Source organism: Bacteroides reticulotermitis JCM 10512 (assembly GCF_000517545.1).
Classification (GTDB): domain Bacteria; phylum Bacteroidota; class Bacteroidia; order Bacteroidales; family Bacteroidaceae; genus Bacteroides; species Bacteroides reticulotermitis.
Map to the genome: position 1 here is coordinate 1 of NZ_BAIV01000003.1, position 230,686 is coordinate 230,686.

135 protein-coding genes, 2 tRNA genes and 38 pseudogenes (1 of these 175 cut by a window edge) are annotated in these 230,686 nt (G+C 42.7%); 74 read left to right on the forward strand and 101 right to left on the reverse strand.

What is annotated here, in order from left to right; translation table 11 throughout:
• The coding region (locus tag JCM10512_RS01975) for a SusC/RagA family TonB-linked outer membrane protein (RefSeq protein ID WP_044160259.1) at positions 1 to 1,467 on the reverse strand (1,467 nt) is incomplete at its 3' end.
• A 924-nt stretch (positions 1,468 to 2,391) separates the two neighbouring features.
• Here JCM10512_RS01975 and JCM10512_RS01980 point away from each other — a divergent pair.
• The 14 genes and pseudogenes from JCM10512_RS01980 to JCM10512_RS02035 all read left to right on the forward strand — a co-directional run bounded on the left by JCM10512_RS01980 (position 2,392) and on the right by JCM10512_RS02035 (position 27,452).
• Positions 2,392 to 5,648, forward strand: a pseudogene (locus JCM10512_RS01980) (SusC/RagA family TonB-linked outer membrane protein).
• A gap of 22 nt (positions 5,649 to 5,670) precedes the next feature.
• Positions 5,671 to 7,577 (forward strand): annotated as a pseudogene (locus JCM10512_RS01985) (RagB/SusD family nutrient uptake outer membrane protein).
• 18 nt (positions 7,578 to 7,595) lie between these two features.
• On the forward strand, positions 7,596 to 9,467 hold the full coding sequence (locus JCM10512_RS01990; protein WP_044159925.1) for a DUF5123 domain-containing protein: 1,872 nt from the start codon (positions 7,596 to 7,598) through the stop codon (positions 9,465 to 9,467).
• Between the two features lie 71 nt (positions 9,468 to 9,538).
• Entirely contained in the window at positions 9,539 to 10,267 is a 729-nt protein-coding gene (locus JCM10512_RS24530) for a pectinesterase family protein (RefSeq protein ID WP_262482583.1), read from the forward strand.
• Positions 10,192 to 11,163, forward strand: coding sequence for a pectinesterase family protein (locus JCM10512_RS01995; protein WP_262482584.1), 972 nt, complete (start codon positions 10,192 to 10,194; stop codon positions 11,161 to 11,163). Before JCM10512_RS24530 ends, JCM10512_RS01995 begins: the two co-directional genes overlap by 76 nt.
• 95 nt (positions 11,164 to 11,258) lie before the next feature.
• A pseudogene (locus JCM10512_RS02000) lies at positions 11,259 to 12,808 on the forward strand (pectate lyase).
• A gap of 20 nt (positions 12,809 to 12,828) precedes the next feature.
• Positions 12,829 to 14,489 (forward strand): annotated as a pseudogene (locus JCM10512_RS02005) (pectate lyase).
• Between the two features lie 29 nt (positions 14,490 to 14,518).
• The gene (locus JCM10512_RS02010; protein ID WP_044159927.1) at positions 14,519 to 15,994 is read left to right on the forward strand and encodes a pectate lyase; all 1,476 of its coding nucleotides are present in this window, start codon (positions 14,519 to 14,521) and stop codon (positions 15,992 to 15,994) included.
• Positions 15,995 to 16,341: 347 nt separating this feature from the next.
• Positions 16,342 to 16,500, forward strand: a complete 159-nt coding sequence (locus JCM10512_RS22685; protein ID WP_158332172.1) for a hypothetical protein — start codon at positions 16,342 to 16,344, stop codon at positions 16,498 to 16,500.
• A gap of 104 nt (positions 16,501 to 16,604) precedes the next feature.
• Positions 16,605 to 19,916: a SusC/RagA family TonB-linked outer membrane protein gene (locus JCM10512_RS02015; RefSeq protein ID WP_244436838.1), complete on the forward strand. Its 3,312-nt coding sequence runs from the start codon at positions 16,605 to 16,607 to the stop codon at positions 19,914 to 19,916.
• Positions 19,917 to 19,931: 15 nt separating this feature from the next.
• A pseudogene (locus JCM10512_RS02020) lies at positions 19,932 to 21,967 on the forward strand (RagB/SusD family nutrient uptake outer membrane protein).
• Between the two features lie 22 nt (positions 21,968 to 21,989).
• Positions 21,990 to 24,290 (forward strand): hypothetical protein, encoded by a 2,301-nt coding sequence (locus JCM10512_RS02025; RefSeq protein WP_044159929.1) that lies wholly within the window; start codon positions 21,990 to 21,992, stop codon positions 24,288 to 24,290.
• Positions 24,291 to 24,585: 295 nt separating this feature from the next.
• Entirely contained in the window at positions 24,586 to 26,133 is a 1,548-nt protein-coding gene (locus tag JCM10512_RS02030) for a pectate lyase family protein (protein ID WP_244436840.1), read from the forward strand.
• A gap of 11 nt (positions 26,134 to 26,144) precedes the next feature.
• Entirely contained in the window at positions 26,145 to 27,452 is a 1,308-nt protein-coding gene (locus JCM10512_RS02035) for a pectinesterase family protein (RefSeq protein ID WP_044159931.1), read from the forward strand.
• A 938-nt stretch (positions 27,453 to 28,390) separates the two neighbouring features.
• Here the strand turns inward: JCM10512_RS02035 and JCM10512_RS02040 are convergent.
• Positions 28,391 to 30,868 (reverse strand): glycoside hydrolase family 95 protein, encoded by a 2,478-nt coding sequence (locus tag JCM10512_RS02040; protein ID WP_044159934.1) that lies wholly within the window; start codon positions 30,866 to 30,868, stop codon positions 28,391 to 28,393.
• A 58-nt stretch (positions 30,869 to 30,926) separates the two neighbouring features.
• A complete protein-coding gene (locus tag JCM10512_RS02045) occupies positions 30,927 to 35,309 on the reverse strand; it encodes a hybrid sensor histidine kinase/response regulator transcription factor (protein ID WP_044159936.1) in 4,383 nt (1,460 codons plus the stop codon).
• Positions 35,310 to 35,523: 214 nt separating this feature from the next.
• Here JCM10512_RS02045 and JCM10512_RS02050 point away from each other — a divergent pair, with 214 nt between their 5' ends.
• From JCM10512_RS02050 to JCM10512_RS02085, 10 genes are all read left to right on the forward strand, one after another.
• Positions 35,524 to 37,065: a glycoside hydrolase family 28 protein gene (locus JCM10512_RS02050; protein ID WP_044159938.1), complete on the forward strand. Its 1,542-nt coding sequence runs from the start codon at positions 35,524 to 35,526 to the stop codon at positions 37,063 to 37,065.
• A gap of 474 nt (positions 37,066 to 37,539) precedes the next feature.
• A complete protein-coding gene (locus JCM10512_RS02055; RefSeq protein ID WP_044159940.1) occupies positions 37,540 to 38,418 on the forward strand; it encodes a hypothetical protein in 879 nt (292 codons plus the stop codon).
• Positions 38,419 to 38,430: 12 nt separating this feature from the next.
• A complete protein-coding gene (locus tag JCM10512_RS02060) occupies positions 38,431 to 40,236 on the forward strand; it encodes a DUF5123 domain-containing protein (protein WP_044159942.1) in 1,806 nt (601 codons plus the stop codon).
• Between the two features lie 2 nt (positions 40,237 to 40,238).
• Positions 40,239 to 42,653: a BACON domain-containing protein gene (locus tag JCM10512_RS21845; protein WP_244436842.1), complete on the forward strand. Its 2,415-nt coding sequence runs from the start codon at positions 40,239 to 40,241 to the stop codon at positions 42,651 to 42,653.
• Positions 42,654 to 42,699: 46 nt separating this feature from the next.
• Entirely contained in the window at positions 42,700 to 45,903 is a 3,204-nt protein-coding gene (locus JCM10512_RS02070; RefSeq protein ID WP_044159944.1) for a SusC/RagA family TonB-linked outer membrane protein, read from the forward strand.
• A gap of 24 nt (positions 45,904 to 45,927) precedes the next feature.
• A complete protein-coding gene (locus tag JCM10512_RS23310) occupies positions 45,928 to 46,605 on the forward strand; it encodes a RagB/SusD family nutrient uptake outer membrane protein (RefSeq protein ID WP_244436844.1) in 678 nt (225 codons plus the stop codon).
• A gap of 14 nt (positions 46,606 to 46,619) precedes the next feature.
• Positions 46,620 to 47,816, forward strand: a complete 1,197-nt coding sequence (locus JCM10512_RS23315) for a RagB/SusD family nutrient uptake outer membrane protein (RefSeq protein ID WP_244436845.1) — start codon at positions 46,620 to 46,622, stop codon at positions 47,814 to 47,816.
• 34 nt (positions 47,817 to 47,850) lie between these two features.
• Positions 47,851 to 48,471: a hypothetical protein gene (locus JCM10512_RS23320; protein WP_244436847.1), complete on the forward strand. Its 621-nt coding sequence runs from the start codon at positions 47,851 to 47,853 to the stop codon at positions 48,469 to 48,471.
• Positions 48,404 to 49,474 (forward strand): DUF5123 domain-containing protein, encoded by a 1,071-nt coding sequence (locus tag JCM10512_RS02080; protein ID WP_244436849.1) that lies wholly within the window; start codon positions 48,404 to 48,406, stop codon positions 49,472 to 49,474. The genes JCM10512_RS23320 and JCM10512_RS02080 overlap by 68 nt, the downstream gene beginning before the upstream one ends.
• A 225-nt stretch (positions 49,475 to 49,699) precedes the next feature.
• Complete coding sequence (locus tag JCM10512_RS02085; RefSeq protein WP_044159946.1) at positions 49,700 to 51,220, forward strand: glycoside hydrolase family 28 protein; 1,521 nt, start codon at positions 49,700 to 49,702, stop codon at positions 51,218 to 51,220.
• 849 nt (positions 51,221 to 52,069) lie between these two features.
• Here JCM10512_RS02085 and xyl3A read toward each other — a convergent pair.
• Positions 52,070 to 54,667, reverse strand: coding sequence for a xylan 1,4-beta-xylosidase (xyl3A, locus tag JCM10512_RS02090; RefSeq protein WP_044159948.1), 2,598 nt, complete (start codon positions 54,665 to 54,667; stop codon positions 52,070 to 52,072).
• Between the two features lie 87 nt (positions 54,668 to 54,754).
• On the reverse strand, positions 54,755 to 59,092 hold the full coding sequence (locus JCM10512_RS02095; RefSeq protein ID WP_044160269.1) for a hybrid sensor histidine kinase/response regulator transcription factor: 4,338 nt from the start codon (positions 59,090 to 59,092) through the stop codon (positions 54,755 to 54,757).
• A gap of 433 nt (positions 59,093 to 59,525) precedes the next feature.
• Here JCM10512_RS02095 and mnmL point away from each other — a divergent pair.
• From mnmL to nagB, 3 genes and pseudogenes are all read left to right on the forward strand, one after another.
• Positions 59,526 to 60,484: pseudogene (mnmL, locus tag JCM10512_RS02100) on the forward strand (tRNA modification radical SAM protein MnmL/YtqA).
• A 77-nt stretch (positions 60,485 to 60,561) separates the two neighbouring features.
• Positions 60,562 to 61,757: pseudogene (locus JCM10512_RS02105) on the forward strand (FprA family A-type flavoprotein).
• A 55-nt stretch (positions 61,758 to 61,812) separates the two neighbouring features.
• Entirely contained in the window at positions 61,813 to 62,625 is an 813-nt protein-coding gene (gene nagB / locus JCM10512_RS02110; RefSeq protein WP_044159949.1) for a glucosamine-6-phosphate deaminase, read from the forward strand.
• A 96-nt stretch (positions 62,626 to 62,721) separates the two neighbouring features.
• Here the strand turns inward: nagB and JCM10512_RS02115 are convergent, their stop codons facing one another.
• The 4 genes and pseudogenes from JCM10512_RS02115 to JCM10512_RS02130 all read right to left on the reverse strand — a co-directional run bounded on the left by JCM10512_RS02115 (position 62,722) and on the right by JCM10512_RS02130 (position 68,894).
• Positions 62,722 to 63,336, reverse strand: coding sequence for an L-threonylcarbamoyladenylate synthase (locus JCM10512_RS02115; RefSeq protein ID WP_044160271.1), 615 nt, complete (start codon positions 63,334 to 63,336; stop codon positions 62,722 to 62,724).
• A gap of 123 nt (positions 63,337 to 63,459) precedes the next feature.
• Positions 63,460 to 65,978 (reverse strand): annotated as a pseudogene (locus JCM10512_RS02120) (AsmA family protein).
• 116 nt (positions 65,979 to 66,094) lie between these two features.
• Complete coding sequence (locus tag JCM10512_RS02125; protein WP_044159951.1) at positions 66,095 to 68,098, reverse strand: AAA family ATPase; 2,004 nt, start codon at positions 68,096 to 68,098, stop codon at positions 66,095 to 66,097.
• A gap of 8 nt (positions 68,099 to 68,106) precedes the next feature.
• Positions 68,107 to 68,894: pseudogene (locus JCM10512_RS02130) on the reverse strand (Cof-type HAD-IIB family hydrolase).
• A gap of 68 nt (positions 68,895 to 68,962) precedes the next feature.
• Between JCM10512_RS02130 and JCM10512_RS02135 the strand changes: the two are divergent.
• The 6 genes from JCM10512_RS02135 to JCM10512_RS02165 all read left to right on the forward strand — a co-directional run bounded on the left by JCM10512_RS02135 (position 68,963) and on the right by JCM10512_RS02165 (position 74,809).
• The gene (locus JCM10512_RS02135; RefSeq protein ID WP_044159954.1) at positions 68,963 to 70,135 is read left to right on the forward strand and encodes a MalY/PatB family protein; all 1,173 of its coding nucleotides are present in this window, start codon (positions 68,963 to 68,965) and stop codon (positions 70,133 to 70,135) included.
• Positions 70,136 to 71,103: 968 nt separating this feature from the next.
• Complete coding sequence (locus JCM10512_RS02145) at positions 71,104 to 71,799, forward strand: porin family protein (protein WP_081741198.1); 696 nt, start codon at positions 71,104 to 71,106, stop codon at positions 71,797 to 71,799.
• 412 nt (positions 71,800 to 72,211) lie between these two features.
• Positions 72,212 to 72,640 carry a Gfo/Idh/MocA family oxidoreductase gene (locus JCM10512_RS02150; protein WP_158332173.1) on the forward strand — a complete coding sequence of 143 codons (429 nt, stop codon included), beginning with the start codon at positions 72,212 to 72,214 and terminating at the stop codon, positions 72,638 to 72,640.
• A 69-nt stretch (positions 72,641 to 72,709) separates the two neighbouring features.
• Positions 72,710 to 73,378 carry a hypothetical protein gene (locus JCM10512_RS02155; protein ID WP_044159963.1) on the forward strand — a complete coding sequence of 223 codons (669 nt, stop codon included), beginning with the start codon at positions 72,710 to 72,712 and terminating at the stop codon, positions 73,376 to 73,378.
• Positions 73,379 to 73,553: 175 nt separating this feature from the next.
• Positions 73,554 to 74,129, forward strand: coding sequence for a DUF5043 domain-containing protein (locus tag JCM10512_RS02160; protein WP_044159965.1), 576 nt, complete (start codon positions 73,554 to 73,556; stop codon positions 74,127 to 74,129).
• A gap of 107 nt (positions 74,130 to 74,236) precedes the next feature.
• A complete protein-coding gene (locus JCM10512_RS02165) occupies positions 74,237 to 74,809 on the forward strand; it encodes a DUF5043 domain-containing protein (RefSeq protein WP_206777879.1) in 573 nt (190 codons plus the stop codon).
• Between the two features lie 105 nt (positions 74,810 to 74,914).
• Here the strand turns inward: JCM10512_RS02165 and JCM10512_RS02170 are convergent, their stop codons facing one another.
• The 4 genes and pseudogenes from JCM10512_RS02170 to JCM10512_RS02185 all read right to left on the reverse strand — a co-directional run bounded on the left by JCM10512_RS02170 (position 74,915) and on the right by JCM10512_RS02185 (position 80,510).
• On the reverse strand, positions 74,915 to 75,565 hold the full coding sequence (locus JCM10512_RS02170; protein ID WP_044159969.1) for an HAD family hydrolase: 651 nt from the start codon (positions 75,563 to 75,565) through the stop codon (positions 74,915 to 74,917).
• Between the two features lie 140 nt (positions 75,566 to 75,705).
• On the reverse strand, positions 75,706 to 77,382 hold the full coding sequence (locus JCM10512_RS02175; protein ID WP_044159971.1) for a glycoside hydrolase family 43 protein: 1,677 nt from the start codon (positions 77,380 to 77,382) through the stop codon (positions 75,706 to 75,708).
• Positions 77,383 to 77,531: 149 nt separating this feature from the next.
• A pseudogene (locus JCM10512_RS02180) lies at positions 77,532 to 78,753 on the reverse strand (DUF4861 domain-containing protein).
• A 156-nt stretch (positions 78,754 to 78,909) separates the two neighbouring features.
• Positions 78,910 to 80,510: pseudogene (locus JCM10512_RS02185) on the reverse strand (glycoside hydrolase family 28 protein).
• A gap of 348 nt (positions 80,511 to 80,858) precedes the next feature.
• Between JCM10512_RS02185 and JCM10512_RS02190 the strand changes: the two are divergent.
• The 3 genes from JCM10512_RS02190 to JCM10512_RS02200 are packed head-to-tail and all read left to right on the forward strand — an operon-like array spanning position 80,859 to position 83,466.
• Positions 80,859 to 81,716, forward strand: a complete 858-nt coding sequence (locus JCM10512_RS02190; RefSeq protein ID WP_044159974.1) for an enoyl-ACP reductase FabI — start codon at positions 80,859 to 80,861, stop codon at positions 81,714 to 81,716.
• A 6-nt stretch (positions 81,717 to 81,722) separates the two neighbouring features.
• Positions 81,723 to 82,736 carry a gliding motility protein GldB-related protein gene (locus JCM10512_RS02195; protein ID WP_044159976.1) on the forward strand — a complete coding sequence of 338 codons (1,014 nt, stop codon included), beginning with the start codon at positions 81,723 to 81,725 and terminating at the stop codon, positions 82,734 to 82,736.
• Between the two features lie 25 nt (positions 82,737 to 82,761).
• Entirely contained in the window at positions 82,762 to 83,466 is a 705-nt protein-coding gene (locus JCM10512_RS02200; protein WP_044160274.1) for an SAM-dependent methyltransferase, read from the forward strand.
• On the opposite strand, the gene JCM10512_RS02205 is transcribed toward JCM10512_RS02200, so the two are convergent.
• The 3 genes and pseudogenes from JCM10512_RS02205 to JCM10512_RS02215 all read right to left on the reverse strand — a co-directional run bounded on the left by JCM10512_RS02205 (position 83,432) and on the right by JCM10512_RS02215 (position 87,669).
• A complete protein-coding gene (locus JCM10512_RS02205) occupies positions 83,432 to 84,550 on the reverse strand; it encodes a hypothetical protein (protein ID WP_044159977.1) in 1,119 nt (372 codons plus the stop codon). The two genes, JCM10512_RS02200 and JCM10512_RS02205, sit on opposite strands and share 35 nt — an antisense overlap.
• A gap of 64 nt (positions 84,551 to 84,614) precedes the next feature.
• Entirely contained in the window at positions 84,615 to 85,460 is an 846-nt protein-coding gene (lipA, locus tag JCM10512_RS02210) for a lipoyl synthase (protein WP_044159979.1), read from the reverse strand.
• Positions 85,460 to 87,669, reverse strand: a pseudogene (locus JCM10512_RS02215) (S9 family peptidase). Before JCM10512_RS02215 ends, lipA begins: the two are co-directional and overlap by 1 nt.
• A gap of 212 nt (positions 87,670 to 87,881) precedes the next feature.
• On the opposite strand from JCM10512_RS02215, the gene JCM10512_RS02220 reads away from it, so the two are divergent.
• The gene (locus JCM10512_RS02220; protein ID WP_044159982.1) at positions 87,882 to 88,184 is read left to right on the forward strand and encodes a hypothetical protein; all 303 of its coding nucleotides are present in this window, start codon (positions 87,882 to 87,884) and stop codon (positions 88,182 to 88,184) included.
• A 65-nt stretch (positions 88,185 to 88,249) separates the two neighbouring features.
• On the opposite strand, the gene miaA (JCM10512_RS02225) is transcribed toward JCM10512_RS02220, so the two are convergent.
• The 19 genes and pseudogenes from miaA (JCM10512_RS02225) to JCM10512_RS02315 all read right to left on the reverse strand — a co-directional run bounded on the left by miaA (JCM10512_RS02225) (position 88,250) and on the right by JCM10512_RS02315 (position 106,743).
• A complete protein-coding gene (gene miaA, locus JCM10512_RS02225; RefSeq protein ID WP_044159984.1) occupies positions 88,250 to 89,146 on the reverse strand; it encodes a tRNA (adenosine(37)-N6)-dimethylallyltransferase MiaA in 897 nt (298 codons plus the stop codon).
• A 92-nt stretch (positions 89,147 to 89,238) separates the two neighbouring features.
• Entirely contained in the window at positions 89,239 to 89,793 is a 555-nt protein-coding gene (locus JCM10512_RS02230) for an IS1096 element passenger TnpR family protein (protein WP_044159986.1), read from the reverse strand.
• 14 nt (positions 89,794 to 89,807) lie between these two features.
• Positions 89,808 to 90,575 carry an acyl-ACP--UDP-N-acetylglucosamine O-acyltransferase gene (lpxA, locus tag JCM10512_RS02235; RefSeq protein ID WP_044159988.1) on the reverse strand — a complete coding sequence of 256 codons (768 nt, stop codon included), beginning with the start codon at positions 90,573 to 90,575 and terminating at the stop codon, positions 89,808 to 89,810.
• 3 nt (positions 90,576 to 90,578) lie between these two features.
• Positions 90,579 to 91,963, reverse strand: a pseudogene (locus JCM10512_RS02240) (bifunctional UDP-3-O-[3-hydroxymyristoyl] N-acetylglucosamine deacetylase/3-hydroxyacyl-ACP dehydratase).
• Positions 91,964 to 91,966: 3 nt separating this feature from the next.
• Positions 91,967 to 93,005, reverse strand: a pseudogene (gene lpxD / locus JCM10512_RS02245) (UDP-3-O-(3-hydroxymyristoyl)glucosamine N-acyltransferase).
• An 81-nt stretch (positions 93,006 to 93,086) separates the two neighbouring features.
• A complete protein-coding gene (locus JCM10512_RS02250; protein WP_044159990.1) occupies positions 93,087 to 94,316 on the reverse strand; it encodes an HD domain-containing protein in 1,230 nt (409 codons plus the stop codon).
• Positions 94,317 to 94,324: 8 nt separating this feature from the next.
• Entirely contained in the window at positions 94,325 to 95,149 is an 825-nt protein-coding gene (pyrF, locus tag JCM10512_RS02255; RefSeq protein WP_044159992.1) for an orotidine-5'-phosphate decarboxylase, read from the reverse strand.
• Positions 95,150 to 95,178: 29 nt separating this feature from the next.
• Complete coding sequence (prfA, locus tag JCM10512_RS02260; RefSeq protein WP_044159994.1) at positions 95,179 to 96,291, reverse strand: peptide chain release factor 1; 1,113 nt, start codon at positions 96,289 to 96,291, stop codon at positions 95,179 to 95,181.
• Positions 96,292 to 96,391: 100 nt separating this feature from the next.
• A complete protein-coding gene (locus tag JCM10512_RS02265) occupies positions 96,392 to 97,558 on the reverse strand; it encodes an AIR synthase-related protein (RefSeq protein WP_044159997.1) in 1,167 nt (388 codons plus the stop codon).
• Between the two features lie 151 nt (positions 97,559 to 97,709).
• A pseudogene (locus tag JCM10512_RS02270) lies at positions 97,710 to 98,298 on the reverse strand (LemA family protein).
• 38 nt (positions 98,299 to 98,336) lie between these two features.
• On the reverse strand, positions 98,337 to 99,254 hold the full coding sequence (locus tag JCM10512_RS02275) for a TPM domain-containing protein (RefSeq protein WP_044159999.1): 918 nt from the start codon (positions 99,252 to 99,254) through the stop codon (positions 98,337 to 98,339).
• A gap of 3 nt (positions 99,255 to 99,257) precedes the next feature.
• Entirely contained in the window at positions 99,258 to 100,208 is a 951-nt protein-coding gene (locus tag JCM10512_RS02280; protein WP_044160276.1) for an alpha/beta hydrolase, read from the reverse strand.
• Positions 100,209 to 100,259: 51 nt separating this feature from the next.
• Positions 100,260 to 101,003, reverse strand: coding sequence for a shikimate dehydrogenase family protein (locus JCM10512_RS02285; RefSeq protein ID WP_044160001.1), 744 nt, complete (start codon positions 101,001 to 101,003; stop codon positions 100,260 to 100,262).
• Positions 101,004 to 101,028: 25 nt separating this feature from the next.
• Positions 101,029 to 101,764, reverse strand: a pseudogene (gene ubiE, locus JCM10512_RS02290) (bifunctional demethylmenaquinone methyltransferase/2-methoxy-6-polyprenyl-1,4-benzoquinol methylase UbiE).
• 22 nt (positions 101,765 to 101,786) lie between these two features.
• Positions 101,787 to 102,728 carry a phosphoribosylaminoimidazolesuccinocarboxamide synthase gene (locus JCM10512_RS02295; RefSeq protein ID WP_044160088.1) on the reverse strand — a complete coding sequence of 314 codons (942 nt, stop codon included), beginning with the start codon at positions 102,726 to 102,728 and terminating at the stop codon, positions 101,787 to 101,789.
• Positions 102,729 to 102,750: 22 nt separating this feature from the next.
• Positions 102,751 to 103,755, reverse strand: coding sequence for a PhoH family protein (locus JCM10512_RS02300; protein WP_044160090.1), 1,005 nt, complete (start codon positions 103,753 to 103,755; stop codon positions 102,751 to 102,753).
• A 90-nt stretch (positions 103,756 to 103,845) separates the two neighbouring features.
• Positions 103,846 to 104,520, reverse strand: coding sequence for a DUF5715 family protein (locus tag JCM10512_RS02305; protein WP_044160277.1), 675 nt, complete (start codon positions 104,518 to 104,520; stop codon positions 103,846 to 103,848).
• A gap of 45 nt (positions 104,521 to 104,565) precedes the next feature.
• Positions 104,566 to 106,224 (reverse strand): flotillin family protein, encoded by a 1,659-nt coding sequence (locus JCM10512_RS02310; RefSeq protein ID WP_044160092.1) that lies wholly within the window; start codon positions 106,222 to 106,224, stop codon positions 104,566 to 104,568.
• Between the two features lie 21 nt (positions 106,225 to 106,245).
• The gene (locus tag JCM10512_RS02315; RefSeq protein ID WP_044160094.1) at positions 106,246 to 106,743 is read right to left on the reverse strand and encodes a hypothetical protein; all 498 of its coding nucleotides are present in this window, start codon (positions 106,741 to 106,743) and stop codon (positions 106,246 to 106,248) included.
• 180 nt (positions 106,744 to 106,923) lie between these two features.
• Between JCM10512_RS02315 and truA the strand changes: the two are divergent.
• The 3 genes and pseudogenes from truA (at position 106,924) to JCM10512_RS02330 (ending at position 109,298) form a co-directional block, all read left to right on the forward strand.
• A pseudogene (gene truA / locus JCM10512_RS02320) lies at positions 106,924 to 107,711 on the forward strand (tRNA pseudouridine(38-40) synthase TruA).
• A 27-nt stretch (positions 107,712 to 107,738) separates the two neighbouring features.
• Positions 107,739 to 108,641: a DMT family transporter gene (locus JCM10512_RS02325; RefSeq protein WP_044160096.1), complete on the forward strand. Its 903-nt coding sequence runs from the start codon at positions 107,739 to 107,741 to the stop codon at positions 108,639 to 108,641.
• Between the two features lie 28 nt (positions 108,642 to 108,669).
• Positions 108,670 to 109,298: pseudogene (locus JCM10512_RS02330) on the forward strand (DUF3256 family protein).
• Between the two features lie 661 nt (positions 109,299 to 109,959).
• Here JCM10512_RS02330 and JCM10512_RS02335 read toward each other — a convergent pair.
• The 7 genes from JCM10512_RS02335 to JCM10512_RS02365 form a co-directional block, all read right to left on the reverse strand.
• Entirely contained in the window at positions 109,960 to 111,054 is a 1,095-nt protein-coding gene (locus tag JCM10512_RS02335) for a phosphotransferase enzyme family protein (protein WP_044160099.1), read from the reverse strand.
• Positions 111,055 to 111,106: 52 nt separating this feature from the next.
• A complete protein-coding gene (locus JCM10512_RS02340; protein ID WP_044160100.1) occupies positions 111,107 to 111,997 on the reverse strand; it encodes a YitT family protein in 891 nt (296 codons plus the stop codon).
• A gap of 40 nt (positions 111,998 to 112,037) precedes the next feature.
• The gene (locus JCM10512_RS02345) at positions 112,038 to 113,447 is read right to left on the reverse strand and encodes a Gfo/Idh/MocA family protein (protein ID WP_044160101.1); all 1,410 of its coding nucleotides are present in this window, start codon (positions 113,445 to 113,447) and stop codon (positions 112,038 to 112,040) included.
• A gap of 171 nt (positions 113,448 to 113,618) precedes the next feature.
• Positions 113,619 to 113,691, reverse strand: a tRNA-Gly gene (locus tag JCM10512_RS02350).
• Between the two features lie 8 nt (positions 113,692 to 113,699).
• Positions 113,700 to 113,782: transfer RNA gene (locus tag JCM10512_RS02355), tRNA-Tyr, on the reverse strand.
• Positions 113,783 to 113,832: 50 nt separating this feature from the next.
• Positions 113,833 to 114,327: a 6,7-dimethyl-8-ribityllumazine synthase gene (gene ribH, locus JCM10512_RS02360; protein WP_044160103.1), complete on the reverse strand. Its 495-nt coding sequence runs from the start codon at positions 114,325 to 114,327 to the stop codon at positions 113,833 to 113,835.
• A 125-nt stretch (positions 114,328 to 114,452) separates the two neighbouring features.
• Positions 114,453 to 115,136 (reverse strand): tetratricopeptide repeat protein, encoded by a 684-nt coding sequence (locus JCM10512_RS02365; protein ID WP_044160105.1) that lies wholly within the window; start codon positions 115,134 to 115,136, stop codon positions 114,453 to 114,455.
• 161 nt (positions 115,137 to 115,297) lie between these two features.
• Here JCM10512_RS02365 and recF point away from each other — a divergent pair, with 161 nt between their 5' ends.
• Together recF and JCM10512_RS02375 are read left to right on the forward strand one after the other, a co-directional pair.
• Complete coding sequence (recF, locus tag JCM10512_RS02370; RefSeq protein ID WP_044160279.1) at positions 115,298 to 116,410, forward strand: DNA replication/repair protein RecF; 1,113 nt, start codon at positions 115,298 to 115,300, stop codon at positions 116,408 to 116,410.
• A pseudogene (locus JCM10512_RS02375) lies at positions 116,407 to 116,693 on the forward strand (DciA family protein). The gene recF and the pseudogene JCM10512_RS02375 overlap by 4 nt, the downstream one beginning before the upstream one ends.
• Here JCM10512_RS02375 and JCM10512_RS02380 read toward each other — a convergent pair.
• The 7 genes from JCM10512_RS02380 to gap all read right to left on the reverse strand — a co-directional run bounded on the left by JCM10512_RS02380 (position 116,680) and on the right by gap (position 123,917).
• Entirely contained in the window at positions 116,680 to 117,471 is a 792-nt protein-coding gene (locus JCM10512_RS02380) for a histidinol-phosphatase (protein WP_044160108.1), read from the reverse strand. The pseudogene JCM10512_RS02375 and the gene JCM10512_RS02380 overlap by 14 nt on opposite strands.
• Positions 117,416 to 118,000, reverse strand: coding sequence for a 5-formyltetrahydrofolate cyclo-ligase (locus tag JCM10512_RS02385; RefSeq protein ID WP_044160110.1), 585 nt, complete (start codon positions 117,998 to 118,000; stop codon positions 117,416 to 117,418). The genes JCM10512_RS02380 and JCM10512_RS02385 overlap by 56 nt, the downstream gene beginning before the upstream one ends.
• Positions 117,915 to 119,660, reverse strand: coding sequence for a S41 family peptidase (locus tag JCM10512_RS02390; protein ID WP_044160112.1), 1,746 nt, complete (start codon positions 119,658 to 119,660; stop codon positions 117,915 to 117,917). Before JCM10512_RS02390 ends, JCM10512_RS02385 begins: the two co-directional genes overlap by 86 nt.
• A gap of 33 nt (positions 119,661 to 119,693) precedes the next feature.
• Entirely contained in the window at positions 119,694 to 120,143 is a 450-nt protein-coding gene (locus tag JCM10512_RS02395; protein ID WP_044160114.1) for a dCMP deaminase family protein, read from the reverse strand.
• A gap of 19 nt (positions 120,144 to 120,162) precedes the next feature.
• Positions 120,163 to 120,666, reverse strand: coding sequence for a DUF4847 family protein (locus JCM10512_RS02400; protein ID WP_044160116.1), 504 nt, complete (start codon positions 120,664 to 120,666; stop codon positions 120,163 to 120,165).
• 12 nt (positions 120,667 to 120,678) lie between these two features.
• Positions 120,679 to 122,736 carry a M3 family metallopeptidase gene (locus tag JCM10512_RS02405; protein ID WP_044160118.1) on the reverse strand — a complete coding sequence of 686 codons (2,058 nt, stop codon included), beginning with the start codon at positions 122,734 to 122,736 and terminating at the stop codon, positions 120,679 to 120,681.
• 170 nt (positions 122,737 to 122,906) lie between these two features.
• Positions 122,907 to 123,917, reverse strand: a complete 1,011-nt coding sequence (gene gap, locus JCM10512_RS02410) for a type I glyceraldehyde-3-phosphate dehydrogenase (RefSeq protein WP_044160281.1) — start codon at positions 123,915 to 123,917, stop codon at positions 122,907 to 122,909.
• Positions 123,918 to 124,054: 137 nt separating this feature from the next.
• Between gap and mscL the strand changes: the two genes are divergently transcribed.
• Positions 124,055 to 124,495, forward strand: a complete 441-nt coding sequence (gene mscL, locus JCM10512_RS02415) for a large-conductance mechanosensitive channel protein MscL (RefSeq protein ID WP_044160120.1) — start codon at positions 124,055 to 124,057, stop codon at positions 124,493 to 124,495.
• Between the two features lie 77 nt (positions 124,496 to 124,572).
• Here the strand turns inward: mscL and JCM10512_RS02420 are convergent, their stop codons facing one another.
• Positions 124,573 to 125,187 carry a DUF5039 family protein gene (locus JCM10512_RS02420; RefSeq protein WP_158332174.1) on the reverse strand — a complete coding sequence of 205 codons (615 nt, stop codon included), beginning with the start codon at positions 125,185 to 125,187 and terminating at the stop codon, positions 124,573 to 124,575.
• A 206-nt stretch (positions 125,188 to 125,393) separates the two neighbouring features.
• Between JCM10512_RS02420 and guaA the strand changes: the two are divergent.
• Positions 125,394 to 126,916, forward strand: a pseudogene (gene guaA / locus JCM10512_RS02425) (glutamine-hydrolyzing GMP synthase).
• Between the two features lie 192 nt (positions 126,917 to 127,108).
• On the opposite strand, the gene JCM10512_RS02430 reads toward guaA, so the two are convergent.
• Positions 127,109 to 127,783, reverse strand: a complete 675-nt coding sequence (locus JCM10512_RS02430; RefSeq protein WP_081741204.1) for a Crp/Fnr family transcriptional regulator — start codon at positions 127,781 to 127,783, stop codon at positions 127,109 to 127,111.
• A gap of 483 nt (positions 127,784 to 128,266) precedes the next feature.
• Between JCM10512_RS02430 and JCM10512_RS02435 the strand changes: the two genes are divergently transcribed.
• The 3 genes from JCM10512_RS02435 (at position 128,267) to JCM10512_RS02445 (ending at position 130,783) form a co-directional block, all read left to right on the forward strand.
• On the forward strand, positions 128,267 to 128,866 hold the full coding sequence (locus JCM10512_RS02435; RefSeq protein ID WP_044160123.1) for a MarC family protein: 600 nt from the start codon (positions 128,267 to 128,269) through the stop codon (positions 128,864 to 128,866).
• 269 nt (positions 128,867 to 129,135) lie between these two features.
• Complete coding sequence (locus tag JCM10512_RS02440; RefSeq protein ID WP_044160125.1) at positions 129,136 to 129,657, forward strand: RNA polymerase sigma-70 factor; 522 nt, start codon at positions 129,136 to 129,138, stop codon at positions 129,655 to 129,657.
• 55 nt (positions 129,658 to 129,712) lie between these two features.
• Positions 129,713 to 130,783 carry a FecR family protein gene (locus JCM10512_RS02445; protein ID WP_052517078.1) on the forward strand — a complete coding sequence of 357 codons (1,071 nt, stop codon included), beginning with the start codon at positions 129,713 to 129,715 and terminating at the stop codon, positions 130,781 to 130,783.
• A gap of 300 nt (positions 130,784 to 131,083) precedes the next feature.
• On the opposite strand, the gene JCM10512_RS02450 is transcribed toward JCM10512_RS02445, so the two are convergent.
• From JCM10512_RS02450 to JCM10512_RS02480, 7 genes are all read right to left on the reverse strand, one after another.
• Complete coding sequence (locus JCM10512_RS02450) at positions 131,084 to 131,473, reverse strand: TlpA family protein disulfide reductase (RefSeq protein ID WP_044160127.1); 390 nt, start codon at positions 131,471 to 131,473, stop codon at positions 131,084 to 131,086.
• Positions 131,470 to 132,285: a hypothetical protein gene (locus tag JCM10512_RS02455; RefSeq protein WP_044160129.1), complete on the reverse strand. Its 816-nt coding sequence runs from the start codon at positions 132,283 to 132,285 to the stop codon at positions 131,470 to 131,472. The genes JCM10512_RS02450 and JCM10512_RS02455 overlap by 4 nt, the downstream gene beginning before the upstream one ends.
• A 15-nt stretch (positions 132,286 to 132,300) precedes the next feature.
• Positions 132,301 to 133,824, reverse strand: coding sequence for a PKD-like family lipoprotein (locus JCM10512_RS02460; protein ID WP_081741200.1), 1,524 nt, complete (start codon positions 133,822 to 133,824; stop codon positions 132,301 to 132,303).
• A 32-nt stretch (positions 133,825 to 133,856) separates the two neighbouring features.
• Complete coding sequence (locus JCM10512_RS02465; RefSeq protein ID WP_148298234.1) at positions 133,857 to 134,729, reverse strand: DUF4843 domain-containing protein; 873 nt, start codon at positions 134,727 to 134,729, stop codon at positions 133,857 to 133,859.
• 59 nt (positions 134,730 to 134,788) lie between these two features.
• Complete coding sequence (locus tag JCM10512_RS02470) at positions 134,789 to 136,249, reverse strand: RagB/SusD family nutrient uptake outer membrane protein (protein ID WP_052517079.1); 1,461 nt, start codon at positions 136,247 to 136,249, stop codon at positions 134,789 to 134,791.
• Between the two features lie 84 nt (positions 136,250 to 136,333).
• Positions 136,334 to 139,654, reverse strand: a complete 3,321-nt coding sequence (locus JCM10512_RS02475) for a SusC/RagA family TonB-linked outer membrane protein (RefSeq protein ID WP_044160289.1) — start codon at positions 139,652 to 139,654, stop codon at positions 136,334 to 136,336.
• Positions 139,655 to 140,123: 469 nt separating this feature from the next.
• The gene (locus JCM10512_RS02480) at positions 140,124 to 140,819 is read right to left on the reverse strand and encodes a rhomboid family intramembrane serine protease (RefSeq protein ID WP_044160290.1); all 696 of its coding nucleotides are present in this window, start codon (positions 140,817 to 140,819) and stop codon (positions 140,124 to 140,126) included.
• Positions 140,820 to 140,981: 162 nt separating this feature from the next.
• Between JCM10512_RS02480 and JCM10512_RS02485 the strand changes: the two genes are divergently transcribed.
• Genes JCM10512_RS02485 through JCM10512_RS02495 form a run of 3 tightly spaced genes read left to right on the forward strand, consistent with a single transcriptional unit; the run spans position 140,982 to position 145,647 of the window.
• The gene (locus JCM10512_RS02485) at positions 140,982 to 142,919 is read left to right on the forward strand and encodes a glycogen debranching enzyme N-terminal domain-containing protein (RefSeq protein WP_044160135.1); all 1,938 of its coding nucleotides are present in this window, start codon (positions 140,982 to 140,984) and stop codon (positions 142,917 to 142,919) included.
• Between the two features lie 18 nt (positions 142,920 to 142,937).
• Entirely contained in the window at positions 142,938 to 144,212 is a 1,275-nt protein-coding gene (locus tag JCM10512_RS02490; RefSeq protein WP_044160137.1) for a glycosyltransferase family 4 protein, read from the forward strand.
• 13 nt (positions 144,213 to 144,225) lie between these two features.
• A complete protein-coding gene (locus JCM10512_RS02495) occupies positions 144,226 to 145,647 on the forward strand; it encodes a glycoside hydrolase family 57 protein (protein ID WP_044160139.1) in 1,422 nt (473 codons plus the stop codon).
• Between the two features lie 190 nt (positions 145,648 to 145,837).
• Here JCM10512_RS02495 and bamH read toward each other — a convergent pair whose 3' ends face one another.
• Entirely contained in the window at positions 145,838 to 147,472 is a 1,635-nt protein-coding gene (gene bamH, locus JCM10512_RS02500; protein WP_044160141.1) for a BamH family beta-barrel-assembly machinery protein, read from the reverse strand.
• 25 nt (positions 147,473 to 147,497) lie between these two features.
• On the reverse strand, positions 147,498 to 148,331 hold the full coding sequence (locus JCM10512_RS02505) for a glycogen/starch synthase (RefSeq protein WP_044160143.1): 834 nt from the start codon (positions 148,329 to 148,331) through the stop codon (positions 147,498 to 147,500).
• A 143-nt stretch (positions 148,332 to 148,474) separates the two neighbouring features.
• On the opposite strand from JCM10512_RS02505, the gene panC reads away from it, so the two are divergent.
• Positions 148,475 to 149,320 (forward strand): pantoate--beta-alanine ligase, encoded by an 846-nt coding sequence (panC, locus tag JCM10512_RS02510; protein WP_044160145.1) that lies wholly within the window; start codon positions 148,475 to 148,477, stop codon positions 149,318 to 149,320.
• A gap of 25 nt (positions 149,321 to 149,345) precedes the next feature.
• Entirely contained in the window at positions 149,346 to 149,699 is a 354-nt protein-coding gene (gene panD, locus JCM10512_RS02515) for an aspartate 1-decarboxylase (RefSeq protein ID WP_044160147.1), read from the forward strand.
• 226 nt (positions 149,700 to 149,925) lie between these two features.
• Here panD and JCM10512_RS02520 read toward each other — a convergent pair.
• From JCM10512_RS02520 to JCM10512_RS02620, 21 genes and pseudogenes are all read right to left on the reverse strand, one after another.
• Positions 149,926 to 152,215 (reverse strand): annotated as a pseudogene (locus JCM10512_RS02520) (bifunctional dihydroorotate dehydrogenase B NAD binding subunit/NADPH-dependent glutamate synthase).
• A gap of 135 nt (positions 152,216 to 152,350) precedes the next feature.
• Positions 152,351 to 153,625 (reverse strand): serine--tRNA ligase, encoded by a 1,275-nt coding sequence (serS, locus tag JCM10512_RS02525; protein WP_044160151.1) that lies wholly within the window; start codon positions 153,623 to 153,625, stop codon positions 152,351 to 152,353.
• 1,512 nt (positions 153,626 to 155,137) lie between these two features.
• On the reverse strand, positions 155,138 to 155,404 hold the full coding sequence (gene rpmA / locus JCM10512_RS02530; protein WP_044160153.1) for a 50S ribosomal protein L27: 267 nt from the start codon (positions 155,402 to 155,404) through the stop codon (positions 155,138 to 155,140).
• Positions 155,405 to 155,427: 23 nt separating this feature from the next.
• Entirely contained in the window at positions 155,428 to 155,745 is a 318-nt protein-coding gene (gene rplU / locus JCM10512_RS02535; RefSeq protein WP_044160155.1) for a 50S ribosomal protein L21, read from the reverse strand.
• Positions 155,746 to 156,010: 265 nt separating this feature from the next.
• The gene (locus JCM10512_RS02540; protein ID WP_044160158.1) at positions 156,011 to 156,895 is read right to left on the reverse strand and encodes a TraB/GumN family protein; all 885 of its coding nucleotides are present in this window, start codon (positions 156,893 to 156,895) and stop codon (positions 156,011 to 156,013) included.
• Positions 156,896 to 156,921: 26 nt separating this feature from the next.
• Positions 156,922 to 157,437: a C40 family peptidase gene (locus JCM10512_RS02545; RefSeq protein WP_148298235.1), complete on the reverse strand. Its 516-nt coding sequence runs from the start codon at positions 157,435 to 157,437 to the stop codon at positions 156,922 to 156,924.
• Positions 157,438 to 157,441: 4 nt separating this feature from the next.
• On the reverse strand, positions 157,442 to 158,146 hold the full coding sequence (locus JCM10512_RS02550; protein ID WP_044160160.1) for an ABC transporter ATP-binding protein: 705 nt from the start codon (positions 158,144 to 158,146) through the stop codon (positions 157,442 to 157,444).
• Between the two features lie 28 nt (positions 158,147 to 158,174).
• Positions 158,175 to 159,673 (reverse strand): annotated as a pseudogene (locus tag JCM10512_RS02555) (DUF5687 family protein).
• 27 nt (positions 159,674 to 159,700) lie between these two features.
• Complete coding sequence (locus tag JCM10512_RS02560) at positions 159,701 to 162,541, reverse strand: M16 family metallopeptidase (RefSeq protein WP_044160295.1); 2,841 nt, start codon at positions 162,539 to 162,541, stop codon at positions 159,701 to 159,703.
• A gap of 124 nt (positions 162,542 to 162,665) precedes the next feature.
• A complete protein-coding gene (gene kdsA, locus JCM10512_RS02565; RefSeq protein ID WP_044160163.1) occupies positions 162,666 to 163,469 on the reverse strand; it encodes a 3-deoxy-8-phosphooctulonate synthase in 804 nt (267 codons plus the stop codon).
• A gap of 57 nt (positions 163,470 to 163,526) precedes the next feature.
• Entirely contained in the window at positions 163,527 to 164,453 is a 927-nt protein-coding gene (locus tag JCM10512_RS02570; protein ID WP_044160164.1) for a diacylglycerol/lipid kinase family protein, read from the reverse strand.
• A 181-nt stretch (positions 164,454 to 164,634) separates the two neighbouring features.
• Positions 164,635 to 165,555 (reverse strand): tRNA (adenosine(37)-N6)-dimethylallyltransferase MiaA, encoded by a 921-nt coding sequence (gene miaA, locus JCM10512_RS02575; RefSeq protein WP_044160166.1) that lies wholly within the window; start codon positions 165,553 to 165,555, stop codon positions 164,635 to 164,637.
• A gap of 89 nt (positions 165,556 to 165,644) precedes the next feature.
• Positions 165,645 to 166,850 (reverse strand): transporter, encoded by a 1,206-nt coding sequence (locus JCM10512_RS02580; RefSeq protein WP_044160168.1) that lies wholly within the window; start codon positions 166,848 to 166,850, stop codon positions 165,645 to 165,647.
• 87 nt (positions 166,851 to 166,937) lie between these two features.
• Positions 166,938 to 167,581: pseudogene (locus tag JCM10512_RS02585) on the reverse strand (ATP-binding cassette domain-containing protein).
• A gap of 18 nt (positions 167,582 to 167,599) precedes the next feature.
• Positions 167,600 to 169,146 (reverse strand): annotated as a pseudogene (locus JCM10512_RS02590) (DUF4836 family protein).
• A 21-nt stretch (positions 169,147 to 169,167) separates the two neighbouring features.
• Positions 169,168 to 169,866: a 16S rRNA (uracil(1498)-N(3))-methyltransferase gene (locus tag JCM10512_RS02595; RefSeq protein ID WP_044160170.1), complete on the reverse strand. Its 699-nt coding sequence runs from the start codon at positions 169,864 to 169,866 to the stop codon at positions 169,168 to 169,170.
• A gap of 1 nt (position 169,867) precedes the next feature.
• Positions 169,868 to 170,449 (reverse strand): bifunctional nuclease family protein, encoded by a 582-nt coding sequence (locus JCM10512_RS02600; protein ID WP_044160171.1) that lies wholly within the window; start codon positions 170,447 to 170,449, stop codon positions 169,868 to 169,870.
• Between the two features lie 3 nt (positions 170,450 to 170,452).
• Positions 170,453 to 171,701, reverse strand: a pseudogene (locus JCM10512_RS02605) (nucleoside permease).
• Positions 171,702 to 171,993: 292 nt separating this feature from the next.
• On the reverse strand, positions 171,994 to 173,172 hold the full coding sequence (locus JCM10512_RS02610) for a class I SAM-dependent rRNA methyltransferase (RefSeq protein WP_044160173.1): 1,179 nt from the start codon (positions 173,170 to 173,172) through the stop codon (positions 171,994 to 171,996).
• A gap of 6 nt (positions 173,173 to 173,178) precedes the next feature.
• Entirely contained in the window at positions 173,179 to 173,826 is a 648-nt protein-coding gene (locus JCM10512_RS02615; protein WP_044160297.1) for a 3'-5' exonuclease, read from the reverse strand.
• A gap of 5 nt (positions 173,827 to 173,831) precedes the next feature.
• Entirely contained in the window at positions 173,832 to 174,476 is a 645-nt protein-coding gene (locus JCM10512_RS02620; protein WP_044160175.1) for a DUF5063 domain-containing protein, read from the reverse strand.
• A gap of 107 nt (positions 174,477 to 174,583) precedes the next feature.
• Between JCM10512_RS02620 and JCM10512_RS25015 the strand changes: the two are divergent.
• From JCM10512_RS25015 to JCM10512_RS24535, 5 genes and pseudogenes are all read left to right on the forward strand, one after another.
• Positions 174,584 to 175,346: pseudogene (locus JCM10512_RS25015) on the forward strand (DNA translocase FtsK 4TM domain-containing protein); the annotation flags it as partial.
• Between the two features lie 152 nt (positions 175,347 to 175,498).
• A pseudogene (locus JCM10512_RS25020) lies at positions 175,499 to 177,070 on the forward strand (DNA translocase FtsK); the annotation flags it as partial.
• A gap of 19 nt (positions 177,071 to 177,089) precedes the next feature.
• Positions 177,090 to 177,733: pseudogene (gene lolA1, locus JCM10512_RS02630) on the forward strand (outer membrane lipoprotein periplasmic chaperone LolA1).
• A 50-nt stretch (positions 177,734 to 177,783) separates the two neighbouring features.
• Positions 177,784 to 178,734: a thioredoxin-disulfide reductase gene (gene trxB, locus JCM10512_RS02635; RefSeq protein ID WP_044160180.1), complete on the forward strand. Its 951-nt coding sequence runs from the start codon at positions 177,784 to 177,786 to the stop codon at positions 178,732 to 178,734.
• A 558-nt stretch (positions 178,735 to 179,292) separates the two neighbouring features.
• Positions 179,293 to 179,424: a hypothetical protein gene (locus tag JCM10512_RS24535; protein ID WP_262482585.1), complete on the forward strand. Its 132-nt coding sequence runs from the start codon at positions 179,293 to 179,295 to the stop codon at positions 179,422 to 179,424.
• A 34-nt stretch (positions 179,425 to 179,458) separates the two neighbouring features.
• Here JCM10512_RS24535 and JCM10512_RS02640 read toward each other — a convergent pair whose 3' ends face one another.
• The 13 genes and pseudogenes from JCM10512_RS02640 to JCM10512_RS02690 all read right to left on the reverse strand — a co-directional run bounded on the left by JCM10512_RS02640 (position 179,459) and on the right by JCM10512_RS02690 (position 195,707).
• Positions 179,459 to 180,763 (reverse strand): thioredoxin domain-containing protein, encoded by a 1,305-nt coding sequence (locus JCM10512_RS02640; protein ID WP_044160183.1) that lies wholly within the window; start codon positions 180,761 to 180,763, stop codon positions 179,459 to 179,461.
• 1 nt (position 180,764) lies between these two features.
• Positions 180,765 to 181,139 (reverse strand): hypothetical protein, encoded by a 375-nt coding sequence (locus JCM10512_RS23325; protein WP_244436851.1) that lies wholly within the window; start codon positions 181,137 to 181,139, stop codon positions 180,765 to 180,767.
• A gap of 86 nt (positions 181,140 to 181,225) precedes the next feature.
• Complete coding sequence (locus tag JCM10512_RS23330) at positions 181,226 to 181,930, reverse strand: pepsin/retropepsin-like aspartic protease family protein (protein WP_244436852.1); 705 nt, start codon at positions 181,928 to 181,930, stop codon at positions 181,226 to 181,228.
• Positions 181,931 to 181,936: 6 nt separating this feature from the next.
• Entirely contained in the window at positions 181,937 to 183,643 is a 1,707-nt protein-coding gene (locus JCM10512_RS02650; protein ID WP_044160185.1) for a S8 family serine peptidase, read from the reverse strand.
• A 31-nt stretch (positions 183,644 to 183,674) separates the two neighbouring features.
• Positions 183,675 to 184,673, reverse strand: a complete 999-nt coding sequence (locus JCM10512_RS02655) for a peroxiredoxin family protein (RefSeq protein WP_044160186.1) — start codon at positions 184,671 to 184,673, stop codon at positions 183,675 to 183,677.
• Between the two features lie 34 nt (positions 184,674 to 184,707).
• Entirely contained in the window at positions 184,708 to 185,712 is a 1,005-nt protein-coding gene (locus JCM10512_RS02660; RefSeq protein ID WP_044160187.1) for a hypothetical protein, read from the reverse strand.
• 35 nt (positions 185,713 to 185,747) lie between these two features.
• Positions 185,748 to 187,280: a RagB/SusD family nutrient uptake outer membrane protein gene (locus JCM10512_RS02665; protein WP_044160190.1), complete on the reverse strand. Its 1,533-nt coding sequence runs from the start codon at positions 187,278 to 187,280 to the stop codon at positions 185,748 to 185,750.
• Positions 187,281 to 187,292: 12 nt separating this feature from the next.
• The gene (locus tag JCM10512_RS02670; RefSeq protein WP_044160192.1) at positions 187,293 to 190,856 is read right to left on the reverse strand and encodes a SusC/RagA family TonB-linked outer membrane protein; all 3,564 of its coding nucleotides are present in this window, start codon (positions 190,854 to 190,856) and stop codon (positions 187,293 to 187,295) included.
• Between the two features lie 25 nt (positions 190,857 to 190,881).
• The gene (locus JCM10512_RS23335) at positions 190,882 to 191,502 is read right to left on the reverse strand and encodes a FecR family protein (protein ID WP_244436853.1); all 621 of its coding nucleotides are present in this window, start codon (positions 191,500 to 191,502) and stop codon (positions 190,882 to 190,884) included.
• An 83-nt stretch (positions 191,503 to 191,585) separates the two neighbouring features.
• Positions 191,586 to 192,050, reverse strand: coding sequence for a hypothetical protein (locus JCM10512_RS23340; protein ID WP_244436854.1), 465 nt, complete (start codon positions 192,048 to 192,050; stop codon positions 191,586 to 191,588).
• A gap of 67 nt (positions 192,051 to 192,117) precedes the next feature.
• Complete coding sequence (locus JCM10512_RS02680) at positions 192,118 to 192,672, reverse strand: RNA polymerase sigma factor (protein ID WP_044160194.1); 555 nt, start codon at positions 192,670 to 192,672, stop codon at positions 192,118 to 192,120.
• A gap of 27 nt (positions 192,673 to 192,699) precedes the next feature.
• Positions 192,700 to 193,400, reverse strand: a pseudogene (locus JCM10512_RS02685) (Crp/Fnr family transcriptional regulator).
• Between the two features lie 117 nt (positions 193,401 to 193,517).
• Positions 193,518 to 195,707 carry a glutamine synthetase III family protein gene (locus JCM10512_RS02690; RefSeq protein ID WP_044160195.1) on the reverse strand — a complete coding sequence of 730 codons (2,190 nt, stop codon included), beginning with the start codon at positions 195,705 to 195,707 and terminating at the stop codon, positions 193,518 to 193,520.
• A 349-nt stretch (positions 195,708 to 196,056) separates the two neighbouring features.
• Between JCM10512_RS02690 and JCM10512_RS02695 the strand changes: the two are divergent.
• The 9 genes and pseudogenes from JCM10512_RS02695 (at position 196,057) to JCM10512_RS02735 (ending at position 207,697) form a co-directional block, all read left to right on the forward strand.
• Positions 196,057 to 198,458 (forward strand): annotated as a pseudogene (locus JCM10512_RS02695) (DUF2339 domain-containing protein).
• A gap of 98 nt (positions 198,459 to 198,556) precedes the next feature.
• Positions 198,557 to 200,745 (forward strand): annotated as a pseudogene (locus JCM10512_RS02700) (DUF5686 family protein).
• Positions 200,746 to 201,124: 379 nt separating this feature from the next.
• On the forward strand, positions 201,125 to 202,912 hold the full coding sequence (gene rpsA / locus JCM10512_RS02705; RefSeq protein WP_044160197.1) for a 30S ribosomal protein S1: 1,788 nt from the start codon (positions 201,125 to 201,127) through the stop codon (positions 202,910 to 202,912).
• Between the two features lie 218 nt (positions 202,913 to 203,130).
• Positions 203,131 to 203,634, forward strand: coding sequence for a hypothetical protein (locus JCM10512_RS02710; protein WP_044160199.1), 504 nt, complete (start codon positions 203,131 to 203,133; stop codon positions 203,632 to 203,634).
• A gap of 112 nt (positions 203,635 to 203,746) precedes the next feature.
• A pseudogene (locus tag JCM10512_RS02715) lies at positions 203,747 to 204,672 on the forward strand (ribonuclease Z).
• Positions 204,669 to 206,196, forward strand: a pseudogene (locus JCM10512_RS02720) (L,D-transpeptidase family protein). The pseudogenes JCM10512_RS02715 and JCM10512_RS02720 overlap by 4 nt, the downstream one beginning before the upstream one ends.
• 23 nt (positions 206,197 to 206,219) lie before the next feature.
• Positions 206,220 to 206,771: an RNA polymerase sigma factor gene (locus JCM10512_RS02725; RefSeq protein WP_044160201.1), complete on the forward strand. Its 552-nt coding sequence runs from the start codon at positions 206,220 to 206,222 to the stop codon at positions 206,769 to 206,771.
• A 48-nt stretch (positions 206,772 to 206,819) separates the two neighbouring features.
• On the forward strand, positions 206,820 to 207,200 hold the full coding sequence (locus JCM10512_RS02730) for a hypothetical protein (protein ID WP_044160299.1): 381 nt from the start codon (positions 206,820 to 206,822) through the stop codon (positions 207,198 to 207,200).
• Between the two features lie 26 nt (positions 207,201 to 207,226).
• Positions 207,227 to 207,697 (forward strand): hypothetical protein, encoded by a 471-nt coding sequence (locus JCM10512_RS02735; protein WP_044160204.1) that lies wholly within the window; start codon positions 207,227 to 207,229, stop codon positions 207,695 to 207,697.
• A gap of 1,154 nt (positions 207,698 to 208,851) precedes the next feature.
• On the opposite strand, the pseudogene mazG reads toward JCM10512_RS02735, so the two are convergent.
• Together mazG and JCM10512_RS02750 are read right to left on the reverse strand one after the other, a co-directional pair.
• A pseudogene (gene mazG, locus JCM10512_RS02745) lies at positions 208,852 to 209,639 on the reverse strand (nucleoside triphosphate pyrophosphohydrolase).
• A 55-nt stretch (positions 209,640 to 209,694) separates the two neighbouring features.
• The gene (locus JCM10512_RS02750; protein ID WP_044160208.1) at positions 209,695 to 210,768 is read right to left on the reverse strand and encodes a DUF3810 domain-containing protein; all 1,074 of its coding nucleotides are present in this window, start codon (positions 210,766 to 210,768) and stop codon (positions 209,695 to 209,697) included.
• Positions 210,769 to 210,893: 125 nt separating this feature from the next.
• Between JCM10512_RS02750 and JCM10512_RS02755 the strand changes: the two are divergent.
• Positions 210,894 to 213,532, forward strand: a pseudogene (locus JCM10512_RS02755) (valine--tRNA ligase).
• Positions 213,533 to 213,614: 82 nt separating this feature from the next.
• Here JCM10512_RS02755 and JCM10512_RS02760 read toward each other — a convergent pair.
• From JCM10512_RS02760 to lnb, 5 genes and pseudogenes are all read right to left on the reverse strand, one after another.
• Entirely contained in the window at positions 213,615 to 214,064 is a 450-nt protein-coding gene (locus tag JCM10512_RS02760) for a hypothetical protein (protein WP_044160209.1), read from the reverse strand.
• Positions 214,065 to 214,125: 61 nt separating this feature from the next.
• A pseudogene (locus JCM10512_RS02765) lies at positions 214,126 to 215,231 on the reverse strand (DUF6340 family protein).
• 172 nt (positions 215,232 to 215,403) lie between these two features.
• Positions 215,404 to 218,726: pseudogene (gene secA / locus JCM10512_RS02770) on the reverse strand (preprotein translocase subunit SecA).
• Positions 218,727 to 218,831: 105 nt separating this feature from the next.
• Positions 218,832 to 220,406: an alkaline phosphatase family protein gene (locus JCM10512_RS02775; RefSeq protein ID WP_044160211.1), complete on the reverse strand. Its 1,575-nt coding sequence runs from the start codon at positions 220,404 to 220,406 to the stop codon at positions 218,832 to 218,834.
• Entirely contained in the window at positions 220,406 to 221,560 is a 1,155-nt protein-coding gene (gene lnb / locus JCM10512_RS02780) for a lipoprotein N-acyltransferase Lnb (protein WP_044160213.1), read from the reverse strand. The genes JCM10512_RS02775 and lnb overlap by 1 nt, the downstream gene beginning before the upstream one ends.
• A 594-nt stretch (positions 221,561 to 222,154) precedes the next feature.
• Here lnb and JCM10512_RS02785 point away from each other — a divergent pair.
• The 7 genes and pseudogenes from JCM10512_RS02785 to pdxA all read left to right on the forward strand — a co-directional run.
• Complete coding sequence (locus JCM10512_RS02785) at positions 222,155 to 222,886, forward strand: type III pantothenate kinase (RefSeq protein WP_044160302.1); 732 nt, start codon at positions 222,155 to 222,157, stop codon at positions 222,884 to 222,886.
• Positions 222,873 to 224,141, forward strand: a complete 1,269-nt coding sequence (gene bamG, locus JCM10512_RS02790) for a BamG family beta-barrel-assembly machinery protein (protein WP_044160215.1) — start codon at positions 222,873 to 222,875, stop codon at positions 224,139 to 224,141. Before JCM10512_RS02785 ends, bamG begins: the two co-directional genes overlap by 14 nt.
• A 143-nt stretch (positions 224,142 to 224,284) precedes the next feature.
• The gene (gene lptC / locus JCM10512_RS02795) at positions 224,285 to 224,887 is read left to right on the forward strand and encodes an LPS export ABC transporter periplasmic protein LptC (RefSeq protein WP_044160305.1); all 603 of its coding nucleotides are present in this window, start codon (positions 224,285 to 224,287) and stop codon (positions 224,885 to 224,887) included.
• Between the two features lie 2 nt (positions 224,888 to 224,889).
• A complete protein-coding gene (locus JCM10512_RS02800) occupies positions 224,890 to 226,146 on the forward strand; it encodes a hemolysin family protein (RefSeq protein ID WP_044160217.1) in 1,257 nt (418 codons plus the stop codon).
• A gap of 119 nt (positions 226,147 to 226,265) precedes the next feature.
• Positions 226,266 to 228,404 (forward strand): peptidylprolyl isomerase, encoded by a 2,139-nt coding sequence (locus JCM10512_RS02805; RefSeq protein ID WP_044160219.1) that lies wholly within the window; start codon positions 226,266 to 226,268, stop codon positions 228,402 to 228,404.
• A gap of 137 nt (positions 228,405 to 228,541) precedes the next feature.
• A pseudogene (gene rlmN, locus JCM10512_RS02810) lies at positions 228,542 to 229,605 on the forward strand (dual-specificity RNA methyltransferase RlmN).
• A gap of 15 nt (positions 229,606 to 229,620) precedes the next feature.
• Positions 229,621 to 230,686, forward strand: the 5' portion of a protein-coding gene (gene pdxA, locus JCM10512_RS02815; RefSeq protein WP_044160229.1) for a 4-hydroxythreonine-4-phosphate dehydrogenase PdxA. Its footprint extends 32 nt past the window's final position; 1,066 of the gene's 1,098 nt are visible here — the first part of the coding sequence; the start codon lies at positions 229,621 to 229,623; the stop codon falls past the right edge of the window.

Genomic DNA, 230,686 nt, shown 5'->3' on the forward strand with positions numbered 1-230,686 from the left:
CCAACTGTATTCACGAGATTTATAAGTAGTTGGTCCATAGAAACGGTTGTCTTTACCGTAATAGTAGTCCAGTCCGAATTCCGTCTTTAGTTTTAAATTGTCAATAACCTCCCAAGTAAAGCTACCATTATAGTTAAATGTTTGGCGATCTTGTATGCGGTCGTTATCAGTAACAGAAACTACCGGATTGGTTAGCTGCAATTCAGGGTCATAACCATCACTCAAATCCGTAAAATTGAATGGAGTGTAAATCATAACGTTTTTCATGCGAGAGTCTGCACTAGATACTTCTTTTTTAGACTCATTTGCACCTGCACCACTAATCTTTGTATTTGAGAAACGGGCAGAGAAATCTAAAGATACTCGTTTGTTAGGTTTGTGGTTTAACTTTAAGCTTAAGTTATCACGCTTGAAATCGGAGCCTAGCATAATTGCTTTATCATCCATATGGGCGTAATTAAAAGAAAACTTAGTTTTATCGCTACCACCGCTGATGCTTATGTTATGATTAAAGGTGTGTCCGGTACGTCCAAATACTTGATCTTGCCAATTATTGGCTTCTACATTGTCGTAAAGATCAATATCTTGGTAGTTTCCTAGTACTTTTGTATAGTCATCCGGATTAATTTCATCATATTTTCCGCTGTTTAGCATAGCTAATTCATACTGCCATCTGGCATAGTCCCCAGAAGAAAGTGTATTCAACTGTTTAGTCATCTTCTTCCACGAATAATAGGCATTGTAATTCACGGAGATTTTTCCTTCTTTTCCACCTTTAGTAGTTACAATAATTACACCGTTTGCACCACGAGAACCGTAGATAGCGGTAGAAGAAGCATCTTTTAAGACTGTCATGTCTTCAATATCTGATGCGGGAATGTCTGTAATGGATTCGACAGGGAAACCATCTACAATAAATAAAGGTGTATTATCGCCCGTAATGGATCCTCCACCACGTACGCGAATCTTCATTTCTGCATCCGGAGAACCTTCGGTGGTTGTGATTTGTACTCCAGCCATCTTACCTGTTATAGCTTCCACTACTGAGGCTACCGGAACGGCTGCTATTGCATCAGCATTAACCGAAGCAACTGAACCTGTAAGGTCTTTCCGTTTAGCGGTACCATAACCGATAACTACTACTTCTTCCAATGCTTTGGCATCGTCAGACAGTGTGACTTCAATCTTACTTTTACCTTTGATTGCAATCTCTTGTGTTTTCATACCTATATAAGATATGAGTACACTTGCGTTGGAAGGAACCTTTAGAGAGAAATTACCATCCAGGTCTGTTATTGTCCCGTTGGTTGTATTTCCTTTTTCTACGATGGAGGCACCAATAATAGGTTCTCCGCTTGTGTCTTTCACATTACCATTTAAGGTAATTGTTTGCGCCGATACGCTTAGCGTTAATGCTGCAAAAATCATTAGCAACAGGGCGCGCATGTTTCTCATCTTTTTAGACATCTTTACAATTATATATTAGATTATTAAATTTTATGAGTTTTTCACTCCTACAAAAATAGATCATTGGGTATAATGGGATGTGTAATATTTGTTTTTACGATGGTATTTTTTGTTTTTCTAGCCTAAAACGAGGCTTTAGGGTTATTGTATTGGCTAAATGTGCCTTATTTTTATATTTAACAACAAGTTTTCTCTTTGGAGCCTCCTTTTGGAGGTCGATGTTATATACTTAATTAATAGATTTTCTTTGCATTGATTGCACGTAAATAGAAGTTTTTTGGGGATTGTTGAGCCTTGGTTATAAGCTAAAACTAGGAATATTGTTAGCCGCTCATTTTTAATTAATTGATTTTATTGTGTTATGGTTGATACCATAAAGTTACGATATGAACCTCTGTTGCGACTCTGTAGAAAGATGCTTATTCTATATATTCCTTATGATTTTATATGGGTCTATTAAATTTACTGCCTAACATGATTGGCTTATTTTTAAGATATATATCGAACCCTTTTATCTTTCATTACAATGTGATGTGATGTATTTAAGGCTTCTGGGTTGATTTTAGTTATGAAGTATGTTCCGAATCAGTCTGCTCTTGGCTTTTTGAAATTGAGAACTGTCTGTTTCTGAAGTTGTTTTTTTGATTTTTAATGAAGATCAGATGTTTTCTGATTCTGTTGTTTTGTTAGAGTTGGTTTGCTGTTAATGGGTTGTTATATAGTTGTTTGTATCTTTGTGTTTGGTTGAAAAATGATTATACTTTGCTGCCAAAAATGTGAACTTCGGCTAAAAAACAAAAAGTATGAGGTGAAAAACAAATATTGCACATGCCCGCTTGCCTATTAATCTACTTTTGTAGCGATGAAAAATGCCTTATGGAAATTTACGGAATTAATCAAACAAAAAACCATTAATTAATAAACATGCAAAGAATGTCTAACAAGGTGAAAAACATGCGCGCCTTGCTGATGTTGCTATTTACAGCGATATCACTAAACATGGCAGCGCAAACAATTACTGTAAAAGGTAATGTGAAAGACACCAGTGGAGAACCTGTTATTGGAGCCTCCATTGTAGAAAAAGGAAATACAACCAACGGTGCAATAACTGATTTGGATGGAAACTTTTCTATTAAAGCTGACGGTAAGAAAACACTGGTGATTTCATACATCGGTATGAAAACTCAAGAGATTGCCATCCAAGGTCGAAAAACAATTAGTGTACAGATGTCCGATGATTCTAAAGCATTGGACGAAGTGGTAGTAATTGGCTATGGTACTGTTAATAAAAGGGACTTAACGGGTTCCGTAGCTTCGGTTAATGCTAAAGATTTGGCATCTGTCCCCGTAGCTAGTGCTACTGAGGCTCTTACCGGAAAACTTGCCGGTGTAAGTGTAACTACAACCGAAGGTGCCCCCGATGCGGACGTGAAAATTCGCGTGCGCGGTGGTGGATCTCTATCTCAGGATAACTCTCCTTTATATATAGTGGATGGTTTTCCTGTTTCAAGTATTAGCGATATTACTCCTTCTGAAATTCAGTCTATTGATGTGCTGAAAGATGCGTCTTCTACTGCTATTTATGGAGCTCGTGGTGCTAATGGTGTAATTATTGTGACTACTAAGAGCGGTAAAGAAGGTAAAACGCAAGTCGATTTTGGAGCTTCTTTTGGTATTAAAAAAGTATCTAGGTTGACAAAGGTCTTGAGTCCTTACGATTTCGTAGCTTATCAACGTGAAATCGGCTCTTTAGATTATGGTAACTATGATGATATGGATATCTGGCGTTCAGTTGAAGGAGTCGATTATCAAGATGAGATGTTTGGGCGTACCGGAAATCAGCAACAGTATAATGTGAATGTAAGCGGTGGTTCGAAGCAGTTCACATACAATGTTAGTTATGCTCATAATGAAGAAAAAAGCATTATGCTTAATTCCGGATTTAAGAAAGACAACATCAATGCTAAGATTAAAGCCGAATTGAGCAATTGGATGACTTTAGATTTTAATGCTCGCTTAAGCTATTCTACCGTTGACGGTTTGAGTGGTGGTGCTGATACGAACGAATCGAATGCTGCTAACTCAACTGTAGCCAATGCGGTCGTATTCCGTCCGGTCACTTCTTTAAAATATGGGGATGATGACGAAGAAAACAATGCGGCACTGCAAAAGACCCCCTTGGAACGTTTGCTTGCTACTGACAAATTGCGTAGTACTTTCAATCAGAACTATAATGTAGGTTTAAACTGGAAGCCGTTTAAGAACTGGACTTTCCGTTCGGAGTTTGGATATGGATGGAAGTATGACGATTCAGAACAATATTGGGGAACTGATGCTGTGGGTAATTCCAAATATGGATACAACGGCCAGCCGCAAGCGTACTTGGGAAGAGAAACAACTAAGAACTGGCGTAATGCGAACACGTTGACATACGATAACAAAAAGTTATTCAACGGTCGTGATAAACTGAACGTATTACTGGGGCATGAGGTTAGTAGTAGCCAAAAGAAGTCGATAGAGAATGTTTCTGTTGCTTTCCCGGTTACCATGAATTTCGACGATATGAAAGCTAACATGGGTTCGGGTAAGGCTCTAGCTAATCAATCAAATATTGCGGCAAAGGAAAACATGTTATCCTTCTTTGGACGCGTGAACTATACCATGATGGATCGATATTTGCTTACTGCTACTGTACGTACAGACGGATCAAGCAAGTTTGGCTCCGGCAATCGTTGGGGAGTTTTTCCTTCATTAGCATTGGCATGGCGCGTTTCCGATGAAGCTTTTATGAGCAATACACATGATTGGTTGTCTGCTCTGAAACTACGTTTAAGCTTTGGTACTGCCGGTAACAACCGCATTAGTTCAGGCTTACTTGCTACTACTTATTCTTTGGGAGGTAATGACGCTCGTAATCCGTTCTTTGATGGCGAGAGTACTACCATGTTGGAACATGGAACCAATCTCTACAATCCTGATTTGAAATGGGAAACAACAGTTACTCGTAACCTCGGTATTGATTACGGATTTTGGAATAATCGCATCTCGGGTGCTATTGATCTGTACTGGAATACGACCAGAGATTTACTTATGCGTACGGAAATCCCTTCTCTTTCGGGATATAACTATCAGTATAAGAACTTTGGACAGACCTCGAATAAGGGTGTAGAGATGACTGTGAGTACTGTCTTGGCTGATCGGAAAAACTTCGGTTTAAATTTCAATCTTAATATAGCATACAATCGTAACCGTATTGATAAGCTGAATACGGACTCTCCTTGGCAAAGTAGCAATTGGTCTGGAAGTACCATTGCTAAATATGAAGACTTCCGGGTTGAAAAAGGTGGACGCTTAGGTGAAGTATGGGGCTATAAAACGAATGGATATTATACAGTCTATGATCCGGTAAGCAATCCCACAGGTGAATTGGTTTGGAGAGGTAGTGAATGGGGCGTGAAAGATGGCATGCTTGATAACAGTTCCACAATTACGGGCGGTAAATACTACCCGGGTGGTTTAAAGTTGCAGTGTGATGAAAACGGCGATCCGATTAAACAACGTCTGGGTAATACAATGGCTCCGGTAACGGGTGGTTTTGGAATAGATGGTCGTTGGGGGAATTTTGATTTTAATGTTTTCTTCAATTATTCGGTTGGTAACGTAATTATCAATGGAACGAAGCTTGCTTCTTCATTCCGTTCGGGATCGAAAAACGGTTATAACCTGAATAATGATTTCAGACTATCTAATCGTTATACTTGGATCGATCCGGAAACTGGTCTAAATCTATCTTCCAGTTCTACCGATGTTTTAAATACTTATGGTGATATGACAACAGCCGGCTTGCGCCTTAATGAACTTAATGCCCATGCTAATATGTACAATCCGGCTAGTGCTACCACGATGCAGCTGACAGATTATGCCGTAGAGAAGGCTTCTTTCTTACGTTTGAATAATGTTACTATCGGATATTCTTTGCCGAAATCGATTGTGAGAAAAGCTTTCATACAGAATGTGAGAGTGTACCTGACAGGATATAATATTTTCTGTTGGACTAACTATAGCGGTGCGGATCCCGAAGTGATACTAGTAGCAAAAAAAATGCGATGACTCCGGGAGTAGACTATGCTGCGTATCCTAAGAGCCGTACATATGTTGGCGGTATTAATATTACATTCTAATTAAACTTAAAAGATTGATCGTATGAAAATATATAAACTGTTATTTCTAGGATTAGGTTTGACAACGATGTCTTCCTGTTCCGATTTCTTAGATCAGACTTCGCCGTCTGAACTGGATAATGGGGCAACTTTTGATAATACTTACTACACTGAACTGGCATTAAATAAGGTCTATGGTAGTTTAACGCAAGATCAGACCTACTCTAACTTCATGCCTATTATTGCCGGAACAAATACCGATTGCGAGTTAATTGACGGATTAGGTGCTGACGCAAGCAATACGTCAAGCGAACGCGGTAACATGAATTATAACATGAATCCGGGATGGGCACAGATCGCTAAGGTCTGGGATGCTATGTATGGAGTTATTGAAAATGCGAATCTGGTTGTTGATGGCGTAAACAAGAGTCAGCTGCTACAACAAGGAGGCAGCACTCGCAATACGATGTTGCGTTTCCAGGCTGAAGCTAAAACATTACGTGCAATGGTCTATTTCGACTTAGTACGTTTATTTGGTGATATTCCTTTTAAAACAGAATCATCGAATAGTAATTTGTCTAATGTGTATATTGGAAAGACTGATCGTGACGCAATCATGGATTCATTGATCGTCGATCTTAAGGAAGCTATTGCGTACTTGCCTTGGGCTGGTGTTGATGGGTATACGACAGAACATGTAACCAAAGGATACGCTCACGGTTTATTGGCTAACATCGCTATGACACGTGCCGGTTATGTAATTCGTGAACAAGCAAAAGAAGGTTATGTTAATGGACAAAATAGTGATCCTAATTATCCGACTCAGCGCTGTAGTGATGAAAAGCGTAAAGAACTCTATCAGTTGGCAGAAAAGCATTTAGTGGCAGTTATAAGTTCCGGTAAACATCAGTTGAACTCTTCGGTAGAAGAATACTGGCGCTTGATGAATATCAGCAACTGGATCAAACTTATCAGGAAAACTTATTTGAAATTCCGATGGGTTTGAATAAGAGTGGAGAGTTAGGATATACGATTGGGTATCGCGTGAATGGTGTCAGTGCACTGTTTGGTCCCAAAGGAAATTCATCCGGTAAGCTTAAACTGACTGCTCCTTATTATATGTCGTTTGTTGATGGAGATATTCGTCGGGATATGACATGCGCTATTTCACAGCTTGGTACCGATAAGAATACAAATGAATTTAAGGAATCGATGTTGGGTAATACTCCATTTGCCTTGTATTGCAGCAAGTGGGATTATCGGAAAATGATGGAGAATAAGACTTGGTATGCTGCTGTGTTGGCAAGTGATCAGAAAGTTAGTTCAGGTATTAATGTCGTAAAAATGCGTTATCCGCAGATTCTGTTAATGTATGCTGAAGTTGTGAACGAATTGCACGGAAAAGATGCAGCGGCAGCTGGTTGTTCATTGACAGCGACCGGAGCTTTAAAAGAGATACATGATCGGGCCTTTGCTGCTTCCGACAAACGTGAAACTGCTTGGAACGAGTTGATGCAAAAAGAATTCTTCGATGCAATTGTTATGGAGAATGCTTGGGAATTGGCGGGCGAGGGAGTACGTAAGTACGATCTAATCCGTTGGAACTTATTGAGTGAAAAGATCGACGAGTTTAAGACTACGTATACAAATGCGGTATACAATGCTACTTATCCTAAATATGTGAACTTTAAGTATCGCACTGATAACCCGATGTATATTGATATGACTTCTCTTGTTTTTGGAAATAAAGTGGGAGGTGAATATCAAAATAAAGCCTTCTTTGGTGCTGAAACAGATGATAGCAGTCAGAAGAACCTGAAGGTTAATTTACCAAGTATCTCTTCCGGACTGAACAATGCTGTGAAGAACCGTTATCTGTTGCCGATAGCTTCGACAACGATTTCAACATCAAACGGTAAGTTGCATAACTCTTACGGTTATTCAGATTAATCTTAAAATAGCAGAATAATGAAAAATATAAAGAATATATTAAGATCAGGAGTTTGTATGCTCCTTGCTTCTCTAGCTGTATCCTCTTGTACAGATAAAAGTGATTGGGATGTCGATTCTTCTCATAGCCGTCCTTTTGGAACTGATGAAAATGGAATCAGTCTGGAGTCGGATGCCGCAGTAGCTAGAGCTATTGTAACATGGAGCGCTACTTCGAGTGTAGATTATTATGTTATCGAAGTTAGCCCAAATCAATTCACCAATGAAACACCTATGGGAGAAGAAGGAAATGGTAGCTTGGTATTTGGTACGGATCCTGCCAATCGCATCAAACAATCTCCCTATACGATGGATAATCTGAATGTAAATACGACATACTATTTGCGTATTAAATCGGTTTCCGGTGATAAAGAATCTCGTTGGGTTATTTATAAAAAGACATTTAAAACTGTTGATAAAGAATCCATTTTAAATGTTCCGTCTGCTGAAGACTTGCCCGAAGGAGAAGGAAAGGTACATATGTCTTGGGAAGCAGGATTGGCAGTTACTCATTTTGAAATATTGGAGACTGGTGCCTCAGAAGCTACAACACGGAGTATTTCTCAGGCTGAAGTCGCTCTTGGACAGGCATGGGTTGAGAATTTGAAGTCATTTAGTGAGTATACCATAACGATCTATAACGGTACAAATCCACGCGGTTCGCAAGTCGTTACAATCCCAGGCTTAGAAATTGCATCTGAAATAACCAATATAACAGCTAACTCTGCGATCTTCTCTTGGGAAACGAGGGTTAATGTTGATGAGTATGCTTGTGTCCTTTCAACTGAAGGAGTACCTGCGTCCGGAACAAAATTATCTCCATCCGAAATAGCTGCACATAAAGTTGCTATTACAGGCTTGGCATCCAGCACAGAGTATACAGCTTATGCTTTTGCAAATGGTTCTATCTGTTCACGTCTCACCTTTACAACTAAGAAAGGCAAACCGGCTGGATATACTGAAATGTCTTGGGAAGATGCTATGGCGAATTGGGATAATCTTGCAGGTAATGTGTTGATTAACCTATCCGGAGCTGGTCTTAAATTGGAGAAGGAAAGTGTTTCGGCTGGTGTTAAGAATCTAATTTTATGGGGAGATAATCAGGAAGAACAAGTTGATTTGGAAGTAGCAAAAGGATTGGGAGCAACGGGTATCTGTGAAAAGATCGAGTTCCATAACCTAAATCTTATAGACGCGGGCAATACGACTTTAATTTATCAGAACAATGCACAAGGTTGTGTTAAACTGTTTGAAGTATCATCTTCTACAATAACTAATATTCGCGGTATTGTCCGTATGAATGCTAGTACATCAGATGCAATGACTGTGAAAATAGATGATTGTATTATAAACGGATTGGGAAGTCAAGCGACATCCAATCATTACGGTTTACTACTTTCTGACAAGGTGACTTTAAATGCTGTTAACTTAGTGGTAACCAACACTTCGTTGATTGCGGCCAAAGGTACCACTGCTTCTCAGTTTATAAGAACTAAATCAGGTCAGACTGGTACCGTAACAATCAAAGATTGCACGTTCTATAATATGTCTTCAAATGATGCCTTGTTTAGAGATACAAAAACCTTAGATGTAACGGTTACCACTACCCTGTTTGCTCAGGGAGGAGTAAGACCATTCTATAATACAGCTTCTGTTTCTGCTAATCTGAATGTGACAGGTTTGTATAAATCTTCTGATTTTGCATTCTCTGCAACTGATTGGGGGAAAACATATATCGATATTCCTCTGACTTCAGATCAGCTATTTCCTCGTGGGGCAAACGGTGATTTGACGTTCGGCACGGATGTTCCTGCGGAATATAGAGTTGGTGACCAACGTTGGAATAAATAAGGATTAAAAGACTTGAGATTCTCCGTAAAGTACGTGAATCCTTACGGAGAATCTTTCTTAAAAAAAGAACAATGATGAATACAAAAATAATTAATATAGCAAACAAATACTTGCTTCTATGCTTGTTGGTGTTTACGGGCTTTGCTTGTGACGATAAAGATGATAAAGAAGACACAAGCATTCCTGTGCTAATTTCCCAGAACATAGAAGAAGGAGCCGTAGTAGGGCCGAATGGATACGTGGAACAGGTTTTTAGCAAAGCAATGCGTCAGGCACCGGATACGGAAATCTATTTCAATGGAGGGGTAGTACGTGTAACGATCAATTACGAGAAAGTACGCTATACCTTTTCTAACATGGAAAATAAGGCATGTACTTTTGAAATTCCTGCCGGTGCTTTGACCGATATGCAAGGAAGAGCATACGATGAAGATTTCTCCGTAAACTTTACGGCTAAATCAGAAGTTGCAGGAACCGGTAAAGTTTTTGATGCGATAGTCGATTCCAAAGGAAACGGTGATTTCACTTCTATTCAGGCTGCCATTGATGCAGCTCCTTTCGAATTAACTGCTCCTTACAAGATCTTCATTGCTAATGGTACGTATACCGAATGTATTCGGGTACTTAAAAATAAATCGTATATCCACTTGATAGGTGAAAGCCGTGACGGAGTAAAGATTCAGTTTGCTCTGAACCGGGTAAGTGAATCGACTAATATGGTCACTTGGCATATTCTATTTTCAATGAAGATTCTTCTCATCGCAAAGCTGGTTATACTGAAGAACAGAATGCGGTTGTAATAGTAGAAGGAGCAGACTTTTATGCAGAAAACGTTTCTATCATTAACCTTTATGGCGCATTACCTAGTCGGTATACAGGAGGTTTAGGAAAAGACGGACAAGCTGAGGCTTTGATAACGCGGAATAACCGTTTCGCTTTGTACAATTGCGTTCTTGTCTCTTTCCAAGATACTTGGTGGTGTCGTCATAGCAGTGGTTCGGAGAATCTGGCTTATATATTCGATTCTCAGATCGAAGGTCGTACCGATTATATCTGGGGTAGTGGTAATATCTTTGTTGAAAACAGTAAGTTTCTTAATACGGGTGATGGAGCCTATATCACCGCCTCCGGTGAAACGGGTACTTGGGGATATGTCATGAAGAACTGTACGGTAGATGGTGTAAGTGGTATTACTCCCTTCTCATTTGGGCGTCCGTACAAACAGGGAACAAAAACTGTTTGGATTGATACTCAACTGAAAATGGATATTATACCTGCGCATTGGTCATCCTGGTCAAGTCTTCCTGCTCTTTATGGTGAATATAATACTATAGACAAGAATGGCCAAGTGATCTCTACCGAAGGGAAGGTTGTTGGTAGTGGAAACTCTGCCTTTACCAGTTCCGTACTTACTTCCGAAGAGGCTGCGAAATACACCTATGATAAAATCGTGAAAGCTAGCGGATGGAACCCTCAAGAGTATATAGAAACACCTCTTGCTACTCCAACTAATGTGAAACTAACAGATTATGTTTTGACGTGGGATGCGGTACCTAATGCTGCCGGCTATCTGATTTTTATGAATGGTAATTATGCCGGGCAAACAACGGATACTACCGTGACATTAAATAACGTTGGTTCAGATAACGTTTATACTGTGAGAACAGTAAGTCAGAATGGTACAGTAAGCGAATAAGTAAATATGATAAAATAAAGAGTTCTTTGTCACATGATCTGCTGGTTTAGCATATGAGACAAAGAACTCTGTCTTTATAATTAAGGATAAGATATATGCTTAAATTAATAAAAGTAACGTGGCTATGCTTCTGTCTGATTACTCTATCGGTAGCTTGTAGTAGTGAAGATCCGAAGACTCCTGACGAAACACCGGGGCAAAGTACAGATAATGGCGATACAGACAATGAACCGGATGGACCTCGTGACGCTTTTCCGGGTGCTTACGGTGCCGGGCGTTATACAACCGGTGGTGCGGGAGGTACTGTTTATACAGTCACTTCGTTGGAAGACAATACGACCAAAGGAACTTTGCGTTATGCTTTAACTCGTTCGGGAAAACGCACGATCGTGTTTGCGGTTAGTGGTTTGATACAGCTGAAAAGCGAGTTGAAAATAACTATTGGAGATGTTACAGTTGCCGGTCAGACTGCACCAGGAGATGGCATCTGTTTAAAGGGATATCCGGTTTCTGTACAGGCCGACAATGTAATCATCCGTTTTCTACGTTTCCGTATGGGAGCAGAAAGTCTTACTGCCGAAGAGGCTGCCGGAGCTGATGCCTTTGGGGGAGGAATCGCAAGGATATCATGATCGATCATTGTTCGATTAGTTGGAGTACGGACGAATGTGCTTCTTTCTATGATAACACAAATTTCACGATGCAATGGTGTATACTTAGTGAAAGTCTGGCCAATTCTATCCATGGAAAAGGATCACATGGTTACGGAGGTATCTGGGGAGGCTCTCCGGCAACATTCCATCACAACCTAATTGCTCATCATAGCAGTCGCACACCCCGTTTATGCGGTAGCCGTTATACCGGAAAACCGGAGAATGAAAAAGTAGACTTGCGCAATAACGTCTTTTATAATTGGGGACCAACCAATGGTGGATATGCCGGAGAGGGAGGAAGCTATAATTTTGTGAATAACTATTATAAGCCCGGGCCTTCCACCAGTACGAAGAAGAGTATTGTTAATCGTATCTTTCAGCCTAACAGCGATGACGGAACGCAAGCAAACGTCAAAGGTACATGGGGGATTTACCATGTAAGTGGAAATTATTTCGATGATACATGTCCTCAAATAGAATCGACATATAAAACCCTTTTGGCTGCCGTTAATTCAGATAACTGGGTAGGATTACAACCAAAGGATTCCGAAAATCTACCGTCAGGAGGAAAGACAGCCATTCAATCGGATAAAGAATTCGCAATTAGTACTGACGCTTCCGAATATACACAGTCTGCTAAAGACGCTTATGAGTCTGTCTTGAGTTACGTAGGTGCTTCATTGAACCGGGATGCTGTAGATAACCGAATTATAAACAATGTTATCAATGGTGATTATACCGCTCAAGGAAGTAATGGAGGCACGAATGGGATTATTGATAGTGCCGAAGATGTAGGAGGTTGGCCTGATTATAAAGAAGAGACCGGACTCAAAGATACGGATGGCGACGGTATTCCAGATGCGTGGGAAACTGCGAACGGACTAAATCCGAATAGTGCGGCTGATGGTTCGAAATATACATTGAGCAAAACGTATACGAATTTGGAGGTTTATCTCAATAGTTTGGTACAGGCATTATATCCAAAAAAATAAATACTTTGAAGAAAGAGAATATGAAAAGAAAGAAATCCTTGTTTTATCTGGCTATGCTATTTGGTGTAGCCGGTATGTGTATGTCGTGTTCTTCGGATAGTCCTACAGATGATAACGGAGGAGGGGATAATACGGGAGGTAATAATTCCACCGGTATTAAACAGCTGGATTATGGAGAACTCCTCGCTTTTCCTTATGCCGAAGGCCACGGACGTAATACAACCGGAGGCCGTGGAGGAAAAGTTTACCGTGTAACAACGCTTGATGACGATACAAATGGAAATACAAGTGGAAGCTTCCGATGGGCATTGAAGCAGGATGGTCCTAAAACCATCGTTTTTGATGTGTCGGGAACTATCTACCTTAAAGCAGAATTGAGAACTCAGAAAGATAATCTGACGATAGCCGGCCAAACATCACCGGGAGGAATTTGCATAGCCGATTATCCGTTTACCATTAACTCGAATAATGTCATTATCCGCTTTATGCGTTTTCGTCCCGGAAATAAAGATGTGGACTGTGATGCACTGGAGGAAGTGATAAACAAAATATTATAATCGACCATTGTTCTGCCAGTTGGGGGACGGATGAATGTATATCTGTTTATGGTATGCAGAATTCTACGGTACAGTGGTGTTTAGCTGCGCAAGCTCTGCGGGTAAGTGATGTAAAGCTTGCAGCAGCTGGTGGAAAATTCGCATCTCATGGATATGGTGGTAACTGGGGAGGTAATAACGCTTCTTATCATCATAACCTGATAGCTCATTGTGAAAGCCGTGTTCCTCGTCTCGGCCCTCGCTATACGACATTGGCATTAAATAACAATAACGGTGAACGTGTCGATATTCGTAATAATGTTTTCTATAATTGGGGAGGTGAAGGTTGTTATGGAGGTGAAGCTCAACACGTCAATATTGTAGGTAACTATTATAAACCGGGACCTGGTACCGATCAAGCTAAGAGTGGCCGTTCCTATCGCATTGCGAAACCGGATGTATATCCCATTGATTATTCTGGGAAAGATAAATATGGTCTATGGCTTCAAACTTGGGGTAAGTTTTATATCAATGAGAATAAAACTGAAGGAAATACAGCAGTAACACAAGATAATTGGACGAATGGCGTGTTTGCTCAAATGGATAAAAATAATTGTGCAACTGATGCGCTCTGGAATCAGCATCAACAGATTCGCGCCAATGCGTTGGTAGTAGAAGCCGGACGAGTAACAACTCACACAGCGGATGACGCCTATGCGCGAGTCTTGGAAAGCGTTGGAGCATCTAATTATCGGGATAAAGTAGATGCCCTAATCGTAAACGATGTTGCGAACCGAAAGGCTAGCTGTACCGGAGATGCAAGTCGATGGAGTGGTTTATCCGGATATTCGCAAAATAAATCAGGATATATCAATGCTCCTACAGATATTATCACTACTTTAGGAATATCCAATCCGTATGATGTATTAACAACTGTGGCTAGTCCGAACTTGAAAGATACCGATGGAGATGGAATTCCCGATTCTTGGGAAGAAGAGTATGGTTTGAATCCTAAGAAATCAGCCGATGGGAAAGAGACCACTGTTGATAAGAATGGGAAATATACCAATCTGGAAATGTATCTCAATAGCTTGGTACAGGATATCATGGTGAAAGGAGCTTCCGGAGGGAAGGTTATTGAATAACTGTTTGTTTTATACAAAAACCGAATAACATGAAAAAGATTGCATTAGTTCTTTATTGTTCAGTGATTGCTTTGTCTTCAGCTGTTGCGGGTGAAGCAAATTTAAAAGAGCATCCTGTACCCGATCGATCGAAGGTCGCCGCATTTCCGGGTGCTGACGGTGCTGGGAAATATACGCTTGGCGGTGCCGGTGGTGAAGTCTATACAGTAACTTCATTAGCTGATGACGGATCAGAGGGAACACTTCGATGGGCAATAAGTAAGAAAGGTCCTCGTACGATTGTTTTCGCTGTCAGTGGAATCATTGAGTTGCAAAAACCTCTGAAACTGAATAACGGCGATGTTACAATTGCCGGACAAACGGCTCCGGGCGATGGCATTTGTCTGAAAAACTATACTTTCTCTATTCAGGCAGACAATGTTATTGTTCGTTTTATCCGCTCACGTATGGGAGTAGATATTAAGCAGAAAGGTGATGACGCAATGAACGGAACCAAGCCTCAGCGAAATGTGATTATCGACCATTGTTCCATGAGTTGGAGTACAGACGAATGCGCGACTTTTTATGATCTCCACAATTTTACGCTTCAGTGGTGTATAATAAGTGAGAGTCTGGCCAATTCCATTCATGAAAAAGGAGCACATGGCTATGGAGGCATTTGGGGTGGACAACCAGCCACCTTCCATCATAACCTGCTTGCACATCATACAAATCGTACTCCTCGTCTTTGCGGAAGCCGTTATACGGGAAAGCCGGAAGACGAGAAAGTTGAATTGTTCAATAACGTAATTTATAACTATGGTAGCGACGGAGCTTATGCCGGTGAGGGAGGTTCCTATAACTTTATCAATAATTATTATAAGCCCGGACCTTTTACTGCGACAAAGGGATCGTTTAAACGTCTATTCACAGCTTATGCAGATGACGGTAAAAACCAGAACGAAGCTGGTGTTCATGGAATCTTTTATTTCAATGGTAACTATATAGACCCGACTTGTTCTAAGTTGACGGATAAACAAAAGGAAGCGCTTTATAAAGTCAATATGGATAATTCTTTTGGCTTGGTTATAAAAAACGATTTCACGACAGAAAAGGAGATCTTAACTAAGAAGGCCTTTGATATAGCCGAACATTCTTCGCTGCAATCGGCCAAGAAAGCTTATAAAGACGTGCTTCAATTCGCAGGTGCTTCTCATCGTCGAGATGTAATTGATCAGCGAATTGTGGAAGAGACTCGTAAAGGGACTTATACCTACGAAGGATCTCACGGAAGTACGAATGGGATGATTGACCAACCGTCGGATGTTGGCGGATGGCCTGAATATAAGTCTTCAGCTGCTCTTATTGATAGTGACGGTGATGGTATACCTGATGAATGGGAGAAGAAACATAATCTTGATCCGAACAATGCCGGGGATGGAGCAAAGTATACCTTGAGTGCAGAATATACCAATCTGGAAGTGTATATGAATAGTTTAGTTGATTTTGTATTTCCGAATAAGTAAGTAACTCAAAATCATGGAAAGGGGAGAACTGGTAAAAAGCAGTTCTTCCCTTTTTCATTGAAAGTTATTCGCTTGGCTATGTGAAGTCCGGGTTGGCATTTAGCTATTTTTCTCTTTTCTTCCGATTCGGCTTTATTGGAAGCGTGTCGATTTGTTGGGAGATTCTAGTGTCCTTTATTCATGCGATAGTGTGGAAAATGGGTTTCCTGCCTCTATTTTCCCCCTTTTCTATCAGTTTTTCCCCTTTCATTTACTTTCTTTTGAGGATTTTTGCATCAAATTCAGAGTGCGACCATTCTGTATTATATCTTAAGAAACCTTTGCAGTGTTAATTTTAAACTAATAGTATGAAACTAAAATCAAAGAAACTGGAAAACAGTTGGACTTTGTGGCTACTGGCGTTTTTGCTTATTCCGCTAGGGGTGTCTGCACAAAGTATTATCAGAAAGAGAAAAACGATAGATTCGATAGGAGACCTGCGTGTTGGGGCTCTCAATGTGTTGTGATAATATTTAGCATAAGCAGTCTTTACCTAATGCTTATGTAGATGATCTTTTGTTAAACTAAATGTTTTATTATGAATTTACGTATGGAAAAAAATGTTAGAAGTATGAAAAGTAAACTTCTCTTTTTGCTGACACTATTCTTGATGGTGTCTGCAGGAGCGTTTGCCCAGGGCATTGCTGTGAAAGGTACTGTACTGGATTCGGCGGGTGAAGTCGTCATAGGCGCTTCCGTTATAGAGAAAGGTAATACGAGAAATGGAGCTATCACCGATTTGGATGGTCACTTTAGACTGACTGTTCCCAAAGGGAAAAAATTAGTAGTAACTTTTGTCGGCATGGAGTCACAAGAAGTGGATGCCGTTGCCGGAAAAGAGTTGGTAATTACATTGAAAGATGACTCGAAAGCACTCGATGAGGTAGTCGTTATTGGTTATGGAAGTAAGGCACGTAAGGACTTGACGGGTTCCGTCGGTTCTATTTCGGGTGTTAAGCTCGCTGCCGTACCCGTAAATTCAGCGGCTGTTGCTTTGCAAGGAAAGATTGCCGGTGTGCAGGTAACTACGGTCGATGGTGCGCCGGGTGCGGATATCAACATTCGTGTTCGTGGGGGTACATCGGTAACACAGAGTAACGATCCACTTTATATTGTCGATGGTTTTCAAGTAGACAATATCAATGACATTCCTCCCACGGATATTGCTTCGATTGATGTATTGAAAGATGCCTCTATCACAGCTATTTATGGTGCAAAGGGAGGTAATGGTGTAGTTGTCGTAACGACTAAATCTGCTAAAGCAGGAAAGATTCAGGTAAGTTTTAATGCACAACTTTCTACTAGCCACTTGTCTAAGAAGTTGGAACTGATGGATGCTTTTGATTTTGCGCGTTATCAGTACGAGTGGCATGCATCAAATGGTGCCCGCTCTTCTAACGCTAAATTCTTCCGTTCAAACTTTGGTAACCCAAACGATCTCGACATGTACAAGAGCTTGCATACTTACGATTGGCAAGACGAAGTCATGGGTGAGAATCCTTTGAACTACTCTACCAATGTAACTGTTGGCGGAGGTAACGACAGAATGCGTTTTAATTTGTCTCTTACTCAAAGTGAGGATAAAGGTATTATTATGGGTTCGGGCGTACGTCGTACAAACTTGAATATCAAGACAGCCATTGACATATCTAAAAATCTGACTTTACAGATTAATCCTAAGTTCTCATTCCGTCGTGATGAAGGTGCAGGTGGGGATAATATCGGTACCGGTGGTATCATCGATGTGCTTCGCTATCGTCCGACTAACGGTTTGCGTGAATTTGGATATATCGACCCTTCGTATGCCGATCCGGATGAAGAAGAACTATTCACATATACCAATCCGAAGAGTGATATTAGCATCAATCAACAAAAAAAGTATTCGTATGATTATACGAATGCGATATCTTTAGACTATAGGCCCATCAAAGGACTTGTACTTCGTTCCGAAGCGACTATTGGTTTGATGTGGAAAGACCAAAATCGTTTTTGGGGTGCACTGACAAGCGAAGGCCAGAACAATAACTCTCTGCCTCTAGCAAAGATTGAAAAGAATCAGGTTTTTAGATATATGTGGACCAATACGGCTTCTTATGCTTTAACATTAAATGAGAAGCATGATTTGTCATTTCTTTTAGGACAGGAAGTTTCTCACAGCCAAAATAAGCAGAATATCCAGGAAAATCGTTACTTCCCTCGTGCGTTCGAGGCTGAACAGGCGTGGAATAATATGGGATTCGGTACTCCGAAATCATCCACTACTTCAACTTCTACACCTGATCGTTCTGCTTCTTTCTTTGGGCAGGCCAGTTATAACTATGATCATAAGTATTTGCTCTCTTTAACAATGCGTGCCGACGGTTCGACTAAGTTCGCTCCGGGCAATCAATGGGGGTATTTCCCATCTGTAGGTGGTGCATGGGTCATTTCGGAAGAGGACTTTATGAGTGACATTACCTGGCTGGAACAATTGAAACTTCGTGCTGCCATAGGTTTGGTAGGTAATAATCGCATTAACAATGACATGTGGCGTTATTTGTATTCTATTAATTCAAGTGGTGGGCCGGGTTTTGGTGAAAATACGCAATTCGGAGAACAGTGGTATGGTAATCAGGGCGGTAGCAAATTTGCCAATAAAGATATTAAATGGGAAACTACATTAACCCGTAACATTGCAGCTGACCTAACTCTTTTCGGTGGTCGCTTGACCATTACTCCTGAATTCTATTGGAATACCACCAAAGATTTGCTTTATAGTTCAGACATATCATCGTCTATCGGTTATGTAAGCCAAATGCAAAACATTGGCCAGGTAACTAATAAAGGTATCGAGTTGAGTATATCCGGTGATATTCTTAGAGGTAGAGATTATGTGCTTTCGGGAAACTTCTCTTTGGGAAAGAACAAGAAGAGAGTTGATAAACTGAATGGTACAGATAATGTCATCTGGGAACAAAACGACCGTTGGAAGTCGTCATACAACGACTATTGCTTAAAAGTCGGTGATGAGGTCGGTTTGATTTATGGCTTTGTGTACGATGGTATTTATTCGATGGATGAATTCTATTTTAGTCCGACAAACAACTACCAAGCTCTTCCTTGGGGTTCTACTGCTGCTCAAAATGGAACATCACAAGACCAGCCACTAGTTGACGCAAACGGTGTGACACATAATAAAACGGTTATCAACACCATTTCCGGTGACTCAAATTCGGGTATTGCTACACTACCCGGTAAGGTTAAGTTTAAAGATTTGGACGGTGACGGATTAATTACAGAAGCGGATCGTACTGTTATTGGTAACACGAATCCTAGGGTTCAAGGAGGTTTCGGTTTAAGTGGACAGTGGAAGAACTTGGATTTTACAATGAACTTCAATTATATGCTCGATTTTGATGTGAACAATGCAACAGCATATCAGCTCTCTTCTTCTGAAGGTAATAAGAATAAATTTTATAATTCTCTTTCTAAGTTTGCTGATGCAGGATGGCGCTACACCCGCGACTCTGATGGTGAAACAATGTATAAGTGTTACTTTATTGATAACTCGGTATCTATGTATGGTGCGCTGAATGAGGGACGTACGCTTTGGAATCCATCAGACGTGACCAAGAAGATTACTCACTCTTACTTTATTGAAGACGGTTCGTTCTTGCGTTGTCAAGACCTGACAATCGGTTATACGTTGCCGGCACAACTGACTTCTAAATGGGGTATCTCGAAAGCTCGCTTCTATGTGTCTACATCGAACCTGTTTATAATTACAGGGTACTCCGGTTACGATCCTGAGGTCGATGTGCAGACAGGCTTGACTCCCGGTATGGACTATAATCGTTACCCGCGTAGTCGTAGCTTCGTGATTGGAACCAATATTACATTCTAAAAAACTGAAGGAAAAATGAAACTAAGAAATATCATATTAATAGGTTTGACCGGTATGACTTTGGCTCATGCAACGACTTTCTTGATGTGGATTCTCCGTCAAGCTATAGCGAGGAATTCGTGTTTACGCAAAAGTCAGAGATGAATCGTGTTCTTAATGGGGTTTACGCTTCCATCTTGGTAAATGACCTTTATGGCAATGCTTACCAGAGAACGTTTGTTCTGAATAGTGACGTAGATATGCAAATCTTCACCGGTAGCTCAGATTCTCCAAGCGATTATGCCTGTTTTAACTGTAACGATCAGGGTAGTGAAATCGATAAGTTCTGGAAAGCTGGTTATAAGGCAATTGAAGATGCTAATCGTTTTATTTACGGTATGGAAAATAGCAAACTTTACAACGAAAAAGATGCAGAGTTGATGCAAATGATAGGCGAAGCGAAATGCCTTCGTGCTATGGTTTACCACGACTTGACAGTAATGTTTGGTGATGTTCCTTTCACTTTTACGGCTGCTGCTCAGTTGGGGAATGACTATGTAGTGCCTGTTACCAAACGGGAAGATATCCAAAATAACCTGATTAAAGATTTGGAAAGTATTGCTCCGAAAATGAACTCTTCGAGTAATGTAACAGTTGAGCGCGCATCCAAAGAATTTGCTTGGGCACTGATAGCTCGTATCGCCTTGAGTGCAGGCGGTTATTCGCTTCACCCGGTAGCAGACAATGCTAGCAGCTATGGAGTAATGAGTCGTCCGCAAGACTATCAGGCGTACTATCGCATTACGAAAAACTATACAGATTCGATAATCAAACACAGTAAACACTCCTTAGGGGACTCTTATAGCGATGTGTTTGTAAAAGAGAGTAATTTTAATTTGATTACTAACGGTGATCCTATTTTTGAAATACCTTTCGCAAAGGAGTCTACGGGTAACACAGGCTACATCCAAGGTCCTACATCAACAGCTAACGCAGGGTACACCTTGGGTAAGAATGTTTGGGGAGCTTCAAGTGGTAATGGTCGTTTAAGTGCTTTTTATCGCTACTCATTTAAGGAGAACGATAAACGTCGAGACTATTTAAATGGCCTTTGGTACTACGGTAACGCCGACAAGAGCCTAACGCAAGATTCCTGTTTGATTCGTGCCGATTATACAGTGCACAACAATAAATGGTCAAAGCTGTGGGCTAATTCGGGACAATTCGTCAATTCGAGTGCAGGTAGCACAGGTATTAATTACCCATATATGCGTTTTGCAGATGTATTGTTGATGCATGCGGAGGCGGTCAATGAGTTGGACGGACCTACAGCTGAAGCGCAAGAGTCGCTACGCAGAGTTCGTGAACGTGCATTTGACGATAAAGGGCTTGTTGCTGCTTACGTTTCTGAAGCAGCTTCTTCTAAAGAAGATTTCTTGAATGCTGTTCTCGATGAGCGTAAGTGGGAGTTTGCGGGTGAGAATATGCGTTGGCGCGACCTTGTTCGCAACAACCTTTACGCACGTGAAGTAGTTTACAGCTTCCTACGCTATTTGTCAGTTGCACTCGGAAATGCAGGTGCTTATACCGGCTTCGAAGATGAAATAGCTGAGCATGATGGTAGCTATTACTTAGATAACTTACCTGAAGAGATGTATTACCATGTTTTGCCGCAGAATGCAGCGTGGAAAGTGGATCCAAGTGCAGTGTATGGTTATCCCTATCCTAATAAAACGCTTGATATACTTTACATTTACAATCCATACAAAAGTGCGAGCAGACCTGCCACATCCCTTGTAGGTTTCGAGGGTAAAACATGGTTAACGGCTTCTTTCTATCAATGGCAAAGTGATTCTGAACCGACTAACCAATGTAAGTATTCGTTCTATGGTTATATTCGTCGTAATACAACCGGTGTAATTGAATTGGTAAAGGATGCCACTACAGTACCACTTGGAGATAAAATTCCGGAAATCAGTGAATTGCCTGTTGTGCGCTACATATTACCTTATCCTAATGCGGCTATTCAACGCTCTGCCGGTGCATACAAGAACTATTATGGTTACAAATAATTATAAAGAAAGAAATCGATTTATGAAAAAATATTTGTTATATACTCTAGCGATACTGTCAGCCTTCTCATTTAGCTCATGTAGCGATGATGATGGATCATCATCGACGACAAACCGAGAGTGGATGACTATGTTTATCTGTGATAATAATCGTGGTAAAGGAGATGATTATCCTTACAATAGTGGCATAGAGGGAGTCAATGGAAATGACATTCATCTCTATTGGTACGGTGTGAATGACTGTGCCGGTTTTCAAATTCGTCAAGCACTCCAACCCAATGTATCAGGAGGAGCGGACGCTTGGGGTTCATCGGCCGATAACGGACTGTTGTTGTTGGATACTATCGTTGGTCCGGATGTACTCGACTTGGTCATTAAAAACCAGCAGTACTCTACCGATTTCCGTTTTGCTATCCGCGTGCTTTCTAAAAAGGATGATAACAAAACTGATTTTTCGCATGCCTCTAAATGGTATGGGCACGGAGACGGTAGACAATGGGCGGAGTATCTCGGCATTACGACTTCCGACCGTTACGCTACTCCATTCTGTGTATATGTAGATGCTTCTAAGACTACAGAAACTACTATGCGTGTAATGTTGAATCGTAAGTTTAGTACTGTTAGCGAAGGTGTCTCTGCTGACGACCAACTTGTATATCGTGAAAGATTTGAGATGGATGGTGAGAACTTCGTTTATCAATGGTTGGAAGTTGAAGCTTCTCCTAGCAATCCTAGCTCTACTGTAGGCGAGAAATGGAAAAAATACAAATTGTCCGAAGAAGACTTTGAAAGAGGGTATGTTGAGATTGACGGTCTTCAAAAGAACTCGGTTTACGTAATTAACGTGCGTAACGAGAATGTGAAGGTTAAATGGGATGCCTATTATAATACTTACTCTTCCCGTTCGGATGGTGAGCCGGGTGCACCGATTGAGGTAACTCATAAGGTTACTGCTCCGGAGCGCGATTACTTTGATACACAAGAAGCTTATGATGCTGCAATGGTGGAATACGAAGTTGCTTTGAAATACGATGCAATGCGTATTGATTTCATGTTGACTGACTTTATTTCTGATGTAGACCTTGCTGAAGGACAGGAATACTTGTTGGAGGGTGGAAAAACCTACTGCATCTTTAATAACCTGACTACTTGTAAGGGCTTTGTTCTTCGCACAAAACCCGAAGATGTGGCTGCCGGCAAGCGTGCTAAAGTATTGCTTGGTGGTATGTATACAAAAGGTACCGATGTCGTTTCCGCGAATCTTGTATTCGGTCGTCAGCCGCAAGCCGGTGAAGGCGGTGAAGTCTACATGAAGATGCTTGAATTCCATGATATAGACTTCGACTGTCCGTTGGCTCGTAATTATGGTGACGTAGAAGCAGGTCTAGGTGGGGCCACAGGTAATTACTTCATCAATATGTACTCGAATGGCATGGCGGTGCATTTGGAAGATTTGGTAATCAAAAATTGTACTTTCAAACGCATGGTTCGTGGTTTCATTCGTGAACAAGGTGTGAATTACAAAATTTGGGATAACGTATTGATTGAAGATAATCAATTCTTTGACTGTGGTTACCATACCAATGGTGCCGGAGGCTATAACTGGGTAGCCGGTTCGGGTAATAATGCAAACTCTAATCTTTACAAGAACTTTGTAGTTCGCAATAATACGTTCTTCGACTGTCCGTTTCCATCGTTCTTTAACGAAACCCAAACTAAGTTCGAATGGAAAGCTGGCGCGTGGAATATTACATTCGAAAATAATACGCTGGTTAACTGGAATACACGTGCTGCCGGAAATGTCTTCAACATGCGCAGGCTTCCTGATGGTAGTGTGTTTAATGTGAAGAACAACTTGATTATATTAACAAAAAAAGATGGTGATCCTCGTGATATGGTAATGGGTGGAGCTGATATACGTAACACAGCGACCATGGACGATGGTATAGCAGGGCATGTGACTTTGAATTTTGGAAACAACTATTCAACTAACACATTCTTGACCAATGGACAAATATTCAGCACAAATGCTTGGAACTCTACTAAGAACAACTTTGGCACTTTGGTGAGCAATCAATCTGCAACACTGAATGGATCTTTAGATGTGCTTGCAGATGATATCTCACCAACCGAATTGATGGTGAGTCCTAATCCTCCGCATGTAGCAAGTGGCAAGGCAGCTGGACAGTTTATGCATCGTGCAGACGCGTTAGATGGTACAGGTGGATCAGATGGAGCTAACCTTTACTACAACAAAACAGACAAGGTGTTTAATTCAGCGATTTACAAAAATAATGTTGGTGATCCGCGCTGGAGAAAATGATGTAGCGGTAAGTACGCAATAACATTTAAACACAATTAGTGTTTCTCGACTTATTGTTCTGATTGTTAGGGTATAAGCTCAAAGGACTTGCATTCATCATGTGAGCCGGGCTTATACCCTAATTGAAAGAAGGAAGTTTGTTCTTGAAAATTCTCACAGAACTTACTGACTATTGAATAAAATCCCGTAGTTTTATCAAAGCAAACGACAAGGAGATAATGAGTTGGGTTATTGATGCTGTAAAACCCTATCGTTTTTGGTTTATATAAAAACAATCATATGGAAATATTATCTTATGTATAGAATAAATGTACTGTTTAGTATCCTCTTTTTGTTTCAGTTGACAGGAGGATTGAAGGTGAATGCTGCGTCAACTGTGGAATCTTCGGTAGAGACACGAACTATCGCTTTTCCCGGGGCCGAGGGCTTTGGTCGTTATGCGACCGGTGGACGTGGGGGAAAAGTGTACCATGTTACGACGCTTCAAGACGGTAACCACGAAGGTACATTCCGTTATGCAGTTGAGCAAGTGGGACCTCGTACCATCGTTTTTGATGTTGCGGGTACAATTTTTCTGGACAGCAAGTTGCAGATCGCCAATGGAGACCTGACAATTGCCGGTCAGACAGCCCCCGGACAGGGTATTTGTATAGCCCGTTATCCGGTAACTGTGCGTGGTGAGAATATCATCATTCGTTACTTGCGTTTCCGGGTTGGAAACGAATCGGGCGGTGAACCCGATGGACTGGGTGGCTCGGATAGCAAAAATCTGATGATCGACCATTGTACAATTAGTTGGTCGGTAGATGAATGTTGTTCGATCTATGGTAACGAGAACACCACTGTGCAGTGGTGTTTGGTGTCTGAAAGCCTTCGTACGGCCGGTCATGGAAAAGGTACGCACGGCTATGGTGCTATTTGGGGAGGAGTCAAAGCCTCTTTCCATCATAATCTGTTGGCGCATCATGACAGTCGCGCTCCCCGTTTGGGGCCTCACGCTACTACGCAGGATCGTGAGTATATGGATATGCGTAATAATGTGATCTACAACTGGGCGGGCAACGGTTGTTACGGTGCTGAGGCTATGAAAGTGAATATCGTTAATAACTATTACAAACCCGGGCCAGCCACTCCGAAAGGGCGACCAATTAGTTACCGCATTGCTTCGATTGGCATACGTACCACCAAGTATTGCAATCGTCCAGACGGCACTGTCAACCGTTGGAAACCGATGGAGCACGTTTGGGGAAGATTCTATGTGGATGGAAATGTGATAGTCGGTCATCCCGAGGTGACCAAGGACAATTGGACGAAAGGGATCTACGAACAGATAAACAATGAGAGTTGCGACAATCTATTTACCGATCAGGTGAAGAAAGAGATTCGGCTGACCTCTCCTTTGGAAACAGATGTGGTTACAACGCATACAGCCGAACAGGCGTATGAGCAAGTGTTAGCGTATGCCGGTTGCAGCAAACAGCGTGATATCATCGACGAACGCATTGTCAAAGAAACCCGAAACGGAACAGCCACTTATATAGGTAGTGTGACGCCCAACGCGAAGAATGCGCCCGGGCTGATCGATTCGCCGAACGATGTTAAGCCTGCCGGAGCATCCAGCGCATGGCCAGAGCTAAGCGATGGAGGAGTGAAAGCCGCTGATTTGTTAGACTCGGATGGCGATGGTATACCGGATGTTTGGGAGATAGCTCACAAACTCAATCCAAAGGATGCAGCGGATGGTAACGCGTTTAGCCTGAGCAAAGACGGATTTACCAACCTCGAAGTCTATTTGAATAGCCTGGTTGAAGAGATAACGAAGAAGCAGAATCGACCGGCATAAATATCAATCGAATGAAGCGTTTATTCTTACTTACATTTTATCTGAGCATCTTCTCTTGGGGATATGCTCAGAATAATTCCTCACCGTTTCACTGTATTGTGGCTGCGGATGGTAGCGGGAACTACTCAACTGTGCAAGAGGCAATCAACGCAGCCCCGGAGAGGCGTAAAGAACCTTGGCTTATCTTTGTGAAAAACGGTTCGTATCGGGAACAAGTGATTATCCCTCAAACAAAACCGTATATCCATCTGATTGGACAGGACAAAGAGAAGACCCTTATTCACCATCGGTTGAATGTAGGCGGAAAGCCGAATGAGAAAACTCCTTCGGATAAATTGGGTTATTGGGATTGGTCTGTTCACAACCCACAATCCGAAGTATCCGGATTCGATGGGACAGTCGTTAAAGTAAACGGTGCTCATTTTTATACGGAGAACATCTCTTATGTGAACGATTGGGGCGTAGAGAGCCAGGCCGGTCCACAGGCATTGGCGATGAGTAGTCAGGCTGATTGTGCAGCGTTCAGTAATTGTATCTTTCGCTCTTTCCAAGACACATGGCGGACTCCGGGACAAGATACATATCGGCATTATGTGAAGGACTGTTGGATTGAAGGAGCTGTCGATTACTTTTATGGTGGTGGTACTGTATTAGTCGAAGAGAGTACATTCTATAATGTACGTAGCGGATCGGTTATTGTCGCCCCTAATCATAAAGCGGCAAAGTATGGCTATGTCTTTCGCAATTGTGTGGTCGATGGTAATCAGGCGGCAGCCGATGGTAAGCAGAAATTGGGACGACCTTGGCATAACTCTCCGCGAACGGTCTATATCCATACTACCATGCGCATACCCATTGCAGCCGAAGGATGGACAAACATGGGTGCAATTCCTGCCTTGTTCGCAGAATACGACAGTCGAGATGCCAACGGAAAGGCATTAGACTTGAGTCAGCGGAAAACATACTATGAAGGACGTGGAGAAAATCCGCCTACGGGTTCTTGTCGCGCCACGATCTCCAAAGAAGAAGCTGATACGTATGTATACGAACAGATGATTCCCGGAGAAGATGGATGGAACCCTCGCGAGATGATGAAGAAGCTTGCCGCTCCTCTGCAACTCAAGATTATAGGTGACACGCTTCGTTGGCAATCGGTTCCTTCCGCTATTGGCTATATCGTATCTGTCAACGACACTGTGTTCGCAATAACCAACCAAATAGAAATTCAATTATCCAACCGATTGAAAGATGAAGTAACTGTATGCGCTGTCAACCGATATGGCTCTTTAGGTCATACCACAAGCTTGTCGCATAATTAGGAGGCTGTTGTAACTCCAATGTCGTATTCTTTTTTTCTTAAAAGTTTTTTTCAAAAATCCTCTGTCACCGGTCAGCCATAGTCAACTTATCTTGGCGGTAAGCAAGAACTGAGACAAGTAAAGAAACTCTTCTTGAAAAGCAGTTTTGGATAATACCTTCTTAGGTTTTGCATGGCTTTTTTTCCTAAAAACAAGTAGTATATTAGGCTGTGCCATGCTGGTGTCACAACTGTGCCATGCCGGTGTCACAACTGTGCCAAGGCGGTGGCACAGTCGTGCCAACTATAAAGAACAGTTGTGGCACTGGAGAAAACTGTCGTGCCAACCGCTAAGAACAGTTGTGACACTAAGGTACATTCGGGGGGCAATGGGTTGTTATGCCTTCAAGCTATTGGCACCTTTTCAATTTGCCTTGCATCTAAATTAAAGAAGAACCTTGTTTTTACTAATTTACTTTCACTTGTCCCGTAGGTCGCCTCATAGATTGTATACTAGCAAGTCAAATGCTGAAATGAAGCCCGATCTAATGTGAAATACAGCTAAACAGAATGAGAGATCCCTCAAAAATGATGAGAGATACGCAAAAAGGGGTGAAAATGCGGGAAAATGATGAGAGATACCACTCTTAGAAAGTATCTCTCATTCTGTAATATATTGAATAATCAACAGTTCTGTGAAAATGATGAGAGCATGAGAGATGAAATATTTTTTCTTGTATGTAGGGGGAAGGCTGATTTCAAATGCATGATCGAATCATCCGAATACCCTAGGGAGTTATCTCTTTGAGCAAACAGGCTTGCACCTAAATGGATGAGACACCCGAAGAACCCTTAGAGAAACAGTGCGTTTTGTAATAAGCGAGGCTCTGTGCCATGAGCACAGAGCCTCTTCTTTCCCTTGTTGGCGATAGTATAACTATCAGATTCTTATCTAGTGTGTTATAAGCCGTTCAGCGAGTAGCTTTCTCCTGCTTTAGTTTCGATGTCGTAAACATAAGAAGCCGGTTGTACGGTTGAGTTCATCGGGGCTTCGGGTGCAATAAGCGGTTTACGTATCTCCTGCATCTTTAATAAAGGATTGGAGCAAGGAGTATTTGCCTGAATCGGTGACAGTTTCTGACCGTTAAGCGACAATGGTACAGCAGAGCGAACACGCATTACGCCTCCAAGAGATGAACTGATGCGTATATGCTTGATTTTATTGCTATCCCATTTCATCTCTTCGATGGAGAATCCACCCCGGCAACGAATACCTTTCAGAGTTCCTTCTTTCCATACATCCGGTAGAGCGGGCAATAGATGAATCTCACCTGCATGACTTTGCACAAACATTTCGGCAATACCGGCTGTGCAGCCAAAGTTCCCGTCTATCTGGAAAGGAGGGTGCGCATCGAACAGGTTCGGATACGTACCACCGTTCTGACCTTTCTCCTCAATAACCGGATTCAGCTGATCGGTAATCAATTTATAGGCATGGTTACCGTCTAACAGGCGCGCCCACAAACAAACTTTCCATCCCATTGACCAACCGGTTGACGGATCACCTCTTCCAATCAGAGATGTTTTAGCTGCCTCATGCAGTATAGGTGAAGAATAGAGGTTAATTTGACGACCGGGATAAAGTCCCCAAAGATGAGAAACGTGGCGGTGGTGATCTTTCGGGTTGTCCCAGTCCTCCATCCACTCTTGCAGTTGTCCCCAACGCCCTACCTGCATAGGAGCCAGATGCTCGGCTACAACTTGTAGGCTATCAGTGAATGCTTTCGACTCGTTCATGACTGCGGCAGCTTCCAACGTATTGCGGAACAGGTCGGACACCATTTGATTATCCATCGTAGTTCCCGCTACAATAACAAATGAGCGTGTGCCGTTTACATTCGGACTATTCTCCGGCGAATAAGATGGAGCAACCACCAACCAATTGTTCTTAGGTTCCCGTACTAGGAAATCCAGATAAAACTCACAGGCACTTCGCATGAGCGGATAAACCTCTGCCAGATACTTTTGGTCGCCCGAAAATAGATAGCGATCCCAAAGGTGTTGGCAGAACCACGCGTTGCAGGTTGGCCATACGCCATATTTCGGCCCGTCAACGGCTCCGGTACTTCTCCAAATATCTGTGTTATGGTGCAACGTCCAACCCCGGCAACCGTACATCGCCGCACTTTGACGTCCCTGTTCGGCAACTTCTTTGACGAGTTGCAGGAAAGGTTCGTGCATCTCTGCCAGATTGGTTGTTTCGGCGGGCCAATAGTTCATTTCGACATTGATGTCCGTGGTATATTTGCCGTCCCAAGGAGCACGTAGCTGATAATTCCAGATACCTTGCAGGTTGGCTGCCTGTCCACCGGGTTGCGAGCTGCAGATCAGCAAGTAACGACCGAACTGAAAATACAAGGCCGCAAGCTGCGGGTCGAATGCCGTTTTAAACTCTTTGATCCGGACATCCGTAGGTTTCTGAATCTGTTCGTTGCTTCCTAAGTCCAGAGATACCCGGTTAAACCATTGTTTATAGCTTGCAGTATGCAGAGCTTTGGCTTTCTCGTAGTTCTTCCCGGCATTTTTCAGGTACGTTTGTGCAGCCTTTTGCGAGTTGCCGGAGATATCTTTGTAATTGACGAAGTTTGTGCCGATGGAAACATACAGCGTAACGCTATTGGCTTTCGATACGCGGAGGATTGAATCGGATACCGCTTCCATTTTGCCACCATTGAGTTCTACACGAGTCAGTGCTGTAAACCGAACCTTTCCTTCAATACCTTCGTGGTCGTTCGCTTTTCCGTCTAATTGCAGTTCTTTCCGGGGAGAGATGCTGTACGTAATATGCTCTTTATAAGGAGTCGAGTACTTGGTAGTGAAAGATAGGCTTCCTTTCTTAGACGCAGTCAATCGGATGACGAGCAGCTGATCGGGGAATGAAGTGAACGACTCGCGGGTGTAATTAACCCCGCCACTGCTAAAGCGTGTTGTAGAGGTAGCATGTTCGATGTCCAGTTCCCGGTAATAGTCAGTAACCTCTCCGATGTTTTCAAAATCCAGATGCAACGAACCCACCGTTTGGTAGGGCATACCGTTGGCTCTGGGTGAACAGATTGCTGGTCCGCAAAGCTCTTGTGCTTCGCTGTTTTTCCCTTCAAAAATTAATTGGCGGATTTGCGATAAAGCTTCTTTCGCTTTGGGATTGGTGTTGTTGTACGGCGATCCGCCCCATACCGTTTCTTCGTTCAATTGGAATTCCTCGTGTTGAGGATCTCCGAATACCATTGCTCCCAGACGTCCGTTGCCCAACGGCAAGGCTTCTACCCATCTGGATGCCGGCTTGTCATACCATAGTTTCCATGTAGTTTTCTCTTGTGCAAATAAGCTTCCTGCCATCAGTAGAGCCAAAAAGCAAAATTTAATTCTTTGTCTTATCATTTTTCAAAATTTTAGATTCCGCTGCAATGATACGCTATTTTCTTTGCTTCCATGTGGATTATCCGGTGGAATGAGTGGAAAGCTGTGCTTGGTCTTTATATTCCGACGGAGTCAATCCGGTTTGTTTCTTAAAACATTTGCTGAAATACTTCGGATCGCTAAAACCAATCATATACGCCACCTGCGAGAAGTTGTACTCACCGCTTTCAATGAGTTGAATGGATCGTTTGATGCGAATATCCCGAATGAAGTCTACCGGCGTCAGGCCGACGATCGATTTTAATTTCCGATAGAATACTGTCCGGCTCAGCATGAGTTTGTCGGCGAAGTCATCTACGGTGAGATCGGTATTATCCATTTGTTCTTCCATAAACTCCATGACCTGTTGCATGAACAGTTCATCGTATGGCGTAATTTGTGGACGTGCCGGTTCAGCCTCGTAATTATCACTCTCTTCTACCTTCTTACCGGCCAATTGAGCCAGATACATTTCCTGCAACTGCTTACGTTGTTTCAATAAGGACGTGATACGGGTTCTCAGGTAAGTCGAACTAAATGGTTTCGTTATGTAATCGTCAATACCTTGTTCCAAGCCGGCTATCCGGTCATCCAACGACGATTTGGCTGATAACAAGATGATCGGAATGTGACAGGTATCGTTGTTCTCTTTAATTGCTTTCACCATATCCAGTCCATTCATAACGGGCATCATGATGTCGCTGACAATCAGGTCGGGAATCTGTTCCTGTGCAATTTCCGCTCCTTCCTCTCCGTTGGTGGCTTCGAGCACGATATAGTTTTCCGATAGAATGTTTTTGAGAAAAGTGCGTAGCTCTTGATTATCTTCCACAATCAGAATCGAGAAGGCTTCCTCGTCATTCAGCGCGGCTTCTTGTTCCATACCGTCCTCATCTTCGTAAAGATTTTGAGGTGCGGCAGTTTGTTCGGCCAGGGTATTGGTGATGCTATCGGTTAGAATAAACTCAACTTGCTTGTCTTCTTCAAGTACTTTCTTATCCAACGGAAGGTTGACGATAAACTCACTTCCCACACCGGGTTCGCTGTTTATTTCAATACTTCCGTGATGCAACTCGATCAGTTCGCGAACCAGCGACAGCCCAATTCCGGACGACGGTTGCAAAATGTTATATCTGCCTAGAGTTTCAAAGCGTTGGAACAGCGATTTCTGTTTGTCACGGTCGATACCGATGCCTTCGTCGGAAACCACAATCTGCAATTTATCTTCGATCGTTTTGACGTGCACAGTGACCGATTTTCCCGCAGGCGTGTATTTAAACGCGTTGGAAAGCAGATTGAATAATATCTTTTCAAACTTATCTTTGTCCGCCCATACATAGAGCGAGTCTTGCGCTGCTTGCAACTCGAAACTTATATCCTTCTCTTCCGCTATCATACGGAAGTTCTCCATGATCTTATCAACCAGCGAAACAATTTCTATTTGCTCAGCCAAAACCTTCATCTTCTTGTTTTGGATTTTGCGGAAATCCAAGATCTGATTGACCAGCCGAAGCATTCGTTCCGTGTTTTTATGAACCAGCAATAGATGCCCTTTGGCCGTTGGCGAAAGAGGTTCCCGGTCCAGTACCTCGGCGAGCGGGCTGGAGATTAAAGTCAGCGGTGTACGCAGTTCGTGCGATATGTCGGTGAAGAAGCGGAGCTTGATATTCGAGAGCTGCTGCTCTACGTCGACTTGGTGTCTCAATCGGTAGATATAGAAAAGTATATATACGATGGCCGACGTGAACAGGGCGAATAGCAACACATAGAATATCCATGCCCAATAGGTTTCCCAGAATGTTGGCAAAACCTTGATGTCGAGTGTGCGTAGATTGTCGGTCCATGCTCCATCGCTATTAGTCGAGCAAATTTGCAGTTGGTATTCGCCGGGAGGTAGATTGATGTAAGTCGCCGAGCGGTTCTTATCTGCATCATTCCACTCTTTTTCCAGTCCTTTCAACCGGTAAGAGTAACGTATATCTTCGGGATTGGCGTAATCGATTGCGGCAAACTGAAAAGTAACATTCCGTTCGGAAGGTTCGAGAGTTAACTCCTTCACGTCGTCAATAGCGACTCGACGTTGGCTTCCCTGTATCTTTAAATCCGTAAATACAATCGGAGTAACGTACGAACTCTTTTTCATTTGCGAGGGGTTTATTTTCAGAACACCGTGGTCTGTCCCGAATAAGAGTCGTTGCTTATTATCTAAAGAAGGAATGGCTTCGGAGAAATTCAATTCATTCGCGATGTGTTTACTAATGAAATTATCAAAGCTGCCTTTGACCGGATCAAAAATAGATAACGCATTCTCGGATACAACCCATAACTTCTTCTGCCCATCTTCTATCATCGAGAGTACGAGGTCGGATGCTAAACCGTCTCTGATGGTATAAGATTTAAAGACAATATTATCCGAAAGCAAGTTGGACGAAACAACCTGATTGATTCCTCCTGTAAATGTGGTTACATAGATTCGTTGGCTGCTATCTGTATAGATATAGGTTACGTCATTGCTACCCAGGCTTGTCGCCGCTTCCGGATCACGGACGTTGTGATAGAACTTTATTTCTTCCGGTTGGTCGAATTTAGCGGAAAAAGTAAGTAAGCCATGAGTTGTGCCCACCATGAGTATCCCATTGCGTACCTCTGTTATATACCTTATCTTTAAAGAACTGTTGACCGGATAGTTCTTCAGTTGATTGCCACAATGTATAAACTGTATTTTATTATCTTCATTCCGGGAGATCAAGTTGATTCCTTTGCCGTAACTACCCAGCCAGATGCGTCCATGACTATCTTGGAATATACTGTATATACTATTATCACTTAGGCTGTATGCGTCGTCCGGATCGTGGAGATACTGTTGTACACTGTAAGATTGATCGTTCTTCTTCTTGAGTAGCAACAGGCCGTCTTTTTTGGTACCCAGCCAGATATTTCCTTCTTTATCTTCCAGAAAGCAATATACGCTCCTCGAGAATTTGGTCTCCTGAGGAGTTATTGTTCCTTGGGGGGTAAGATAACCCTTTAACGTTCCATCTGCATGATATATACGCACGATTCCTCTTTTAGAACCGACCCATAATTGGCGTTGCTTGTCGAGTAAGAAAGCTCGTATCTCCAATCCGTTATCTATATTGTTCAGTTCATAAACGTGTGGGGAGAACGACATTTTCTCTACCCCTCGGGTGGTAATGAGCCATACGTTTCCTTGCCGATCGGGAAAAAAGAAACGGATGTAGGGCGCAAAGAGCGAAGTCGGATTATGAGGATCGGTGAAATAGAGTTTGAGTTGTTGGCTCTTCCGGTCATAATAGCATAAATGCCCCTCTTGCGGTACAACCCACAAAGTCCCCTCTTTATCTTCGAAAATTAAGATCCGGCTTTTCACCTCATAGTGTACGATATCTTGCGGAGGAGATAATAGCACTTGCTTTTCTCCTGTCTGAAGGTTAAGCCTGATTACACCCGGGTCTTCCGAAAAGAGCCATACATCACCTGTCCGGTCTCGGTAGAATGAAACAACGTTGTTGGATAACTTGGGCGATGTGCGGATATCAAACAGTTGGAACTGATTCTTTTGAGGGAGATAAAGCAGCAGGCCGTTGTCGGTAGCCATACAGATCGAATCGTTCTTGGCGGATATGGAAGCGATGGAGTTTATCTCATTGATTGGATGAGGTATCTGTATAAACTTAATGTCTTTGGTTGCAGGTTTGTAAGAAGCTATCTTGCCGGATGTGGTGACGAGGTATATTTTTCCATCATACTCCTGCATCAGTTTGAAAGGGAAATCGCTGTTGATCTGCTTTTTGCCCACAATGTTGATTCCTTTATCAGTCAAGATCCATTCATCGCCATCAGCGTCTTGGTATATATTGAGAATCTTTTCTCCTTTCAGGCTCTTGTTGAACGTGCTGTATAGTGTAATACCTTCCCCTTGTTTACATGCTTTTTCGTCAACTCTGAATGTGTATCCTTGTTCGCAGACAATCCAGGCTATTCCTTTTTTGAGTGTATATATCTTAGTGACAGGAGGGGTTTGTTGCAACGAACCCTCAATCGGATGAAGAATATCGATGAATTCTTTCGATTGATTATCGAATAGATACGCTCTTCCGTCATAGGTTAAACACCAGATGTCGCCGTATTTACTTTCCGCAATATAAGAAAACCGGTTGGTGGTCAGGGTGGATTTATCTCCGGGGAATGCTTTGTAGTTTTTAAAAGTATAACCGTCGAATTTGTTTAGTCCATTCCATGTGCTAAACCACATGAAACCTTTTTGATCCTGTATGATATTGGCAACCACTCCCTGCGATAATCCGTTGTTAACGGAGAAGTGATCTACTTTGCAATAAGGTTGTGCAAAGGAAGATAATGTTGTGGATAAAACAAAGAGTAGACAAAGGAGCGGTTTCATAGCATTCGACTTTAAATGTAGGACAAAAATAGGGAAAACAATACGAAATGAAAAGGATTGAGGGGGTGTTTGAATAGAAATTACGAACTTTTGCTCGCTTTTTCCCCCTATGCTCCTGATTACGCTCAAATAGTCTCCCGCCTATTTGATTCCAAATGTCTATATTTGTCGCTATCTTATACTATTACTATAAATATAAAAAAACTAATATTTTATGAAACGTCTTTTAGTTTGTATGACCGGACTACTTTTAGGGATTGGGGTAGGGGCCCGCACATTTGATATGAAACAGTTGGGTGCCGATGATAAAGGGACAAAACCCTGTACCGCCTTAATCAATCAGACCATCGAACAAGCCTCATCCGAAGGAGGTGGAACCATTTACTTTTCGGCCGGAACTTACTTAACCGCATCAATCCGGATGCAAAGCAACATCACCTTGCATTTGGAGTCCGGGGCCGTTTTACGCTTTTCCGATCGTTTTGAAGATTATTTACCATTTGTTACCATGCGTTGGGAAGGTACCGTAATGAAATCATTATCTCCGTTGATCTATGCAAACGGGGCTGACAACATAACAATTACCGGACGCGGGACATTGGACGGAAATGGTTTCAAATGGTGGGAATGGGAGTATGCGACTCGTGAACTTATTAAGAACAATGGAGGGAAACTACCTTCGTTAAATAAACTCCAGCAGATGTGGGTGGATGCGAATAAGGATTTGCGCATATCCGAGTATTATAAACCGTCTTTAGAACGCCGGATGTTTCGGCCACCTTTTATTCAGTTCTTCGAATGCAGTAACATTCTGATCGAGAACGTTAAGATTATCAATTCACCTTATTGGACTATCAATCCGGAGTTTTGTGACAACGTGGTTGTACATGGAGTAACAATCAATAATCCATCCGAGAATCCGAAAGGTCCCAATACGGACGGGATTAACCCGTCTTCGTGCCGTAATGTGCGTATATCCGATTGCTTTATCAGCGTGGGCGACGATTGCATTACCATAAAATCCGGTCGTGACGAGGATGGACGTAGACATGGAAGGGCTTGTGAGAATATAACCATAACGAATTGCGTTATGCTTTCCGGGCATGGGGGAGTCGTGATTGGTAGTGAAATGTCCGGTGGGGTGAAACGTGTTGTTATCTCCAATTGTGTGTTTGATGGTACAGATGCCGGCATTCGCTTAAAGTCTTCACGAGGACGCGGGGGTGTGGTTGAAGACATCCGGGTTGACAACATTGTGATGAAGAATATCCGTCAGAATGCGTTTATATTCGATCTGTTCTATGACAAACTTTCCAAACCGGAACCTGTAACCGAGCAAACACCGATTTTTAGGAATATACACCTAAGCAATATTACTGGAACGGATATTAAGCAAATCGGATATATTAAAGGTATTGAAGAGATGCCGGTACAGGATTTGTCCTTCTCCAATATGAATATGAAGGCTGAAATAGGTTTTATTATCGATACGGCACAGGATATTCGTTTCCATAATGTTGATTTTACATCGACGAAAGGGTCTCCTTGGGAGTTTAGCAAATGCAGTCAGTTGATCTTAAATAATGTATCTTCGAAAGGAGCTTTGTTCGAGCAACCCGTTATTACGTTTGAAGAAGTTGATGAGGCTTTTCTTGGTAACTGCTATCAGTTTGCCCCTGTCAAAGCATTCTTCACGGCCAAAGATAGTCAGGTAGTGGAAGGTACAAACTTCTGGAATAAGGCTTTAAAAAAATAATATAACAGCTAACTTAATTTACAGAAATTGTCTGTTTTCCCATACTATCCTGTTTGGAATATAGAGTAGAAAACAAGGAGCTAATCACAAGGATTATCCGGATTTCTGCTCTATATTTCTTTTCACTTTACCTTTTCTTCATAAACTTCGGATTACTTTCTTTCTACAAAAGGTAGGCAGCTATTTATGATTTGTCTCCTACGAAATGCGCTACAGGGTGTTGCAGAGGCTTCAGTCGGTATCGTCCCCCTTTTATGCCAAATGTTACTCTTACTATCGATGAGGTTTGCTCATTTTTGCATTGATGAAAATCAAGCGTTTGCCTGCGATTTAATATTTTAATGTAAAAACGAGTATGAAAAACATGAATCAATCCTTTATTGTCCAAAGTCTGCCCGCGGCAGATTTACTTCCAAACATCTATGGTAACCCTACCATCGAAATGATATCAATAAATTATATAAACTAATATTTATGAAACATCCAGTAAATCTATTTTTTGCTTTGTTTCTGCTTCTATGCTCGTGCTCTCAGCACATGGATGATGAGTGGAAACCGGATAAACTATCCAATGGGCCCGAAACACAATCAGTTGGCTTCGCACTGAGTCGGGCAAGTCTTGAAACCTTTGCCGAGCACGGAATAACCGAAATCGGTATTTATGTATATCTGAAAGACTCCCTGGTCTTTGGGAAGAATCTGCCGTTAAACAATGGCAACTTAAAGGTTGATGTCCCACTTGGTGAGAAACTTCAAACTTTCGCTGTAGCCAATGCCGGTCACCTCGAAGATACGGATAGCCTTTCAAAAGTGGTGGTATACCAAGACGAACAGGCACAAAAAGAGGTCTTTATCTCTCCGGTCGCCGAGTTTATGTCCGACCGGACGGTCAGCCAAGTGAACCTAGAGTTAAAAAGAGCGGTGGGACAGGCTACATTTCAACCCTTGGAAACCGGGGCAGAAATTGCTGCTATTACTCAGTTCGATGCTATGAATCTGGTCTTTAGTAATGTAGGGATTGGTTATAAAGTGAATAGCGGAGCATGTATTCAAGGGAATGTAACTGTCAGTGCAGGATTGGGCGCAGGCTTTCAAGCTTCTGTTTACTCCTTCTCAACAGAAGGCAAGGACTTGACAGGCGTTGATGTCATTTATAAGAAAGCAGGCGTTGAGGTAAACCGTACCAAGCGTGCATTGGATACGAACATAACGTTTCAGGTTTCCAAGCGTACGATTGTCAAGATGCCTATTCTGGACGAAAGTTATTTGAAATATCCTTTTGACCAAGTTCGCTCTATGAAAATGAGAACCGATATCAGTCGGAAGCTAGTTATTGAAGAATGTGATTTTTAATTATAGAACCTTATGAAAAGAAATATATTATACTTTTTAGCGGGATTCTCCGTTCTGTTCAGTGTGCTTGCATGCTCTGAGGATAATAAATATGAGACTTCCGTCGTTCGGAATATTGAGATATTCCTGAATGATGAAGCGTGGTCTTTGAATGTGGGAATCAGTACGAAACCTCTTTTTATTTATAAAGAGAACGGGGAGTATTTCGCTAATTATACGTCTCACTATCGTTTTCAGTTACCTAATGGGAAATATAAAATCCTATCGACTCTGCAACCGGACTCGATACCTTGTCCGAAGAACTTGAGTGATGTGATTATCTGGCAAGACCCGGCAGCGAAGATGAAATACGAAATCTCTGCTCCGGTTGAATACAATTCGCCGTTCGACAGTCCACTGAGTATTCGTATGTATAACCGTACCGGTACACTGCGTCTGAAAGCAACGGATAAGAAAGCTGATAAAAGTTATGCAACCGTACGTGCTATTGTAACTACTCCCATCTCCGGCTATCGTCTGGCGGATGCTACTTATGTTAAATCTCCGCTTGAACTTACTCGTAGTAAAGATACGAATTCCGGTGGCGTGAACTATACCGACGACTTTGTGATTTTTGAAACAGAGTCATTGGGTGAGTCTGTAAGCATACAGATTGATTATCTGGATAAAGACGGGAATGTGGTGCAATCCAAACCGATGGAAGGCACATTTACTATTGTACCGAATGCTATTACCCAGATTGATTTTCAGTTGAATGATACCGAACATCCTATTATTCAGGATTACACGGTTACGATTCTACCTGAGGGATGGAGCGAAGAAGTGGTTACTCCTGAAGCACCGATCGAAGTTCCCGAAGGATATACCTATGTAGCTCCGTCTGATAATCTGGAAACTGTGTGCAATACGCTGTTTGATGATCCGCAGGTGAGCGAACTCAAGCTTTTCTTGAAAGCAGGAACTGTGTATAATCTGGGACGCTTAACGATACGCAAGGACTTATCGATTCTCGGTCAGGAACCGGGTAAGAAACAGGAACGTGCCAGTTTGAATATGGGCAATGCCGATATTACCGGTGATATAAGCACCATCCGTTTCGAGGGAATAGACATTCAGCCTACCGATGATTACTTATTCCGTTTCTCTGTCACTTCATTGTTTAATGTCGATAATTTGACATTCAGTAAATGTTCCATCAACGGTTTGAATCGTTCCTTCTTGCAAGATGACGCGAAAAACGCATTAGGTGCACACGCTGTCGATCGGTTGGTTATTGATAATTGCCGGATTATGAACTTTCAAAACAATGACCGGAACTATCCTTTCATCACGATGACCGATGGTAATCCGATCCGGAATATCGAGATGAAACATTCTACGCTTCATTCACCGGGTACCAAATATGTGAAAACACTGATTGAAGGTACCAGAGGGCAAACAGACAATATTACTGTGAACTTGGAGAACTGTACGTTTGTACGTTCGGGGAATACCTCTATCACTTTCTTCGATTTACGAGCGGATAAAATGGAGAATATAACTCTTGTGCTGAAGAATAACTTATTCTCAGGCATTTCCGAAGCCGGAAAGGGCAGATGGATGTATCTGGATAAGAAGGCTGTGAAAGACTTCTCCGACAATTATCGGACGAGTGATTACGTCTTATCAAACTGGGGAGTCGATGGTGGAGAAGAACCTATCGCTTCCGTTACGAAAGAAGAACTCTTTGTTGATTTCGTTTCAGGCGATCTGACAATCAAAGATAAAACTTCGGAAGTGTATACAAAGAGAATAGGTGACCCTCACTGGATTAAATAATCATGAAAATGAAGAATCAGCATATGAAAAAACAGCTCATCATATTACTATCGTGTTGTGTATTTTGGGCATGTAGCTCGTCAGATGACACCGATGAGGCACTGGTTGCGAATACCTTGGAACTGTCTAAAGAGACGGTGAAGCTCTCGAATGTAGAAGGTACATTCACCGTTTCGGTAACAGCTACCGGTGAGTGGAACGCATCTGTAACAGATGGCAATGACTGGTTGAGCATTTCCCGCTCAACCGGTAACGGCAGCGGTGACCTCCGTCTTATCTTTACCGACAATACACAAGGAGAGAAGCGAGACGGTAAAATTAAAGTAGCGCAATCGTCCGCAACTGGCACCATCGAAAAAGAGATTTCGGTGGAACAACTGGGAGGAGATCCGGATATCTTGCTCGATTACTCTACCGAGAAGATTGGTTACGCAGGAGGGGAACTTTTGGTAACAGTCGTTTCGAATGTAAACTGGGAAGTCGTGATTGATGAGGCTGATAGTTGGGTGGAACGGATTGACCCTTTGTCGAGGGCATTTGTGAGCACAGCATGTCAGTTTAAGATAGCTCCGAACAATGATGTGGAAAGAACGGCTGTTCTTACATTCAAAGCGGTTGGAGATTATTCCTTGAGTAAAACAATCGAAGTGACTCAAGAGAAATCAGAAGCCTCTCTGACCTTGAAGCATACAGAATACGCACTTCCTTATCGGTACAATACATTAGCCATTCCCGTTGATTTGGGTGGTATAGCAGGTAGTCAGTATAGCATTGAAACAGATGCTACCTGGATTGTTTGGGATCAGGAAGCATCCACTACTTCGCAAATAGTTTTGACTGTTGCCGATAATACACAAGACTTGCCGAGAGCGGCTAAAATCAAAGTACGGAATGTGACTTTGGTAGAAACCGTAGACGTTTTTCAATATGGTAAACCGAACATGAGCATAGGAGACGACGCAAATACTTTGCTGGCTTTCCCCGGTGCCGAAGGATTCGGACGGATTACTACCGGTGGTCGAGGTGGGAAAGTGTATCACGTCACTACGCTCGAAGATGGCGATCAGGCGGGAACTTTACGCTATGCCGTCAATCAGCGTGACGCACGTACTATTGTATTTGATGTAGCAGGCACAATCTTCCTGAACAGTGATTTGAAGATTAGCCGTGGCAACCTGACCATTGCCGGACAAACAGCACCGGGACAGGGAATCTGTATCGCTCGCTATCCGGTAATCCTTGCTTCCGACAACATTATACTCCGTTATTTGCGCTTCCGTGTGGGTAACGAAGGAGGTGGTGAACCCGACGGATTGGGCGGTATGGAGAATACGAATGTCATTGTAGACCATTGCTCCATCAGTTGGAGTATAGACGAATGCCTGTCGGTATATGGCGGAGAGAACTTGACCATCCAGTGGTGTATTGCGTCCGAAAGCTTGCGTACGGCAGGACATGGTAAAGGAAAGCACGGTTACGGTGGAAACTGGGGAGGCACGAATGTCTCTTACCATCACAACTTATTGGCTCATCATGAGAGCCGCGTTCCTCGGCTGGGTCCTCGTCCTAAGACTCAAGAGAATGAATATATGGATATGCGAAATAATGTGTTCTATAATTGGGCTGGAAACGGTTGCTATGGGGGTGAAGGTATGAATGTGAATATTGTGAACAACTATTATAAACCCGGGCCTGCCACTCCTCAGAATAAATCGGTTCGCTATCGCATCGCTGGTATCGGCGTACGAACGTATGCCTATTGTCACAACGAGGATGGAACGCCTAATGTATGGTATCCGATGATGCACAAATGGGGAACTTTCTTTGTGGAAGGCAATGTGCTCGATGGCAATGCGGAAGCTACGGCTGATAACTGGACTAAGGGGATGTATGAGCAAATAGACAATTCGAAATGCGATGATACTTTTACCGAAGAGGTGAAAGCATCCATGCACTTGTCTGCTCCTTTGGCAACCGGGCAGATTACCACGCACTCCGCGCAGCAGGCTTTTGACTTGGTGGTGGATTATGCAGGTTGTTCCAAACAGCGTGACATCATTGATACACGTATCGCTTTGGAAACGAAGACCGGAACGGCTACGTATATCGGCAGTGTGACGGCGGATGCACAAAACGCTCCCGGACTGATCGACCTTCCTACGGATGTGAAGCCGGCAGGAGCCGCAAGTGCATGGCCGGAGTTGGCTGTTGAAGGTACGGCGATCGACGGGTGGAAAGATTCGGATGGAGACGGTATTCCCGATATCTGGGAAGAGGCGTACGGATTGGATAAAGAGAATCCGAATGATGCGGCTACGTATAGCCTGAGCACTCGTTATTCCAATTTGGAGGTATATCTCCACAACCTGGTTCAACACATCGTTCACGCCCAGAACAAGGGTGGAGTTATTAAATAGAGACAAGTTAGCTGTTTAAAAAGAAGTAACTTAAAGAATAATTAGAATGAATAAATTTATCATAAGTGTTTTTGCCCTGTTGCTGGTTGCGATTAGTGGTTTTGCACAAAACGTAACCGGAACCGTGACCGATAACTATGGCCCGGTAATCGGGGCTACAGTGATGGTACAAGGAACGAAGATTGGTACCGCTACTGATTTAGACGGAAAGTTCACCGTGAAAGTTCCGGATGTGAACAAGGACGTGCTGATTGTCAGCTATGTCGGAATGAATGAAATGAAAGAAGCGTTGAAAGGGCGCACAACGGTACATATTAAGCTGACCGAAGCCGTCGGTCAGTTGGACGACGTGGTCGTGATTGGTTATGGTACGCAGAAAAGAGGTAACCTGACAGGTGCCGTGGCCAGTGTATCCGGAAAGGTTTTGGAGAAAGTACCGACCGCTTCTGTTGCCGAAGCGATGGTTGGTAAGCTTCCGGGCGTACAGATTACTTCCGTCGATGGTTCGCCGGATGCGGAAATCAAGATTCTGGTTCGTGGTGGAGGATCTATCACACAAGACAATGCTCCGCTTATTCTGGTAGATGGTTTCGAAGTGAATAGCTTGAACGATATTCCTCCTACCGATGTCGAGTCGATTGAAGTATTGAAAGATGCTGCTTCTACCGCTATTTATGGTGCACGTGGTGCGAATGGTGTTATTATCGTTACGACCAAAAGACCTACCGAAGGACGCGTTAGTGTCAATGTGAATGCTTATTTGCAAACCAAAACCCTTTCGAATCGATTGGATGTGATGTATCCCTACGAGTATGTATTGATGCAGTATGAAAATGCCCGGCAGAAGAGTTCCAACCCTACGGGATTCTATGATAAGTATGGACAAGCGAATGAACTTTATATTTATCAGGGAGATGAAGGAACCGATTGGCAAGATGAGATTTTTGGGACGAATCCCGTAGCTAAATACGTTGATGTAAGTGTGAACGGAGGTACCGAGAAAACCAAATACAAGTTCTCTTTCATTCATCAGAACCAGCCGAGTGTGATGATAAACAACGGGTTGAAACAGAATAACCTCAATGTGACGCTGGATACGAAACTATTCAACTTCCTTACTCTTGAATATCGTACCCGTGTGGTACATAAGGTCGTTGATGGCGCAGGTACGAGCGGTGTTAGTTTGTTGTCGGCACTTCGCGAAGCCCCGACATTGGGATTGGACGAATACATGACTTTGCCGACGGATAACTCTTACTTCGATCCGGATGAGTACGACGAAGTAATACGCTTCAATCCAAAACAAGAATCCGAGAAGAACTATAAAAAGCGTATTGCAAAGACCTTCAACACAACGGGGGCGCTTACGTGGAACATTCTGAAAGGACTAACTTTCCGCACAGAGTTTGGCTATGAGTATAGTACGACTGAGAACCAACGTTTCTGGGGAACCGATACCAAAACGGCCAAAGAGAAGAATAACCAGCCGGTTGCCGAATGGGGAATGAGCCAAACATCCAAATGGCAATTGAGTAATGTGGTGAACTATAATTTCATCCTAGATGAGGTACATGACTTCCGTTTGATGGCGGGACAGGAAATGAAAAGCAATACTACCAAAGGAAAGACATACAAAACGATGGGATTTCCGCAAAGCACTACCGCCGAGAAAGCATTCGACAATTTGTCGTTAGGTACTCCTTATGAGAACTCTTCCGCTGCCGGATCACCTTCGCGCATCGCTTCGTTCTTTGGACGTGTTAACTACGGATATAACGATAAATACCTGGCTACATTAACGCTTCGTGCCGATGGTTCCACCAAGTTCGCTTCCGGCAACCGTTGGGGACTTTTCCCGGCAGCGGCTGTAGCATGGCGTATGTCTAATGAAGATTTCCTGAAAGACAGCCCGGTTGTTTCGAACTTAAAACTCAGGTTGAGCTATGGTACTTCAGGAAACGACCGTATTCCATCCGATCTTTATGCCAAGTATTACGGGGTAAGCAGTAGTCGTCCGGCAGGTTGGGATGAAGTGAGCCGTTACTATTATAAGTTCTTTAATACCGATTATTTGTACAACCCCGATGTAAAGTGGGAGACTACGATTACTCGTAACCTGGGAGTAGACTTTGGCTTTTTCAGAGAAAGGCTGAGCGGATCATTAGATGTTTACTGGAATACCGTAAAAGATTTATTGGTTCCTTCTGATATTCCCGGATATACAGGCTATACAAAGATTCTGAAGAATGTGGGTCAGACCTCTAATCGCGGGATTGAATTGGCTTTGACGGGTTACATTATCGAGAACAAAGACTTCACGCTGAATGCTACATTCAATATCGGACATAATAAGAATAAGATTGATAAACTATCCAGTGGAGAATCTGAGTGGATCTTGTCTTCCGGTTGGGCGGGTAGCCAACTGCTCAATACCGATGATTATCGGGCACGTGTAGGCGGTACAAGCGGACTTATTTACGGATTTGTGAATGATGGTTTCTATACAATGAACGATTTTGAGTCTTTCGACGCTACGGCAAGAACCTGGAAGCTGAAGAATGGAGTTGTTGATTCCAGTCCGTTGTCGGGTACACCCCGTCCGGGTAACGCGAAGTTTAAAAAGCTGACTTCTGTAAACGAAAACAGTGCCAATCCTTATCAGATAACCGATGAAGACCGTCAGGTGATCGGAAATACGACTCCGAAGTTTTCGGGAGGGTTTGGCGTGAACGCTACTTACAAAGGATTCGACCTGAGTTTGTTCTTTAATTATATGTACGATTTTGACGTGTTCAATGCCAACAAAGTTATGATGACTACGTGGGCAAGCAATAACTACAATAACTTCAGTATGGATATTGCTTCGAACAAACGCTGGCGTAACTTCGACGATATGGGTAACGAAATCCGTTATAATCCCGAAGCGTTGGCTAAGTTTAATGAGAACGCTACGATGTGGAACCCTACTTCCATCGGCCGTCCCATTGCGATGTCGTATGCCGTTGAAGACGGATCGTTCTTGCGTTTGAATACAGCTACACTCGGATATACACTTCCGTTGGAATGGACTCGCAAGGCGGGATTGAACAAGGTACGTTTTTATATGTCGGGCTACAATCTCTTTACCATTACCGGGTACTCCGGGTATGATCCGGAGGTGAATATAGCTACCGGACTGACGCCTAACATCGACAACGATGCTTATCCGAGAAGCCGTACCTATACATTCGGTGTGCAATTGACATTCTAACTCAATGATTAAAGTAAAAGAACTATGAATAAAAAAATAATATATTCAGCTATTCTCTGTCTGGGACTGTCAACCACGTCCTGCAATGACTTTCTGAATGTAGAACCTCCCGCAGGTTTTACCCCCGACTATGTGCTCTCTTCGGAAAGTGAGATTAAATCTCTGCTTACAGGAGTCTATTCGGCTATGACGCAAGATAATATGTATGGAAGTGTTTTTGCTTCCGGTTTGAACCTGAATACCGACGTTGAGATGTCCGCATTCAGTAATAATACCGTTAACTCTGCCGGTTCGGACATTGCCTGTTACGATGTGAAACCTTACTGGACGATACTCAACGATACTTGGAATGCGATGTACAAAACCATTAATATAACTAATGACATCATTGAAGGTATTGAAGTTTCCCCTTTGTTTTCAAAGACAACGGGTGAAGGTAATGCGGAAGTGAAACAAATGTATGGCGAGGCGAAGACGCTTCGGGCTATGCTTTATCTCGATTTAGTCCGTGTATGGGGCGATGTCGTGTTTCATACCAAAGCCTCAGAATCGGATGATAAGTTTTTGGTAGGCGTAACCGACCGGAATCAGATTCTGGACTTCCTGATTGAAGACCTGATTGCTGTAGAACCAATGATGAAATATGCGGCCGATTTGGATTACGGAGTAGAAAGAGCTTCCCGCGAATACTGTCAGGCTTAATCGGCCTGTTGGCTATGAATCGTGGTGGGTGGACCTTACGCCCGGATAAAGAGAATCCGGCCAGCATCGGCTACATGGAACGTGGAGATAACTTTGAACACTATTATGATGTGGCCATCAACTACCTGGGTAAGGTAATCAGTGAAGGAAAGCATGATTTGAAACTCAGTTATGAGGGGTTATGGGAGAACGAATGCAACTGGAACACAGCCAAAGACGATGATATTCTATTTGCTATTCCCATGCTGAAAGGTACTACAAGCCGGTATGGCTATAACATCGGGGTGACTATTGCCGAGGGTAAGCATGAATACGGAAGTGCCCGGAATTATCTGACGTTCAACGGTACGTATATCTTCTCTTTCGATAAGGATGACTTACGACGTGATGTTACTTGTGCTCCTTATAAATATACAAAAGACCTGGAACAGGAACTCGATATGGGAATTGGTGCTATGGGAGCCGGTAAATGGTCGAAACTCAAGATGAAATCTCCGTTGGGATCTTCCAGTGGTAGCGGAACGGGTATTAACAGCGTACGAATGCGCTTTGCCGATGTGCTGTTGCTGTATGCTGAGGCTGTGAACGAACGCTTCGGCCCACGTGACGATGCCAAAGAAGCTTTAAAGCGAGTACGTCGCCGCGCTTTCAATTCGTCTGTGTGGACAACTAAAGTAGAGTCGTATGTAGGTGGCCTGAACAGTGAAGAAGAGTTCTTCAAAGCAATCATGAACGAACGTAAATGGGAGTTTGGTGGTGAAGGACTTCGTCGATATGACCTGGCGCGTTGGAATCAGTTCGGTAAGGTGATATATGACCTTTACAACGAGATGGTGAACTGGGGACTGGTGGCTTACGGTACTCACGTGGAAGGTATTGACGATGTGCCGACCAGCATCTATTATAAATCCGTTGCCGATCCGATAAATGCCGGCAGAAAGATTCTGGATATTGTGGGCATTGATGAATATGTTCACGCAAAACCGCAGGGTTATGACGAAAAGGAATATGCGCTTACCTGGCGAGTGTTGAACAAAGAAACCCAGGAGTACGAAACAGCTAAAGAAATATCTTGGAGCTTCCGGGGTTTTATCAATGTAACAAACGATAAGATTGTTAAACCGACCGATCCGTTGAGATATGTATGTCCGTATCCCACGAAAGTGATAACCGATCATCGCGGTTTGATTCAGAATTATTATGGATTTTAGTTTAAAACCAGTAGAAAAGTAAATTAGAAAAGCTATGATAAAAAGTAAAATATTAGCTCTCTCTGTCCTGATTTTGAGTCTACTTTTTGCGGCTTGTCAGGATGATAAGTACACCAAGATCGACGATCTTTTCCAACCTCGTGTGTTAGACGAGCCGGAAGTTAAGAGTAATTCCATTGCCATGGTTTGGTATGAGGTGAACGACGCTGTATCGTATACGGTGGAACTTCATCTGGACAATTATTATAAAAGTTTATTCGCCACCATTGAAACAACTGATCCCTATGTCTTTGTAGATGACATTCCTTATGGAACCACATTTTATATTCGCGTACGGTCGAATGCCGTTCAATCCATTCACAATTCGCAATGGACTTATAAGAATGCAACGACCGAACCTCGACCTACGTATGCTAAGATTGTAGAAGATGTATCGAAAGCGGACATAACAGAGAATTCGGCAACCATTCGTTGGGAGGTCGATCCGGGAAATCCGGCTGACAGTATCAGTGTTATGACCTCTGCCGGTGGAGTCTTGGAAGGAGTAGCTCGTTATCTTACGCAAGAAGAAAGAACAGTGGCTATGCGTGATAGACGGGTTAACGAAAAATACATTGTATGCAGCCAATGTGTACGATACGAACAAACCTCGTAAATATGACAAACCATATAACCAGGTTTCTTTCCGTACAGCGGGACCGTCATTGGAAACGATTATTGTAGGTTGGGACGACGATTTGTCGGTTATGCTGACTGAAAACAATGAGAATCCCGATATACCGGAAGGTACGGAGTATTTCTTGCCGGCGGGTTCCTTGTATACGATTACGCCGTTTGAAATAAAGAAAGGGTTCAAACTGGTGGGAAGTACCGAAGGCGAGATGGCAGAGATCATCTTATCCAGTTCCTGGAGAATCGCATCCGGATCTTATATCGCTAGTTTGGAATTTGAGAACCTCAAATTTAAGCAAGAGGTGCTCGATAACTATTTCTTTAACTGTGGTAATTCGTACACACTCGAAAGCGTTAGCTTCTTCAATTGTTCGTTTACCAAGTTCAACCGCGGATTCTGGCGTCATCAGGGAACTAATAAAAAGTATATCGTAGACTTCCATATGGAAAACTGTACATTGGACTTATGCGGTGCTCGTGCAGGAGGAACATACGGAACGTTCTATCTGGGTTCCGGTGATGGCAACGACACGATGGACCGGGCGGTCTTCAAGAACTGTACATTTAGTAGAGACCATCAGGGACTCGAACCCGGTAAGGGAAGTTTCGCCAACCTGTTCTGGGCGGAGAAGATGACTTCTCCGATCCATCTGGAGTATAAGAACGTGACTGTTTACGATTTTTGTATCAACAGTCGTATGATTAGCATGCCTGCTGCTGTGGGATCGGAATTGGTGATCGAGAAGTTCCTTTTGGCATCCCCTTGTGGCGATCTTTATTCGATTGGCGCCAATACGACGACCACATTCTCCGACAACTACATCACAACGGATTATAAGTTAGGTGGAACTAAAATCAACGCGACTGACTTAGGCCTAGGCGCAGAAGAACTGTTCACGAATCCGGTCAATGGTGATTTGACTATCAAAGACCCTGCGTCTGTCATCGTACAGAAGAAGGTGGGAGACACTCGTTGGATTCCTTAACGTAGAAAGACAAGTGAATAACAGGATAACAAAACATCTGTTTATTTGAATGGTAGCCAGCAAGGTCCGGATGGATAGTCCGGACCTTGCATCATTCTAGTTGTAACCGTGAATTTGTAGATATGATATTTAAAAAATAAGAGTAAGAAGTACTAACTAAAGAATCGTGAACATGTTTTTCAATAAGAAATTGATTTTATTAGGTATGGTTGTGCTGCTGGCCTCATCGGGCAGGGATGTACGCAGCCGCGGCAAGAATCCAATCTGCCGGAAGATGTCTATAAGAATCTTCCTTTCGATATGCCCAGAGTTGAACAACCTTCATTTCCTGACTATCAGGTTAACATTACCGAATTCGGTGCGCAAAGCGGTGGAAAGGTCGTCAATACAAAGGCTATTAATGATGCCATCCAAGCGGTAAGTGCGAAGGGTGGCGGACGAGTGATTATCCCGGAAGGCTTGTGGTTGACAGGGCCTATTGTGCTGTTGAGCAACGTAAACCTGCATACGGAGAAGAATGCGCTCGTTCTCTTTAGCGGTGACTCGGCTCTGTATCCGGTTGTAGATACAGTCTTTGAAGGAGTGAGCGCCAAACGTTGCCAGTCGCCCATCTCCGCGGTGAATGCTGACAACATTGCCATAACCGGTTTCGGTGTATTTGATGGGGCAGGAGACAGTTGGCGTCCCGTTAAGAAGGATAAAATGACGGAACGGCAGTGGAAAAACCTGTTAAACTCCGGTGGAAGTGTTGACGAGGCTGCTCGGATATGGTATCCCAACGCCGGTGCTCTGCAAGCATCGGTACTCATGAACGGCAAAAGTCATTCGGATACAGGGGTTACCGACGAAGAATGGGGAAAGATGAAGACTTGGTTGCGTCCGGTGATGGTTAGTATTGTAAAGAGTAAGAAGGTACTGCTGGATGGAATCACTTTCAAAAATTCGCCTAACTGGTGTATTCATCCGTTATCCTGTGAGTTTCTGACCTTGAACAATGTGAAAGTCTTCAATCCCTGGTACTCACAGAACGGAGATGCGCTCGATGTGGAGTCGTGCCGGAACGTACTTATCACAAACTGTCTCTTTGATGCCGGTGATGACGCGATTTGTTTGAAGTCGGGCAAGGATGCGGACGGACGTCGCCGGGGAGAACCTTGTGAGAATGTGATTGTGAAGAATAACACGGTGCTTCATGGCCACGGTGGTTTTGTTGTAGGCAGCGAAATGTCCGGTGGAGTCCGGAACGTATATGTGGCCGATTGTTCTTTTATTGGGACGGATGTCGGCTTGCGCTTTAAAAGTACCCGGGGACGTGGCGGTGTTGTTGAAAACATCTATATTGATCGTATAAACATGATCGACATTCCGAACGATGCGCTGATTGCCGACTTGTACTACGCTGTGAAAGGGGGAGAGGATGCACCTGTTCCGAGTGTTAGTGAAGAAACTCCTATTTTCAAGGACATCCATATATCAAATGTATACTGCAACGGTGCAGGAAGGGCGGTCTTTTTCAACGGACTTCCCGAAATGCCTATACAGAATATTTCGATCCGGAACATGGTTGTAACCAATGCCAGAGAAGGTATCGTCATCAATCAGGTTGCTCAGGTGAATATGGAGAACATCGATATTGAGACCTCGGATGATTCGGTGATTCAACTGGAGAATACCACCGGCATAACCATTAACGGTGAGAAGTACGATTCGATTTCAGAGAAGCGGCTACTTACCCTGAATAAGTGATATTTCGATGCGCAAAGGTGAATACGAGTGATTTATCCTTGCGCATCACTCTGAAAAGCTTTCTATTGTCGGGCAAAGTCATACTACTTGTGATGTAGACTAGTAATAGATAAGTTCCGTTATACCGGTAATTAAGTTTGTTTTCTGTAACCGTAAACTTGCTTTTGTCTGAAAGAGATCTTTAACTGAAAGCTTTAATTATAAGAATGCAAGCTTTGTTTTTATAAATGCAATTTGCAATTATAAAAACAGAGTTTGCATTTATAGTTTGTATCAGATTAAATGAGACTTTTCTATTAGAGAAGAAGCGGTTTACTACTAATCAACCGGAACTTATCTAGTAATACACTGCATGATAAGCTATATAGATGGGGCGTTGTCAAAGTGCGATGCTTGGGAAATGAAAGACAACGCTATTTACTATGTATCTGTTAGTCGTATATAACTTAGGAGTGTTGCAAATCAACTAGTTGTATAGGGTATGATGAAAAAGATAATCAGACTAAATATTTAAACAGAAACTGAAATACACCTAAAAGGAATGAGAGATCCCTCAAAAATGATGAGAGATACGTCCAAAAAGGGGCAAAAATACGGGAAAATGATGAGAGATACCTCTTTTAGAAAACATCTCTCATTCTGTAATGTGCTGATTATTTGCATTTTAATTTAAAATGATGAGACCATGAGAGATGATTTTTTTTCTTAGTAGAGGGGGGAGGAGTTTGAGCCAAAACGGAGTCGTTAGATAGTGAACTAATCGTGTTCTTTGATGGTTCCGACAGACTTTGAAGGTGCATGAATAGAAAAAAAGCAGCGCTTCATAGATGTCTACGAAGCGCTGTTCCTTTATTGTATAGAGATATTTAGAGATTGTAAGTCTTTGTCCTTCGAACTACTGCCATAGAGTATTTCATAGTTCCCTTTCAGCGTACGCATGGTGTTGGTTGCCGTATCGAACCATTCAAAATTCTCGTAGGGAAGCTCGATCACAACTGTCTGCGTAGTTCCTTTAGCTATATTCACTCTTTGGAATGCGCGGAGAGCTTTGCTTGGTCCTTCCTTATCTGCCGGACGACGGAGATAAACTTGCACAACTTCCTCTCCATCACGCGGGCCGATGTTCTTCACCGGAATGTGGAGCGTGAGTTTCTGGTTAGCTGCTAAGGTAGACCTGTCTGCTTTAGCTTTGCCATAAGTGAACTTCGTATAACTCAAACCGTATCCAAACGGGAAGAGTGGTTCCTCTTTCATAAAACGGTAGGTGCGGTTTTTCATTGAGTAATCTTCATAGTCGGGCAATTGTTTCGTGTGTTTGTAGAAGGTTACGGGCAGACGTCCGGCAGGATTGTAATCACCGTACAATACATCGGCAACAGCAGTTCCTCCCGCTTGCCCCGGATACCAGGCTTGTACAATTGCATCGCAGCTATTTGTTTCGGGAACCATCGCCATCGCCGAACCGGAGTAATTAACGAAAACGACTTTCTTTCCGGCTTTCTTCAATGCATTAAGAACTTTGCGTTGTACATCGGGCAATTCAATATTTAAACGGTCGCCACCTTTGAAACCGGGAGCTGAGACACTCATCGATTCTCCTTCGAGCAAAGCGGAAATACCGCCGGCAAAGAGAACAACATCCGCTTCTTTAATTTGGCTAAGAAGCACGGGAATATCAACCGGTCTCTCTTCGGCCAGATCGAAGTTGAGGAACGGGCCGTCTTTTACCTGAATGAACGTAAGCTCTATCTCGTATATCTGGCCGGACTTATAATCAAACTTATAGAGATCTTCCGGATTCTTAACGTTGGTCTTCTCGGCAACCGTTTCACCATTGATACGAAGCGTTACTCCTCCGTTAGTCATGAATCGGAATGCAGCCGATCCCGATTCTTGTGGACGGAACGTACTGCGGTAGATTGCCGTAAAGTCTTTCAGGTTAACTCCCGGCGCAAAGGCCGTATTGCCCTGTCCGCTGAAATGAAAGGGAGTAGTCAGTTGATCGGTGGCTGCTATTTCACCTGTGTAATCTCGGTTGTTCCAGTACACGGCAGAGAACCCGTCTTTACCATCTATGCGGCATTGATTGAACAGACTATGCAGAGTCATGTCTTCGGTCAGTCCACAAGCCGGAACGTAGATAATCTGTGAGGCAGGAATCCGTTGTTGGATAGCTTTCAATAAAGTACTCGTCTGCGACGGGAATCCGTTGTAATTTCCCCATTGCATAACCGAGTCGTTGGCATTCGGGCCGATAACGGCAATCTTTTGTTTCTTATTCAATGGCAGAACCTGGTTCTTATTCTGCAAAAGTACCAGCGTTTCATGTGCCATTTTCAAAGCTAATTCCTGATGTTTCGGACAATCTACGATTGAATAAGGAATCTGACTCCACGGATGTTTCTCATTCATCTCACCTAACTGAAAACGAGCGGTCAGCAACCGGCGGACAGATACATTGATCTGCTCTTCGGTGATAAGTCCTTTCTCGACCGCTTCTGTCAGACTGCTGTAACTACCTCCACATTCAACATCCGTTCCGCTCCACACGGCTGCGGCCGAAGCGCTTGCCGCATCGGGATGCGTGAAATGTTTCTTCGGAGAATAGAAGTCGGAAATTGCTCCGCAGTCGGATACCACGAGTCCTTTGAAGCCCCAATCCTTGCGGAGTATCTGCATTAGCAGTTGTTTGCTTCCGCAACAGGGATCGCCTTCAAAGCGATTGTAGGCACACATTACTTCTTTTACATCCGCTTTCTGAACGAGGTCTTTAAAAGCCGGGAGATAAGTTTCCCACAAATCTCTTGGGGCTATGTTTTCCGCATTGAAACTGTGACGGTTCCATTCCGGCCCGGAGTGAACGGCAAAGTGTTTGGCGCAAGCGTGTAGCTTATCGTATTCGGCATCTGCGGGTCCTTGCAGTCCTTTGACTACTGCCATGCCCATGCGACTTGCCAAATAAGGATCTTCTCCGTAAGTTTCCTGTCCTCGTCCCCAACGTGGATCGCGGAAGATGTTGACATTGGGCGTCCACATGGTCAATCCTTGATAACGTTTATAAGTTCCGCCCTCATTGAAACGACGGTTTTTGGCGCGTGCCTCATCGGATACAGCGTCAAAAACACGATAAAGCAACTCGTCGTTGAAAGAGGCTGCCATACCGATGGCTTGTGGAAATACGGTTGCCAGTCCGGCACGTGCTACACCGTGAAGTGCTTCGTTCCACCATTCATACGGCTTGATGCCCAAACGTGGGATGGCCGGAGAGTTGTTTTGCATTAAGGCGACTTTCTCTTCCAGCGTAAGTCGTGGGAGTAAGTCGTCGGCGCGTTGTTCGGCTGTCAGTTTTGTGTTTTGGTAAGGGTGCGGTGTTGATAGATTGCTCTGCGCTTGCATTGTACATGCAAAGATTGCGATACCGCAGACTGTCATCCATTGTCTCTTCATTACTATATGGTTTTAGATTTTCTGCAATGATACGGGCTTTGTCAGGATAATGAGAGGAATATTCGGTAGAAAAGGGGGATAGATTTACTAGCCCTCCTTTTCACTGCTTTTCTTCTCTTTATATTCGGACGGCGTGATTCTGGTTACCTTCTTAAAACATTTGCCGAAATACTTCGGATCGTTGAATCCCGTCATATAGGCTATCTGCGAGAAGTTAAATTCACCGCTGTCGATGAGCTGCATAGCGCGCTTAATACGTATCTCGCGTACAAAGTCTATCGGCGTTAAACCGATCAGTGATTTTAACTTGCGGTAGAATAAGGTGCGACTGAGTAAAAGCTTCTCGGCAAAATCGTCAATCGTCAGTTCGCTATTGTCCATCTGTTCCTCCATAAATTGCATGACATGCTGCATGAACTGCTCGTCGTAGGAAGTTATTTGCGGCTGAGAAGGAGTGAGCAGATCGGTTTCGGATATCTTTCGCCCTTCGGACAACTTGGCTCTATACATCTCCTGCAAGTCTTTACGTTGTTGCAGCAAAGAAGCGATGCGGGTTTTCAGGTAGGTGGCACTGAACGGCTTGGTTATGTAGTCGTCAATTCCTTGTTCCAACCCGGCTATGCGGTCGTCGAGCGATGATTTGGCCGACAACAGAATGATAGGGATGTGGCAAATGTCGCGATTCTCCTTGATTTGTTTAACCATTTCCAAACCATCCATCACAGGCATCATCACATCACTGATAATCAAGTCCGGTAGATCTTCGCAAGCATGTTGCAGACCTTCTTCACCATGGCCCGATTCGATGACCTGATAGTTCTCGGACAGTATGTTTTTCAGGAACCCTCTCAACTCTTTGTTATCTTCTACAATCAGTATGGAGAAAGAATCTTCCTTCTTTGCCGTTTCGTCCTCCTCCCATGCTTGTTCCGCATCCTGTATCGTCGTCGAATCACTGTCGTCCAGAATAAACTCGGCTTGGTTGTCTTGCTCGAAGATATCCTTTTTCAGCGGAAGAGTGATTGTAAATGTACTGCCTTGCCCCAACTGGCTATATACTTCAATCCCTCCATGAAGCATGTCCACCATCTCTTTCACCAAAGATAGCCCGATGCCCGAGGATGGTTGTAGAATGTTGTGTTTGACCAGCGTCTCGAAGCGTTGGAATAGCGAGCGTTGTTTTTCGGTCGCAATGCCGATTCCTTCATCAGCGACCTCTATTTTTATATGATCTTCCTGAACCGCGATGCGGATGCTAATTGACTTGCCGGCCGGCGTATATTTGAAAGCATTGGATATCAGGTTAAAGAATATCTTTTCAAATTTATCTCGATCCACCCACCCGTATGCCGAAGGAACGGAAGTCTCAAACTGATAATTCATTCTTTTCTCTTCGGCTATTGAGCGGAAACTATCGGCCACTTTCTGTAGCAGCGGGATCAAATCGGTTTCTTCTATCAACAGCTTCATTTTGTGATTCTGTATTTTTCGGAAGTCCAGAATCTGATTCATCAATCGGAGCATGCGCTCAGTGTTTTGGCGTACCAAAGTCAGGTGCTTGCGTGAAGTGGGAGAGAGTTGCTCGTTCTCCAGCACCTCGATGACCGGGCTACTGATTAAGGTAAGCGGCGTACGCAATTCGTGTGATATGTCGGTAAAAAAGCGCAATTTGATATTGGCCAGTTGCTGTTCCATATCGACCCGGTGGCGCAAACGGTAAATATAAAATAGAACGTAAACTACCGTACAGGTGAATAGAATGAACATCAGGGAGTACAGCAACCACGCCCAATACGTTTCCCAAAATGTGGGAAGTACTTGAACGGATAAAGTACGCACATTGTCTGTCCACACCCCGTCACTGTTCGTCGACTTAATTTGCAGTTCGTACTTCCCGGCCGGTAAATTGATATAACTGGCCGAACGGTTGTTGTCGGCTTCATTCCAGTTTTCTTCAAGTCCTTGCAGCCGGTATGCGTATAAAATTCCATTCGGGTTGACATAGTCGAGCGCGGCAAACTGAAAGGTTACATTTCGTTCAGATGGCTTTAGCTTTATCGCTTGCTGATCGTCGATGGAGATTGGTAACACATGCCCTTGTACTTTCAAACCGGTGAATACGATGGGAGGTATATACTGACTCTTTTGCATCTTTTCCGGAAATATCTCCAGAAAGCCTTTGTCTGTACCCAGTAAAATCTGATTCTGATTATTTATAATTGGAATTGCTTCCGAGAAATTGAACTCCTGATAAACCGAGCTTAGTTCATAATTCTCAAAACTTTCTTTCTGTGGATTGAACTTTGACAGCGAATTTTCCGAAACAACCCATAGTTGATTCTGAGAGTCTTCGATAATAGATAACGCGAGATCGGAAGAAGAACCGTCGCTCTTATCGTAGTTTTTAAATTCAATATGATTGCTGAGCAGTTCTTTAGATAATATCTTGCTTAATCCACCGGTAAAGCTGGCTATATAAGTTGTTTGTTGCTTGTCGGTGTATATGTGCATAATATTATTCGCGCTGAGGCTGGTATTGACTCCTGCCTCGCGACTATTGCGGTAAAACTTAATTTCCTCCGGACGCTCAAATGTGTTTGGGAAGGTTAGAAGTCCGTCAGTTGTTCCTGCTAGAATCACTCCACCGGCTGCTTCGGCTATATTGCGCACTTTCATGGCATAGTCGGTCGGGAAATTCTTGAGTTGGTTATTGCAATTGATAAACAACAGTTTACCGTCTTCCGAGTGGGTTACTAAATTCAGTCCCCCGCCGTAACATCCTACCCAGATGTTTCTTCGGCTATCTTGGAAAATACTATAAACACTGTTGTTGCTTATGCTGTATGGATCTGTCGGATGATGCTTGAAGTGGCGTATGGAATATTGATTGGCTTTGGTCTTCTGCAATAAGAAAATGCCGTTGTCCTTACTACCCAGCCATATCTGCCCTTCTTTATCTTCCATGATGGTATATATCGCATTGAAGAAAGCCTGCTTTTCTTTCACAATATGCCCGCTGGGTGATAAGAATCCTTCCAGAGAACCATCCGCATTGTATATCTGAACAAAGTTAGCTTTAGATGTAATCCATATCCGGTTATTGCTATCCCGCAGAAAAGCTCTCGTTTCTGCTTCGTAGTCGGTTTGATTGAACTGATAACTCTGCGGAAAGAAGCAGAGCTTTTCTACCCCGCGTGCCGTAGCAAACCAACAACTACCTTGGTTGTCGAGCATATAGTACCGGATTAGCGGGCTAAAAACGGATGCCGGATTATTTATATCAGTCAGGAGTGGCTTTAATTCTTTCTTTTTTCGGTCGAAATAACAAAAGTTTCCCTCGGTTGGGACTACCCATAAGTTACCTATCTTATCTTCAAATACGATTTTCCGGCTCTTTCGTCCGTGTTTGATAACCTCATGTTTGGGTGTGAATAAATGCTGTTTCTCATTGGTCGGAAGGTGAAGGCGTGTGATTCCCGGTGTTGGTGAGAAAATCCAAAGATTGTTGTACTTATCTCGATAGACCGATTCCACATAGTTGGACGGCTGAGTGGCGGAACGAATATCTAGGTGCTGGAAGCTCTTGTTGGGGATAGAATATAAGATTAATCCATTATCGGTACCCAGAGCCAGGTTGTTTTTGTCGATAAGGGTTACATTACCTATCTTGCCTTGCATATGAGGAATATCGATAAACTTTAGCTTTTGAGTACGGAAATCATACTTGCCTAGTTTACCTTGTTCTGAAACCAAGTAGATAACTTTATCCAGTTGAGTTATAAAATGAAAGGGGTAGTCGGTGTCTAATGTTTTACTGCCAATAATTGAAATTCCTTTATTCGTGAGTATCCATTCATCTTCTTCCGAATCCTGAAAAATATTGAAGATTTCTTCTCCTTTAAGATTTCGCTCAAATGGACTATACAAGGTAATTCCTTCTCCCTTTTTGCAGAGTTGTTCATCTACTCTGTATGCGTAACCACCTTCACAAAGTATCCAGGCAATGCCTTTCTGCAAAGAGTAAATGCGTGTTACTAAATTAGCCTGTCGGGTGGCAAGCTTAATCGGATGCAGCACATCGATGAACTTTTCGGTTTGCACGTCGAACAAGCACGCTTGTCCGTCATAGGTAGGGCACCAGATATCGCCATACTGGCTTTCTAGAATTGTTCCCATTCGGTTAGTGCCCATGCCATATTTATCTTCTTGGGATGTCTTATAAGTCTTGAATGTATATCCATCGAATTTGTTTAGCCCATTCCAGGTGCTAAACCAAATGAATCCTTTTTGATCTTGCAGGATATTCATAACGACTCCTTGGGCAAGCCCATCGCTTACGGAAAAGTGCTTAACCTGGCAAATAGGCTGTGCGGTAGCGGATGCTATTGCTATAAGCAAATAGAAAAGAGGGTAGAGGCGTTTCATAGTAATCGATTCTTTGTTATGTGTTAGCAAAAATAGAAAAAACAATGTGGAATGAAAAGCATTGGAACTGCTTTGAACGAAAAACACTGCCTTTTGCCTATATATTACTCTTGCTCCAATCAAAAACCCCTTCATATCCAGTTAATAGGATATAAAGGGGGAATTGTTCTTGATAAAAGTTGCATGGGGTATGGTGAAATGAAATCATAATTGGGGAATTATTCGCACAAGACTTTCACAAGTTTCCTTTTATCAATGATTTTAAAACATGACAAAAATAATCAAAATATTTCTGTATTTATAGTGAAAATTAATTATTCTTATAAGGTTTATGGATTTTTAATATATGAAATCTCTTTTTGCTTCTTTTTTTTATAATCCATTGTTTTTTCTTATGTTTGCTGTCTTTATGGTAGACGAACATCGCTAAATAATGAATATACAGGTACAGTATAATGATTTTCCAACTTTCTTGCGAAAGTATTTTTCTTACAAAGTGCAGAAGATTTCACTGAATGCAGGTTTTACTTGTCCGAACCGGGATGGGGCTAAAGGGTGGGGTGGATGTACCTATTGCAATAACCAGACTTTTAATCCGGACTATTGTCATATTGAGAAATCAATTACTACGCAACTGGATGAAGGAAAACGCTTTTTTGCGTATAAATACCCCGAGATGAAGTATCTGGCTTATTTTCAGGCATACACCAATACGTATGACGAGTTGGAAGGCTTGAAGCGGAAATACGAAGAAGCTTGGCAGTTGATGGAGTTGTTGGCTTGGTTATTGGGACGCGTCCCGATTGTATGCCCGATGAACTGCTATCGTATTTGGATGACTTGAATAAACGAACTTTCCTAATGGTGGAATATGGCATTGAGAGTACCTGTGACGCAACTTTGAAGCGTATTAATCGCGGGCATACTTATGCGGACACTGTTGAGGCAATCAAGCGAACTGCTGCTTGCGGTATTTTGACCGGAGGGCACGTAATACTCGGACTTCCCGGTGAAACGCATGATTCCATCATATCGCAAGCCTCCGTTTTATCTGAGTTACCCTTGACTACACTGAAAATACATCAGTTACAGTTAATTCGTGGCACTCGTATGGCTCGTGAATATTCAGAGAATCCCGATAGTTTCCATCTTTATACCGATGTAGATGAATACATTGATCTGGTCATAGACTATGTCGAACATTTGCGGCCGGATATAGTTGTGGAACGCTTTGTTTCCCAGTCTCCTAAGGAGCTGTTGATAGCTCCCGATTGGGGCTTGAAAAATTATGAATTCACCGCTCGTGTGCAAAAAAGAATGAAAGAAAGGGGAGCTTATCAAGGTAAGAAGTACCATGATTCGGAAAAAAGAGTTATTTTTGCCAAAGATTAGTTTGTCGCATCCAATATGTATGAGGATTTATCTCCTGTTCGCATGTTGGACGAAGCCCTAATAAATAAAGTTTAAGAATGGAACAAAAAACGAGAATTAAAGGAAATGTCCACTATGTAGGAGTGAATGACCGTGCAAAACACCGCTTTGAAGCTATGTGGCCATTGCCTAATGGAGTTTCGTATAACTCTTACCTGATAGATGACGAAATGGTTACATTGGTCGATACGGTCGATATTTGCTATTTTGAAGTATACTTGCGGAAAATAAAGAAAATTATCGGAGACCGACCGATTAACTATTTAATTATAAATCACATGGAGCCGGATCATTCTGGCTCTATCCGGTTGATAAAGCAGCATTATCCGAATATTATTATCGTAGGGAATAAGCAAACCTTTGGTATGGTAGAAGGTTTTTATGGAGTGACTGGCGAGCAGTATTTAGTGAAAGACGGTGATTTCCTAGCTGTGGGACGTCATAAGCTTCGCTTCTTTATGACTCCAATGGTGCATTGGCCGGAAACAATGATGACTTTTGATGAAACGGACGGACTTCTTTTCTCTGGAGATGGTTTCGGATGCTTTGGTACGTTGGATGGAGGGTTTATGGACTCTCGCATGAATGTGGATAAGTATTGGAATGAGATGGTTCGCTATTACTCGAATATTGTCGGCAAGTACGGTGGCCCGGTTCAGAAGGCGTTGCAGAAACTCGGTGGACTATCTATATCAGCCATCTGTTCGACTCACGGTCCTGTATGGACGGAGAACATAAGCAGAGTAATGGGCTTTATGATCGCTTGAGTCGCTATGATGCCGATGAAGGAGTTGTAATTGCCTACGGCAGTATGTATGGAAATACCGAGCAAATGGCCGAAGCGATTGCTGCTGAACTTTCTGCTCAAGGCATTAAGAATATTGTAATGCATAATGTATCTAAGAGCCATCCTTCGTATATAATAGCCGATATTTTCCGATATAAGGGATTGATTATCGGTAGCCCTACGTATAGCAATCAGATATATCCGGAGATCGAATCGTTGTTATCAAAGATTTTGGTACGCGAGCTCAAAGGACGCTATCTGGGATATTTCGGTTCTTTTACATGGGCCGGCGCTGCGGTAAAACGTTTAGCGGAATTTGCTGAGAAAAGTAAGTTTGAGTTAGTGGGCGATCCGGTGGAAATGAAACAAGCTATGACTGAACTGAATTATGTTCAGAGCGAAAATCTGGCGCGTGCGATGTCCGACCGATTGAAAAAAGACCGCTAATCACGAGAAAACTATATAAATCAATTTATTAACTAACCAATAAAACAACCGACTTATGAGGCTTATTATTCAGCCGGACTATCAGTCCGTATCTCTGTGGGCGGCGCATTATGTAGCTGCTAAAATCAAGTCTGTCAACCCAACCCCCGAAAGACCGTTTGTACTTGGATGTCCTACCGGCTCTTCTCCTCTGGGTATGTATAAGGCTTTAATCGACCTGAACAAGAAAGGAATTATTTCTTTCCAGAACGTGGTTACGTTCAATATGGATGAATATGTGGGCTTACCCCAGGATCATTCGGAAAGCTACTACTCTTTTATGTGGAAAAACTTCTTCGGCCATATCGATATTAAACCGGAGAATACTAATTTGCTCAATGGTAATGCCGCTGATCTGGATGCAGAATGTGCACGCTATGAGGAAAAGATCAAATCTTGTGGAGGTATTGACCTCTTCATGGGAGGCATTGGACCGGATGGACATATTGCGTTCAACGAACCGGGTTCATCACTGACCTCACGTACTCGTCAGAAAACACTGACGGCTGATACGATTATTGCCAATTCGCGTTTCTTTGATAATGATATCAATAAAGTTCCGAAAACAGCATTGACTGTAGGTGTAGGAACGGTATTGTCTGCTAAAGAAGTGTTGATCATTGTTAATGGGCATGGTAAGGCACGTGCGTTGCATCAGGCAGTAGAAGGCCCTATCACTCAGATGTGGACGATCAGTGCTTTGCAAATGCATGAAAAAGGTATAATTGTTTGTGATGATGCAGCGACTGATGAATTGAAAGTCGGAACTTATCGTTACTTCAAAGATATTGAAGCGGGACACTTAGATCCAAAATCATTGCTGGCATAAGTAAACGAATTGTATGCTTGGCCGATAAATAGTTAAAGCGGGCTGCTCTTTGTAAAGGGCAGCCCGCTTTTTAATATAGTATAAATGTGTTGTCTATTAACTTTCTTCCAACCATCCTTTTCCCTGGCGGACAATTTCGATCTCCTGATTGGTGCAGTTGACAATTGTAGAAGCTTCGATGCCTCCAATGCCTCCATCAATAATCAGGTCGACTATATCTCCGAACTTTTCCTCAATAAGCTCCGGATCAGTCATGTATTCAATGTCTTCATGCTTTTCCAAAGGTAGGGTAGTAGTCATAATCGGTGCATCCAGTACCCGGGCTATCTCACGGATAATATTATTGTCGGGCATACGGATACCGACTTCTTTTCGGTTACGGAATATCTTCGGTAATCGGTTTGTACCGTTTAGAATGAATGTGAACGGTCCCGGCAGATTACGTTTCATAAGCTTGAATACATTATTATCTACCTTGGCATATTCGCTGACACTACTCAAATCGTAACAAATGATGGATAAGTTGTTTTTTCGCGGATCAATTTCTTTGATGCGGCAGATGCGTTCGATGGCACGCTCCTTGAGACCGTGGCATCCGATGGCGTACATCGTATCGGTTGGATAGATGATCAAGCCTCCATCGTTCAGAATATCCACAACCTGTTGAAGGTCTTGTGGATTGTTGTTTTTATCATACAGTTTTAGAAGCATAATTGTAAACTCACCCCATCTCGCTATTGACAAGCGAGGCAGAGGTGAGTGTTTTTAATGGTTATTGATCCGTTTCTTAGCCTTTACTCTTTGCAGGCACTTCCTTATCGGGAAAACGAATTCTTATTTTAATTTCTTTTTCAGGAAGTCCAGCGCTTTCTCCGCTGCTTTTTCCGTCACTTTTTGTTTGATTGAATCTTTGTTGGCAGTAGCCGCTGAATCCAATCCTAGTTTCTTACCCAGTTCGCCAATCGCTTTGTTTGCCACAGACTCTACAGCTTGGTTAGCCATGCTCTTGGTATCAATGCTTACTTTAGGCGAATTGAATGTGCCGCCAATCTTCAAATCTAAAGTTGATAGTTTGGCTATATCACCTGCTGAGGCGGGGAGTTTCACTTTACCGGAATAGTCGATTGTTTGGTCGAGACCTGTGCTACCGGATAGGTTCATGTTATAATCGCCCAGTTTGATATCAAAAGGTTTGGTCGATACCCGTCCGTCTTTGATAGTGAAGTCAAGCGACATATCCTTTACCTTCATATTTTTCAGGTTAGGTTGTTTAGTCGCGTCGGCTATCTCATCGATAACTTTAACACCGCTCAAGCTAAGGTCGCGGGTAGAAAGATTACCGTTTCCTTGAAGCGTATTCAATACCGGGCTCATTTCAGAATCCAGATCTGTATGTATGTTAATGTTTCCGGAGTAGTTACCTTTCAGGTTTTCGAAGATAGGCGCCATCTTTTGTACCATATCCAGTTCTTTGTACGTTTGGGCAAAGCTGAGTCCTGTCAGTTTGAATCCGGCATTCATTTCCGGTTTCTTGATATTTGCCGAAGAGTAGTAGCCGTTCATCACGACGTTTCCGCCCATGGTGTTCATCGACAGGTTCTTCATATCTACTTTACCGTCTTTGACAACCAATTTACCATTCATATTGTTGAACGCCATCTTATCAAATAGAACTTGTTTCAGGTTAGCGTCCATTTGGAAATCGATATTTTTGGGAACTTCAAATGCACCTCCCGCACTTGATGGAGTAGCGACTGAGTCAGTGGCTGCTGTTGTCGAACCGGCGGTGGACGTAGTCATGAAGTCGTTCAAATTGAAGTGGTTAGAATGAACGGTAAGCGTACCTTTTAGCGTCGTACCTTTCATGGCATAGCAATATAGTTCTCGAAACGGCTGTTGGCAGTCAGGTCATTCTTGCCTATATTGACTGTCGTTTCGCTGAGTTGCAGATACTTCGGTGTGAAAGTCAAAAGCGATTTTTTGATTTCAACATCCGGCATATCTTTCATTTTCAGTTTCATATTGGTCAGTCCGATTGTTCCGGCAGCTTGTACGCGGTCGTACTGTTCTTTTTCGATGTATGACATGAGCGTGGCCAATTGCATATCCGCATTGATAACGCCATTCAACTCCATATCTCCCAACGGATATACTTGTTTGATCATTCCCAGATTCAGAACCCCTTTAGCTTCTGCTTTAATATCCGGGTCGCTGACAGGTGTTTTGATGTCGGCAGTTACGCTGAACGGATTGCCTGCCAAACGGAAACTAAATGGTTTGATATGTACGGTAGTCAAGTCAATGTCTCCACCCGGATTTTTGACATTGGCGTCGATGTTGATTTGATCGACTCCGGCGGGTAGAGCCGGATAACGGAACATAGCATTCTTCACCTTCATATCTACATTGAACTCAGGCAATGTGTCGCCTTGCAGCGTTCCTTTAGCATAAGCTGCCAATGTAGCCGTACCATCCGTTTTCAGGCTGGAGAATTCCGTTGCATAGATAGCCGGGATCAGTGAAAGGATTTCTTTGAATCCGACTTCGTTGGTATTCAGCTTCAGATCCATATCAATAGCGGGATCTTTCAGGGCTACCCATCCGTCTATGCTGGTTTTGATTGCGTTAAGACGCAGCTCGTTGTCTTTCAGTGTAAACTTGTTGTTGGCCAGATCAGCGTCTACATCCATTTTGGCGGAGATGTTGGCGTTGGACAAAAACGGTATGTTGTTCATCTTATAAGTTAAAGCTTCTGTCTCGGCTTCCAATTGTAGTGTGGTATGATCGCTACCCAAATCGCCTGAACACAATGCGTTCAAGTTACGGACATCGGCATACATTTTTCCTTGGCGGTCATCGTAGACCAAGTTCATGTTCTTGATGACAAACTGTTGCAACTTCACACGGAACGGAGAAGCTTCTTCGGTCTCTGCTTCTGCCTCGGTTGCGGTGCTGTCCGGTTTCATTATGTCCCAGTTGACTTTGCCGTCCGGCAGAACAATTGCATGGAGCCGTGTGTCTGCGATCGAGATTTTGGAAATATCGTATCCGCTATCGCCAAAGAGCGAGAACAGATTGATAGCGGCAGTTACTTCTCCGGCTTGTACCAAGGTGTCATTGGCAAACTCTCCGGTTCCTTTCAGCCAAAAGTTTTCCAGTGTAACGGATGCTTTAGGGAAATTGCGAAAAAGACTAATGTTGAGGTTTTGGAAATCAAATTGTGCATTCAACATTTTGTTTCCTTCTGTTTTTACAATGCCGGCAATCTTCCCTTGAAAAGCAAAGGGAAGGAGAAACATGAGTACCAGGATCACTGCGACGGTGATGCCTGTAATTTTCAACCCTTTTTTCATAATTGTTGTTTTTTGAGTTAGGTATATTATGAGACAAAACTAATAAAAAAATATGTTATCTCCTTATTTTAAGGAGTTTATTTGAATAGACAATGTTTGACAGTCGCGCAGAAAGGCTATGTCGGTTTTTTCTTTTTTCGAAGTTCTTCCGCTATTCGCCATTGTATGGCTGCCTCCGTTTCTTTACCGGTTTTCATCAGTACATCTCCGAATAGCTCGTGTGCTCCGGCATGTTCCGGTTTTAAACTAGTCGCTTTATCGAGGTCAGCCAATGCTCCTTCGTTATTTTCTGTTTGAAATCGTAGCTTACCGCGGTTATAAACAGCTTTAAACTCAGTAGGGCGAAGGTGGACAGCTGTGTTGAAACAGTTCTCGGCTTCAAAGAGTTGCTTGTCGTTAAAGAGTGTGATTCCTTTCCGTATCCAGGCGTCTACGTATTCCGGGTATAACTCGAGCGCTTTATCGTAATTGGCTAAAGCGGCACGAGCGTCATGAGCTTGTGTGATGCATTCGTTTCCCATCAACAGATATTCGCGTGCATAGGTTTTCAGTCGCTCCTGTTGTTCATTCATGCGTTCTTTCAGCTTCCGGTTCTCTTCGTTAAGCGTATTGACTACACCTAGTTTGCGACGGATAAAGCGACGGATGTTCGGCTTTTCAATATCATAACGGGAATGGATGGCAAGGAAGAACTGCTCGAGACATTCTTCCATAGCTCCTTTGTCGAAGGCATGAACGGCTGCTACATATTGCACATCGGCTTGTGCTTGTTTCAACGCTTTATCGATAGCCAACCGATCGTTGAAGCGGGCGGCGAAGTTGACAATTTCCTGGCGGACGAATACATCTGCCCGATTGATTGGTTTCTTCAACTGAATACCATCCAATGAAGTGCAACGACTTAAAGCTACATAAGCTTGTCCGCCGGCAAAGACGCCGCCTGTAAAGTCAATTACTACGCGGGAGAATGTCAATCCTTGGCTTTTATGTATGGTAATAGCCCACGCTAGGCGAATGGGATATTGAGTAAATGTGCCGAGTACTTCTTCTTCTACTTCTTTGGTCTTCTCATTGTAGCGATAGCGAATGTTGCGCCATGAATCTCGCTTGATGTCGCATTCCTTGCCATCATCGGTGATGACATAGATAGTCTCTTCTTTCTCATCAATACCGGCTATCGTACCGATGGTACCGTTTACCCAGCGGCGTTCGAAGTCATTCTTAATAAAGATGATCTGCGCGCCCGGTTTTAGCACTAATTCTTGTGAGGTAGGCAAGCTACTTTCCGGAAAATCACCATCGATTACGCCTTCAAAAGTAATCGGATCTCCGGGTAGTTCGGCCAGTTTCTTATCGTTAATGGAATCGACTGTATCTCTGCGTGTAGCCAATGTGATATACATATCGGCTTCGGTCTCTTCAATGCGAGTACCGTAGCGGGTATTTAAGAGTTGCAGGTCGGCGGCTCCGGCGGTATTAGTTCGGATATGATCAAGTACACTGACAAATACCGGATCGGTTTGGCGATATACTTTCTGTAATTCGATCGATACCAGATCTATTTGGTTGAATACGCGGGCAGAGAAAAAGTATGGAGTAGGATAGAAGCGATTTAGGATTTCGCGGTCATCATTCTTAACGACCGGTTCTAATTGAAACACGTCTCCTACGAGCAACAGTTGCTTTCCTCCGAATGGATCGCGCAGATTGTGTGAATATACACGCAGCACACGGTCGATAGCGTCGATAATATCTGCCCGTACCATCGATATCTCGTCGATGATGACGAGTTCGATTTGTTCGAGTAACTTCCGATGCGGTTTGGTATATTTAAAGAACTCGTGAATACGTCCCCGTTGCAGGCTTAAGTTCGGATCATCGGGAAGCAGCGGATAGAATGGGAGCTTGAAGAAACTGTGCATGGTACTGCCTCCGGCATTGATTGCCGCGATACCTGTCGGTGCAAGTACCACATGTTTCTTCTTGGTATGCTCGCATATATAACGCAAAAACGTAGATTTACCCGTACCCGCCTTGCCGGTCAGAAAGACCGATTGGCGTGTATATTGAATCAGATTGAGTGCATCCTGAAAGGCTGCGTTGTCGGCATCTACGTTCATATGCTATTTTAGTCGATAAGTCCGAAGTGTTTCATCGCATTCCGGATTCCGTCTTCATCTACCGGCGTGGTTACGTAGTCGGCGGCTTGCTTAACCTCATCTTCGGCTTGCCCCATTGCGACACTGATAGCTGCATGGCGAAGCATACTGATGTCATTTCCTCCGTCACCAAAGGATATGGTATCTTCCAAGCGAATGCCGAAGTGGCGAATGATTTCATCGATTCCTTTTTGTTTGGTATTCCCTTTGGCTGTTACATCGGCAAATGCCGGATACCAGCGTCCGATTTCACAAGTCGGAATATGGGGAAGTACTTCTTGTTCTTCCTCTTCGGTAATGAAAGGAGTCATTTGGAAAATGCTACCTTGCGTAGCTTCTTCGAAAGAAACTTCCGGTAATTTGTTAACATGTAGGAACTCATAAAATATCTTTCTCACCATCTCATCCGGTTGGCATACTAACATGCGGTTTTCTTCCACAAAGATGCAGGGTACATTCTTGTTTTTGCAGAATGTTGCCATCGCCTGCACTTCTTCTTGTGGAATAGCACTTTTGTAAATTACGTCTTCTCCGACGAAACAGTAGGCACCATTCATCGTTATGTAGCCGTCAATCAGGTTTCGGTTTTGCAGCTCGGCCAGATTATTGATAATAGCTTTAGGACGTCCGGTAGCGATAAATATTTTGTGTCCTTTAGCGTGGGCTTCTTCGATTGCTTGATCGTGGACGACGGGATACGGTGTGTCTCAAAACTAACCAACGTACCATCGATGTCAAAAAACAGAGCTTTCGTCATAAAATTCTTTTTGATTTTGCATGCAAATGTACTACTTTTGTTGCACATAATATAATAAAGAATCTCGTATGAAATATAATTTTGATGAAATCATCGACCGTACAGGTACGGATTGTGTGAAATGGGATGCCGTACAGCAACGCTGGGGACGCAATGACTTATTACCGATGTGGGTAGCCGATATGGATTTCCGGACTCCACCTTTTGTGATTGAAGCCATTAGAAAACGGTTGGATCATGAAGTGTTGGGTTATACATTTGCTTGCAAGGAGTGGTCGGAGTCTATCATTAATTGGTTGCAAGAGCGATACGGGTGGACAATCAGCCGCGAAATGCTTGCTTTTGCTCCCGGAATTGTTCGCGGAATCGCGTTCGCCATCCATTGCTTTACGGAAAAAGGGGATAAAGTTATGGTAACCCCTCCCGTCTATCATCCTTTCTTTCTGGTTACGGAGAAGAATGAACGGGAAGTTGTTTATAGCCCTTTGGTGTTACGCGATGGCCAATATCATATCGATTTCGATCGTTTTGAGGCAGATGTGCAAGGGTGCAAACTCTTAATCTTGAGCAATCCGCACAATCCCGGCGGTCGTGTGTGGACAAACGAAGAACTTGCCCGAATAGCTGATATCTGTGACGAAAGCGGAACATTGGTTATCTCCGATGAGATTCATGCCGATCTAACTTTGCCTCCGTACAAACATCCTACTTATGCGTTAGCTTCTGAGAAGGCCCGGATGAATTCGCTTGTTTTCATGTCGCCAAGTAAAGCATTTAATATGCCCGGACTGGCGAGTTCATACGTGATTGTAGAGAATGAAGAGCTTCGTCACCGCTTCTTTAAATATATGGAAGCGAGTGAACTTAGTGAGGGACACTTATTTGCTTATCTCAGTGTAGCCGCCGCCTATAGCAACGGAACCGAATGGCTTGATCAAGCTGTAGCTTATATACAGGAGAATATCGACTTTACAGAAGATTACTTGAAGGAACAGATACCCGCCATTCAGATGATTCGTCCGCAAGCCTCTTACCTGATTTATTTGGATTGCCGGGAATTGGGACTTAGCCAGAGCGAATTGAAGCGTCTCTTTGTCGAGGAAGCGCATTTGGCTTTGAACGACGGGACAACTTTTGGCAAAGAAGGCGAAGGCTTTATGCGTCTGAACGTTGCTTGTCCGCGTAGTTTGCTTCATAAAGGTTTGGAGCAACTGAAACAGGCAGTGGCTTCTGCCAAATAGTTTATACGAATTTTGTGAAATACGTCTGAAGCCGGAAATTATATCGGTTTTTGACTTTCAACCCACGTTCATCCGAATGGAGAGAAATCGCCATTCGGATGAATTCGTTTCACCCGTTATTTAATTTATTTGTATTTTATCGGCTCTTCTTTTTGTTATGCTGCTCCAACACCTACATTGTTTGATCTTTGTTTACTCTTTCATCATACTCGACTGGCCGGTCATTATGTGCCCGTAGCTTGTTCGCTAAACATATAGCGGCATAAGAAATAGATTAATCATAGCTTTTCTTGCAATATTCTAGTTGATATTCCTTCGCTGTAAGAAGATTAACAGCTTTTTAATACCTCGATTCCTTTAGCCACCCGGGTGCTTCAATCGTCGCACATTGGTGAGTAGATCAAAGCACTAGGATGAATCGATCGAAGCACTCGGGTGAGCAGGCAAAAATGAATATAGAGAAATAGAAGATTTCAGACCGATTCCCTATCTAAAATAGGATGAGAGATAAACAAAATAGGATGAGAGATAGCTCTTTTTATGCCTGTTTTGAGCAAAAAATGATGAGAGATAACCATTTTGAAAAGTATCTCTCATTCGGCATATCTCAGATTATTAGAAAGTTAGCTAAAAATGATGAGACCATGAGACCAAAAAAAATATTTCTTATAGGAGGGAGTGAGGAGATTGGGACTGAAATTGGCGGATTGTTAGTAAATTATGATGTATTGAATGAGTTCCCAACTGGAATACTCTTTGTCAGTAAACAAGCTCAAGTCTGTTGTGATTTAGTCTTCAAGCCATATCGGTTACATTTCATATTGCTGCTCGGTCTATTCTATTGCATCTGGTGCAATTATTCGGGTAAAATATTCATTAATAAATATTTTTGCCTAAATTTGTAATTGATCGAATAATATCCAAGGCTGGGAAAACTGTATGAGATTAAAACTACTAATTCAATAAATATGAGAAAGACTACACTTATCTGCCTATTGTCCATTCTGACAATAAATAGCTTCGCGCAAGAAAAGGCTTTTCAATTTGGAATAAGAGGTGGAATGAATTGTTCTAGCGCATGGGTAAACGATGTCTCTGGCAGTAAGTTTAAACTCGGTTATCATATTGGGGCGACGGTCGATTATCAGCTTTCGAAGAAATTCTTACTTCAATCCGGTTTGTTCTTCACAGCGAAGGGTTCGAAGCAGGAAGACTTGGATGCCAGCTCATACGTTGGGGGACGACCTGATTGGACGCATACATTTAATCAGTTGTATCTGGAAATTCCCATTTATGCTGCTTGGCGGATGGAGGTTTCTAAGAGTCTGGATTTGATTTTAGGAGCCGGTCCTTATTTCGCTTATGGAATCGGGGGAGAAAGTAAGCAAAAATTAAACTCTGGTGTTTGGGCAAATGGAGAAACTCAGCATACGTGGAAAACCTTTGGAGATGGTGTTTTTGACAAGAACCTTGATTGGCTTCATAATGAGGCGTTAGACAGATTCGATTTCGGATTAGGCCTGAAAGCTGATTTAGCATATAAACGGTATGTGTTGGGATTAGGGGCTTCGATGAGTTTGATTGACGTGATGAACAACCGGACTTTTCCTGAATTGCATTATCGGAATATTAATTTAAGTCTCTCTTTGGGATATAAGTTTTAGTGAGAGCCTGACGGAATCGATTCTTTCGCATTCAGGTGTATCTCAGGCCGGTTGTTGATTCTAGCCCTCTAAAATTTATTTATATTCAAATAGTTCTGATATAGACTTTCTTTCAATTCAGTATCCTGTACTCTTTTCTTGTTTACATGGTATTGTCAATTTCATCTGTTACTATTTTCTGATAGAATCTTCTATCTGGGTACTTTACTGTTTTGTTCTGAGACGTTTCTTCGAAGAGAAGTACGCGATTATGCATGCGCTGGAATATATTATATTAATCCCTATAATTATAATCGGGCAGGGGTTATGTTTCTCACTTACTAACCATGTTTCATTTGTAGAAGGTGTCAGTTTGATTCTTAATCCAACTTATTCAACACCTAACTATATTTGTATACTCAATATCTTGTATATGGCCGTTGTTGTTGGAGTCGTGATAAATGCGCTACCATCCGAAAGGATAAAAGAAAAAGGGAAGAATAAATATGATCTATCCATCATTGGAGCCGGCGATGTTGTAGTTAACAGGTTAATACCCGCCTTAGAACGAATGCAGCGGAGACTGAATGTTATTATTTACGACATCGACGATTCTCGTATTGAGAAGAATAGGCGAGACTGCATAAATGGGAATACTTTTACCTATAAAATAAAGGATGAAAACTTCAAGAAGAACGCGCTTAATTCGAGTATTGTTTGGATTGCGACCCCTTCTTCAACCCATCTTACTTACCTGGAAGAATTTGTAAATAAGAATGTGTTTGTTGCGATTGAAAAGCCATTAACTTCTTTGAAATCAGAATATAATGCATTGAGAAAAATGTTACGCAGTGATGGCTGAAAGAAAGTCTTTTGTTTAAGTTATTATTATCCGGAAAAAGCTCTTCCCCTTGTATTCCTTTTTAATCCGATGGCGTTTTATGAAAAGTATCTGATCTTTTCAGGAGAGAAAACACGACATGAAGTTCTTGCGGCTTTTTCTTTGCTGGGAAATTTGAAAAAGGTACGGTTGCACTTACTAGAGCAAAACGATGAAAGAGGCTGGCTGAAGAGCAATCTTTATGGCGGTCAGTATATGGAGACTTTTATTCATTTGGCACTACTAAGCCGAATGATTTTAGGGGAAAAGTATTTCGAAAGCAACCCTTCTTGGGTTTTGGGCGATTATCAAAAAGATTATAAGTCAACTTATATCGCATGCACCGGCAAGGTAGAAGATGTAGACTATCATTTGTATATGGGTAAGTTCATGCCTGTTAAAAAACGTACCGGCAAAATCTCCTACGATAATGGAGAGATTCTGATTGATTTTGAAGATTCATCATGTCAATGTCGGTTTTACCAAGATAATTCATTGAACTTTTCAATATCACTAGATAGCTTTTATCCTAAATATGGCGTGTTATTTGATATGGTAGAAAGATGTTATGAGGAAAGTCTTATCCCTTCTGCTGTAGATGGTTCGGAACTTCAATTAGATACATTGGAATGGTTGTTTGCTAATAACCTCTCCACTGTTAAGCGTTTCGGTTACGATGAAAAGACAAAAAAGACTTTTTTCGAAGCGTATAAAGAATAGATCGAAATCGACTAAGACGAATAATGCATACTATCTTATTAGCCCGCTGAGCGTGGACAAAAGGCTCGTCAGCTATTCATCGGTTATGAAATCTGATAAAGATTTGTTATATTGCGTAACGTCTATTGGCGTTACGTTTTTGTTTGTGTTGTTTCATGCCAAATGAATGAATTATATGAGGATGAAAATATTATTTTCCGTTGTGATTGGGTTGTTGATTGGTGTGCATTCAGCAACAGCTCAGACGAATTATTATAGTACTCCGAAAACATTTAATGAAAACGGATATAGTTATGAATGTACAATAGGTGCAGGACGTATAATAACTCTTGCTAACAAAGATAATAAATATACAAATAAAATGCCAGCATACGTGACTGGGAAAGAACGTGGCAAAGAGTATGTTTGTAAAGGGATGTCGAATGTTCCAATCAGTAGCGAAGATATCTATTCAAGAAGAGCTTGTTATATGACGCTAAAACCACTCTTTACACAGGAAGAACGAAAACGCCTTCGGGATGAAACACTAGATATAAATATGATTATAAACCCTCAAACCGGGCGAGTTATGGAAGTGTACTTTGAATTTTATATTCTTAGTTTATATAACACAGTCCCTTTGTCTACTTATCGAAAAATAGAACTTGAATTGATGAATAAAGTCTGCTTTATTCCATCAGAAACCGGCCGCATGCTCGACTTTATACTCTTTAGTTGGAGCTACCACCTTGCATCTATAATCGATGATTAAGTACTCGTTGGCTATTCATTAGTTATGAAATCTGATAAATAGTTATTATATTGTGTAGGGTCTATTGACATAACGTTATTTCATGCTAAACGAATTTAATTATGAGGATGAAAACATTATTTTCCGTTGTGATCGGCTTATTGATCTGTGCACATTCAGTAATAGCTCAGACGAAACTTTATAGTACTCCGCAAACATTTAATGAAAACGGATACAGTTATCAATGTACAATAGGTGCGGGAGGAGGGATAATTACTCTTGGCAACAAGGATAATAAATACACCAGTAAGTCACCAACATACGTAGCTGGGAAAGAACGTGGGGCAAAGTATGTTTGCAAAGGGATGTCGAATGTTCCAATCAGTAGCGAAGATATCTATTCAAGAAGGGCGTGCTTTATGACGCTAAAACCTATCTTCACAGAGGAGGAAAGAGAGCGTCTTCGAGATGAGAATTTATATATAAATATGATTATAAGTCCTCAAACCGGTCGGGTTATGGAAGTGTACTTTCAATTTGATATTCTTAGCTTATATAACACAGTCCCTTTGTCGACTTATCGGGAAATTGAAGTAGAGTTGATGGATAAAGTCTGCTTTATTCCATCAGAAACAGGTCGCATGCTCGATTTTATTCTATTTCATTGGACTTACCACCTTGCGGATATAATAGATGACTAGGCTTATTCTCAGAGAGATTGAATAAATAGAAAGGCAACTAATTCAAAAGCGAATTAGTTGCCTTTCTATTTATAAGTGGAAAATATTGAGTAAAGTTTCCGTCTTTTATAAAACGAGCTTTTTAATCTCTTCCGCAGTATGTACAATGTGTGCAGGGCGAAATGCTTCGAGTTCAGTTTGAGGACGGAATCCCCAAGTTACTCCGCAAGCTGTAACCTCTGCATTGGCGGCCGTTTGCATATCTACTCCGGAGTCGCCAACGTAGAGCACATGCTCTTTTTCTACTTTCGCCAAATTGAGAATATCAAATACGATTGTCGGGTCCGGCTTGGCATTGATACCTTCTCGTTGGCCAAATACAGCGGTGAAGTGGATGTTGGGAAAATAATGAGCAACCAACTTCTGAGTAGCAGTCTGGTATTTGTTGGAAGCGATAGCTATTTGAATCTTCTCTTTCTGCAAGTACTCCAGTAATTCCGTAACACCCGGATAAGGACAGCTGTCATCCGCATTGTGAGCATCGTAATGAGGCACAAACTCTTTGCGAACACGGCGTACGTTCTCTTCCGTCTTTTCCCCTTCGGGCAGGGCACGTTCGAAAAGCTTATTGATTCCGTTTCCTACCATAAAATTGTATGCTTCCATTTCATGCGTGGGAAATCCTACTTTGCTTAATGCGTAGTTTGTACTATGAGCCAGATCGGCTATTGTATTTAATAATGTACCGTCTAAATCAAAAATAACAAGTTGCTTCATGCTAATCCTCTGTTTTTATTGTTAATCCTGTATCTCTTTATATAGGACAAAGGTAAAAAAGAAAAGATGCCTCTGCAATTTTTTAATTGTGCAGAGGCATCTTTTTAGTATTTGGTCACTCTTTTTTGCTTTACATCAAGTTATTTCTTGGTAATGCGGAACCAATCGACATCTGTCCAACCACCATCGTTTATAACAATACCCGGACGTGTACAGAATGTACCTACTTTAGCTCCGATCCATTTGCCCTCTTTAGCCTGGAACGCTTTGCCTAGTGGCGTAAACTTCTTGCCATCGAGACTGTAAGAGAAGTTACACATAACAACCAGATCGCTTGCCCCTTCGCTTTTCTTTATTTTGCTACCATTAGCTGTGAAGTTAACTTTCAGATAAACAGTTTTATCTTTCAAATCGACAGAAGCATTAGCTTGCTCCGGTTGACCTTTATCGGCTTTCTTGCATTCAATCTGCGATAAGATCACACCCTTATCTGTGTTCTCCAAAATCAGTCCGGCATAATCCATACCCATAACTACCAAGCCTGTACGCTCTCCCATATATTTCTGAGTTGGTGAGAAGGTAAGTTTCATCGTAGCTGTGAAGTTATCCGAAGGCGTTTTTTGCAACAACAGGTTTGATACCTCCCATAAGTTCTTATAGCCTTCGTTTACCGGATAAGAATACAATCTCATATAGCCTTTGTCTCCGGCATAATACGCCCATTTCTCATTGATGTTAGCATGCCATTGCCATTGTGGAGAAAGTGTGTAACCATCAAATTCGTCACTTTCCTGCGGTGTGCAGATAGGATATGTTTTGCCTACGTTCGGCTTTTTGTAAGTCAATACAGGTTCTCCGCAGCCATCTCCGTCTTTGTCGACACCAATTACCGGCCAATCGTTCACCCATTTCATCGGTTGCAAGTGTACAATACGGCCATAAGCACCTACATCTTGAAAATGCAGAAACCAATCTTCACCCGTAGGAGTATCTAACCAAGCTCCCTGATGAGGACCGTTAACCGGCGAACTACCCTGTGCCAGAACTGTTTTCCACTCGTAAGGACCGTAAACGTTTTTAGAACGAAGAACTACCTGCCATCCGGTTGCTACACCGCCTGCGGGGAGGAAAATATAATAATAATCATTCTTCTTGTAGAACTTCGGACCTTCGCACGTTTCGTGCTCCTCATGTCCGTCGAAGATGATTCTCGACTGAGTAATGGCTTTCGTGGCATCCGCGTTCAATTCACAGATAGCAATAACACTTTTCAGCCCCGCACGGCTTCCTGCGTATGCATGTACCAAGTAAACTTTGCCATCGGCATCCCATAACGGGCAAGTGTCGATAAGACCTTTGCCGGCTTTCACCAAAACCGGTTCAGTCCACGGACCTTTCGGATCTTTGGCTTTCACCATAAATACTCCTTGGTCGGGATCTCCCCAGAAAATGTAGAACTCGCCGTTGTGGTGGCGAATACTCGGAGCCCATACACGATTACCGTGTTCCGGACGTTCCGGAGTTTCGATTGGAGTCAGTGCGTACGGTACGGCAGCACCGATGATAGTCCAGTTGACCAAATCCTTGGAATGTAGGATTTGCAGTCCCGGCAAGCAGTTGAAGTTGGATGAAGTCATGTAGAAATCATCGCCTACACGGCAAGCGTCGGGATCAGAGTAGTCGGCATAAAGTACCGGATTTTTGTATTTGCCATTTCCCAAGTCGGATACCCATACTTCGGATACATAGTTCTTCTGTGCCATGGCAGATGATACGGTTAGTAAACTCAAAAGGAGAAATTGTGTCAGTCGTTTCATGATATCGAAAATAAATGTTTGATATGAATGATTCTGTTTTATTTAACAAAGGACAAAGTTAAAAAAAAGACTCTGTTCAAAGGGGGATTATTTGAGCAGAGTCGGTATAAAATCTGGTAAATACCTTGTATTTTTTGTTTGTAGAATCTTTAGTTCTTCACTTTGACAGTAACCGGATGCGATAGTTCTTCCTTCCATTGACGCAGATAAGCGAACCAAGCTTCAGGCGTTTTGTATCCGAATGTCTCCTTCATGGAAGTGAATGTCGTATAATAATTGAAGTAGTTTGCTCCCGGTGCGCTGATTGTATACAGGAAGCTAGCTTTATCTTTCTCTTCCGATTTCACATACCGTTGCGGGATGCAGGTTCCCAATCCCACTGTCTCCTTGGCATATTTGACTGTGTCGTTCACCGGCCAATCTGTTCCCCAGCTACCTACCAGACCTTTATGATCGGAGGTCGATACCGAGCCAACCAGATCCTGAACCCCCGAACAGAATACTTCGGTTGTCAGAGGTTCATCAAATAGGGCTTCAATATATAAGTCACGATGTCCGGCATAGAGCGTGTAGCGCGTCAGCATATTCAACTCTTTTCCTTGATAATCCCAATCAGTAACCCCAACTTCAGCGATCACGCGTATCGGGCCATACGAAAGGATTCGTTCGGTGCGGGTGGATACGGGTGTAATATGTGTGGCTGCTTTGCCATTCCAACCTTTCAGAGCACCCGGTCCGCAACTGTCGAATACCCGAAGCACGTCGTCTCCGAATCCACGAGCCAGTTGCTCATCGGTAGGGTAGAAGTGAGATTCTTTGAGTTCCAACCCTTTATTGAACTTGCCGTAAATATCCGGCGTTTGTTTCTCGTTGAAGTAAAGACGATAAGCTACCAACTCCGATTCCAGTGCCGGTCCGTGTGGACGTACCATACTGTAGACATTGCTCGTGCCGGGTACGGTAAGTGATTGTACAGGCTGATGGTTTCCTTTGCGTTGGTCGACTAACATCATCTCGGCATATACGTTCGGGATATGTTTTATTGCTTTTTTCAGAAGAAAGGGTGATCTTGAAGGTCTTCTTTTCGCGTGCTTTGAAATCGGCTACAAAAGCCAACTCATCCATCCGTCGGTCACGGTTCATATCATCTAACTGCGAGGGAACTTCTTTGCTACCTTCCATAACGACAGCCGACTTGATCTTAAAACCGGTGTTTAGACTTTGCACGTCGATTACAACCGGCTCATCGATCTTCTCCCGATTCCAGTTGTTGTTGACTTCTACAACGATGGTTTTCTCTTGTTTCTGAGCCCAAACAGAGAACGAAAGGGGCCCCAATAGACTGAAAATGATAAAAATATACTTTTTCATGATTCTAAGGTTGATTGCGTTGAATAATCTATTCGACAAAAGTAGTTGAAAAAATAGCAGACTCCTTATCTTTTGCGGATAAAGTAGTCTGCTATTTGAGTTTTTTACTCCATATAATGATTTTGTGGTCTTCTTTCCGGAGCTACTCTTTGGATGTTATTTGAATTTAATTGTTTGTCTTTTTGCGTCGATCGCTTTATACGTTTTGCCATCTACAGTCAGATTCTTAGAACTTTTCACATTCAAGAGATTCTTTCCTTTTGTTGACTCTACATAAATGTTTTCCAGCGTAACACCATCAACCTGACTAACCACACTCCGTCAGTAGCATCGGTCATAACTACATTTTTCACAGTTACATTGCGAATCGGCATCTCCGGTAGTCCGTTGAAGAACATGGCACGTCCCGAGCCTTTGCAAGTAATGTTAGAGATGTGAATGTCACGGAAAGCGGGAGTTTCTTCGGTTACGGCAGGAATGGCTACCTTCATACGGCTAACCAAATCGGCTTCGGATTCTTCTCCGGCACCTTTACCACCATAAAACAGGTCGAACAACAGAGGTTCGTTGGGTATATTGATCATATTGATGTTATCGATGTAGATGTTTTCAACAACACCGCCGCGGCCACGTGTACTCTTGAAACGCAGACCTACGTCAGTTCCCATGAATGTACAGTTCTCTACAAATACGTTTTTAACTCCACCTGACATTTCACTTCCTACCACGAAACCACCGTGTCCATGAAGTACCGTGTTGTTCTTCACAATTACATTCTGGCAAGGTTCGCCTCGGCGGCGTCCGTCTTCATCTTTACCCGATTTGATACAGATAGCATCGTCGCCGGCATCAAAGATACAATCCAAAATCAATGCGTTTTTACACGATTCCAAGTCCAACGCGTCGCCGTTCTGCGAATACCAGGGATTGAATACTTTTACTTTGTGCAGGGTAATGTCTTCACAAGAAAGCGGATGCAAGCACCAGCTGGGCGAGTTTTTGAATGTAACGCCTTCCAACAAAACCTTCTTGCTTTTTACAATATTGAGCAATACCGGACGTAACCACGGACGGATTTCATTCCATTCTTCGTCTGTATTGATTCCTTCAGGTACGTTAAAGTCTTTGCAAGCCATTGCTCCTTTCAAAGAACCGGCTGTCGGATACCATATCCGTTTGGCGGCATCCAATACACCACCCGATTTAATCAGTTTGCTCCATTGAGCTGCCGTAAGTTTTTCTTTTTTGACCGGACGCCAGCTATCACCGTTACCGTCAAATGTGCCGTAACCGGTAATTGCGATATTCTCCGCTCCGCGTGCGGAAATGGGAGATTGACAACGACGAGTCTCCAACCCTTCAAAGGATGTATCAATAATGGGATACGCTTCAAAGTCGCTGGTAAAGTACACTAACGCATTGTGTTCTGTAAATAAGTTCACATTGCTAAGCAGTACGATGGGGCCTGTGAGCCAGAGTCCTTCGGGGATTATAACTTTGCCACCACCACGTTGGTTAACGTCTTTGATAGCATCATTGATCGCTTTTGTATTTAAAGTAACTCCGTCGCCTTTAGCACCAAATTTGACGATGCTAACTTCATAGTCAGGAAATACCGGCTGCTGAACTTTGGGCATGTCGAACGGCAAATTGCTATAGATATTATCATCTATCGTACTTCCGTTTTGTGCTTGAATCGACAAGAACGGCACACAGAAAGCTGTTAGGAACAGGAGTTTTTTTGTAAATGTGTTCATTGGTAATCTTAATTACTAATAGGGTTATACTTATTTTATACTATTTGTATTCGTTTCGTGGATAATCGGCGAAATTTTATCTCTTATTCTTTTAGCAGATGACCCCTCACGGGCTATCTGCTAAAAGAGATAAGATGGATTCATGTTAACCTAATTCTAACCTTAAATAAATATTATGAAAAAACCTCTTAATTATCGAATACAAATATAGTGGGGAATAAATCGGAGAATGTGGACAATTTGATAGAATACGTGTATTTTTTGTCATTTCTGTCTTTTCTTTGCACACTTCTCGTTATTTTATGCAGAAAGTTCCTATATTTGCACAAAATTTAACTATTAAGAAATATGAGTTACAACTTGTTGAAAGGAAAAAGAGGCATCATTTTCGGTGCCCTCAACGACCAGTCTATTGCCTGGAAAGTAGCAGAACGTGCAGTAGAAGAAGGTGCTACCATAACATTATCAAATACTCCGATGGCTATCCGCATGGGCGAAGTAAACGCTTTAGCCGAAAAGTTGAACTGCCAAGTTATTCCGGCTGATGCTACTAGCGTTGAAGAATTAACTGAAGTATTCAAGAACTCCGTAGAAATATTGGGTGGAAAAATTGATTTCGTGCTTCATTCGATTGGTATGTCTCCCAATGTGCGCAAGAAACGTACCTATGATGATTTGGATTATGGTATGTTGGACAAAACATTGGATATTTCAGCTGTTTCATTCCACAAAATGATTCAATCGGCTAAGAAGTTGGATGCTATTGCTGAAAATGGTTCTATCGTTGCTCTGAGCTATGTAGCTGCACAGCGTACATTCTACGGATATAACGATATGGCTGATGCTAAAGCTCTGTTGGAGTCGATTGCTCGTAGCTTTGGATATATCTACGGACGTGAGCGCAGTGTGCGTGTGAATACTATTTCACAATCTCCGACATTCACTACAGCCGGATCGGGTGTAAAGGGAATGGATAAACTATTCGACTTCTCTAACCGGATGTCTCCTCTGGGAAATGCTTCGGCTGACGAATGTGCTGACTACTGTATTGTGATGTTCTCTGATTTCACCCGTAAGGTGACTATGCAGAACCTGTATCACGACGGTGGTTTTTCAAGCGTAGGCATGAGTCTTCGGGCAATGGCTACTTATGAAAAAGGATTGGATGAGTATATGGATGAAGATGGCAACATCATTTACGGTTAATTAATTATGAAACTACGGATTTCTCTTCTATTTGGCATAATGTGCTTATGTTTGCTTTTTGCTTCGTGTTGGCCGGGTACAGGAAATGAATCGACACAGAAGAAAGAAGAGATATCTGTTCTTAGATATGATAAGCTGTTGAGCGAATACGTTCGCTCCAACAGCTTTTCTGCTATGCAAAAGCTGATAATGGATTACCCACAGCCAACTAAAATACTGATAGAGGATGTACTGGCTATCGGTACGGTGAAAGATGATACCATTTCTCAGCGTTTGCAAAAGTTTTATTCCGATACGACTTTAACTCGACTGCTTAGGGATGTGCAAACCAAATTCCCTAACTTGGATGTGGTAGAAGATGGATTGTCTAAGGGCTTTCGGAAGTTGAAAAAGGAGATTCCCGGCATGCAGGTTCCCTTCATTTATTCACAAGTTTCCGCTTTTAATGAATCGATAATCTTAGTCGATACCTTGCTGGGCATTAGCTTGGATAAATATATGGGGGAAGACTATCCGCTTTATAAACGCTTCTACTACGATTACCAATGTCGTTCGATGCGTCCGGAACGAATTGTACCGGATTGTTTTGTTTTTTATCTTTTCAGTCAATACGGAATGAATTACCATGATGGTACCAGCTTGATCGATTGGATGATGCATTCAGGTAAGATTAATTATGTTGTGCAGAACCTACTTGGTTATGCGGATGCCGGTGCGATGATTGGTTATTCGGAAGCGGAAACAAAATGGTGCGAAGTTCATGAGAAAGAGATCTGGAAGTATATTCAGGATAGCGGGCATCTGTATGCACGTGATCCGATGGTGATTCGCTTCTACATGAAACCGGCTCCTTCGGTCGAACTCTTAGGTGAGCAAGCTCCGGGATTAGTCGGTACGTGGATCGGAACAAAGATTATAGCTTCCTACATGAAGAAGCACAAAAAACTGAAAATACAGGATTTGTTGGAAATGACTGATTACAGCCAAATGCTTGAAGAGTCCAACTACCTGCATTCTTAAATTATTGAACTCTAATATTCGTAAAGTGGAGACTGCTCTTTATCTGTTACCCGTTACCCTTGGCGATACGCCGCTCGAAAATGTACTACCGGCTTATAATAAGGAAATTATTTGTGGAATCAAACATTTTATTGTCGAAGATCTTCGTTCGGCCCGCCGTTTCTTAAAGAAGGTCGATTCAACGATTGATATCGATTCGCTGACTTTTTATCCTTTAAATAAGCATACTTCGCCCGAAGACATTGCTGGGTATTTAAAGCCGTTGATAAATGGAGCTTCGATGGGAGTTATTTCTGAGGCCGGCTGTCCGGCGGTTGCTGATCCGGGAGCGGATGTTGTTGCTATCGCACAACGCGAAAAACTGAAAGTGGTTCCTCTGGTAGGTCCCTCTTCTATCATTCTTTCAGTTATGGCATCAGGCTTTAATGGACAGAGTTTTGCTTTCCACGGTTACTTGCCTATTGAAGCGGGAGAACGAATCAAGAAACTAAAGACATTGGAGCAAAGGGCTTACTCAGAAGACCAGACGCAGCTTTTTATTGAAACACCTTATCGCAATCATAAGATGTTGGAAGATATATTGCTCAATTGTCGTCCGCAAACAAGGCTGTGTATAGCAGCGAATATAACTTGTGAAGGTGAGTATATTCAAACACGGACTGTGAAAGCATGGAAAGGTAATATACCGGAATTGGCTAAGATCCCTTGTATTTTTCTCTTATACAAATAACACTTTTCAGGTGCTCATATTCTTCTTCAAAGCAACTGCTGAAAAAGTTCTTTCCCAAGTTTTCTTCTATCTGTTTGAAACTCCATATTTTATAATTCTTAAAGTGTGAGTTAGACAGAATTGAATCATCGTTGACATCCAGAATAAAGAGATACATCAGCCGATTGGTTACTTCGTTCTCGAAGTGATAGACAATATTGAATTCGGGCTTGAGATTCATCGCTTTGGGAAATGCGTTGCGAACCAGTCTGCTTACTCCTTCCAATAACGATTCACCGTAACGGAGGTAGCATTCCATAGGAATGTCTGTTTTTCCTTTATCCAGAATTGCTGTCATCGAACGATCACATAAGTATAGCTTGCCATGGATCGAGATAGCAACTCTCAAAACAGGGTTGATGTAAGCGTTTTTATAATTCAATGCTTCAACCGCCGGACTCTTACCTATCACATCTCCTTTCGTATTTACAATTGGTACATATTCAGCATGCGACATCATATGGTTGAAATAATGAATCGCAATTTGATTGGATGCAATGCTTAATATGAAAACAGCCGGTGGAAGTATACTGAAAAGAACCACTTGGCTTGTTAAACTGAGTGGAGACTGTACAATCATCGCAATACTGATAGCGATGAAGTGTAAGGTTCCGAATATCAATGCAATGCGTGCAGAAACAACTGCCGATTCTGCCGCTTGTGCAAACATACGTTTGTTACATGCATCTATTTGTTTGAGAAAGTGGTTGATGAATCTCTTCTTATGTATGTAGAGTATCAGCATGGGAATCAGGACGCTTACCTCTAGTGTCAACGGAAGAGCTCCGGGTGGCACATAGTCGCCCGGTATGAATGTTGCCAACGAAAGTAGAGACAACATAGTAGTAGATATATATAGGATGAAATTAGGTATTAATATTCCTTTACGGCGAAGTGAAGTGAATATTTTGACCAATCCAATTACAGTACCTATATATATAGCTACGTCTTGCGTTATCAGTTCACACAAAAGAATGGAAATAATAACGGGGATAAATCCCGATGACATATTAAAAGCGGAGGATATTATTCCTTTGTGACTCATTTTCGTCTTATTTGCCTGTTTTCTTTCTATAGAACAATTTATAGAGAGGTTTTGTTTGATGCTGTTAAATGTGTTTCTCTGCGTGATAAGACGAGCGTACGAGAGGAGCACTCTCCACTATTTTGAATCCTTTATTGAGTCCTGTTGCTTTATAAGCGGCAAATTGTTGCGGTGTTATGTATTCACTTACCGGATAGTGTTTGTGTGTAGGTTGCAAATACTGTCCGATCGTAAGAATCTCACAGTTGACGGCTAATAGGTCGTCCATTAATTCTTCTACTTCCTCAATTGTTTCTCCCAAGCCTACCATAATTCCACTTTTAGACTTTGTTCCGCTTTGTGCAATGTGCTTGATTACTTGAAGGCTTGTATCATAATTGGCGGCACTCCGTACCAGCGGACTAATGCGGCGCACCGTCTCCATATTATGGGAAATTATGTCGGGGTGGGCTTCTATTATGCAGTCGATTAACTCTACTCGGCCTTGGAAGTCAGGAATGAGTACTTCGATTGTAGTCTCCGGATTGATGTGTTTAACTTCTGTAATGGTACGAGCCCAATGGCCAGCTCCTAAATCAGGTAGATCATCCCGGTCGACAGACGTTATCACGGCATGCTTTAGTTTCATTAGGGCAATGGACTTGGCCACATTCGTAGGTTCGTCGGCATTTAGTGCAAGAGGACGTCCGGTTTTTGTGTTACAGAATTTGCAGCTGCGTGTGCAAATCTCACCACCGATCATGAAAGTTGCGGTGCCTTTTCCCCAACACTCCCCTATATTGGGACAACGTCCACTGCTGCATATCGTATGCAGGCAATGGACGTCGACAATACGTTTTGTCTCAGTGTATCGTTCATTAGCACCAAACTGTACCTTGAGCCATTCGGGTTTGCGTACTCTATCAGCCATTAGAGGTTGCTTTTAAAGAAATTAGTCATTTGCGTATAAAGGTGTTGGCGTGTGTTTCCGCCGTATATCCCATGATTACGATTGGTGTAGGGGAGAGCGTAGAACTCTTTGTTGCACTGAACTAGCTGTTCCATGTATTCTACCGCATTCTGGAAATGAACATTGTCGTCTGCCATTCCATGTACGATTAATAACTTTCCTTCCAATTTATCCGCGCGCGTAAATGCGGAGGATTCCTTATAGCCTTCGGCATTTTCTTTAGGAGTACGCATGAAGCGTTCGGTATAAACTGTATCGTAAAAACGCCAGTCGGTTGGTGCGGCTACCGCTACTCCCGCCTTAAATACAGGCGTACCTTCGCTCATACTCATTAGCGTCATATAACCTCCGTAGCTCCATCCCCAGATTCCGATGCGTTCTTTGTCTACATACGATTGTTTGCCAAGATAAAGGGCCGCTTCCACTTGGTCTCTGGCTTCTTTTACACCGATCTTCAAATAGGTACACTTTTCAAATGCCTCACCGCGACCACCGGTTCCACGGCCATCAACGCAAACAACCAAATACCCCTGCGTAGCCATGTAGGTTTCCCAGCTAATATTCCATGTGTCGACAACTTCTTGTGAGCCCGGTCCACTGTATTGATACATCAGTACCGGATACTTCTTGGAAGCTGAAAAATTCAACGGTTTCATCATCCATCCGTTTAATTCCACTCCATCAGTTGTTTGGAATGTGAAAAACTCTTTCTGTGGTATGGCGTATGAAGCAATGTTTGTTTCAGCTTATCATTGGTAACTAACGTTTTCAGGGGTTTTCCCATATTATCGTTTAGTGTGATTAGCATAGGGGTGGTCAGATTCGAGAACTTGTTCATATAATACTTCAGCGATGTGCTGAAAGTTGCATTATTAGTTCCCTCCTTTTGCGACAGTTTGATCTTTTTTCCTTTACGATCTATCTTGTAGATCGCTTTACGTAGCGGACTTTCTTCATTACTGGTGTAGTAGAAAGAACCTTCGGTCTCATCGTATCCTAAGAACTCTTTGACTTCGTATTTACCATTGGTTACTTTCTTAATGAGGTTTCCCCCCATGCTGTACCAATACAGATGGCTAAAGCCATCACGCTCACTCAAGAAACTGAAGTTATCTTGGTAGAACTGGATATTGTCGAACACACCACTTTTTACATAGTAGGGCGACTCATCACGAAGAACCAGTTTGCAGAGAGTAGATCTAGGATCGGCAAAGAACATATCGAAGCGATCCTGATGGCGATTCAAAGTCATGATGGCAAGCTTGCTGGCATCTTTCGTAAAACGAATACGGGGAATATAACCATCTGCATCGATCGCCAACTTGATGGTGCGGGTTACATGCGACTTGATGTCATACGTGCGTACTTCTACTTTTGAATTCGGGTAACCGGCTTTGGGGTATTTATACGTATATTCTCCCGGATAATCTCTTAGTGCTTCAATGCGCGGAGCCTGTCCTGCAAAAAGAGGAAAAGAGTATGAGGGGACTTCCGTTTCGTCAAACCGAATGAAAGCAATCATGGTGTTGTCTGCACTAAACTCGAGTGCGGAGTTAAAGCTAAACTCTTCTTCATATACCCAATCAGGAATTCCATTTATAATGGCATTGCTTTTCCCGTCTTCGGTTACTTGGCTTTCACTGTTGCCATAGAGTAATTTAACGAGGAAAATATTGTTGTCGCGGACAAATGCGATCATGGTACCGTCCGGAGAAAAAACAGGTGCTTGTTGTGGACCTCCATCAGACAGAGGTTCGATAATGTTATTTGTAGTTACGCCTTTCTCGTTTTTCTTTAATGGATAGATGTAGTGAACAGCTGTATATGAGTGGCGGTAGATAGGCGTTTTCTTGGTAGCGATCAGTAACTTTTGTCCATCAGGAGAGAATTGGTAACTGCTGAAGTTCTTGAAATCACATTCGCGAGCTTGGCTGACATCGAATATCACTTCAACTTTTTCTCCGGTTCGGAATGAGTATTTGATAATCTGGGTTCCTTCGGCGTTCATCTCGGTGTAGAAATCACCATCGGGCGTAGGAATTACTCCATAAATATTTTCCGGGCGAAAACGTCCGGAAGTGATGTCTTTTAAGTCGATACTTTGATTTCCTTGCGCCATTCCGGTTAAGCAAAGAAGGCAAAGAAGTAAGGTAATAACTGGCTTTCTCATTATTTTATGAATAGGTTTTGGGTTTCTATTTTCATATTGTTTTCGCAAAAGTAACAATAAACTTAGACTCAGCAAAGCTGAATATACTTTTATTAAGTGAAGTGTTTGAGCATGAACGATAATTAATAAAAAGTATGTGTGGAATAGTAATTATTTTCGATATCTTTGTAAGAGACGATAGAGAAGTTAATACTAACTAAAACACCGAAAATATGAATTCAAAGAGAAAAGATTTGCAATATGCTTCAGTCTTTTTGTTAGCAGTTGCATTCACGTTCCTTATGGGTAAGGGTGAAAACTTTTGGCTCGTTACCTGGGGGGATTTGATTCCGAGTTTGTTTGTGTTGTTTATCGCAGGCGATTGCTTGTATAGTTCCTTGCGTCGTATTCGGAAAGGTAAAGAAGATGAAGGCGCCCGTTGGAGTACTTGTTTTACTTTTTTAGTCTTTAGTATTGTGTTTATGGGTGATCTGTTTTTTATAGCCAACTTTATCTTTATGAAGCTGAACTCGTGAGTGTAGTTGTATCCTTGGGTGGAGTAGGTGATAGCAAGTATATTGCACACCTGTTTTCACCGTGCTTATAGTGACCGATGGATATATTCTTGTATTTCCGTTTCCTGTTCCGGATGAAACCAACAAATGTCCTTGTCTCGTTTGAACCAAGTCATTTGTTTGCGGGAGTAAATGCGAGAGTTTTGCTTGATCTTCTCGATGGCAAAAGGGAGTTCCCATTCTCCTTCCAAATAGTTGAATAGTTCTTTATAGCCAACTGTGTTGAGCGAATTAAGATGTCGGTATGGAAGTACGGAACGTACTTCTTCGAGTAGCCCTTCTTCCATCATCTGGTCTACTCGCTGGTTAATACGCCCGTACAACTCCTCTCGTTCGCGTGTCAAACCGATTTTTAAAATCCGGAATGGGCGTTCTTTCTTTTGCTGAATGCGGAAAGAAGTATAGGTCTTTCCGGTCATGTAGCAGATCTCCAATGCGTGGATTACCCGCTTATGGTTTTTCTGGTCTACAATTCGGTAGTATTCAGGATCCAGCAGACGCAGTTCAGCGCAAAGTTGTTCCAACCCCTCTTCTTCATACTTTTGCAGCATGAGTTGCCGCGTTTCCGCATCAACTGTGGGAATATCATCAATACCTTTGCAAATAGCGTCAATATACATCATTGAGCCTCCGGTAAGGATTACCACTTCATGCTGTGCAAATAAGGTTTCAAGAAGCTGCATGGCCTCTGCCTCATATTGAGCAGCGCTGTAATAATCAGTCAGGTTAAGTGTGCCGACTAAATGATGAGGAACACGGTTGAGTTGTTCGGGGGTAGGGGCTGCCGTACCGATTTTCAGTTCGGCATAAAGCTGTCTGGAGTCGGCAGAAACTATACACGTTTGGAAATGTTCTGCTAACCGGAGGCTTAATTCTGTTTTTCCTACTCCGGTAGGTCCGATGAGAACAATAAGAGTGGGCATAAATCGAATTTTATTAATAAGGATTATAGCAGATTGGGTATTATTTGCTCTGTATAGGGAGCGAATAATACCCAATCTTGGCTATATCAATTTTATAGTTTATCCTCTTCGAATGAAGTGCTTTCACCGCCATCCATATCGAATCCGTCTTGATCGAAGTCTTCCATGTCGAAGTCCTGGTCGCCATAGAAGTTTTCGTCTAAATCGAGTGCATTGCCGGTAGTAGCCATTTCTTCAAAGTCGAGCGTCTGTTTAGGAGCTTCTCCAACCTTCTTGGTGCATTTAGAACCTTTCATGTCCTTGCCGGTGATTATTTCTGATAGTTCAATAAAGAAACAACGCTCTGTCATGTAATCGAATACATACAGGACTTTCTGCTTCTCATCTTCTATTAGCTCACTGATGACTGTTTCCTTCATAACCCAACTGTCCATTTCCGGATTGTCATCCATCTCTTCCAGTGTGATTTCTTTCTCTTTCTCCCAGTCGTCGTCACAGATGAAGAAAGAGGTCATCTGGTCGTTTGTGTAACCTGCTGATTTCAATATTGCTTCATGGAAGTCGTAAAATGTTGCTTCCGGGTCAATTTGGATTTCTCTGATAAAATCGTCTATCTCATCAGAGATAATAGTAAATCTGTATATCATATAATGTGAATTATTTATCTAATGATACCACGCTCGGAGTTACGGATAAAACTAATAATATATTCAATCTCCTTGTTTATTTCAAATTCTGCTTCTATTTTCTTCAATGCATCTGTTGTATTCAACCCGCTTTGATAGATAATGCGATATGCATTGTGTATGTTTTCAATCACCTCGTTCGAGAAACCGCGACGGCGTAGACCGATGATGTTAATACCACTGAAAGTAGTCGGCTCACGTCCGGCAATAATATAGGGTGGAATATCTTTGCTAAAGCGGCAACCGCCTTGAATCATAACATATCCTCCAACCCGACAGAATTGGTGCATTAACACATTTGCACTGATAATAGCGCTGTCATCGATTACAATTTCACCGGCCATTTTGGTGGAGTTACCAATGATACATCCATTGCCGATCAGCGCATCGTGTGCCACGTGTACGCTTTCCATCAATAAGTTATTGTTGCCTACAATGGTACGTCCTTTGGCGGCAGTACCTCGGTTGATAGTCACATTCTCACGGATCAGGTTATTGTTCCCGATTTCCGCTGTGCTGTCTTCACCCTGGAATTTGAGATCTTGGGGGATTGCACCGATTACAGCACCCGGAAATATTGTATTTCCGTCGCCAATACGCGAGCCATACAAAATAGTGGCATTAGCCATAATCTTGTTGTTATTACCGATGGTTACATTTTTATCAATGTAAACAAAAGGTGCAATCTCTACGTTTTCCCCGATTTTTGCTTCAGGATGAATATATGCTAAGGGACTTACCATGTTTTATTTGTTTTTTATTATTTGTGCCATAAATTCAGCTTCGCAAACAACTCGTTCGCCTACGAATACATATCCTTTCATTGTAGAAATTCCCCGGCGTATGGGAGCTAACAGTTCCACACGGAAAAGTAACGTATCACCCGGAACAACCTTCTGACGAAACTTCACACCATCAATTTTCATGAAATAAGTAGAATAACGTTCGGGTTCGTCGATTGAGTTTAGAACCAGCAAACCGCCTACTTGAGCCATTGCTTCTATCTGGAGTACACCCGGCATAACCGGTTCTTGTGGGAAATGTCCTTGAAAGAAAGGCTCATTCGATGTAATGTTCTTTACACCTACGATAAAGTTCGCTCCAATCTCTACAATTTTGTCTACTAGCTGGAATGGATACCGGTGCGGCAAAAGTTCGCGAATGCGGTTTACGTCCATGATCGGTTCGCTGCTCGGATCGTAAGAAGGAGCTTGAATATCATGCATGCGAATCTCTTTACGCATCTGACGAGCAAACTTATTGTTAATTGTATGTCCCGGGCGGGTAGCATGATGCGTCCCTTGATCGGCTTGCCAATAAGTGCAAGATCGCCAATAACGTCCAGTAGTTTGTGACGGGCACATTCATTCGCCCATACCAACGGTTTATGATTGATATAGCCCAGTTGCTCAGCGTCCATATGAGGTACTCCCATTACGTCAGCCAATTTATCATATTTTTCCTGAGACATCTGACGTTCGTAGATTACGATCGCATTATCCAGATCTCCTCCCTTGATGAGTCCGGCAGAGAGCAACGGCTCTATTTCGCGGACAAAAACGAATGTACGGCTTGCGGCTATTTCCTCTTTGAAATCTTCCATATTCTCGAGAGTGGCAAACTGGTTGGGAATAATGGTTGAGTCATAAGAAACCAACACATTCAGGCTAAAGTTCTCGTCGGGTAATACAATGATGGAAGAACCCGTTGTTTCGTCGCGGAATTCAATTTTCGATTTGATTATATAGAAATCTTTAACTGCACTTTGCTCTACAACTCCAACACGTTCTATTTCTTGCACGTAATATTGCGCGCTACCGTCCAGAATTGGAAACTCAGGTCCATTCACTTGAATGAGACAGTTGTCAATTCCTAAGGCATAAAGGGCTGCCATTCCATGCTCTACTGTGCTTACTTTAACTCCATTCCTAGTCAGAACGGTACCGCGGGTTGTTTCCGTTACATTGTCTGCTACCGCATCGATAATTGGTTGTCCTTCTACGTCAATTCGTTGGATTTTGTATCCATGATTGTCCGGAGCCGGATTAAAGGTAACAGTCAAGTCGATCCCAGTGTGAAGGCCCTTTCCGCTTAGTGAAAAGCTATCTTTCAGCGTTTTTTGTTTCAGCATTGGTTACTTATTTAATAATTGTTTTAATTCTTCTACTTCTTTGCGCAGATTATTCAGATCGATATACATATCCGGCAAACTTCTACTTACTACGGATGCTTTGAAATAAGTCTTCAGATCCATAGGTGGAGTTCCAATCAATTCGCTGCCTGATTTTATATTCCGAGGTACGCCCGATTGTGCTCCTAAACTCACTTTATCTCCAATTTTAAGATGTCCTGCGATACCGACCTGGCCACCGAACATACACCATTTTCCTGTTTTGGTAGACCCGGCAATTCCAACCTGGGCAGCCATCACGGTGTGTGAACCGATTTCGTCGTTATGCGCAATTTGTACCAAATTGTCTATTTTCACGCCATCGTGTATCACCGTAGCTCCCATAGTAGCACGGTCGATGCAAGTATTGGCACCTACCTCTACTTTATCTTCTAAAATAACGATTCCAATTTGAGGGATCTTGTCATAACCGTTTGGCGTAGGAGCGAAGCCAAAGCCATCTGCTCCGATTACTGAACCGGAGTGCAGAATACACTCGTTGCCAATGCGACAGTCGTGATAAATATTTACATTGGAGTAAAGCAGACAGTTACTTCCTACCTTTGCGTTATCTCCGATGTATGTATGTGGGTAAATTTGAGTATTATCTCCGATGACGCATTCTCACCTACATAGCAAAAGCACCGATATACACATTGTCGCCTACTTTTGCCGAGGGGGCAACAAATGCTAAAGAGTCGATTCCTTGTTTTTTAGGTTTACTCATCTCATGCAGGTTGAGCAATTTTGCCAAACTCTCGTAGGCATTGTCTACCTTGATTAAAGTTGCTTTGATTTCTTGTTCCGCTACGAAATCTTTGTTCACCAGTACGATGCTTGATTTTGTATCGTAGATATAAGGTGTATATTTAGGGTTCGACAGGAATGAAATAGCTCCGGGTATTCCCTCTTCAATTTTAGCGAATGTGTGTACCGTTGCGTTTTCGTCTCCTATGATCTCCCCTTGGATGAATGCTGCAATTTGCTTAGCCGAGAACTCCATGTCTTTATTTCAAATTTAATTAGTCCACAAATAACGGTTTTTTTTTCCAATTATCCGTGTTCTTGGATGAATATTTTATACTTACCTATGCAAGCGCTGGTAGCAGATATAGTATTTCTTTACCTTTTTGGATAATAACGAGATATTCAGCATATCCGATGCCTCAGCAATATTTTTGATAGTGCCGTCTTTGTAGATAATATCTATACTGTCATCTGCCGGATCGTACATATTCTTTTCGATGCTGGGGGTAGAGACGAAATAGCTCGCTTCGGAAAGAGAAATGTCCAATTGTTGGCTTATTTGCAAAGTTAATTCTTTCTTTCTGTCTTCACTGATCGGTTCGGAAGAAATTTCCACTTTAAATACATCACGGTTGATCATCCCCAGGCTTAATGTAGACAGCACTTTATCCGAGTGCGTGCTCCAAACCTTCAGTGCCGTCCAGATGTCGTTATCGTCCAACTGGATAAAGTACTTCAGGCAATCCGGGTTTTGGTAGAATGCCGTGTGGTCAATATCATTGTATAGGAAAAAGTGCAATGCTGGTGAGGCAAATAGCTCTATACCTTTTGGTGCTAGTTCTTTGGCACGTAATAAAGTACTGATAAGCATACGCTCGTAGGCAACCGAGGTCTTATGCAGATATACTTGCCAGTACATCAGCCGGCGAGCGGTCAGGAAATTCTCAATCGAATAAATGCCTTTCGATTCCACAACCAAGTGATCGTCGGCTACATCCAACATCTTGATGATGCGAGCTGAACCGATGTTACCTTCGGTTACCCCGGTATAAAAGCTGTCCCGTCGGAGATAATCAAGCCGATCCATATCCAACTGCCCACTGACCAATTGATGTAGAAACCGTTTCGGGTATTCATCTTTGAAGATTTGAATAGCCAGACTGAGCTGACCGTTCATATCCTTATTCATCTGCTCCATCAACATCAAAGAGATCTCCTCATGCGATACACCTTTCACAATGGTATCTTCGAGCACATGTGAAAACGGTCCGTGACCGATATCATGCAATAGAATAGCCGCTTGTACAGCTTCCGATTCACTGTCGAAAATGAAGTTTCCCTTGGAAGCCAATTGCATAATGGCTTCACTCATCAAGTGAAATGCTCCGAGTGAGTGCTGGAAGCGTGTATGCTGTGCTCCCGGATACACGACAGATGATAATCCCACTTGCTTGATGCGAGTGAGACGCTGTAGAAGGGGGTGCCGTACGATATCGTACAACAGACCTTTCGGGATATTGATAAATCCAAATACCGGATCGTTGATTATTTTTCTTTCGTAAGACATTCTATCTCTTAAAGAATAACTTTTAGCTGTTCAGCCATTTGTGCCTGCACTTCCTTTGCCGCATTGCGGGCAGCTTCAGCAAACTTTTCAGTCTTATCTACGTAAATAATTCCGCGCGAAGAGTTCACTATGAGTCCACAAGTGCTGTTCATTCCATATTTGCATACTTCTTCGAGTGATCCACCTTGCGCACCGACACCGGGCACCAGTAGAAAATGATTCGGTACAATTTGGCGGATACCTTCGAAGGCTTTGCCTTGTGTAGCACCTACTACATACATCATTTGTTGGTCATCGCCCCATTCTTGCGATTTGCGCAGCACTTTTTCGAACAACTGCTCGCCGGCTTCATCTTTCATAAGTTGAAAGTCGTGCGAACCTTTGTTAGAAGTTAATGCCAATAGGATGACCCATTTGCCTTCATAAGTGAGAAACGGCGTTACGCTGTCTTCACCCATATAGGGTGCTACGGTTACCGAATCAATATCCAGTTCTTGAAAGAAAGTCCGGGCATACATTGCGGAAGTATTTCCGATATCCCCCCGTTTCGCATCAGCGATGATAAACTGGTCGGGATAATTCTCCTTTATATACTTTACGGTTTTCTCGAAAGATACCCAACCCTTTACGCCCATACTTTCGTAGAAGGCAAGATTCGGCTTATAGGCGATGCATAGATCGGCAGTAGCGTCGATTATAGCTTTGTTGAATGCGAAGATGGGATCTTCTTCATTCAATAAGTGTTCGGGTATTTTCTGTATGTCTGTATCCAAACCCACGCAGAGAAAAGACTTCTTGCGCTTAATGTTTTCGAATAATTGTTCTTTATTCATTGTATTTCGGGAATGATTAATAATCTATTTTAAAGTTCGTTTTCTTTGAGACGTTCCGCGTTTTCTGCTACAATCAGGCGGTCGATACATTCTTGGATTTCTCCATCCATAAATGCAGATAGATTGTAAATCGTATAGTTAATGCGGTGATCTGTAATTCGTCCCTGAGGATAGTTGTAGGTGCGTATCTTTGCAGAACGGTCGCCGGTCGACACCATAGTCTTACGCTTAGAAGCTATGTCGTCAACATACTTCTGGTGTTCCTTGTCGTAGATGAAAGTACGCAGCCGAGAAAGAGCTCTTTCTTTATTCTTTGGCTGATCGCGCGTTTCCGTACATTCAATCAAAATCTCTTCTGCCACGCCTGTGATTGGATTTTTCCAGATGTAACGCAAACGTACTCCAGATTCTACCTTATTCACATTCTGACCGCCGGCACCACCTGAGCGGAACGTGTCCCACTTAATTTCGCCTTCGTTAATAACAACGTCGAATTCTTCTGCTTCCGGAAGTACGGCTACAGATGCTGCCGAAGTATGTACACGTCCTTGCGTTTCGGTTGCCGGCACACGCTGAACGCGGTGAACTCCCGATTCGTATTTCATCGTTCCGTACACATTGTCACCGGAGATGCTGCAAATAACTTCTTTGTATCCACCGGACGATCCCTCGTTGACACTCGATACTTCCATCTTCCAACCTTTGGATTCGCAGAATTTGGCATACATGCGGAATAAGTCGCCTGCAAAGATCGCTGCTTCATCGCCACCTGCTCCTCCTCGAATCTCAAGGATCGCATTTTTGCTATCTTGAGGATCGGTAGGAACAAGCATCAGTTTGATTTCCTCTTCCAACTTTGGAAGGCGGTTTTGACTGATTTCCATCTCTTCCTTCGCCATTTCACGCATCTCAGGATCTGACTCATTGGATAGAATGCTTTTAGCCTCTTCAATGTTACCTAACAGTTGGATGTATTCTTTTCGGGCTTTCATCAGATCGCCCAATTCTTTATACTCTTTAGTTAGTTTTACGTAGCGCTTCTGATCGGCTATGACAGACGGGTCGGTGATGAGTGTAGACACTTCCTCGAAACGAGCTACCAGCCCATCTAGTTTATCCAATATATTGTTGTTATCAGCCATTAATTTGCTTTTATTTATTTTTTCAGGGATTGGTTCTCTCTAGTTATTTTAGGAAAAAGCTGTCAGACCCTGTTGGGGCAGACAGCTTCTTTATGGCTTATTAATAGTTGAATTCTCCGAACTCACTTTTAATAGTTAACTTTTTGGTATCACTTGCTTCCACACGGCCTACAATTTGAGCAGGGATGCCGAATGATTCGGAAATTGCAATAACTTCTTCTGCATGTTCCGGTGATAGGTAAACCTCCAAGCGATGTCCCATATTGAACACCTTGTACATTTCTGCCCATTCAGTACCGCTTTGCTCCTGAATTGTTTTGAACAAAGGAGGAACCGGGAACAAATTATCTTTTACTACATGAACGTTTTCGACAAAATGAAGCACTTTGGTCTGAGCCCCACCGGAGCAATGAACCATACCGTGAATTTCCGGACGAAGAGCGTCAAGTAGCTTTTTAACGAATGGTGCATAAGTACGGGTAGGAGAGAGTACAAGTTTACCTGCATCCAGCGGGGAGTTCTCTACGCTATCTGACAGCTTGAGGTTTCCGGAATATACTAGCTCTTCGGGAACGGCTGCGTCATAGCTCTCGGGATATTTCTCAGCCAGATATTTCGCAAATACATCGTGACGGGCACTCGTTAAACCATTGCTTCCCATACCTCCGTTGTATTCTTTTTCGTAAGTGGATTGTCCGAAAGAGGCCAAGCCGACAATCACGTCGCCCGGTTGGATATTTGCGTTGTCGATTACGTCCGAACGCTTCATGCGACAAGTTACTGTAGAGTCAACTATGATGGTGCGAACCAAATCGCCTACATCAGCCGTTTCGCCGCCGGTAGCATATACTCCTACGCCCATTTCACGAAGTTCGGCAAGCAACTCGTCTGTTCCGTTGATAATGGCAGAGATCACTTCGCCCGGGATAAGAAGTTTGTTGCGTCCGATTGTCGAGGAAACAAGGATATTGTCTACGGCACCTACGCAGAGTAAATCGTCGATATTCATAATCAGGGCATCTTGCGCGATTCCTTTCCATACCGACAAGTCTCCTGTTTCTTTCCAGTACATATAAGCCAGGGAAGATTTGGTTCCGGCTCCGTCAGCGTGCATAATGTTACAATATTCCGGATCACCTCCCAGGATGTCGGGAATAATTTTACAGAACGCTTGCGGAAAGATTCCTTTGTCGATGTTTTTGATCGCGTTGTGTACGTCCTCTTTTGATGCGCTTACACCCCGCATCATGTATCGTTGATTACTCATGAGTTATAGAATTATTTTGTATACGACTGCAAAAATACGGCTTTTTTTTCTTGCAGCCAACAATTTATATAAAATGCCGTTGCCTAAAAAAACTTGCGTGTCAGAATACACCAGTTTTAGGCAACGGCAAACTATGTTTCAGTGTCTATTTCTAGAACTCTACTTTCGGTGCTTGAGCGGCTCCTTCTTCCGCTGCGAAATAGGCTCGCTTATCGAATCCGAACATCCCTGCAAAGATACTTTTTGGGAAGCGACGGATTGCGGTATTGTAGGATTGAGCAGCATCGTTGAAGTTTTTACGCGCTACCGTGATCCGGTTTTCGGTACCTTCCAATTGAGCTTGCAGCTCCAAAAAGTTCTGATTGGCTTTCAAATCCGGATAGCTTTCCGTGATAGCCAATAATTTACCTAAGGCGGAAGTTACCGCTCCCTGAGCTTTTTGGTATGCCGCTAACTTCTCAGGAGTCAGGTCGCTCGGGTCTACTTTGATCTGAGTTGCCTGGCTACGGGCAGCAACCACTCCTTCGAGTGTCTCTTTTTCATGCGACGCGTATCCTTTGACTGTGTTTACCAGATTCGGAATCAGGTCGGCACGACGTTGATATTGAGTCTCTACATTCGCCCATTGTACTTACATTCTCGTCCATAGTAACCAGGCTATTGTATGCGCCCACAGACCAACCTATAAGAAGAACTGCTGCTGCAGCAATTGCTGCGATGATAATCAATGACTTTTTCATACGTTCTGTTTTTATAAAATAGAATAGATATTATTTGTTTAAAACCTGGAGCCGGCTCCACCGCCACCTCCGGAACCACCTCCGAAACTTCCGCCACTAAAGCCGCCACCACCGCCGCCAAAACTACCACCGCCAAAGCCTCCGATGAAGGGGCCTCCGCCACCACCTCTGTTGTGGTAATTATCGTCAGAGGACTGACGGCGTCGCGTTAATGTATGACCGCAATTGCGGCATATGTAGGTGATTTCTTCAGTTTTTACGCCACTTATTCTCGAGACAGTCCGGCTACTCTTGCGTTGCAAAGTATGCTTGCCACATTTGGGACAGCGGCTTTGAGCCCTGGCTACAAAAAAGGCAACAAGGAAGCCTACACCTGAAATTCCGAGAACCAGCAATATGGCCATGCGCCAATCGGAATCATCTTCGCTGGTTTGCAGGTCATTTTCCATCGATCCGTCCAGAATCTGGCTGGCTGCCTGAATGCCGGCTACCATTCCTGCATCCCAATTGCCGTCCTTGAGGTAGGGGATCATGTACTTGGTTTGAATCCGTTTGCATATAGCGTCAGGAAGAACTCCCTCGAGTCCATAGCCGGTGTAGAATTGAATACAGCGCTGATCGGTAACCAAAAGGACTACCAGTCCATTGTCTTTTCCTTTTTTACCGACTCCCCATTTATTGAGCAATTGGTGAGAAAAGTCGAAGCATTCCGCTTCTCCGATCGAAGGTACAACAGCGACTACGGTTTCGATTCCCGTTTGTTGCTCCAACGCATACAACATGGAGTCGATACGGTTGCAGGCTGTTTGCGATAGAACACCTTCCGGGTTGCTTACATATTGCATTTTATTCTGCAAATGTACCTTGGGTAGGTTGTCTACCGTATATATTTTGTTCTGCGCATGAAGGGCAACAGATAATAGGCAAATAAAAAAACAAGTGAAAGTTGATCTCATATTCTATTGAATGTAACGTCCGACAAAGTTACGGACTTTTTCAGTGTACTCTTCTTTATTCTCTTTGTAAGATACGGCATGGCTTGCTCCCGATACAATCCAAAGTTCTTTGGGCTCAGGTTTGGCTTCATAAAGCGGGTATACCATCCAAGTCGGTACATAGGTATCTTTGTCCCCGTGAATGAAAAGCATGGGTAAGGCACATTTCGCTACCTGGTTTAAAGAAGAGGCTTCTTTGAAGTTCCAGCCGTATTTTTTCTCACAGAGCCAGCTGGCCGTATACATCAGCGGAAAACGTGGGAGGTGGAAGCTGGATTTGAGTTCATGTGAAAACTCATCCCATACACTCGTGTAGCCGCAATCTTCTACAAAGCATTTAACGAACGGTTTTTGTTGCTCGCCAGCAACCATCATGGTGGTAGCTCCTCCCATTGAAATCCCGTGCACGACCATTTGCGTACTGTCACCAAATACTTGGTTGGCCAGATTCATCCATTGCAAGACATCGAAGCGATCTTTCCAGCCCATTTGAATAGCTTCTCCTTCACTCTTTCCGTGATGTTGCAAGTCGGGTAGGAGGATGTTGTAACCTAAATCATGGTTGTACAAGTATCCAATCATGAGCATACGAATGGCGTTATCCGTATATCCGTGTACTATAACGGCTGTTTTGCTCGTTGGTTCCGGAGCGGCTATATAGTATGCGTGTAGTCGGATTCCTTCCGGATTTAGAATCGAAGTATCTTTTAGCGCGTTTGCTTGCTGTAGACTATCTGCCCATGGATGCAAGAATGGATAGTTCTCATATAGATATCTATAGGAACTACTTTCTTTCGAATCAATTTTATCGGTTGGGGTTAACGAGAAGTTAAGCATATAGAAACTTCCCCCGATGGTGCAGCCGGTAAGAACCAACATCGTAATGATTATGCTATAAACTACTTTTTTCCTCATAACTTCCATTTTTTTAATCTCCTCTCGAAAGATAATTATCGAAAAGAAGTTCTATTTGTTCCAAATCTCCCACCCGGCAAATGCCTGTAGAAGCAGCATTTCCAAACCGTTTTTTGTAACGGCACCTTGCTCTTCTCCCTTCTTCATGAAAAGAGTAACGTTTGGATTATATAACAAATCGTAGAGTAAATGGTTTGGCGTTAATTCCTGGTAAGGAATATCGGGACAGAAGTCCACCTTGGGGTACATACCTACCGGTGTGCAGTTGACAATGACCGTATATTCTTGCATGATTTCCGGTGTCAGGTCTTCATAGGTCAACATATCGTCCGCTTTATGTGTGCGTGATACGAATACCCCTTCGATATCTAACTTCTTGAGCCCGTGATAAACAGCCTTGGATGCACCGCCTGTTCCTAAAATCAAGGCTTTCCGGTGATGAGGCTGTAAGAGAGGTTGAATGGATTGTGTAAAACCTATAATGTCTGAATTATAACCGACAAGCTTCACTTTCGCTTTCTGGCGTATAATTTTGATAACGTTGACGGCTCCGATCTTCGCCGTATCGGGATCTAACTCATCTAAAAAAGGAATAACCTGTTCCTTGTAAGGGATTGTAACGTTCAATCCGCAGAGATCCGGATTCTGTTCAATAACCTCTAAGAAATCGCTGATTTTAGGGATCTCGAAGTTAACATATTCTGCATCAATACCTTCCGAACTGAACTTTTCGTTGAAGTATCCGATGGAGAATGAATGTTTGAGTGGATAGCCAATTAAACCATACTTTTTCATAAGCGATGAATAAATGTAGTGTGTCTTATTTCGTTGCAGTGTAAAGAGTGCAAATTCCAAATGTTAGCCTACGGAAGCTCACCTTGCTGAAGCCGGCTTTAGCTATAACTTCTTTCATTATTTCTCCCTGAGGAAATGCTTTAATTGTTTCAGGTAGATAGTGATAGGCGCTATTATCTTTAGAGAGTATCTTGCCGAGCAACGGAATAACTGCTTTGGAATAAACAGCGAACAGTTGCCTCATCGGAAAACGGTCGGGTGTTGTTAATTCCAAAATTACAAGATTACCACCGGGTGTCAGTACACGATGCATCTCGGTAAGCCCTTTGTCGAGGTTATCGAAGTTCCGTATACCGAAAGCCACGGTAACGGCATCGAACGAGTTGTCGGCAAAAGAGAGTGAAGTACAGTCCTCCCGGGCAAATGTTATTTTGTCCGAGAGTCCTTCCTTCTTTACTTTTTCACGTCCCACATTCATCATCCTTCCGAGATGTCGGTACCGATGAGCGACTCTGGGTTGAGCTTGCGACAAGCTAAGATGCGAAGTCACCTGTACCCGTAGCCACGTCCATCATACGGCGTGGTTGGAACGGGCGAAGCCAAGCGATAGCTTTCTTACGCCAAAAACGGTCAATTCCCCACGAAAGGGTATGATTCAATTTGTCGTAAGCAGGAGCGATGTTATCGAACATTTGCTCTACCTGTTCGCTTTTCTTGCCCTTCTCGTTATAGGGCTTGATGTTTTCTTGTGGGTAATTCATTTTATTACTAAGCCGTTATTAGTTATGAAAGAAACGCTTTTACATTGCTCTCAATACGAGCGGTAATGTTAGCAGTATCTTCTTTCACAAATTTCTCACCGGAGATGTTTTCGAACAATTCGATATACCGGTCGCTGATGCTCTTTACGATTTCCGGAGTCATTTCAGGTACTTTTTGGCCTTCTTTGCCTTGGAAACCATTCTCCATCAACCATTCGCGAACGAATTCTTTGGAAAGTTGTTTCTGAGCTTCGCCCTTTTCAAAACGATCCTGATAGCCTTCCGAATAGAAGTAACGGCTGGAGTCCGGCGTATGAATCTCGTCCATCAGATAGATTGTACCGTTGTGTTTACCGAACTCATATTTAGTGTCTACCAAGATCAACCCACGTTCGGCTGCCATCTCAGTTCCACGTTTAAAAAGAGCCAGTGTATATTTCTCGAGAGTTTCATATTCTTCCGGGGTAGCCAAGCCTTGCGCGAGGATTTCCTCTTTGGAGATATCTTCATCATGCAGCCCCATTTCAGCCTTAGTTGTCGGAGTTACGATTGGTTCCGGGAACTTTTGGTTCTCGCGCATACCTTCCGGTAGCTTTACGCCGCAAATTTCACGTACTCCACTCTTATACGTACGCCAAGCACTGCCGCATAGATAGCCACGTACAATCATTTCTACCGGGAATCCTTCGCATAGTACGCCTACCGTAACCATCGGGTCGGGAGTAGCTAGTTTCCAGTTTGGGCAGATGTCAGTCGTAGCGTCCAAGAATTTAGCAGCGATCTGATTCAGCATTTGTCCTTTGTAAGGAATACCTTCGGGCAGCACTACATCAAAGGCCGATATACGGTCGGTTGCTACCATGACAAGTTTCTCGCCATTGATGTTGTATACATCGCGTACTTTTCCGTGGTACACGCTCTTCTGTCCCGGAAAATTGAAATCTGTTTTTGTTAATGCTTTCATCTTTAATATATATTTAGCTCTATTAGACGATATTCTCTTTGTTAATTTTGAGAGTCCGTTCCGCTTTCAGCTTCTCGCGTTCATCCTTCACTTCCTTGTCAAACTTGTCATAAGCGTCTACGATACGTTCCACCAATTTATGGCGAACAATATCTTTCTTGTTCAGTTCGACAAAGCTGATTCCTTTCACCCCTTTGAGGATACGAAGCGCCTGAGTCAGCCCGGATGTCTGCGATGCCGGAAGGTCGATTTGGGTCATGTCTCCCGTTACGATCATTTTGGTGTTCATACCCATACGGGTGAGGAACATCTTGATTTGTTGCGTAGTTGTATTTTGCGCTTCATCGAGAATGACAACAGCATCGTTTAAAGTTCGTCCGCGCATAAATGCGAGCGGGGCTATCTGGATGATATTCAAATCCATATACTCCTTCAACTTAGCAGCCGGAATCATATCTTGAAGGGCATCATATAGCGGTTGGAGGTACGGATCGATCTTTTCTTTCATATCACCGGGTAGAAATCCGAGTTTCTCTCCGGCTTCTACGGCCGGACGGCTGAGGATAATCTTTTTGATCTCTTTATTCTTTAGCGCACGTACGGCGAGAGCAATCGCGGTATAGGTCTTTCCCGAGCCGGCGGGCCCGATAGCAAAAACCATGTCGTTTTTGGCAAAGCCTTCTACGAGCTTGAGCTGATTTTCACTGCGAGGTATAATCGGTTTGCCTGTGACGCTAAATACGATTACATTACCGTTTTGTTCCGCTGTGGGCGTATTGCCTTTGATGATGTCGATAATCACTTCTTCTTTGAGTGAATTGTGTTCGGCACAATACTTTTCAAGTTTCGTGATGTTTTCTTCGAATGCGCACATCTGCTCTTCATCGCCTAACACTTTGATAACATTGCCGCGGGCGACGATACGCAACTTTGGATATAAAGCCTTAATAAGTTGTATATTGGCATTATTCAGGCCATAAAAGATAACTGGGTCAATATCTTCAAGAACAATCAGTTTCTCTATCATTGAATCGTATTAAAGAAATATTTCTGCAAATTTAATGAAACGTTTTGGATTCTTTGGTGGTTCGCGATGAATTTTATCTTAGATTCTCACTCACCGTGCTGTGATGTGGAAACAGCCCTGCTTCAATTCGTACTTGATGTAGCATTTATCGGCTTGTCGCACATCTCTTAATACCTCTGACAGAACGAGTTTCAAGGTATCGGAATTTACGTTTTGTAAAGGGCGTCCGTCTTTGTCTTCCACCTTTTTGAAACGCTTCCAACTGACGTCAAATGTGGCTCCGTAAAAGTGTGCCGAGTTTTCCGAAGCGTTTCCGTTCCGGCGACGCAAGCGTTTTACATCGTCTTGCGTGCGGAGTACGGAGGTGACAATAACTTGATTCGGATTCAATCCTTTCGAGTTCAGTGAATCCAGGAAATTAGTACCTATGACTTGGAGCAACTCGCTAGCCTGGGGTACCAAGTAAGGAAGCGAATGCGTTAGTGAATCAACGGCATAAAATTCGTTGCTTGTGATGTGGATAAGCTTTTCTTTCATGCTTTCCGCTTCCTCCCGGTTACTTAATGGCGGGATGCCGATTGTCTGAGCAATAGCAAGATGCCTATCGTTCAGGTCGGGAAAAGAACGCTTGTAACTAAGAACGCCTCGTATGTTGCGGGGTTCGTTGAGTTTAAGCGACATGTCTTTTTTCTTGCAACCGGATGTGAGCAATAAGAGACTAGTCAGTAAAAATAGGGGTAGAATGCGAAGCGTATAATTACTCATTTTGTCTTTTTTGCTCACAAAAGTATGAATAAAAAGTGAAATTCCTTATTTCTTCTTATCCTCTTTTATTTCCGAAGCTTTCGGTTCCGCTGTTTTTTCGGTCTTGCTATCCGGATGGATGATGCTCTTAACGGTTTCTCCAATCGGCAGTTTATCCAGTACGCCAAGGCTTGGAGCAACAGTCTTTACCAGCGAACTCAGGAAGTTGCTTGTGGCCCCATTGCCGCCATCGAATACCGTAATATTACCTAAGTTGATGTGTTCGAACGCTTTCACCTGCTCTCCGGCTATTTCTTTCCATTGATCTACCATCTTGTATTGGATGGCAATGGCTGGATTCAATTCGGCGGCTTTCACCATTGCTTCAAAACCTTCTGCTTCTGCCAGTAATGACTTCTTCTTTCCTTCCGCTTCAGCTTCCAGTTTCATTCGGATCGCTTGCGCCTCTGCCTGTGCTTGCGCCAATGTCGCTTTGGCACGTGCTTCTGCTTCGCGAATAACTTTTTCGGCAATGGCATCAGCTTGGAGGATAGCTTCCTGTTTAGCAATCTCAGCCGGAACAATTTTGTCTGCTTTCAACGAAGATTCGACTTTGCGTGCTTTAGCTTCTTCCACATCTTTCTGAGCTATTTCTCTTGCTGTTTCGATGGATGCTTCCGATCTGGCATTTGCTTCACCTGCTTGTTTGTCGGCATTGGCTTGTATAACGGCTAGCTCGGCATTCGATTCCGCAATTGCTTTTTGAGCCTCGTTGCGTCCGATGGCCGCTTTCTTTCCAGCTTCTGCCTGCTTAATCTCCATCTCAGAATTCAGTTCGGCTACACGGCTCTCTTTTTCTGTATTAGCCTGTTCGATCCGAATGTTTTTTTCTGCTTCCGCTTTCGCTACTTGGGATTCTTTTTCCGCATTCGCAATGGCTACTTGCGAAATTCGATCCTTGTCGGCATTGGCTACCGAGATCTCTTGTAGTTTTTTAGTTTCGGCAATGGCTATATCTTGATCTTTTCGTGTTTCAGCTACCTTCGTTTCACGCTCTTTAATCTGGTCGGCAATTTTGATAGCACCCAGTTTTTCCTGCTCTTCGATGTTAGCTTGTGCTTCATTCAGCGCTTTGCTTTCGGCTTCTTTACCTAGATTGACAATGTAGTTTGCGGCATCACGAATATCACTGATGTTGATATTCATTAGGTACAAACCAAATTTGCGTAATTCGGTGTCGATATTATCTTTTACTTTCGAAAGGAATTTATCGCGGTCGGAATTTAATTCTTCAATGGTCATGTCGGCAATAACCAAGCGCATCTGTCCATAGACCACATCGGTAATCAGATTTTGCTTATCGTCTATTGTCAATCCCAACATACGTTCTGCCGCATTTTGCATCACGTCCGAATCAGTACTGATAGCAACTGTAATCGTAGTGGGAACATCGACGCGAATGTTTTGCGCAGACAGTGCTCCTGTTAGCTTGCAATCGATTTGCATCGGTTTCATAGAGAGAAACTCGTATCCCTGAACAATGGGCCATACAAATGCTGCTCCTCCGTGATATAGTTTGGCCGATTTCTTTTCGCCTCCCGTTTTACCATATACTACTAAAACTTCGTCACTCTTACACTTGCGATAGCGTGAAAGGATCCCGAAAAATGTGAGTAGGACTACTGCTATAAGAATAGCAGTCATAATCATTAAGTCTTGTGTCATAAGTTGATCTTTTTAGTTTGTTTATTGAATGTACAAAGTTCCGTCTTTGTAGCTGGTAATTATTGCTTTATCCCCTGTTTGATAGGCCTTTTCTGATTCCGATAATACATCTATTTCGCGCATAGCTCCGTTTCGGCTAACGTACACTCGGTATCTACCTTCATTTTGTTTAAAATAGATGGTGCACTCTCTACCTACCAGACTTTCTGTTTTTTCCGTGTGGTTAACCTGCTGCAATTGGTAGGCTTTTTTGTAGAGATACCAAACTGCGAATATGAAGCATATTCCGATGAATATGCCTATTAGGTAGTTGGATATTTCCGTGTTTTTGGTTAGGTACATATACCATCCAAATCCGATGCCGAAGTGTGTGAGCCCTTTAAAAGATACTACACTACTTACGTCTGTGTCCACGTTCGTATCAGCATCCATGTCGCCGAAGAAAATAGATAAAATGAATTGTATCGCAAAAATGCCTGTCGTAACGATGGCGATGATAAAGAAAATTTGGATATCCATAAATGCCGATGTGTTAGTAATTTATACGATTTAATGTTTCAAATATACGTGTTTGTTAGATAGTAACAAAGCAACAAGTATAAAAAAAGAAGAATTTTCAGACTAACAATGGAGATTGAAAACACAGGGAAAGGATTAATTTACTACTTTTGCACCCGAAACCATTAATAAGGAGTGAGCGTGCAAAGGTATTTTATTTATTTGGCGTATGACGGAAGCATTATCACGGTTGGCAAATTCAGCCCAACGGCAGTAGTGTGCAGGAGTGTTTGATGAAAGCATTATCCACTTTTCTACGGCGCGATATAGAGGTCGTAGGTGCCGGACGTACGGATGCTGGCGTACATGCCTCCTTGATGGTTGCTCATTTTGATTATGAAGAAAAGAACGCTGAGACGGATGAGGATGTTTTGTTGGATGCGGATTTGGTAGCTGACAAACTCAACCGAATCTTACCTCCGGACATTTCAGTTTACCGGGTTTGCCGGGTAAGGCCGGATGCTCATGCCCGTTTCGATGCGACTGCCCGTACGTACAAATACTATGTAACGACAGTCAAGTCTCCTTTCAATCGCCAATATCGTTGTCGTGTTTATGGTTCGCTAGATTATGCACGAATGAATGAAGCAGCGCGAACCTTGTTTGATTATACCGATTTTACCAGTTTCAGTAAATTACATACCGACGCGAAAACCAATAACTGCCAGGTGACACATGCCGAATGGACGCAGGTGGATGAAGTTACGTGGGTGTTTACCATTCGCGCCGACCGTTTTCTTCGCAATATGGTGCGTGCCATTGTGGGCACCTTGCTGGAGGTTGGCCGTGGTAAAATGACAGTCGATGGCTTTCGACGTGTGATCGAACAACAGGATCGCTGCAAGGCAGGAACTTCTGTTCCGGGACAGGCGCTCTTCTTAGTCGATGTGGAATATCCGGAGGAACTGTTTGACCTTTCGGATACTTGATTTGTAGAATACAACTTTTAGATTTATATGTGGTTATTACTTGCCTTTCTCTCAGCTGCATTGCTGGGTTTTTACGATGTATTCAAAAAACAGTCATTGAAAGATAATGCCGTACTTCCGGTGTTGTTTCTCAATACTCTTTTTTCCAGTATGATTTTTCTTCCTTTTATTTTGGTCTCTGCTTTTGCACCCGATACATTAGGAGGTACTATATTTCACGTTCCGCTTGCCGATTGGGAGCAACATAAATATATCATCGTTAAATCGTTTATCGTACTCTCATCTTGGATTTTCGGCTATTTCGGTATGAAGCATTTGCCTATTACCATTGTAGGCCCGATTAATGCGACTCGCCCGGTGATGGTGCTGGTAGGAGCTATGCTGATATTTGGCGAACGGCTGAACCTGTATCAGTGGATCGGGGTTTTATTGGCTATCGCTTCATTCTTTATGCTGAGCCGTTCGGGGAAGAAAGAGGGGATTGACTTCAAACATAATAAATGGATCTTTTTCATTGTACTGGCCGCAGTGATGGGAGCTATCAGCGGACTGTATGATAAATACCTGATGAAGCAACTGAATCCGATGTTGGTGCAGTCGTGGTATAACGTCTATCAGGTCTTCATCATGTGCCCCATTCTACTTCTACTTTGGTGGCCAAGGCGGAAGAGCACTACGCCTTTCCGTTGGGATTGGACAATCATTTTGATTTCTATCTTTTTATCAGCGGCGGATTTCGTTTATTTCTATGCATTGAGTTACGATGATTCAATGATCTCCATTGTTTCGATGGTACGCCGAAGCAGTGTGGTTGTTTCTTTCATTTTCGGGGCTTTGCTCTTCCGTGAAAAGAATTTAAAAAGTAAAGCGGCCGACCTTATCCTGGTGTTAATCGGAATGATATTCTTATATTTGGGAACCAGAAGTTAAATGTGTGGTAGTTAAACAATATAAACTTATGAAAGTCAGTAAATTATCTCTTTATACGCTCTTTGTTGCAATTAGTATCTTTGCGTCGGGTAGCTTGTATGCACAGGAAGCCAAAAAACTATTTGTGAGTATGCCCGATTCGCTTTGCCCGTTGCTTACTTCGGTCAATCGTGCCGATTGCATTGATTTTTTGGAGAGCAAAATGAAGGCAGAAGTCGATAATCGCTTTGGCAAGAAGTCTGAGATGACTGATTTGAGTAAGGATTATATTCGTATGCAGATGAGCCGCAAACCACCTGGCAGATGAAAGTCTTGGCATTAAGCGATACGACGAAGATTGTATGTGCCATCTCTACCGCTTGTGCGCCGGCTTGTGACAGTCGCTTTAGTTTCTATACGACCGATTGGAAGCGGCTTCCGGCTTCTCGTTATATAAGTCTTCCTGCTTTGGGGGATTTCCTGACGACTCCCGATTCAACCACTATTTATGCTTTTGAAGAAGTGCGCAACTCGGTCGATTTGTTACTGATGAAAGCTGATTTCAATAAAGAAAGCTCCGAACTGACGATTGCTTTAACTACGATGGATTATCTGTCGGATGAGGTAGCCGGAAAATTGAAAGAGTTCTACCGTGGTCCCGTTGTTTACAAATGCTGATGAACGATTTGTTCGTAAAGAATAGCCTGTGATAGAGCGGAGAAAACGATTGGATGTTGTTTCGTTTGAATATATACCCCTCAAAATAAGTTTCCCTTTTATCGCTTTCAGCCTTCAGTTCTTGCTAAAGATACCCTATTCATCGGCCTTCTGGGCTGAAAGCAACCTTGAACGTAGCTTTCAGTTGTTTCAGTTTTGATGCTGGAGCGAACGAGAACTAGGCTGTTTCGTTCAACCGCAAGTAATCTGTTGATTGACTAAATCACCCCTTTTACATATATTTATGCCCCGGGCATTTTTTTATTTGCCCTCGGCAAACGAGTCGTTACCCCTGGGCATTTGAACGGTTTGCCCCGGGCAAACGGTTGCCTTGATCCGAGGTCGCCAATCGGGGATGAATGGGGAAGTTGAATGCTGCCAAGTGGAGTACCCGACTCTTAAAAAGGGAGGCAGTTCGACTCTCTAGGATTAGAGAAAACCGCTTGAAAAGAAGCTTTCAAAAAAAACTTAATTCCGAAAAAGGGCTGAAAGCACTGAACGTAAATTTCAGGAGTGCTTTCAGCCAAAACCTTCGATGAATAGGATGTATTTAGCATGGGCTGAAAGCCTGAAGGCTAAAATACAAACTAAATATTTAGGGGGTAAAACGCCTCTATTCGCTTTATTGACCCCTGTTTAAGCATTCACTGATAAATGCTTTCATATCTTCCGTATGCTCCTCTACGCTTTGCAATAATTTGAATTGCGCCTGAGTCCGAATCAGGTTATGATCTGAACTACTGGTCTTGTAATACGTATCTCCGTTTATGTAGTCGGCAAGAAAACGTACACATTGCATATACGGGAACAACGCTGCCGCATAGGGGAGGTTCTCTATCTCGAGCGGAGTCAGGAACGAATTGGCTCCTTCGAGGTATCCTTTTGTGAATGCTTTGAAAATCTCCATATTAAAGTTTACCCGGTTGAGGTCTTTGTCGTCTTCGTCTCCGGTATTGGCTCCCGTGCGAAGGAAGTCTCCGTAGTCAGAGAAGATATAACTCGGCATTACCGTATCTAGGTCGATGACGCATAATACCTTTCCTTCGTCATCAAACATCATATTGTTGACTTTCGTGTCGCAGTGACATACCCGTTTAGGCAACTTCCCTTCCCGGTGTAATTGTTCGGCTTTGCACATCTCACCGGCACGGTTGGCTATTTCATCCAGGTAATATTGTACTTCCGCAACCCGGCCGACTGCATCGGCATCGACTGCTTCGCGAAGTTGCTGTAAACGGAATTCCATGTTATGAAAATCCGGTATTGTTTCTCCCAGTGTGTCGGGGATATCGGCTAGCATGGCTTGGAAGTTTCCGAAGGCTACTCCGGCGTAATAGGAATATTCAGGGTTGACCGTTTCGTACGTATGTGCATGTGGGATGAAGGTCATCATACGCCAGTAGTTCTCACCATCGAATGAGTAGGTTTTCCCTTCTGCTGTTTCGAGGAAGGTCAGCACCTTGCGATCGATATCTGTCTCTTCTGCCTCCGTAAGCTTCTTTCTGATATGTCTGGTTACAGCTTCAATATTGGTTTGAAGCATTTCTATATTCTGAAAGATGGTATGATTGATACGTTGCAGCACATAGTCGGGGTTGTTTGGTTCTGTTGTTTCAACTTTGTATGTGTCATTGATTAAGCCACCACCCAGCGGTTTGATTGCTTTGATTGTACCTTGGGTGTTAAAGTCTTCTACAATTTTTGAAAGGTCTTTCATGTGTTTCGTTTTAGTTAATAGTAAGTTTGTTAGTTATAGTTATATTGAGTTTCTATCTCACTTTGATGTGATCGAAGCCTTCTCCATAGACTCCTATCACAGCACTCTGTGAGACAAATGCTTTGGGGTCGACATCCTTTATCAGTCGGAAGATTATACTTGATTCTCTTTTTTTTGCCAGTACGAAGATCATCTTGATTTCTTTACCTGTGTAGAAACCGGTTGCATTGATAATGGTTACTCCCCGATGAGGATACTCGTTGATGCGGCGCGCGATCTCCTTGTATTGGTCGGAAATGATGAAGAATTGAACTGATTGGCGTGCACTGTTGACAACCTGATCAAGTACGAAGCTACATATATAGAGTGTCACAAAACCATAGACTACTTTTTCCCAGTCTTTCAGTACTAAGTAGCTAGAGGAGATAATGATGAGGTCACAGATCAGAATTACTCTTCCCAATGTGATATCTCGGTACTTATTAATGATGGCGGCAATGATATCTGTTCCTCCCGTACTTCCGTTGGATGAGAACGTGATGCCTATTCCGCTTCCACAAAAAGAAGCTCCGATGACGCAAGCCATGAAAGGCTGATCATGGAGTAGCGTAAGTCCTGCTGTTAGCTTTTGGATGATAGATAGGAATATGGTTAGTGTAACTACCCCGAATATCGTTTTAATGCAAAACTTGAATCCCAGAATCCTAAGAGCCAGTAGCAGCAAGAAGAAGTTAATGCAGAAATAGGTATATTGTACCGGAGAACCGGTAGCCCAATAGACTATGGATGCAATGCCCGGTACACCACCGGTCGTAATGTCATTCGGCAGAAGAAATACGGTCCATCCGATGCCATAGAGCATTACACCCAGCACTATCATGATATAATCTTTAGCTTCTCGCTGCAAAGGCTGCTTTGGAATATTTAAATAAGGGACTTTCATATACTGGCTGATAAAGTCTTATGATGTTAGATGGAACAGCTTATTTATTAAAAGCATAGCGATAACCTGTCGTTTTCTCCCAGCCTCCGCGTGTGAAGTCGGGTACTTCTACAGGCGCAGAACCATTTTCGATGGAGATTCTGGATAGTTCCGCCAAGCTGCACCATTCCGCCAAGTCGTAAACATCCATATCCAATGGCAAGCCGTTGCGCAGGCAATAAACCAAGCGGTAATCCATGATATAGTCCATGCCGCCATGTCCACCGACCTTTTGTGCGGTCTCTTCCAACTCCTGATCTAAGATCGGGCTCTTGTATTTAGCCATCAAAGCATTTTTGACTTCTGCCGAAACTGCACCGTGTGCATTTAGATTTTCATGATCGGGAATGTCTTGCGAATCGACTTGAGACGGTCTTAGGCAAAACTGGCTAATCGGATACTTGCTGGCATATCCATCAGTTCCTACAGCTTGATACATGCGGCTATAAGGGCGTGGCGTCATTACATTGTGTTGGATCAACATGGTCTTGCCTTTTTCAGTGCGGATTAGCGTCGAGGTCTGATCGCCATTCTGGAAGTCTGTTACATCTTCGCCTGTTTGTTTTTTGATATAGGCCGGGCCGTTCACAGCTTTCGTATCCATGGCAACCAGAGTTTTCATGCGGTCACCCCGGTGGATATTCAGTAATTGGCAAGCCGGACCCATGCCGTGAGTCGCATATACATCTCCTCGGTGCTGGCGATTGTAATCCATGCGCCAATTGTTCCAATAGTGTGTCCAGAAGTCTTCCAAATTATGTATGTACGAACCTTCTACATGTAGGATCTCTCCGAATACGCCTTGCTGAGCCATGTTCAAAGTAGTCATTTCAAAGAAGTCGTAAACGCAATTTTCTAATTGCATGCAATGTTTCCGTGTTTTCTCCGACGTGTTGATGAGTTGCCAGATTTCGGCTAGCGTCATGGCCGCGGGAACTTCTATGGCTACATGCTTTCCGTGCTCCATGGCATATACACCCATCTCTGCATGGTGTTTCCAGTCAGTGGCGATGTATACGAGGTCAATATCATCCCGGTCGCATACTTCTTTCCAGGATTCCTCAGCTCCGCTGTATGCGGCGGCTTCCGGCAAACCTTTTTTTGTTAGTAGCTCTTGTGATTTATCGACGCATTCCGGACGAATATCGCAAAGAGCGACAACCTTTGTTCCGGGAATATTCAAAAAACGATTTACGGCGCCGACTCCTCTCATGCCGAGTCCAATGAATCCAACGCGGACAGTGTCCAACTTGGGAGTTGTTAGCAGTAGCACATCTTCCTGTCCGGAAGGGCGTGTAGGAACTTCTGTAGTTAAAGGAGAGAATACCTCTTTGTTCTTTTGAGTGCAACTTGCTAGGGAGGCAAGTAAGATCAGGCTACTAATAGCGAGCGTGTTAAGTAACTGTTTCATGATGTGTTTAAATTGAGGTTATTAATACGAAAAATGTTTTTCAGAACCAAAAGTAATAAATAAATGCACACCTTGTGCTCGAAATGTATTATATATTTTAGAAACAGTTGTTGGAGGGGAGCGGAGGAAATAAAAAAAGAGAATCTGATTTCTCAAATTCTCTTTTCCGAGAGCGGAAGACGGGGCTCAAACCCGCGACCCTCAGCTTGGAAGGCTAATGCTCTATCAACTGAGCTACTTCCGCAATTTTTGTGGGCAAAGATGGATTCGAACCACCGAAGTCGAAAGACAGCAGATTTACAGTCTGCCCCATTTGGCCACTCTGGTATTTGCCCTTTTTTGCTATCGAGAAGGTTTGTTTCTCAAACGCGGTGCAAAGATACAACTATTTATTTAAACTCCAAGTAAATTCTATCATTTTTATTGCAGAAATTGCACATTCGTCTCCTTTGTTACCTAGCTTCCCACCGGCCCGATCTTCTGCTTGTTCCATCGTATTAGTGGTAATTAAACCGTAAATAACTGGTATATCGCCAGTTGCGTTTAATTCGGTTAAACCTTGAGTTGTTCCCATGCAAACGTAATCAAAATGTGGAGTATCTCCTCTAACTACACAGCCGATTGCAATAATTGCATCGACATCGGAATTTTCCATCATTTGGTTGGCTCCGAAAGTTAATTCAAAACTTCCCGGTACTGTTTTTACCAGAATGTTTTCTTCTTTAGCTCCATGTTTTTTGAGCGTGTTGATTGCACCATCCAGCATTGCGCCGGTAATGTTGAAGTTCCATTCGGAGATTACGATACCAAACTTCATTGCCTCTGCGTTGGGAATGGAGTTAAAATCATATTCGGATAAATTGTGATAAGCTGTTGCCATAATTGTAATGTGTGGGGGTAAGGATTAAACTATTCTAGGAAAGCGAAGCACGGGTTATACGGGTATTGCGGTTTTCAATCCGCGTAATCCGTGTAACCCGTGCCCAAATCTGTTTAGACGTAATATTACTTCTTCATCAACTGAGCTTGCTCAATGTATTTGTCGATATCCATTGCCTGATAAGACTGGAAATATTTGTCTTTAATCTTAGTATATGCTTTTATTGCGTCGTCATATTTAGCTTGCTTCACGAGGATTTCTCCGGCTTGCATCAGGAAAATAGGACTCAATGTGCTATTGTCGGCTTTGTCAGCAGCAGATAGGAGCGTAGAAGCAGCCTTGTCTAACTGACCGAGTTGTGCATAGCAGTTACCGGTAGCAGCTAGGATAGCGGGAGCAACCATTTGGTCGTTGCCGTTGAAGCTATCGAGCATTTTAACTGCTTCGTCATATTTGCGAAGTTGTGCATAACAGATACCTGCGTATGCTTTCGCCAGATTGGCAGCTTTTGTTCCGCTGTATTCATCAGCAACTTTCAAGAAACCGGTAAAACCGATGCTGTCTCCGTTGAGTGCTAGTTCAAAAGCATCTTGGTCGAAATACTCTTGTCCTTTGAAAATAGCAGCTTGCGCTTTATCTTCACGGGGCTCGGCATAAAGGTGTTTGTACATGATAAAACCTGCAACAACTACAATTACGGCAACAACACCGCCGATAATTGCGTTTTTGTACTTAATAAGGAATGCTTCCGATTGTACCAGTGCATCTTCTACATTCAGATGATCATTCTGGTTTTTTTGTTCTGCCATTTTTATATGATTCTTTTTTGTTATTATTCATCGTTTGATATTTCGACTCGCAAAAGTAGTTTTTTTATATCTACCAACGAAATTTAGAGGCATCTTTTTTTGTTTTGTATCCGAAAACCACAAAAATCTTGCTACTTTTGTAGTAAATTAATGTGTATACCATGATACTGAAGCGGATCTCCATACTGAATTATAAAAATCTGGAACAAGTGGAACTGGATTTTTCCTCCAAACTGAATTGTTTTTTCGGCCATAACGGTATGGGAAAGACCAACTTACTCGATGCTGTCTATTTCCTGTCTTTCTGCAAAAGCTCAGGCAATCCGATTGACTCTCAGAATATCCGTCACGAACAGGACTTCTTTGTTATTCAGGGTTTTTATGAGGCGGAAGACGGTACCCCGGAAGAGATTTATTGTGGCATGAAACGTCGCTCGAAAAAGCAGTTCAAGCGGAATAAAAAAGAGTACAGTCGTTTCTCCGATCATATCGGGTTCCTGCCGTTGGTAATGGTTTCTCCTGCCGACTCGGAACTGATTGCCGGAGGTAGTGATGAGCGCAGACGATTTATGGATGTCGTGATTTCGCAATACGATAAGGAGTATCTCGAGTCTTTGATACGATATAATAAAGCTTTGGCTCAGCGTAATACGCTTTTGAAAAGTGATCTGCCGGTAGACGAGGAACTTTTTCTGGTGTGGGAAGAGATGATGAGTCAGGCGGGTGAAGTAGTCTTTCGGAAAAGAGAGGCTTTTATTCAGGAGTTTATTCCGATTTTTCAGTCTTTCTATTCGTATATCTCCCAGGATAAAGAACAGGTCGGATTGACTTATGAATCGCACGCGCGCGATACATCTTTATTAGATGCTTTGAAGCAAAGCCGTGACCGTGATCGAATTATCGGTTTCTCCTTGAAGGGTATTCATAAAGATGAATTGAATATGCTACTCGGTGAATTTCCGATAAAGAAGGAGGGCTCGCAGGGGCAGAACAAAACTTACTTGGTTGCACTGAAGTTGGCTCAGTTTGATTTTCTGAAGCGTACAGGATATACAAACCCTATTTTATTGTTGGATGATATATTCGATAGGCTTGACGCATCACGTGTGGAGCAGATTGTGAAGTTGGTGGCAGGTGACCGTTTCGGGCAGATTTTCATAACGGATACCAACCGTGAGCATTTGGATCGTATCTTGCAAAAGATAGGAAGCGATCATAAAATATTCCGTGTAGAAGAAGGAGTCGTGAATGAAATGAAAGGAGTTGATGAATGAAACGTAAAGATGCCGAGCCGATAGGGAAATTAATTCAGCGCTTTCTGCGTCAAGAGAGCTTGGAGACACCCTTGAATCAGCAACGTCTATTGGATGCGTGGCCGCAAGTGTTGGGGCCTGCTTCTGCTTATACGACTAATTTGTATATCCGTAATCAGACGCTCTATGTACATCTGACTTCCGCAGCTCTTCGCCAAGATTGATGATGGGGCGTGAGTTATTAATCCGTAACCTGAATCAAAAGGTGGGAGCTACGGTTATTACCAATATCATCTTTCAGTAAGGAACGGAATACGTTCGATCACTTTAATCCCCAGTTCTTGGAGTGTGGACAATGCCCGGTTGTAATAAATGGGTGTTTCCAAATCCAGATTATCGTGTGCATCTATGCCGATGATAGCTGTACAGTTCTCGCTTGCCGCTATTTTCCAGAAATCCGGATGTGGAATCGTGGTCAGATTCTGCTCTTCGTTGTATGCGGCGTATCCAATATTATATTCCAATGGTATGTTCAGACGAGCGGCGGCCCGGCAAATGTGGCGACTAATAAGTCGGCAGTGGCGATCGAATGTGGGGTAAGCGCGCATAAATAGTTCGGGATGCGCCAAGTAGGCGAATAAACCGCTCTCCATGCCTTCAATTGCACTTTCTTCATAAAGCTCGAGCATATCGACGGTTTCTGTGTGGCGTCCGAAATAAGGGAACTTCTCGTCCGTATGGAAGTGATGATTACCTAAGATCACATAATCCAATTGGTGCTTTTTGATTATTTCTTTCAGCCAGGGGATGTATTCCGGAAAGTATTCGCACTCCAATCCGATCTTGATACTAATTTGTTCTTTGTATTTCTCGCGGAGTGAACGGATGCTTTCTACATATCCGGGTAGTTGGTCAGGTGTCATTCGGATATCAGAAATATAATCTGTATGGTATCTCCACGGGGTATGGTCTGAAAAACCGAGTTCTTGATAGCCTCCTTTTATTGCACTTAAAACAAACTCTTCATCACTCCCTGTCGCATGGTGGCAGCGAGTGGTGTGAGTGTGATAATTCGTTCTCATTACTAGTTATAATTATATCCATGTTGATATCGGTTGCTTCAACTGGTATCTTTTCTATTAATTGGAATGGAAAACATATTCCGGCTTTCAATGCCGGAATATGGGGTAATAGTTTATCGTAATATCCTTTGCCGCGTCCCAAGCGATGACCGTCTGTGTCAAAGGCTAAGCCTGGAACGATGGCAATATCTATTGTCGGGTAGTCTGTGAAAAGTTCTCCTGTGGGTTCACCTATGCCAAAAGGTCCCTTGGCTAAATCTTGGGATCCCGTATATAAACGTAACTCCAATACATCGCCAACTACAACCGGAAGGATGATTTTCTTATGATCTTTCCACTTCTCGATGAAGCCGTGTGTATCTACTTCATCACGCATGGAGTGATAAAGTAGCACGGTGTTAGCTTGCTGAAAAGCGTCCAGCTCTTCCAGACATGTTAAGATATCAACAGAAAGAGCTTTCAGCGTAGAGGCGGAGTACCGGGTTTTCTCTTGTGCTATCCACTTGCGCAGTTCTTTTTTTCTTTCCATCTTTCTTTTTCTTTGTATTATCCTCTTCAGCCGCTTGGGGAGCTTTCGGGAAAGCTTCTCCTTTCTGTAACAATTCTAGGCCTTTGCTGACAGTAGCATCAGTCTTATTGAAGAACTTGATGTAAGCTTCCAAGCCTAACATATTATAGATAATGTTTCCTTGGATATTCTTTTCCAGCAATTTATAAGACTTCTGAATGAGTATATTTCTTCTCTTTAGCCCTTTACTGTCGGCAAAGCGGATAAACTGTTCTACCAAACCTTGATGACGTAGATAGTCGAGCAAGTCCTTTTCGGTTTCGTATTGGCTTAACTTCTTCCGGTGGTTGTCTGTGTACTGGAAAGTAAACAGGATGGTTAATCCCCGGTTAATGGCAGTTGATAGGTACGAAGTGATTCCGGTTGTGTCTTGCGGCACGAATACATCCGGCATAATTCCACCTCCACCATATACAGTACGTCCCAGGCTTGTGTTATAACGCTCGCTTTCATTTTGTTTGATGCTATCTTGTGAGAAGAACTCACCATGCTCGTAGCGGTTATACAGGTCCAACTCATAATTTCGGTCGTTTCCACTTACGTAGGGGCGTTGAATGCAACGTCCGGACGGTGTGTAGTAACGTGCGATCGTTAAACGGATAGCAGATCCATCGCTGAAATCAATCGGTTGCTGCACGAGGCCTTTACCGAAAGAGCGACGTCCTATTACCATTCCTCGGTCATTGTCTTGGATAGCTCCCGTGAAAATTTCGCTGGCGGAGGCTGAGCCTTCGTCAATCAGTACAACTAACGGCATCTTTTGGCAGCTACCTGTGCCATTGGCAAACTCCTCAGCGCGAGGATATTTACGTCCTTGCGTATAAACGATCAGTTTTCCTTCGGGAAGGAATTCGTTAATCATGCGAATGGCAGCTTCCATATAACCGCCTGTATTGCCTCGGAGGTCAATGATCAGTCCTTTGCAATTCTTATGGTTTAATTGAGCTAATGCGTTTAGCAATTCCACGTGACTGGTGCGTCCGAATTTGCTGACTTTGATATAGCCTATCTCATCATTCAGCATATAGGATGCGTCGATTGTGTTTTGCGGAATGTCTCCGCGCGTAATGGCGAAATTCAATAACTCGTTTTCGCCTACGCGTTTTACTCCTAACTTCACTTGTGTGCCTTTAGGCCCTTTCAACGTGCGCATAGCCCGTTCGTTCGTGAGATCTTTTCCCACAAAGATGCTGTCGCCTACTGTTACAATCCGGTCGCCGGCCATTAAACCTACTTTTTCGGAAGGGCCGCCCTGAATAACGGCATTCACATGGATTGTATCATTCTGTATGGTAAATTGAATACCGATACCACTGAAACTACCTTCCAATTCGGAATTCACTTCTTCCAGTTTCTGTGCGGGTATGTACGTAGAATGAGGGTCTAGTTCGGCAAGAATTTGTGGCATTGCTTTTTCTACGAGATCTGCCATATTTACGGTATCCACGTATTGATCATCGACAATCCGAAGCAGCGCATTCAGTTTATTGGATGAACCGTTGATAATACCCAAACGGTTGCCGGCAAAATGCTTGGCGTAGAATGTGCCGATAAGAATGCCCACCACCACGCTGATAGCGATGATGACGGGTGTAAAACGTGAAGAGTTTTTGGTTCTCATTTTGTCTATTCCTAATTTTAAATCAGTTGTCTATTACTCTTCGGGAGAAGAATTGCTGTCAATATCTGTATAGATGACTTCTATTCCCGCTCTTTTTAATAATTCGATGCCATCTTCCAACCGGTAATGTTCAGAGTAAACTACTCGCTTTATTCCCGCCTGTATGATTAGCTTGGCACATTCAATACACGGAGAAGCAGTGACATACATTGTTGCCCCATTGCTACTATTGTTTGAACGTGCTATTTTGGTAATGGCATTTGCCTCTGCATGTAATACGTAGGGTTTGGTCAGGTTGTTCTCATCCTCACATACATTTTCAAAGCCGGAAGGAGTTCCATTGTACCCATCAGAGATGATCATCTTGTCTTTTACGATCAAAGCTCCGACTTTTCGGCGTTGGCAGTATGAGTTCTCTGCCCAAATGCTTGCCATACGTATGTAACGCTTATCAAGCTCTGATTGTTTTTTATCTATGTTCATTTTGTTGAATATTCGTTTTTTACTTTACCGGCTTGAAGAACATGCGGAAAGTACGTTGTGCAGACTGAGGTTTATATAAAATGTACAGGTTATTGGTATCGCCTTCGTATTTGATGGCATTGTTCAAGCCGTCCAGAAAATTCTTGGCTAGTTTGTCGCCGTTGTCGACGTTTCCTGTAACAGTAGCTCGGAAACTATTGTTTTTGCCGTTAGCATTCCATGTGCCTTGCAAGTTACTTGTGATTACTGTGCCGCTGACTTTCCCTTGAATATTATCTCCGTCCGCGAGTCCTTCAAAAGTGAGCGTATATGTACCACTTTTACTTAATAGTTCTAAGCTTTTTTCTTGGGCTTCAGTATTTCCTTCCCAAAAGTCGTACATAGTGTGGCCTCCATCGACGGCGATGAGATTAAGCTTCCATGTCTTACCTGTAAAGATAGCCGTAGTGTCATCCGAATCGTTGCATCCGGAAAACAGGGGGAGCAATAATAATATCCCTAGTAATCTATATAAATTCTTCATATATTTCTCTATTTATTTGATTCCATTTCTAATCAATAACGCATCGATGCTGGGTTCTTGCCCGCGGAAACGTTTGTAAAGCACCATCGGATGCTCTGTTCCTCCTTTCGACAAGATGTTGTTTCGGAAAGAACCTGCTACTTCCCGGTTGAATATCCCTTTCTGTTTGAAGAGTGAGAATGCATCCGCATCCAATACTTCCGCCCATTTATAGCTGTAATATCCGGCAGAATACCCTCCGGCGAATATATGAGAGAATTGGGTGCTCATGCAAGCTTCTTTTACAACAGGCAGTATCTGCGCTTTTGCCCATGCTTGTTGTTCGTATGCTTTGACGTCTCCTTCAAATGGAGTATTCCGCGTGTACCACGCCATATCGAGTAAACCAAGGCTGACTTGTCTCAGGCATGTGTAGGCTACGTTGAAGTTGGAGGCGTCTACCATGCGTTTGATAAGCTCGTCGGGAAGTATTTCTCCGGTCTCGTAGTGACGAGCAAACGTATTGAGGAAGTCTTTCTCTATGGCGAAGTTCTCCATGATCTGAGACGGTAGTTCGACAAAATCCCAATACACACTCGTTCCGCTTAAACTCTTGTATGTAGAGTTGGCAAACATACCATGCAAGGCATGTCCGAACTCATGTAAAAAGGTTTCCACTTCGCTGAAAGTTAGCAAGGCAGGTTTGTTTTCAGTCGGTTTGGTGAAATTCATTACGACAGATATGTGCGGGCGGCTGTTTTCGCCGGTCTGTAGATCGATCCATTGATCTTTGAAACTCGTCATCCAGGCTCCGGCACGCTTTCCGGCGCGGGGGTGGAAGTCGGTATACAGTAAAGATAGATACTTTCCATCCTGATCGTATACTTCGTAAGCTTCTACATCCTTGTGATAAACAGGAATGTCGGTATTCTTTTTGAAAGTGATGCCATACAGCTTTTCTGCCAATCCGAATACGCCTTTTTTAACCTGTTCCAACTCGAAGTAGGGGCGAAGCATCTCTTCATTGATGCTGAATTTCTTATCTTTGAGTTTGTTGGAATAGTAGCTCCAGTCCCAAGGCATGAGGATAAAGTCATTACCTTCTGCTTGACGAGCGAGATCTTGTACTTCCTGATATTCTTTTTGCGCAGTAGGCGTATAGGCATCCAGCAGTTGGTTGAGCAGCTTATAGACAGCATCACTGTTTTCAGCCATACGCTTTTGCAATGTGTACTCCGCATGATTGTTGTAGCCCAATAACTGAGCGATCTTCATGCGTATATTCACAATCTTCCGGACGATATCACTGTTGTTGAATTCATTATCTTGTGAACATTTGGTGTTGTACGCCAAATACAGTGTATGACGCAGTTCGCGATTGTCGGCATAAGTCAAAAAAGGCACGAAGCTTGGTGCTTGGAGGGTAAACATCCAACCGTCCTTCCCTTTGCTTTTCGCTGTTTCGGCTGCTGCATCTACAATCATTTCAGGTAGTCCGGCAAGGTCAGCCTTGTCAGTCAACAGTAACTGGTAATTGTTGGTTTCCTTTAGGTTGTTTTCGCTGAAAGTAAGGGTTAAGGTGCTTAACTCATTGCTCAGTTGGCGATATTGATCACGTGCTTCCCCTTGTAAGTTAGCACCGTGACGAATGAAACTCTCATATACGTTATCGAGTAATTTGCTTTGTTCCAGATTTAGTTTGAGCGTTTTTTTCTGTTGGTATACCTCTTTGACCCGCGCAAACAACTGCTCGTTGAGTGTGATGTTGTTGCTGTGCTCATTGAGTAAAGGCATTAGCTTCTGTGCCAATGCTTGCAGCTCATCGCTTGTTTCGGCTCCCAACATGTTGCCGAATACGGGAGTTACTTTATCCAGCAGTTCGCCAGAGTTCTCAAGCGCTTCTATTGTATTGGAGAAGGTTGGCTTTTTCGGATTGCGGATGATGGCATCTATTGCTTCTTTTTGTTGCTTTATGCCTTCTTGAATGGCAGGTTCGTAATGCTCTGTTTTTATTCGGTCGAATGGAGCGGCTCCATGCGGAGTTTGGTACCGCTCAAAGAACGGGTTTTGGGCATTTACTATATTGTTCATAGTGCAAACGAGTATCAATGTTATTAATATTTTCTTCATAGGATACAAAAATACTAAAATTGTAAATCATTTGACAGATAATGCTTTGTTTTTTAACAATATATAAAGCGCATAGATAAGAAAAGCCGCTACGTATTACGCAGCGGCTTTTATAAGGTTCAGTCTTCTAATTAAGCGTTAACTGTCGCCATGTGAGCGATCAAGTCAAGAACTTTGTTAGAGTAACCGATTTCGTTGTCATACCAAGATACAACTTTAACGAAAGTATCAGTCAAAGCGATACCAGCTTTAGCATCGAAGATAGAAGTACGAGCATCACCCAAGAAGTCAGAAGAAACAACTGCATCTTCAGTGTAACCCAGAACACCCTTCAATTCGCCTTCAGCAGCTTCTTTCATAGCAGCGCAGATTTCAGCGTAAGTAGCCGGTTTAGCCAAGTTTACTGTCAAGTCAACTACAGAAACGTCCAAAGTCGGAACGCGCATAGACATACCTGTCAATTTACCATTCAAAGCTGGGATAACTTTACCTACAGCCTTAGCAGCGCCTGTAGAAGAAGGAATGATGTTGCCAGAAGCAGCACGACCACCTCTCCAGTCTTTCATAGAAGGACCGTCAACTGTTTTTTGAGTAGCAGTTGTAGAGTGAACAGTAGTCATCAAACCGTCAGTGATACCCCATTTGTCGTTCAAAACCTTAGCGATAGGAGCTAAGCAGTTTGTAGTACAAGAAGCGTTAGATACGAACTGAGTTCCTTTAACATAAGATTTCTCGTTAACACCACAAACGAACATTGGAGTGTCATCTTTTGAAGGAGCAGACATAACTACGTATTTTGCACCAGCTGCGATATGTGACTGAGCTGTGTCTTTGCTTAAGAATAAACCTGTAGATTCAACAACGTATTCAGCACCTACAGCATCCCATTTCAAGTCAGCTGGATTTCTTTCTGCAGTGATGCGGATAGCTTGACCATTAACGATCAATTTGCTGTTTTCAACATCTGCTTCAATAGTACCGTCGAACTGACCGTGCATTGTGTCATACTTCAGCATGTAAGCCAAGTAATCAACTGGGCAAAGGTCGTTGATACCTACGATTTGAATATCATTTCTTTTCATTGCAGCGCGGAAAACGAAACGTCCGATACGTCCGAATCCATTAATACCTACTTTAATCATCTTGTTTAAACTTTTAAGGGTTTTATAATATTTGTTCAAATATATTTCTGAACTTGCATTTTCTTCCCAAATGCGGTGCAAAAGTACGAAAATGTTTTTATATTCGCACATTAAATTAATATTAAATATAAAAAAAGATGGGAAAGAGTACAATTCTGCAAGACTTTAGGGCCTTTGCGATGAAGGGGAATGTGGTAGATATGGCAGTCGGTGTAATTATCGGTGGAGCTTTCGGAAAGATTGTGTCTTCGGTTGTTGCCGATGTGATTATGCCGCCCCTAGGTTTATTGATAGGTGGAGTGAATTTCACGGATTTGAAATGGGTGATGAAACCTGCTGAAATGATAGACGGAAAAGAGATCGCAGCCGTTAGCTTGAACTACGGTCATTTTTTGCAGGCGACATTTGATTTCCTGATTATCGCATTCTCTATTTTTATGTTTATCCGCTTGTTGATGAAGCTGACAACGAAGAAGAAAGAAGAAGAACCTGCCGCACCTGCCGCACCTCCCGCTCCGACTAAAGAAGAAGTCTTACTGTCGGAAATACGTGATTTGCTGAAGGAAAAGAAAGCTTAAGCACTAGTTTAGAAGAGGGGATTCCGAAGTAATACTCAGAGTCCCTTCCACTTGCTTTATGCGAAGATCTTATCAGCTTATTTAAGTTGGTATTTTATTCTTTGATACTTACGTAATGTTTCGTTTTGCAGTTGTTGTAGCAAGCTGATTTCAAGGGATAGTTTGCGAAGCTCTACATTGTTCTCCTGTAAGGTTTTCTTGTCTGCGTAGCCAATAATACCGGAAGGCATTACGCGTTGGGCTTCTTCGTGCTCTTTGAGCATATAACGTACTGTAGCAATGCGGTAGGCTCGTAAGGCAATTTGTTCGTTGTTGCGTAGTTTTTGATATTTCTTGTCATCATTCCAGAGTCGTGAATAGACGGTGCTTAAAGCAGCGCTTGCATTTTTGCGTTCTATTTCGGACCTAGCTATTCTGCGTTGTTCATCAGCTTTTGCATAGTCTGGGTATTGTCTCATGTGCTTCTCTAATATTTCCTTTGCCTTCAAGTAAGCATTTTCTTGTGGCTTAAGCTCTTTGGGCTTCCTTTCGTAGGTTAATACTTTGAGATAGTCTTCGCTTTTGATGCTGATTGTTTTCCCCGAACGCTCGCAGAAATCTAAGTAGTCTTCCATCAATAGCCAGCTATGGGATAATTGTTTTTGTTGTAAGTCTTTGTTAATCTCCTGTAGGGAGTTATCAAGTTGTTCCAATGTTTGTGCGGATGCTTTGAATACGGTGCTGGAACTTAGGAAGCAAATGCTTAGTAAAAAGAATAATTTGGTCGTCTTCATAAATGGTACAGTCGATTTGTTGGTTATTTAATTCTACAAATATAGTTTTTTCCGAAGATTATTCAAGCAGATTGCTTTCTTTTTCTTATTTTTGCAAATCATTTATTTAAAATCCATACATTGATATGCAGGAAAAGATAGTAATTCTTGATTTCGGTTCGCAGACTACGCAGTTGATCGGTCGCCGTGTTCGCGAATTGGATACGTATTGTGAAATTGTTCCTTATAACAAATTTCCCAAAGAAGACACGACTATTAAAGGAGTTATCCTCTCCGGAAGTCCGTTCTCAGTTTATGATGAGAATGCCTTTAAAATTGATTTGAGTGAGATTCGTGGTAAATATCCTATTTTAGGGATTTGCTATGGAGCACAGTTTATGTCGTATAGCAACGGAGGAAAAGTTGAACCCGCCGGAACACGTGAATATGGACGTGCCCATTTGGCTTCTTTCTGCAAAGACAATGAACTGTTCAAAGGAGTGCGTGATAACAGTCAAGTGTGGATGAGTCACGGAGACACAATTACCGCCATACCCGACAACTTCAAAGTGATTGCTTCTACCGATAAGGTAGAGATTGCCGCTTACCAAGTAGAAGGAGAATCTATCTGGGGAGTACAATTCCATCCGGAGGTTTTCCATACTGAAGACGGAACGCAGATATTGAAGAACTTTGTGGTAGATGTTTGCGGATGTAAGCAAGACTGGTCACCGGCTAGTTTCATCGAGAGCACAGTTGTTGAGTTGAAAAAGCAGCTCGGTGATGATAAAGTCGTATTGGCTTTAAGTGGCGGTGTAGACTCTTCGGTAGCTGCTGTGCTATTGAATAGAGCAATCGGTAAAAATCTGACTTGTATCTTTGTCGATCACGGTATGCTTCGTAAGAATGAGTTTAAGAATGTACTGATTGATTATGACTGCTTGGGTTTGAACGTGATAGGTGTAGATGCCAGCAAAAAGTTTTTTGCTGAACTGGCAGGAGTAACCGATCCCGAGCACAAACGTAAGATTATAGGTAAGGGCTTCATTGATGTATTCGATGAGGAAGCTCATAAAATAAAAGATGTAAAATGGCTTGCACAAGGAACGATTTATCCGGATTGCATCGAGTCATTGTCTATCACAGGTACGGTTATTAAGAGCCATCATAATGTAGGAGGCTTGCCTGAGAAAATGCATTTGAAACTCTGCGAACCATTAAGACTGTTGTTTAAAGATGAAGTTCGTCGTGTAGGTCGGCAACTAGGTATGCCGGAACATTTGATCGGACGCCATCCTTTCCCGGGTCCGGGTTTAGCAGTACGTATCTTGGGTGATATTACTCCGGAGAAGGTAAGTATTTTGCAAGACGCGGATGATGTTTTTATTCAAGGTTTGCGCGACTGGGGCTTGTATGATCAAGTATGGCAGGCAGGAGTTATCTTGCTTCCTGTGCAATCAGTTGGCGTGATGGGAGATGAACGTACCTATGAAAGAGCAGTTGCGTTGCGTGCTGTTACTTCTACGGATGCGATGACTGCCGATTGGCTCATCTGCCTTACGACTTTATGGGTAAGATTTCGAACGATATTATAAATAAGGTGAAAGGGGTAAACCGTGTAACCTATGACATTAGTTCCAAACCGCCTGCAACAATCGAGTGGGAATAACTCTTACTTTTTAAACGAACTATCAATAGCCCTGACTTTCTATAAGTTGGGGCTGTTTTTTTTGAATGGATATCTTATCTCTCTCATAGAGGTTATTTTGCAACATAATCTATCACCACCTATCACAATAATTACTTATTATGGTAGTGTCCCGGATATATCAAAAGAAATAAGAGAGGGGTGGCTCTCGGGTTATTGAGGTAGATAATTAAGCAAAAGCTGTCCGTCCGGAATTGCAATTTCTTTTCTGTGGAGTGTTAACAATCCCTCTTCCTGCATCCTGTTTAAGGCTCTGGATGTATTGAGCCGAGTATTATCTATACAGCGAGCCAAGTCATCCATTTTGACTTTCAGAAGCTTCTCTCCTTGAGGTTTTTCCACATGCATCAATATAAAACGGATAATCTTTTCTTCAAGACTGTTGGTGGGTTCGTTCCACAGGCGAGCATATAAATTTTGCGCCCGACTGCTAACGATATTCATATAGTTGAGCCTAAATATCTCGTAGTTGAACAGATCATTCAATACGAATTCTTTATTTATACTCACTGTATGCGCTTTGGTCTCTGCTACGTACGAAGAGGCGTAAACCGTGTTAAGTCCGAACAACGATTGAGGTTCGATTAGATGAGGAGCTTGTATTTGCTCTATAAATGTATATAGGTCTTTGTAAGTTGTGACGGCAGATATCTCTCCTTTCAACAGAAAGCAGAGTTTGGTACAAGGGCTGCCACTTCCTTGAATCGTTTCACCCACCCTGTGTTTAACAAAGTGAAGTTTTACTTTTTCCAAGATACTGGTAAAGTCCTCGTGGCATAGTCCCTGAAATAAAGGCAATTGAAGTAAAGTATCGAACATTGTTTCCATATGCTGCATCTCAATCAGATCATTTTATTCCTTACAAATTTACTCATAATCCTTTTTTAGTGCTAATAATGTGGCTTTCTTTTTATTTTTTTATTGTTTGGAGCAATAAAATAGACAATCTTTGTATAGACCTAAAAGGTTTTGTATCTGTATGGGGGGCGTGTTTGCGGCGATGAAAATCGGCTAACGCTTTGTAAAGATAGGAAAAATAGAACACTTTTCAAAAAACTTTTGATTTTTAACTATGCTGGAATAAGAAACTCATTTGTTCGGTTTTTATGGGATCTCTTTGTAAGAGATAGCTCTGGTAATCGACTTTATAGATGTGGCTATCATGATTATCAAGAAAAGGCTGCTTGTCTTTCTGTTTCAGTCAGGTATAAAGAGTTAACGATGAGACTGTGAAGTATTCGTTCAAAGGGATCGATTTGTTATTCCATTTTTAGTTTTTTTTTCTATCTTTGTATAAAAAAGGAGGGAACTATGTTTGCAGGTTTTAATTGGCAGCAGTTGATTAGCGCGTTTATCGTACTTTTTGCGGTAATTGATATTATCGGTTCTATACCTATCATTATTAACCTTAAGGAAAAAGGTAAAAGTGTCAATGCGCTGAAAGCTACGCTTATCTCTTTTGCATTGCTGATAGGGTTCTTCTATGCAGGCGATATGATGTTGAAACTGTTTCATGTAGATATCGAATCTTTTGCAATAGCCGGTGCATTTGTTATCTTCCTCATGTCTTTGGAAATGATTCTGGATGTTGAAATCTTTAAGAATCAAGGTCCCATCAAAGAAGCAACGTTAGTTCCGTTGGTCTTTCCCTTGCTGGCTGGTGCCGGTGCTTTCACGACCTTACTTTCTCTACGTGCAGAGTATGCTGAAATTAATATTCTGATCGCATTACTGCTTAATATGATCTGGGTTTATTTTGTAGTTAGTATGACCGGGCGAGTTGAACGCTTTTTCGGTAAAGGTGGAATTTATATCATCCGTAAGTTCTTCGGTATCATTCTGCTGGCTATCTCCGTCCGACTGTTCACGGCTAATATAACTCAGTTGATAGAAGCCTTGCAACAAAAATAGAAACACCCTATAAATAAGCTCGTGTTTTCTTGCCCGCATTCCATTGTTTTTTGTACTTTTGAGCATTCTGTATCAGCTTCTCACTGAGGTGGTAAGCTATTATTATCCGAGGAAAAGAGATACAAACTTAGAACAGAATCCGAATACATTACAGAACGAGATCCCCTGTTGTCCGTATTCGGATCTATACACAGACCAGTCATTTCCCGGAGACTATGTATATTAGCGGAAAAAGAATGAAGAAAAAATGATCAGGAAATGATTGCGATATGAAAAAACGTACCCCGAGCCCGAAAATAACGGAAGATGAGTTTGACCAGATATATAGGAAGTACTATTCGAGGCTCTTTTATTATGCTTATGGTTTTATAGAAGACTCGGAAGTATGCCGAGATCTTGTTTCGGATGTTTTCGGACAAGCCTGGGAGAATATGGCCCGTCTGGAATCGGCAACTGTGGGAAGTTATCTATACTCATGCGTACGCAATAAATGCATCGACTATCTGCGACACGATCAGGCAGCACGGCAATATGCGGAATACTTTCGAGAGGTAGCCGAGGAAGAAGAAGGCATGACACCTGAAGAGATGGAAGAACGGTTCTTTGCCGTGAAGCAAATTATCGCCGAACTGCCGCCGCGCACCCGTTTTGTACTGGAGCAGTGCTACTTCAACAATAAGAAATATCAAGAGGTGGCCGATATCTTAGATATAACTTCCAGTGCCGTGAAAAAACATATAATGAAGGCATTTGCCATCTTGCGCGAGCGATTATCTGTTATTAAATCGTAAAAACGGGTACCTAAAAGGAGCCAAGCCCGTATTATATATAATAAGTCATAGTTATATGATAGAACATTTGGAGAATAAAGAAGACGCCCGTCTGATTTTGGACTGTAAGCGGGCGATGGCCATGGAAAAAGTTCCCCTCCCTGATGTGGAAGAGGAACGGAAACGATTTCGGGAAAGTCGGAATCGCCACCAGGTTAACCAGTATAATACGAAGAAAATATTGAGGCTGAGGCGATGGTCTATTGTTGCCTCCATAGCTGCTGTTATATTCTTGGGATTGTTTCTAGGAGTATTCCTTTATCACCCTCCCGTGGTGCAGGTACAAGTATTTGTTGCCGACCAGACAGCTAAAGATCCTAAATTAAACTTTGGAGATATCACTTATGTGATTAAAGAAGAAACGCCGAATCATCAGTTGTTTGCGCAAGGTATTGTGGCCACGCGGCAAACACTCGATTTACGCGCCAAGCATGGCACACAACCCCTTAAAGAGCAGTTGCAGACATTGACCACGCCTTGCGGACAAGACTATACGGTGATCTTGTCCGATGGAACGACCGTCCTGCTAAATGCTGCCAGTCAACTGACTTTTCCTGATATTTTTGTGAAAGATCAGCGCATTGTCCATCTCAAGGGAGAAGCTTATTTCGATGTGGCGCCTGATAAAGAACATCCCTTTATTGTGAAAACTGATTATTTTGAGACAGCGGTACTTGGAACCAAGTTCAATGTTCGTTCCTACTCAAAGGTCGATGCGCATGTTACCTTATTTGAGGGCAAGGTCAAAGTGACTAATGAGAAGACAGGCACATTAACCTTGCAACCGGAAGAGCAGGCCACACTATCCGAAGAGGGAGGACTCTCAAAGCAGGCCGTCGATATTTATCCGTATCTGGAGTGGCAAAAGGGATACTTTTATTTTGATAATGTATCGTTGGTGGAGATTATGCAAGAGTTAGGGCGTTGGTATAACGTCGACATCATATTTGAAAACGATAAGATACTGGATTATAAAATGCACTTTGCCGCTAATCGTACGGAAGATGTGATGTATGCCATTCGCAACCTGAATGCGCTTAAGATATTCTATGTGACTTTGGACGGAAATCGAATTGTTATTCGCTGAATTGGATCGATCGGGAGGAGAAGTCCCGGAGCCGAGCGAATTTCTCACCTGATACTAGGGGCACCAACTGGTTTACATACACTGCGCCTAGCAAGATAGTAAGAAAAGGAGCTGCTCATTCTTGAACAGCTCCTTTCTTATTATCCCTTCTGACTGATTATTTGCCGGAGTTTACTACTTTGTCGAGGAGTCTTTTTACATTCTCCGTATCTGAAGGCCGTGCGGCTGTACCCGATACGATATTGAAATCCGAGTCAATTAGAATGAAGCGTGGAATGGAGTGTATGTCCCAAGCATCTCCTACAGCAAATGGGTCGGTGCGATACTCTTTGATGTGTTCGGGAGTCTCGGATTTTTCGAGTTTGGCGCGCAACGGGCAACATCCACATCGATCGAGATACCGATAAACTGTATACCCGGATACTCTTCGCTTAATTTTTCAAAATGAGGTATTTGCGCCAGGCAAGGCATACACCAGGTAGCCCAAAAGTCGATAAAGAGCGGTTTGCCTTTGAGGTCACTGAGTTTGATCTTCTTTCCGGCAATGTTCTCCATCTCAATATCTATGGCAGGCTTTCCCGCCACCAGTTTGGCTTTCCGTTGAAGTTTGTCTGTGAAGGCTTGTTTGATGGAAGCATTCTGTATGCTTTTGGCAAAGGCTTCCATCTGCTCGTATTCCGTCTGATTCAACCTCTGGAATCTAGTGCGTCTCGTTTTTCGCAAGTAGCAGTTAGCTCCAAAAACGTTTTCGATTTGGGAAACCGGAATACGTTGGTCGTATTACATTCGGTTAAAAGCTGCCGTACCTCAGACAGATCCAGATAACGGTCGGAGGCGGTCAACTCTTTCAATAAAGGTTCGATTACTGAGGTAACCGATTGATAAAAACGTTTCTTTTTCTCCAGTTTAAGCTCTTGCGGGTCTTTATATTCGGCCAATTGTCCCGTTTGGAAGAAGTTTAAGTATAGGCTAGCTCGGATTGCTTTCAGCCGGGTTGTTTCCATGTCGAGAAAATAGGAGTCGGCTTTCAGCTTCACTAATTCTTTTTGCCGTTCATTGATCGCGCTATCCACCTTTACTTTGCAGTTATCGAAAGTATCAACCTTCTTCAGTCCGAAGATCGACCAACCGTCCAACCCGGTCTTTTTATTCAGGTATTGATTCAATTCCGCTTTGCTTCCGGCGAAGGTCGTGCCGTGTGGAAGCATTCCGAAGTCGACTTTCATCTCATCACCGGGAGAAATATAAAGTAAGGTATGTCCCACGTCATAGTACCTGCCTTGTTTGACAGCTAGTTTAATGTTATACATGCCGTCAGCGTCTGCCACAAGCAGAGATGCTTTCTGAGGAAATACTTCTGTTGAAATGTCGACAAAAGTCATCTCTTTCTGAGGGACGCGAAAAGCCTTCATCGAACCTGATAACTTTACATCGGTTTGGGCTGCACTTGCGCCTGCAAGCAGTAACCCTGCACCGAAGATGGTTGCTTTGATTATATTCATATACTTATTTGTTTTTTAGTTAGTTGCTCGCCAACTGATTTTTTTGATTTTGATTAGATCCGTCCAGTGAGATGCCGGATCGGCTGTGATGGTTACAACATCCGGATTAGTGCCTTGTTTATACTTCTGGAGTGTACCTCCGTTTGCTGAGCTGTAGGTGGCGACATAAATAGGATTGGTTGACGGTTCTATTTGCGTGTCACATTTGAGCATGGTGATTTGGGCATCTCCATAATCCTCCAGCAGATAAATCTTCTCATATCCTTTGTTATAATCATAGGCGTATAGTTTAGAACCAACCGCATAGTAGATAATTGTACGTCGCGATGAGAAAGCATAGAAACTAGCCTTGTTGAAATCCGTTGCAATTGCGCTAATGGTAAGGAAATCACGTTTTATGGCTGTCGATGTGGAGTAGAATTTATAGATGTAATGCGTCTGATCGCTCTTATTCTTCATAATTGCAAAGGAGTTTCCATAAGTCGATCCACCATCTGTGTTGAGTGTGTTTTCTCCATACACAAATGTGCGTCCCACACTTTGCTGATTCCAAGGGAAAGGGTCAGTGCCGGAATCTGTAAGCAGCGTGGAGTAGTCTGTAAAAGAAGCGACCTTCAGGAAACGTTCATTTGTCTCGTCGTAATACACAAAGCCTCCCCAATTAGTCAACGAATACATCATGCAAGGATTGGCTTTAAACCATACATTCGGTTCTTTTTCCAGTCGATTGACCGGATCGGTGAAATAAGCTCCTCCCATAAGCAGAGTCGAGCTGTTGAATACATAACCGTTACTGCAAATCGTAGCGCTATAGTAAGCTGATGAGGGGTTACCTGCCTGATCTTTAATGCGCGGAGCAAAGTCTACGGGCACAAAGTTGAGGTTGTACTCGTTAGCTAGAAACAGTGCTTTCTGAAACGTTTTAGTCGGATCGAGCTTCATGGTTGTCATGTCGAGTGCATAAACCTCGTCTTTAGTTATTAGCCACAGTTTGGAATAACTGCCTTTTCCGGTGTGTATGATGTCTACCCCTTCGGATAAATTAGGCACATCGGTATTTCCCAGTACATCCTTGATCAGGATGGTATCTGTACTGATGGAAAGCATTTGCACTTTTGTCTTTCCGAGTCCATCTTGCCCGATCATCATAAGCCCTTTGGTATAGGGTGTACCCACTTCCAAAGCAGCCGTTTTTACAGCTGTCACTCCGGTCGTTTTATCTATAACCCGAAGGTAGAGTGTATAGCTAGTAGGGGCGAGGGTGACGGGGAACTCCAGGTTTCGTTCGGTGCCGATCAACTCGGATGATGTATAACCAACAACGGCCCTCCATTCATATTCCAGGTTGCTCTCGTCGCCTAGTGTCGTTGTAATCTTGGGCTCTATTTTGAGTGTGGACACGCCGGTCATCACCTGATATTTTGCCGCCAGCCCATCAATCGTTACTTCATTGATGTCGTGATAATCATACGAACCCTTGTCATCGTAACAGGAGGTTATGATTATGGCTGCCAACACAGTGTATATAATTCTTTTCATAACTTTTTTACTTTATCCTTTGATTAATAGCATTAGTTGTAATAACCTGCATCGGGTATCCAGGGGACTCCGACCTTCGACATCCACGGACAACCGCTAAACCACATTAAGCGTCCGTCGTCTTCCAAAACAGGATTCTTGGCGTTGTAGCGTTCGATTAGCATGGCCGCCATCGTTTTATAGATCAATGTCTGCAAAGCCGATGGCATGGTTTCTTTACTTAAGAAATCGTTGTAGGTCACGTCGAACCGATCGCAAATCATTAACAGCTTCTTGCGGGAGAATGCACCCCAGCTACCGGACTCATACCCTCCATTGTAGGGTGATACGTCCGTTCCTACCCATTGTAGTGGCCGAGTCATCATATCAGTAAAGCGGATGGTGTGTTGAGATGCGTCAAAATGCTCATAAACAGTTCCGGTAGTATACCCTTCCACGGCATCCCATTCCGGAAACGACACAGCCAATTGATTTGTAGGAATGAGTTTCAGCCCTAGCGTAAGGGTGTGGTTTTGCAAAGCTTCGGTGCGAATAAGCCGGGCGGTTACCGAACTTACATATTCACCTGCTTTAACTACACACTCTTCGGATATGGATTTATAGTCAACGCCGATAACGGCCGTCGTACTATCCGGGTTAACCGTTACTTTAAATATACGGTCGTAGTCTTTAATCGGTCCGGTTACCATGACTTTTAATGCAATATCAGCTTCGTCTCCACTTACGGCCATAAAGTTTACCTCTGTGTAAGGTTGGTATGGCCAGGACTTTTCACCTCCCCAGGAGCTGCCCCACTGAACGGCAAAATAAACTCCTTCCAATCCTTCATAATCCATCAAATCTTTCTCGCATCCAGCTAATAACAGCATGGGGAGTATCAGAATCCAGTGTCTTAATCTCTTCATATCTAAATAATAGTTGTGCTTCTTGCTAAAAAGGAGCGTTATACATTCGTTTGTCTTTATCACTCATTGGTTCTTTCACTTGTTTCACTGTCCGGCAACGGGATGACGTATTTGGCTAAATCCACATTCATTGTACCGGACGCTTTATCGCCGTTGGGAATGTTCACCATTCGCTGTCGTTTATAGAAAAAGAAGATCTGTCCTTCGCCTAACATCTCTTTTCGATATTCGGCGGCAAGAGCGTTGATCAGTCCGTCTTCCGTCAGCTTGAGGCTAATGCAATTGCGTGCATTTCTTAACTGATTGAAATACGAAGAGGCGTCTTCAATGGTATTCGCACACTCGGCTGCAATCAGATACATCTCGCTCAGGCGAATCATGGGAACCATGTAGTTGAGTGTTGAACTGGAGTTCACATTCTCGAACTTACGGTGATATAGAACTTCACTGCCATTATTGTTGTAAGTAGCCCAAATCTTGTAGCGATAGTCATTCTTATCATCATAGAGTTCGTCTACTCGCCCACTGTTCAGCGAACCGGCAAAGGTGAAACGGTAATTCGGTTCCAGAGTCGGAATAAACAGTTCGCTTTGGATATCTTTCTCGCGCAACGAATTATAAGCGGCGAAGAGAACTTCACTGGAGAATACACGATCCGGAGCCGAAGTACTTGTTGCGGCCGAGTTCGTGACGAAGGGAAAGATAACTTTCGCCCCTTTTTGTGCTTCATCAATAACCTCATTGGCTGTTTGATAGGCTTTGGGTTTATTGCCTTCCCATAGATAGACACGAGCCAAGAGAGCTTTTGCCGCAAAGTAATTCAGTCGATATTGCCGGTTGTTTACATCGACCTCGCTGTACAAGCTTTTATCTTCTGCCAGATACGGGTCGGAAGTAGCCAGCAGATCGACAGCTACCTTTAAGTCAGCAGTTATCCGTTCCATGACTTTGGTGCCGGATAGGAGTGGAGTTACTTCCTGTTTAGAACTTGTCTGATAGGGGATTCCCGCTTTATCGAGCTCCGATGTCAACGGCCCGAAAAGACGTAGCATATCGAAATGAAGCATCGCCCTCAAAGCAATTGCTTCTCCCTTAATCATGCTTGCATACGGTTCGGTAAGGGGAGATTCGGGAGCCTCGCATTTTTCTATAATCGTATTGCAGTTCGCTATTACGTTATAGCACTTCTTCCACATTGCATCGAAGAGAGCTTTCTCGCTTGAGTCCGAATAGTCCAATATGGCAATCTTATAAAAACGGTGTGTAGACGAACCGTTGTACGTATAATACTGGCCCATAATGTCTACCGCTCCCACTGACAGGTTCTGTCCATACAGTTGGGACGTGTTCAATTCAATATATATGCCGTTTAAGGCTTTGACAAATCCCTCTTTACTATCGAATAACATCTCTTCCGAAAGACGGTCTGTGGGAGTTACGTTAATCCATGACTCGCATGAACTAAGTGAGAAGAGGATGATTGCCAATGCATATTTTAAGATCGATTTCTCTTTTTTCATACATTAATTAGAATTGTGCTCCTGTTTGAAAGGAGCCTGTTAAACTAAAAATAGATCAATTGTATAGAATGAATTCCGATGTGTTTAGAATCTTAGCCCTAAAGACATGGATACCGAGCGAGCGAACGGATAGTCGATACCACGTTCCTCTTTAACGGTTGAAACCCGGAAGAAATCGTTCATATACGCACGTACGGTTATGGATGAGGCTCCTATTCTTTGCAGCCATGAAGCTTGAGTCTCGTAACCAATGGAGACACTTTCACCGGACAGAATATTATTGTCGGATACAAAGCGAGAAGATATCGGTGTGGAACTTGACGTGGAGATTGCTTTAAACTTGGCAATATCACCCGGTTGTTTCCAACGATCATACAGTGCTCGTTTGTCTTGGTTGTAGTGAGCCGACTCTACCGAGATGTTTTCCACCTTATTGTATAGCGCGCTCATAAATATCTGTCCACCTACCCGATAACGCAAATTGACTGAGGCCGAGAAACCCTTGTAATAGAAAGAAGTTCCGATGATACCTTCTACATCCGGTTCTGTATTACCTACCACAACTTCATCATCGTAGCTATGGGTGAACGTCTGCGTTCCATCTTTCCGGATGAATATTTCACGTCCGGTTGCCGCATCAATTCCGGCAGAACGTACAGCCCATAAGTCAGAAGGGCTACCCCCGTCATAATAACGTATCAGATTCTTCGATCTATTCAATTCGTTGAACTGAGAGAGGTACTGGCTTACATTCCGGTATTCGGAGTGGAGATGGCGTAGTGTGGTATTCACCGACCACATTAACTCTCTTTTCTTGAAGATCTGATAGTTGGCTACAAGGGTATAGCCGGTGGTCAACTGTCCGCCCACATTGGTTGGAATGGAAGTCGATCCGGTAGAGGGTGGCAAGTTCATGTACACCAATAGAGGATCGGTCTTTTTGGAAAAGTAGTCGACGTTAAACCGTAGGCGGTTGTCCAACACGACTAAGTCGAAACCAATGTTACGATCCAGCGTCTTTTGCCATTTGAGGTCGGAATTACCGAAAGTCTTGATAATGGTACTTACTCCCCATGGATTGATGTGATGATTGTTATACTCATAAATCTTCATCGAAATATAGTCGTTGAAATTCTGGTTTCCCGGGTTACCGATAGAGCCTCTGATCTTTAAGATGTCGATCCATTTGAGATTCTTCATGAACGCTTCATTGTGAAGATTCCATCCCAAACCAACCGACCACGTATTGGTGAACAGTTTGTTGACTCCAAATACGGAAGCACCATCCGCACGCCAGCTGACATCGAGCAAATAGCGGTTATCAAATGAATAACTGGCATTGAGATAATAACTGGCCGTGCGGCGTTTGATCTCTTGATAAACCCGTTGGCTGATGTCATAATCCTGCGCAAACAGTGGATTGCTGAACTCGTCGTCGATGAAACCCTGCATGGCGTATTGCCCCAGGTTATACGAAGTCTGAGCCAAGCGTATACCCGCCACAGCGTTTACCTGATGGAATTTACCAAGCAATTTGCCATAGGTTGCGCTAAGATCCAAGTCATAGTTCCACGTATTCTTATTCGATTCGGTGTAGAGGCCTTTCTCATCGTCTTCCTTACCTATGTACTCCACGTTGTAAGGCGAAGAAAACTTTTTAAGCTGCTCATTGGCTTTAGTCAAACCTATTTTAGCTCGAATACGAAGTTCGTCAATCGCTCTCCAATCCGCTTCAAAGTTATTGGTGAAACCATACTCCGCGGTTGTATTGAAGTTGTTATTGCTCAAATCATAAAATGGACTATATACATTGATATACTTTACGGCAAAGGTGTTTATGTCCAAGTAAGAAAATGATTCAAGCACCTTAATGGGATCTCCGTTCTCATCCGTTTTGCGAAAGAAAGGGTTTGTTTGAGCGAACCGGGAGAAAGGTACACTTTCGTGTGCCGCTTTCGTATAATTAATGTTCAGATTGTTGGTAAAGGCCATACGTCCTTTGCGATAGATAAGCCGAACATTTCCATTGATGAGGTCGCGGTCGGACCCTTTCATAACGCCTTCTGTTTTCCCGTAGTTAACTCCAACACCGTAGCGCAAGGTCTTATCTCCTCCTTCCAAAAATACATTATGGCGATGAGAGACAGCAAAGCGGAGTGGTTCATTCATCCAATAGGTGTCGACTCCCCTGCGGATCTCTGCCAACCGACTGTTGTATAGCTGTTCCTGCTGTAAGCTACCGATGTGTCCGTCCGCGCTATTTAAACTGCCATATACTCCCGAGAGTAATTCAAATTGGATTTTCTCTTCTGCATTCATCAGGTTATAGTCTGATAAGTCGGCGAATGTAAGATTCAAATTGCCGTTGTAGTTTATCCTGAGTTCTCCGGCTTTAGGAGCTTTTGTTTCAACTACTACCACACCATTGGCAGCCTTTGAACCATAAATTGCCGTAGCGGCCGCGTCTTTTAGAACCGTTATGTTCTGGATGCGGTCCATGCTGAGGTCACTGATAGTAGCTAGTGACGATTCGAAGCCATCCAAGATGAAGAGCGGCTGATTGGGGTCTGTGCCATATTCTTCACTCAAGCCGATAACGCTGGTTTTACCTCGGATCTCAATGTTTAAGGCCTGGTTCGGGTTCGATCCCATCGTGGTGTTTTCGATGATGGCAAAGGAAGGATCCAGCGTTTTTAGGCTTTCCAGAATATTCCCGTTGCCAACCATCTTCAACTCCTTTTCTGAGAAAGTAGTGGAAGAGCCGGTAAAACTCTCTTTCTTGCGTGTGAAAATACCGGTTACAACCACCTCATCTACTGATTTCACCGTTTCACTCATTCGAACTGTCAGGTTCCTGCCGGCCGTCGCTTGCATTTCAACTGTCTCTTTCCCTATGAAGGAGAAAGTCAAAGCAGTTGTTTGATCTTTCCCGCTAGGAATAGAAAACTGCCCGTCCATATCAGTCAGTGCTCCCAGATTTTGTACGCCTTTCACACGCACGTTGACTCCGGGAAGTGGATCATTGTTTTCATCCACAACCTGCCCCGTGATGTTTGCCTCTCTTCGTTTGGCGTTTTCTTTGTTTTGAAAGATATGGATGTACTGTCTGTCTACCGAGTAGTTAAGTTGCTTACCTTCGATCAATCTTCGTACAGCTTCTACTGCCGTGGCATTGCGTATAGAAGCGCTTACCTTAATTGTTTGGAGTTCATTGTAACTGAAGATAATCTTATAGCCCGACTGCTTCTCTACCTTTTTTAAAGCGTCCGTCAGCTTTTCATTTACACACTCCAATGTGACTTTCTTTTCTTGTGCTCCCACTTCCAAAAAAGGAATACACAACAACATAAACAGGGCGGCATATTTTAGTAGTCCGTCTCTCTTCTTGTGTTTAAACCTTGCCATTAATTGCTCCATAAGTACGATGTGTTAGTTGATAACAAAAAAACATAAATAGTACGTAAACGGGAACAGATCGGGCACTTGTTCGCGGAATATTTTCTCAAAAAGATAACTAAACCTTATTTATTAGTGCTTATTTAATATGTTATTTGGCTTCAGCCTGTCGATGTGATATGCCCCGTGTATATACCTTTTTTTGGATAAGAAGAGCTCTTTTTGCATACTTAAACAGAAGAGTACATAATTCTCGTTATAATTACCCGTGCCACCGTGATGGCACGGGTGTGCCATCGCATTTGCACAGTTGTGCCATCGCGGTGGCACAACTGTGACAGTACGATTATACAGTCTGGCACAGGAAGAAATACACGATAGAAAGGCATTATCCAAAACATTCTCTTCAACTAAATGGCGGAAGAGCCTTATGGCATTCGAACTGGATCGATTCTTCGGCAGAAAGGCAAAAGCTTATTTACGAGTTGGCGTCGGTTTGATTGGGTATGTTGTCCGGAGTATTTGTTTCTTCCGCTTTCTCCCCCTCTTCTTCTCCGTATTCTTCCATCTCCTCTTCTTCCTCTTCATGAGCAAAAGGATCTGGCTTTTGTGGTCCGTATTGGGAAAAAGCGAAAGCGCAAAGGGTACCCATGATCGCGCCTCCAAGATGTCCTTCCCAAGATATATTAGAAGGAGAGAAGTAGGGGATCATACGCCATACCAGACTTCCATATAAAAAGGTTACTAAAAGGGAAATGGCAATGAGAGGCACATGTTTGCGTAGTATGCCGCTGAAAAATAAGAAGAAAGCCAGGCCATAGATGATTCCGCTGGCTCCGATATGCCATCCCGGTTTGCCAATAAAAAAGACAAAAAGTCCTTCTCCTATCCAGATTATAAAAAAGATAACCGGGGCGATACTTCTGTAAAAATTAAAGAGACACCATGAAAGGAAAAATAAGGGAAGAGTATTGGCAAATAAATGACTAAAACCACTGTGTATCATCGGGCTGGTCAGAATACCTATAATCCCTTTCTTTTCCCGTGGGTATATACCGACATGAGAGAAGTCCCAATCCATCCCTATCTCTAGTGTTTTGATCACATATAAGGTAAAAATAAAAAACAAAGGCCACATCGATGCCAAAACTATTCGTTGAAAATCTTTCCTCATTTTGTAGTATCTATGCATATTTGATACAATACTACGAATATTCGCATAAAAATGAAAAATAAAAGGCTTTTTTATTTTGGTTTTTCGCTTTAATTTGTACATTTGGGGAATCATAACGTTGATATATTAGCCAATAATTAACCTTTAAATAATTGCACATCTATGAGTTATTTACGATTTGACAAGACCCTTATGACAAATCTGGAAGAATCTCTTCAAAGAGAGATTTTACGGACAAACAAAGCGGGGGCTTATCATTGTACAACGATTGTTGACTGTAACACACGCAAATATCACGGCCTGTTGGTAATTCCAATTCCCAATCTTGACGATGAAAATCATGTGATGTTATCTTCTTTGGATGAAACGGTAATTCAACACGGTGCAGAGTTTAATCTGGGATTGCATAAATATCAGGGAAACCATTTTAGTCCCAACGGACATAAATACATCCGTGAATTTGATTGTGAGCGTATCCCAGCCACAACTTATCGCGTTGGAGGTGTCGTCTTACGCAAAGAAAAGATCTTTGTTCATCATGAGAGCCGCATATTAATTCGCTATACCCTGCTTGAAGCGCATTCGGCAACGACTTTGCGTTTTCGTCCTTTTCTGGCTTTCCGGGGAGTACGTGAGTACACGCATGAAAATAATCAGGTGAACCGTGAATATCAACTCGTCGAGAATGGAATTAAAACTTGCATGTACCCAGGGTATCCTGAACTTTTCATGCAGTTGAACAAGAAGAACGAGTTCCATTTTCAACCGGATTGGTATCGAGGCATTGAATACCCGAAAGAGCAAGAGCGTGGGTATGATTTTAACGAGGATTTATATGTACCCGGATACTTTGAAGTGAATATTAAAAAAGGAGAGAGTATCGTATTCTCTGCCGGCACTTCAGAAACGTCTACACATCGATTGAAGCAGGCCTTCGATCAGGAAGTTAATGACCGAACCCCTCGGGATAGTTTCTATCACTGTTTGAAGAACTCGGCACACCAGTTCCATTATCAACAGGGAGATGATCATTATATCATCGCCGGTTATCCTTGGTTTAAGTGTCGGGCAAGAGATATGTTCATTTCCTTGCCGGGATTAACGTTAGCCCTTGATGAGGTCGATCAGTTTGAAGATGTTATGAATACTGCCGAAAAGGCAATTCGTAGCTTCATGAATAAAGATGCTATCGGATATAAAATCCGTGAGATGGATCATCCGGATGTATTGTTGTGGGCTGTATGGGCTTTGCAGCAGTATGCTAAAGAAACCTCGCGCGAGCAATGCCGTACTCGATATGGCGATCTGCTCAAAGAAATAATTGAATTTATTCGCCAGCGTAAACATGAGAACTTATTCCTTCATGAGAATGGTTTGCTTTATGCCAATGGGGCCGAGCGAGCTATTACGTGGATGAATTCGACGATTGACGGGCGCCCGGTGATTCCGAGAACCGGCTATATTGTTGAAATCAATGCTTTATGGTACAATGCGTTGAAATTTATAGCCGATCTGGTACGTGAAGAAGAAGATATTGTGCTGGCCGACGCATTAGATGCGCAAGCTGAGCTTACCGGGAAATCTTTTGTAGAAGTTTTCCGCAATGAATATGGTTATTTGCTTGATTATGTAGACGGAAATATGATGGATTGGAGCATTCGTCCGAATATGATATTTACCGTTGCTTTCGATTATTCTCCCCTAGACCGAACACAGAAAAAACAGGTGCTTGATATTGTAACCAAAGAACTGCTGACCCCGAAAGGACTTCGTACGCTTAGTCCGAAGAATGGCGGCTACAATCCGAATTATGTTGGCTCTCAACAGCAACGTGACTATGCTTACCATCAAGGTACGGCTTGGCCATGGTTAATGGGATTTTATATGGAAGCATATCTCCGCATTTATAGAATCAGTGGTTTATCATTTGTTGAACGACAACTTATCGGGCTGGAGGATGAATTAACTATTCATTGTATCGGTTCATTACCTGAGTTGTTTGATGGTAATCCTCCCTTCAGGGGGCGTGGTGCCGTGTCGTTTGCAATGAATGTGGCCGAGGTACTACGAATTCTCAAGCTACTGTCTAAATATTATTAAAAAAGAGGAGGAACGAAGATGAAAGTTTTAATGTTTGGTTGGGAGTTCCCCCCGCACATCCTGGGAGGCTTGGGTACTGCCAGCTATGGTCTGACAAAGGGAATGTCTCAACAAAGTGACTTGGATATCACTTTCTGTATCCCCAAACCTTGGGGAGATGAAGATCAGAGCTTTTTGAAGATAATCGGCATGAATAGTACTCCGGTAGTGTGGAGAGATCTGGATTGGAACTATGTTAACGACCGCGTAGGGAACTATATGGACCCACAACTCTATTATAATTTGCGCGATCATATTTATGCGGACTTTAATTATTTGGCTACTAACGATCTGGGATGCATCGAGTTTTCCGGACGTTACCCGGATAACTTGCATGAAGAAATTAATAACTATTCAATTGTTGCGGGTGTTGTAGCCCGGCAGCAGGAATTTGATATTATCCATTCACACGATTGGTTAACCTATCCGGCGGGGCTTCATGCGAAGCAGGTGTCGGGCAAACCGTTAGTTATTCATGTGCATGCTACCGACTTCGATCGTAGCCGTGGCAATGTGAATCCTACGGTATATGCCATCGAGAAGAACGGAATGGATCATGCCGATCACATCATGTGTGTGAGTGAATTGACCAGACAAACGGTGATTCATAAATATTACCAAGACCCGAAGAAGGTTTCTACTGTTCACAATGCAGTGTCGCCATTGCCACAGGAAATACAGGACATTGTTCCTCAAAAGAAAACGAATGAAAAGGTCGTTACTTTCTTGGGGCGTATTACCATGCAAAAAGGGCCTGAGTATTTTGTAGAAGCTGCCGCGATGGTATTGCACCGTACTCGTAACGTACGCTTTGTCATGGCTGGTAGTGGAGATATGATGGATCGGATGATTCGCTTGGTTGCCGAGCGGGGTATAGCCGATCGCTTCCATTTCCCCGGCTTTATGAAAGGAGATCAAGTATATGAGGTGTTGAAGGCTAGTGATGTGTATATCATGCCGTCAGTGTCTGAGCCGTTTGGAATTTCGCCGTTAGAGGCAATGCAGTGTAGTGTACCGACTATCATTTCCAAGCAATCCGGTTGTGCTGAAATTTTGGATAAATGCATCAAAACCGATTATTGGGATATTAATGCCATGGCAGACGCTATCTACTCCATTTGTACGTATCCCGCGATGTATGAATACTTGCGTGATGAAGGTAAAAAGGAAGTAGACGAGATCAAGTGGGAGAATGTTGGTTATAAAGTGCGTGGCATTTATGACGAGATTATCAATAAATATGGAAAACAATAAAAGATTATAGATTATGAGAACTATCTGTCTTTATTTTGAAATACATCAAATAATACATCTAAAACGTTATCGTTTCTTTGATATTGGCAGGGATCATTATTACTATGATGATTATGCCAATGAAACAAGTATTAATGAAGTAGCCGAACGCTCTTATATACCTGCCCTTACGACCTTAATAGAAATGGCAAAGAGCTCAGGAAATGCTTTTAAAGTCGCGTTTTCTGTTTCAGGGGTAGCATTGGAGCAACTTGAAATTCATGCCCCGGCTGTTATCGATCTGTTACATCAGTTAAACGATACCGGCTGTTGTGAGTTCTTGTGCGAGCCCTACTCGCATGGATTGTCTTCGTTGGCTAATGAAGATTGTTTTCGGGAAGAGGTGCTTCGGCAGCGGGATAAGCTGAAACAAATGTTCGGTAAGGAACCGAAAGTCTTTCGTAACTCCAGCTTAATTTATTCCGATGATATAGGTGGCTTGGTTGCCTCTATGGGCTTTAAAGGAATGCTGACGGAAGGAGCCAAGTATATTCTCGGTTGGAAGAGCCCGCATTATGTATATCATTGCAATCAGGCGCCAAGTCTCAAGCTATTGTTGAGAGATTTTAAGCTTTCGGATGATATCAGTCTGCGTTTCTCCAATTCTGAATGGGGAGAATATCCACTATTTGCCGATAAATACATAAGCTGGATTGATGCTCTTCCACAGGAAGAACAAGTAATCAACCTCTTTATGGAGTTAAGTGCATTGGGTATGGCGCAACCGCTTTCCTCCAATATCCTGGAATTCTTAAAAGCATTGCCTGCTTGTGCCAAGGCAAAAGGGATTACGTTCTCTACACCTACGGAGATAATAACCAAACTTAAATCAATATCTCCGCTTGATGTTGCTTATCCGATGTCTTGGGTGGATGAAGAAAGAGATACCAGCTGTTGGTTGGGTAACGTGATGCAACGTGAGGCATTTAATAAACTGTATAGTGTAGCCGAACGTGTTCATCTTTGCGATGACCGGCGTATTAAACAAGACTGGGATTATTTGCAAGCTAGTAATAATTTCCGTTTTATGACGACCAAAGATACGGGCATCTGGTTGAATCGCGGTATTTATGATTCTCCGTATGATGCCTTTACGAACTATATGAATATCTTGGGTGATTTTATAAAACGCGTTGATGCACTTTACCCTTTCGATGTGGATAATGAAGAACTCAATTCTCTGTTGACTACCATCAAGAATCAAGGGGAGGAGATTGCTGAATTGCAGAAAGAACTAGGTAAATGGCAACTGAAAGCTGAGAAAGCTAATTCTAAAACAAGTAAGCCGGCAAATTCTTCCGAAAAGAAGCCTGCAGCTAAGAAAGAAGTAGCATCAAAGAAGAAAAAAGAAGAGGCTAAGAAGCCACTTCCTCGTTCAAAAAAGGCCACTGTATAAATATCAAATAACTGTGCGATAGCAATGAGAGGAAATCTTTTAGAAGGTTTCCTCTCATTGTATGGTTACCTTACCTATAAGGATCGGATTTTGGATTTGGTTGTTCGGAACTATGCAACCCACTAAATAAAATAAGGAGTAGCTAGATAGCTACTCCTTATTTTTGATATGAAGTGATTACGTTATTTGTTTACCGGTCAAAATGGGTAGATGTAACTTCCATTTTAATGTTGTTGAAAGATTGGTCATTCTTCTTTCCGCCTTTCAAGCGTACATAACCTGGTTTCAAGTCATGTTGGATGCTAATGATATTACTGTTGGTTGAAGTTGTTGAGTCATAGGTTAAAAGAACCGGAATCAGCAATACTTTATCCCATCCGCTCTCTTTTTTCCAGTCTTCGAGGTTAGTAACCGTAACGGTGGTATTATCATCACGCGTAATTGTGATAGGACCTTTTTCAAGATCTTGAATAGCTTTATTCTTCTCTGCAATACATGCGTTGATTAGCTTGGTGATATTGCTAAATGTATATTGATTGGAAGAATTGGCCGTAAGGAAAGACGATATTCCATCATGGAGTTGATTCTTCTTAAAGAATGAATCTTTTATTTGTTTGCGAATCAGCATTACATTGGTTGGAATAGACATTCCGAATTTCTTGTCGCTATCTTGATTGTAGTTGCTAAATGCCAGCTTCACTGCATTCAATGTATCTCCAAGTAGTTTGCTTTCGATCTTATCAATAGGGAGAGTAGCTTCAGTGAAAATTCCCGATGGAGTTTTCAGGTATGTACAATTAAGACTATTATTGATCAAGTCATTGATAGCATTCTCATCATTCTCAAGGCTGTTTGCTTGAATAACTTCTCGGGTAGACAAGAATGTACGGTATGTATAGTAGGTTGAGTCTTTGTATGTCAGATCTCCTTCTTCTTTTACTTTCTTTTTCAACTTAAGTCCGGTGATACTATCAGTTGCATAGCATTTATAAACGACATTCATTTGGACTTGATTGACATAAAGGATTGTACCATCTCCATAGTCACTCTCTACGTATAAGCCTTTGAATGAATCCCCAAAGTGTTTATATAAGTCTTTGCCATAATCTCTGGAAGCCTTTAATATGGTTCCTCCCACTCTTTCGGCTATCTGGCTTTTGAGATTAACACGTATGTTGGGTGAATAACTGCTACTGTTGCGGAGCGAGTCTTTAATAGACATATCAACGGCTGTATAAGCTTTTGTGCCTAAAAGGCCGGTGCTCTTATTGCAATAGTTAGTCGGATCAATGCTCGTTAAATACGCATCAGGAGTTGATAACTTTTTATTCAGTTCATAAAGGCTGAGTCGGCATGCTGTTAATGAATCGCCAAAATAGCCATTGTATAGCATGTAAACCTCTACGGTATGTATGTTACCTATTATTTTACCATTGCTGTCTTTAATAAAGGTTACGTCTTTGTTATCCTCCGATTCATCACCAACCATAACACCGGTTGCTTTGCTTGGATTGCCATTTGAACTCTGAGTAACGGTATAGACTGCCGGGAATGTTAATCCTTCCGGACAGTTCAGGCCTGCCATAAAGCCGGCTTTGTAAGTACCGAAAGTTGGATCGGTGAATTTACCTACATATCCGATGTTTGTCTTGGCATATATACTTCCGGCGAGGACAGACTCTGTAGTTACATCAAATGTAGACAGTTGTCCTTTTATTCCTTGGTCTCCGCCAGGAAAGAGTCCTAGCCCCAATCCGGCTGTGTTATCGTCACATCCGAAAAAGGATACTGTCAGTAAAGCTATCAATGCATATTTTAGTTTCATGATTGATTGATGGGTCTTGATTTGTTTACTCTTCTTTATTTTCGCCAGCTTCCCATACTCGGTCATAGAAGTCATTACAAGCATCCGCATAATTATCCGGTTGTTGATAATCGAGTACTAGTTTACCGGATTGGCGTGCATATTCTATGATAGATTGGTCAGCGTTTTCGCTATTTTGTATTACTCCGTCCGAGTAATCGACACCTAGTTTGCATAGAGTGGCATAGTTAAATGGTTCTTGCAGTTCAGGTAAGTCTTTTTTGGTAATGCCTTTGAGCATCAGCTTATTTTCAAAGCCTTCGCTGAAGGAGCTTTTGAAATCATCTTCGTATACGGAAAATACCACTTTTGCATTGCGGAAAGATGGTTCGTCTTTATACGCTTTTTTAATATAAAGCGGGGCCAATGCAGTCATCCAGCCGTGGCAGTGGATAACATCCGGACACCAACGAAGCTTCTTCACGGTCTCCAATACACCACGTGCGTAGAAAATAGCACGGTTGTCATTGTCGTCATATTCTACGCCGTCTTCATCGGTTGTTTGCAAGCGGTTTTGAAAATAGTCATCATTGTCGATAAAGTATACTTGCATACGTGCTGACTGTATAGAGGCAACTTTGATGATGAGGGGATGATCGGTATCGTCAATAATCAGATTCATACCGGAGAGACGAATTACTTCATGCAATTGGTTTCTGCGTTCATTAATGTTTCCCCACTTGGGCATGAAGGTTCTAATTTCACGACCTTTTTCTTGGATAGCCTGTGGTAGGTTTCTACCTATATCGGCCATTTCGGATGCTGAAACGTAAGGTGTAATCTCTTGTGTAATAAATAAAACTTTATTCGCCTTTGTCATAATAACAATCGTTCTCTGATAATATTCTGCAAAGATAGCAAAAAAAAGGAACTTTAAACAGCTTATTCTTTCTTTATGTGGCAAATATTAGTTTATTTTGCAGAGTTTTTGCAAACGACTGAAACATTAATCGAATAGAAAAAATGAAAGTTATACACACTATCAAGGACTTGCAGACCGAGTTGTCGAGCCTAAGAGCCCAAGGTAAGAAGGTGGGGTTGGTGCCCACAATGGGGGCTTTACATAGTGGACATGGGTCATTGGTGAAGCGTAGTGTAAGTGAAAATGGTGTTACTGTAGTGAGTATTTTTGTTAATCCCACTCAATTTAACGATAAAAATGATTTAGCTAAATATCCGCGTACTGTGGAGGCAGATTGTGTCTTATTGGAGAATTGTGGCGCTGCATTTGCGTTTGTTCCTTCGGTGGAAGAGATGTATCCGCAGCCGGATAATCGCCAGTTTAGCTATGCACCTCTGGATACTGTGATGGAGGGAGCATTCCGTCCGGGGCATTTTAACGGAGTATGCCAGATTGTTAGTAAGCTTTTTGATGCGGTGCAACCCGATCGGGCTTATTTTGGCGAAAAAGATTTCCAACAGTTAGCTATTATCCGGGAGATGGTTCGCCAGATGAAGTACAACATCGAAATCGTGGGATGTTCCATCGTACGTGAAGAAGACGGACTGGCGCTGAGTAGCCGTAATAAGCGTTTATCTGACGTGGAACGCGAAAATGCACTGAATATTTCCCGCATTTTATTTAAAAGTCGTAACTTTGCAGCGTCTCACACAGTAAGTGAGACTCAACAAATGGTGGAAAGTGCCATTGCAGATGCGCCAGGACTACGTTTGGAGTATTTCGAGATAGTAGATGGTGATACACTGCAAGAGATTAGCGACTGGGAAGAGACCTCGTATGTGGTAGGCTGTATAACAGCTTTTTGCGGTGAGGTTCGACTCATTGATAACATTAAATATAAGTTCTAAATTTTAAAAAAAAGACGAAACCCTTATGATGATAGAAGTGTTGAAGTCGAAAATTCATTGTGCTCGCGTTACAGAAGCGAACCTGAATTATATGGGTAGCATCACGATCGACGAAGACTTGTTGGATGCTGCTAATATGATTCCCGGTGAAAAAGTGTACATTGCTGACAATAATAATGGTGAGCGTTTTGAAACTTACATTATTAAAGGTGAGCGGGGTTCAGGTAAGATTTGCTTGAACGGTGCAGCTGCGCGTAAAGTGCAACCGGATGATATTATTATTATTATGTCATACGCATTAATGGATTTTGAAGAGGCTAAGTCGTTTAAACCGACTCTTGTTTTTCCCGATCCGACCACGAACACCGTAGTCGAGTAAAAAAGAATTTAATCTTTTACAATAATGAAAGAATCCTTGATCGTATCTTAATCAAGGATTCTTTTTGTTTTCCGGCTCGATCGACAAATTCTGTCTGCCGAGGGGATTTGCTTTTTCTTTAAATTGTTTCATTCTCCTTCGTGTTGAAGGAAGATAATATAAAAAAGGACAGCTTTTACCGAAAGACGATTCGGGTATAGAGAGCTGTCCTTCTTGTAATTTGTTTTTAGTTCTGTAATTGCTCGTGCATTGAAGCAGCCGCTTTCCGACCGTCTCCCATGGCTAGAATAACCGTAGCACCACCGCGAACGATGTCTCCACCGGCATAAATCATGGGGATTGACGATTGCATGTTTTCATCTACAGTGATGGTTCCCCGGCGACCGACTTCCAAACCTTTGATCGAACTCGGAACAATTGGGTTGGGAGATACGCCAACGCTGACAATTGCTAAGTCGATATCAATCGTTTCGGTTGCTCCCGGAATAGCTATCGGGCTACGACGTCCCGACTCATCAGGCTCTCCCAATTCCATCTTCTGGAGAATGACTTGTTTGACACGTCCCAGTTCGTCAGCCAAGTATTCAATTGGATTGTGCAACGTCAGGAATTCGATACCTTCTTCTTTGGCATGTTTCACTTCCTCAAGACGTGCAGGCATTTCTTCTTCCGAACGACGATAAACAATCATGGCACGTTCGGCACCCAGGCGTCTGGCGGTACGGACAGAGTCCATTGCGGTGTTACCACCACCGATTACCGCTACTCGTTTACCCAGTGTAACCGGAGTATCGGAATCTTCGCTGGCTGCGTCCATCAGGTTGACACGAGTCAAGTACTCGTTGGAAGACATGATGTTGATTGAATTCTCTCCCGGAATATTCATGAAGTTAGGCAATCCGGCACCGGAGGCCACGAATACGCCTTTGAATCCTTCTTCTTTCAGATCGTCTACGCTAATCGTTTTTCCGACAATACAGTCTTTGATAAACTCGACACCCATCTTCGACAGGTTATCGATTTCAACATCGACAATGTTGTTCGGCAGACGGAATTCAGGAATACCGTATTTTAGCACTCCGCCGATTTCATGCAACGCTTCAAATACGGTTACGTTGTATCCGTATTTAGCCATGTCACCGGCAAAAGCCAGTCCGGCTGGACCCGAACCGATAACTGCTATTTTGATGTTGTTCTTCTCAGCGATAACCGGAACCGAAATTTGTCCGCTCTCGCGTTCGTAATCGGCTGCGAAGCGTTCCAAGTGTCCAATGGCCACCGCTTCTTCGTTCATCTTGAGGTGGATACATTTTGATTCGCATTGTTTCTCTTGGGGGCAAACACGACCGCATACAGCCGGAAGGGCGCTTGTTTCTTTCAGCGTTTTGGCAGCTTCGAGAAATTCGCCGCGCTCTATGTATTTAACGAACCGGGGGATATCGATACCTACCGGACATCCTTCCATACATCCCGGGTTGGCACAGTCCAAACAGCGCTTGGCTTCTGTAACAGCTTGTTCGGCTGTCAGTCCCTGGTTAACCTCTTCTTTCTTGCTGTGAGAACGGTATTCGGGATCAAGTTCATTCATTTCTACCCGAGGGATAGTCGTGCGCTCTTTCGCTTTCATAGCTTTGCGTAGTTCGAGACGCCAAGGCGCATTGCGCGTTTTATCGTCTATCTCTTTAGTTGCTTCACATTCGGGTTGAAGCTTACTCATTTGTTCGCGTTCGATGCTTTTGAATGCGCCCATACGTTTGAGCATCTCATCAAAATCGACCTGATGACCGTCGAATTCGGGACCGTCTACGCAGACGAATCGGGTTTTTCCTCCTACGGTGATGCGGCAAGCACCACACATTCCTGTGCCGTCCACCATGATGGTGTTTAGCGACACGTCGGTAGGTATTTCATATTTCTTGGTTAATAAGCAGACAAACTTCATCATGATGGCGGGGCCAATGGCGAAGCATCTATTTACTTTTTCGCGTTTAATCACTTCTTCTACTCCTTCGGTAACCAAACCTTTGCGTCCGTACGAACCATCATCGGTCATGACAATTACCTCGTCAGAGCTTTCGCGTATCTCTTTTTCCAGGATAATCAAATCTTTGCTTCGTCCGGCTAATACCGTGATGACCCGGTTACCGGCAGCTTTTAAAGCTTGTACGATCGGGAGCATCGGGGCAACACCTACACCACCACCGGCACATACCACAGTACCGTAGTTCTCGATGTGAGTTGCTTGTCCCAACGGACCGACTACATCGGTGATATAATCACCTTCATTTAGTTCGCACAGGCGCGTGGAGGAGAGTCCTACTTCCTGTACAACCAGTGTGATAGTGCCTTTTTGGATATTAGAACCGGCTATAGTCAAAGGCATACGCTCCCCTTTTTCGCCTACACGTACAATCACAAAGTGACCGGCTCTACGTGACTTGGCAATCAATGGAGCTTCAATTTCTAGTTTAAACACTTTTTCCGAAAAGCGTTTCTTTGCTAATGATTTTGTTCATCTTTATTTTGTTGGAATTATTACGTAACAAGTATCAGATTGATATTATTTGAGCAAAGATACAGCAAATTTGGAAAAACAAAAAAGAAAGCCACTCTTTTATTGAGTGGCTTTCGGAATATTGAAGTGTTAATATTTAGTCGATTATGTCGAATCCGCAATAAGGGACCAAGGCTTTTGGGATTCGGATGCCTTCGGGCGTTTGATTGTTTTCGAGCAGTGCGGCAACAATACGTGGCAATGCCAACGCAGAGCCGTTGAGTGTGTGGCAGAGTTCTGTTTTCTTTTCTCCGCTGCGATAGCGACATTTCAAGCGGTTGGCTTGGTAGGTGTCGAAGTTAGAGACTGAGCTAACTTCCAACCAGCGCTGTTGTGCTTCAGAGTATACCTCAAAGTCGAAGCAGAGTGCTGCGGTGAAACTCATGTCGCCACCACATAGGCGGAGAATGCGATACGGAAGTTCCAACTTTTGCAGTAAGCCTTCCACATGATCGAGCATTTCCTGATGAGATTGCTGAGAGTTCTCCGGTTTATCGATACGAACCAATTCCACTTTGGAGAATTCGTGCAGACGATTTAAACCACGCACATCTTTGCCATACGATCCGGCTTCACGACGGAAGCATTGCGTATATGCACAGTTCTTGATCGGTAGTTGCTTCTCGTCCAGAATTACGTCCCGGTAAATATTGGTCACGGGTACTTCGGCAGTTGGGATCAGGTATAAATCGTCCACCTCGCAATGGTACATTTGTCCTTCCTTATCAGGTAGTTGTCCCGTTCCGTAACCGGAAGCGGCATTGACAACCGTAGGAGGCATGATTTCAAGATACCCTGATTTGCGTGCCTCTTCCAGAAAGAAGTTAATCAGTGCACGTTGTAATTGCGCGCCTTTTCCTTTATATACCGGAAAACCGGCTCCGGTGATCTTGACTCCTAAGTCGAAATCAATCAGATCATATTTCTTGGTTAGTTCCCAATGGGGAAGGGCGTCTTTAGGAAGTTCGGTTTCCATTCCACCCATTTTCTCTACTACATTGTCCTCGGCATTCGTACCTTCGGGAACGCTTTCGTAGGGTATATTGGGAATTGTGTAAAGTAGATTCTGCAACTCGGTAGCTGCTTCTGTCATGGCAGCATCCAACTCTTTATTGACCTCTTTCAGTTCGGTAACTTGGGCACGGGCAGCTTCCGCTTCTTCTTTCTTGCCTTCTTTCATAAATTGACCGATCGTGCGCGAAAGTGAGTTTACCTCTGCCAGATTGTTATCTAATTGATTTTGTGCACTACGTCTTTTGTCGTTGAAAGCGATAACTTCATCAATCGTTTCTTTAGCATTCTTGAAATGCTTCTTTTCCAGTCCGCGGAGTACCGCCTCTGTATCGTCTGTAATCTGTTTAATGGTCAGCATATCTATACTTTTTATGTACTTTCTTTTTGCGATCACAAAGATAAGGAAAAAACGAACAATCCGTAAAAATAAGGGCATATAATTGCGGGTGCCCGATAAGGCCCATGTATGCACATGGGTGCAAGTAAACCCTGTTTCGGCACGAATTGAAGCATCCAATTGACTGGAATCAACCGTTCAATTGAAGTAAGTTGAATACTTGTTTTAGGTAAGTCGAGTCTTTGATTCAACTAACTCGATCTGTTGGAACTAGTTAACTGATTTTTAAGTTGTTAATACCTACATGCTAGGTTGTTAATGCTTGAGAGTTTGATTCTCTTGAACTGAGCGCATAATTATAGAGAATAGGGAAACTAATTAAAAAGAGCCTGATCTTTTAAAAAAACATCAGGCTCTTTCAATGAAAAGATCAGGCTCTTTTTAAAAAACATCGAGATCTTTTTTGGGGAAGAATTCGATGTGGAGTTTGGTTTCTTTTGTGTTTTAGTAATCTTCTCTCTTCCTCCTACATGCAAGAAAAAATATTTTATCTCTCATGGTCTCATTGTTTGTGTGTTAAGTGTCAGATAATCAAAATGATAAAGAATGAGAGATACTTTTGAAAACTGGTATCTCTCATCATTTTCTCGTATTTTTGCCTCTTTTTTGGCTTATCTCTCATTCATTTTGAGGGATCTCTCATTCTTTTTTGAGTACTGCTTAAGTTTCGACTCTTTTGCACCCCGTACCATATCCATGCAGCTATTCTGTGTCTATGTTTTCATTTTTGGAGCTTGAGAGAAGTACTTTGCATAATGATACAACACGCTTATGACTGAATCACTTTTTTGTGTATTGTTCAGTATATCAATTGATTACAATGCGCCTTCTTTTTCTCGATCCTTTTATTCTGAGGAGTGATAGCTATTGTTTGCTTCCCCCAAAAACAGAGTTTTCATTTCACCAAATAACTCTATTTAAGAACCGTATCGTGCGCAACTATTCGTGGATTTAAGTAGTCTTTCTTTATGTTTATTCCCTTCTATTTCCTGTTGCACATATTGTGCGACGGCTGTTCCATAGTATGTGCGACAGGTGTTCCACAATATGTGAGTCAGCTGTTCCACAGTTGTGGAACAGGAAATATTATGGGCAAAGATGCCTTTTACTAGGTGTTTGCGGCTATCTGCCGGGATATTTTGCCAAGTACACAGTCTTCGGAAATCGGTATTATCTGTTGAAAAGATCAGTATCAGAAAAGAAGGCGCAATATATTGAATTGTCAATCAGTCTTTTATGGGAAAAAGTGACTATGACATGATGTGTTCTTACATGTTGTCACACTCCTAATTTCTGTATTTTACTAGTCAGTCTGTCTATAGATGCAGTCTATCCGCTGGAGTTCACATTGATCGGAGTTAGGGGAGAACCCTTTTTATGATAAGTAATGGGGTGTGGCGTGGTTATATATAAAAAAGCGGAGATATAATCACATGGATTACATCTCCGCTTTTAATTTATTCAGTTGTGCTATTATGCTTCTTCAGATGCAGGAATAACAGAAACATATCTTCTGTCTTCTTTACCTACTTTAAAGCTAACTGTACCATCTACTAAAGCGAAAAGAGTGTGGTCTTTACCCATACCCATGTTGTCACCTGGGTGGAATTCAGTACCTCTTTGACGAATGATAATGTTGCCTGCTTTGCAAACTTCGCCACCAAATATCTTAACGCCTAATCTTTTACTTTGCGATTCGCGGCCGTTCTTAGAACTACCGACACCTTTTTTATGTGCCATTTCTTCTTACTTTTTAAAATTGATTAAGCTACTACTTCTGTAATTGTTAACTCAGTGAACTGTTGACGGTGACCGTTCAGTTTTCTGTGACCTTTTCTTCTTTTCTTGTGGAAAACCAAGACTTTGTCGCCTTTAACCAAGTTTGATACTACTTGGCAAACCACTTTCGCGCCTTCTACGGTCGGAGCACCTACAGTAATGTTACCGTCTTTGTCTACCAATAGAACTTTGTCGAATTCTACAGTTACACCGTTTTCTGCACCTGCGATGTGGTGAACGAACAATTTTTTGCCAGCTTCTGCTTTAAACTGCTGACCGTTAATTTCTACAATTGCGTACATCTTATATATAATGTATAAGTTAGCTCCGGCAGGTGGTCTTTAATCACTTAAAGGACTCTTTATCGAACCTGTTGCGGAATAATCGGGCACAAAATTACAGTTTTTATTTATCACATACAAATGTTTCTTCGCTTTTTTGTTGCTGAAATAGAACGTATTCGGTCTCTTTGACTGCGTTTTTGTTTTATTTGCACGGTTTGTCGAGAATATACCGCTAACTTGAGTTTGTTGAGCAAGCGCTTTATAGATGCAGCAGTATCCCGTTTTATTTGATCGGCTCCACTGTGTACCCACGTAACTTCAATAGATTCAATAATCCTTTATCTCCCGGCAAATGTAAAGCGCCGACTGCAACGAAAGTAGGAGCTTCTTTCATGATAACATCTAACTTTTTCACCCACGCCTGATTTCGTTTATCATTCATGGCGGCTTCTTCTTCCGGCAATGGGTCACAGGAGTCATTATTCCGTTCCCGGCTTATCAGGAGTATTTTGTCCAAATCCTGTTTCATATACGCTTCCGTTGCAACTCTGAGTTGCTCTACCTCGGCGTCGATATTTTTGAGTGTGCACATTAATAATTGAGCTTGCCGGGTGAGGGAAGTGCTATTGTATAACAGATTAAATTGAAATTCGGGTGTTTCAAGTCCTTCCACTTTCTTACCTTCCCGCAATGCTTCGGTCTGAAAGTAGGTGTCTAATTGTTCTTGTGGGTTGAAGCCCCCGATATGTTTTACGTAGGCCATTACTACGATGTTGTTTTGCAGAGCAGCGGGCTTGAGCTTGGGAACGACTGCCAGATCCAACCGTAGGTTCTCTTTGCTGAATTTGTTAACCAGTTCATATTCTTCCGCGCCCAAGAGTGATTGCAGTGTCGTATCGCTTTGAATCATCATCTGTTGCTGCATCTTTTGCATGGTTGTGGCGGACTGAATATCCGAGATTTTCAACTCACCATATACTTGACGAGTCGCTTTTAACGCTTCCGGCAAACCGGCAATGCTATCTTTGATGCTAAGTGGAGCCAGGTGATGTGTACCGATAATGTATGAGGGGCTTTGCAGTCCGTTACCCGATACTTTCCAAAGGATTTGTGCATGTGCGCTTAAAGCAATGCACACAAAAAGAATTGTTCCTACAAATGTTTTCATACCTGAATTTATTTATGCCGGAATCGTTAGCGGAGCCTTCCGCCGGATATCCAGTGTTGTGTGTAATAACGTTCGCTGAGGTTGCTGATAATAACGCCACTGCTGGTGCTGGCATGGATGAATTTGCCGTCTTTGAGGTAGATACCGACGTGGGCGGGCTTCCTACCGGACTGATTGCTGGTGAAAAAGACCAAATCACCTTCGCGTAGATTGCGTTTGGGTACTTTGCTACTTTCGTTTTTCTGTTCGTCTGTGCTGCGGGATAGTGAGGTGCGGTATACCTTTTTATAAAGTTGGGTGGTCAGACCGGAGCAGTCGGTTCCTCTTTTAGAATCACCTCCGGGCCGGTAGGGGGTACCGATCCATTCGGATGCTTCTACATATAGTTTGTGGTTGTCTTCTAAGTTGATATCCATGCCCAAGCGCACAGATGCCCGGGCTATTGCTTTGTAATCGAGACGTGGAGCAGTGGTGCGGCAGGAGCTGAAACTGATAGCGATTCCTACCAATACAACGAGCTGTATCGCATACTTTCTGATCATTTTTTCATTCGGTTATATTAAAGTAATCTTCTAATTCTTTTTCCGCTGAATTGTTTTCATTGACAATGTCGCGCAGGAGTATCCCGTTTTCTAGTAGAGCAATGCGTGGGCACACATCTATTGTATGGTTAAGGTTGTGACTGGAAATGATGACCGTAGCCTGATGCTCTTCGTTGTACTTCTTAAGCAAGTTCTTGATAACGGACTGCGAACTGGGGTCGAGGAAATTGAACGGTTCGTCCAGAATCAGTAATTGCGGATGATGAAGCATGGCCGAAATAATCCCAATCTTTTGTTTGTTCCCGGCAGAGAAGTTGCGGATGAGCTTTTTAAGTCCGATCACTTCGCCATTCATGAAGCGTCCGAAGGTTAGAAGCCTTTCATCGACCTCTTCTTTTTTCAAGCCATACATCTTTCCGATAAAGTAGAAGTACTCTTCGGGCGTGAGGTAGTCGATCAGGAATCCGTCGTCGATGAAAGCGCCGGTGAACTTTTTCCAGTCCTCATTCTGGCTGACATCGATACCTTGAATAACAACCTGGCCTTCGTCTGTTTTCAGCAAGTCCAGCATTAATCGGAAAAGAGTGGTTTTACCGGCACCATTATTACCAACCAGCCCAAGCATTTCGCCTTGGTTGATTTCATAGTGTGCAATGTCTACGGCTGTTTTTTCGCCGAATTTCTTTAAAAGTTTATCAATGATAATCACAGGTTCTGTTTTTTAAAGGTTAATCACTCTATATCTTACTGACGCTGTCTCGGAAACCTTCCATGTTTGCATATCGCCGGCTCATAAAGCGTCGGTATACATTCTGTATCCATAACGGTGAAGTCAGGGTAAAGCCCAGTCCGACTGACAACAAGATGATGTAAGTTATTGTTTCCCCTAATAGGGCATTCAATGTACTGAACAGAATGAGCGGTATACCGAAGGCACCAAAGTTGATAAGCATTTGGAGTCCACTGTTCGATTGGCGACCGGTTACTTTCTCATTCAGGCTACGGTTTGTTTGTTGTATACCGCCAGTTGAAAGAAACAAAAATAAATAAAACCAATGGTATAGAAAAACCAGGCGAAAGCGCCCAATAGTGTGAGTTTACCCATCACAATGGCCGGAATCATTAAGACGAACGGAATGATTTCGCCAATTGAATATATATAGTATTTTGCCTTCAATAAATTGAAGATCGATTCTTTTCGAGACATTAGGCCGTCGATATAGTTCCCCTCGAAAGACATAATCTGTGATAGGATGATCATACCGAAAACGGCAAAGTTGTATACACATATAAATGAGGTCATAAAGCGCCCGTCGTATACAGTCGAGAAACTGAGTATACTTGAAAAGGCGAGGACCACAATCGCTACACTTCTCAACGCACCTTTACAACGGCGGTTGCGTAGCAGCATTTTTAATTCCAGGCGCATGTATTCGCCTATTTCTCCATAACGTTCGAAAAACTTATATTCCGAAACGTGTTTGATCTGCGAGTCATCCACTTTAGCCAGTTCCGCATAAATCAGTTTGGACATGATTTGGCGATTGATTAGCCATAAAAGTAGTGTGACAAGTAGTATGCTTAAAAAATAAAGAAGATTTCCTTGGATAAATCCTTCTCCTAAGTTCATGAAGAAGTAGAAGAGGAGACTGTCCTTGGGGATAAAGATGAGGCAGCCTATTCCCGCATAGAATGCGATAGGCAATAATACCCACCAGATAGCTTCACTGATTAGCGTCCGGCAGAGCAGGTACCAATAATTATTGGCAATAATAAGTAACCAGATCCCAATGAGGTAGGCGAGTACGCCCATGACTCCGAAGAATTTGGGAATCGTAATAATAGAGAATGGTATAAAAAGAAAGAGCCAGATGAGGTTGAATGTGCTTATTCCGGAGCGGATAAGCAGAAAGTCAATAAGGCGGTTGCGATTAACCGGCAGCAGGAGGTAAGGTTTTACCTCCTGTGTCGGTGTTTTTTGAAATGGAATACGCATCAGAAAGTCCAGTGCCAGAATGAAGATCAACACAGCAGCGTTCATCACATCGTATGGTTCCCGATTGGGAACCATATCTGCAAGACCGAATGCAAGTGATGTGCCGATAAATATCAGGTAACCGGCCCAGAAAACTCCCATGACATAACCGAGTATTTTGGCAAATTTGTTTTTGTCATACATCGGGTGCCTTTTAGTTGCGAGCTTTCCCTGTTTGCGTAATTCATTAAAAAATGTCATCATAAATAGATCGTTGAAGAAATATTATTATTTTTCTTCATCAGGTGCAGTCATAACAACCTGAATCTTATTGTTTTCTTTCAGTAAGTTGGCCAAGAAGTGCTGTACATCTTTAGCGGTAATGCTATTTAGTAAAGCTTCGTAGTTCTTGGTACAATCAACGCCTGTGTAGAAGTATTCGTCCATGTTATTCAACCAATAACTATTTTCTTTCTGGCTATCTTTATACTTCTTCAACATATACTCTTTAATCTTCTGCATATGTTCGGCCGACGGACCTTCTTTGCCCATCTTATTCAATTGTTCGGTAACAACTTCCGCAAGTTTATCTTTCTTAGCCGGATCTGTTTGGAAAGAGATCTGCAATACAAGACGTTCTTTCGGATACTTACTTAAGCTACCATCGCAGCTTACACCGTATGTACCTCCTTCTTTTTCGCGGATTTCAGCAGTATAAACCATGTCTAAAGCTTGATCCAGGATGCTGAGCAACAAATTGTTGCGTAAGTCATATTTGCAATTGGCGCTGTACAAGAATAAGATTGTAGCCATCGGCACTTCCTGCTTCTTGGCAAATTCGGTTTTGTACACTCCCTTGCGGATTTCCATCTTCGTATCTTTGAATGTTTCTTTGCGCTTGATGGCTGGAAGTCCTCCCAGGTATTTAGCGATCAGCGGTTTTGCAGCTTCCAAGTCAACATTTCCTACAAAGTAGAACGTAAAGTCGCTTGCATCTTTGAAGCGATCGTTATACATATCCAGAATACGGTCGTAGTTGATTTGGTCTACCAAATTTTCTTTCATTCTGAATGCACGCGGATGGTTGTTGTATAATACGTAGGAAACCGTATCACCAAATGCACTCATCGGGTTTGCGTCAGAGTTTTGCAAGTTCGCTTTTAAGCGGTTCTTATACGATTCAAATGCTTCATTATCTTTGCGTGGAGCGGTGAAAGTAAGATAAGTGAGCTGCATCATTGTTTCGAAATCTTTGGGAGAGCATCCACCGGTAACTGCTTCTGTGTTACTACCGATACCTGCATTAACATTGGCGCGCTTACCGGCAAGAGCTTTGCTTAAGTCGACATTGTTGAAATTGCCAAGTCCGCCGATTGAAGCGACTGCATTAAGTTGAGATATGTCCAAAATCTCTTTGTCGGGGAACAAGCTGCTACCACCTAAGCTGACGCCTTTCATCATAATCTGATCTGCTTTGAAATCAGTTGTTTTGATATAAACAGTCACGCCATTAGATAGAACGAGCTTCGTTGTTCCGTAAATGTCGTTAGCCTTTTCAGACACAATTTTGCCACCTTGGGGCTCTTTAGATAGAAGTGGTTCGTTAGATACCTTATCTTCATAAGGTTTCAGATCGAACGTTTTGATATCTTTCAGCAAAGAGGCAATCCATTCTTTAGTTGGATAAGTAACACCTTCTTTTTCAGGAGCGGCAAGCAGAACGACCTGGTTTTCATCCGTTACAAGTTGCTGCATCATCTGATTAATCATCTCTACCGGGATGTTCGGTGCTATCTGATTGATCAGTGTATACTCGAATTCAATACCCGGCATCGGTTCTTTGTCAAGGAAGTGACTTACATACTCGCTAACAAATGAGCCGCTTTTCACTTTTTCACGTTCGTTGTAGGCCGATTCTACACTTTGCAGGTAGTTGGCGCGGGCACGGTCGTATTCGGTTTGAGTAAATCCGAAGCGGCGAGCACGTTCGGCTTCTTCCAGAATCGTTTTCATCGCCAATTCAACACCGTCAATCTTACTGCTGGCATCTAACTCGAATGAGTTCTTTGTTTTAGCTAGGAAGTAATTTCCATAACCTGCACGAGCACCAGTGAAAGGAGGATTGGCAGTTTGGCTGAGTTCGGAAAAACGTTCGTTAAGCATTGTCATAGCCATGCTGAGTACGTATTGTGTAGCATAGTAGCTAATCGTATTCTTCACGGAATCCGGTGTCGCTTCATGTTTAAAGAAGAAGCTCATGGAAGGGCTTGTTACTTCTTTATCCGTACCAATATAGATAAGAGGAGCTTTATTGTCTTCTACCGGGTAGTAAATACGTTCGGCAGCATGAGACGGAGTTTTCACATCCGCGAATATCTTTTTCAGTTTAGCTTCAGTCTCGTCGACATTGATGTCACCAACGATGATGATCCCTTGCAAGTCCGGACGGTACCATTTCGCATAATAATCGCGAATATCCTGATAAGGGAAGTTGTTGATTACATCGATACTACCGATCGGCATACAGTCTGCATATTTGGAGTCCGGATACATAGTCGACTGAGCATTGGTATAAATACGCATCATTCCACTGTTACGGCTTCTCCATTCCTCACGGATCACACCACGTTCCTTATCGATTTCTTTATCCGCAAGATTGATAGCACTCGACCAGTCATGCAGAATCAACAGGCAAGAGTCAACTACGTTGATATTGTCAGTCGGAACATTGCTGATATTATATACTGTTTGGTCTACACTGGTATACGCATTCAGGTTCGCTCCGAATTTGATACCCTTTGTTTCACACCAAGGAATGATACCTAATCCGTTTTTGTCACCAGGGAAGTGTTTGGTTCCGTTGAAAGCCATATGCTCCAGGAAGTGTGCCAAGCCACGTTGTTGCGGCTCTTCGAGAATCGAACCTACTTTTTGTGCAATGTAGAATTCGGCGCGCTTCTCGGGCAATGCATTGTGACGGAGATAATAGGTCAGTCCGTTAGGGAGCGTCCCAATGCGGACATTTTTGTCAACAGGCAACAGTTGCGGCTGTTGCTGCGCCACGGTTTGTTGGAAATTGCAACAAAGGATAATTGCTGCAATAAATAAACCACGTAATAAATGTTTCATGCTCTGTTTGATTTTAAAAGATATTTTGTATACCGACATTTGTCGGTAGTCGTCGTAATAAATCACAAGATAAAGAAAGAAAAATAGAATTGATGAGTCTGTCTTTTCGAGAGGCGGCTTTTTGCTATGAATTAATAGCTTCCCTGATTCTGACAAGTTTAGTCAATAATTCTTCCAGTAAATCGAGTTGCAGCATATTGGCCCCATCGCTTTTGGCTACTGCCGGGTTTTCATGCGTTTCGATGAATACACCGTCAGCTCCTACGGCAATGCCGGCTTTAGCTATGGTTTCAATTAACTGAGGCATACCTCCGGTAACCCCACTTGTTTGGTTAGGCTGTTGAAGCGAATGCGTGACATCCAGAATCACCGGGAAACCAAATGACTGCATTTCGGGGATGCTGCGATAATCGACCACCAAATCTTGGTAGCCAAAAGTCGTGCCGCGCTCAGTCAGCATTACATTATTATTGCCTGCTTCCACTATTTTATCGGCAGCAAACTGCATAGCCATGGGCGAGAGAAACTGTCCCTTCTTTATATTGACTGTTTTTCCGGTTTTGGCGGCAGCAACCAACAAATCGGTTTGACGACAAAGGAAAGCGGGGATTTGGAGAATATCTACATACTCGGCGGCCATATCTGTCTCAGTTGCTGCATGAATATCGGTAACGGTAGGGATACCAAATGTTTGATGTACTTTTTGCAGCACTTTTAGTGCTTTCTCATCCCCAATTCCCGTAAATGAATCCAGGCGTGAACGGTTTGCTTTGCGGTACGAGCCTTTAAATACATAGGGGATTTGCAGTGTATCGGTGATTTTGACGATTCGTTCGGCAATACGCATTGCCATCTCTTCACCTTCGATAACACAAGGACCAGCTAATAGAAAAAAGTTATTGGCTGGGTTATTCTTTAATTCGATCATACTTCGTTGCTGAGGTTTTAAGCATCGGATTTGCTTTCCGATGCTCTTTTAATGTTATTAATTGGGTATAATTATGGTAGCTTTTTCAGGTAGTATACCTATTTCCAACGGGAAATGCTTGGGTAGAATCCGTCCATCTAAATCGACGGATGCACTTTGAGCCCGTAACACTTTTACTTTTTTAGTTCGGTAAGACTTGACCACCTTATGATTGAGAATACGTCCTTGGATGAGCATCCATAAACCGGAAATGATTTGCAGAAACTCCGGACGGTAGATAACTGAAACGTCTAACCAGCCGTTGTAGGGAACAGCACTCGGTGTTTGACCCCATCCCCAGGCACTTCCAATACAGACTGTCATGATTCGGCCACGGATATGTTCGTCATTGATGCGTAGATGCATCCGGTAGAGTTTGCGTTCCCATATCAATGAGAATAATGCGGCTACGTAAGAGAGGAACTTAACTCCCCAGAAACGCTTGGTCTGGTCGGTGATTTTGACTATTCTCGCACCTAGGCCTATATTTACCGCATTGAGAAAATAGCGGCGTTGATGCTTTTCTCCATCATAAAAGTTACAATATCCTACGTCAATCTTCTTACTTCGGTGGTTGATAATACAATCGACGGCTGCTTTGTATTCGGTGTTGAGTTCCCAGTATCTGGCAAAGTCATTTCCGATGCCATTGGGAATAATTCCGATCGCAATGTTCTCTTTGTTTTCAGCATCGGATAGCATTATACCGTTGATTGCATCATTTAACGCGCCATCACCTCCTACAATAACGATTGTTTGATAACCGTTATTAGCGAGAATCTTGGAAAGTCGTTCCACAGAACCGAAACCTTCGGATTGTATGTAGTCGTAGGGAACCCCCTTCTCCTCCATATATTCCTTGATCTCTTTCCAACGCTTCTGTACCTTGCGGGTACCGGCTCTCGGATTGTAAATTACGCCCCATCTTTCTGGTTCTACACTCATGTTGGGTTCCTCTTCTAATAGTTAAAACTCATTTTTCTTTCCTACCATTTAGTCCTCTTCGGTTATGTACATCGCAAAATACGCTCAATGGTAAGACGACTCTGCTCCGATCTGTAGATTACCAATTGTCAGAAGTTGGATGAATTATCGAGTAAATATCCATACACCGACGGCAAAGATACTAATTCTCTTGCAGTATCCCTTTCACAAAGGCAATCTTTTCTTCCATTGGCAGTTCGGCACTGAGCCAATGAATCATAAATCCTTTTCGCTCCATACCTCGAAACCAAGTCATCTGACGTTTGGCGAATTGGTGAATAGCTGTCTCCAATCCTTTAAACATCTCGTCGTAGGTAAGTTCCCCCAGTATAAATTGGGTCAAAAACTTGTATTCCAAACCATAATAAATCAGATCTTCCGGGGCAGTACCCTGTGCGATGAGCTGGCGTACTTCGTCTATCATACCTTCCTCAAGGCGTTGCTTTAAACGGCGAGTTATTTTCTCACGTCGTAAATCGCGGTCGATATCTACACCGATAATCAGGCTATTGAGTTGAGGAAACTCCCGTTCTTGTACCGGATGTTCTCTATAATATTCTTCAATTTCGATTGCCCGGATTGCCCGTTTCGCAGTATCCACATCAGTCGAGTTGTGCAAACTTTTATACTGAGCTAGCATTTCGGTCAGTTCCTCCAACGATTTATCGGCTAAACGAGTCCGCAATTCTTGATTTTCCGGTACAGGTATGAGCTTGTAACCTTTCAATACAGCTTCCAAGTACAGCCCAGTGCCTCCACATAAGATCGGAAGGAGTCCTTTCTGCCGAATGGTTTTGTATGCTGCCAGGAAATCTCGTTGATATTCAAATACATTGTACTTGTATCCGGGGTTAGCTATATCTATCAGGTGGTAGGGGATGGTGTGTCCCCCGATGGTGTAGTCTGCTAAATCTTTACCCGTACCAAGATCCATGTGACGGTAGATTTGCCGGGAGTCCGCACTGATAATTTCGGTATTCAGTGTGTAGCCCAAAGCTGCGGCAAAAGGAGTTTTCCCCGAAGCAGTAGGTCCGAGTATGGTGATTAAATCATAGGTCGGCATAGTTGAGCTTTTTGTTATACCGGCAAATTTACGAAATCTTTTTAAATCCGCTGGTATTCAATTGTTTTTTTGTCATGAAGCCTGTCAGCTTAACTCTTGTGCATCCAGATGGAAAGCACTTTTCGTTTAACAGCCAGAATGTTGATTACAGATACCAACAGGAACAGGCATATGCCCAAGCATATAGCCGGCCATAGAGTTCCGGTTTCCAGTTGTGGAAAGAGTAGGCGGATTGTTTCCGTATAATAGGTTCGGAGCCATGCTACCAAGCCGATTGATAATAGTAAAACGAAAACGTTAAGTCCAACTGTTAAGACTTGATAGGGTAGGGCCACTTTACCGGGGCTATACCCGATCAGGAGCAAACTTTCCAGCTTGGTTGTGTTCTTTTGGAGCAGTAGGAATATGCTCAACATCAGAATATAGAATGAAAGTACGCTGATAAGTAATCCGACTACTAATACAATACCTACGATTAAGCGTAGGAAGTAAGACGTTTTGCCGGCATCCAGTTTGCCGTCCTCCGTTTCATATCCTTTTTTCTGAAAATAGCTGGCTATGGAAGCATCGGCAGGATTCTTTACTTCAACGATGAGGCGAGCCGGTTGCGCGTTCGTTTCCGGAGAGAAATTCCTGTTAGCCCATTCCATGAATGATTGAGGTACCAAGATGGTATTCAACCGGTTCGAAAATCCGACTATATTTCCTTTGTATTGCTCAACTTTTCCATTGCCTTGCATCCGGATATCCATCTGGATTAGTCCCATTAGGCCTTCCGAAAGTTTGGGTAAACTACGACTTTGAGCAAAACCGAAATTATAAAGATTCAAGTAGTTGCGGGGAATGATGATTGGTATGGTATGGCTGCTTTCATCAAAGTGCCATTTGTCTAGTTTGATATCGATGAAAGGGTCCGGTACCGATTCAAAGAACATATCGGTTGATAGGCGGATTCCGGCCTCTTGCATACCCAATCCTGCTGAAACTTTGAACTGTGAGGGTGTAAACACGCCTATGTTCTTGGCGAAGTTTTGTTTTTTTAGGTCGGCAATGTCTTCGGGAGAGAACGTATTGCTCTTTCCGGAAAAAGAACCGAGGGTACTGATCTTTTTAGTTGCGATGATGTAATCCTTCTTCATAAAACTGTCTCCTTCGGTAAAAACAGGAAGTACATCTTTATAGAATTGTACACTGAGTAATACAATCATCATACCGAATAAGTTGGCGAAAAAGAAACCAACCAATTGGCCGATGCTGATATGTTGGCGGAGAAGTTTCCAGACGAGGGTATTCATGCTGTGTATATGTTTAATGATGAAACGAGTCTTTTAGGTTTATACCGGCTGTGCGAGTCGGATGCAAAAGGGAACGCTGTTTTTCGATTATAACCTGAGAACCTTGTGATAGGGTAGCTCAATATGTTTACCAATAGAAGTGACAATGACTCCCGCACCCTGCTTTTCAGCTTCGGTACTAATGAGTTCGCCCATGATTCGACTGTTCTCATCGTCCAGATGGCTGATGGCTCATCGAGAAAGAGGAAATCGAACGGTTGACAAAGCGCCCGGATAAAAGCGACCCGTTGTTGCTGTCCGAAAGATAGTTTAGCGGCTTTTACATTCAATTTATCAGCGATACCTAATGTTTCGAAGAAGGCTTGTATCTCTTTCTTCTTTTTGTAGCCGGTCAACTGATTTTTAAGTTGTATGTTTTCAAAAGCAGTCAACTCACTAAAGATGCGAAGGTCTTGATAAAGCATACTCAGCGATCGCTTTCGTAACTCGACCCAATCCTTGATGGAGCAAGCTTTAATGTTTGTCTCATCGAAGTTGATTATGCCTTGGTAATCGTTGCGGTAACCATAGATATAGCTACACAGCGAAGACTTCCCTGTGCCGGAGGCTGCTTCTATCAGATACATTTCCCCTTTTCGGAAAGTGAGATCCTGATGCCATACATCCGAACTCACAGAATTACGATCAGCAAACACTTGGGGAAGTGTTTGCTGTAGATGGATACGATTCATTCCGTTTGGTTTACATAATTATAGGCCGGCAAATTGCTTGGCAAAATCGACAATCTGTTTGAGGGCATTTGTATCTTTATCTTTCAGGCAAAGTTCGACTGAGGAGGTTTCACCTTCGGAACTAGCCGACAAATACGATATCTTAGAAGCGAGATTGGCATACATTTTAAATTCTTCACCGCCGAATCCGGTTAGCATTTTAACAACCGGGAGGTCGAGTATAGCTTCCGTGTTAACAGCCATAAAAGTTGTTTTACCTTTCATGTCCGAAGCATAAGGAGCGTCTTTGATCGACTTGTCGGATGGCTTACCAATGCTTTTGTAAAGGATTTCATCGTTAGTCGCATACAGTTGCTTATCCTTGATGCCGAAGAATATATTCATGCCTCTTGTCTTGAATACATATTCGTCTTTACTCAACTGAATAATATCATCTCCTCGGCCTAAGCCAAATTCTGTTTGTTTTTGTAGAGAGTTTCTAAGGCATCTCCACTCTTAACATCGGCATACATCATAAATGTAGGTGCGCTGTTCATTGTCACATTCAGCAGTCCGATAGAGACATCACCGTTGAATGAACTGAATATACCTTTCACTTCATCTGCTTTCGCAATCGATACTGTGCTGCGGAACTCTTCATTCTCGCTCAATATCTTATAAAGCCCTTCGCCCTTTACTCCGATGTTAACAAACGCCAGGGTTGAGGCAGGGAAGTATTTGACAAACGTGCCATTTGTTTTAGCGAAAGAGTCTTGTTGCTTCTTTAGCAGTTCTTTTACAGCCTCATTCTCCGTGTAGTTCTCTGTTTTGAGTGCAATTTTGCCTTTCTCAAAAGCTATGCCCCCAACAATTGTGATGTCTTCCGGCTTGATCTCAGCAGGAAGACCAAAACTGATTTGGCGACTGTAACTCGCTGGGATAGCTGCCATGGATGCAAAGAAGTTGATGTCGCTTTTTTGCTTACTCATTTTTTGAAAAGCCCCCGATTTACTAATACTATTATCGGCCGACTGCTTCATCAGGTTAGTGATTCCTTTTTGCGCATCTTCTACCTGCGAAATTCCGTTTAGCGTGACAATCATAGCCGTAGCGTGATTGAAGGCAAGTAAACCACCGTCTATGGCTACATAGCTATATCCGTCACCTTCGGCTACTGCCGGGCAAACTTGTTCTTTGGCCATTACATCTAGAATTGCATGCAGATTGTCTTCATTGTTCACTTTGGCAACCAATGTTGGGTAGGCGAACGTTGGCGAAGTGAATATATAAAATGGAGATTCTATATCAAGTCCCGACTCGTTCGGGTTTTTAATAATCTTTTCTATCTGTTGGAAAGAGGCTGCGTTCATGCCACTCTTCAAAGCTTCTATTAATTTCTCTTTAGCCGCTTCGTTCTCTTTACTGTCGGCACCTGCATGTTTAAGCAGAGATTTCAGGTTGATGGATGCCACTGCCGAAGCGTCGGCCGGTATCACACTTGTATACTCCGATGTTTTGGAACATGCTGCAAGCACTACAATCAGTACCGCAAGTACTGAGAATCGTGAAATCATTTTCTTTACCATAGTTATATATATTAAATGTTATTACTGATTAAGCTGGCTCATCGTGTGGCATGCGACTAATGCCGCCGTCTCCGTTCGTAGTCTTGACTTACCCAGACTAACAGGAGTGAATCCTAACTCAATTGCTTTGCTCACCTCCTCTTCACTGAAATCGCCTTCAGGGCCGATCAGCACCAGTGCGTCTTCCCCTTTGCGTAAGACATCTTTCAGTAAAGGCTTTTCTCCCTCATAGCAGTGAGCGATGAACTTTTGCCCTTTGAACTCTTGCTTGATGAAGCGGTTAAAATCGATCATCTCGTTTAATTTAGGAAGTCGGGCTTTAAGGGATTGCTTAATAGCGGAGATTACTATTTTTTCAATACGTTCCGTTTTGATCTGCTTGCGCTCCGAAAAGCGGGAGTTGAGGAATGTCAATTCGTCAAAACCTATTTCGGTCGCTTTCTCGGCGAACCACTCATTGCGATCCATGTTTTTGGTTGGTGCCATTGCTATATGAAGGTGGCAAGGCCATAGAGGTTCTTGAAAAGTTCTCTCTTTGATCGTTACCAAGCAGCGTTTGTTATTGGCTGCACAGATTGTTGCCTGATAGAAATACCCTTTACCATCAGTCAGTGTTATCTCATCGCCGGCAGTCAGCCGTAGTACGCGTGTGCAGTGTTGTGCTTCTTCTTCAGGAAGTTCGTTTTTGGTCTGTATGTCAGGCGTATAAAATACTTGCATCTTACTTATTACGTTGTTTTATCTCGTCGCGAATTCGGGCTGCCAATTCATAGTTTTCTTCTGCTATGGCTTCTTTGAGAGCTTGTTCTAACGATATGTTCTGAGGAATTTCCGTACCTGTTTTTAAAAGTCGTTTACCCGTCTCTCCCTCTTCCATTCCATTTTCCTCTTGCGAGATCCGCAAACATTCTCTTTCTAAAATCGAGTTGTAAATGAGGATCGGGCATTGAGCACGGACAGCTAAAGCTACTGCATCTGATGTGCGAGAATCAATGCGGAAGACCTCTTCATCTTTTTTCAGGTAGACATACGAAAAGAAAACGCCTTCTTCTGCTTTATAGATAAGCACTTGCGTTAGTTGTGCATTCAAGGCGTCGAGGCACGTGATGACAAACTGGTGTGTCAGAGGGCGGGGAGTAGCGATGCCTTTTAAGAATAAGGCAGTCGACTGGGCTTCCGCTGGGCCAATGATAATGGGAAGTTGGCGGTCTCCCTCCACTTCACCCAACACCATGGCATAAGCACCTGCTTGTGCTTGACTATTAGTTATATTTAGTACTTGTAATTCTATCTTTTTATCCATTTTCTATTTGTTTACTTTCTCGGGTTGGTGCTTGTATTTGAATACCAAGGCAAACAAGATACCAATCACTAAGGCATAAGCCGCAAAAATAAACCAGATTTCAGGCACTCACGGCTAATCAGTTTGCCGTCGGAGTATACCGAGAATGTATCAACAATTGCACCACTGGCATATCCTCCAATAATTGCACCCAACCCGTTGGTCATCATGAAGAAAAGCCCTTGTGCACTGGCACGAATCGAAGAACTGGTTTCTTGTTCAACAAACAACGAGCCGGAAATGTTGAAGAAATCAAAGGCCATGCCATAAACAATCATGGATAATATCAGCATCCATAGTCCGGATCCCGGGTCACCTAGGCCGAATAATCCAAAACGGAATACCCACGCAAACATACTGATAAGCATCACCTGCTTAATACCAAAATGGCGTAGGAAGAAAGGAATGGCGAGGATGAATAGAGTCTCCGACATTTGGGAGATGGAAAGTAATATTACGGAATGTTTCACACCAAAGGAATCAGCGAATTCGGGTATGCTGGCAAAGCTCCCAAGGAAAAGGTCACCGTATGTGTTGGTGATTTGAAGAGCAGCTCCTAACAACATGGAGAAGAAAAAGAAGATAGCCATTTTCTTTTTCTTGAATAGCACCAATGCATCTAGCCCAAATGACGAAAGCATTGATTTGTTTTCACTCCTCGTGGGAGGACAAGCCGGTAGGGTGAACGCGTACAAGCCTAAGAGTAGAGCTGATGCTCCTCCTACGTAGAGTTGTGCACTCGAGTTTTTGAATCCGGTGAGGTCTACAGCCCACATGGCACAGATAAATCCGATTGTGCCCCATACGCGAATTGGAGGGAAATCTTTGATTAAATCACAGTTATATTGTTCCAGAGCATTGTAGGATACTGTATTGGCAAGAGATAATGTAGGCATATATACCAATAGGTTTAGTAGCATAGCCCAATACATTTGATCGTAAGTAGTAGCGGTAGACGCATATAAAAGACAAGCAGCTCCGGCGATGTGGCAGATTCCGTATAGGCGCTCGGCATTGAACCATTTGTCGGCAATTATACCTATGATTCCCGCATAATAAGTGACGCAATTCCCATTGTCGCAAAGATCGCACCTATTTGCCCACCTTCAAAATGAAGTTCTCTTCCCATATAGCCACCCAGCGAAATCAACCATGAACCCCATACAAAGAACTGGAGGAAGTTCATTATAATTAAACGATTTTTTATGCTCATAACTCTTTTACTATGCGTTCTTGTTTTGTTAATAATAACTGCAAATATACGATTTTCATTGAATGGTCGTACAAGTAATGAGATAAAATATGGTGGGGTAGGTATATAAAAAAAGAAGGCTATCTATCCCAGACAGCCAATCTTTGTTAACCTTAAATCTAATACCATGAAAAACACAGTGCAAATATAAAGCCTTTTATGTTATGAAACATAGTGTTTGGCTAAATATCTTCCGTTTATTAGCATTAATTAACTTTGCTGGTATTTAATTTATGCTATAAAGCCGTTTTCCTTACTCTACATACAATACCAATCCTTTGAGGTATTCGCCTTCGGGATGGTAAATATTTACAGGATGATCGGCAGGTTGTGTCAGTTGGTGTAAGATGCGTACGCTGCGTCCCGACATAGCGGCAGCAGTGAATATAGCTGTACGGAAGTTGTCCTTTGTCACCACTTGTGAACAAGAGAACGTGAAAAGAATACCTCCGGGTTTAATCTTCTCAAAAGCTTTCGCATTTAGTTTTCGATAACCTTGTAATGCGTTGCGCAGAGCATCCTTATGCTTGGCAAAAGCAGGAGGATCTAAAACGATCAGGTCGTATTGATCACCCATGCGATCCAGATACTTGAAAGCGTCATCAGCAAAAGCTTCATGGCGGGAATCACCGGGAAAGTTTAACTCTACATTTTGTTTGGTTAGTTCAATCGCTTTAGCGGAACTATCTACCGAATGGACAAGCTTGGCTCCTCCACGCATGGCATAGAATGAGAAACCGCCGGTGTAGCAAAACATATTCAATGCAGATCGATCCTTTGCGTATCGCTCCAGCAAAGCCCGATTCTCGCGCTGGTCGACAAAGAATCCGGTCTTCTGTCCCTTGAGCCAGTCAACCTGAAACTTTAATCCGTATTCTTGAGCAATATTGTCGGTACTGCCTCCTTTGAGAAAACCGTTTTCAGGGAATAGATCGGCTTTAAAAGGAAGTGTAGACTCCGATTTATAGTAGATGTTCTTAATTTTATCACCCATGACTTCCGACAGTGCTTCAGCTATTGCCATCCGATCAAGATGCATGCCGGCAGAGTGCGCCTGCATAACAGCTGTTTGGGCATAGATGTCAATTATCAAACCCGGCAAATTGTCTCCTTCACCATGTACCAAACGATACGTATTGTTTGTAGGGTTTGTAGCCACCCCTATAGCACAACGCATCTCGTAAGCGATTTCCAGTTTGTGCTTCCAAAACTGGTGATCTACCGGTTCTTGTTTGAAAGAAAGCACGCGAATGGCAATGCTGCCTATTTGGAAATGCCCTTCCGCTATAAATTCTTTTTTGGAAGTATAGACTTCCACTACTTCACCTTCTTCAGGTTCGCCGTCGATACGAGCAATTGCTCCGGAAAAAATCCAGGGGTGAAATCTTTTCAACGACTCTTCTTTACCCGGTTTGAGGTATACTTTATACATAGGAGTTTACTTATCAGATATGATTAAATTCTTTTCTTCTTCTTTAATGTCGGCAGCCACTTCGTAATTGCCTGTGCGTTTGAGTTCCTGCAATAGATTGTATATGTTGAGGCACGCCCAAGCGTCAATAGCGGCGTATTGTTTCTGTCCATCGGTTAGCACATCAGCTTCCCAGTTGGACAGGCGCTGCGATTTGGATATTTTCTCTTCGAAAAGTATGCCATATATCTTTTGCAGACTCTTGTCTTGTATACCGAACGGCCGTACATAATCTTGCAGGTCGATGCAGCTTTGTTGGATAAAAGGCGCCCGTTTGTGCAACATCATAAAATCATCTTTTAGTGAAAGACCTACTTTGATGATACCCGGATCTTCCAATAGATCGATAATCGGTTGAGTCAATCCCGTAATGTTTAGACGGAAGAGAAAACACTGATCGATGGAAGAGACTTGCAGCAAGGCTACTTTATGTATGTGCCCTTTGGTAAAGGAAGGGCGTGTTTCACTGTCTATGCCGACAATGGGCTGTGTTTGCAAGTAGGCAATAGCTTTCTCAGCTTCTATTGCAGATTGGATAACATAGATGTTGCCCGGGAAAGATGTCCGAGGCATTTCCTTAATTGCTTCTTTACTTATAGTTTTTCTTAAAATCATCTTCTTCATTTCTCATCCTGGCAGTGGCAACCGTCTTCGTGGCAGTGCCCTTCGTGATCGTGACAATGACAGTCTTCTCCACATTGACAATCTTCATCATCTGACTCATAATTATTTTCTTCTTCGGTCTCGTCTTCGACATTATACATTGCATCGTGAAGAGCGCGAAGTGTATTTACCAGTTTCTGTCCCCAGAGCTGTCCGAAGTTTTCCTGACAGATAACTAAAGCGTCATTCATGGTCTCATTCAATCCCAATTGGAAGACAAATACAAAATCTTTGATGTCTTGGTAAATATCGGCCAGGTCTTCGGAAATGTTCTTTTTGATAGGCTGGTCACTGTACTCCATATCTTGCACAAATACATCGAGGTAATCGTCCTTTTCTGCCAACAAACCAGCTAGTTTGGTGCGAATCATTTCATAAATATCTTCGGTAACGTATCTTTCGGGTAATTCCTCTCCGATCTGTTCACATGGAGGCAACATGGCGGCTTTCAGATAGAGAAGAGGAAGTAGTTTGAGTGATGTGTCGATGAACTTATTACGCGGTATACTATCCGCCCGCTCAAGAAAAGCACAGAATTCGGCAGATACCGTCACAAACTCGATCACATTCTTATCAAATATCGTTTGACTTTCTTTTTCCATAAATAGAATGATTTGAAACGCAAAGGTAAGAAAAAGGATTGAATGAGCGTGCCGACAGTTATTTTTTTATTATTTTTGCAGCTTAGATAGTTAATTGATAAAGATTCATGGCAAAAAAGAAATCAGATAAGGAGGCAGATCAGACTTCGGCTTCTCCTGGCAAGTTTAGTTTAGTTTTTAAGAATGAAACAGTCCATTTTGTAATTGGGTTGGTACTGGTAATATTCTCAGTTTATCTGTTACTGGCATTCTCTTCATTCTTTTTTACAGGGGCAGCCGACCAGAGTATCATTGATAGTGGCAATGCGGCCGATTTAGCGGCGGTGAATAATCAGGTTAAAAACTATGCCGGTTCGCGTGGAGCGCAGGTGGCAAGCTACCTCATTAACGATTGCTTCGGCGTCTCTTCGTTTTTCATGTTAGTCTTTTTGGCGGTTGCCGGGCTGAAGTTGATGAAAGTACGTGTGGTGCGTCTTTGGAAATGGTTTATCGGATGCTCCTTGCTCCTGATTTGGTTCTCTGTATTTTTCGGATTTGCATTCATGGAGCATTACCAGGATTCTTTTATCTATCTGGGAGGAATGCACGGTTACAACGTTAGCAAGTGGCTTGTTTCTCAGGTCGGTAAGCCGGGACTGTGGATGATTCTGCTTGTTACGGGAATTTGTTTCCTTATTTATATGAGTGCCCGAACCATTATCTGGCTTCGCAAACTGCTCTCTTTGAGTTTCCTCAAAAGAGAAAAGAAGAGAGAAACTGCCGAAGAAATGCCTTTGGGCGAAGAAAATACCCAAGAATTTACGAACCCGCAACCGCAAGAGGTTGAATTCAACTTGCGACGGACTTACAAACAGACTCCTCCTCCAACTCCCGAGAAGGTAGTAGCGGATAATGATCCTGTTGCTGATTCCGAAGAAGATCTGGAAAATCAGGAAGAAGAACTGGTTATGACTATTGAATCGACTGTTGATGAACCAAGCCCCTCTATAGCAAAAGGGCCCAAAGAAGAGACCCCGGATAAAGGGCCGACGTTTGAAGTCGAAGCGGTCTCCGACGAAGATGAAAACTATCGCGGTCCGGAGATTGAACCCTATAATCCGCAGCTTGATCTTGAGAAATACCGTTATCCTTCGGTTGATCTTATGAAGCATTATGAGAATAATGAGCCGACCATTAATATGGAGGAGCAGAATGCGAATAAAGATAAAATCATTAATACGCTACGTAGCTTTGGCATCGAGATCAGTACAATTAAGGCGACGGTAGGGCCTACGGTTACTTTGTATGAAATTACCCCCGAGCAGGGAGTGCGTATCTCTAAAATCCGCGGATTGGAAGATGATATCGCTTTGAGTCTTTCGGCGTTGGGTATTCGTATCATTGCGCCGATACCGGGAAAGGGTACGATTGGTATCGAGGTGCCTAACTCGAATCCGAAAATCGTATCGGGACAGTCTATTATCGGTAGCAAGAGATTCCAAGAATCGACCTACGATCTTCCGATCGCTTTTGGTAAGACTATTACCAACGAGGTATTCATGGTAGACTTGTGCAAAATGCCTCACGTGCTTGTAGCCGGGGCTACCGGACAGGGTAAGTCAGTGGGGCTGAATGCTATAATTACCTCTTTATTATATAAGAAGCATCCGGCCGAATTGAAATTTGTGTTGGTCGATCCGAAGAAAGTAGAGTTTAGCATTTATTCGGTAATTGAGCACCACTTCTTAGCCAAACTTCCTGATGGAGAAGATGCCATTATTACGGACGTAACCAAAGTGGTACAGACGTTGAATTCGATCTGTGTGGAAATGGATTCGCGTTATGATTTACTGAAGATTGCCCACGTACGTAACATTAAAGAATACAACGATAAGTTTATCAACCGCCGTTTGAACCCGGAAAAGGGACATCGTTTTATGCCCTATATTGTAGTGGTGATTGACGAGTTTGGTGACTTGATTATGACTGCCGGCAAAGAGATCGAACTTCCCATTGCCCGTATCGCTCAGTTAGCGCGTGCGGTGGGTATTCACATGATTATCGCCACCCAGCGTCCGACGACTAATATCATCACCGGTACGATTAAGGCAAACTTCCCGGCTCGTGTGGCTTTCCGTGTTTCGGCCATGATGGACTCGCGTACAATCCTAGACCGTCCGGGTGCTAACCAATTGATCGGACGAGGCGATATGCTGTTCTTACAGGGGGCCGATCCGGTACGTGTGCAGTGTGCTTTTATCGATACACCGGAAGTGGAAGAAATTACGAAGTTTATCGCTCGCCAGCAAGGATACCCAACCGCCTACTACTTACCCGAATATGTAAGTGAAGAAAGTAGCCTGGAAATAGGAGAAGTTGATATGAGTAGGTTGGATCCGCTGTTTGAAGATGCGGCTCGCCTGGTTGTTATTCACCAGCAAGGATCTACTTCGTTAATTCAACGTAAATTTGCCATCGGTTACAACCGTGCCGGACGTATTATGGACCAGCTCGAAAAGGCCGGAATTGTGGGACCGACTCAAGGAAGCAAGGCTCGTGATGTGATGTGTGTCGATGAAAACGACCTGGAAATGAGATTGAACAATTTGCAGTAATCAACCGTTTATAAATAAAATGAAGAAATACATTTTTAGTGTTTTAATAGCTTTACTGTCTCTGCCTGTGGCTGCTCAACAGCAGTCGCAGGCTAAAGCTGTTCTTGATAAAACAGCAGAGGCTTTCCGAAAAGCCGGAAGTGTAAAGATCAGTTTCACAGCGAAGTCTATCTCCAATGGAAAAGTTGAAGGTACGGAAAGTGGCACTATTCAGCTAAAAAGGGAGAAGTTCCTACTGAAAACATCTGAAATGACGACTTGGTTTGACGGGCAGACTCAATGGAGTTATCTGTCTCGCAATGACGAAGTGAATATCAGTAGTCCTACCAAAGATGAACTGCAACAGATCAATCCTTATACATTTCTTTATATGTATCAGAAAGGATTTTCGTATAAGCTAGGCTCTGTGAGTAGTTTTCGCGGGAAAGCGGTAACAGAAGTCATACTAACAGCCACAGATCGTAAGATGGACTTGTCGAGTCTCATTCTCTATGTGGCTAAAGATACGTATGAACCGCTCTATATACTGCTCCAACAGCGGGGGCAGTCTGCACGCAGTGAAATAACTGTAACCGACTATCAGCCCGTCAGAATTATCCGGATCACCTCTTTGCTTTTGATCGGAAGCAATATCCGAATGCGGAGATTGTCGATTTGAGATGATCGCCTTGCGGCACAAATCATGATTAATCAATTAAAAAATATAGAATACAATGGCAGAAATAGAAAAAGTTAAATGTCTGATTATTGGTTCGGGACCTGCCGGCTATACGGCAGCAATTTATGCCGGGCGCGCTAACCTGGCTCCTGTACTTTATGAAGGTTTGCAACCGGGCGGACAGCTGACTACGACTACGGATGTAGAAAACTTTCCCGGTTATCCGGAAGGAATTAGTGGACCTCAGCTGATGGAAGACCTGCGGGCACAAGCCGAACGCTTTGGTGCAGATGTGCGGTTTGGGTTGGCAACTGCTTCCGACTTGAGTAAAGCGCCTTATCGGATAACGATTGATGGGGAGAAGGAAATAGAAACCGAATCATTGATTATTGCAACCGGTGCCACAGCTAAATATTTGGGATTGGAAGACGAAAAGAAATATGCCGGTATGGGTGTGAGCGCTTGTGCTACTTGCGATGGTTTCTTCTACCGTAAGAAGGTAGTAGCAGTCGTTGGAGGTGGTGACACAGCTTGCGAAGAGTCTATTTACTTGGCGGGTTTAGCATCTAAAGTCTATCTGATTGTACGTAAACCTTTCTTGCGTGCTTCTAAAATCATGCAAGAACGGGTTCTGAAACATGAAAAGATTGAAGTCTTATTCGAGCATAATGCCGTGGGACTCTATGGCGATAATGGCGTAGAAGGTGTAAATCTGGTGAAGCGTATGGGCGAAGCAGATGAAGAACGTTACGACCAGGCTATCGATGGGTTCTTTTTGGCTATCGGACATAACCCGAATTCTGAAATCTTTAAGCCCTACGTTGATACCGATGAAGTGGGCTATATTATAACCGAAGGTAATACGCCGCGTACTAAAGTTGCAGGTGTTTTTGCAGCAGGTGATGTGGCCGATTCTCATTACCGTCAGGCTGTTACTGCTGCGGGAAGCGGTTGTAAGGCTGCGATGGAAGCCGAGCGTTACTTATCGGAGAAGGGATTGCTTTAGTCAAACTTTTACCGTCGTCAAACTGACGGGACAGCATTCAAATATAAAACGGTGGACAACCTGATAGCAAGTCAGTGTCCACCGTTTTTTTATGTGTAAATAAAGCTTTTTGTACGGAGTCTGTATTTATGGGTTGGGAAGGTAGGAGATACTACTCCAAATAAAAAGTTTGCTTTTGGGGTTTCAGCTTTCAGTTTTGTTCAAAACGACCCTATTCATCGGGCATTTTGACTGAAGGCGCCTTCGGTTTTACTTTCAGCATTTTCAGTTTGCCAAAAAATACACGAATGGATAAGGAACGATATAGCTGCTCAGTTCGGGCCTAAAGACTCCTATCACACGAATACCATATATTCCCTTTACTTCTGACAAAGTAGTCAAGTGATTTAGGTAGCCGACACGAGTCGCTGATTAGCCAACCTTGGTTGACGAATTGGCCGACCTAGGTTGCTGCTAAAAAGCCCGTTTATGAAACGGAATAATTCGCCATTATATGAGTGTAGGTAGTCATAAACTTTTGTCGGGCTTCTGGAAGTGAGGGAGAAAAACGTTTTTATAATGAATATCCTGAAACCCGCTGAAGGCTGGTTACAGGGTAGCTTTCAGCCCAAAAGCTCGATGAATAGGCCACTTTTGGGTAAGGCTGAAGGGCTGAAAGCAAAAACGAGCAAACTTTATTTGGGTAGTTGAAATACTACTTTGACGATAGAATAGTATCTAGTAACTACTTAAGTAACTGTTCGATAATGATCTGTTCATACTTCTCCGGTTTGGCACCCGTATCTATAATTGGTTTTCCACCTACCGGAATAAAGAAAAGAGTAGGCAGCCCTTTGATATTGAATTGGTTGCATAGGTCTTTTTCTTTATCAGCATTTATTTTGTAGAAGATGACTTTGCCTTTGTATTTTTCGGCCATTTCTTCCATTTTGGGCAACAGGCGCATACAAGGGCCACACCATGTAGCCCAAAAGTCGATTACCACCGGCTTATCTCCCTTGTAGATGAACTCCGCTCTCTCTTTTCGGTAATCGAAAATATGATCCATGAAGAATTGGCGGTCGATTGGATTCAACTGACCTTCTACAATAGTCAGTTCGGTTACTTTCGCTTCATCTTCCGGTATCGGAACGAGATCGAATGGTTGAAAATAGACTTTCTGATGCAGGTAGTCGATGGATAGAATTCCATATTCGAGTATTTTCTTACCGATTACCGATTGTTTCAGCACCGGGTTCAGAATAGCTTTTTCGTTTTCTATCTTTGTTTTTATGAAAGTGCATTCGGGTAGTGCCAGTGTTTGTTCGGTCGTTATCGCCTCTTTGTATCCTTCGGAAACGGGCTGGGAACCGCTTTGTGAATAAAGCGATTTCCAGCTTCCGAAGTCCTTTTTAGTTAAGTTGATAAACCCCTCACTCCATGTGTCGACCAACAGAGAGACTGTCTGGCCGTTCACAGTGAGAGGGCATGTAACACCTAGCCCGGTCACTAGGTTGAAAGATTCCCGGTAGTTTAGTTTAATATATGAAGGGCGGTACGGTTGAGTTATCGTGATTTTTTTGCGTTGTGTATCAATTGTTAGAACAGAAGTGCGAAATAATGCTGAATTTAAGATACCATCTACTCCGAGTTTGCGTAGGTAAGGCTCATCTTTCAAAACAAAGAAGGGCAGGTCGTTGCTAAATGTGTTATTACCAACCGATATACTTTCAGCTTGATAAATGTCTGCTACGGCTACCTCTTTAAATTGGAAAGTATCATAGGAACCGAAACCATTTGGAGCATTCGTTTTTACATGCAGCTTTTTAAGCGATTCGGGAAGTAATGCATTGTGTCCGGCCAAGTCCAGTACAAATTGTCCGGTGTTGCCATTGATATCGGCTTCAATGATAATTTTTCCGTCAATCGTTTTGAAAGGAATAACTTCCGTCATGCTATTCTGAGTTTGAGCATTTCCATGAATGGAAATACAAAGCATGCAGGCTGAAAGAAATAGCTTAGTCAAAGTCAGTTTAGTCTTTATTCTCATTTTATTTTTCCTTTTTTATCTCAATTCGTTTGTCTTTATTGTCTCGTCGGATTATGATGTATCCGCTGTTGCCCGGAATATCATTCATTATTTTTTCTACTGCTATCTGGCTTTTTGGGCAGTCTTGCAAGGAAGCACCATTGATGTTGACCACTTCATCACCGAATGTAACTTGATCCTTCATACTGTCCCATACCGTAGTGATTTCGAATCGGCCGTTATGAGGTAGGATACTGATATTCCAAAGAGACGGGGCACCTCCCAAATCGGTTTTCCCTTCGTCAAAAGGGAAAAAGTAGAACCGTTTACGCATGTAGTCGATAATTACTTTTCCATGCTTTAGCAGCTCAACGCCAATAATGCTTCCATTCATCATGGTAGTTGTGCTTCCTACATTTACGAATTCCTTGCCGGCTATTTTGATGCTGGGAATGGTAACTTTCTTTATGTCGACCGGAGTCCCTAGGCCGGATATACCTGCAGCGACAATACCATGCGCATGTTCGTGACCTGAGAGCCAGAGACTGCTGCCAGTTGGTTGTTGTCTTCTGTTGAGTAAAGGAGAAAACCATCCGCTCCGGTGTCGAACAATACGCGGAGTTGGGTTTCTCCCAGCTGTACATGAATGAATGAATGATACTCCGCATCGGTCAGGAGCGGTATCCCGTCAGTCACTTTTAATCTTTCGGGACGGTAGGGGTAGTTGATTACCATAATTTGCGTACGTGAGTCGAATGTAACAACAGACTCCGCAAAAGCGTCTCCGCCCAAGATACCTACTACGCCCAGTGAAGTGAAGAATGAGTTTTTGGGAAATACCATTGTTTTCAACTGCTTCACTCGGTAGTTTGAGCCGATTGTAAGATCTTTTATATACGCCTCCTGAAAGTTAGCCGCTTGGGTATTTACATCTGTAACACTCATATACCCGGCGGCCGAAGCTTTCATTTCGGTCGCGGCGTCGTATAGAGTACCGGTTTTACCTCCGGTATCGACTATATATTTGGCCTTAACTCCGTTGACAGTTACCGGAATGATGATCTTCTCCTCTATGAACTCATACGAGATTGTATCACAAACTGTATTTCGAACCTGTGCGGTGGCTCCTTGTCCATAGGTGAGGGATAGCACTCCCATAATTCCGGCTAGTATTTCTATTCTTCTCATACTTTCTTATTTCATTTTTTCCGCTTCCAGCACGGCTTGATAAGCATTGACAATTCCTCCTGAAAGAGATAAATCATCGAAAAGGAATAAATCCTGTGTCTCGTTGTTGTTCACTAGGATTCCTTTTTCCACTTCTACGCCTTTGCGTGAAGTTACACTTTTCAATAAAATGTCCCGTAGTTGCGTGCCGGTCAGTTGCGGAAAATAAGTTTTCAGTAAGGCGGCTACACCGGCAACGGTAGAAGAAGATAAAGTTACTCCACTTCCCAGTCTGTATGTATTTCCCGGGTAAGAGGAGTAAATATCTGTTCCGGGTGCGTAAATATCCAGCGACTTCGCTCCATAATTGCTTGTGAGAACCGGATTACCTTGTTTGTCGGAGGAGGCTACTACCATCAAATTAGTAAGTTCGGTATTTGGACTCATGTTTCGGTTCGGATAGAAAGTGGTTTTATCCATATCGATTGAAAGATCCCATACCGGAGCAATAACCAATACGCCCTTCTTTTCGGCTTCTTTCAAAGCGTCTGTTATCCATTGCTTCTGATCTTCCGGATAGAGCGTGTTTTGTTGCGATAGAAGGATGACATCAGCTCCGTGAGATATTGCGTAACGGATTGCCAAAACCATATCTTTTAAGTAAGGTTCTCCGTTGCCCGTCGGGTCTACACGCAAGGTCATAATACGTGCATGGTCGGCAATCCCGTTGCTACCCAAACCATTATCGCGTTTGGCAGCAATTATTCCGGCCTTCATCACACCGACAGGGGCATCCGAGGTGAATAATACATTATTCCCGTAGCCTGTATCCGTAATATCCAGATAGTTATCACCGATAATATCTTCTCGTTGGTCTGTTCCGAATTCATTCAGGGCTTTCTCGTATGAATCTTGGGCTGTTTTTACACACATTCCACCTAAGCGCTCTAATACTGCTTGCCATTTGTCTGTTTTATAGATTCCAAAACCATAACCGGCGAATACGAAAGCTACTTCAGACAAGCTGTCGCGTTCGGCTTTCGGGTCATAACATGTTTCAAATTCAGTAAGAGTCAGTTCTTTTCCCGGAAAACGTTTCTTCATATCCCGGTCGAATTTGTGCATATACTCTTCAATAACATAAGAAAACTGTAGGCCACTATATGCACCTGCCACCGGTGATTCGGGTTTTATCTGCGACGTGTAGTATTTGTACTCATCCATATTTGCAGGTGCTGGTACTTCTTGGCGTTTACCATTCACGATCTTATAATACTTCTTGCCATCCCACATAAAATCGGCATATTTATCTTTTAGACGGAAGAATTCACGATCTCCTTCGCGCATTACTTGTTCCATCACTCTGCCGTCTCTGCCTCCCAAAAAATTCCAGCCGTTAATGTCGTCAATCAGCCCATTCTTATCATCATCTTTTTGGTTGGCTTTTTCTTTCGGGTTAACCCAGATAGCATGTTTCAGATCTTCATGCTCTACATCCATCCCTGTGCCAATAATAGCGACGATCGGACTCTTCTTGGCTTTCATCTTTTTACTTTGCAGATACTCATAAGCTCTGTTTACTTCTGCCCCATATACCCCATCTTGATCGAAAGAGCAGTTATACCAATCGAGTTCGGACTGTCCTTGTTGTACTTCCGCTTTCTGCTTCACTAGCTGAGCCAGTGTGGGTACGCTGATGCAACAGCATATGATAGAGAATACAAATTTATTCATTGTTTATATTAATAAGATTGTATGATATTTGTTAATTACGTGCGTTCATAATAGCTTCACGCACTTGTTCGCCTCGAACATTACGGGCTATGATTTTACCTTCTTTATCAATTATCGCCAAGAAGGGAATTGTATAAAAACCATATGCGGTTTGAATTTGACTGGGAGTCTTGTCGTTTGATGGAAAGCCTTCTTTATCCCATAGCATTACCCAAGGGAGATTCTCTTCTTCCAGCATCTTTCTCCATTTTACTTCGCTATCATCCAGAGATATGCTAATGAATTCAAGATCATTCGCTTTTAGTTCGTTGTAGATTGTCAGCATATGGCGCATCTCTTTCCGGCAAGGGCCACACCAGGAAGCGCAAAAGTCTAATACGACAATCTTACCTCGGAAGTCTTTCAAGCTAACTGTTTTTCCATCTGCATCGGTGAATGTAAAATCGGGAGCCATAGCTCCTGACGATCGATGGAATAATGTATTGACCCATTTAACTAACCATGCAGCAGATAGCGAATTGCGGTTCTCTTCAGGAATCATGTCCAGCAATAGTTTGTTAGAAGCGTAGTCGGGTACATCAGCCAAGTAAGCTAGCGCTGCCGCCATACTTGGAGTTAACTTTCCTTTTACGGCCGGATCAATGATTTGATCCTTCTTTCTTCCGGTAGGTATATACTCCTGTAAAGTCAGAAAACGATCGATTCCGGTGAATGTAAGTGAACTTTGCTCAGGATTCTGTTCGTCTAAATATCCATTGATTGTGACAGGACAGCTCTCCAGATAAATATTTTGTTCTACGTTGCCCAGAAAGAGTGTGTACACATCAGGTATGATGTTCTTTTCTTCTGTACTGAATACACCGTCTTTATTGATGGGACAACTTAATATTATGTTGTCATTCAAGTCTTTTACGAGTAAGGTGATAGGCTTAAGAACTCTGACTTTACCGGAGATTTGTAAAGCACTGCTTCCCCATGCAGAGATTCCGCACAGGAGAAGCAACATTATCATTAGATTTTTTCTGCTCATTTTTTCTTCTTACTTCATTGTTATTATGAGAGAACTACTCTTCTTCTGTCTCACCATAAGGAGGAAGGGGAATGTCCCAATCCTGAGGACCTTCGGCTATTGCATTTAGGTCGATTTGATATTTATCCTTCAAATGCTTTCTAACTAATGCGAATTTTTCTGTTAATAGTGGATATTTTGCTGCGGGGAATTCTACCAGGCCTTCCGCTTCTGTAAAGTACATTGATTGTAGAATATATCCGATGAACGTATCTTCTTCATTAGGAGGAGCCGAGTTGTTTTTCGTCTTATCTAATAAGAATTTACCAAGTCTTATACTGCCAGGAAATGCTCTGGTAAGGTAATAGTTGGCGTTATCTTTTTCTCCGGTACTATTAATGAGTTCGGTTTTATAGTCCAATCCGTTGCTGAAATCTTGTGGTATGGCTATATTCTTTTTCTTAACAGCCTGGCTTAGAATATGTCCTATAATCATTTTACGCCGTTGTCCGAAGATACTCTGGTTGGTAGGAGTAACATAAGGTTCATCGGGAGTGTCCACACCAAACATGCACGTACTCCAAAAATCTAATCCGTCGGTGATCTCATTAGCCGGTACATTGGACGTGAATACCCAGCCTGGCATAAACTCAATTTTGTTTATTGTATATGCATTGTACGAAAGATACCAATAAATGGGAAGCACTTTCTTGGTTACCGCACTATTTATATAGGCGAAAATATGTTTTCTTAAAAACTCTTCATAGAATTTGGTCATTTCATCATTCGGGCACCCACCACCTTGGACTCCGTCGGATAAAGGACTTCCTGAGTCAATCCAACCACGATTAAAGTCTTCTCTTTGCAGATCTTTATAGATGAAGTAAACGCTGTACTCATCATAGATTTCAGCAAAATAAGTATCCCATGAATTACTACCTTGTGGTACATTAAAACGTAATTCTACCCCTCCTTCAGTGGGGGTAAGCGTATCTTCTTCATAGCAAGATGCTAGGGTGAGACTGATCAATAGTCCTAATAAAGTATATAATGTTTTCATTTTTATAGTTTTCTTGTTTTGGCATTAAAAACAGTTTAATCTTCTCTTTGAGGTGCTAATGGATTTTGTTCCAGTTTCTTGTTTTTACGAAGCACCTCTTCCGGTATAGGCATTGTATACGACTTGTCGTTGTGTCTTAAAGTGTATATATTATCTTGCCACTCACGAGAGAATTGAGGCATACCGTACCGTCTTAAATCAAACCAACGGTGGCCTTCAAAACATAATTCTTTGCGTCTTTCTTCTTGAATGAATGCGATGAGTGCATCGCCGGTTAAACCACTTGGTTCTATATAATCTACAGGTTTATATCGCTTTACTAATAAAGCTCTGATTGCTTCCAGTGCAACTCCTTCTGCCTTGTTATGTGCCGAAGCTTCTGCTAGATTTAAGTATGCTTCGGAAAGGCGGAAAGCTAGTGCGAAATTTTCATCACCATTGGGAGCTCCTATAGCGGAGATGTTGTATTTGGCAAAAGGTGTGTAAGAGTCTAAGAATTTAGATTCTTGCTTGTCATACTCTTTGATAATGTATTTGTCTTTTCGCAAATCTCCTTGCTGAAAGCTATTCAATAAGTTGTCGGATGCGTTAAAGGCTGCGCGGTAATAAATTACATCTCCTGTCTTTACGACATTGACACCGTTATAATGAACGGTTAAATCCGCAATTCGACCGTATAGCCATATAACTTCGGATGACTTGTGTGAAGTGAAATTATAATAAGGATTGGTAACAGTCGCTTCCGGAATACTATTTAGGTCGACCAATGAGAAATTCCAATCATTGATAACTTTGTTAGCATAGATAGCGGCGTCCTCCCAATTTTCCATATATAAGAAAATACGCGATTTCAACAACTCTATCATTGGAAGGTTGATCATATAATTCGGCTGGTACTGCTTATCTTTCGATAAACTGTGAAACAGACGTTCCGCTTCATCCAAATCCAATAAAATTTGCGTGTACACCTCTTCCACGGTATTACGAGTCATTAAAATTTGATCTTCAGAGACAAGGTTGCTGGTTAACTTTAAGGGTACCCCCAATGCATTCTTATTATAATTATATGGAGCACCGAAATGATTGACCAATAGATAATAGTAGAAACCACGCAATCCCAAAGCTTGAGCTTGTACATAATCTTTTTCAGCTTCTGTTCCGCTAACGTCATGGATGTAGTCCAATGCGGCATTAGCTCCTAATATATATTTATAGCAGCTTTCCCATACGTTATGAGTTCCATATCCTGTCTTTTCACAGGTGAAAAATAGATCCGGTTGCCATGTGAAAATGGCCTTTAACGCTTCCGTTCGGTAAGCAAAATTATTATCAAACTCATAGTCTGTTTTATGTAGTTGGATGTCGTCACTGAAAAAATCCATGTACGCTAAAAGGTCTAGATTATCTTTGGGCTTGGGATATGCTGAACCAAGCAGCATTTCCTGAAGTGCATTGGCGTTTTGAGGAACGTATTCACTTTGCGACTTTGGGTCTAGAAAATCCGAGCACGCAGAAAGTGATAGAAGAATAACTCCTGCTGCTGTATATATTGTTTTTTTTACTTTCATTATTTTCGATCTTTAAAAACCTACATTAATACCAAAAGAGAAATTGCGTGGGAGTACAGTGTTGCTTATTTCCGGGTCGAATCCATTGAAACGCTTGCTGGCTACGACAAATACGTTGTCAACATTGAAGTTTAGAGATAGATTCGTTGCATGTATCTTTTCACACCATTCGCGCTTCATTTGCCATGCTAAGCCTATGTTACGACAGCGTAGAAACGAACTGCTTACTACCATAGCATCCGACAATTCCCACATCGGAATACTAAAAAGCTGCTCATTGTTAGGCAGAGTTATTTGCTTATTTCCCGATTTAGGTAGAGAAGGGATATGCGTATAAGCTTCGTCACCCGGTGCTTTCCAACGATTCAGTAAGTCACGGTTTATGTTGGTGTACGGATCGGGCATATAATAGCCATTTGCGAATAGAGAGTAAGGTGATGTTAATCGTTTCTTACCACCTAACAACAGCGAAAAACTACTGCTTAGTGTGAAGGCTTTATAACGGAATCCAAGGCTTAATCCACCGGTAAAATAAGGCTCAGATTGACCGGAATATACTAAGAAAGTAGTCGGATCTATCAGTCTGTCGCGCTGATCTGCTGGAACATCTAGCTTGTTGAATGTCGCTTCTCCGGTTTCCGGATTTAATCCGGCAAATGAATAAGACCAAAAACCACTTAACGGAAATCCTTCTTTCAGAATCAAATCAGAACGACCATCTAGATAGTTTTTATAGTCTACATCAACATCGGTAACTCCTCCTTTATTCCAGTTCTTGGAAGCATTCAGGCTTACACTTAGTGCGTAATCCCGCTTTTGGATAGGGGTGAATGTCAATGTGTATTCAATTCCCCGGTTGTAAATAATACCTCCATTTCGTTCCATTGTCGCAATTCCATATTCATAAGGAAGTTCCAATGATACGACGCTATTACTTCTGCGCGTATAATATTCCAGGTTCATATGGAACATGTTAAAGAGTTCGAGGTCCATTCCGTAGTTCCATGATTTGGTACGCTCCCAACCCAGGTTCGGGTTTGGAATTTGGGAAATGATAGACTCATATTGGTTGTAGATATCTGCTATCCCTTTTTGGGTAAGAAGCAGATCGGGGCTAATGCGAGTTAATGCATTGCCTTGTACACCGTAAGTTCCACGGAAGTTAAGCATGGTTATCCAGCTAACATGTTTCTTCATAAACTCCTCTTCCGAAGCTCTCCAAGAAAAACCGAATGAGTATGTTGGGTCAAGACGATGGTTGGTGTCTTGTCCGAAGCGGTTGGATGCATCGTTACGTACATTGGTGTTGATCACATATCTATTTTTAAACGAATAAGCTAATGTAGCAAATACAGAGAAGAAATTATTTGTTTGATTAGTTTTCCTCCAACCTCCATTATACATTTTATTCAGTACAAGGAAGCCACTTGCTGAATTAGATAAGGGCTCGAAGTTTTCGGGTAGGGTAGGACGCATGATCACTTCACCGCGATCAGGAGCATAGCCCCATACTGTATTTGCTACACCCTGGTTGTCAGTCGAGCGTACCTCTGTACCGATCAATGCATTCAGGCGATTATCCTTATTGAATGATTTACTGATTAACAGTTTGTTCTGGATGTTGTATGAATGCTGGTGTACGTCATTCGTGTACAATTCTCCTCCAAAAGGAAGCAAGGCTGCTTTAAATTCGGGACTGTTTGGTAATACTGAATTGTAATCGTAGCCACGGTGTGCTTCTGCAATATAGAATGTACGTTCTGTATACCAAGCTTCGTTTGTGCTGTTATTATTGGTATATCCGCCGGTAAACTGATAAGTTAACCAGTCGAGAATTTCCCACTTCAAATCCAGATTAGCGGATAAGAGGTTTGATTTACTCTTCGACCCACTGTTGTCGCGTTCATTGAGGAAATTATAACCTAAGGATCGGACTGCGTCGTTGTGTTTATAACCTGCTTCTTTTTGGTAGTATACATCCGGGCTAATGCTGCGGTTGGTTGAAATTGCATAATCCATCGGACTGACACCAGACGCAAAACCTTCAGTAGTACTTACGCTTCCGTTCATCGTTGCATTGATTGTCAACTTCTGCACCGGGCGCATCGTTATGGCAAGACGTCCGGTCATACGTTCGTTATTGTTGCCGATCTCTTGCCCTTCACTGTTCGAGTAACCCATGGAAGCAGAGTAGCTGAATTTATTTGTACCACCGGAAACACTCACATTATGATTATGGCTGAATGAACGGCGAGTCAGTAATTTGAGCCAGTCGGTATTTTGGGTTTCGAGTACACTTCGTTGTGCCATAAACTCTTCTGTAGAAAGGTCATGATTCAGGTACATATTAAGCAATCCCTCATAGGTGTACAATTGACTGATGGGTTCTTTTCTGTATGTGGTTCCCCAGTTGAATGCCTCTTGCGAGAATATGACTCTTTCTTTAGAGTTCATGTAATTGAATTGCCCATAGTTGGGGCGGGTACCTACAACGAAGTTCGATGTGTAGTTTACGCTTAAACGGTCGGAGGTGCTTTTTTTAGTTGTTATTTCAATGACCCCGTTAGATGCTTTTGATCCATAAATAGCAGTGGCTGAAGCATCCTTAAGGATTGTGATGTTTTCAATATCGGAAGGGTTTAACCACGCAATTTGATTACTGATCAAGTTTTCCAGGTCATCGGTCATGGCCGAAGTTCCGCTAATATCAAGCGGGTCTTCCTGAATAATACCGTCTACTACCCACAATGGATCCTGGTTGCCAAGTAATGTACTGGTACCACGGATTTGGATTTTGGGTGCTGTTCCCACACGGCTACTGGTATTGTTCACCATTACGCCGGCTACACGTCCTTGCAACATCTGGTCAATGGTTGTGTACGAAGGCATCATGATATCTTTGGCTTTTATAGTGGAGATAGAACCGACTAAATCTCTGCGTTGAATATTCTGATAACCGGTTACAACAACCTCATCTATCGCCGTACTTGAATTTTGTAAAGTGATATTAATCTCATTCTTTCCATGGTAGCGAATCGTTTGTTTCTCCATTCCGATGAAAGAGTAGTTCAATACTAAACCATCTTGTGCGGGTATTTCTAAAGAGTACTCGCCATTGAGGTTGGTTACAGTTCCTTTACTCAGGTCGCGGATAATGATCGTTGCCCCAGGCAGGCCTTCGCCGCTAGCATCACGTACCCATCCTTTGATTGTGGTATTCTTTGTTGTCTTTTTCTTTATTACAATAGCACTTCCAGAAACTTCATAAGTTAGGATAGTTCCTTTCAGGCATTGGTCTAGAATTTCGTTGATTGTTTTGTCTTTGGCTTTTATCGTAATGTCTTTTACGTTGGCAATATCTGCGGTAGCGTACATGAAGACAAATTTGGTTCGGTTTTGCAGATACCATAGGGCCGTCTCTAACGTTTCTCCTTTCAAGTCAATAGAAATCTTCTGATTATCTTGTGCTTGCATATTGAGTGTGGATACGAGAAATATCCCTAAGAGGCAGAGCTTAATGAAACTACTGCATGCATAAGATACTCCCTTCAGCAGGGGATTAGTTGGCTTTTTCATTCTTTGTTAGTTGTAGATATGTAATTTATTGTTTTTGTTTTTTTGAAATGTGTATCACCTCATCTTGCTGTTTGATGTCGACTAAGTTGAGGCTCTTTATCATGTCGATGATGGGGTTCATACTTTCGTATCGGTTGAGGTAAGCTCCGATGCGTATGTCTTTAGCGAATTCATCATCGAAGGTGTAATTAAACCCATACCACTTCGATAGATATGACATGATATTATCTAAAGGTACATTCATGAAGATAAACGCTCCGGATTTCCAAGAGGTATATAGCTCTGTGTTGACATCTTCCAAAGAGGTCTGGCGAGATGCTTTGTTGTATACGAAATGCTGATTGGGAGTTAATTCAACCTCTTTCTTCCCGCAAGCGATCTTAATCCCTCCACTGACCAAAGTCGTGCTCTCAATAGACTCGTCATTATAAGCTCGTACATTGAATGAAGTTCCGGTTACCTCGATGGAGGTGTGTGGAGTCTTTACGATGAACGGGCGTTCGCTATCATGTGCTACATCAAAATAAGCTTCTCCTTCCACATGAACTACCCTGTTCTCGCCACTAAAACAAATGGGATAGGTTAGACGGGATTGAGCGTTCAGGTGAATTTTGGTACCATCGGAGAGCGTGATGTTGCACTCCATACCTTGTTGCGTTAATAAGGTATTGGTACTCGCTTTAATTTGCGGTTTATTTTTAGGAGTCTGATAGTTGATTCCTTCTTTATTTATGATAAAACTTGCATAGAATATTCTAGTTTGTTATAGGTTTCAGGTGAAATGTCTAGTGTGTTTCCATCTGCCAAGATTAGGTTAGCACCTCTTTTTCCGGGAGAGATTTCTTTGATTTCTTCGCTTGCGATGTTATTATATATAAGGTAAGAGGCAGGTATTAATAGTAAAATGATGATAGCCGCGTATAGCCAACCTTTCTTCGAGAAAGAATTCGTTGAATAGTTATTTCCCAATAAGGGAGAAATCTTACCCCACGCTTCTCGTGAAGGAAATTCACTTAATAACAGTTTGTTTTCTTCATAGTTCTCTGGATTGAGCACTTGCTTAGCGATTCTTTCATTTTCTTCGCTCTCAGCTATCCAATCGTGATAGTCTTTCTCTTCCCCAGGTGTGGAAGACCGGGTGAAAAGAGAAGCCAAAACCTTTGCGATTTTAAAAGTTTCTTTAAGTGATTCCATCTTTTTTCTCAATTATGTTTTATATAGAACAACCCAATTGAGAAAGCGGGGTAATCAGAAAGCTACTTTATTTGCATAAAAAGAATAATATGGTATAATTTATACCTTTAAGGCTTTCTCTGAGTTTTCTATACGCTATTTTCTTTAACGTATGGACAGTGCCTTCTGCAATATCCAGTTCTTGAGCTATTTCGTGGTTTTTGAGACCTTTCATAGAGTATAGAATGACGTTACGCATTTGTGTGGGTAATTCCTCTACGGCTTTGTTGACGAGTCTGTAGGTCTCTTGTTGGATGATGGCTGCTTCAAAGCCGGCATCAAATTCAGACTCCTCTGCTAAATGAGGCAAGGTAAATTGTTCGTGCTTGAGATGATTGAGACAACGGTTGCGTGTGACAGTATACAAAAAGCTTTTCACCTTTTGCAGGGTCTCAAACTTATCTTTTCGTTCCCAATACGCTAATAGGGCTTCTTGAGCTATATCTTTGCATACATCTTTGTCTTCGATATAGCGAGTAGCAAATACACAGAGAATAGGATAGTAGTCATCAAATAGCTTTTTGAAGGCTTGTTTGCTACCATTTTGGATGTCTACTACTATGTTTTCTGTGTGGATCTTCACCGTTTAGAAGTGGTACGGGTTCAAAATTTACCCGATTTTGCTGATTTTCTTAAGCTTATCTTCTTCTATGATTTTAATCTTTCTTCCGTCAATTGTAATCAAGCGTTCCGTAGCAAATTGGGATAGTGTACGAATTGCATTGGATGTAGTCATATTAGAGAGATTGGCTAAATCTTCTCGAGAAAGATAAATACTCAGAGTTGAGCCGTCTTCTTCCAGACCATAACTATCTTTTAGAAAGAGCAAAGATTCAGCCAGTCGTCCGCGGATATGCTTCTGCGTTAGGTTAACTGTACGTTCGTCAGCAATACCTAAGTCAATCGATAATTGACGGATAAAGAACATGGCTAAGTCGTTGTTCTGGGCGACTAAAGTGACAATAGCACTCATGGGAATTAAACAAACCACAGAGGGCTCGAATGCTGCGGCAGCTGTAATAAATGCTTCTTTAGCAAAATAGGCGCGGTAGGCAAAGTATTCTCTAGCTTAATCATGCGAATGATTTGGCTTCTTCCTCCTACGCCATCCTTGAATATTTTAACTTTTCCGGTGATTAGACACATTAAGTGACTAGGTGCTTCTCCTTCGCAATAGATGGTTTCGTTCTTTTTGTAGGTCTGTATCGTATAGTTATTCATCAGAAATTCCCTTTGTTCATTGTTCAAAGGGGCTAACATGTCGGAGAGTGGCTCCGAAATATTGATGTCTGATATGTTTATTTTCACCATGGGTACTACAAAACTGTGTTATACAGCACAAAAGTAGAAAGAAAAAATGAGAAAATGAACGAATCTATAAAAAGATTGCACAAAGGAGGGCTCTTTCGTGCAATCTTATAAACTTTCTTATTTAGTGAATAACAGTTCTCTATACTTGGGTAACGGCCATATTTCGTCGTCTACTTCCATCTCTAAATGGTCGATGTGATCGCGTATTTTATCCAAGTAAGGACGTACGTTTTCTTCGTACTCAAAAGCTTTTTCTTTGTAATTTTCCTTGTGGTTGGCAACCTTACGAGCTGCAGTCATATCGTGTACCAGAACCTTGATTGCTGTTACGCGGTGTGAGATTTCCCGAATCAGATCTTTACGGTCTGCGCTTAAAACTTCATATTCATCTTCCGGAAATAACTCTTTCAGACCGCACAAGTTTTTGATCAAACGATTCTGATAGATAACCGCAGTCGGTACAATATGGTTGATTGCAAGATCGCCAAGTACCCGACTTTCTATTTGCACTTTCATGGTGTACTTTTCCAACTCTACTTCCAAACGACTATTCAGCTCCGTTTCGTTGAAGATACGTTCGGCGATAAGTACGGCTTTCGATTGATGGTCAGCATAGTGCATTAATGCTTCCGGTACATGGCTGATATTTGTCAGACCGCGGCGAGCTGCTTCTGTTTTCCACTCTTCTGAGTATCCATCACCCTCGAAGCGGATCGGTTCGGAAGAAATAATGGTTTCTTTCAACAGCCGGAAGATTGCTTCATCCTTACCCACACCTTCTTCCATGAGTTTTTCCACTGAAGCACGGAACTCGTTGAGTTGGTTTGCCATGGCTGCATTGAGAACGATCATAGAAGCGGCACAGTTGGAAGAGGAGCCGGCCGCACGAAATTCGAAACGATTGCCGGTGAAAGCAAAAGGAGAAGTACGGTTGCGATCAGTTGTATCAAGTAGTATTTCAGGAATACGGCCAATACCAAGTTTGAGTGTTGTTTTTTCTTCCGGTGTCATCTTCTCATTACCTACTTGACGCACAATATCATCGAGTGTAGCCGAAAGCTGCTTTCCAAGAAAACAGGAAAGGATTGCCGGCGGAGCTTCGTTGGCTCCCAAGCGGTAACTGTTGCTGGCACTCATAATAGAAGCACGCAATAAGTCTTGATTCTTGTACACCATCATCAAGGCATTTACAAGGAAGGTGAGGAACAGCATATTGCCTTTGGGATTCTTTCCCGGTGCAAATAGGTTAACTCCTGTATCGGTGCAGAGTGACCAGTTATTATGTTTGCCTGAACCATTCACACCGCTATAAGGCTTTTCGTGGAGTAGCACATTGAAATGATGTTTACGTGCTATTCGTTTCATCAGGTCCATCACTAACTGATTGTGGTCATTTGCCAGGTTGCAATTCTCGAAGATGGGAGCCAGTTCAAATTGATTGGGTGCAACTTCGTTATGGCGAGTCTTTGCCGGAATACCCAGTTTGTGACATTCTATTTCGAGTTCCTTCATAAATGCCGTAACGCGTGGAGAGATGGAGCCGAAGTAATGGTCTTCCAGCTGTTGATCTTTGGCAGATGAATGTCCCATTAGCGTGCGGCCGGTTAGGCAAAGATCGGGGCGGGCATTGTATAAAGATGAGTCTACCAAGAAATATTCTTGCTCCCAACCTAGGTTAGTATAGACACGAGTAATGTTCTTATCGAATAATTGGCATACATCTGTTGCTGCTTTATCGACAGCAGCGAGTGCTTTCAATAGGGGAGTCTTATAGTCGAGTGCTTCGCCCGTATACGAAATGAAGATCGTAGGGATGCAAAGGGTTGTATCTACCACGAAAGCCGGTGAGGAAACATCCCAGGCAGTATAGCCTCTTGCCTCGAATGTGTTACGAATTCCACCGTTCGGGAAAGAGGAAGCGTCGGGTTCCTGTTGAATAAGTAGCTTACCCGAAAAACGTTCAATGACTTCGCCATCTTCTCCAAACTCGATAAAACCGTCATGTTTTTCGGCGGTCCCATCTGTCAGTGGTTGAAACCAATGGGTGTAGTGAGTAACGTTGAGTGACTTAGCCCAACTTTTCATTCCGTTGGCAATAAGGTCTGCCATGTCGCGATTGATAAGCGTGCCTTTTTCGATAGCGTCTGTTACAGCCTTGTACGCTTCTTTGGGAAGATACTCCTGCATTTTTTTACGATCGAATACGTGACTTCCGTAATAGTCGGAAAGTTTGTGGGAAGGTGGAGCTATTTCTAACGGAACTCTGTTAGATAGCTCTTGTAGTGCGAAAAATCTCATTTTAGACATAATATGGTCTACTTTTATCGGTTGTTGGGTGCAAAATTATATGTTTTTCTCGAATTACCCCCTAATATTTGAGGGTTAATTTGAATAAAACTGCATATTTTCTTGATGTACCCCCTAAAATAGGGGGTTGGGGTTTATTAATGCTAATAAATTGCACACTTTACTTTTTTATTGTTTGGTACTCATGAGTTCAACGATACGATGCAAAGAATGCGGATATGTGGAAAAGATTGGAGTAGAAATAGGGGTGGCGGATTTGAATTAGGGGAGGAATAAATTGCTGATTAAATAAAAAATACTACTTTTGAGTAAGCAACTTTTTGAAAGTATCATTGTAAAAACAAGTTTTATGGAATATCTCTTACTTGTAGTTATTATATTGCAGGCGGTTATACTCCGTCAGGAAGGAAGAAGGTTCAGTGAATTAACTTCAGAAATACAGGAATTGAAGCGTAAAACCAATTTGCTGCTGCAGAAGTTACAGAACGCTCCCTCAGAGAAGGCGCAAATAAAGGCGAAGGTGGAAGAGACGAAAGTAGATGCTCATTTGCCAAACGTTGAAGCAGCGCGAGTAGAAGTGGTTCCGCAAAAGGTTGAGCCTGTTTTGGCTGAATCGGTAATGGCGAATCACGATCGACAGCGTTTAATGAAAGAGAGCACCCCGGTTGCAAAAGAAGAGGTTACTATGAAGGAAGATAGACGCATGGGCGATAAAGTACTTCCGGATGGTAATAAAAAAGTTGAATATAAGCTCAAAAAGAAGCGTGTATCAAAGCCGATCAATTATGAAAAATATATTGGTGAGAATCTTTTTGGTAAGATTGGAATACTGATCTTGGTTGTCGGTATAGGGCTGTTTGTAAAATACGCTATTGACAAAGACTGGATTAACGAGACGATGCGTACTGTACTCGGATTTATAGCCGGTGCGGTATTATTGGTTCTAGCCGAGCGTTTCAGGAAAAGCTATCGTACGTTCAGTTCTTTATTAGCCGGTGGGGCTTCTGCTGTATTCTACCTGACGGTGACTATTGCTTTTCAGTCCTATCAACTGTTCTCCCAAACAGCAGCTTTTGTTATTTTGGTAGGAATCACGATGCTGATGACAGCATTGTCGGTCTGGTATGACAGGCGGGAACTGGCTATTATTTCTTTGATTGGTGGTTTCTTAGCTCCTTTCCTTGTCAGCCATGGCGAGGGAAACTATCTGGTACTTTATACTTATCTGGCAATCCTGAATCTCGGTATGTTCGGTTTGTCGCTTTATAAAAAGTGGGCAGAATTACCTCTTATTTCTTTTGCTTTTACCTATTTTATATTGTTGATTTACGTCTGTGTAGAATTCGTGTTTAATACGGCTACAGAGGAGACGGTAGTGGTAGCCGGGCATTTGTTCCTTTTTGCTACCTTATTCTATTTCATTTTTCTTCTTCCGGTGCTTTCAATTCTCAAGAATGAGAAAACGAAGATCAACCGCTACCTTGTGTTTGTTGTTATCGGAAACAGCTTTATCTATTTAGGATTAGGGAAGTTATTCCTTTCACACATGCTTTTGACGTTTGACTTTAGCGGTTTGCTGAGTCTTTCCATAGCAGTGACCAATTTGATGATATTGCTGGGATTGCGAAAGAGAAGAGAAGAGTTCCGCTTATTGGTTTATACACTGACGGGGCTGGCGGTAACATTTGTTTCCATTGCTATACCACTGATGTGGGAAGCTCGTTTGGTTACTATGGCGTGGGCAGTCGAAATGGTCATGTTGTTGTGGCTTTATGTGAAATCGGGAAGTCGTGTATATGAGAAAGGAGCTTTTGTTCTAATGCTATTGACTGCTCTTTCCTTCTGCTATGCTTTTTCTGTACGAACGATATATGTACTGAATCCCGACACTATTTTCCTGAATCGTATATTTGCGACAAACCTATTTGTTGGGTTATCCATAGGTGCTTTTGCTCTTTTGATGCAACGCTATCGTGAATTCTTTTGTAAGGCACGGTTGCTAAAGTACCACCCTTGGAATGCCATCATGTTAGTTGCTTCGGTTTTGTTACTCTATTATACTTTTGTTTTAGAATTCTCTTTCCATCTATCAGACCCTGTAAATGATCGGGTTATACATCTCTTTACGACCGTTTGTCTGTTGGGAATCAGTTATGGTTTCAGAAAGCGTTTCCCTATTCGGAATTGTCCAATGCTTTATATAATAGGAATAGGGCTTACGGTATTACTCTATCTTTATAACGTAAGCGTAGGTAGAATAGCTGCTCCAGCTACAGTGGCTTTATGTTTCGCGCTAACTTGGCTTACCGCCGTAGTAGCTGTGTTGCATTTGGTTTATGTGAGCCGATTGTACTATGTAGATAAAGGCGTTCAGAAAGTATATACCATCTATCTTAATATCATAGCGACTGTGCTGTGGTTATCCTTGATCTATTTGTTTCTAAGACAATTGGGAATGCCTGATGAATATAATGCCGGTTTCTCCGTAGCTTTGGCAATTGCCGGTTTTGTTCAAATGTCATTGGGAATGCGCTTACATCAGAAGGTCCTTCGTGTGATAAGTCTGTTCACTTTTGGTATTGTGCTTTTGAAACTTGTGCTTGTAGATATGTGGGCAATGCTACAGTGGGTAAAATTATCGTTTTTATTCTCTTAGGCGCTATGCTTCTTGTCCTTTCATTTTTGTATCAGAAACTTAAAAATGTATTATTTGGTGAAGCTGAAAGTGAGGATGATTTAACAGAGAAATGAGTTCTTGTTGCCGGAATAAACGTTAAACTATCTGCAACGAACTTCTTCTCGTCGTTTTTTTCTATATTTGCTCATCGTAAATTTAGATAAACGGCTTATTGAAATATAGAATAAAAATAATAGCGGTAGTTTGTGTCTTATTCTCTTTGTATTCGAAGGGGAAAGCTAACTCTGTGATGAATCCATATACCAAACAGCCGATCTTAGTTGATTCTATACTCACACATGTGTTGACTTTTGCGCCATTCTATGAAACAATCGTTGATGACTATCGGGCTGCGCTTTATATAAAAGGTAAGATGAATATTCGCAAAAAGAATTTTATTCTTCGCTATGTTCCATCTATGTTTCGCTTACAAAAAGGAGTACGTGAGTATTTGCTTGAGACTTACAGTGATCTTCACTTCACAGCTCCTAATATTTATGATCAGAAAGTAAAAGCTGCCCAGGGAACCATACGCGGCAATAGAGGATTGCCGGGGCTACTCGAATATTTTAATGTCAATATCTACTCTTCTTCTTTATTGAATGACGAGCGTTTGCTATCCCCATTAGCCCAGAACGGATCTAAATATTATACATATCGGATAGACAGTGTGATGGGCGATCCGAATAGCCTGGATTATAAGATACGCTTTACCCCTAAGAGTAAAAGTGATCAGTTAGTTGCGGGGTATATGATTGTGAGTAGTAATGTGTGGAGTGTTCGTGAATTCAGCTTTACCGGGCGTTCGGAACTGATAACTTTCGATTGCTGGATTAAGATGGGGGACGTTGGAAAGAAGAATGAGTTCTTGCCTGTACATTATGAAGTAGATGCTCGGTTTAATTTTGTAGGAAATAAGATAGATGGTAGCTACACTGCCTTGTTGGATTATAAGTCTATTGAGTTAAAGGAGAGAAAAGTACGGAAAAAGGAGAAGACAAATTATAATTTGTCGGAATCGTTCTCGTTGAAGTGCGATACCAATGCCTATAAGACGGATCCTTCGACCTTCGCTGTATTACGTCCGATTTTGCTGGACGACCATGAAAAGGAGTTGTACTCCAAATTCTATTTGCGCAGGGATACGTTGTCTCGGCAACCCAAGGCTAAAAGTAAAGTGTTTTGGGGAACTATGGGAGACTTGATGTTGGAAGATTATAAATTCAACCTATCCAATGTCGGAAGTGTTCGCTTCTCTCCCTTCATAAATCCACTGCTGTTTAGCTATAGCGGTAGTAATGGTTTGTCGTATCGGCAAGATTTTCGTTTCAATCGTCTTTTTAGAGGTGACAAATTACTTCGTGTAGTACCTAAAGTCGGATATAACTTTACTCGAAAAGAGTTTTATTGGTCACTTAATGCCGACTTTGAATACTGGCCTCAGAAACGGGGAGGATTTCACTTAAATGTCGGTAATGGTAACCGTATTTATAGTAGCGAAGTTTTGGATGAACTCAAACAGATGCCAGATAGTATCTTTGATTTCAACCAGATTCATCTAGATTATTTCAAGGACTTGTATTTTAGTTTTAGGCATAGCTTGAAGTGATCAATGGATTGGATATTAGCTTGGGAATTTCCGCTCACCAACGAACGGCGGTCGAACGGTCGCGTTTTGTGATAACAGGTAACTATCCAATGCCTCCTCCTGAATTCATGAAAAAATTCAAAAATACCTATATCAGCTTTGCTCCACGCATTCGAATAGAATATACTCCTGGCCTATTTTACTATATGAATGGGAAACGAAAGATCAATCTGCGTTCTCATTACCCCACCTTTTCGATCGATTACGAGCGTGGGATGAAGGGGGTGTTCAAGAGTACGGGAGAATATGAACGTATTGAGTTTGATCTTCAGCACAAGCTGTCGTTAGGATTGATGCGGAGTGTGTCTTATCGTTTCGGACTTGGAGCATTCACCAATCAGCAAGAACTTTATTTTGTGGATTTTGCTAATTTCTCCCGGCGTAACCTGCCGGTGGGATGGAACGATGAAATCGGTGGTGTTTTTCAGTCGCTCGATTCGCGTTGGTATAACTCCTCTCGTCGTTATGTGCGTGGAAACTTTTCTTACGATGCTCCATTCCTGTTGCTTCGCCACCTTAATAAATATACACGTTATGTCCAGAACGAACGTCTCTATGTTAATGCGTTATGTATGCCTCACTTGCAACCTTATATAGAACTTGGATATGGTATCGGTACGCATGTTTTCGATATTGGAGTCTTTGCCGGCTTTGAAAATTGGAAATTCAGTGGTTTTGGCTGTAAGTTTACATTTGAACTATTCAACAGATAATCAAGTCCTTTTCAAGTAGGCATTGAGTTTTCTCCCTTGTATTCGCTGAAGTCTTGTAACTTTATCTGCTTGTTTCTCGGTTCTATAAGAAAGAGATCTCGATAAAAGACGATTTTTCTTTTTCTACTAAATTACAAAACAACCTTCTTGTTCAGTGATCATTGAACCCTACAATCACCCTTTAGTGTTGTTGCTATTCCTGTTGATCACTTTGTGGGGGTAGATGGCTTGAGATAAAAAAGCATAAAAAAAAGAACACTTTCTTGCTCTTTTTCCGTGCTATAGCTTTGGTAATCAAGAAAAGATTCTTATCTTTGCGCCCGATTTATAGTAATATAATGTCTTATTTAATTAAAGTATTTAAACAATTTATTTATTAATGGAAAATTTGAAGAACGTAGCTCCACTTGAAGATTTCAATTGGGATGCTTATGAAAACGGTGAAGCAGCAACCGCTGTAAGCCATGACGATCTTGAAAAAGCATACGACAGTACGCTTAATAAAGTGAACGACCGTGAGGTTGTTGATGGAATCGTAATCGCAATGAACAAGCGTGAAGTTGTTGTGAATATCGGTTACAAATCAGACGGTATCATCCCATTGAATGAATTCCGTTACAATCCTGAACTAAAAGTAGGTGATTCAGTAGAAGTATACATCGAAAATCAGGAAGACAAAAAAGGACAGTTGGTACTGTCGCACAGAAAAGCTCGCGCTACTCGCTCTTGGGATCGCGTTAACGCTGCTCTGGACAACGAAGAAATTATCAAGGGTTACATCAAGTGCCGCACTAAGGGTGGTATGATCGTAGACGTATTCGGTATCGAAGCATTCTTACCGGGTTCTCAGATCGATGTGAAACCTATTCGTGACTATGACGTATTCGTAGGAAAAACAATGGAATTCAAAGTGGTTAAGATTAACCAGGAATTCAAAAACGTTGTTGTTTCTCACAAAGCTCTTATCGAAGCTGAACTGGAACAACAGAAGAAAGAAATTATCAGCAAACTCGAAAAAGGACAAGTTCTTGAAGGAACTGTTAAGAATATCACCTCTTACGGTGTGTTCATCGACTTGGGTGGCGTAGACGGTTTGATTCACATTACTGACCTTTCTTGGGGACGTGTTAGCGATCCGAAAGAAGTGGTTGAATTGGATCAGAAGCTTAACGTTGTTATCCTTGACTTTGATGATGAGAAGAAACGTATCGCTCTTGGCTTGAAACAACTTACTCCTCACCCATGGGATGCTCTTGATCCTAACTTGAAGGTTGGTGACAAAGTTGACGGTAAGGTTGTTGTTATGGCTGACTACGGTGCATTTATCGAAATTGCTGCTGGCGTAGAAGGTTTGATCCACGTATCTGAAATGTCTTGGTCTCAGCACTTGCGTTCTGCTCAAGACTTCATGAAGGTAGGTGACGTAGTAGAAGCTGTTGTATTGACTCTTGACCGTGAAGAACGTAAGATGTCTTTAGGTATCAAGCAATTGAAACAAGACCCATGGGAAACTATCGAAGAAAAGTACCCAGTAGGTTCTCAACATACTGCTAAAGTTCGTAACTTCACTAACTTCGGTGTATTCGTAGAAATTGAAGAAGGTGTTGACGGATTGATCCACATCTCTGACTTGTCTTGGACTAAGAAAGTTAAGCATCCTTCAGAATTTACTCAGATTGGTGCTGATATCGAAGTACAGGTATTGGAGATCGACAAAGAAAACCGTCGCTTAAGCTTAGGCCACAAACAACTCGAAGAAAATCCTTGGGATGTATTTGAAACAGTATTCACTGTAGGTTCTGTACACGAAGGTACTATCATCGAAATGTTGGATAAGGGTGCAGTAGTTGCTCTTCCTTATGGTGTAGAAGGTTTCGCAACTCCGAAACACCTTGTTAAAGAAGATGGCGCACAAGCTCAGTTGGATGAGAAATTAGAATTCAAAGTAATCGAATTCAATAAAGACGCTAAGAGAATCATTTTGTCTCATAGCCGTATTTTTGAAGATGTAGCTAAGGCTGAAGAAAGAGCTGAAAAGAAAGCATCTTCTAAGAAGACTACTAAGAAAGAAGATTCTCCTGCAATCCAAAATCAGGCTGCTTCAACTACACTGGGTGACATCGATGCTCTTGCTGCATTGAAAGAACAACTCGAAGGAAAGAAATAATCATTATTTCCCGATCATATGAAAAGGGCATCCCAACTGGGGTGCCCTTTTTGCGTCTAATAAACTCTCCGTAGATGGTGCTGGCAAAGACGAGTGATTGAAGCTGTGTGTTAATTGATAGGGAGATCCCTACGTTCAAATGGGAAGAATCACTCGGACAGGGATTTTTCCCATTTTATATTTGTAACAATCAAAAAAAACACTAAACAATACGCAGTATGAAAAAGACTCAAAGCATTTTACTCTTGTTGCTGGTCGTGGTATTCAGTAGTTGTTACACTACTAAAATCACTTATAAATACATGGAACGTATACAGCGCGGAATGTCACCTAAAGAGGTGAAAGCTATTTTGGGTGAGCCAACCTATCGGAGCTTTGATGACAAAGGTGAAATCTTAGAGTTTCGTAGTTCCGAGTATGGTCCGGCTAAAACCATTAAAATAAGATTTGTTGATGATAAAGTCGTTGAGATGCAGAGTTATTTGGATCGATACTATGATAATAACTGCGGAAGCGGAGTTAAGGAAGTAAAGGAAGACAAAAAAAAGCCGGAATCTTCAGAAAAAGATACAAGTACCCAAGTACGTGTGACAACGGATGGGAAGCATGTGCTGAAGGTTGGGTCAATTGTTGTCACACCGGAGGGAAACCATGAAGTGGTGGTAAGTGATAATGGAGGAGTGATTGTCACAGCTTCAGGCCGACATATACCTACGTTCTAATATTCCAGGAGAGTTTAATCAGTAAGAAACCGGAATTATAGAAATGCTTAGCTATAACTTTCTTTCTCATTCTTTGCCGGATTGAAATCGAAATATTCTATCTTTGCAACTAATGGAGAAATTTGAACTACATATATTGGGCTGTGGATCAGCCCTACCTACTACCCGTCATTTTGCAACCTCGCAGGTTGTAAACCTGCGAGAGAAACTCTTTATGATTGACTGTGGCGAAGGAGCGCAGATGCAATTGCGTAAATCCCGGTTGAAGTTTTCCCGTTTAAATCATGTCTTTATTTCCCATTTGCATGGCGACCATTGTTTTGGTTTGCTGGGGTTGATCTCCACTTTGGGTTTGCTGGGGCGTACGGCCGATTTGCACATTCATTCTCCGCATGGATTAGAAGAGCTGTTTGGACCGATGCTTGCTTTCTTTTGCAAGAATCTGACTTATAAAGTATTCTTTCATGAGTTTGACACGAAAGAACCGTTACTTATCTATGACGATCGCTCGGTAAGCGTGACCACAATTCCCTTGCGACACCGGGTGCCTTGCTGTGGGTTTTTGTTTGAAGAGAAACCCCGCCCTAATCACATCATCAGAGAGATGATCGATTTCTATCAGGTACCTGTATACGAACTAAACCGCATCAAGAATGGAGCCGACTTTGTGAATCCGGAAGGTGAGGTGATTCCCAATGAACGCTTGACCCGTCCGTCAGAGCCTGTGCGTAAATACGCTTATTGCTCTGATACTAGCTTCTATCAGAAGATTGTAGAGCAAATCAAAGGAGTAGACTTATTGTTTCACGAAGCGACCTTTGCGCAGACTGAAAAGCGCGAGCTAAAGAGACGTATCACAGCACGGCTGCTCAAGCAGGAGAAATAGCTAAGGCTGCTGAGGTCAAACAGCTGGTTATCGGACATTTTTCGGCGCGTTATGAAAATGAATCAGTACTCTTGGCGGAAACAACGGCTGTTTTTCCAAACACGATTCTTGCCAAGGAGAATCTTTGTATAAATGTAGGAGGAGAGGAATGAAGTACAGACAGATATTATTGGGATTTCTCTTGTTTCTCGGTCTGCTATCAGCTTGTCGGAAAGAACAAAAAGAGGCGATTGTGCCCGACTCCCTGTCCGCTCTTCGTGAGATGATAACGCCTGCCTACGTCATTGATGCGGATAGTATTCGAACCATTATTCGGGCAGAACTGACTACTTGGCGACTTGATGCACCTTGGATTCTGCCTTGGTTGAATACTACCGGAACGATCGAGAGTTTGTGTGGTTGAATCGCATGCCTTTCTCTTTGGAATACGCCGATTCTATGCTTGCCCGGTTGGATAATATCGCAGAGCATGGCATCACCCCCGAACTTTATCACACGGATCAAATACGAGAAAGCTTGCAGCAGATTAGAACCTTGAATCTGCAAGAGGGAAAAACAATGAACCGGCTGTTAGCCTTTGTGGAATATCAGCTGACCGCTACCTATCTCTCGTATGTCTGTCAACTGAAATTCGGTTTTCTGCCTCCGCAGCAGAGGCGAAATGATTCTTTGACCTACATCCCCCTGAAGCGATGTGATTCGGCATTTGCCTTTTCTGCGCTTGATACGCTTCGGGCAGATGCCCATAAAGCCTTTCAATGGGCGCAGCTTCTTCACGTCTTTATAGTAAGCTACAGGAAGAGTTGCAACGTATAAACAAGGAACCCCAAACAGATTCTACCGACTACTTTCGAAAACGATTGTTGGTTAATTTGGAACGCGAACGTTGGCAGTATGCGCAAGATAAAGGAAAGAAATATGCGATAGTCAATGTAGCAGCCTTCATGTTGCAAGCGGTTAATGAAGAAACTGACTCCATACTGGAGATGCGAGTTTGCTGTGGTAGGCTGAAAGATAAAACGCCGATGCTCGCCAGCCGGATCTATTACATGGAACTTAATCCGTATTGGAATGTTCCACAGAGTATAATCACCAAAGAAATAATCCCGACATTCAAGCGAGATACGACTTATTTCACTCGTAACCGGATGAAGATTTACGATAAGAACGGAAAGTCGGTAGATCCTCAAACTATTGAATGGACAAAATTTGCGGGGAGGGGAGTACCCTATACGGTGAAGCAGGATAATAAAGCCGGCAACTCCTTGGGGCGAATTATTTTCCGCTTCCCAAATCATTATGCGGTTTATCTGCACGATACACCTTCCCGACAGCCGTTTACATGGAAGAATCGTGCGGTGAGTCATGGCTGTGTACGTTTGGAGAATGCGTTAGACTTCGCTTTCTTTCTACTTAAAAAGCCGGATGAACTGTTTCAAGACCGCATACGTATCGCAATGGATATCAGACCGGTCAGTGAAGAGGGGCGAAAACTGTCGCGAAGTGATGCTTACCGCGAGTTGAAACATTGCAGTTTGCAAGAATCGATACCTGTATATCTGGACTATCAAACCGTCTATTTGTCGGCGGATAACCAATTGAGTTATTGTGCAGACCCTTATAATTATGACCCGCCTTTATTAAAAGCGATGAATAACCTGATCGCGAAACCCTAAATTATACCCGAAAACGAGCGCATATGAATCCATATAATGAACGCGAGGTATTAGAGCTCCTTCAAGAAGAGAGTACGCAGCGGAAGGCCTTCGAGATGGTTGTTAAGCAGTACAGCGAACAACTATATTGGCAAATCCGTCGGATGGTACTATCGCATGAAGACGCGAACGACCTTCTTCAAAACACTTTCATCAAAGCATGGACCAGCATTGGCTACTTTCGTGCTGAGGCGAAGTTGTCCACATGGCTCTACCGCATTGCCCTGAATGAATGCCTTACTTTTCTAAACAAACAGCGTGCTGTCAATACGTTGGCTATTGACGATCCGGAAGCATCGGTTGTGGAGAAGTTGGAGAGTGACGCTTATTTTTCAGGCGACCGGGTGCAGATGCTTTTGCAAAAGGCATTGCTTACTCTACCCGAAAAGCAGCGCATGGTGTTCAACCTGAAATATTATCAGGAGATGAAGTACGAGGAGATGTCCGACATCTTTGGGACTTCGGTTGGGGCTTTGAAAGCTTCCTATCATCATGCAGTGAAGAAAATAGAGAAATTTTTAGAAGAAATCGATTAAACCTTTTAAGAGACAAACTGTCTAATGAAAAGAGAGGAGGATAATGGTATGAAAGAAGAAGAAAATATACTTAAGAAGATAGGGCGAGAGAATACTTTCAAGGTACCTGATGGTTATTTTGATCATTTGGCTTCGGAAGTTATGGACAAACTCCCCGAGCAAGAAAAAAACGTTTCGCTGCCCCATAAACCTACTGCCTGGACTAAGAAGTTGAAGCCTTTGCTATATATGGCTGCAATGTTTGCAGGAGCAGCATTTATTATTCGTGTGGCATCCTTAGGGTATAAAGAAACAAATATAGATACAGCGGCAACCGAAACAAACGATACGGAGATTGTATCTGATCAGATGATCGATGTTGCCATTGAAGGTACGATGTTGGATGATTACTCCTTGTATGTCTACCTAAGCGATGTTAGTGCAGATTAATAAACCAAACTGATGTATATTAAGAAATGAAGAAACTGTTACTTATACTCCTGCTTCTTTGCGGGATGACACCTATACTTCGTGCTGCTGATGGATGTGATCAGCATTTGACTCGTGATGAATTCAGGGCTAAGCAGAAAGCATTCATCATGGAGAAAGCAGAATTAACGAAAGAAGAAGCTGCTAAATTCTTCCCTGTTTATTTTGAACTTCAGGACCGGAAGAAAAAGTTGAATGATGAGTCGTGGGACTTGGTACGTAAAGGCAAAAATGATAAAACGACGGATGCAGAGTATGGAACAATTATAGAAAAGATAACCGACAACCGTATCGCTTCCGATCGATTGGATAAAACATACTTGGATAAGTTCAAGAAAATATTGCCTAACCGCAAGATTTACCTGGTACAACGAGCTGAAATGCGTTTTCATCGTGAACTGTTGAAGAATGTACAAGGTAAAGGAGGCGGGCACGAATCTCAGGACCGTAGAAAATAAAACATTGAAGTACTGCCTTGACAGCTAGATGAAAAGGGCGGCTATCGATGTAAAATAGATAGATTAAAGAAACTCCTTATAGATCATACTTTAAAAAGAACCCCCTTGTTTTAGTTTATTCGGAATGAATATGACTAAAATGAGGGGTGTTTCATTCAGACTCTGTTTGCAATAACCTTTCGGGGCCACTTACAAAAGTATAGGCTGATGCGGCGTCAATTTTCACATGCTATCATGTCATAGTCACTTTTTTGCATATAATTCAGTATATCAGATGCTTACTTTGCGTCTTCTTTTAGGCTTACATTTATTTACCCGCTTGGATAGCTTATTTTGTAGAGCCATTCGTCTATCGATGCAGCTCATCCGCTAGATAGCACGTTGATCTCAGTTAAGGAGAGTAATAGAATCGTGAATCAGAAAGAATAGGTGCAAACGTGTAAACTGAAATCAGGAAAATTAGGGCTTTGATGTTTTCACTCAATTGCTGCTTGCTTTCGTCCAAATGCCCGGGGGAAGGCGAGCAAATGCCCCGGGCTTTCATGCAAATGCCCGGGGCATTCGAACGGAATACCTGCTTATTGCTCCAAATGCTTGCGCTTTGTTTGATTTGTGAGATAGCCGGCATAAACTGCTCGGCTATTTTGGGTAAAATGGTAGGAAAATAAGGTTTTGATTTTCTCCTTTCAGCTTTCAGTTTTTCAGCAAATCAATTGATAGACAGAGCTTTTGGGCTGAAGGCAAAGCCTGAAAGAGTCTTGTGTCTTTCAGGCTTTCTCTGTTATGATAAGTTAGCTTGTTTAAAGCTTTGGAATGAGCGGAGGCATACAGACAATGCTTCGCTTTTTCATGTAACAGCGAGTTTTCTATTGTCAGCCCGGTGAATTGATTGGTTCTGAAGTCAGACTTGATTATTCGCTGCGCAAGTTCGGTGATTCACTTCGAGCGTCTATCGGCTGAAAGGGCTGAAAGCAGTATTTAGCCCTTGCTTTCAGTCTTATCGTTTGTATATCAGTTAGTTATCCCGAAACTGAAGCTGAAGGCTAAAAATGAACATTATGCAGAGGGGCGTGAATCGGGGCTGGAAGTGTATGGTGCTAGACTTTGACCTGAGAATATACATTCAAAATATAGCGAAAAGCAGCCCCCTTGTCTTATAATCCAAGCTTTTTTGCTTCATCCCATATCTTGTCCATCTCCTCCAGCGACATATCTTTCAGGCTGCGTCCCTCTTTGATGGTGTGTGCCTCCAGGTAATTAAAGCGGTTGATAAATTTCTGATTGGTACGTTCCAAAGCATTGTCCGGATTGATCTTATATAAACGGGCTGCATTGATGAGGCTAAACATCACGTCACCGAACTCAGCCTCTGCTTTATCTTTGTCCATATTGCTACTTCCGCTTGAAACTCGCCAATCTCTTCTTTCACCTTTTTCCAAACCTGTTCGCGCTCTTCCCAGTCGAATCCTACATTACGGGCTTTGTCTTGAATACGGTATGCCTTAATTAGCGATGGCAGAGAACTTGGCACACCACTCAAAACGCTTGTGTTACCATCTTTTTCTTTCAGTTTCAACTGTTCCCAGTTCTCAGAAACCTGACCGGCTGTCTCGGCTTTCTCCTCTCCGAATACGTGCGGATGGCGGAAGATCAGCTTTTCACAGAGTTTATCGCATACATCCTTCATGTCGAAATCGCCCGTTTCAGAGCCTATCCGGGCGTAGAAGCCCACGTGCAGCAATACATCACCCAATTCCTTGCAGATGTCTTTTTTATCATTTCGCATTAAAGCGTCGCAGAGTTCGTAGGTTTCTTCAATTGTATTGGGACGCAAGCTTTCGTTGGTCTGTTTGCGGTCCCACGGACATTTGACACGAAGTTCGTCAAGGATGTCAAGGAAGCGTCCGAACGCCTCCATTTGTTCTTCTCTTGTATGTAGCATCTTATTTGTTTTTTATTGATGAATAATGCAAAGATAGCACTTTTTATAAATCGTCTTACTTCAAATCGGGGCTGACTATTCCTTTTTTCGACTCGCGATATGATAGCAAAAGTCCCACAACCTCCGAATAGTTCTGCCGTCCGCTCTCTATTTTGTTCCCTTTCAAGTAAAGATCATAAATCCAATCCTGCGCCGCACCGATCAGTGGACTGTATTTGGCACTCCAATACGCTTGGTTCTTCTGCGCTAACTCGATGATTTCCGGCCGGATACGTCGAACCAACTTGATATAATCTTCTTCGGGAAGTAGTCGCTGAGCATTGCGCAGCACATGATTGAGCACAGAGAAATAACCGGAGAAACGAATCCCCATAGCTGTCGACCGGGTACAAACCTGATACGCATAAAAGTTAGCTTCCGCCTCGCTGGTGATGCCAAGCAGGTGTGCCAATTCGTGTGCGTAAGTTGCCGGATAATTGACAGGCAATAGATCGCCATTGAGCGTAAACTCACAGAAAAAAGGCCCCATGCTTCCCGTTACCCCTACCATGGAGATGAACGGCGTAAAGAGCATCGTCTTTACCCGCGGTGATTCATGCGGGGGACGGTGTACGCCTAAACTGTCGGCCACTTCGTTGTATAACCGAACCGTTTCCCGGCAAACCAATTCTTCATTAATGCTGTTCACGGGGGTATACGAATGATTCAGGTTGTCTATATATTCCGCTACAAATTCACGAAGATTCTGCGGATCGTAACTTGAATACGCAATGTTCGTACGTTGGTAGAAGTTGGGTTGTGAATAGTTGAGTCCCCATGCCAGATAAAACCATACATATATCCAAAGCAGGTATTCACCATCGCGGAGTAAGATTGTTTTCCATGAATGCTTTTTCCGGATGCGGGCATAGAAAGGGTAGGCGATAACGCCCACAATGCTCAGAAATATGAATAAATCTCCCAATGCGAATGGAATCAGGCGCGAGAAAGAAGACAGGCAGAAAGATAGTGGAGGATAAACCGAACGGGCGTATGCTTCTCCCATGGCAGGTAGGCTCTGCGTGAGCCATACTAGTAGTAAAAGTACTCCAAGGATGGAGTAGCGAATGGTTTGTTTTCTCTTTTTCATATCGCTAACCTGTTTTCGGGGAACAAAAGTACGGAATCTTATGACTATATTCTAGTTATTTATTAATTTTGCATTCGTATTTCGTAAACTTTGGCAATAAATAATTTATATATACAGAAAAGAACATGGAATTAGCAAGTAAGTACAATCCCGCTGACGTAGAAGGAAAATGGTACCAGTATTGGCTGGACCATCATTTATTCAGTTCGAAACCCGATGGCCGTGAACCTTACACAGTCGTCATCCCGCCTCCTAACGTCACTGGTGTGTTGCACATGGGACACATGCTGAACAATACCATTCAAGATATTTTAGTTCGTCGTGCACGGATGGAAGGCAAGAATGCTTGCTGGGTACCGGGTACAGACCATGCTTCTATTGCCACCGAGGCCAAAGTTGTGAACCGGTTGGCGGCGCAGGGAATTAAGAAAACGGACTTGAGCCGCGACGAATTTCTTGAGCACGCATGGGAGTGGACTAACGAACACGGGGGCATTATTTTAAAACAACTTCGTCGGCTGGGCGCTTCTTGCGACTGGAGTCGTACCGCTTTTACGATGGATGAGACGCGTAGCGAAAGTGTTCTTAAAGTATTTGTCGATCTATACAACAAAGGGTTGATCTACCGGGGAGTCCGCATGGTAAACTGGGACCCGAAGGCATTGACCGCCCTTTCTGACGAAGAAGTTATCTTCAAGGAAGAGCACGGCAAGTTATATTACTTGCGTTACCAAGTAGAAGGCGATCCCGAAGGACGTTATGCAGTGGTAGCCACAACGCGTCCGGAAACGATCATGGGCGATACGGCAATGTGTATCAACCCGAACGATCCGAAGAACGAATGGTTGAAAGGGAAAAAAGTGATTATTCCTTTGGTAAACCGCGCTATTCCGGTGATCGAAGATGACTATGTAGACATTGAGTTCGGTACGGGATGTCTGAAAGTGACTCCTGCTCATGATGTGAACGACTATATGTTGGGCGAGAAGTACAATCTGCCGAGCATTGATATATTCAACGACAACGGAACGCTGAGCGAAGCTGCCGGACTTTATATCGGTATGGATCGCTTTGATGTTCGTAAGCAGATTGAGAAAGACCTCGATGCTGCCGGATTGTTGGACAAGACCGAAGCTTATACCAATAAGGTTGGCTATTCCGAACGTACCAATGTGGTGATCGAACCGAAACTGTCGATGCAGTGGTTCCTTAAAATGGAGCATTTTGCCGCCATGGCGTTGCCACCGGTAATGAATGACGAACTGAAGTTTTATCCGGCTAAATATAAAAATACCTATCGCCATTGGATGGAGAACATCAAGGACTGGTGCATCAGCCGTCAGCTGTGGTGGGGACATCGTATTCCTGCTTACTTCCTGCCGGCAGGAGGTTATGTAGTAGCTTCCACGCCCGATGAAGCGTTAGCGAAAGCGAAAGAACAAACCGGCGATGCAACCCTGACGATGGACGATCTTCGTCAGGATGAGGATTGTTTGGATACTTGGTTCTCTTCTTGGCTGTGGCCAATCTCGTTGTTTGATGGAATCAACAAACCGGGTAATGAAGAGATCAAATATTACTATCCGACAAGCGATTTGGTTACCGGTCCGGACATCATCTTCTTCTGGGTAGCCCGCATGATTATGGCAGGGTACGAGTACGAAGCCAGATGCCGTTTAAGAATGTGTATTTTACCGGTATCGTTCGCGACAAACAGGGACGCAAGATGTCTAAATCCTTAGGCAACTCGCCCGATCCGTTGGAACTGATCGATAAGTACGGAGCAGATGGGGTACGTATGGGCATGATGCTTTCGGCTCCTGCTGGAAATGATATCCTTTTCGACGATGTACTTTGCGAGCAGGGACGTAATTTCAACAATAAGATATGGAATGCTTTCCGTCTGATCAAGGGATGGACGGTTGATGATAATATTCAAGCTTCGGAAGCTGCTAAATTAGCTGTTCACTGGTTTGAATCCAAACAGAATGAAGTAGCTGCTGAGGTAGCGGACCTGTTTAGCAAATACCGTTTGAGTGAAGCGTTGATGGCTGTTTACAAACTGTTCTGGGATGAGTTCTCTTCCTGGTACTTGGAAATGATTAAGCCGGCTTATGGACAAGGAATCGACCGTGCTACTTATGACGCTACGCTTGGTTTCCTTGATAACTTGCTACACCTGCTTCATCCGTTTATGCCATTCATCACGGAAGAGTTGTGGCAGCAAATGCACGAACGCAATAAAGCCGAAGGCGAGAGTTTGATGGTAAGTGCTTTGCGTATGGATACGTCGGTTGATACAACGTTTGTTGCTCAGTTTGAAGTCGTAAAGGAAGTTATCAGCAGCATTCGTAGTATTCGTCTGCAAAAGAATATTGCCCAGAAGGAAGCACTTGATCTGCAAGTGTTGGGTAGTAACTCTGTTGCTGAGTTCAATGCCGTAATTCAGAAGATGTGTAACCTCTCTTCCATCGAAGTAGTGGCTAACAAAGCAGAAGGTGCTTCTTCTTTCATGGTAGGAACTACCGAGTATGCAGTACCTTTGGAAAACATGATCGATGTAGATGCTGAGATTGAGCGTATGGAAGCTGAACTAAAACATAAAGAGGGATTCTTGCAAGGTGTATTGAAGAAACTTAGCAATGAAAAGTTTGTCAATAATGCTCCGGCAGCTGTTCTCGAAATGGAACGTAAGAAGCAAGCCGATGCGGAAAGTATCATCAGCTCGCTTAAAGAAAGCATTGCTGCCTTGAAAAAAGCATAACAGAATACCTGTTATCAAACAATTAGGGCTATTCCTTCAAGGAATAGCCCTAATTGTTTTTATCTATATAGACTCGCAGGTATTATCTTTCCAGCAAATCCTTCAAAAAGTCGTCAAGTTCCTGATCCAATCCCTTTAGCAACTCATCATTAACAAGCAGCGTATCATCGTCTAGCAATAATAGTTCGGCTACGGTTTCTTTGTCCTCGTCTACCAGAACGAAGGAATAAGGTTTCAGAATCGTAAGCTTGTCAAAGTCACCCGCATTCTTCATGCGTCCGAGAGTGTTACGGAGAATAGGTTCGATGACGTCTACAAAGTCATCTTCATCGTAAGTTGCCCACTCTTCAACCATGACATTTGCCAACTCCTCGTCTTCATCATTAAAAATGATAAACAGACCGGATACTTGATTCGGTTGTAGATGAATATCGGTTACGGCACTCTGCTCACCACAGTTGCACGCGTACTTACCGACTGCCTTTTGGATAGCCGTTTCGATGATAGATAATGATTGTTGGCTCAATTTCATGTTATTCTCCTTTTAATCTGTTCAAAGGTATGAAAAAAATAAGAACCTTTGCGTTTTTTTATTAAAAATCATTGTTGAACCGTTGCATTTGCATATTCAGCTTTTGAATTTGGCTGTTTCTTTCGGTCAACTCGACTAGATATTTAGTGATGAGAATGAAATTCGGTATCTTGTTAAAGTTGAAGTTTCTCTCGTCCACTTTATCTAATTTCTCTATTTTCTGGGCATATTCCTGCGCTTTTCTAGCCCAGTTCTCTGCCTCCGGAAGATTGTCCTTCATCTCGTAGTAGAGTGCTATGTTGAGAGCAGCCCGCATCTTTTTCTTGTTGCCTTTGCTTTCATCATAGGTCTTTTTCCAGAGCTCGTAGGCATTGTCCCACGAATCTTCGCGCACATAAATGGCAGCATCTCGCATATTGACAGATCCTCCTGTATACAGGAACCGGTCTTCCGTTCTCCAGTATGGTATCAATTGCTTTACGGGGCTGATGCCTGCGAAGGTAGAAGCTTCTTTTACAATTTGGGTGTCGGAAATCAAGCGGTTCAAAACTTCTTTTTCCGTACTGCCGTACCTTTCCCAGAAGATGCTATCTTTAGGGATGATGGTAACCATTGGGGTACTCCGTTCCGGTAAATATACTTTGATGGTAGGGTAGGTTTTTACATCTACAACTCCTCTGAAAACACCATATTCCGATTGATAGGAGATCGTCTTGGTAGCTTGAATCTGTAGGTTCTCCAATGAAATAAGGAGATCTACGCCTAGGCTGTTTGTCAATCGGTTCACTTCGTTTGGGCTTAGTGTGTTTTCACGCGGTAAAATATCAAGTGCTCGTAAAGCCGAATCACAGATAACTACTTCATCAAAATAATTTTGATTGGCTATTTCTTCAGCTAACGCTTCTACCGCTAGTTTGAATCGCCATAAGAATATGCGGTTGCGCGACGTATCTTATTAATATCATCTTCTTTTTGCTCGGTTTCGGGCAGAAGATTATTATCGGGTACTACACTGGTGTTGTTTACAACAGCAACTTTCCGCAATTGGGCAGGAAAAGTTATTTCCGCAGGTTGCATATAGTCAATAGACAGTTGCTCGATCGTTTGGCAACCGCTGAGAGTAAGCACTATCAGGGAAATGCAGATTAGTGAACAAGATTTAGCCATAGTTCTGTTTTCTTTAGTAGTTAAAACTCCAATGCACGCTACTATAAAGCAAATGTACTATTTTCGTATGAATAAATGAAAGCCTCAAACAGATTTTAACCGTTTGAGGCTTTCTTTTATTGAAATCAGATACAAGGTGCCTATAAGGATACCCTGTCAATCCCGTGTTTTATTACATATTTCGTCCGTGACAGTTTTTATATTTTTTGCCGCTTCCGCAAGGACATGGGTCATTTCTGCCCACTGTTTTCTCTGCACGTACAGGTTCACGTTTGGGTTGTTCGCGAGTGTCTTGTTCGGCAGCAGCCTGTTGGTTCGGATCGTTCAAATCTTGTTTTTGTTCACGATACTTGCTCATATCCTGACGTTGTTCGGGAGCAGCCTGACGTACGTCTACACGGTGTAGGGACGGATCGTTTGCTGGTGGTTCCTGAACCGGAATTTGTCCGCGCATCAAAATGGATATGGTTTGGTTGTTAATCTTGTCGACCATGATGTCGAATAGACCCACAGATTCTAATTTATAAATCAATAACGGGTCTTTCTGCTCATAGCTGGCATTCTGTACAGAATGTTTCAACTCATCCAATTCGCGCAGGTTTTCTTTCCATGCTTCGTCAATGACGTGTAGCAAGATGGATTTCTCAAACGATTTAACGACTTCTTTCGATTCGCTTTCGTAAGCTGCCTTCAGGTTGCAAGAAATGTTGTACATACGTTTGCCATCGGTGATCGGAATCAGGATGTTTTCGTACATGCTTCCTTGGTTCTCATACACCTGTTTGATTACCGGATTAGCGATCTGGGCAAGGCGCTCTGTTTTTCGCTTGAAGTTTTCCATGGCAATCTCAAATGATTTTGCAACCAGTTTCTCTTTCTTGTCATTGCGGAATTGCTCTTCGGTGAACGGTACTTCCATCGCCAGAGTTTGAAGCATCTCCATTTGACAACCTTCGTAGTCGTTGTTTTCTATCGCGTTGGCGCAACGGTCCCAGATCATGTTTACGATATCCATTCCGATACGTTCACCCATCAAGGCGTGGCGGCGTTTGGTGTAGACTACGGTACGCTGCTTGTTCATTACGTCGTCATATTCCAACAGACGTTTACGAATACCGAAGTTGTTTTCTTCTACCTTCTTCTGTGCACGTTCGATGGAGTTGGAAATCATTTTGTGCTCGATCATTTCCCCTTCCTGGAATCCGAGTCTGTCCATTACACTGGCAATACGGTCGGAAGAGAAGAGACGCATCAAATCATCTTCGAGTGAAATAAAGAATACGGAAGAACCCGGGTCACCCTGACGTCCGGCACGACCACGCAACTGGCGGTCTACACGACGAGATTCGTGGCGTTCGGTACCGATAATGGCCAAACCGCCTGCCGCTTTTACTTCCGGGCTCAACTTAATGTCGGTACCACGACCGGCCATGTTGGTAGCAATAGTCACTGTTCCGCTCAAACCGGCTGAAGCAACGATGTCTGCTTCTCTTTGGTGCAGTTTAGCATTCAGTACATTGTGGTCAATTTTGCGCATCGTGAGCATTTTGCTCAGCATCTCCGAAATCTCAACCGAAGTTGTACCTACCAGTACCGGGCGTCCGGCATTGACTAGTTGCTCAATTTCTTCGATTACCGCTTTATATTTCTCGCGTTTGGTTTTGTAAACGCGGTCGTTCATGTCTTTACGGGCAATGGGGCGATTGGTTGGAATTACAACTACGTCCAATTTGTAGATGTCCCAAAGTTCACCAGCTTCCGTTTCGGCTGTACCGGTCATACCCGATAGCTTATGGTACATACGGAAGTAGTTCTGCAAGGTAATGGTAGCGAAAGTCTGTGTAGCGGCTTCCACTTTTACACGTTCCTTAGCTTCAATAGCTTGGTGCAGACCGTCGGAATAACGGCGGCCTTCCATGATACGTCCTGTTTGCTCGTCTACAATCTTCACTTGTCCGTCGATAACAACATATTCGTCGTCATTCTCGAACATTGTGTATGCTTTCAGCAACTGATTGATGGTATGTACACGCTCAGATTTGATAGCGTAATTGGTCAGTAGATCGTCTTTCTTCTGAAGTTTTTCTTCGTCAGTAAGGTTTGTTTCATTTTCCAAATCCGAAAGTTGCGAAGTGATGTCGGGCAAAACGAAGAGAGTAGGATCTTCCGCATTACCTGTAATCAGGTCGACTCCCTTGTCGGTTAAGTCCACGCTGTTCATCTTTTCTTCGATGACGAAATACAATGGATCTGTAACTTCAGGCATTCGCTTGTTGTTTTGCTCCATGTAGGTCTCTTCAGTCTTCAGCATACCGGCTTTGATACCTTGTTCACTAAGGAACTTGATCAAGGCTTTATTCTTCGGCAACGCTTATGGCTACGATATAGTGCGAGGAAACCTTCTTCTTTTTCTTTTTTATCATCGGAAGCGATCAGGCGTTTGGCATCGGAAAGATATTTAGTAGCCAATCCTTTTTGCACTTCTACCAAGCGTTCTACTAATGGGCGAAGCTGTTCAAACAATTGGTCGTCACCTTTAGGAACGGGACCGGAGATGATAAGTGGAGTACGGGCATCATCGATCAATACGGAGTCTACCTCATCGACAATTCCGTAGTTGTGCGGGCGTTGTACGAGGTCTTTCGGGCTAACTGCCATGTTGTCACGCAGGTAGTCGAAACCGAATTCATTGTTTGTTCCGAATGTGATATCTGCCAGATATGCTTGGCGACGCGCATCGGAGTTAGGTTGGTGCTTGTCGATACAGTCTACGCTCAGGCCGTGGAACATATAAAGTGGCCCCATCCATTCGGAGTCACGTTTAGCCAGGTAGTCGTTGACGGTTACTACGTGTACACCGTTTCCGGTAAGTGCGTTCAGGAATACAGGCAGAGTTGCTACAAGTGTTTTTCCTTCACCCGTTGCCATTTCGGCAATTTTACCTTTATGCAGAACTACACCACCGAACAGCTGTACATCATAATGTACCATGTTCCATACCGTGTCATTTCCTCCTGCAACCCAGTGGTTTTGGTAGATGGCTTTGTCGCCTTCGATGCGAACGAAATCTTTGGAAGTTGCCAGCTGGCGGTCAAATTCTGTAGCGGTTACTACGATTTCCGGATTCTCGGCAAAGCGTTTAGCTGTAGCTTTAACAATAGAGAAAGCAATCGGAAGTACTTCATCCAGTGCTTTTTCATATTTTTCGAGAATCTCTTTTTCAATTTTGTCTATCTGCGTAAAGACGGGCTCGCGGTCTTCCAGTTCCAGACTTTCGATACTGGCTTTCAGTTCTTCCACTTTGGCACGTTCGTCACTGGCGGATTCGCGGATGATTTGTTTAAGTTCTTCCGTTTTATTACGGAGGGCATCATTGTCTAGTTGTTCAATCTCCGGGTAAACAGATTTAATCTTTTCGACCCAGGGTTTGAATTCTTTCATGTCTCGAGTGGCTTTATTTCCGAAGATCGAGCTTAAAATTTCATTAAATCCCATTTGTATTATTATGTTTATTATTTATCGAATTAAAATTATTGGCGCAAAGTTACATTAAAATGCTGGTTTATTTATACTTTACGCTTGGTTTTTGCGCGGAAACAATTACCGGATGTCGGTAATAGGAGATGTTGGGCAAGCGTTGGGTGCCCGTATGCGCATGAAGTGAGCCAGAGTAGGCGCAATATGGTCAATTGTGATAGGAGTCTGTATGATAGCCGGCTTCACCGAGTGTCCGATGAAGATTAGCGGGGAGGGAATATAGGCACTGCGTACCACTTTATTTTCCTGTCCGTTTTCGTTTACAATGGTCCATCCGGGGAGTACGTCGATAATGAGGTCACCAGAGCGTTTGCGGTGGTAACTGTTGCGTATTTTATAAATTTCCGGAGTCCAAGCTCCCAATAGAAGGCGGTTTGCTGAGTAAACTTCGTTTACTCCACTAAATTGTATGAGGAATTCGGCGGCTTTCTCTTGTACATCAATGAGATTGAGCTGCTTCTTCTCCAATAGTTTATGATTCAGATAAATTTGTTGGTCGAAATGAGCTTCTACGTAGGTACCTTCACCATAGGTTGCCATCAGGAACATGTTGAGCAGGGCAGCGCAACGGTTCAGATGGAATTCTCCGGTAGGGATTTTGTAGAGTCCCGAATCAGCGGATTCACTGTCCGTGTATCCGGTAGATGTGATGAAGAATAAAACGTTTTGTAAGCCGACCTTTTTGTCAATTAGTTCCAGTAGGCTGGCAATGCTTCGGTCTAAGCGAACGTATGTATCCTGAATCTCCATCGCACATTCTTGTGGTGATTTGTGTGCGTAGTTTCCGGCGTAAAATGTCAGCGAGAGTAGGTCGGTGATGTCGTCCATCCCTAAGGTTCCTTTGCTTAGCAGCTCTTCGGTGAGTGCATTGACTTCATCGTTGACAAAGGGGCTGGTGATGAATCTTCTGAATTTATTCTTCCGATCATCATCAAATTTGTATTTAAACACGATATCCCGCCAATCTGGCAGGAAAGTGTACATGCCACGTGGGTAAACCGGTTCCCAAGTGATTCCGCTTATTCGAAAATCGATGGCTTGACGGTCGTTGTACTGATTTGCCCACCATGGGAATTCTCCATAATAGGTACTGCCACTCCATTTACCGGTGTTAGGGTTGAGCCAGAAAGCGCCATTGGCGGCATGTCCGGCGGCAAAAATGGCAGCGTCGCAGAAAGGGGCGATGGCATAAACCTCTGCCTTGCCTTGAGTTGCTATTTTCAATTCGTCGGCAATAGTCGATGTGAGTAGCTTGGACGGTGAACTAGCGTAGTCGGTGTAGTACCCCATAAATGCCGAGTCGTCTGTGCTATTCACTGGACGCAGGGTGGAAGCATCCATCCATTGATTGGCTATAATGCCATTCATGGAAGGTGATGTACCGCTATAGATGGCAGCGATTGCCGAAGAGCGGTCTATGTTACTAAATGTGTATTGAGCGTTGCGAAATACTCTACCCTCTTTCCAAAGACGCTTGAATCCTTTCTCGCCATAAAGGGAAGAAAAGGCCTCAAGGTAGTCCGTACGCAGCTGATCGATCGTCAAACCGACTACCAATTTGGGGGCAGTGGGCAACGACTGGGCTTGCAACCCGGTGAAGGTGAGTACGGTGATGAGGGAAGTGAGTAGTCCTTTCATTATTTCTTTTTATAGGTCAAAATCAAATTGCTCGCTGAACGTATCAGCAAACTGAGTGCCAAAGGTACGACAGCAAAGTCAAATCTCTGTGGTATGAGCGGAAAAAGCACTATAAATAATGTTAAAACGGCTAAATTCAAGACCAGATACCAACATTTCTTGCCTTTTCGAATGCAATAAACAATGTAAGGTAGTAGAAAAAGATGTCCGGGATGGAAGACAAAAAGAAGATAATTGGAACTGACAGCCGGGTGTTGGGAAAATATGGCCAGAAAGGCAAGAACACAGCCGGCCACCCCTGCGATTCCGAATAAAAAGAGATCAATACCCCAGAGTCCTTTCTTGCGACGTATGCCGTAGATAGTTCCTGCGGCAGTTAGTATAAACAGCAAAAGTGCACATTGCAGAGGGGTTGGCATCCAGGCGGTATCTTTTTCAGGTGTAACGTCGACAATCTTTTCTACGGAAGATACCAGCGGGCGCTCTGTCTGCTGACCGCTAATCTGTGCCTGAGCGAAAAAGTCCATCAGGTAGAATGGAGCGAACATCATTTGGCGACGGGTAATGGGGGCATCAGCATCACTACCTACGCATAGATCAATCCCAAATCGGGCCCAAGGATGCCCTTGGCAATATTGATGAACAATGTCACGGAACGAACGGGCGTTGTCGGGTGGAGTAGTCGGGTAAACTACTTGCCCTTCTATGCTCTCTTCTATTTTATCCCGGGGACGGGTAGCACAGTTATCGTAGAAAAAGTTATAGCGGTAAACACGGTTTTGCGGACGGTAATTTTCCTCCAACAAACGTATCAGCTCTGTCTTTTCTTCATTGGTCAGGTTTAGTACTTGCTGCCATACGCTGCGCCCGTCATACTCATATTCTTTGGCAAAGTATTCGTAATCGGTAGCTCCCAATTGATAGTCTGTTTCTCCGAGCGCAAAGCGCAAGACGAAGTTAGGAGCGCTGAAACTGAATATTCCGTAGTTGAAAACGGCATCGATACCTCGGGAGGGATTTTCATAGCGAATAGCTGTGTGCCCAAAAAGTGAGTAGATTTCTTCACCTGGTGCGCAAGTCAGCAGACTGAGGCGGATGGAATCGTTCTCAGTAGCGGTTGTCTGAACTGCCGGCCATAAAAAAGGAAGATAGATATATAGGTATAAAGTAAATTCCGTTTCATCCGCTTAAGTGTTTCTTAATTTTGGCGACGAAGATACAACTATTTGTTGAAAAGTAGAAAGATGCACTCGGAGTATCTTACAAATTAACCCTTTTGTTTTAAATAAGTATTCGTTCCACCGAGGTGTTTGTTTCGTTCTACCCGGGTGTCCGCTTCGTTCGACCAAGGTGTTTGTTTCGTTCGACCTAGGTCGAACGAATTAATTCTACTAAAGAAAGACTTTCGATTGGCTGTTGTGACAGACTAATTTGGACCGTTTTACGAAGAATGAGATCTATGCATATATGGTTCAAAATGATTCTCGATTTATCTGTAATTACCTTTATATATAGGCTTCTTGTTGCTGATTGTTTGGTGCATTTTAACTGAATATTGTTTGCGCATTTAATCTTATAGATAATGTTTATATCCGGTAGCGGCTCACCTCGGTCAATTGCGAACTTACTTGAAATATTGGCGGCTTGGTTTGAAGCTTGAAAAAAGTTTTCCCGGATATTTTCGCTTCTATATTGCTGTTTCTTTTTTTTGCTTTACCTTTGCGCGTCCAAAAGAAAACGTAGTAAGGTTGAATCTGGTTATTGACATAGGAAATACAGCGGCAAAAATCGCCTTGTTTGAAGGCAGTGTCATGGTCGAAGTGGTTTATGCCTCGAATCGCTCCTTGGAGTGTTTGGAGAGTCTTTGCTCTAAATATCAGGTTGAGCAGGCAATTGTAGCTACGGTAATCGATTTGGACGGAGAATTGCTGAGTCGTTTCGGTGCACTCCGTTTGCCGATACTTTGGCTCAATTCTCAAACGCCGTTGCCGATTGTTAACTTATACGAAACACCGGAAACATTGGGCTATGATCGGATAGCAGCCGTAGTAGGTGCTCACGAGCAATTTCCGGATAAGAATGTACTGGTAATTGATGCGGGGACCTGTATAACTTATGAGTTTATCGATTCTAACGGACAGTATCATGGCGGTAATATTTCTCCCGGACTGCAGATGCGCTTCAAAGCTCTTCATCAGTTCACCGGACGCCTTCCGTTACTTGAGTCAGATGGACGGAAACTCCCTCTGGGACGTGATACGGAGACGGCAATACGTGCCGGAGTACACAAAGGAATAGAATATGAAATCGCCGGATATATAACGGAGATGAAACATAAATATTCTGAACTTTTGGTTTTTTTAACGGGCGGAGATGAATTTTCTTTTGATACCAGCGTAAAAAGTATCATCTTTGCAGACAGATTTTTAGTGTTGAAAGGATTAAATAGAATTTTAAACTATAATAATGGTAGGATTTAAACACACGCTTTGTGCGCTTTTGCTCACGATGGTTACCGGAGTGGCAATCGCTCAAAATAATACAAACTCTCCTTATACACGATATGGCTTTGGCGATTTGTCCGACCAGGGGTTCGGAAACAGCAGAGCAATGGGAGGAGTAGGTTTTGGACTTCGCGACGGAGCACAGATAAATCCACTGAATCCCGCATCGTATACAGCTATCGATTCATTGACATTCCTATTTGAGGGAGGTGTCAGTCTGCAAAACATGAATGTAAACGATAATGGAGTGAAGTTAAACGCTAAAAACTCCAGTTTTGACTACTTGGCTATGCAATTTCGTTTGCATCCTAGATTAGCAATGAGTATCGGGTTATTGCCTTTCTCTAATGTTGGGTATAATCTGACGGAAACTGTAGTCGGAAATGGTTCGACTGTTCCCAGTTATGCAAAAACACTATCCGGTGATGGTGGCTTACACCAATTATACGGTGGTCTTGGCTTCAAAATTCTTAAAAATCTTTCTGTTGGCGCTAATGTCTCTTATTTTTGGGGAGATATTACACGCACATTGGCGATGTACTATCCAGAAAATTCGTCAGCTTATTCTTTCAAAAAGACAACAGCAGTCTCTGTTTCGGATTATAAATTGGACTTCGGTGCACAATATACTCATAGCTTAGACAAGAAACATTCATTCACGGTTGGGGCAGTCTACTCTCCAAAGCATAATCTTAATAATGATGCGAGTTTGAAAACAACGGCTAGTGTGGAGGATGAGAAGAATATTGACGCAACTTTAGCAGTACCCCATAGCTTTGGAGTCGGAGTAACCTACAACTATAATAGGCAATTAACCTTGGGGGTTGATTATAGTTTGCAAAAATGGAGTGATGTTGATTATAAAGGCGATGATCTAGACGGAGGTATGAAAGAAACTTACGCTTTTACCGATCGTTCTAAAATATCAGTCGGTGCAGAATACATTCCTAGTTTAACAGGACGTTCTTATCTAGGTCACGTGAAATATCGTTTGGGCGCTTATTATACGACACCTTATTATAAAATAAATGGTGAAAAAGCGGCACGTGAATTTGGCGTAACAGGTGGTTTCGGACTACCAATTCCTCGCTCTCGTTCCATATTAAGCATCAGTGGTCAGTTTGTACGTGTAAGCGGACAGGGAGCCAATGTGCTGAACGAAAATATCTTCCGCGTCTGTGTCGGACTTACATTTAATGAACGTTGGTTCTTCAAACGTAGAGTAGAATAATAATAAAACGCTGCTCCGTAAGGATTCCTTTGTTAACAGAAGGTGGCACTCGAGACTGCATTCAGGCAGTCAAAAACGGAGAAGCTACAATGAATGAAATAGCTATGTTGCGAAAACGAAGTAACAGTTTATTATATACAAGCATGAGCATAACAATTGTCCTGGGGGCGACTGTTATGCTTCTTTTATTTTCTTCCTGCGACGGAAAGAAGAAGACTTTAGGTGATGCCATTATTGAACGTGACTCCCTGCCGGTGATGAAAACCTTAGGAGTAACTACGCTTATTTCCGATTCAGGAGTGACACGCTATCGGGTTAAAACGGAAGAATGGCTGATGTTTGATCGTAAGAAACCCTCTTATTGGGCTTTCGAAAAAGGCGTTTATCTAGAGCAATTCGATTCGGTCTTTCACATAGAAGCTAGTATTAAAGCCGATACCGCCTACTTTTACGATAAAGAAAAACTCTGGAAACTGATTGGCGATGTAGATATACAGAACCGGAAAGGCGAGCGTTTCAATACCGAACTACTCTATTGGAATCAAGCGACTCAAAAAGTGTACACGGATAAGTTTATTCGCATACAACAGCCCGACCGGATTATTCACTCGTATGGATTTGATTCGAATGAGCAGCTGACTGTTTACACTTTCCGCAACATGGATGGAATCTTTTATGTGGATGAAAATGCAAGCACAGCACCAGCTGCTACCGATTCTCTTAAAAAAGACTCTGTAAAAAAGTAATTATGAGCATCTTTCTATTTATCATCGTAACCATGGCTTTCTCGGCTTTCTTTTCCGGGATGGAGATCGCTTTTGTCTCGGTAAACAAGTTGCGGTTTGAAATGGAACGTAAAAGTGGGATAAACTCCCGCATTCTCGGCATATTTTTCCGGCATCCCAATGAATTTATATCCACAATGCTCGTTGGGAACAATATTGCGCTGGTTGTCTACGGAGTTTTGATGGCCCATCTTATCGGCGAACAGCTACTGGCAAATATTATCAGCAATCACTTCTTAATGGTGTTGACGCAAATCGTTATCTCAACGCTTATAATTTTGGTGACGGGAGAGTTTCTTCCCAAAACCTTGTTTAAGATAAACCCGAATCGGGCCTTAAACTTTTTTGCCATTCCGCTTTTTGTCTGTTATATACTTCTCTATCCGGTTTCCAAATTAGCGTCCGGACTTTCGTGTATGTTCCTGCGTGTTTTTGGCATAAAGGTAAATAAAGACGCTTCTGCCAAAGCATTCGGTAAGGTTGATTTAGATTACTTTGTACAATTGGGCATCACCAATGCGTCTGATAATGACGAGTTAGATACTGAGGTAAAGATCTTTCAGAATGCGCTCGATTTCTCAAGTATAAAAACCCGCGACTGCATCGTACCGCGTACCGAAGTTGTGGCGGTTGATTTGGCCAACTCACTCGACGAACTGAAAAATCGCTTTATAGAATCCGGCATATCCAAAATTATTGTCTATGACGGTAACATTGATAATGTAGTCGGCTACATTCACTCCTCGGAGATGTTTCGAAATCCGAAAGACTGGCGTGAAAATGTAAAAGAGGTGCCCATTGTTCCGGCTACGATGGCTGCCAACAAACTGATGCAGCTCTTCATGCAGCAGAAGAAAACAATCGCTGTTGTTGTTGATGAATTTGGCGGGACATCCGGCATCGTTTCCTTGGAAGACTTAGTCGAAGAAATCTTTGGTGATATCGAAGACGAACACGATAATACCTCGTATATTTGTAAACAGTTGAGCGAAAACGAATATATCTTATCGGCACGTTTGGAGATTGAGAAAATAAATGAAACTTTCGGGTTAAACCTTCCTGAATCGGATGATTATTTGACGGTTGGTGGGTTGATTCTGAATCAATATCAGAGCTTTCCTAAGTTGCATGAAATTGTGACAGTAGGGAGCTATCAGTTTAAAATAATTAAAGTGACAACCACAAAAATTGAACTTGTACGACTCAAAGTAGTAGAATAATGACGGTGAGGGTGAAATTTTTGGCTAATAAATAGATGCATATTAGCATTTTTTGTATCTTCGTGCGCTAAAATGACAAATAAGAAAATAATAATAAACATAAAATCGTATTAATTAAAATGGCAACATTACAAAACATTAGGTCGAAAGGGCCTCTATTGATAGTTGTGATCGGCTTGGCATTGTTTGCTTTCATCGCAGGTGACGCATGGAAGGTGTTACAACCCCACCAATCGCATGATGCAGGTGAGGTGAACGGAGACGCTATTTCGGCTCAGGAGTATCAAAGCTTGGTAGAAGAATATACAGAAGTCGTAAAACTCATGCGTGGAACAACCGCTTTGAATGACGACGAAACCAATCAAGTGCGTGATGAAGTATGGCGTTCTTATGTCAACAACAAATTGATTGAAAAAGAAGCAAAAGCTTTGGGCATAAAAGTTACGACTGCTGAAATTCAGGACATCTTGAAAGCCGGTGTACACCCATTGTTGCAACAAACACCGTTCCGCAATCCGCAAACAGGTCGTTTCGATAAAGATATGTTGAATAAGTTCTTGGTAGAATACTCTAAAATGGATCAGGCGCAAATGCCGGCCCAATACATTGAGCAATACCAAAGCATGTTCAAGTATTGGTCATTCATTGAAAAGACACTGCGTGAAAGCCGTTTGGCTGAGAAGTATCAGGCTTTGGTATCTAAAGCACTTCTTTCCAACCCGGTAGAAGCACAAAATGCGTTTGACGCCCGAGTAAATCAGTACGACCTTTTGATGGCTGCTGTTCCTTATTCTACAGTATCTGATTCTACGATTACTGTGAAGGACTCTGAGCTTAAAGATCTTTATAATAAGAAGAAAGAACAGTTCAAACAATACGTAGAAAGCCGCGACATTAAATACATTGATGTACAAGTAACAGCAAGCGCGGAAGATAGAGCAGCCATTCAAAAAGAAGTTGTTGAATCGACAGAACACTTGGCTACAACTACCAATGATTATACTTCATTTGTTCGTTCTGCCGGATCTGAAACTCTTTATACCGACCTGTTCCTGAACAAGACAGCGTTTCCTGCCGATGTAGTGGCACGCTTAGACTCAGTAACAATTGGTGCTGTATATGGCCCTTACTATAATGTAGCTGACAATACGATTAATTCATTTAAACTCGTAGCAAAAGCTGCAGCTCCTGACTCAGTCGAGTTTCGTCAGATTCAGATTGTAGCTGAAGATGCTGTTAAAACAAAAGCATTGGCTGATAGCGTTTATACTGCAATCAAAGGTGGTGCTAGTTTTGCCGACATTGCTAAGAAGTACGGACAGACAGGCGAAACAACTTGGTTGACAGCTGCCCAATACGAAGGTGGTCAACTTGCTGGTGAAAATCTGAAATTTATCTCTGCTATCAATGATGCTCCTGTTAATGAGTTGAGCAATATCGATTTGGGACAAGCTAACTTGATTCTTCAGGTAACTGCTAAAAAAGCTGTGAAAGAGAAATATAAAGTAGCCGTGATCAAACGTGAGGTTGAATTCAGCAAAGAAACATACAATCGTGCCTATAATGATTTCAGCCAGTTCGTAGCTGCTAATCCTACCTTGGATAAGATGGTTGCCAATGCTGAAGAAGCCGGTTATAAATTGCTGGAAAGACAAGGTATGTATAGCTCTGAACACAAAATCGGTGACGTAAGAGGTACTAAGGAAGCTTTGAGATGGATCTTCAGTGCAAAAGCAGGTGAGGTTTCCAGCTTGTATGAATGTGGTGACAGTGATCACATGATCGTAGTAGGTCTTGTTGCTGTAACTCCTGAAGGCTATCGTCCTTTGAATGCTGTACAAGATCAGTTGAGAGCTGAGATAATCAAAGATAAGAAAGCTGAGAAGATCATGGCCGATATGAAAGCAGCGAATGCTTCCACATTGGATCAATACAACGCTCTGACAGGTGCAGTTAGCGATTCACTGAAAATGGTAACTTTCGCAGCTCCGGCTTATGTAGCTGGCTTGCGTAGCAGCGAACCATTGGTAGGAGCATACGCTTCCGTTGCCGAGGTGAATAAAGTAAGCGCACCGATCAAGGGTAATGCAGGTGTATTTGTGTTGCAGATGTATGCTAAGAACAAATTGGCTGAAGAATTCAATGCAAAAGAGGAAGAAGCTACACTTGTAAACATGCACGCACGTTTCGCTAGTCGTATTATGAATGATTTGTACCTGAAAGGTAAGGTTAAAGATACTCGCTACCTGTTCTTCTAAGAATAGGAGATACGATAAACTTAAAAAGGTCGTTCCGTTTGGAGCGACCTTTTTTGCTAACTTTTACATCCTCTCTACGTATTAATCGACTTTATTTCCTTACATTTGCAAATATAAACAGTGAAACATATAGAATGATGTCCAAATACCCTCTCTTGGGAATGCCGCTTGTCGAACTTCAGAAGTTAGTTAAAGAGCTTGGAATGCCGGGTTTCGCAGCCAAGCAACTAGCCTCGTGGTTGTACGAGAAAAAAGTGAATTCCATCGATGAAATGACAAATTTGTCATTGAGACATCGCGAACTCCTCAAGCAAGGCTATGAGGTTGGTGTTTCAGCCCCCGTTGATGAAATGCGTTCTGTCGATGGTACGGTGAAGTACCTTTATTCGGTAGGCGATGGTCATTTTGTTGAAGCCGTTTACATACCCGATGAAGAACGGGCAACCCTGTGCATCTCTTCGCAGGTTGGCTGCAAGATGAATTGTAAGTTCTGTATGACAGGGAAGCAAGGATTCAAGCTAATCTGACAGCCGCTCAGATCATTAATCAGATCCATTCGTTGCCGGAACGAGATAAACTCACCAACATTGTAATGATGGGGATGGGCGAGCCGTTGGATAATTTGGATGAAGTATTGAAAGCCCTTCACGTCCTTACCGGCGATTATGGATATGCTTGGAGTCCGAAGCGAATTACAGTTTCCTCAGTCGGGCTTCGTAGAGGATTGAAGCGTTTCATTGAAGAATGCGATTGCCATCTGGCTATTAGCTTGCATGCGCCTATACCCCTGCTTCGTGCTGATTTGATGCCGGTTGAGCGTTCCTTTTCCATAGTGGAAATGGTAGATTTGCTCCGGAACTATGACTTTAGCAAGCAGCGACGCCTCTCATTCGAGTATATTGTTTTTAAAGGTGTGAATGATTCTTTGGTTTATGCAAAAGAATTGGTTAAATTGCTACGCGGATTGGATTGCCGGATGAACCTGATACGTTACCACGCTATTCCGGGTGTAAACTTAGAAGGAACAGATATGGACACAATGGTTGCTTTCCGTGATTACTTAACTTCTCATGGTTTGTTTGCAACAATCCGGGCATCCAGAGGAGAAGATATCTTTGCCGCTTGCGGCATGCTGTCCACCGCCAAACAAGAAGAGCAAAACAGGGAAGAAAACCCTGCTGAAATCGAAGATAAAGAATAATAAAATAGAAAGAACATGGAAGATAACAAGATCAAAATCGGCATCACTCAGGGCGATGTTAACGGAGTAGGTTATGAGGTAATCTTGAAAACGTTTGCAGACCCCGCTATGCTAGAGTTATGTACTCCTGTCATTTACGGTTCTCCCAAAGTAGCTGCCTATCATCGCAAGTCGCTTGATCTGCAGGCTAGTTTCAGCATCATAAATTCCGCTTCCGAGGCGGCAGACAACCGCTTGAGTGTCGTGAACTGCACGGATGATGAGGTAAAGGTTGAATTTGCAAAACCCGATCCGGAAGCTGGAAAAGCTGCGTTAAAAGCTTTGGAACGCGCAGTTGAAGAGTATAAAGAAGGATTGGTAGACGTCATCGTGACCGCACCGATCAACAAACATACCATTCAGTCGGAAGAGTTTGCTTTTCCCGGCCATACCGAGTATATCGAAGAGCGTTTGGGCGAAGGAAGTAAATCACTGATGATCCTGATGAAAGGCGACTTTCGGATGGCATTGGCGACTACTCATATTCCTGTCAGGGATATTGCGTCATCAATTACCAAGGAACTGATTGAAGAGAAGCTCGCTATATTCCATACTTGTTTGAAACAAGACTTTGGAATCACAGCTCCACGTATCGCTGTGTTGTCGTTGAACCCGCATGCAGGTGACGGCGGATTGCTGGGAACGGAAGAACAGGAAGTTATTATCCCCGCCATGAAGCAAATGGAGGCAAAAGGTATCCTATGTTACGGCCCTTATGCAGCTGACGGATTTATGGGATCGGGAAACTATACACATTTCGATGGAATCCTGGCTATGTACCATGACCAAGGGCTCGCTCCGTTCAAGACCTTAGCAATGGAAGATGGCGTGAACTATACCGCCGGTTTGCCGGTAGTACGCACTTCTCCGGCTCATGGCACTGCCTATGATATAGCAGGTAAGGGAGTGGCGAGTGAAGATTCATTCCGTCAGGCTGTTTATGTAGCCATTGATGTCTTCCGTAACCGCCAGCGGGATAAAGAAGCTCGGGTGAATCCGTTGAGAAAACAATATTATGAAAAACGTGATGATAGCGATAAAC

What these genes read in the sequence shown, in the direction of transcription:
- JCM10512_RS01990 (WP_044159925.1), top strand. Translation starts at nt 7,596, where the DNA reads ATGAAAAATATAAAGAATATATTAAGATCAGGAGTTTGTATGCTCCTT.
- JCM10512_RS24530 (WP_262482583.1), top strand. Translation starts at nt 9,539, where the DNA reads ATGATGAATACAAAAATAATTAATATAGCAAACAAATACTTGCTTCTA.
- JCM10512_RS02010 (WP_044159927.1), top strand. Translation starts at nt 14,519, where the DNA reads ATGAAAAAGATTGCATTAGTTCTTTATTGTTCAGTGATTGCTTTGTCT.
- JCM10512_RS22685 (WP_158332172.1), top strand. Translation starts at nt 16,342, where the DNA reads ATGAAACTAAAATCAAAGAAACTGGAAAACAGTTGGACTTTGTGGCTA.
- JCM10512_RS02015 (WP_244436838.1), top strand. Translation starts at nt 16,605, where the DNA reads ATGAAAAGTAAACTTCTCTTTTTGCTGACACTATTCTTGATGGTGTCT.
- JCM10512_RS02025 (WP_044159929.1), top strand. Translation starts at nt 21,990, where the DNA reads ATGAAAAAATATTTGTTATATACTCTAGCGATACTGTCAGCCTTCTCA.
- JCM10512_RS02030 (WP_244436840.1), top strand. Translation starts at nt 24,586, where the DNA reads ATGTATAGAATAAATGTACTGTTTAGTATCCTCTTTTTGTTTCAGTTG.
- JCM10512_RS02035 (WP_044159931.1), top strand. Translation starts at nt 26,145, where the DNA reads ATGAAGCGTTTATTCTTACTTACATTTTATCTGAGCATCTTCTCTTGG.
- JCM10512_RS02040 (WP_044159934.1), bottom strand. Translation starts at nt 30,868, where the DNA reads ATGATAAGACAAAGAATTAAATTTTGCTTTTTGGCTCTACTGATGGCA.
- JCM10512_RS02045 (WP_044159936.1), bottom strand. Translation starts at nt 35,309, where the DNA reads ATGAAACCGCTCCTTTGTCTACTCTTTGTTTTATCCACAACATTATCT.
- JCM10512_RS02050 (WP_044159938.1), top strand. Translation starts at nt 35,524, where the DNA reads ATGAAACGTCTTTTAGTTTGTATGACCGGACTACTTTTAGGGATTGGG.
- JCM10512_RS02055 (WP_044159940.1), top strand. Translation starts at nt 37,540, where the DNA reads ATGAAACATCCAGTAAATCTATTTTTTGCTTTGTTTCTGCTTCTATGC.
- JCM10512_RS02060 (WP_044159942.1), top strand. Translation starts at nt 38,431, where the DNA reads ATGAAAAGAAATATATTATACTTTTTAGCGGGATTCTCCGTTCTGTTC.
- JCM10512_RS21845 (WP_244436842.1), top strand. Translation starts at nt 40,239, where the DNA reads ATGAAAATGAAGAATCAGCATATGAAAAAACAGCTCATCATATTACTA.
- JCM10512_RS02070 (WP_044159944.1), top strand. Translation starts at nt 42,700, where the DNA reads ATGAATAAATTTATCATAAGTGTTTTTGCCCTGTTGCTGGTTGCGATT.
- JCM10512_RS23310 (WP_244436844.1), top strand. Translation starts at nt 45,928, where the DNA reads ATGAATAAAAAAATAATATATTCAGCTATTCTCTGTCTGGGACTGTCA.
- JCM10512_RS23315 (WP_244436845.1), top strand. Translation starts at nt 46,620, where the DNA reads ATGAATCGTGGTGGGTGGACCTTACGCCCGGATAAAGAGAATCCGGCC.
- JCM10512_RS23320 (WP_244436847.1), top strand. Translation starts at nt 47,851, where the DNA reads ATGATAAAAAGTAAAATATTAGCTCTCTCTGTCCTGATTTTGAGTCTA.
- xyl3A (WP_044159948.1), bottom strand. Translation starts at nt 54,667, where the DNA reads ATGAAGAGACAATGGATGACAGTCTGCGGTATCGCAATCTTTGCATGT.
- JCM10512_RS02095 (WP_044160269.1), bottom strand. Translation starts at nt 59,092, where the DNA reads ATGAAACGCCTCTACCCTCTTTTCTATTTGCTTATAGCAATAGCATCC.
- nagB (WP_044159949.1), top strand. Translation starts at nt 61,813, where the DNA reads ATGAGGCTTATTATTCAGCCGGACTATCAGTCCGTATCTCTGTGGGCG.
- JCM10512_RS02115 (WP_044160271.1), bottom strand. Translation starts at nt 63,336, where the DNA reads ATGCTTCTAAAACTGTATGATAAAAACAACAATCCACAAGACCTTCAA.
- JCM10512_RS02125 (WP_044159951.1), bottom strand. Translation starts at nt 68,098, where the DNA reads ATGAACGTAGATGCCGACAACGCAGCCTTTCAGGATGCACTCAATCTG.
- JCM10512_RS02135 (WP_044159954.1), top strand. Translation starts at nt 68,963, where the DNA reads ATGAAATATAATTTTGATGAAATCATCGACCGTACAGGTACGGATTGT.
- JCM10512_RS02145 (WP_081741198.1), top strand. Translation starts at nt 71,104, where the DNA reads ATGAGAAAGACTACACTTATCTGCCTATTGTCCATTCTGACAATAAAT.
- JCM10512_RS02150 (WP_158332173.1), top strand. Translation starts at nt 72,212, where the DNA reads ATGGCCGTTGTTGTTGGAGTCGTGATAAATGCGCTACCATCCGAAAGG.
- JCM10512_RS02155 (WP_044159963.1), top strand. Translation starts at nt 72,710, where the DNA reads ATGGCGTTTTATGAAAAGTATCTGATCTTTTCAGGAGAGAAAACACGA.
- JCM10512_RS02160 (WP_044159965.1), top strand. Translation starts at nt 73,554, where the DNA reads ATGAGGATGAAAATATTATTTTCCGTTGTGATTGGGTTGTTGATTGGT.
- JCM10512_RS02165 (WP_206777879.1), top strand. Translation starts at nt 74,237, where the DNA reads ATGAAAACATTATTTTCCGTTGTGATCGGCTTATTGATCTGTGCACAT.
- JCM10512_RS02170 (WP_044159969.1), bottom strand. Translation starts at nt 75,565, where the DNA reads ATGAAGCAACTTGTTATTTTTGATTTAGACGGTACATTATTAAATACA.
- JCM10512_RS02175 (WP_044159971.1), bottom strand. Translation starts at nt 77,382, where the DNA reads ATGAAACGACTGACACAATTTCTCCTTTTGAGTTTACTAACCGTATCA.
- JCM10512_RS02190 (WP_044159974.1), top strand. Translation starts at nt 80,859, where the DNA reads ATGAGTTACAACTTGTTGAAAGGAAAAAGAGGCATCATTTTCGGTGCC.
- JCM10512_RS02195 (WP_044159976.1), top strand. Translation starts at nt 81,723, where the DNA reads ATGAAACTACGGATTTCTCTTCTATTTGGCATAATGTGCTTATGTTTG.
- JCM10512_RS02205 (WP_044159977.1), bottom strand. Translation starts at nt 84,550, where the DNA reads ATGAGTCACAAAGGAATAATATCCTCCGCTTTTAATATGTCATCGGGA.
- lipA (WP_044159979.1), bottom strand. Translation starts at nt 85,460, where the DNA reads ATGGCTGATAGAGTACGCAAACCCGAATGGCTCAAGGTACAGTTTGGT.
- JCM10512_RS02220 (WP_044159982.1), top strand. Translation starts at nt 87,882, where the DNA reads ATGAATTCAAAGAGAAAAGATTTGCAATATGCTTCAGTCTTTTTGTTA.
- miaA (WP_044159984.1), bottom strand. Translation starts at nt 89,146, where the DNA reads ATGCCCACTCTTATTGTTCTCATCGGACCTACCGGAGTAGGAAAAACA.
- JCM10512_RS02230 (WP_044159986.1), bottom strand. Translation starts at nt 89,793, where the DNA reads ATGATATACAGATTTACTATTATCTCTGATGAGATAGACGATTTTATC.
- lpxA (WP_044159988.1), bottom strand. Translation starts at nt 90,575, where the DNA reads ATGGTAAGTCCCTTAGCATATATTCATCCTGAAGCAAAAATCGGGGAA.
- JCM10512_RS02250 (WP_044159990.1), bottom strand. Translation starts at nt 94,316, where the DNA reads ATGTCTTACGAAAGAAAAATAATCAACGATCCGGTATTTGGATTTATC.
- pyrF (WP_044159992.1), bottom strand. Translation starts at nt 95,149, where the DNA reads ATGAATAAAGAACAATTATTCGAAAACATTAAGCGCAAGAAGTCTTTT.
- prfA (WP_044159994.1), bottom strand. Translation starts at nt 96,291, where the DNA reads ATGGCTGATAACAACAATATATTGGATAAACTAGATGGGCTGGTAGCT.
- JCM10512_RS02265 (WP_044159997.1), bottom strand. Translation starts at nt 97,558, where the DNA reads ATGAGTAATCAACGATACATGATGCGGGGTGTAAGCGCATCAAAAGAG.
- JCM10512_RS02275 (WP_044159999.1), bottom strand. Translation starts at nt 99,254, where the DNA reads ATGAGATCAACTTTCACTTGTTTTTTTATTTGCCTATTATCTGTTGCC.
- JCM10512_RS02280 (WP_044160276.1), bottom strand. Translation starts at nt 100,208, where the DNA reads ATGAGGAAAAAAGTAGTTTATAGCATAATCATTACGATGTTGGTTCTT.
- JCM10512_RS02285 (WP_044160001.1), bottom strand. Translation starts at nt 101,003, where the DNA reads ATGAAAAAGTATGGTTTAATTGGCTATCCACTCAAACATTCATTCTCC.
- JCM10512_RS02295 (WP_044160088.1), bottom strand. Translation starts at nt 102,728, where the DNA reads ATGAAAGCATTAACAAAAACAGATTTCAATTTTCCGGGACAGAAGAGC.
- JCM10512_RS02300 (WP_044160090.1), bottom strand. Translation starts at nt 103,755, where the DNA reads ATGATAGAGAAACTGATTGTTCTTGAAGATATTGACCCAGTTATCTTT.
- JCM10512_RS02305 (WP_044160277.1), bottom strand. Translation starts at nt 104,520, where the DNA reads ATGAGTAATTATACGCTTCGCATTCTACCCCTATTTTTACTGACTAGT.
- JCM10512_RS02310 (WP_044160092.1), bottom strand. Translation starts at nt 106,224, where the DNA reads ATGACACAAGACTTAATGATTATGACTGCTATTCTTATAGCAGTAGTC.
- JCM10512_RS02315 (WP_044160094.1), bottom strand. Translation starts at nt 106,743, where the DNA reads ATGGATATCCAAATTTTCTTTATCATCGCCATCGTTACGACAGGCATT.
- JCM10512_RS02325 (WP_044160096.1), top strand. Translation starts at nt 107,739, where the DNA reads ATGTGGTTATTACTTGCCTTTCTCTCAGCTGCATTGCTGGGTTTTTAC.
- JCM10512_RS02335 (WP_044160099.1), bottom strand. Translation starts at nt 111,054, where the DNA reads ATGAAAGACCTTTCAAAAATTGTAGAAGACTTTAACACCCAAGGTACA.
- JCM10512_RS02340 (WP_044160100.1), bottom strand. Translation starts at nt 111,997, where the DNA reads ATGAAAGTCCCTTATTTAAATATTCCAAAGCAGCCTTTGCAGCGAGAA.
- JCM10512_RS02345 (WP_044160101.1), bottom strand. Translation starts at nt 113,447, where the DNA reads ATGAAACAGTTACTTAACACGCTCGCTATTAGTAGCCTGATCTTACTT.
- ribH (WP_044160103.1), bottom strand. Translation starts at nt 114,327, where the DNA reads ATGGCAACAGCTTATCACAATTTATCCGAATATGATTTTAACTCCATT.
- JCM10512_RS02365 (WP_044160105.1), bottom strand. Translation starts at nt 115,136, where the DNA reads ATGGCAGAACAAAAAAACCAGAATGATCATCTGAATGTAGAAGATGCA.
- recF (WP_044160279.1), top strand. Translation starts at nt 115,298, where the DNA reads ATGATACTGAAGCGGATCTCCATACTGAATTATAAAAATCTGGAACAA.
- JCM10512_RS02380 (WP_044160108.1), bottom strand. Translation starts at nt 117,471, where the DNA reads ATGAGAACGAATTATCACACTCACACCACTCGCTGCCACCATGCGACA.
- JCM10512_RS02385 (WP_044160110.1), bottom strand. Translation starts at nt 118,000, where the DNA reads ATGGAAAGAAAAAAAGAACTGCGCAAGTGGATAGCACAAGAGAAAACC.
- JCM10512_RS02390 (WP_044160112.1), bottom strand. Translation starts at nt 119,660, where the DNA reads ATGAGAACCAAAAACTCTTCACGTTTTACACCCGTCATCATCGCTATC.
- JCM10512_RS02395 (WP_044160114.1), bottom strand. Translation starts at nt 120,143, where the DNA reads ATGAACATAGATAAAAAACAATCAGAGCTTGATAAGCGTTACATACGT.
- JCM10512_RS02400 (WP_044160116.1), bottom strand. Translation starts at nt 120,666, where the DNA reads ATGAAGAATTTATATAGATTACTAGGGATATTATTATTGCTCCCCCTG.
- JCM10512_RS02405 (WP_044160118.1), bottom strand. Translation starts at nt 122,736, where the DNA reads ATGAACAATATAGTAAATGCCCAAAACCCGTTCTTTGAGCGGTACCAA.
- gap (WP_044160281.1), bottom strand. Translation starts at nt 123,917, where the DNA reads ATGATTAAAGTAGGTATTAATGGATTCGGACGTATCGGACGTTTCGTT.
- mscL (WP_044160120.1), top strand. Translation starts at nt 124,055, where the DNA reads ATGGGAAAGAGTACAATTCTGCAAGACTTTAGGGCCTTTGCGATGAAG.
- JCM10512_RS02430 (WP_081741204.1), bottom strand. Translation starts at nt 127,783, where the DNA reads ATGGAAACAATGTTCGATACTTTACTTCAATTGCCTTTATTTCAGGGA.
- JCM10512_RS02435 (WP_044160123.1), top strand. Translation starts at nt 128,267, where the DNA reads ATGTTTGCAGGTTTTAATTGGCAGCAGTTGATTAGCGCGTTTATCGTA.
- JCM10512_RS02440 (WP_044160125.1), top strand. Translation starts at nt 129,136, where the DNA reads ATGAAAAAACGTACCCCGAGCCCGAAAATAACGGAAGATGAGTTTGAC.
- JCM10512_RS02445 (WP_052517078.1), top strand. Translation starts at nt 129,713, where the DNA reads ATGATAGAACATTTGGAGAATAAAGAAGACGCCCGTCTGATTTTGGAC.
- JCM10512_RS02455 (WP_044160129.1), bottom strand. Translation starts at nt 132,285, where the DNA reads ATGAATATAATCAAAGCAACCATCTTCGGTGCAGGGTTACTGCTTGCA.
- JCM10512_RS02460 (WP_081741200.1), bottom strand. Translation starts at nt 133,824, where the DNA reads ATGAAAAGAATTATATACACTGTGTTGGCAGCCATAATCATAACCTCC.
- JCM10512_RS02465 (WP_148298234.1), bottom strand. Translation starts at nt 134,729, where the DNA reads ATGAAGAGATTAAGACACTGGATTCTGATACTCCCCATGCTGTTATTA.
- JCM10512_RS02470 (WP_052517079.1), bottom strand. Translation starts at nt 136,249, where the DNA reads ATGAAAAAAGAGAAATCGATCTTAAAATATGCATTGGCAATCATCCTC.
- JCM10512_RS02475 (WP_044160289.1), bottom strand. Translation starts at nt 139,654, where the DNA reads ATGGCAAGGTTTAAACACAAGAAGAGAGACGGACTACTAAAATATGCC.
- JCM10512_RS02480 (WP_044160290.1), bottom strand. Translation starts at nt 140,819, where the DNA reads ATGAGGAAAGATTTTCAACGAATAGTTTTGGCATCGATGTGGCCTTTG.
- JCM10512_RS02485 (WP_044160135.1), top strand. Translation starts at nt 140,982, where the DNA reads ATGAGTTATTTACGATTTGACAAGACCCTTATGACAAATCTGGAAGAA.
- JCM10512_RS02490 (WP_044160137.1), top strand. Translation starts at nt 142,938, where the DNA reads ATGAAAGTTTTAATGTTTGGTTGGGAGTTCCCCCCGCACATCCTGGGA.
- JCM10512_RS02495 (WP_044160139.1), top strand. Translation starts at nt 144,226, where the DNA reads ATGAGAACTATCTGTCTTTATTTTGAAATACATCAAATAATACATCTA.
- bamH (WP_044160141.1), bottom strand. Translation starts at nt 147,472, where the DNA reads ATGAAACTAAAATATGCATTGATAGCTTTACTGACAGTATCCTTTTTC.
- JCM10512_RS02505 (WP_044160143.1), bottom strand. Translation starts at nt 148,331, where the DNA reads ATGACAAAGGCGAATAAAGTTTTATTTATTACACAAGAGATTACACCT.
- panC (WP_044160145.1), top strand. Translation starts at nt 148,475, where the DNA reads ATGAAAGTTATACACACTATCAAGGACTTGCAGACCGAGTTGTCGAGC.
- panD (WP_044160147.1), top strand. Translation starts at nt 149,346, where the DNA reads ATGATGATAGAAGTGTTGAAGTCGAAAATTCATTGTGCTCGCGTTACA.
- serS (WP_044160151.1), bottom strand. Translation starts at nt 153,625, where the DNA reads ATGCTGACCATTAAACAGATTACAGACGATACAGAGGCGGTACTCCGC.
- rpmA (WP_044160153.1), bottom strand. Translation starts at nt 155,404, where the DNA reads ATGGCACATAAAAAAGGTGTCGGTAGTTCTAAGAACGGCCGCGAATCG.
- rplU (WP_044160155.1), bottom strand. Translation starts at nt 155,745, where the DNA reads ATGTACGCAATTGTAGAAATTAACGGTCAGCAGTTTAAAGCAGAAGCT.
- JCM10512_RS02540 (WP_044160158.1), bottom strand. Translation starts at nt 156,895, where the DNA reads ATGAAAACATTTGTAGGAACAATTCTTTTTGTGTGCATTGCTTTAAGC.
- JCM10512_RS02545 (WP_148298235.1), bottom strand. Translation starts at nt 157,437, where the DNA reads ATGATCAGAAAGTATGCGATACAGCTCGTTGTATTGGTAGGAATCGCT.
- JCM10512_RS02560 (WP_044160295.1), bottom strand. Translation starts at nt 162,541, where the DNA reads ATGAAACATTTATTACGTGGTTTATTTATTGCAGCAATTATCCTTTGT.
- kdsA (WP_044160163.1), bottom strand. Translation starts at nt 163,469, where the DNA reads ATGATCGAATTAAAGAATAACCCAGCCAATAACTTTTTTCTATTAGCT.
- JCM10512_RS02570 (WP_044160164.1), bottom strand. Translation starts at nt 164,453, where the DNA reads ATGAGTGTAGAACCAGAAAGATGGGGCGTAATTTACAATCCGAGAGCC.
- miaA (WP_044160166.1), bottom strand. Translation starts at nt 165,555, where the DNA reads ATGCCGACCTATGATTTAATCACCATACTCGGACCTACTGCTTCGGGG.
- JCM10512_RS02580 (WP_044160168.1), bottom strand. Translation starts at nt 166,850, where the DNA reads ATGAATACCCTCGTCTGGAAACTTCTCCGCCAACATATCAGCATCGGC.
- JCM10512_RS02595 (WP_044160170.1), bottom strand. Translation starts at nt 169,866, where the DNA reads ATGCAAGTATTTTATACGCCTGACATACAGACCAAAAACGAACTTCCT.
- JCM10512_RS02600 (WP_044160171.1), bottom strand. Translation starts at nt 170,449, where the DNA reads ATGGATAAAAAGATAGAATTACAAGTACTAAATATAACTAATAGTCAA.
- JCM10512_RS02610 (WP_044160173.1), bottom strand. Translation starts at nt 173,172, where the DNA reads ATGTATAAAGTATACCTCAAACCGGGTAAAGAAGAGTCGTTGAAAAGA.
- JCM10512_RS02615 (WP_044160297.1), bottom strand. Translation starts at nt 173,826, where the DNA reads ATGATTTTAAGAAAAACTATAAGTAAAGAAGCAATTAAGGAAATGCCT.
- JCM10512_RS02620 (WP_044160175.1), bottom strand. Translation starts at nt 174,476, where the DNA reads ATGGAAAAAGAAAGTCAAACGATATTTGATAAGAATGTGATCGAGTTT.
- trxB (WP_044160180.1), top strand. Translation starts at nt 177,784, where the DNA reads ATGGCAGAAATAGAAAAAGTTAAATGTCTGATTATTGGTTCGGGACCT.
- JCM10512_RS24535 (WP_262482585.1), top strand. Translation starts at nt 179,293, where the DNA reads ATGAATATCCTGAAACCCGCTGAAGGCTGGTTACAGGGTAGCTTTCAG.
- JCM10512_RS02640 (WP_044160183.1), bottom strand. Translation starts at nt 180,763, where the DNA reads ATGAGAATAAAGACTAAACTGACTTTGACTAAGCTATTTCTTTCAGCC.
- JCM10512_RS23325 (WP_244436851.1), bottom strand. Translation starts at nt 181,139, where the DNA reads ATGATGAATGGAAGCATTATTGGCGTTGAGCTGCTAAAGCATGGAAAA.
- JCM10512_RS23330 (WP_244436852.1), bottom strand. Translation starts at nt 181,930, where the DNA reads ATGAGAAGAATAGAAATACTAGCCGGAATTATGGGAGTGCTATCCCTC.
- JCM10512_RS02650 (WP_044160185.1), bottom strand. Translation starts at nt 183,643, where the DNA reads ATGAATAAATTTGTATTCTCTATCATATGCTGTTGCATCAGCGTACCC.
- JCM10512_RS02655 (WP_044160186.1), bottom strand. Translation starts at nt 184,673, where the DNA reads ATGAGCAGAAAAAATCTAATGATAATGTTGCTTCTCCTGTGCGGAATC.
- JCM10512_RS02660 (WP_044160187.1), bottom strand. Translation starts at nt 185,712, where the DNA reads ATGAAAACATTATATACTTTATTAGGACTATTGATCAGTCTCACCCTA.
- JCM10512_RS02665 (WP_044160190.1), bottom strand. Translation starts at nt 187,280, where the DNA reads ATGAAAGTAAAAAAAACAATATATACAGCAGCAGGAGTTATTCTTCTA.
- JCM10512_RS02670 (WP_044160192.1), bottom strand. Translation starts at nt 190,856, where the DNA reads ATGAAAAAGCCAACTAATCCCCTGCTGAAGGGAGTATCTTATGCATGC.
- JCM10512_RS23335 (WP_244436853.1), bottom strand. Translation starts at nt 191,502, where the DNA reads ATGGAGTGCAACATCACGCTCTCCGATGGTACCAAAATTCACCTGAAC.
- JCM10512_RS23340 (WP_244436854.1), bottom strand. Translation starts at nt 192,050, where the DNA reads ATGGAATCACTTAAAGAAACTTTTAAAATCGCAAAGGTTTTGGCTTCT.
- JCM10512_RS02690 (WP_044160195.1), bottom strand. Translation starts at nt 195,707, where the DNA reads ATGTCTAAAATGAGATTTTTCGCACTACAAGAGCTATCTAACAGAGTT.
- rpsA (WP_044160197.1), top strand. Translation starts at nt 201,125, where the DNA reads ATGGAAAATTTGAAGAACGTAGCTCCACTTGAAGATTTCAATTGGGAT.
- JCM10512_RS02710 (WP_044160199.1), top strand. Translation starts at nt 203,131, where the DNA reads ATGAAAAAGACTCAAAGCATTTTACTCTTGTTGCTGGTCGTGGTATTC.
- JCM10512_RS02725 (WP_044160201.1), top strand. Translation starts at nt 206,220, where the DNA reads ATGAATCCATATAATGAACGCGAGGTATTAGAGCTCCTTCAAGAAGAG.
- JCM10512_RS02730 (WP_044160299.1), top strand. Translation starts at nt 206,820, where the DNA reads ATGAAAGAAGAAGAAAATATACTTAAGAAGATAGGGCGAGAGAATACT.
- JCM10512_RS02735 (WP_044160204.1), top strand. Translation starts at nt 207,227, where the DNA reads ATGAAGAAACTGTTACTTATACTCCTGCTTCTTTGCGGGATGACACCT.
- JCM10512_RS02750 (WP_044160208.1), bottom strand. Translation starts at nt 210,768, where the DNA reads ATGAAAAAGAGAAAACAAACCATTCGCTACTCCATCCTTGGAGTACTT.
- JCM10512_RS02760 (WP_044160209.1), bottom strand. Translation starts at nt 214,064, where the DNA reads ATGAAATTGAGCCAACAATCATTATCTATCATCGAAACGGCTATCCAA.
- JCM10512_RS02775 (WP_044160211.1), bottom strand. Translation starts at nt 220,406, where the DNA reads ATGAAAGGACTACTCACTTCCCTCATCACCGTACTCACCTTCACCGGG.
- bamG (WP_044160215.1), top strand. Translation starts at nt 222,873, where the DNA reads ATGGTAGGATTTAAACACACGCTTTGTGCGCTTTTGCTCACGATGGTT.
- lptC (WP_044160305.1), top strand. Translation starts at nt 224,285, where the DNA reads ATGAGCATAACAATTGTCCTGGGGGCGACTGTTATGCTTCTTTTATTT.
- JCM10512_RS02800 (WP_044160217.1), top strand. Translation starts at nt 224,890, where the DNA reads ATGAGCATCTTTCTATTTATCATCGTAACCATGGCTTTCTCGGCTTTC.
- JCM10512_RS02805 (WP_044160219.1), top strand. Translation starts at nt 226,266, where the DNA reads ATGGCAACATTACAAAACATTAGGTCGAAAGGGCCTCTATTGATAGTT.